General features: G+C 39.3%; 200 protein-coding genes and 10 tRNA genes (2 of these 210 only partly in view). 133 read left to right on the forward strand and 77 right to left on the reverse strand.

Translation table 11 applies throughout. The annotated features are described in order from the left end of the window. Positions 1-174: the 5' portion of a hypothetical protein gene (locus tag I6F43_RS07910; RefSeq protein ID WP_197101734.1), read on the reverse strand. The gene continues 33 nt to the left of window position 1, outside the view; 174 of the gene's 207 nt are visible here — the first part of the coding sequence; its start codon is at positions 172-174; its stop codon lies off the left edge, out of view. A gap of 518 nt (positions 175-692) precedes the next feature. Here I6F43_RS07910 and I6F43_RS07915 point away from each other — a divergent pair. From I6F43_RS07915 to I6F43_RS08055, 29 genes are all read left to right on the forward strand, one after another. Further along, complete coding sequence (locus tag I6F43_RS07915; protein ID WP_197101736.1) at positions 693-878, forward strand: hypothetical protein; 186 nt, start codon at positions 693-695, stop codon at positions 876-878. Beyond that, complete coding sequence (locus I6F43_RS07920; RefSeq protein ID WP_197101738.1) at positions 875-1,606, forward strand: hypothetical protein; 732 nt, start codon at positions 875-877, stop codon at positions 1,604-1,606. The genes I6F43_RS07915 and I6F43_RS07920 overlap by 4 nt, the downstream gene beginning before the upstream one ends. After that, entirely contained in the window at positions 1,599-1,973 is a 375-nt protein-coding gene (locus I6F43_RS07925; RefSeq protein WP_197101740.1) for a LexA family protein, read from the forward strand. The genes I6F43_RS07920 and I6F43_RS07925 overlap by 8 nt, the downstream gene beginning before the upstream one ends. Positions 1,974-1,982: 9 nt before the next feature. After that, positions 1,983-2,309, forward strand: coding sequence for a hypothetical protein (locus I6F43_RS07930; RefSeq protein WP_197101742.1), 327 nt, complete (start codon positions 1,983-1,985; stop codon positions 2,307-2,309). Positions 2,310-2,405: 96 nt separating this feature from the next. After that, positions 2,406-3,179, forward strand: coding sequence for a hypothetical protein (locus I6F43_RS07935; protein ID WP_197101744.1), 774 nt, complete (start codon positions 2,406-2,408; stop codon positions 3,177-3,179). Between the two features lie 212 nt (positions 3,180-3,391). After that, the gene (locus I6F43_RS07940) at positions 3,392-3,817 is read left to right on the forward strand and encodes a DUF5675 family protein (protein ID WP_197101746.1); all 426 of its coding nucleotides are present in this window, start codon (positions 3,392-3,394) and stop codon (positions 3,815-3,817) included. Then, on the forward strand, positions 3,814-4,317 hold the full coding sequence (locus I6F43_RS07945) for a hypothetical protein (protein ID WP_197101748.1): 504 nt from the start codon (positions 3,814-3,816) through the stop codon (positions 4,315-4,317). The genes I6F43_RS07940 and I6F43_RS07945 overlap by 4 nt, the downstream gene beginning before the upstream one ends. Further along, the gene (locus tag I6F43_RS07950; protein ID WP_182734388.1) at positions 4,310-4,651 is read left to right on the forward strand and encodes a phage holin family protein; all 342 of its coding nucleotides are present in this window, start codon (positions 4,310-4,312) and stop codon (positions 4,649-4,651) included. Before I6F43_RS07945 ends, I6F43_RS07950 begins: the two co-directional genes overlap by 8 nt. Then, on the forward strand, positions 4,651-5,364 hold the full coding sequence (locus I6F43_RS07955) for a hypothetical protein (protein ID WP_197101750.1): 714 nt from the start codon (positions 4,651-4,653) through the stop codon (positions 5,362-5,364). The genes I6F43_RS07950 and I6F43_RS07955 overlap by 1 nt, the downstream gene beginning before the upstream one ends. Then, positions 5,364-7,097 carry a terminase gene (locus I6F43_RS07960; RefSeq protein ID WP_197101752.1) on the forward strand — a complete coding sequence of 578 codons (1,734 nt, stop codon included), beginning with the start codon at positions 5,364-5,366 and terminating at the stop codon, positions 7,095-7,097. Before I6F43_RS07955 ends, I6F43_RS07960 begins: the two co-directional genes overlap by 1 nt. A 3-nt stretch (positions 7,098-7,100) precedes the next feature. Beyond that, the gene (locus I6F43_RS07965; RefSeq protein WP_197101753.1) at positions 7,101-9,197 is read left to right on the forward strand and encodes a portal protein; all 2,097 of its coding nucleotides are present in this window, start codon (positions 7,101-7,103) and stop codon (positions 9,195-9,197) included. A 2-nt stretch (positions 9,198-9,199) separates the two neighbouring features. Then, on the forward strand, positions 9,200-9,922 hold the full coding sequence (locus I6F43_RS07970; RefSeq protein ID WP_197101755.1) for a RyR domain-containing protein: 723 nt from the start codon (positions 9,200-9,202) through the stop codon (positions 9,920-9,922). 64 nt (positions 9,923-9,986) lie between these two features. Next, the gene (locus tag I6F43_RS07975) at positions 9,987-11,087 is read left to right on the forward strand and encodes a hypothetical protein (protein WP_197101756.1); all 1,101 of its coding nucleotides are present in this window, start codon (positions 9,987-9,989) and stop codon (positions 11,085-11,087) included. Between the two features lie 9 nt (positions 11,088-11,096). Then, the gene (locus I6F43_RS07980; protein WP_197101757.1) at positions 11,097-12,311 is read left to right on the forward strand and encodes a N4-gp56 family major capsid protein; all 1,215 of its coding nucleotides are present in this window, start codon (positions 11,097-11,099) and stop codon (positions 12,309-12,311) included. Between the two features lie 57 nt (positions 12,312-12,368). After that, entirely contained in the window at positions 12,369-12,749 is a 381-nt protein-coding gene (locus I6F43_RS07985; protein WP_197101758.1) for a hypothetical protein, read from the forward strand. A gap of 63 nt (positions 12,750-12,812) precedes the next feature. Continuing rightward, positions 12,813-13,268: a hypothetical protein gene (locus I6F43_RS07990; protein WP_197101759.1), complete on the forward strand. Its 456-nt coding sequence runs from the start codon at positions 12,813-12,815 to the stop codon at positions 13,266-13,268. A gap of 2 nt (positions 13,269-13,270) precedes the next feature. Continuing rightward, the gene (locus I6F43_RS07995; protein ID WP_197101760.1) at positions 13,271-13,831 is read left to right on the forward strand and encodes a hypothetical protein; all 561 of its coding nucleotides are present in this window, start codon (positions 13,271-13,273) and stop codon (positions 13,829-13,831) included. Continuing rightward, a complete protein-coding gene (locus I6F43_RS08000; protein WP_197101761.1) occupies positions 13,831-14,484 on the forward strand; it encodes a phage adaptor protein in 654 nt (217 codons plus the stop codon). Before I6F43_RS07995 ends, I6F43_RS08000 begins: the two co-directional genes overlap by 1 nt. A 1-nt stretch (position 14,485) precedes the next feature. Continuing rightward, entirely contained in the window at positions 14,486-17,566 is a 3,081-nt protein-coding gene (locus tag I6F43_RS08005) for a hypothetical protein (RefSeq protein ID WP_197101763.1), read from the forward strand. Next, positions 17,556-18,194: a hypothetical protein gene (locus tag I6F43_RS08010; RefSeq protein WP_197101765.1), complete on the forward strand. Its 639-nt coding sequence runs from the start codon at positions 17,556-17,558 to the stop codon at positions 18,192-18,194. The genes I6F43_RS08005 and I6F43_RS08010 overlap by 11 nt, the downstream gene beginning before the upstream one ends. An 11-nt stretch (positions 18,195-18,205) precedes the next feature. Next, positions 18,206-18,532 (forward strand): hypothetical protein, encoded by a 327-nt coding sequence (locus I6F43_RS08015; RefSeq protein ID WP_197101767.1) that lies wholly within the window; start codon positions 18,206-18,208, stop codon positions 18,530-18,532. Between the two features lie 43 nt (positions 18,533-18,575). Next, on the forward strand, positions 18,576-20,186 hold the full coding sequence (locus tag I6F43_RS08020) for a hypothetical protein (protein ID WP_197101769.1): 1,611 nt from the start codon (positions 18,576-18,578) through the stop codon (positions 20,184-20,186). Then, a complete protein-coding gene (locus I6F43_RS08025; RefSeq protein WP_197101771.1) occupies positions 20,186-25,153 on the forward strand; it encodes a hypothetical protein in 4,968 nt (1,655 codons plus the stop codon). Before I6F43_RS08020 ends, I6F43_RS08025 begins: the two co-directional genes overlap by 1 nt. A 38-nt stretch (positions 25,154-25,191) precedes the next feature. Beyond that, on the forward strand, positions 25,192-25,608 hold the full coding sequence (locus I6F43_RS08030) for a hypothetical protein (protein WP_197101773.1): 417 nt from the start codon (positions 25,192-25,194) through the stop codon (positions 25,606-25,608). Positions 25,609-25,613: 5 nt separating this feature from the next. After that, positions 25,614-26,246: a hypothetical protein gene (locus tag I6F43_RS08035; RefSeq protein ID WP_197101775.1), complete on the forward strand. Its 633-nt coding sequence runs from the start codon at positions 25,614-25,616 to the stop codon at positions 26,244-26,246. Between the two features lie 9 nt (positions 26,247-26,255). After that, entirely contained in the window at positions 26,256-26,690 is a 435-nt protein-coding gene (locus I6F43_RS08040; RefSeq protein WP_197101777.1) for a hypothetical protein, read from the forward strand. A gap of 14 nt (positions 26,691-26,704) precedes the next feature. After that, positions 26,705-26,926 (forward strand): YMGG-like glycine zipper-containing protein, encoded by a 222-nt coding sequence (locus I6F43_RS08045; protein WP_197101779.1) that lies wholly within the window; start codon positions 26,705-26,707, stop codon positions 26,924-26,926. A gap of 10 nt (positions 26,927-26,936) precedes the next feature. Further along, on the forward strand, positions 26,937-28,118 hold the full coding sequence (locus I6F43_RS08050) for a hypothetical protein (RefSeq protein ID WP_197101781.1): 1,182 nt from the start codon (positions 26,937-26,939) through the stop codon (positions 28,116-28,118). A 1-nt stretch (position 28,119) separates the two neighbouring features. Next, positions 28,120-36,198: an LPD38 domain-containing protein gene (locus I6F43_RS08055; protein WP_197101783.1), complete on the forward strand. Its 8,079-nt coding sequence runs from the start codon at positions 28,120-28,122 to the stop codon at positions 36,196-36,198. A 54-nt stretch (positions 36,199-36,252) separates the two neighbouring features. Here I6F43_RS08055 and I6F43_RS08060 read toward each other — a convergent pair whose 3' ends face one another. The 3 genes from I6F43_RS08060 to I6F43_RS08070 all read right to left on the reverse strand — a co-directional run bounded on the left by I6F43_RS08060 (position 36,253) and on the right by I6F43_RS08070 (position 37,454). After that, entirely contained in the window at positions 36,253-36,462 is a 210-nt protein-coding gene (locus I6F43_RS08060) for a hypothetical protein (RefSeq protein ID WP_197101786.1), read from the reverse strand. 181 nt (positions 36,463-36,643) lie between these two features. Beyond that, positions 36,644-36,720 (reverse strand) — tRNA-Pro (locus I6F43_RS08065). Between the two features lie 110 nt (positions 36,721-36,830). After that, positions 36,831-37,454: an arylesterase gene (locus tag I6F43_RS08070; RefSeq protein ID WP_165735410.1), complete on the reverse strand. Its 624-nt coding sequence runs from the start codon at positions 37,452-37,454 to the stop codon at positions 36,831-36,833. Between I6F43_RS08070 and I6F43_RS08075 the strand changes: the two genes are divergently transcribed. From I6F43_RS08075 to I6F43_RS08175, 21 genes are all read left to right on the forward strand, one after another. Beyond that, positions 37,455-38,168 (forward strand): ABC transporter ATP-binding protein, encoded by a 714-nt coding sequence (locus I6F43_RS08075; protein ID WP_008137049.1) that lies wholly within the window; start codon positions 37,455-37,457, stop codon positions 38,166-38,168. After that, positions 38,158-40,659 carry an ABC transporter permease gene (locus tag I6F43_RS08080; protein ID WP_197101788.1) on the forward strand — a complete coding sequence of 834 codons (2,502 nt, stop codon included), beginning with the start codon at positions 38,158-38,160 and terminating at the stop codon, positions 40,657-40,659. The genes I6F43_RS08075 and I6F43_RS08080 overlap by 11 nt, the downstream gene beginning before the upstream one ends. A 130-nt stretch (positions 40,660-40,789) precedes the next feature. Continuing rightward, a complete protein-coding gene (ruvC, locus tag I6F43_RS08085) occupies positions 40,790-41,314 on the forward strand; it encodes a crossover junction endodeoxyribonuclease RuvC (RefSeq protein ID WP_002960649.1) in 525 nt (174 codons plus the stop codon). A 2-nt stretch (positions 41,315-41,316) separates the two neighbouring features. Further along, positions 41,317-41,934 (forward strand): Holliday junction branch migration protein RuvA, encoded by a 618-nt coding sequence (gene ruvA, locus I6F43_RS08090; protein WP_002960647.1) that lies wholly within the window; start codon positions 41,317-41,319, stop codon positions 41,932-41,934. 7 nt (positions 41,935-41,941) lie between these two features. Further along, positions 41,942-42,949, forward strand: coding sequence for a Holliday junction branch migration DNA helicase RuvB (gene ruvB, locus I6F43_RS08095; protein WP_007580382.1), 1,008 nt, complete (start codon positions 41,942-41,944; stop codon positions 42,947-42,949). Between the two features lie 1,142 nt (positions 42,950-44,091). Then, positions 44,092-44,796: a protein TolQ gene (tolQ, locus tag I6F43_RS08100; protein WP_007580384.1), complete on the forward strand. Its 705-nt coding sequence runs from the start codon at positions 44,092-44,094 to the stop codon at positions 44,794-44,796. Beyond that, positions 44,783-45,211, forward strand: coding sequence for a protein TolR (gene tolR / locus I6F43_RS08105; RefSeq protein ID WP_007580386.1), 429 nt, complete (start codon positions 44,783-44,785; stop codon positions 45,209-45,211). Before tolQ ends, tolR begins: the two co-directional genes overlap by 14 nt. 4 nt (positions 45,212-45,215) lie before the next feature. Further along, positions 45,216-46,142: a cell envelope integrity protein TolA gene (gene tolA / locus I6F43_RS08110; protein ID WP_197101789.1), complete on the forward strand. Its 927-nt coding sequence runs from the start codon at positions 45,216-45,218 to the stop codon at positions 46,140-46,142. A gap of 9 nt (positions 46,143-46,151) precedes the next feature. After that, positions 46,152-47,510, forward strand: a complete 1,359-nt coding sequence (gene tolB / locus I6F43_RS08115; protein ID WP_197101791.1) for a Tol-Pal system beta propeller repeat protein TolB — start codon at positions 46,152-46,154, stop codon at positions 47,508-47,510. A gap of 34 nt (positions 47,511-47,544) precedes the next feature. Then, on the forward strand, positions 47,545-48,087 hold the full coding sequence (gene pal / locus I6F43_RS08120) for a peptidoglycan-associated lipoprotein Pal (protein WP_007580392.1): 543 nt from the start codon (positions 47,545-47,547) through the stop codon (positions 48,085-48,087). Positions 48,088-48,100: 13 nt separating this feature from the next. Then, positions 48,101-48,850 (forward strand): tol-pal system protein YbgF, encoded by a 750-nt coding sequence (ybgF, locus tag I6F43_RS08125; RefSeq protein ID WP_024590479.1) that lies wholly within the window; start codon positions 48,101-48,103, stop codon positions 48,848-48,850. Positions 48,851-49,076: 226 nt separating this feature from the next. Continuing rightward, positions 49,077-49,152, forward strand: a tRNA-Lys gene (locus tag I6F43_RS08130). A 70-nt stretch (positions 49,153-49,222) separates the two neighbouring features. Next, a tRNA-Lys gene (locus tag I6F43_RS08135) sits at positions 49,223-49,298 on the forward strand. A gap of 84 nt (positions 49,299-49,382) precedes the next feature. Then, positions 49,383-49,458, forward strand: a tRNA-Lys gene (locus I6F43_RS08140). A gap of 85 nt (positions 49,459-49,543) precedes the next feature. Next, a tRNA-Lys gene (locus I6F43_RS08145) sits at positions 49,544-49,619 on the forward strand. 83 nt (positions 49,620-49,702) lie between these two features. After that, positions 49,703-49,778, forward strand: a tRNA-Lys gene (locus I6F43_RS08150). A 24-nt stretch (positions 49,779-49,802) separates the two neighbouring features. Beyond that, positions 49,803-49,878, forward strand: a tRNA-Lys gene (locus I6F43_RS08155). A gap of 83 nt (positions 49,879-49,961) precedes the next feature. Beyond that, a tRNA-Lys gene (locus tag I6F43_RS08160) sits at positions 49,962-50,037 on the forward strand. A 63-nt stretch (positions 50,038-50,100) separates the two neighbouring features. After that, a tRNA-Lys gene (locus I6F43_RS08165) sits at positions 50,101-50,176 on the forward strand. Positions 50,177-50,317: 141 nt separating this feature from the next. Then, entirely contained in the window at positions 50,318-51,358 is a 1,041-nt protein-coding gene (gene nadA / locus I6F43_RS08170; protein WP_010554042.1) for a quinolinate synthase NadA, read from the forward strand. A gap of 175 nt (positions 51,359-51,533) precedes the next feature. Further along, positions 51,534-51,623: transfer RNA gene (locus I6F43_RS08175), tRNA-Ser, on the forward strand. 70 nt (positions 51,624-51,693) lie between these two features. On the opposite strand, the gene I6F43_RS08180 is transcribed toward I6F43_RS08175, so the two are convergent. Further along, positions 51,694-54,372 carry a CHASE domain-containing protein gene (locus tag I6F43_RS08180; protein ID WP_197101793.1) on the reverse strand — a complete coding sequence of 893 codons (2,679 nt, stop codon included), beginning with the start codon at positions 54,370-54,372 and terminating at the stop codon, positions 51,694-51,696. A gap of 658 nt (positions 54,373-55,030) precedes the next feature. Here I6F43_RS08180 and I6F43_RS08185 point away from each other — a divergent pair. Beyond that, the gene (locus tag I6F43_RS08185; protein WP_197101795.1) at positions 55,031-56,356 is read left to right on the forward strand and encodes an OprD family outer membrane porin; all 1,326 of its coding nucleotides are present in this window, start codon (positions 55,031-55,033) and stop codon (positions 56,354-56,356) included. A 107-nt stretch (positions 56,357-56,463) separates the two neighbouring features. Further along, the gene (locus tag I6F43_RS08190; RefSeq protein ID WP_169043457.1) at positions 56,464-57,333 is read left to right on the forward strand and encodes an alpha/beta fold hydrolase; all 870 of its coding nucleotides are present in this window, start codon (positions 56,464-56,466) and stop codon (positions 57,331-57,333) included. A gap of 68 nt (positions 57,334-57,401) precedes the next feature. Here the strand turns inward: I6F43_RS08190 and I6F43_RS08195 are convergent, their stop codons facing one another. After that, positions 57,402-57,791 (reverse strand): DUF2750 domain-containing protein, encoded by a 390-nt coding sequence (locus I6F43_RS08195; RefSeq protein WP_165735407.1) that lies wholly within the window; start codon positions 57,789-57,791, stop codon positions 57,402-57,404. 236 nt (positions 57,792-58,027) lie between these two features. On the opposite strand from I6F43_RS08195, the gene I6F43_RS08200 reads away from it, so the two are divergent. From I6F43_RS08200 to I6F43_RS08245, 10 genes are all read left to right on the forward strand, one after another. Next, positions 58,028-59,071: an alkene reductase gene (locus tag I6F43_RS08200; protein WP_197101797.1), complete on the forward strand. Its 1,044-nt coding sequence runs from the start codon at positions 58,028-58,030 to the stop codon at positions 59,069-59,071. Between the two features lie 208 nt (positions 59,072-59,279). Further along, entirely contained in the window at positions 59,280-61,649 is a 2,370-nt protein-coding gene (locus I6F43_RS08205) for a TonB-dependent receptor domain-containing protein (protein WP_121954567.1), read from the forward strand. 73 nt (positions 61,650-61,722) lie between these two features. Continuing rightward, positions 61,723-62,850: an alkaline phosphatase family protein gene (locus tag I6F43_RS08210; RefSeq protein ID WP_197101801.1), complete on the forward strand. Its 1,128-nt coding sequence runs from the start codon at positions 61,723-61,725 to the stop codon at positions 62,848-62,850. Beyond that, positions 62,847-63,908, forward strand: coding sequence for an alkaline phosphatase D family protein (locus tag I6F43_RS08215; RefSeq protein ID WP_101163326.1), 1,062 nt, complete (start codon positions 62,847-62,849; stop codon positions 63,906-63,908). The genes I6F43_RS08210 and I6F43_RS08215 overlap by 4 nt, the downstream gene beginning before the upstream one ends. 160 nt (positions 63,909-64,068) lie before the next feature. After that, positions 64,069-67,368: an exodeoxyribonuclease V subunit gamma gene (gene recC, locus I6F43_RS08220; protein WP_197101803.1), complete on the forward strand. Its 3,300-nt coding sequence runs from the start codon at positions 64,069-64,071 to the stop codon at positions 67,366-67,368. After that, on the forward strand, positions 67,355-70,933 hold the full coding sequence (gene recB / locus I6F43_RS08225; RefSeq protein WP_197101805.1) for an exodeoxyribonuclease V subunit beta: 3,579 nt from the start codon (positions 67,355-67,357) through the stop codon (positions 70,931-70,933). Before recC ends, recB begins: the two co-directional genes overlap by 14 nt. Next, positions 70,930-72,960, forward strand: a complete 2,031-nt coding sequence (recD, locus tag I6F43_RS08230; RefSeq protein WP_197101807.1) for an exodeoxyribonuclease V subunit alpha — start codon at positions 70,930-70,932, stop codon at positions 72,958-72,960. The genes recB and recD overlap by 4 nt, the downstream gene beginning before the upstream one ends. A gap of 193 nt (positions 72,961-73,153) precedes the next feature. After that, positions 73,154-74,479: a methyl-accepting chemotaxis protein gene (locus I6F43_RS08235; RefSeq protein WP_007585625.1), complete on the forward strand. Its 1,326-nt coding sequence runs from the start codon at positions 73,154-73,156 to the stop codon at positions 74,477-74,479. Between the two features lie 610 nt (positions 74,480-75,089). Then, the gene (locus I6F43_RS08240) at positions 75,090-76,160 is read left to right on the forward strand and encodes a hypothetical protein (protein WP_165722281.1); all 1,071 of its coding nucleotides are present in this window, start codon (positions 75,090-75,092) and stop codon (positions 76,158-76,160) included. Positions 76,161-76,377: 217 nt separating this feature from the next. Further along, complete coding sequence (locus tag I6F43_RS08245; protein ID WP_197101809.1) at positions 76,378-77,439, forward strand: hypothetical protein; 1,062 nt, start codon at positions 76,378-76,380, stop codon at positions 77,437-77,439. A 68-nt stretch (positions 77,440-77,507) separates the two neighbouring features. Here I6F43_RS08245 and ttcA read toward each other — a convergent pair whose 3' ends face one another. The 11 genes from ttcA to ccoN all read right to left on the reverse strand — a co-directional run bounded on the left by ttcA (position 77,508) and on the right by ccoN (position 87,624). After that, entirely contained in the window at positions 77,508-78,422 is a 915-nt protein-coding gene (gene ttcA / locus I6F43_RS08250) for a tRNA 2-thiocytidine(32) synthetase TtcA (protein WP_007585631.1), read from the reverse strand. 170 nt (positions 78,423-78,592) lie between these two features. Next, complete coding sequence (gene uspE / locus I6F43_RS08255) at positions 78,593-79,519, reverse strand: universal stress protein UspE (protein ID WP_166376155.1); 927 nt, start codon at positions 79,517-79,519, stop codon at positions 78,593-78,595. A 103-nt stretch (positions 79,520-79,622) separates the two neighbouring features. Beyond that, the gene (locus I6F43_RS08260; protein ID WP_197101811.1) at positions 79,623-80,360 is read right to left on the reverse strand and encodes an FNR family transcription factor; all 738 of its coding nucleotides are present in this window, start codon (positions 80,358-80,360) and stop codon (positions 79,623-79,625) included. Between the two features lie 67 nt (positions 80,361-80,427). Further along, positions 80,428-81,099, reverse strand: a complete 672-nt coding sequence (locus I6F43_RS08265) for a sulfite exporter TauE/SafE family protein (RefSeq protein WP_197101813.1) — start codon at positions 81,097-81,099, stop codon at positions 80,428-80,430. Beyond that, the gene (gene ccoS / locus I6F43_RS08270) at positions 81,092-81,259 is read right to left on the reverse strand and encodes a cbb3-type cytochrome oxidase assembly protein CcoS (protein ID WP_002963071.1); all 168 of its coding nucleotides are present in this window, start codon (positions 81,257-81,259) and stop codon (positions 81,092-81,094) included. Before ccoS ends, I6F43_RS08265 begins: the two co-directional genes overlap by 8 nt. After that, on the reverse strand, positions 81,256-83,631 hold the full coding sequence (locus tag I6F43_RS08275) for a heavy metal translocating P-type ATPase (RefSeq protein WP_197101815.1): 2,376 nt from the start codon (positions 83,629-83,631) through the stop codon (positions 81,256-81,258). The genes ccoS and I6F43_RS08275 overlap by 4 nt, the downstream gene beginning before the upstream one ends. 8 nt (positions 83,632-83,639) lie before the next feature. After that, positions 83,640-84,131, reverse strand: a complete 492-nt coding sequence (locus tag I6F43_RS08280; RefSeq protein ID WP_101216175.1) for a FixH family protein — start codon at positions 84,129-84,131, stop codon at positions 83,640-83,642. A 149-nt stretch (positions 84,132-84,280) separates the two neighbouring features. After that, positions 84,281-85,315 carry a cytochrome-c oxidase, cbb3-type subunit III gene (ccoP, locus tag I6F43_RS08285; RefSeq protein ID WP_197101817.1) on the reverse strand — a complete coding sequence of 345 codons (1,035 nt, stop codon included), beginning with the start codon at positions 85,313-85,315 and terminating at the stop codon, positions 84,281-84,283. Continuing rightward, positions 85,312-85,497: a cbb3-type cytochrome oxidase subunit 3 gene (locus I6F43_RS08290; RefSeq protein WP_010554061.1), complete on the reverse strand. Its 186-nt coding sequence runs from the start codon at positions 85,495-85,497 to the stop codon at positions 85,312-85,314. The genes ccoP and I6F43_RS08290 overlap by 4 nt, the downstream gene beginning before the upstream one ends. 6 nt (positions 85,498-85,503) lie before the next feature. Continuing rightward, on the reverse strand, positions 85,504-86,178 hold the full coding sequence (gene ccoO, locus I6F43_RS08295) for a cytochrome-c oxidase, cbb3-type subunit II (protein ID WP_010554062.1): 675 nt from the start codon (positions 86,176-86,178) through the stop codon (positions 85,504-85,506). A gap of 12 nt (positions 86,179-86,190) precedes the next feature. After that, positions 86,191-87,624: a cytochrome-c oxidase, cbb3-type subunit I gene (ccoN, locus tag I6F43_RS08300; RefSeq protein ID WP_007585649.1), complete on the reverse strand. Its 1,434-nt coding sequence runs from the start codon at positions 87,622-87,624 to the stop codon at positions 86,191-86,193. Positions 87,625-87,962: 338 nt separating this feature from the next. Here ccoN and I6F43_RS08305 point away from each other — a divergent pair, with 338 nt between their 5' ends. The 3 genes from I6F43_RS08305 (at position 87,963) to I6F43_RS08315 (ending at position 92,910) form a co-directional block, all read left to right on the forward strand. Beyond that, positions 87,963-88,388, forward strand: a complete 426-nt coding sequence (locus I6F43_RS08305; protein WP_169043470.1) for a hypothetical protein — start codon at positions 87,963-87,965, stop codon at positions 88,386-88,388. A gap of 614 nt (positions 88,389-89,002) precedes the next feature. Further along, positions 89,003-91,453, forward strand: coding sequence for a TonB-dependent receptor (locus I6F43_RS08310; RefSeq protein WP_007585660.1), 2,451 nt, complete (start codon positions 89,003-89,005; stop codon positions 91,451-91,453). 104 nt (positions 91,454-91,557) lie between these two features. Beyond that, the gene (locus I6F43_RS08315; protein WP_007585662.1) at positions 91,558-92,910 is read left to right on the forward strand and encodes a hypothetical protein; all 1,353 of its coding nucleotides are present in this window, start codon (positions 91,558-91,560) and stop codon (positions 92,908-92,910) included. 49 nt (positions 92,911-92,959) lie between these two features. Here I6F43_RS08315 and I6F43_RS08320 read toward each other — a convergent pair whose 3' ends face one another. The 8 genes from I6F43_RS08320 to I6F43_RS08355 form a co-directional block, all read right to left on the reverse strand. Then, positions 92,960-93,214: a hypothetical protein gene (locus I6F43_RS08320; RefSeq protein WP_007585664.1), complete on the reverse strand. Its 255-nt coding sequence runs from the start codon at positions 93,212-93,214 to the stop codon at positions 92,960-92,962. A gap of 19 nt (positions 93,215-93,233) precedes the next feature. Beyond that, complete coding sequence (locus I6F43_RS08325; protein WP_024608292.1) at positions 93,234-94,070, reverse strand: peptidoglycan binding protein CsiV; 837 nt, start codon at positions 94,068-94,070, stop codon at positions 93,234-93,236. Beyond that, positions 94,070-97,543, reverse strand: a complete 3,474-nt coding sequence (gene mfd / locus I6F43_RS08330; protein ID WP_197101819.1) for a transcription-repair coupling factor — start codon at positions 97,541-97,543, stop codon at positions 94,070-94,072. Before mfd ends, I6F43_RS08325 begins: the two co-directional genes overlap by 1 nt. 59 nt (positions 97,544-97,602) lie before the next feature. Next, entirely contained in the window at positions 97,603-98,496 is an 894-nt protein-coding gene (locus I6F43_RS08335; RefSeq protein ID WP_024608294.1) for a carbon-nitrogen hydrolase, read from the reverse strand. Continuing rightward, the gene (locus I6F43_RS08340; RefSeq protein ID WP_101216178.1) at positions 98,493-99,548 is read right to left on the reverse strand and encodes an agmatine deiminase family protein; all 1,056 of its coding nucleotides are present in this window, start codon (positions 99,546-99,548) and stop codon (positions 98,493-98,495) included. The genes I6F43_RS08335 and I6F43_RS08340 overlap by 4 nt, the downstream gene beginning before the upstream one ends. A gap of 57 nt (positions 99,549-99,605) precedes the next feature. After that, the gene (locus I6F43_RS08345) at positions 99,606-100,214 is read right to left on the reverse strand and encodes a PilZ domain-containing protein (RefSeq protein WP_007585675.1); all 609 of its coding nucleotides are present in this window, start codon (positions 100,212-100,214) and stop codon (positions 99,606-99,608) included. A 220-nt stretch (positions 100,215-100,434) separates the two neighbouring features. Then, positions 100,435-101,202 carry a haloacid dehalogenase type II gene (locus I6F43_RS08350; RefSeq protein WP_024590458.1) on the reverse strand — a complete coding sequence of 256 codons (768 nt, stop codon included), beginning with the start codon at positions 101,200-101,202 and terminating at the stop codon, positions 100,435-100,437. Next, on the reverse strand, positions 101,202-101,852 hold the full coding sequence (locus I6F43_RS08355) for a peroxiredoxin-like family protein (protein ID WP_197101821.1): 651 nt from the start codon (positions 101,850-101,852) through the stop codon (positions 101,202-101,204). Before I6F43_RS08355 ends, I6F43_RS08350 begins: the two co-directional genes overlap by 1 nt. Before the next feature lie 122 nt (positions 101,853-101,974). On the opposite strand from I6F43_RS08355, the gene I6F43_RS08360 reads away from it, so the two are divergent. After that, positions 101,975-102,862 (forward strand): LysR family transcriptional regulator, encoded by an 888-nt coding sequence (locus I6F43_RS08360; RefSeq protein WP_197101823.1) that lies wholly within the window; start codon positions 101,975-101,977, stop codon positions 102,860-102,862. Here I6F43_RS08360 and I6F43_RS08365 read toward each other — a convergent pair. Continuing rightward, on the reverse strand, positions 102,842-103,357 hold the full coding sequence (locus I6F43_RS08365; RefSeq protein ID WP_024599129.1) for a DUF2937 family protein: 516 nt from the start codon (positions 103,355-103,357) through the stop codon (positions 102,842-102,844). The genes I6F43_RS08360 and I6F43_RS08365 overlap by 21 nt on opposite strands. 374 nt (positions 103,358-103,731) lie before the next feature. On the opposite strand from I6F43_RS08365, the gene I6F43_RS08370 reads away from it, so the two are divergent. Genes I6F43_RS08370 through I6F43_RS08380 form a run of 3 tightly spaced genes read left to right on the forward strand, consistent with a single transcriptional unit; the run spans position 103,732 to position 108,419 of the window. Then, complete coding sequence (locus tag I6F43_RS08370) at positions 103,732-104,298, forward strand: RNA polymerase sigma factor (protein WP_002961494.1); 567 nt, start codon at positions 103,732-103,734, stop codon at positions 104,296-104,298. Beyond that, positions 104,295-105,374 (forward strand): FecR family protein, encoded by a 1,080-nt coding sequence (locus I6F43_RS08375; RefSeq protein WP_007585689.1) that lies wholly within the window; start codon positions 104,295-104,297, stop codon positions 105,372-105,374. The genes I6F43_RS08370 and I6F43_RS08375 overlap by 4 nt, the downstream gene beginning before the upstream one ends. Before the next feature lie 9 nt (positions 105,375-105,383). Beyond that, the gene (locus tag I6F43_RS08380) at positions 105,384-108,419 is read left to right on the forward strand and encodes a TonB-dependent receptor plug domain-containing protein (RefSeq protein WP_197101825.1); all 3,036 of its coding nucleotides are present in this window, start codon (positions 105,384-105,386) and stop codon (positions 108,417-108,419) included. Positions 108,420-108,491: 72 nt separating this feature from the next. On the opposite strand, the gene I6F43_RS08385 is transcribed toward I6F43_RS08380, so the two are convergent. The 7 genes from I6F43_RS08385 to I6F43_RS08415 form a co-directional block, all read right to left on the reverse strand. Further along, the gene (locus I6F43_RS08385) at positions 108,492-108,887 is read right to left on the reverse strand and encodes an ExbD/TolR family protein (RefSeq protein ID WP_076923830.1); all 396 of its coding nucleotides are present in this window, start codon (positions 108,885-108,887) and stop codon (positions 108,492-108,494) included. 314 nt (positions 108,888-109,201) lie between these two features. After that, positions 109,202-109,645 carry a ferritin-like domain-containing protein gene (locus I6F43_RS08390; protein WP_197101827.1) on the reverse strand — a complete coding sequence of 148 codons (444 nt, stop codon included), beginning with the start codon at positions 109,643-109,645 and terminating at the stop codon, positions 109,202-109,204. 177 nt (positions 109,646-109,822) lie between these two features. Continuing rightward, positions 109,823-110,761, reverse strand: a complete 939-nt coding sequence (locus I6F43_RS08395) for a LysR family transcriptional regulator (RefSeq protein WP_002961484.1) — start codon at positions 110,759-110,761, stop codon at positions 109,823-109,825. Positions 110,762-110,777: 16 nt separating this feature from the next. Beyond that, positions 110,778-112,496 carry a bifunctional isocitrate dehydrogenase kinase/phosphatase gene (gene aceK, locus I6F43_RS08400; RefSeq protein ID WP_007585698.1) on the reverse strand — a complete coding sequence of 573 codons (1,719 nt, stop codon included), beginning with the start codon at positions 112,494-112,496 and terminating at the stop codon, positions 110,778-110,780. 103 nt (positions 112,497-112,599) lie between these two features. After that, the gene (locus I6F43_RS08405) at positions 112,600-113,079 is read right to left on the reverse strand and encodes a DUF4124 domain-containing protein (protein ID WP_197101829.1); all 480 of its coding nucleotides are present in this window, start codon (positions 113,077-113,079) and stop codon (positions 112,600-112,602) included. 91 nt (positions 113,080-113,170) lie between these two features. Further along, on the reverse strand, positions 113,171-114,667 hold the full coding sequence (locus tag I6F43_RS08410; RefSeq protein WP_007585701.1) for a DUF3413 domain-containing protein: 1,497 nt from the start codon (positions 114,665-114,667) through the stop codon (positions 113,171-113,173). A gap of 5 nt (positions 114,668-114,672) precedes the next feature. Next, the gene (locus I6F43_RS08415) at positions 114,673-114,885 is read right to left on the reverse strand and encodes a DUF1414 domain-containing protein (RefSeq protein ID WP_007375276.1); all 213 of its coding nucleotides are present in this window, start codon (positions 114,883-114,885) and stop codon (positions 114,673-114,675) included. 62 nt (positions 114,886-114,947) lie between these two features. On the opposite strand from I6F43_RS08415, the gene yejK reads away from it, so the two are divergent. Next, positions 114,948-115,964: a nucleoid-associated protein YejK gene (gene yejK, locus I6F43_RS08420; protein ID WP_121955650.1), complete on the forward strand. Its 1,017-nt coding sequence runs from the start codon at positions 114,948-114,950 to the stop codon at positions 115,962-115,964. 1,810 nt (positions 115,965-117,774) lie between these two features. On the opposite strand, the gene rne is transcribed toward yejK, so the two are convergent. Next, positions 117,775-121,131 (reverse strand): ribonuclease E, encoded by a 3,357-nt coding sequence (rne, locus tag I6F43_RS08425; protein WP_197101830.1) that lies wholly within the window; start codon positions 121,129-121,131, stop codon positions 117,775-117,777. 772 nt (positions 121,132-121,903) lie between these two features. Between rne and rluC the strand changes: the two genes are divergently transcribed. Together rluC and I6F43_RS08435 are read left to right on the forward strand one after the other, a co-directional pair. Further along, the gene (rluC, locus tag I6F43_RS08430) at positions 121,904-122,863 is read left to right on the forward strand and encodes a 23S rRNA pseudouridine(955/2504/2580) synthase RluC (protein ID WP_010554171.1); all 960 of its coding nucleotides are present in this window, start codon (positions 121,904-121,906) and stop codon (positions 122,861-122,863) included. Further along, positions 122,860-123,522, forward strand: coding sequence for an HAD-IA family hydrolase (locus I6F43_RS08435; protein WP_331459162.1), 663 nt, complete (start codon positions 122,860-122,862; stop codon positions 123,520-123,522). Before rluC ends, I6F43_RS08435 begins: the two co-directional genes overlap by 4 nt. Before the next feature lie 9 nt (positions 123,523-123,531). On the opposite strand, the gene I6F43_RS08440 is transcribed toward I6F43_RS08435, so the two are convergent. Continuing rightward, complete coding sequence (locus tag I6F43_RS08440) at positions 123,532-124,131, reverse strand: Maf family protein (RefSeq protein ID WP_197101832.1); 600 nt, start codon at positions 124,129-124,131, stop codon at positions 123,532-123,534. 131 nt (positions 124,132-124,262) lie between these two features. On the opposite strand from I6F43_RS08440, the gene yceD reads away from it, so the two are divergent. From yceD to I6F43_RS08510, 14 genes are all read left to right on the forward strand, one after another. Further along, positions 124,263-124,787 carry a 23S rRNA accumulation protein YceD gene (gene yceD, locus I6F43_RS08445; RefSeq protein WP_007585727.1) on the forward strand — a complete coding sequence of 175 codons (525 nt, stop codon included), beginning with the start codon at positions 124,263-124,265 and terminating at the stop codon, positions 124,785-124,787. 9 nt (positions 124,788-124,796) lie between these two features. Further along, positions 124,797-124,967 (forward strand): 50S ribosomal protein L32, encoded by a 171-nt coding sequence (rpmF, locus tag I6F43_RS08450; RefSeq protein WP_002962381.1) that lies wholly within the window; start codon positions 124,797-124,799, stop codon positions 124,965-124,967. A gap of 12 nt (positions 124,968-124,979) precedes the next feature. Then, entirely contained in the window at positions 124,980-126,020 is a 1,041-nt protein-coding gene (plsX, locus tag I6F43_RS08455) for a phosphate acyltransferase PlsX (protein WP_007585728.1), read from the forward strand. 52 nt (positions 126,021-126,072) lie between these two features. Beyond that, the gene (gene fabD, locus I6F43_RS08460) at positions 126,073-126,999 is read left to right on the forward strand and encodes an ACP S-malonyltransferase (protein ID WP_197101834.1); all 927 of its coding nucleotides are present in this window, start codon (positions 126,073-126,075) and stop codon (positions 126,997-126,999) included. Positions 127,000-127,010: 11 nt separating this feature from the next. Then, positions 127,011-127,757 carry a 3-oxoacyl-ACP reductase FabG gene (gene fabG / locus I6F43_RS08465; protein ID WP_007585730.1) on the forward strand — a complete coding sequence of 249 codons (747 nt, stop codon included), beginning with the start codon at positions 127,011-127,013 and terminating at the stop codon, positions 127,755-127,757. A 250-nt stretch (positions 127,758-128,007) separates the two neighbouring features. Further along, on the forward strand, positions 128,008-128,244 hold the full coding sequence (gene acpP / locus I6F43_RS08470) for an acyl carrier protein (RefSeq protein WP_002962377.1): 237 nt from the start codon (positions 128,008-128,010) through the stop codon (positions 128,242-128,244). Between the two features lie 216 nt (positions 128,245-128,460). Then, complete coding sequence (gene fabF, locus I6F43_RS08475; RefSeq protein ID WP_197101835.1) at positions 128,461-129,699, forward strand: beta-ketoacyl-ACP synthase II; 1,239 nt, start codon at positions 128,461-128,463, stop codon at positions 129,697-129,699. Between the two features lie 59 nt (positions 129,700-129,758). Beyond that, complete coding sequence (pabC, locus tag I6F43_RS08480) at positions 129,759-130,574, forward strand: aminodeoxychorismate lyase (protein WP_197101837.1); 816 nt, start codon at positions 129,759-129,761, stop codon at positions 130,572-130,574. Next, complete coding sequence (gene mltG / locus I6F43_RS08485) at positions 130,568-131,554, forward strand: endolytic transglycosylase MltG (RefSeq protein WP_197101839.1); 987 nt, start codon at positions 130,568-130,570, stop codon at positions 131,552-131,554. Before pabC ends, mltG begins: the two co-directional genes overlap by 7 nt. Positions 131,555-131,560: 6 nt before the next feature. Next, positions 131,561-132,187: a dTMP kinase gene (gene tmk, locus I6F43_RS08490; RefSeq protein WP_007585737.1), complete on the forward strand. Its 627-nt coding sequence runs from the start codon at positions 131,561-131,563 to the stop codon at positions 132,185-132,187. 1 nt (position 132,188) lies between these two features. Then, positions 132,189-133,103 (forward strand): DNA polymerase III subunit, encoded by a 915-nt coding sequence (locus I6F43_RS08495; RefSeq protein WP_197101841.1) that lies wholly within the window; start codon positions 132,189-132,191, stop codon positions 133,101-133,103. Between the two features lie 11 nt (positions 133,104-133,114). Then, positions 133,115-133,441 carry a PilZ domain-containing protein gene (locus tag I6F43_RS08500; RefSeq protein ID WP_002962367.1) on the forward strand — a complete coding sequence of 109 codons (327 nt, stop codon included), beginning with the start codon at positions 133,115-133,117 and terminating at the stop codon, positions 133,439-133,441. Between the two features lie 115 nt (positions 133,442-133,556). Continuing rightward, on the forward strand, positions 133,557-134,336 hold the full coding sequence (locus I6F43_RS08505; protein ID WP_010554178.1) for a TatD family hydrolase: 780 nt from the start codon (positions 133,557-133,559) through the stop codon (positions 134,334-134,336). A 4-nt stretch (positions 134,337-134,340) separates the two neighbouring features. Next, on the forward strand, positions 134,341-136,200 hold the full coding sequence (locus I6F43_RS08510) for an alkaline phosphatase D family protein (protein ID WP_197101844.1): 1,860 nt from the start codon (positions 134,341-134,343) through the stop codon (positions 136,198-136,200). 985 nt (positions 136,201-137,185) lie between these two features. Here the strand turns inward: I6F43_RS08510 and I6F43_RS08515 are convergent. The 5 genes from I6F43_RS08515 to I6F43_RS08535 all read right to left on the reverse strand — a co-directional run bounded on the left by I6F43_RS08515 (position 137,186) and on the right by I6F43_RS08535 (position 143,063). Next, entirely contained in the window at positions 137,186-137,557 is a 372-nt protein-coding gene (locus I6F43_RS08515) for a GxxExxY protein (RefSeq protein WP_024590372.1), read from the reverse strand. An 859-nt stretch (positions 137,558-138,416) separates the two neighbouring features. Beyond that, complete coding sequence (locus tag I6F43_RS08520; RefSeq protein ID WP_231614051.1) at positions 138,417-139,763, reverse strand: O-antigen ligase family protein; 1,347 nt, start codon at positions 139,761-139,763, stop codon at positions 138,417-138,419. A gap of 33 nt (positions 139,764-139,796) precedes the next feature. After that, a complete protein-coding gene (locus I6F43_RS08525; protein WP_197101846.1) occupies positions 139,797-140,348 on the reverse strand; it encodes a hypothetical protein in 552 nt (183 codons plus the stop codon). Between the two features lie 23 nt (positions 140,349-140,371). After that, complete coding sequence (locus I6F43_RS08530) at positions 140,372-142,381, reverse strand: bifunctional diguanylate cyclase/phosphodiesterase (RefSeq protein WP_197101848.1); 2,010 nt, start codon at positions 142,379-142,381, stop codon at positions 140,372-140,374. Further along, positions 142,365-143,063 (reverse strand): transglutaminase-like cysteine peptidase, encoded by a 699-nt coding sequence (locus I6F43_RS08535; protein ID WP_024594585.1) that lies wholly within the window; start codon positions 143,061-143,063, stop codon positions 142,365-142,367. Before I6F43_RS08535 ends, I6F43_RS08530 begins: the two co-directional genes overlap by 17 nt. 292 nt (positions 143,064-143,355) lie before the next feature. On the opposite strand from I6F43_RS08535, the gene galU reads away from it, so the two are divergent. The 18 genes from galU (at position 143,356) to I6F43_RS08625 (ending at position 162,816) form a co-directional block, all read left to right on the forward strand. Continuing rightward, positions 143,356-144,246, forward strand: coding sequence for a UTP--glucose-1-phosphate uridylyltransferase GalU (gene galU, locus I6F43_RS08540; RefSeq protein WP_197101849.1), 891 nt, complete (start codon positions 143,356-143,358; stop codon positions 144,244-144,246). Between the two features lie 114 nt (positions 144,247-144,360). Next, entirely contained in the window at positions 144,361-145,365 is a 1,005-nt protein-coding gene (locus I6F43_RS08545) for an NAD-dependent epimerase (protein WP_182733235.1), read from the forward strand. Positions 145,366-145,367: 2 nt separating this feature from the next. Then, positions 145,368-146,282 (forward strand): glycosyltransferase family 2 protein, encoded by a 915-nt coding sequence (locus I6F43_RS08550; protein WP_197101851.1) that lies wholly within the window; start codon positions 145,368-145,370, stop codon positions 146,280-146,282. After that, complete coding sequence (locus I6F43_RS08555; RefSeq protein WP_197101852.1) at positions 146,275-147,735, forward strand: oligosaccharide flippase family protein; 1,461 nt, start codon at positions 146,275-146,277, stop codon at positions 147,733-147,735. Before I6F43_RS08550 ends, I6F43_RS08555 begins: the two co-directional genes overlap by 8 nt. A gap of 164 nt (positions 147,736-147,899) precedes the next feature. Then, a complete protein-coding gene (locus tag I6F43_RS08560; protein WP_197101853.1) occupies positions 147,900-148,943 on the forward strand; it encodes an acyltransferase family protein in 1,044 nt (347 codons plus the stop codon). Next, on the forward strand, positions 148,940-150,091 hold the full coding sequence (locus tag I6F43_RS08565) for a glycosyltransferase family 4 protein (RefSeq protein WP_197101854.1): 1,152 nt from the start codon (positions 148,940-148,942) through the stop codon (positions 150,089-150,091). Before I6F43_RS08560 ends, I6F43_RS08565 begins: the two co-directional genes overlap by 4 nt. Beyond that, positions 150,092-151,201, forward strand: coding sequence for a glycosyltransferase family 4 protein (locus tag I6F43_RS08570; RefSeq protein ID WP_197101855.1), 1,110 nt, complete (start codon positions 150,092-150,094; stop codon positions 151,199-151,201). 1 nt (position 151,202) lies between these two features. Further along, positions 151,203-152,141, forward strand: coding sequence for a glycosyltransferase family 2 protein (locus I6F43_RS08575; protein WP_197101856.1), 939 nt, complete (start codon positions 151,203-151,205; stop codon positions 152,139-152,141). A gap of 42 nt (positions 152,142-152,183) precedes the next feature. Continuing rightward, positions 152,184-153,221: a glycosyltransferase gene (locus I6F43_RS08580; protein ID WP_197101857.1), complete on the forward strand. Its 1,038-nt coding sequence runs from the start codon at positions 152,184-152,186 to the stop codon at positions 153,219-153,221. Continuing rightward, on the forward strand, positions 153,222-154,388 hold the full coding sequence (locus I6F43_RS08585) for an O-antigen ligase family protein (protein ID WP_197101858.1): 1,167 nt from the start codon (positions 153,222-153,224) through the stop codon (positions 154,386-154,388). Next, positions 154,381-155,358, forward strand: coding sequence for an acyltransferase family protein (locus tag I6F43_RS08590; RefSeq protein ID WP_197101860.1), 978 nt, complete (start codon positions 154,381-154,383; stop codon positions 155,356-155,358). The genes I6F43_RS08585 and I6F43_RS08590 overlap by 8 nt, the downstream gene beginning before the upstream one ends. Positions 155,359-155,464: 106 nt before the next feature. Next, positions 155,465-155,803 (forward strand): 3-phosphoshikimate 1-carboxyvinyltransferase, encoded by a 339-nt coding sequence (locus I6F43_RS08595; RefSeq protein ID WP_442960237.1) that lies wholly within the window; start codon positions 155,465-155,467, stop codon positions 155,801-155,803. A gap of 193 nt (positions 155,804-155,996) precedes the next feature. Further along, a complete protein-coding gene (locus I6F43_RS08600) occupies positions 155,997-157,400 on the forward strand; it encodes an undecaprenyl-phosphate glucose phosphotransferase (protein WP_197101866.1) in 1,404 nt (467 codons plus the stop codon). Next, entirely contained in the window at positions 157,384-158,604 is a 1,221-nt protein-coding gene (locus tag I6F43_RS08605; protein ID WP_197101867.1) for an outer membrane beta-barrel protein, read from the forward strand. The genes I6F43_RS08600 and I6F43_RS08605 overlap by 17 nt, the downstream gene beginning before the upstream one ends. After that, complete coding sequence (locus I6F43_RS08610; protein WP_197101869.1) at positions 158,604-159,128, forward strand: polysaccharide biosynthesis/export family protein; 525 nt, start codon at positions 158,604-158,606, stop codon at positions 159,126-159,128. Before I6F43_RS08605 ends, I6F43_RS08610 begins: the two co-directional genes overlap by 1 nt. Positions 159,129-159,149: 21 nt before the next feature. Continuing rightward, entirely contained in the window at positions 159,150-161,354 is a 2,205-nt protein-coding gene (locus I6F43_RS08615) for a GumC family protein (RefSeq protein ID WP_197101871.1), read from the forward strand. A 15-nt stretch (positions 161,355-161,369) separates the two neighbouring features. After that, on the forward strand, positions 161,370-162,098 hold the full coding sequence (locus I6F43_RS08620; RefSeq protein WP_197101873.1) for a tyrosine-protein phosphatase: 729 nt from the start codon (positions 161,370-161,372) through the stop codon (positions 162,096-162,098). After that, the gene (locus I6F43_RS08625; protein ID WP_197101875.1) at positions 162,091-162,816 is read left to right on the forward strand and encodes a VpsP family polysaccharide biosynthesis protein; all 726 of its coding nucleotides are present in this window, start codon (positions 162,091-162,093) and stop codon (positions 162,814-162,816) included. The genes I6F43_RS08620 and I6F43_RS08625 overlap by 8 nt, the downstream gene beginning before the upstream one ends. A 486-nt stretch (positions 162,817-163,302) precedes the next feature. On the opposite strand, the gene I6F43_RS08630 is transcribed toward I6F43_RS08625, so the two are convergent. Continuing rightward, on the reverse strand, positions 163,303-165,246 hold the full coding sequence (locus tag I6F43_RS08630) for an acyltransferase family protein (RefSeq protein ID WP_231614053.1): 1,944 nt from the start codon (positions 165,244-165,246) through the stop codon (positions 163,303-163,305). A gap of 158 nt (positions 165,247-165,404) precedes the next feature. Then, the gene (gene rsmF, locus I6F43_RS08635; protein WP_197101877.1) at positions 165,405-166,856 is read right to left on the reverse strand and encodes a 16S rRNA (cytosine(1407)-C(5))-methyltransferase RsmF; all 1,452 of its coding nucleotides are present in this window, start codon (positions 166,854-166,856) and stop codon (positions 165,405-165,407) included. Positions 166,857-167,121: 265 nt separating this feature from the next. Between rsmF and I6F43_RS08640 the strand changes: the two genes are divergently transcribed. From I6F43_RS08640 to I6F43_RS08675, 8 genes are all read left to right on the forward strand, one after another. Then, on the forward strand, positions 167,122-167,811 hold the full coding sequence (locus I6F43_RS08640) for a GntR family transcriptional regulator (RefSeq protein ID WP_024590401.1): 690 nt from the start codon (positions 167,122-167,124) through the stop codon (positions 167,809-167,811). 82 nt (positions 167,812-167,893) lie between these two features. Next, positions 167,894-168,772, forward strand: a complete 879-nt coding sequence (gene prpB, locus I6F43_RS08645; RefSeq protein ID WP_076923873.1) for a methylisocitrate lyase — start codon at positions 167,894-167,896, stop codon at positions 168,770-168,772. A 48-nt stretch (positions 168,773-168,820) separates the two neighbouring features. Beyond that, positions 168,821-169,948, forward strand: a complete 1,128-nt coding sequence (gene prpC, locus I6F43_RS08650) for a bifunctional 2-methylcitrate synthase/citrate synthase (RefSeq protein ID WP_197101879.1) — start codon at positions 168,821-168,823, stop codon at positions 169,946-169,948. A 158-nt stretch (positions 169,949-170,106) separates the two neighbouring features. Further along, entirely contained in the window at positions 170,107-172,716 is a 2,610-nt protein-coding gene (gene acnD / locus I6F43_RS08655; RefSeq protein WP_197101881.1) for a Fe/S-dependent 2-methylisocitrate dehydratase AcnD, read from the forward strand. Between the two features lie 11 nt (positions 172,717-172,727). Further along, positions 172,728-173,894, forward strand: coding sequence for a 2-methylaconitate cis-trans isomerase PrpF (gene prpF / locus I6F43_RS08660; protein WP_197101883.1), 1,167 nt, complete (start codon positions 172,728-172,730; stop codon positions 173,892-173,894). 482 nt (positions 173,895-174,376) lie between these two features. Further along, on the forward strand, positions 174,377-177,409 hold the full coding sequence (locus I6F43_RS08665; protein WP_197101885.1) for a hypothetical protein: 3,033 nt from the start codon (positions 174,377-174,379) through the stop codon (positions 177,407-177,409). A 62-nt stretch (positions 177,410-177,471) separates the two neighbouring features. Then, positions 177,472-178,563, forward strand: coding sequence for a hypothetical protein (locus tag I6F43_RS08670; RefSeq protein WP_197101887.1), 1,092 nt, complete (start codon positions 177,472-177,474; stop codon positions 178,561-178,563). A gap of 9 nt (positions 178,564-178,572) precedes the next feature. Then, positions 178,573-180,453, forward strand: a complete 1,881-nt coding sequence (locus I6F43_RS08675) for a hypothetical protein (RefSeq protein WP_197101889.1) — start codon at positions 178,573-178,575, stop codon at positions 180,451-180,453. A gap of 78 nt (positions 180,454-180,531) precedes the next feature. Here the strand turns inward: I6F43_RS08675 and I6F43_RS08680 are convergent, their stop codons facing one another. Continuing rightward, entirely contained in the window at positions 180,532-181,173 is a 642-nt protein-coding gene (locus I6F43_RS08680; RefSeq protein WP_197101891.1) for a CPBP family intramembrane glutamic endopeptidase, read from the reverse strand. A gap of 89 nt (positions 181,174-181,262) precedes the next feature. After that, positions 181,263-181,838: an inner membrane-spanning protein YciB gene (locus tag I6F43_RS08685; protein ID WP_197101894.1), complete on the reverse strand. Its 576-nt coding sequence runs from the start codon at positions 181,836-181,838 to the stop codon at positions 181,263-181,265. Positions 181,839-182,029: 191 nt separating this feature from the next. On the opposite strand from I6F43_RS08685, the gene I6F43_RS08690 reads away from it, so the two are divergent. After that, positions 182,030-182,299, forward strand: coding sequence for an HU family DNA-binding protein (locus I6F43_RS08690; RefSeq protein ID WP_007375441.1), 270 nt, complete (start codon positions 182,030-182,032; stop codon positions 182,297-182,299). A 464-nt stretch (positions 182,300-182,763) separates the two neighbouring features. Then, positions 182,764-183,342, forward strand: a complete 579-nt coding sequence (locus I6F43_RS08695) for a type 1 glutamine amidotransferase domain-containing protein (protein ID WP_007582489.1) — start codon at positions 182,764-182,766, stop codon at positions 183,340-183,342. Between the two features lie 107 nt (positions 183,343-183,449). On the opposite strand, the gene trpA is transcribed toward I6F43_RS08695, so the two are convergent. The 6 genes from trpA to I6F43_RS08725 are packed head-to-tail and all read right to left on the reverse strand — an operon-like array spanning position 183,450 to position 190,038. After that, complete coding sequence (trpA, locus tag I6F43_RS08700; protein ID WP_197101896.1) at positions 183,450-184,271, reverse strand: tryptophan synthase subunit alpha; 822 nt, start codon at positions 184,269-184,271, stop codon at positions 183,450-183,452. Then, positions 184,268-185,452, reverse strand: a complete 1,185-nt coding sequence (trpB, locus tag I6F43_RS08705) for a tryptophan synthase subunit beta (RefSeq protein ID WP_010554212.1) — start codon at positions 185,450-185,452, stop codon at positions 184,268-184,270. Before trpB ends, trpA begins: the two co-directional genes overlap by 4 nt. Before the next feature lie 7 nt (positions 185,453-185,459). Further along, positions 185,460-186,824, reverse strand: a complete 1,365-nt coding sequence (gene trpCF / locus I6F43_RS08710) for a bifunctional indole-3-glycerol-phosphate synthase TrpC/phosphoribosylanthranilate isomerase TrpF (RefSeq protein ID WP_197101904.1) — start codon at positions 186,822-186,824, stop codon at positions 185,460-185,462. Continuing rightward, complete coding sequence (gene trpD / locus I6F43_RS08715) at positions 186,817-187,854, reverse strand: anthranilate phosphoribosyltransferase (protein ID WP_197101906.1); 1,038 nt, start codon at positions 187,852-187,854, stop codon at positions 186,817-186,819. Before trpD ends, trpCF begins: the two co-directional genes overlap by 8 nt. 11 nt (positions 187,855-187,865) lie before the next feature. Further along, the gene (locus tag I6F43_RS08720; RefSeq protein WP_197101908.1) at positions 187,866-188,468 is read right to left on the reverse strand and encodes an aminodeoxychorismate/anthranilate synthase component II; all 603 of its coding nucleotides are present in this window, start codon (positions 188,466-188,468) and stop codon (positions 187,866-187,868) included. 1 nt (position 188,469) lies between these two features. Continuing rightward, the gene (locus I6F43_RS08725) at positions 188,470-190,038 is read right to left on the reverse strand and encodes an anthranilate synthase component 1 (RefSeq protein WP_007582499.1); all 1,569 of its coding nucleotides are present in this window, start codon (positions 190,036-190,038) and stop codon (positions 188,470-188,472) included. A 463-nt stretch (positions 190,039-190,501) separates the two neighbouring features. On the opposite strand from I6F43_RS08725, the gene rnm reads away from it, so the two are divergent. From rnm to I6F43_RS08750, 5 genes are all read left to right on the forward strand, one after another. Next, entirely contained in the window at positions 190,502-191,356 is an 855-nt protein-coding gene (gene rnm / locus I6F43_RS08730) for an RNase RNM (protein WP_165721487.1), read from the forward strand. Next, complete coding sequence (locus I6F43_RS08735) at positions 191,353-191,973, forward strand: L-threonylcarbamoyladenylate synthase (protein ID WP_008169353.1); 621 nt, start codon at positions 191,353-191,355, stop codon at positions 191,971-191,973. The genes rnm and I6F43_RS08735 overlap by 4 nt, the downstream gene beginning before the upstream one ends. Positions 191,974-191,979: 6 nt before the next feature. Next, positions 191,980-192,819 (forward strand): segregation and condensation protein A, encoded by an 840-nt coding sequence (locus tag I6F43_RS08740; RefSeq protein ID WP_197101910.1) that lies wholly within the window; start codon positions 191,980-191,982, stop codon positions 192,817-192,819. 145 nt (positions 192,820-192,964) lie between these two features. Next, positions 192,965-193,516 carry a cytochrome b gene (locus tag I6F43_RS08745; RefSeq protein ID WP_197101912.1) on the forward strand — a complete coding sequence of 184 codons (552 nt, stop codon included), beginning with the start codon at positions 192,965-192,967 and terminating at the stop codon, positions 193,514-193,516. Between the two features lies 1 nt (position 193,517). Continuing rightward, positions 193,518-194,099 (forward strand): YceI family protein, encoded by a 582-nt coding sequence (locus tag I6F43_RS08750; protein WP_197101914.1) that lies wholly within the window; start codon positions 193,518-193,520, stop codon positions 194,097-194,099. Between the two features lie 84 nt (positions 194,100-194,183). Here I6F43_RS08750 and I6F43_RS08755 read toward each other — a convergent pair whose 3' ends face one another. Together I6F43_RS08755 and I6F43_RS08760 are read right to left on the reverse strand one after the other, a co-directional pair. Further along, entirely contained in the window at positions 194,184-195,026 is an 843-nt protein-coding gene (locus I6F43_RS08755; protein ID WP_165735348.1) for a transporter substrate-binding domain-containing protein, read from the reverse strand. A gap of 139 nt (positions 195,027-195,165) precedes the next feature. Next, positions 195,166-195,333, reverse strand: a complete 168-nt coding sequence (locus I6F43_RS08760; RefSeq protein ID WP_002961566.1) for a hypothetical protein — start codon at positions 195,331-195,333, stop codon at positions 195,166-195,168. Positions 195,334-195,703: 370 nt separating this feature from the next. Between I6F43_RS08760 and I6F43_RS08765 the strand changes: the two genes are divergently transcribed. Continuing rightward, positions 195,704-196,279 (forward strand): hypothetical protein, encoded by a 576-nt coding sequence (locus tag I6F43_RS08765; RefSeq protein ID WP_197101916.1) that lies wholly within the window; start codon positions 195,704-195,706, stop codon positions 196,277-196,279. On the opposite strand, the gene I6F43_RS08770 is transcribed toward I6F43_RS08765, so the two are convergent. Beyond that, complete coding sequence (locus I6F43_RS08770) at positions 196,265-197,068, reverse strand: M61 family metallopeptidase (protein ID WP_197101918.1); 804 nt, start codon at positions 197,066-197,068, stop codon at positions 196,265-196,267. The genes I6F43_RS08765 and I6F43_RS08770 overlap by 15 nt on opposite strands. Positions 197,069-197,255: 187 nt before the next feature. On the opposite strand from I6F43_RS08770, the gene icd reads away from it, so the two are divergent. Then, positions 197,256-198,524: an NADP-dependent isocitrate dehydrogenase gene (icd, locus tag I6F43_RS08775; protein ID WP_197101920.1), complete on the forward strand. Its 1,269-nt coding sequence runs from the start codon at positions 197,256-197,258 to the stop codon at positions 198,522-198,524. A gap of 12 nt (positions 198,525-198,536) precedes the next feature. Here icd and I6F43_RS08780 read toward each other — a convergent pair whose 3' ends face one another. The 3 genes from I6F43_RS08780 to I6F43_RS08790 form a co-directional block, all read right to left on the reverse strand. Continuing rightward, entirely contained in the window at positions 198,537-198,968 is a 432-nt protein-coding gene (locus tag I6F43_RS08780) for a hypothetical protein (RefSeq protein ID WP_010554222.1), read from the reverse strand. Between the two features lie 424 nt (positions 198,969-199,392). Then, entirely contained in the window at positions 199,393-199,599 is a 207-nt protein-coding gene (locus I6F43_RS08785; RefSeq protein WP_008169332.1) for a hypothetical protein, read from the reverse strand. A gap of 74 nt (positions 199,600-199,673) precedes the next feature. After that, a complete protein-coding gene (locus I6F43_RS08790) occupies positions 199,674-200,621 on the reverse strand; it encodes a LysR family transcriptional regulator (protein WP_101216732.1) in 948 nt (315 codons plus the stop codon). A 381-nt stretch (positions 200,622-201,002) separates the two neighbouring features. Between I6F43_RS08790 and aceK (I6F43_RS08795) the strand changes: the two genes are divergently transcribed. The 3 genes from aceK (I6F43_RS08795) (at position 201,003) to I6F43_RS08805 (ending at position 204,116) form a co-directional block, all read left to right on the forward strand. Then, positions 201,003-202,775: a bifunctional isocitrate dehydrogenase kinase/phosphatase gene (gene aceK, locus I6F43_RS08795; protein ID WP_101216733.1), complete on the forward strand. Its 1,773-nt coding sequence runs from the start codon at positions 201,003-201,005 to the stop codon at positions 202,773-202,775. A 64-nt stretch (positions 202,776-202,839) separates the two neighbouring features. Further along, positions 202,840-203,802, forward strand: coding sequence for a zinc-binding dehydrogenase (locus I6F43_RS08800; protein WP_197101922.1), 963 nt, complete (start codon positions 202,840-202,842; stop codon positions 203,800-203,802). A gap of 62 nt (positions 203,803-203,864) precedes the next feature. Beyond that, entirely contained in the window at positions 203,865-204,116 is a 252-nt protein-coding gene (locus I6F43_RS08805; RefSeq protein ID WP_007582532.1) for a DUF2999 family protein, read from the forward strand. A gap of 81 nt (positions 204,117-204,197) precedes the next feature. Here the strand turns inward: I6F43_RS08805 and I6F43_RS08810 are convergent, their stop codons facing one another. Then, on the reverse strand, positions 204,198-204,698 hold the full coding sequence (locus I6F43_RS08810; RefSeq protein ID WP_149592549.1) for a fasciclin domain-containing protein: 501 nt from the start codon (positions 204,696-204,698) through the stop codon (positions 204,198-204,200). A gap of 183 nt (positions 204,699-204,881) precedes the next feature. On the opposite strand from I6F43_RS08810, the gene lepB reads away from it, so the two are divergent. Next, positions 204,882-205,532 (forward strand): signal peptidase I, encoded by a 651-nt coding sequence (gene lepB / locus I6F43_RS08815; RefSeq protein WP_007582535.1) that lies wholly within the window; start codon positions 204,882-204,884, stop codon positions 205,530-205,532. Positions 205,533-205,613: 81 nt separating this feature from the next. Here lepB and I6F43_RS08820 read toward each other — a convergent pair whose 3' ends face one another. The 3 genes from I6F43_RS08820 to metG form a co-directional block, all read right to left on the reverse strand. Beyond that, on the reverse strand, positions 205,614-206,129 hold the full coding sequence (locus tag I6F43_RS08820; RefSeq protein ID WP_165735431.1) for a bifunctional 4-hydroxy-2-oxoglutarate aldolase/2-dehydro-3-deoxy-phosphogluconate aldolase: 516 nt from the start codon (positions 206,127-206,129) through the stop codon (positions 205,614-205,616). Positions 206,130-206,334: 205 nt separating this feature from the next. Beyond that, entirely contained in the window at positions 206,335-206,526 is a 192-nt protein-coding gene (locus I6F43_RS20110) for a hypothetical protein (RefSeq protein ID WP_231614054.1), read from the reverse strand. A gap of 116 nt (positions 206,527-206,642) precedes the next feature. After that, on the reverse strand, positions 206,643-208,664 hold the full coding sequence (gene metG / locus I6F43_RS08830) for a methionine--tRNA ligase (protein ID WP_007582537.1): 2,022 nt from the start codon (positions 208,662-208,664) through the stop codon (positions 206,643-206,645). Positions 208,665-208,851: 187 nt separating this feature from the next. On the opposite strand from metG, the gene apbC reads away from it, so the two are divergent. Then, positions 208,852-209,928 (forward strand): iron-sulfur cluster carrier protein ApbC, encoded by a 1,077-nt coding sequence (gene apbC, locus I6F43_RS08835; RefSeq protein WP_197101924.1) that lies wholly within the window; start codon positions 208,852-208,854, stop codon positions 209,926-209,928. A 6-nt stretch (positions 209,929-209,934) separates the two neighbouring features. Beyond that, positions 209,935-210,519, forward strand: a complete 585-nt coding sequence (dcd, locus tag I6F43_RS08840; RefSeq protein WP_007582539.1) for a dCTP deaminase — start codon at positions 209,935-209,937, stop codon at positions 210,517-210,519. 245 nt (positions 210,520-210,764) lie between these two features. Here the strand turns inward: dcd and I6F43_RS08845 are convergent, their stop codons facing one another. Further along, the gene (locus tag I6F43_RS08845) at positions 210,765-211,688 is read right to left on the reverse strand and encodes a GlxA family transcriptional regulator (protein WP_166421413.1); all 924 of its coding nucleotides are present in this window, start codon (positions 211,686-211,688) and stop codon (positions 210,765-210,767) included. Between the two features lie 99 nt (positions 211,689-211,787). On the opposite strand from I6F43_RS08845, the gene I6F43_RS08850 reads away from it, so the two are divergent. Further along, complete coding sequence (locus I6F43_RS08850) at positions 211,788-212,351, forward strand: cysteine hydrolase family protein (protein WP_197101926.1); 564 nt, start codon at positions 211,788-211,790, stop codon at positions 212,349-212,351. A 48-nt stretch (positions 212,352-212,399) separates the two neighbouring features. Here the strand turns inward: I6F43_RS08850 and I6F43_RS08855 are convergent, their stop codons facing one another. Beyond that, positions 212,400-213,182, reverse strand: coding sequence for a CLCA_X family protein (locus I6F43_RS08855; protein ID WP_197102019.1), 783 nt, complete (start codon positions 213,180-213,182; stop codon positions 212,400-212,402). A gap of 24 nt (positions 213,183-213,206) precedes the next feature. Further along, positions 213,207-213,803, reverse strand: coding sequence for a tRNA-uridine aminocarboxypropyltransferase (locus tag I6F43_RS08860; RefSeq protein ID WP_024599368.1), 597 nt, complete (start codon positions 213,801-213,803; stop codon positions 213,207-213,209). A 137-nt stretch (positions 213,804-213,940) separates the two neighbouring features. Here I6F43_RS08860 and I6F43_RS08865 point away from each other — a divergent pair, with 137 nt between their 5' ends. Together I6F43_RS08865 and I6F43_RS08870 are read left to right on the forward strand one after the other, a co-directional pair. Further along, the gene (locus I6F43_RS08865) at positions 213,941-214,285 is read left to right on the forward strand and encodes an Hpt domain-containing protein (protein WP_007582543.1); all 345 of its coding nucleotides are present in this window, start codon (positions 213,941-213,943) and stop codon (positions 214,283-214,285) included. A 105-nt stretch (positions 214,286-214,390) separates the two neighbouring features. Continuing rightward, positions 214,391-215,608 carry a pyridoxal phosphate-dependent aminotransferase gene (locus tag I6F43_RS08870; protein WP_010554238.1) on the forward strand — a complete coding sequence of 406 codons (1,218 nt, stop codon included), beginning with the start codon at positions 214,391-214,393 and terminating at the stop codon, positions 215,606-215,608. Between the two features lie 381 nt (positions 215,609-215,989). On the opposite strand, the gene I6F43_RS08875 is transcribed toward I6F43_RS08870, so the two are convergent. The 4 genes from I6F43_RS08875 to I6F43_RS08890 form a co-directional block, all read right to left on the reverse strand. Continuing rightward, positions 215,990-216,457 carry a glycine zipper 2TM domain-containing protein gene (locus tag I6F43_RS08875; RefSeq protein ID WP_008134100.1) on the reverse strand — a complete coding sequence of 156 codons (468 nt, stop codon included), beginning with the start codon at positions 216,455-216,457 and terminating at the stop codon, positions 215,990-215,992. 178 nt (positions 216,458-216,635) lie between these two features. Further along, the gene (lpoB, locus tag I6F43_RS08880) at positions 216,636-217,256 is read right to left on the reverse strand and encodes a penicillin-binding protein activator LpoB (RefSeq protein WP_007375407.1); all 621 of its coding nucleotides are present in this window, start codon (positions 217,254-217,256) and stop codon (positions 216,636-216,638) included. Between the two features lie 11 nt (positions 217,257-217,267). Then, a complete protein-coding gene (locus tag I6F43_RS08885; protein ID WP_007582549.1) occupies positions 217,268-217,693 on the reverse strand; it encodes a YcfL family protein in 426 nt (141 codons plus the stop codon). A gap of 8 nt (positions 217,694-217,701) precedes the next feature. Continuing rightward, positions 217,702-219,066: a COG3014 family protein gene (locus I6F43_RS08890; protein ID WP_197101927.1), complete on the reverse strand. Its 1,365-nt coding sequence runs from the start codon at positions 219,064-219,066 to the stop codon at positions 217,702-217,704. Between the two features lie 507 nt (positions 219,067-219,573). On the opposite strand from I6F43_RS08890, the gene I6F43_RS08895 reads away from it, so the two are divergent. Continuing rightward, complete coding sequence (locus tag I6F43_RS08895; protein ID WP_007582553.1) at positions 219,574-220,443, forward strand: DMT family transporter; 870 nt, start codon at positions 219,574-219,576, stop codon at positions 220,441-220,443. A 19-nt stretch (positions 220,444-220,462) separates the two neighbouring features. Here the strand turns inward: I6F43_RS08895 and I6F43_RS08900 are convergent, their stop codons facing one another. The 7 genes from I6F43_RS08900 to I6F43_RS08930 form a co-directional block, all read right to left on the reverse strand. Beyond that, positions 220,463-221,149, reverse strand: coding sequence for a M15 family metallopeptidase (locus tag I6F43_RS08900; RefSeq protein WP_197101929.1), 687 nt, complete (start codon positions 221,147-221,149; stop codon positions 220,463-220,465). After that, positions 221,149-222,279, reverse strand: coding sequence for a succinyl-diaminopimelate desuccinylase (gene dapE, locus I6F43_RS08905; RefSeq protein WP_197101940.1), 1,131 nt, complete (start codon positions 222,277-222,279; stop codon positions 221,149-221,151). The genes I6F43_RS08900 and dapE overlap by 1 nt, the downstream gene beginning before the upstream one ends. Continuing rightward, on the reverse strand, positions 222,279-222,623 hold the full coding sequence (locus tag I6F43_RS08910; protein WP_197101942.1) for an ArsC family reductase: 345 nt from the start codon (positions 222,621-222,623) through the stop codon (positions 222,279-222,281). Before I6F43_RS08910 ends, dapE begins: the two co-directional genes overlap by 1 nt. Positions 222,624-222,627: 4 nt before the next feature. Then, positions 222,628-223,125, reverse strand: a complete 498-nt coding sequence (locus I6F43_RS08915) for a PTS glucose transporter subunit IIA (protein ID WP_007582561.1) — start codon at positions 223,123-223,125, stop codon at positions 222,628-222,630. Positions 223,126-223,128: 3 nt separating this feature from the next. Further along, positions 223,129-223,515, reverse strand: a complete 387-nt coding sequence (locus tag I6F43_RS08920) for an ACT domain-containing protein (RefSeq protein WP_024592533.1) — start codon at positions 223,513-223,515, stop codon at positions 223,129-223,131. 226 nt (positions 223,516-223,741) lie between these two features. After that, positions 223,742-225,901, reverse strand: a complete 2,160-nt coding sequence (gene pta / locus I6F43_RS08925) for a phosphate acetyltransferase (protein ID WP_165721502.1) — start codon at positions 225,899-225,901, stop codon at positions 223,742-223,744. A 1-nt stretch (position 225,902) separates the two neighbouring features. Next, a complete protein-coding gene (locus I6F43_RS08930) occupies positions 225,903-227,117 on the reverse strand; it encodes an acetate kinase (protein ID WP_197101944.1) in 1,215 nt (404 codons plus the stop codon). 284 nt (positions 227,118-227,401) lie between these two features. On the opposite strand from I6F43_RS08930, the gene yfbV reads away from it, so the two are divergent. Then, the gene (gene yfbV, locus I6F43_RS08935; RefSeq protein ID WP_007582569.1) at positions 227,402-227,848 is read left to right on the forward strand and encodes a terminus macrodomain insulation protein YfbV; all 447 of its coding nucleotides are present in this window, start codon (positions 227,402-227,404) and stop codon (positions 227,846-227,848) included. Here yfbV and I6F43_RS08940 read toward each other — a convergent pair. The 3 genes from I6F43_RS08940 to xthA are packed head-to-tail and all read right to left on the reverse strand — an operon-like array spanning position 227,845 to position 230,116. Next, positions 227,845-228,660 (reverse strand): putative RNA methyltransferase, encoded by an 816-nt coding sequence (locus tag I6F43_RS08940; protein ID WP_197101946.1) that lies wholly within the window; start codon positions 228,658-228,660, stop codon positions 227,845-227,847. The genes yfbV and I6F43_RS08940 overlap by 4 nt on opposite strands. Next, positions 228,657-229,304 (reverse strand): energy-coupling factor ABC transporter permease, encoded by a 648-nt coding sequence (locus I6F43_RS08945; RefSeq protein ID WP_165727396.1) that lies wholly within the window; start codon positions 229,302-229,304, stop codon positions 228,657-228,659. Before I6F43_RS08945 ends, I6F43_RS08940 begins: the two co-directional genes overlap by 4 nt. A gap of 5 nt (positions 229,305-229,309) precedes the next feature. Further along, positions 229,310-230,116 (reverse strand): exodeoxyribonuclease III, encoded by an 807-nt coding sequence (gene xthA, locus I6F43_RS08950; protein WP_165727397.1) that lies wholly within the window; start codon positions 230,114-230,116, stop codon positions 229,310-229,312. Positions 230,117-230,356: 240 nt separating this feature from the next. Here xthA and I6F43_RS08955 point away from each other — a divergent pair, with 240 nt between their 5' ends. Then, positions 230,357-230,686 carry the 5' portion of an exonuclease III gene (locus I6F43_RS08955; protein WP_197101948.1) on the forward strand. The gene runs 102 nt beyond the window's last position, so 330 of the gene's 432 nt are visible here — the first part of the coding sequence; the start codon lies at positions 230,357-230,359; the stop codon falls past the right edge of the window.

The following is a 230,686-nucleotide window of genomic DNA, read 5'->3' on the forward strand; positions in this document are numbered from 1 at the left end:
TTTTAAAAGTAATTCTGCCGCTACCTCTAATGTGTCTGCCGTCATTTCAAAACAATTTAACTTATGGCAGTCATTTGCAATGGTAATATTGGATAACGACAGCGATTTAATAATTAACTCATATGCTTCTTCGCTAAAGCTGTTCTCATAATTTGTATCTTCTAATTTATTCATGGTTCACCATCTTACTAAATGAACACACTTTGAGGTGTGACACCCTTCATTATGAAAGGTATCTCTCACTGTCATGCATAAAAATAGAGACGAAGGTGGATACAGTGTATGGAATGTAAAAGATCTGCTTGATGGTTGGCTTTCTATATATAGGCCTGAGAGCAGCGGGTAATAAACAAGTATGATTAGAGCTTGTAGGCTTTGCATTTGAGAAATACTTTTTGAAGTGGTCTAGCAGGTAGTGATTAATGATCTCTTTACGGAGCGCATTAGACTTTTTACGTCTAACTTTTAAAGGCGATAAGAGTTCAATGTCCTCAAATGAAAAACTGAATGTCATAGCTTTTATTAACTGCCAAAAATAGTAAACTTAATTTTAGACTAACTTTTTATATGATCATGTCAATATATTTAGTTTATTAGAATAATTACCGCTAAGTTTATGATATAAAAGAATGAAGAATATAAATTTTAGCTATTAGCTTATACAGAATAGAGCATGAAGTAAGGATATAACCATGCAAGATAAACTCACCAACATAGAAGTTCAGCCTGTAGGGTGTGGCGAACACTGTCATTTTACACTGCGCATAGACACTAATTCAGAACATCTCGAAGCATATTTCAATAAAAATGATACCAAAACTACGATTGCTTATAAGTTAAGAGCTTTGGCTGAAAAAATCGAGGTGGACGCTTCATGAATAAGTTTAGAAAGTGGTTTGTGGGATTAACAGCTGGATACTTAGCACTTATTATTTTGTTATTTTTACTTTATGGTTTTCAAGTAAAAGATGGAAGTTGGGGCAGTTTTAGCGATGTTGTTATTGCCGTGTATACGGTTCTTATAGCTTATACTACCAACATGTTATTAGTAGTAGGTTGGCTTACAAGTAACTCTTGGTTGCATCAAAGCAATCATCACTCAGCAAAGGAGTTACATCAAGCGTTATCAAAATTATATTTTATGGTTCATGAGAGTAAGACTAACGAGCTAAACCTTAAGTTTCTAAAAAGCTTTGAGACGCTAACAGCAACTAACTACCATCAACTTTCAAGTGAAGCTAAAAGAATATTTCAAGATGTCCCAACGGGCCTCACTCATGACCAGTTGTCAGATTATTTAAGTTATGTAAAGCCTATCTATAAAGAAACATCAGAAAAGATGCATAGGCAGCTTATTTTAAACCAGGAGGAACTTCGTAGATTTAAATTTGAAGTTATGACAAGTTCTAGTCCTTTTGCACAAGGTATTGAACAGCTAAATATAGATTTAATAGGAGAAGTGAGAGCAATAATATCAATGAAAAATAATTTTCATGACACTGCTAAGCCACTATTTGACTCTCTTAAAGTTGTCACTGGATATGACGGATTTAAGTTAATACATATTGCAGATCCAGTTCAAAGCGAGTTATTTAACAATGTATGAGAGTAATTTCAATAAACTCACTTCATTTAGCGATTTACCCGATGGTATAACAGGCTTAATTGAAAAAAACAAAGACGCGACCTTTTATGGTTTAGCTAGCGGCCGTTCAATGGAAGGTGTAGGTATATTTGATGGTGATGTACTTTTGATTGATAGGAGTTTGAACGTTGAGCCTGGTGACGTAATAGTTGCTGTACTAAACGGTCAGTATGTTTGCAAAATAGCAGACTTTAAAAACAATCAATTACTTTCTGCAAGTGATGAATACGGACCTCACAAACTCAAAGGTGGTGACGAGTTCACTTTAGAAGGTGTTGTGGCCAGCTCTGTACGCATGCATCGAGGACATATAAAAAATACTATTTAAGGTAATACTATGTTGTTTAAAGTAGAAATTTTGAAAGAAAATACAGACAGTATGCAAACTGTGGAATTAGAGGAATTGTTGTGTGGTTGGGGAATTGGTGGGACTGGATCTATATGGGATAACAAAGACGCAAGCCCTGATGGTGATGTGTTATTTAATATGTTACGCAGTCATTTTCTTATAGGTATACCAGAGCAAGCTCCTGATGTTTTATCCGATATTTGGAAGTCTATTGATTTAGGCCAGATAGAATACGAAGAGGCTCAAAATCGTTTAACTCAATTGTTTAATTGGATTAACGATTGCCATATATCAAAACCAAGGTGGGATGATTAACTTGCAAACCCCCCAATCCTGATATACTATTTTCCACGTTGAAGAAATCCGCTTAGTTTATGACTGAGCGGATTTTTGTTTTTAAAAGGACGTAAAATGAACAACCAGCAGAATGATAGTAGCGCATTAGATTTATTTAGAGAGCGATTAGCTAGCCCGTTTCTTTTCACCTTTTTTTGGGTGTCGTGCACTTGGAACTGGAAATTGATTTTTTGGTTCTTGTATGAACCACTAAAGCCCAGCATAAAATTTGTGCGTATACCATTTGAGTGGGAAGTGCTGTTCCCCGTTTTAATTACAGTTGTGGTTATATGTGTAGTTCCGTGGCTCAATAATGTGGTTGAGGTTATAAAACAATTTGCAGAGCATCAGTTAAATCTCTGGCTCCATAGACTGAACTGGAAGAAAATGGTTACTGAGTCTCAGTACCAAAAGTTAGAAGATGAAGTTGTACAATTGAAAGAAAAACAGCATCAGCTCATAAACGATAACGTTACAGCACAAGAGAATGAGAACCAAGCGAAGGAAGAGCTGCTTTCATCAAAAGCGGAAATTAGTTCAAAGTTAGAAAAATTATCTGAGCTTGAAGATGAAAGAAAGACCCTTCTTTTTAGAGTTGAAGGTAGTGAAACTGTAAGAACTGTCTTAGAAAAAAAACTTGGCTATGTAAACGAGAAATTGGAAAAGATAAAAGATAAGTCAAACATACAGCTTAAAATATTAGAAGATGCTAGGCCTGGGCTTGATGGAAATACGTTTGAATTAGCTAATCATATACATCATGAGTGTAGTGAAATATTAAGATTGATAGAATACGATAATAGTCAGACGGTTATGCCACAGTTCATTAATACAGTAAAGGGAAAATGACTATGGAGGCAGTTATCAATCTTGATTTGAGACCATTCATTGTCACTTTCCCACTAATAAACTAGGAATTTTACTCCTAGTTATAAAAGCCCGCTTAATTGCGGGTTTTTCGTATGGACAGAATGATAATTTTTACATTAGTCATTTTATCTCTTAGTTAAGCCCAGCCTTCATAAGCTGGGTTTTTTAATGTGCTAAATAAAAGGTCCAATATGAAACTTTTACTTAAACGCTTTCCAACACCAAAAGGTATTTTTGGTACGTTTGGCGAGTTATCCGCAAAAGGCGAATTAGTTTGTCTTACAGTCGAACGCGAATGGAATAACAATAAACCTTCCGTTTCCTGTGTTCCTTGTGGAATCTATGAGCTTGTGCCTCACGAAAGTCCAAAGCATGGAACATGCTATGCGCTACAGCAACAAAATTTGGGCGTAACTATCTACGGACCTTCATTACGCACACACATTCTTATTCATGTTGCAAACAAAGCAACCGAATTGGCAGGCTGCATTGCACCAGGAAAAGGCCTTGGCACTGTTGGCGATGAGTGGGCAGTTTTAAATAGTGCTGGCGCATTCAATGAGCTAATGATTTTGCTTGATGGTAAGCCTGCAGCATTGGAGATAGTAAACGCATGAGCAATATATTAACTAAAGCCGTTGATTTTTTTAGTGGCGGCTTGGGCTCGTCAGTTGTTCAGGCTGTTAAGGATTATTATCCACCAAGCATGAGCGAGCAGGAAAAGGCTGAATTAGATTTACGTATCAAAACGTCGGTTGATGAAAATGCATTAAAAGTTCAAGAGTTAGTCATCCAGGAGCAAACGATTTTTAACAATCGCATTGCTGAACTGGAAGGAACTGCTAAAGATTTAAAAGCAGTGCCGTTACTTGGTCCCTTAATGCTTTTTTTACGCGGTTGTCAGCGTCCTATTTGGGGTTATGCAACTCTGTACATGGACTTTAAAGTTTTCAGTGGCAGTTGGGGGACATTAAGCGAGCAGCAGGAAGGTGCTCTTTATATAATCAATTTACTTGTGCTTGGATTTTTGTTTGGTGAGAGAGCAATTAAAAACGTAACACCGCTTATTGAGCGCATGATAAAAGCCAAGACAGTTAAGGAAAGAGACAATGCCTAACGAAACAGGGCCAATATTAAAGGGTTTGATTGACTTGGGCCTTGGTTACGTTTGGTTTCTATTGCTTGCCATTTGGGGTGGTACAGTGAATTACATTAATCGTAGAAAAAGCGATAAATTACCTTTTAGCGTTGTTGAACTTATAGGTGAATGGGCTGTTAGCGGCTTTGCAGGGATCATTACAGTATTGATATGTCAGGAAATGGGTATGTCAGCCACCATTACAGCCGCTACTGCAGGTATATCAGGGCACATGGGTGGTAGGTCAATCTTTTTGCTAGAGCGTTATTTTCAACAGCGCATTGGCATCAAGGGCGGTAACGGTGACAAGTAGTGTCAAAATGGGACGATTTAAGCGAGCTATTTTTAAACGAGCACGAGCTAACCGGTATTGGGCCACGTGACTTTTGCGAAGCTAATGGGATTAACTACGCCACTGCTAGGCGTTACATAAAGCTACCTAAAGCTAATTTAAAAAATACACCAAAAGCTAAAGAGCGTAAAACTAAGGACGGAAAACAAAAGCCAGGTGTTAAGCCCGGCAGTAGAAACCTACATTTAGTTAAGCATGGCGGGTATACAAAATACTTCAATAATGATGTGAACGAGCTTGTTGAGGCGACAACGCTTGAAGATGAACTTGATCTTTGTCGGGCTCGCATTCACATGGTTATGGATGCTATTCACGGCATTCAAAAGCTATTAGATGATTCAGACACTAATAATGAAGCAAGAACACGGCTCTATGAGTCAATGTTTAAAGCCGAAAACGCGCTTGATAGGAACGTGCAGCGTGTAGAGTCAATAATAAAAACACTGTCTAGTCTTGAAACAGATACGTTGGCACGCGGTAAATTGGTAGTAGAAACAGCTCGTATCTCACAACAAACAAAAGCGTTGGTTAACGCAACCAAACGCGGTAAACATCAAGCTGAAATTGCAGAGCATGAAGCAGCTAAAGCACGCAAAGAAGCTGGCGGCACTAGTAAGCTTGATGATTTCATTGATAAACGTACAGGCGGTTTAGATACCGTGGTTAGTCAGTAATGCAACCCAAACTAGCTAAATACCCTAAAAGCACTTGGTTAACACCAGAAGAACGCTTTGAACTAGATGAAGTCGAGCTATTAGAGCGTTGCGAGCAATACCTTGATTGTTGGTGGTGGCGAATAAACAACTTATACATCATTGCGGACGAGAAAGGCCGTGAGGTTTTGTTTCGTTGTCGTATAGCGCAAACCGTATTGTTTATGACGATGTGGTTTTTAAACATCATCTTAAAAGCGCGTCAATTGGGGTTCAGTACAGCAATACAGGTTTTTATCCTGGACCATGCCATGTTTAACGACAATAGGCAGTGCGGGGTAATTGCCCAGGGTAAAGACGAAGCCGGCGCAATATTTTCATCAAAGATATTGTATCCCTATGAGCGGTTACCAAGTTGGTTAAAAACAGGTAAGCGCTCAGTAAAAAGTAAAACAGGCACCGGCATTAAATTCAACAATGACTCATGGATTCGAGTTGCTGTTTCTTTTCGTTCGGGAACACTGCAGGTTTTGCATGTATCCGAATACGGCAAAATATGCGCTAACTACCCATTACGAGCAGACGAGGTTCAATCGGGCTCACTTAATGCTGTACATGAAGGCTCTTATATTTTTATAGAGTCAACAGCAGAAGGCGCAAGCGGCAATTTCTTTGATATGTCAGTCGATGCGATGGAGCTATTAGCATCAGGCTTAATGCTTGGTCCGCAAGACTTCAAGTTTCATTTTTATCCTTGGTTTGATGATCCTAAGTATGTATCAGCAGTACCGCCGAGTGGCTTAAAGCTATCAAAGGAAAAGGCCAAATACTTCAAAGCGGTTGAAAAAGCTAACGGCGTAACGCTCACAGACGAGCAAATTAGCTGGTACATAGGCAAGGAACGCAACCAAAAGGGCAAGATGAAGCAAGAATATCCATCTACACCGATGGAAGCATTCTTAACGTCAGGCCGTAAAGTGTTTGATAGTGATGATTTAATGCGTGCCGAAGGGCGATGCGTTAAGCCATTACTTGTTTATGATCTTGAGCCATACACGGGCAAGCGCAAAAAAATGAACGGTAAAGTTGATTTAAGCGCTAAGGGTGGCGATAAGTTGGCTCAATCAACACTTGGTTACTTGCTTATGTGGGAATTACCAGACGAAAACGAAGAATATGCGATCGGCGGTGATGTTGCCGAAGGATTGGAACATGGTGATCGCAGCTCATTAGACGTTGTTGCCAGATCGGATGGGCGACAGGTAGCACATTGGTTCGGTCATATAGACCCTAAGCGGTTTGCACACATAAACAAGCATATCGGACTCATGTATAACAAGGCCTATATCGGCATTGAGCGAAACAATCACGGTCATGCAACACTTCAAGAGCTTGTTGAGATTTACCCAACTAGCCGGATTTACACGGAAGAACACATTGATCGTGAAGATACGGACGAAGAAACACGCAAGGTAGGCTGGCATACAAGCGCACAATCAAAGCCAATTTTAACGAGTGGACTTGATGAACTGCTTACTCACGATAAAGACGGCATTGTTTGGCGCGGCACAGTTAACGAGCTCAATACGTTTGTTTACGACAAAAAAGGTCGAATGGGCGCGCAACCAGGCGGCTTTGATGACCAAGTAATGAGTTATGCAATTGCACAAGAAATGCGAGTAAGAATGCCTAAGCGACTAATTAAAGACGACACACCTGCACCACATAACCCTAATCATTGGATGGCAAGATAACAAATGGCTGATCACGTAAAATCAAATAAAGACGGCTTTACGCTAGATAAGCTGTTAACGCTACTAGGTGACATAGACAGTCAACCAGATTGGCGCACACCAGCAACTAAAGCATGTGCTTACTATGATGGCGACCAATTAAGTGAAGCTGTTAGAAAGGTGTTACAGGATCGCGGCCAGCCAGAAATAGTGCACAACATGATTGGGCCTACTATTGATGGTGTACTTGGTTTAGAAGCACGCTCGCGCTCTGACTTAATGATCGTGGCAGATGATGAAAACGGCGAAGAACTAGCAAAAGGCTTAAATGAGAAATTTAAGGATGCGTGGCGTTTATCTCACGCTGATCGTGCTTGTTCAGATGCGTATGCTAGCCAATTAAAAGCAGGTATTGGCTGGGTAGAAGTCACTAAAAACCCTGTTCCTTTTGCTGCGCCTTATCGCGTTAAGTTTATTCACCGCCGCGAAGTGTGGTGGGATTGGAACGCACAAGAAGCCGACCGCAGCGATGCGCGTTGGATGCTACGTAAAAAATGGATGGATTTGGACGAAGCACTTGTAACTTTTCCTGACCACAAAGAGATTTTAAAAAACGCTGTAAATTTGTGGGAAGATTTTTATAAAACTGTAGATAAAGAACATGTAGAAGAACACGCGTTACATTCTGCATGGCACGACAGCCAAAGTTGGAGCCGTGGACAAAGCGAGTGGTTAGACCAAACTCGTAACCGCGTATTACTGCAGGTTATCTACTACAAAGTATGGAAGCGTGCACACGTTATCAAAATGAGTGACGGACGCATTATTGAGTACGATAAAAACAACCAGATACACCAAGCCGCAGTGCAAAGCGGTAAAGTACAACTTGAGTACGCTTCTTTCCCTAATGTTCGTGAAGCGTGGTTTGTTGGCCCTCATCGCATCATTGATAGACCTAGTGAAGCGCCAGGCGGCATGTATAACTTAGTGCCTTTCATTGGTTACCAAAAAGATGCAAGCGGTGAACCTTACGGCCTTATTAGTCGAATGGTGCCAGCGCAAGACGGTATTAATGCGCGTGTTATACGCCTTAACTACCTATTGCAAGCACGCAGAATTGTTGCTGACGAAGATGCAACGCAGTTAAGCGATAAAAGATTAAAAGAAGAGGTTGAAAAGCCGGACGGTTACATACCATTAAACCCGGAACGTAAAAGCAAGCTAAAAGCCTCTGACGCGTTAAGTATTCAAAACGATGTAGGCATAGCAGCGCAGCAATTTAACCTCATGCAAAACGATATGAAGTTAATCCAAGACACAGCCGGCGTTTATAATTCAATGCTAGGGCAAGATAGTAATGCAACAAGCGGTGTTGCTATTTCTAATTTGGTTGAGCAAGGCACAACAACACTTGCTGAATTAAACGATAACTTTCACTTTTCACGTAACAGAGTAGGCGACTTACTACTTGCTTACATTATCGAAGCGTTAAAGCCTCAAAACAACGTGCAGGTGACTGTTAACCGTGATGACAAGGCCAAGCGCAAGCAAATTTTACTTAATCAGCCTAACGAAGATGGCAAGCGCAATAACGATGTTGCACGCTGGAAAGGCCACTTAGCACTAGCGCCGGTTAAAGCTACGCCAACGTATCGCCAGCAACAAGCAACGCTATTAAGCAATGTAATGGCGCAAATACCGCCAGAAGCACAAGCAGCAACAATGCCTATGTTCGTTGAACTAATGGACCTGCCAAACAAAGAAGAATTTTTAGCGACTCTACGCCAGGCGTTAAACATTCCTAAGCCTCAAGAAGATATGAGCGAAGAAGAACTTGCACAAGCACAAGCCCAAGCTGAAAAAGCACAGGCGATGGAGCAACTACAAATGCAAGAAATTCAAGGCAAACTTGAAAAGCTAACTCTTGAGCGCGAACAGCTAAAAGTTAAGATCATCGAATTACAGAAGAAAACTGAAACAGAAGAAGTTAAAGACGACAAGTTGATAGCCGAAACTGAAAAGATTTTAAGTGAAGTACGCAGAAGCAATGCTGAAATAGCGGCAATGAAATCAAACGTACAAGCAAACATTCAACAGCAACTAGACGCAATACAGGTGTAGCAATGAGCGAAACAAAAGAAGTTATTAACGTAGTGCTTTGTGGTGATGATGGCGCAACAGTACACATACGCGAAGTAATGGCCGAGTATCAGTGTTTTAAAGTGGTTCAAGCAGCCGAGATTAAATCGGTAGGAAAAATGGACGAACAGCCTGAACTTTCCTTGATTATTGGCATACCTGGAACTGACATTGATTTGCCTTACATTGCTAGCCAGGCATTAACAGCGCGCTATACACCGATAGCCGGCGATTACATTGTGCTGTATGAAAACGACTATGTATCAATAAGCCCTAAGCAAGTGTTTGAAGAAGGCTATAACAAGATTGAATTTGCTGATGTTGGTGGCGACAACGAGCTTGGCATACCGCAAGAGCATATGGGACAAGTTAAAGCCATCGCTAAAATGTGTCACGAAGTTAACCGCGCTTATTGCGCAGCATTACGAGAAGAACAACCAAGTTGGGAAATGGCCCCGCAATGGCAAATTGATTCAGCCATTAAGGGCGTAGCGTTTCATATTTTAAACCCTGACGCACCGGCTAGTGCTTCTCACGATAGCTGGATGGCTGAAAAAGTAGTCGCTGGTTGGAAGTATGGCAAGGTTAAAAATGCTAACAAAAAAGAGCACCCATGTATGGTGCCATTCCATCACCTGCCGGCAGAGCAACAAGCTAAAGACCATATTTTTAGCGCTATCGTTAAACAAGCTATTCACGCAGGCTAAATAAAAAACACGTACTACGCAGAAACGAAGCCGCTTTGAGAAATCAAGGCGGCTTTTTTGTGCGATGCACAAACTCGCAAGGGCAGCGATACGCCTGAATTTTAATTTTCGTAACCATACGTTAAATGGTCGATGGGGTAATAAAGTGGACGAACTAGACGAGATATTAGCAAACGGCACTGACGAAGAAATCGAGGCGGCACTAGCTGGTCTTGATATTGATGGTGATATGTTATTTGGTGGCGAAGATGGCGAAAAAGAGCCTGTAGTAGAAATCAAACAAGAAGCACCAGCGGCAGAGCCAAAGCAGGAAGTAAGCGAAACACCAGCTAAAACAGACGTAGAAGGGGAGTCGTCAACCAAAGAAGGTGAAGCACCAGAAGGTTTTGTTGAAATCGATGGCGAATATTACGTTAAGGCAACTGGCGTAAGCAGCAAGAACGGTCAGCACAGCTTACCGTATGACGTACTTGTTCAAACGCGAGAGCGTGTAGCAGCAGCCGAAGCCGAAAGCCAAAGAATAGCCGCCGAAAAAGCAGAACTTGAAAGCCAGTTTGCAGAATCTAAACGTGTAGCCGAGCTACATAGCAGCCAACTTAAAGAGGCTGGAATAGATCCACGCAAACTACCAGGTGAAATGCTTAAAGATCCTGAGCTAATGAAACGCATAAAGGACGAATACCCAGAGCTAGGCGAATTAGTTAGTGAACTTGCTAACCAAATTCAGCAATACGGCGGTAAAAATCAACCGCAGCCAGCACCACAACAACCTACTTCACAAAATGAAGTGCAAGACGCGTTTTCTAATTCACAGCACTTAAAACAGTGGATGGAAAGTGACGTTGATAAGTGGGATATGGCAAAGGTTATTGATGACAAGCTCGCAAAAGACCCATCGTTTGCAAACAAATCTGTAGCAGAGCGATTTAAAGAAGTTGAAAAGCGCGTACAAAGCGCATTTGGTGAACAGCACAAGCCTAAGCCAAGCAACGCAAACTCTGCACCAATCCCAAATACCCCCACTGACGTAGGCACACAAGCCAGCGATCTGAGCGCTAACGCAAACTTACTGGACAAAGATGCTGCGACTATCACAGCAGAAATGGAAGGTATGACCGAAGCGCAAATTGAAGCGATGCTTGAGAGCGCGTCAGATTTTCTCTAGGAAATTAAAATGAGCACAATTACAAAAGCACAAGCGGCAAAAGCGTTTGGTGCTGCCCTGTTTACACATACACGCCGTCAAAATACGTTCGTGAACATGTTAACCGGATCTGCACCAAAAGCGGCTAAAGCTGATATGGCCCACGGCAAAAAGCAAACTGAAAAGGGTGCGCCGGTGGTTATGATCAACGACTTGCAAAGCCAAGCCGGTGATTCGGTTGAAATGGATTTATTCCACAACCTAAGCGGTTTACCAACAATGGGCGATAAAAAACTGGAAGGCCGTGGCGAAAGCTTGAGCAAAACAGTATTTGAATTGCGTATTGATCAAGGCCGTAAGATGGTTGATAGCGGCGGTAAAATGTCGCAAAAGCGTACTAAGCATAACTTGCTTAGCACTGCTAAAACGTTGTTAGGTAACTACTACAACGACTTTAAAGATGAAGTTGCTATGTACCACCTTGCTGGTGCGCGAGGCTCTTTTGCACCGGATGATATTATTATCCCACTTGAAGATCATGAAGAATTTAAAGAAATCATGGTTAACGATGTGATGGCACCAACGTATGACCGTCATCAGTTTGGTGGTGATGCGACAAGCTTTGAAGCAATTGATGCTGCGGATATTATGACGCTTGAAAAGCTTGATGACTTAGCGCTTATCCTGGAAGAACAAGCCAACCCAATGAAACATATTTCATTTGAAGCTGACCAAATGGCTAACGAGTCGCCGTTCTTCTTGTTATTCGTAACACCTCGCCAATGGCGTGACCTTTGGGCTTCTGCGACTGATAAAAAGTTACAAGAGCTTCAATCACGCGCTATTAAACGCGGCCAAGGTTTTAATCACCCGGTATTCAAAGGTGATGTGATCATGTGGCGCAACATTCTTGTTCGTCAATACCGTAAGCCTGTACGTTTCTATGCGGGTGATAAAGTGACTGTATCGAAAAACGATAAATTGGCGACAACTAAAATTGTTGAAGCGGGTACAACTATAGATCGTGCAATCCTTCTTGGTGGTCAAGCGCTTGCGAATGCTTACGGTAAGTCTGATTCAGGCTCGCACTTCTCTATGACTACAGAGAAAACCGACCACGGCAATGCGAATGAAACAGCTATCGTATGGATGAATGGTTGTAAGAAAGTGCGCTTCTCTGACAAATCAGGTCGCGTAAACGATTACGGCACGATGGTAATAGATACGGCTGTATCTCTACAGTAAGCCTTTATGCCGGAGCAATCCGGCTTTCACTTTAATTTTTAGTAATTGGATAAAATTATGAAAGAAACATTTTATAAAGGTGCCGCCGGTAATCTATCGCTACACCTGGTAACACTTTCACTTGCTGCTTTAGCGGCTAATGCTACAACCGTTGCTTCAGATGGCTTGCCTATCGGCACGCAAATCACTGGCGTTCGTATTATTAACGAAGCGCTAGGCACTGGCACTGAGCTAACAGTTCAGGTTGTTGATCATTCAGGTGGTGAAAAGGACTTAACTGTTTTTGATACTGCAAGTGCTGGCAATGCTAGCGAGTTTGTTAAGCCTGTATATATTGGCGATGAAGGCCCAAGCGATTTGGTTGTTAAAAATACGGGATCAGCTGCGGCAACCGGCGAAGTTATAATTGAGCTAGAGTACCGCTACAAAGGTTACTAAGCCTTTTAGATACACGTTTAAATCAAGCCCTGCTATTGCGGGGCTTTTTATTGGGGAATATCCATGAGCAATACAACGAATATCGTTTACATCGGTAAGAAGCCTTTTAAAAAAGACACAGTATGTGGCACCCGCACTATCTTTAAACAAGGTGAGCCAACAGCAGTATCGTCTGATCTTGTTCAACGCTTCTTAGACTTTAACCAAGTTTGGGTTGCTGAAAAAGATGCTAAAGCCTTTATCGAGCGCCAAAAGTTTTTAGAAGAACAGGCCGAAAAAGAACGCATTGCACGCGAAGAAGCTGAAAAGCAAGAAGCGCTTGATGCAAGCATGTTGATCACCGTTGATGGCGAAGAAATCGACTTAGGTAAGTACAGCTCAAATCAGCTTAATACATTTGTTGAAGCGCACGACTTAACTGTTGAAGGCGCTAAAAAACCAGTGCCAGCATACTGCAAAAAAGTACGTGATGCGTTCCGCGCTTCTGTTGCTGACGAAGATATAGACCAGGGCGAATAATCATGGCGCAATTATCTAGCTTGATCCCGTTAGTTCGTGAACGCTGCGGGGGCGTTCTTGATCAGATGGCGAGAGACCAGCTAGGTCGCGCCTATCAAAAGTTTTGTTATGAGTCTTGTTTTTTAGCTCGCACTCAAGAAATTGAGAAAGGCCAAAGCGGGGAGCTTAGCATTGATAGTGATCACGTATTTGTAAGTGTTGATTTTGTTTTAGATGCCAATGGTAACGAGCTTAAAAGCTCAGATGATTACTTGGTATCGTCAAATGGCACTGTAACCGTGATCAGCACATCGCCTAAAGTGCGTGTGTTTTACCATATCGCCCCGCAATTCCTTCTACCTAATGACTTTGATGCGGATAACACAATCGTTAACCGGTGGGCAGATGCCATTGCAGATGGTGCCGCGTCAACTTTGTTGATGATGCCTAATACTGCATGGACCGACCTATCAAAGTCTGATTACTTTAAACGCCGTTTTACCGATGGCTACCGCGATGCTTTTCAAGTTGCTATCGAAGCCCTGGACGAGCAAAGACCTTCACAAACAAGAGTGTTTTACTAATGGCTATTATTACATCAAACGAAATCTTACAGCGCGTAAATAAGCTGTTAAACGATCCGGGCTACACTCGCTGGCCTAAAGACGAGCTATTAAATTATCTAAATGACGCTCAACGAGCCATTGTACTGCGCCGACCTGACTCTTATACCGTGGATATTGACGACTTTGCGTGTGTTGAAGGTGTTAAGCAAACGCTCCCAGCAGATGCTTTAAAGCTTATTGATATTCCTCGCAATGAATCCGGTAAAGCTATTCGTGGACCATACAACCGCCAAGTATTAGATGATAACTACGATACGTGGTACGCAGGTAAAACAGCGGTAGAAGTAGAGCTTTACATTTATGACGAGCGCAACCCTAAAACATTCTACGTTTATCCTGGTGTTGTTACTGGCATTAATTTAACCCTTGTTTACTCTAAAGCACCGCCGGCTATTGATACTGCATCAAATGACACAGGTGAAGTTATTGCACTTGATGATGTATACGTAAACGCGATCATTGAATGGATTTTATACCGCTCATACATGAAAGATGCTGAATATGCGGCCAACCCAAATAAGAGCCAAATGCACATGAACGCATTTAGAAGTCAGCTAGGCGAAAAAAGCCAAGCAGACGTTGCAATGATGGGCCAAGAGAAGGGGCAGTAAAATGGCAGCAAGCGCAGGCGCGTGGTATCGCGTAGGTAAAGTAAACGTCACTAATAATAACCAATCAGTCGTTGGTGTTGATACAAATTGGCAAAACGATGTAATTGCTATCGCTATTGGTGATGTTTTCACGCTAGATGCAAAGACCTGGTACGAAGTGACCGCAGTTAATAGCGATACAAGCATTACACTTGATCGTGGTTTTGAGGGCTCTACAGGCGAAAATGAGACATACGCAATTGTGCGCAATACTTCCGGCACGATATTAACGCGCATTGCAGGCCAAGTGTCAGTCCAGTTTAACCAAAAGCAATTATTTTTAGATGAATTGCGCACTTGGCTTAATTCAGATAGCGAAACCGAAGAATTAACCGACAGCCACGGATTAAAGCAATCACTTAAAACGCCGTCACAAATGGTGCGTGATCATGACAATAAGCTAGCTGAACTTGATGCTATAAACCCGCACCCCTACGCAATGCGTAAAGTTGAATTTGAAGCGCTGAGAGAAATTAACGCTGATAAGGTGGCCGCAAATGGCTTTGTTCACTTTGGTAAGCATTGGGATAACACAGTACCAAATAGAAGTATTGGTGAAGGTCTGTATACGCACCATACAATACCAAACACTTTACTTATGGGGCGAGGTACTACAGATAGCAGCTTTATGGGTGATTCAGATACCCTAAACCCTGTCCTTTCTATATCTGGTGTTTTAGTTAATTTAACTTATCTGTCTGAAAATACGGCAGGCGGGAGAAACGCAATTATATTCCCTCCTGCTGAATCTGGACTGAGGACTTACGACAAATCCAACGGACAAAGCGTTACTCATTCCACATCAACAATAGCCTTTGCAAGTGAAAGTGAAAATAACAAGGTTGTTACTGAGCGAGTAGACATGTGGGGTTTAGAGTTTTTCTTGCGAGAAATTAGCTCGTCAGATCCTTTCGTTTACCCTGGCGGTTTAATACAAAGTAAGAAATACGATTGCAGCGGGGTGACTTGTGAGCCAGATAACATTAGACCCCAAAGCTACTTTGCTTGGTATGAAGGTCACGCAGCGAGCCAGGGCAACGGTGTAAACTGGAACAACGCTACAGATCAACAAAAGGCCCTAATTTGCTCCGACCCTAAAAACAACATCTACTTTGATGACGCAACAGGTAAATTTTATCAGTGGTGTGTTCGCGGTCGAAGTTTTGCCGGGGCTGGCAATGGAACGTGGGAAAATTTGGACCCTCAAAAAGCCGCTTTATCGTGGACTTCTTCTTCATCGCAAAACAAAAGAATTGCCATTCAGGGTACCGCCAATTCAGTTACGTGGACGGGATCGGGTGAAAGTAATCACTATTACGGCTCATTAGCTCCTAATCATGATGAGCTAGGTTTGTTTACGTCTTACGGGAAAGGGAAAGCGGCAAACGCTGTAGCTGGCGAGGCTTACGTTTTGGTTTGCGGTACAGTTTCAAGACTTAATAAGGGTGCTTATCACCCAAGTTACAATCGATTTGGCACGCGAGGCTTTTTAAATGAATCGGGCCGTTCTGCGGTTTCTTGGGCTGAGTCTGACTTGAGAGTATACCCGACTAAAAAGTCAGATTGCTTTGATTACCCGACAACAGTTTACCCATACACGGACGGTATTGTTTTCTCAAGTAGCGCGGATTCTAGCGCCGGCAGCATAGATGGTGGAGAGTCTACAAACAAAAGGCAGGATGGCCGTTACTTTGACGCTATTTACGCTAGTGGTGATGGTGGTGTAATTAGAGATATGCGCTACATGGCTAGAGGCCTGGAGAGAAAGGATTTTGATTTAGCAGACAAGAAAATAAAATCCGACACCTTTAGAGGTTTAGAGTTTTTGCCTTACTGCGGTTTTGAGGTCAACTTATCTCAAGTTAGCACAGGTTCAGCAGCATATATTGATCAGGGTTCAATTCATTATGTTGGTTACGATGGTAAAGCAGGCGTTTTTAATAGCGCGCCCGCCTATGGTGGCGGTCTATCAGCCTTGAACTTGATTTTAGTTCGCGACTCTGACGGCGCTATATTTAAAACAACTGCATGGAACAATGAATACCACTCGCGCCTAATGCAATGGGATGGTACTCAGTATCAGGAATGTACTGGTGATGCCTCTGAATACAACACCAAGTATAGAGGTTATTTGTTTGATGGGTCGTACCCTTCATCGGAATACCCGGTGACAAGCATTCTTTACTCAAGAGTAAATGAAAATGGCTATGGTCTGAACTTTCACGGAAGGCCAACGCAAAAAGTACTCAGTGACATACCAGTATCTTTTGAATACCTTCACACTGAGGTTTTTGGCTCGCCCGATGTAATAGCGGCATCAAGAGACTTTAAAGATGGATGGGTTGGTAGTTGGAATCCATCAATTCCAGATGGTAGCGGAACTAAGAGCAAGGTAACAAGAAATGTTGAATCGAATGCTGATGATTTAATTACTTATAGCTCAGACGGTGGTAGTACTTGGGCCTCATCCGTATCAGCTCACAATTTAAATTTAGTAATTAACACGGTCTCTCATCCGTCTGTTTTTTCAGAGGGTGGCATCACAGTTTATCAGTTTAAATCGAAGAGCGTGATCACAGAGGATGAAGGGAGCATGGAAATCCTCAATGGGTACTTTGGTGACGTTTACTTTTCTAGCCGTTACAGCTCGTCTAACTCTTTAGCTTACTCTCTAATTAGAGAAGTTTTAACAGGGGATGACGAGGGCGTTTCTTACGGTAACTTATCCTTAAATAGCTACACGATTTTTCAGGATGAGTTTTACGAGTTTAGGCAGTCACCAACGCACCAAACTTTAAATTTAGAGGCTCCCGCCATAGATTGCCCAGCATTCAAAACCCTTCATTACGGATTCAAAGATAGTAACCAGGGCTTTTTGAATTACTCATACTGCGAGATTAAGTATGATGCTGGTTGGGGGGATGACGGGAAAATCCATATTAAAGGCAGTCAAGGTGTAAGGCTTGATGATAACGGTAATTGGGTTAAGTATGGAACGGCTAGAATTATAGAGCCTTTAGGGTGGATTAAAAATGACAAATAAAATTGTAAATTTTATCGTTTTGGATAATGAGCAGAAGCCCGTTATCAGTGATGAAGGATTGCCAGTATTATTAGCGCGTCCAGACACTAAAACCATGCAGGATGTTGAACGTTTAATAGAGCTCAACAAACCTACATCGGTTATTAATAAGTTTGCTGAACTAGTAAGCCTGGGCGAGCAATGGGATTGGGCGCAAAGCTATTACAGCTACTTGGTTGAAAAGTTAGAGGTGGAGCAGTACAACGAAAACCTACCCGAACCTACAACAAACGAAGCCGGCGAGCTTATTGAGGTAGAGTTAAAATCACTACCAATAGAGCCTGAACAACCAGCCGTAAAAAGCACTAGCGAAATACTGGCCCCTTATAGCAGACACCTAGCAAAGCTTAAAGGTGTTGAGCATAGAGGGGTTTGTGTAACTTTAAATGAAGCTAATCAAAATGGATTGTCAGCACTAAAAAGCGCTTTAGAGCTAGCCAGAGACTTTGATGCGACTGATCAATTCTTTCCTGTTAACTTTAATGCTGAAACACCTAACGGGGTTGAGGTTTTATTGCTTGATGATGAAGAAGAATTTAAGCATTTTGGTTTTAGCTTTGTAATTGCAAGAAAAGCTTTATTTGAGTAGTGGGGTTTATCATGGTGACAGCTCTAAAAACACTAAGAACGTTAATAGGCTACATTTTATGTGGCCTTTTGTTTATTGGTCCTTTTGTTATCTTATCCATCGTTGCGCTGTTCGGTAGCTCATGGGCATTCAATAGCTTATACAGCATAGACATAGCGATTTGCAGTATTAGCCACGGTACTAGGCTTGAGTCAATTTCAGCACGCAGTTTTAGGCTGTCGCACGACAAGCGCTATCACTATCAAATGCGTGTAATTGACTTACTAGCAAGGCCTCTTGATGGCGCTAATCACTGCAAGCGCGCTCACAAGTGGGAACGAAAAGTAATAAGCCTTTAATTAAACACCCTTCAAACTACTCAAACTAAAATAAGCGAATCCTATGCCTGCAATATCCGTTAAAACTTTTGCCGGTGAACGGCCTAAAATTGACCCTCGTTTACTCCCCAATGAATCAGCATCTAAAGCGTATGGTTGTCATTTTGATAATGGCAACCTTTCCCCCTTAAAGCGTCCAGCATTAACTGGTATATCTGTAATTCCAAATGCTAAAACCATTTACCAGCACTTAAATGAGCATTGGTTCGCCTGGGATAAAGTGGTTAACGCAGTGGCGAGCCCAATTGCTGACGATCCTTGGCAGCGTGTTTATTTTACAGGTGACGGCTACCCAAAGGTAACTAACAACGCTATTTTTAGCGGTTCTAATATGCCTGCTAGTGCTTATCGCCTAGGTGTTCAATCCCCAGAAGTGCCAATAATCGCCGTTGTTACCGATGCGGCAACCGATGAAATAGATCCTAACGATGACGAAACGCGCTACTACACACATACTTTTGTAACTGAGCAGGGTGAAGAAAGCTCGCCGGGGGAAGCTTCACAGCGCATTGATATTAGATACCCGGACGAAGAAGACACATACGTAACGCTTGCTTTATCACCGCCAAATGTAAATGCTTCAAATATTACGCATCGCAGAATATACAGAACGGCAACCGGCGGAGGCATAGCAGACTATTTATTTGTGGCAGAGATACCAATAGCACAAAGCCAATTTGTTGATGATATTCCAACGGATGAACTAGGATCATCGCTTGATACTTACGACTATGAAATGCCAAACGAAAACATGAAAGGCTTAACGTCTATGGCAAACGGTATTTTGGCTGGTTTTTTTGACAGCACTGTTTGTTTTAGCGAGTCATACCTTCCTTATGCTTGGCCTAGTGCTTACCAGCTAACGACTGAGCACGAAATAGTAACCGCTGCCGCACTTGGTAATACGCTAGCTGTTTTAACAAAGGGATACCCATACTTATTTAGCGGCATAACGCCTGACTCTATGGCTGGTCAAAAGTTAGAGTCTAATCAGTCGTGCACAAGCGCTAGATCTGCAGTCATTGTAAATGGCACGCTTATATACGCTAGCCCTGACGGATTAATAGGCTTAACAAGTGGCGGATTAACAATGCTAACCAATCAAGTTATCACGCGTGAGCAGTGGCAGGAGTACGAGCCAAGCACTATCGAAGCTTATCACCAGGAGGGGCGCTATCTTGCTTTTTACGGTGCCAACTTAGATAAAGCGTTTATTTTTGATCCGAGCAATGGTGACTTTAGACACTTTACAGCAACAGCAATTTGCGGATTTAATAGTCTCGTTGATGATGCTTTGTATACATGCCAGGGCGCAAACCTTAGTAAGTGGGATTCTAATCCATCGCTAATGAGTTATGAATGGCGCTCTAAAGAGTTTTCGGCTAACGACTTAAGCTTTGCGTGCGCAATGGTCAAAGGTGTAGATACTCAGCTTGCAGGGCTTTATATCTACGCAGATAACGAGGTCGTATTGCATTTAGAGCCAGGGCAAATACCAAATTCAGCATTTAGATTACCGCCTACGCGTGGTAACTCATGGTCTTTTGAGGTTTACGGTCAAGGTGTTATCCATAGTGTTTCTATTGCCACAACTATGCGCGAGGTTGCCGCTTAATGACTAAATTAAAAAAAGGCGTGTTTCCTGGCATTGTCAGGCAGGGAAAGCAAAAGCCGGCTGATAGTGCCATGGCCGAAAGCATTGAAATATTAACCGGGCAACGTGGCAAAGGGAGTAATCGCGCTTTACTTGTTAGTGATCTGGTTAACCTGGATGACATGAAACGCAATGCGCTTATTAATAGCGCCAATGGTGGCACTAACATTGGCGGCTTGCCTATTACAACCGGCAGCGTTGAAAAACCACATGCACCCGTTGGATTATCAGCAACTGGCGGCTTTACTTTTATAGCAGTAACTTGGGATCACCCTACATACAGAGGCCATGCTTACGCAGAGGTGTGGCGAAGCGAGGAAGATACATTCGGCAGTGCTACACGCATAGCAACGGAAGTCGCGGACGTATTTAGCGACTCTGTAAATATGGGTGAAAAGTATTATTACTGGGTTAGATTTGTAAATACCGTCGATATGAAAGGGCCAACACAAGGCGCGAACGGCATTTACGCTGAAACAATCAATTCGGCTGAATCAATACTTGATGAAATTGGCGGAAAAATTGAAAGCTCCCACTTAGGCACTTTTTTAACGTCTGAAATTGGGAAGATACCTGCGCTTGATTTTATGCTTGGTGAACTTGTTGAAAACGAGATACCAGCTTTAAAGGTTAATATAGAGAATATTGGTGTTGATATTAACGCGTTAAGAACGGACGTTGATAAAAACATAGCCGACATACCAAGCATTAAAAGCGAAATAGAGGATCTAAGCGCCGAGCTACCAGAAGTAAAGCAGGGAATAACGGACCTAACCAATGATACAGAGGCAGCTAGGCAGGTAGCTGAAAGCGCTAAGCAAAGAGTTGAATCGGTAGAAATTAGTAGCGACTCACTTGCTAGGCAGTTAATTGAAAGCGCATCCATAAACGATATTAATTGGCAGTCCAATACAACTAAATTATATGAATTTGAATCATCGCTTGAAAATGTGAATGCGCGCATTGAATCTGAGTTTTTAACAAAATCAGAAGCTAACGAAGCAATAGCGGCGGCAGCAGAAACGATAAGGGTTGAGATAGAAGCAACCGGCTTAGCGTTGTCGGGCGACATTGAAAGCACTTACTATACGAAAGCGACAACAGATCAAGCTATTGCGACAGCAACACAGCTAATAAAATCTGAAATAGAGGACGTAAACGGCAATAGTATAGGCGCTTTGCTAGAGTCACAGCACTACACTAAAGTTCAAACCGATAGTGCAATAAGCTTTTCATCAGAGCAGATAAAATCAGAAATAGAGAACCCAACAGGCACTAGCCTGGGCGCATTACTTAACAGTGATTATTACACAAGCGTTCAAGCTGATAGCGCTATTTCAGCTTATGGGCAGCAACTTAAAAGTGAAATTGAAGATCCCAACGGTAACAGCCTGGGCGCAACATTAAAAACGGACCATTATACTAAAACTCAAGCCGATAGTGCGATAAGCGAAGCAACAACGCAGCTAGGCTCAGAAGTAACACAAGAAATAGAAGGCGCGATCAGCACTGTAAACAGCACTCTAACGAACAACTACTACACAAGTTCAGAAGCGGATCAGGCTATTGCGGTTGCTTCTCAATTTTTAAAGTCTCAAATTGAAGATCCTGAAGGCGTTAGTTTAGGTGCAACACTTTTCAATGACTACTCCACAAAAGTAGATACGGAGCAGGCAGTTTCAAGGGCCATCTTTGAGCTTGATAGCCAATTTGATCCACTTGCTCAATCTGTTATTGAAAACGCGATTGCTAATGACCTGGCTAACGACAGGCAGCAAATAATAACTGCAAATATTTTACAGACTCAAGAGGCCATAACGTCAGAGTCAGAGGCGTTAGCTCAATCAATTTCTGTTATTGAAACGCAGTTCAATAATAGTAGCGCTCGTATAACCGAGTTGAACAAAGCTATATCTAATGAAATATCATCTAGCGCACAAAAAATATTTCAACTAGACAGCAAGGTTGATAGTAATAAATCTTTCTTAGAAGTAAATTATCTTACTAATGTTGATACACAGGAAGCGATAAGCCAAGCTACAACGGCATTAAAGTCGGAAGTAGAGAGCGGGTTTAATGCGGTTTTAACGAGTGATTACTACACCGCAGCAGATACCGACAGTGCAATATCGCAGGCAAGCACGCAACTACAATCAAACATTGATGATATTAGTAGTGGACTATCTTTAAATTACTACACAAAAACACAAGCTGACGAGGCAATAAGCCAAGCCACAACAATCCTACAAAGCGCAATTGAAGATCCAGAGGGCGAAAGCGTAGCAGCGGACCTATACCAAAACTACCTAACGTCAACACAAACGGGCCTTGCAATATCAGAAGCGACCCAGCAGCTTAAAAGCGCAATTGAAGATCCAGAAGGCGACAGTCTAGCAGCAGATATTTACACTAATTTTTCAACAAAGACCGATACAAGCACAGCAATAAGCGAAGCGACAACCGCACTTAAATCAACATTAGATAGCGATATAGGCGGTATTGCATCTGATTTGCAAAACAACTACCGAACAGAAGTGGAAACAGATCAGGCAATTAGCCAGGCTACAACTGTATTAAAAAGCGAGATTGAAGATCCTGAAGGCAACAGTCTTGGCGCAACGCTATTTAATGAGTTTCAAACTAAAGTAGACGCAGAGCAATCGACCGCAAGCACAAACCAGCAACTTAGGGCAGAATTTGAACCAAGCGCTCAAGCCGTAATTGAAAACGCATTAGCAAATGACTTGGCCGAAAATCGAAGAACGCTATCGGAAGCGGATATAATTAGTAAGCAAAGCGTTATTGCGAATGATCAGCAAGCATTAGCAGAGTCTATATTTGTTCTAAATTCGGCTATAGATGAAAGTAAATCTAGCTTGTACCAACTGCAAACCACTTTCGCAAGCAAGACACAAGCAACCGCTCAAGACCTTTTAAAGCTTGATAGCAGTGTAGGTGATGTGAAAGCAGACTTAGTTAATAACTACTTTACTAGCGCAGACGTTAACGAAGCCATAGCAAGTGCAGACACCGCTTTGCGTGCAGCGATTGAAGATCCGGACGGCGATAGTGTCGCCGCAAACTTGCAAGTTAATTACTACACAAGAGCCGCAGCAGATAGCGCAATAAGTCAGGCGACCACACAGCTTAAAAGTGCGATTGAAGATCAAGACGGTAACAGTATTGGCGCTGACTTATATGTAAATTACTTAACGAAAACAGAAACAAACCAAGCTATAAGCGCAGCAGCAACGGCACTCCAATCGAACATCGATGATAACCAAGCATTGCTCACTTCTGATTATTACACTAAGGCCGATACTGATAATGCCATAAGTTCAGCAGTTACTAGCCTTGGTTCAGAGTTCGATACTGAAATAAGCAATGTAAATTCATTACTGCAAACAAACTATTATACAAAAACGGACACTAACAGTGCGATTAGCAGCGCGACAACACAGCTTAAAAGCGCCATTGAAGATCCGGACGGTTCAAGTATAGGCGCTGATTTATACAATAACTTTTACACTAAAACAGATGCGGACGGCGCAATAAGTAGCGCTAACCAGCTACTAAAATCCGTCATTGAGGATGCAAGCGGTAATAGTGTAGGTGCCAGCCTGCAAACGCTTGGCGAAACCGTAGCGACAAATGAGGGAGAATACAGTGCACTATGGGGCGTTAAATCAACAGTAGCAGGACTAACAACAAGTGTAGGCCTTGTGAATGATGGTATTGAGCCTATATTTGCCGTTAAAGGGGCCAAGTTTTCCATAATAACAGATCAAGATCCTACTAACTTAACACCTGTATTTGCTGTTTCGGATGGTAAAACAGTGATCAACACGGCTATCATTGATGAAGCATTCATAAAAAGCTTGGTTACTGACAACTTACTTGCAAATCGTTTGCTTGTTGGCTCAAGGCTGACAACGCCGTCAATTAACTACAACCCAAGTAACGGCGCACGAAGCGGTAATTTTTCAATTGACCCCGGTGGCAACATGCTTGCAAAGAGCGCGACACTTGAATCAGTTACGATTAAGGATAGTAGCGGCAACGTTGTAATGTCATCTACCGGCGCAATACCTTTATCTAAAGTAACCGGCTTGGGAGATTTAGCCTCTAAAGACTCGCTTGGTTATAACGAACTTAGCGGCAGGCCAAACCTAGGAGCTTTCGCATTTCTAAGTGAGCTTGGGTATAACGACTTGAGCGGCAAGCCTACACTTGGAAGCCTAGCCTCTAAAAACTCATTATCCTATAACGAAGTAACAGGAAAGCCGGCACTTGGCTCTTTGGCATATTTAAACTCGTTAGCTTATGACAATATAACTGGAAAACCTTCACTTGGTCCGTTCGCGGGACTTAGTAAAATTTTGAGTTCAAATATAACAACGTATATTGCAAATGGCGCGATTGGCTCAGCGCAAATAAATCAAGCGTATATCAATCAGCTATTTGGTCAGGATGCGAGCTTTTACGGCACTGTTTACGCGGAAAATTTAAGCGGCGATGTTACAGACACTATAACCAAGCCGGTAAACTTAACGCAAATAAGCGGAAGCCAAACCCAAATAGCAACACTTAACATTGCTAGCGCGACATTCGCAAGAACGCTATATATAAGAAAGATAAAAGTTAGTATTCCCGATTCAGGAGAAAGTGGATCAAATCAATATAAGTCAACGACACTTCATGTAAGAACAACATCAGGAACTAATTTAACTTCAAACTCAGGCCAAGGCGCTGAGGGAGTAGAGGATACAACGTTAACTATTAATGCAAACACTACGTATGCAATATCACTAAGGGTTAGCACTAACGCATCACCTATAACTGACACATTTACTGGCACCGTTTACCCTAAAGTTTCTCAACAAGACGTTTTATTTCAACTATTCAAGAAGGGAAACGCTTTAGGGTAATGGATAAACCCCCCAATATAGGTTAATATTTTATCACAATGGAAAAGTCATACCTGCAATGCGTATCATGGGATAAACACCGTGATCGGCTTAAAGAGCCAATAACTCGAATAGGCAATATTGCAAACGACCCACACCTATACCAAGAAATCGACAAAGCCTGCTCAAACGAGTGGGCTTTTTTGTTTTTGGTGCCGGATGGTTTTTTTATTTTGCGCCCTCGCCATATTGAAAACCAAACGTTTATCGAAATAACTGTAGCGTCTTGCCACGGCGGGAATGCTACGCAGCGTTACCTAAATCACATCATTAGGCTTGCTAAGTGCGGCAAGGCTCAATTTATCGAATTTGCAACCGCTAGACGCGGGTTTAACAAAGTAGCTCCCTTACATGGCTGGGCTCACGCTGGCGTGCGTGATGGTTTAACCTTGTGGCGACACTTTTTAGGGGATTAAGATTCATGGGTAAGTCCAACGAAGTCAAAGAAACAGAGTATGAGAAAGAGCTTGCCAAGGTATACGGCGAAGAATGGGCTTACTACCAAAAAAGTATTGTGCCATTTGAAAACCAAGTTATTGACGAAGCAAAACAAGCCAATGACGCAAGCGTTTACGATGACATAGCCGAGAACACAAACCTTGGTTATAAAAAATCATTTTCGGATGCCAGCAATAACGCACTTTCAAGTATGGAAGCGAACGGCATAAACCCAAACAGCGGCAAGTTCAAAAACGTTGTTAGCGATATGGCCGACAATGAAGCATCAGTAACAAGTGATGCAAAATCACGCTCACAGGTTGCGGGGCAGGAGCGTTACACAGGCAAGATGAGCAATGTAATGGCTATGGGGCAAGGACAGTCACAGGAAGCTACAGCAACGCTAAGCGATATTGCTTCAAGCTCACAGCAAAAAGCGTTCAACGATGCAAATAATAGCAGGCTGCAAAGTGACTCTATTCTAGGTGCGGCTGGCGCGGTTGCAGGTGCGGCAGGAAGCTATTACAACAATTTGCCAGCGGATACCGGACTCGCTGATATGGATAATGTAATTACAGGCACGCCAAATAACGACCCTAACAACTGGACCGTATAGGAGAAACTTATGGAAGATGATTTTGATTACGACATTTACAGTGTTGATAGCTCAGATATTAGAACCGATAAATATCAAAACGCTTTAGCCGATCTAACCCGCCAGCAATTTGAAGATTATAAAACACGTTTTTTACCGGTCCAGGAGGAATTGTTTGGTTTAGCGACAAGCGACAAATTGCTAAATGAACAAATGGCTCGCAATGAAAAAAATATAAACACCTCTTTCAATCAATCGAAAGTGGCCGAGTCGCAACGCTTGGGGCGATACGGTTTAACGCCAGATGAAACAAAGCAAAGCAGCGCCAATACAGGCTTATTAAAAAGCCTTACAACGGCCTCTGTAAACAACGAAACACGCGAGTCAGTAGATGATTTGCAAAACTCAATTTTAACGGGGCAAGGCGGCGCGCCTAAGTCTCTAGCTGATATAGGTGGTAAATAATGGCTTATTCAATCATGCAGGCCGGGCAGAGCACAAAAAGCAAGGCCACAGGCTCGCTTAAATCTCTATCTGATATGGAACAAAACCGCGATATGACTAACGAAAACTTAGACCAGCAGCAGAAAAGTTCGCAGATGAGCGGTGCCGCTTCTGGAGCAATGATTGGCACTCAAATAATGCCTGGCTGGGGAACAGCTATTGGTGCGGCGGTTGGTTTTGTTGCGGGTTCACTTTAAGGGGTAATGTATGGCAGGCGCATTTGTAGACGGGGCGTTAAAGGGCTTTGAAATGATGGAACGCCATCAATCACGCAAGGACAATAAAGCTCGCCTTGCTGATATGGATAAGCGAAACGATCAGCGTTATCAAGACGGCCTTGATAGACAAGCTCAGCTTGATAATGAGCGCATTCAAAACCGCGAGCAGGACGTTAAATGGCGTGAAAGCCAAGCTAATGAAGGTAGTGAATATCGCAATAAAACGCTAGAAGCTAACCAGCAACAAAGACAGTGGCAGCAAAATTTTCAATCACAACAGGCTCAGTGGCAACAAGATCAGCAGGCAATACCTGTAGCGTGGCAGTCATTCAGAGAAACAGGCCAAATACCGGAAGATTTAAACGATGTACTTTCGCGCAACAAAGGCATGGACCCGCGTACTTACATGAAGCCTGAATATCGTGAAGCGGTAAAAGGATTAAGCACAAAGCTTGATACCGTTATTAAAAGCGGAAATATGGCCGAGGCTAATTCGGCAGAAACAATTAAATTATTTAACGGTGTATTTAAAGACAAGATAGATTCATCCGTTGGGCAGTATGATGAAACCGTAAAATCAAAAATTGCGAGTGTGGATTTTGCTGGTTTTGTACCGGCAGAACGTGAAGATGGAAGCGTTGCCCTGGCGTTACAAGTTACCTATGAAAATGGCGCAAAAGAAATCAAGCCAATGACCAAAGGCCGAACGTCTGAGGGCGATGATCCTGTAATGACCTACACGCCTAAAGAGCTAGTTGGCACCATAAAAACACGCGCAATGATGGCGGATATGATAGAACGTCCGGAATACTGGGACAAAATGGGGAACGAAGTTGCTGCAAATTTCGGCCGTGGCACAAAAGCCAGCTCAAGCCGTGGTAGCAGTAACGACTACCAAAAACAACTTAACTCTATTCAAGATGAAATGACCAAAGCACTTGCCAAAATAGAAGGCGGATCAGACTTAGACTACCTAGACGAAGGTGGCAGAGAAAAAGCTAAAGACAGAGTTAAGGCGCTTTATCAAACCCGCATCGAGCAGCTTCAACAGTCTTATGGCGCATCACCTAGCAGCCAATCACTCAAGCAAGAGCAGGGCGGCGCTAACATGGCCGACCTTAGCGATGATGAATTACTACAACAACTTACCGGTTCGTTAGGAGCGCAATAACATGGCAGATAAATTACAACTATTAATTGAAGCTAACGAGCGCGGACTATTAAAAGGCAAGCACAAAGCCATGTATGACGAAGCGGTAAACCGTGGACTTATAAAGCCTAGCCAGCCAGAAGCAGAAGGCGGTTTGTCTGCAGCATTTGGCGCGGGTGTTGATAAAGTACAAGAGCTAGGCTATCGAGCGGTTAAGGGCTTTACTGACGTTGGTGTACCAGAAGAAGAACAAACAGACGCTATAGGCCGCACTATAGGCCAAGGCGGTAAATTATCTAAATGGGCTCAAGAAGGGATTGATCGCAACGTTAAAGAGCAACAATCATACGAGCCAACAGTAAAATCATATAAGGACATTGATGGTCTTAGCCGTTTAGGTAGTTACACCGGCGAGCTAGTTGCAGGTTCTTTGCCTTATATGGCTGGCGCGGCTACCGGTGTTGGTGCGTTTGGTATGGCTGGCGGTTTGTCTAACGAAGCATACGAGAAACAACCAGAAGGCGAAAAGGACGAAGTTAAAGCCGTGGCATCCGGTGCCGGCCAAATGTTACTTGAGCGTTTAGGTATCAAGGTTAGCATGGGTCAACTTGGTAAAGACATTTTAAAAGATGGCGTAGTCGAAACGGCCAAACGAATGGGCAAGGGCGAGCTTGTTGATGCTGTACGCGATCCAAGTTTTGCTAAGCGCATATTCAAAGGTGCTGTAGGTGAAGGCTTAACCGAAACAGGGCAAGAAGCTTTGGCGCAATGGGGCGCAGGTAAAAGTATTGATGAATTTGAAGGTTTAGATGAAGCCTTTGTGAGTGGTCTTTTGGTTGGCGGTGTTATGCGTACCGGCTCAGAAACGGCGCAAAAGGTTATGGGCTATCAACAAAAATCAGCAGAAGCCGTTAAGGAAGGTGTTGATCAGCTTGTAGAAGCAGGCGCAGCACCAGAAGAAGCCATTGAAACAGTTAAAAAGCAGCAGTATGACTCAGCAATAAAGCAAGGCTTTACAGAGGTTGAAGCCTCAGCGATTGTTGCCCGTACCATGAAAGAAAAGTTTGATATTGATGATCCTGTATTTACAGCGGCGGCAGAGCCAGCGCAGCAAGCGGAACTACAAGCCGAACAAGCTCAAGCGGTACCAGAAGATACGCAAACGCCAGAATTTAAAAATGATGAAGTTGATTATGATGCACCAACAGCCGCAAGACAGGCAGGCTTTGATGAAACAGCAAAATCGGCCGGTCAGTATGGCGATATGCTTACAAGTCCCGTACAGCAATCGTTATGGGATTTAGATGCAGGTAATAATGCGCCTACAGTAGATGAGCGAGTAAAAGCGGCAGCGCTTGACAAGTCACCAACGCCAGAAGACCGTTTTAGCCCGATTAAATACCAGCATGAAGGCGAGTTGTTATCGCAGGAAGCACAGAACGCGCAAAATGTGCAAGGCATAGACAATGCACCTATAGATGGTCAGATAGTGCCAGAGCAAGGCAAGTTGCCAACAACAGGTCAAACTAAAAACCGTGAAATGCGTGAACAAAAACAAGCTGATCTTGAGTCGCAGCCTAAAGGCATTGAACAAAAAGATATTATTTTTGGTGAAGATGGTCGGCCTCAGCAACGTGCAGCAGAGCAGGTTAAGCAAGCCGGTAAAGACTCGCAAAACTTATTACCACAAAAAAATATTGTTTTTGCTGATAACGAAAGCGGCGTTAACGTAGCTAAAAATGGTGAAGCATTTAAGACGAAACGTGATGCGCTATTGAGCAAAGAAGCGCGCGCCGCACGCAGAACAGGCCAAAAAACAAAAGCGGTAAGTTTTGATAATGGTTTCGGCTGGACGATTAAAGGCGATGATAGCGCTAAGCAAGATCCAGAACAGGCAGCATCGGAGCAAAGTCCTGAAACTGATACAGTTGCGCAAAATGAACAGGGCGATCAAGAGCAACTAGACCAACAAGAAGGCGAAGCTTTATCTTTAAACGTTGATGCGGAACAAGTAAAGAGCGAAGAAGGTAAAAATATCGCAGGTGAAATGATTGATGATGAATGGCAATCTTTTACGAAGGAGAGTGGTACCAAAAATATACCGCGTTCAGAAATGCCACAGATCAAAGTTGAGAATCGCGGCGCTATGGTCAATTTTATGAAAGCGCGTGACATCGACAGTGAAAAAAATGAAGTGCAAGCGAAGTCATTAAAGCCAACGCAGCAAGAATTTTCACCAGCCAAAGTTAAAAAGGCAATGGAGCTTGAGGGTGGCAACCGCTCTATACTTGTATCGAATGACGGCTATGTACTCGACGGCCATCATCAGTGGTTAGCCGCCCGCGAAAAAGGCGAGCTAATAAAAGTAATCCGCTTAAATGCGCCAATTGAGCAGTTGGTACTATTGGCCAAAGAAATGCCCAGTACTGAAATACAGGGTGATACAGGCAAGCAAAGTGGTAAATCAACTGCCACAGATAATGGTAAAGCTGCCACTTCAAGTAAATTAAATGACGATATTGGTAAATTAGTTGACCAAGAAGGCATTGAAACTGCTGGTAATGGTAATGGTAAATTAATTGAGCAAGAGCCGGTAACCCCTGAGCAAACGAGAGAGTTCCCACTAATACTAAAAACAACTAAACGTAAATGGCTGCAAAGCGAAGCTAAGAAACAGGGGCCAAAAAAGGGCTCGCCAGGCTTTGATGTTGCCATGGCTAAAATAGAAGAAGGTTATGAACCAGCCATTGATAAAGCACTTGCGGAATCTTCCTTTGAAACGTATCAAGAGTTTAATAGCGATACACCGCAAAGCATTAATCGCCAAGCTTACAGCGAACTACGTAAAGAGTTTGGCTATGATAAAGCGCCACCGCCAGACACGATTAAGCCAAATAAAAATGCAGAGCCGCCTAAGAGCGGTTTTTCTTTGCCTGAAAATCGGAAGGCTTATGGCTGGGACCGTGTTGAGCTATCGAAAAACTATACAGCTAATGAGCTAGATGCTTGGATTAAAGAGCTGAGCAACGATCCCGAAAATCAGGTAAAAGACGGAATTTATACGCTAGACACCAAGACTCGTAAAAAAATAGATGCGCTATCTTGGGCTGTTTATTACATTCAAAAAGAGCAAAAGCAAAGCTCCCCACCTAAAAATAAGAGCGACACGATCCCAGCGGAAACTAGCCAAGCAGCAGTCAAGCAACTATCAAGCAAGCCAAAACCAGCTAGCCTACAAGAAAGCATTGATGACTTTGGTGAAAAGCTTGGCGGCGCACGTAAAGATGCATGGGGCGGTTTTAGTGAGGCAATACAAGATCAGCAAAGCACGACTGAGCTACCATTAAGCAAGGCATGGCCTGAACCTAATTACAAAGAGCTTGTAGAAAAAGGAGTTAGTGCGGAGTCAGTAGCGCTAATTGCTGCAATGAGAAGTGAAATACCGCCAAAGCCACGAGTTGCTCGTAAGGTTGCAAGATGGGCAGAAAAAGTTAATACCCTAAAATCGTTTGCATCAGACTTAATGAGCGGCGAGCGTGATGTAGCAAGCGTTATACAAAGAATGCGTAATCACAGCTCAAACTTATCGGCAATTGTTGACGCGCTCCCCTCTATTGCAAAGGCCGACACTGAAACATTAAAAACCGTTTCTGGCTACCGTATAAATTCTGGCAGTTTCTCTGTATTTGGGGGTAAAACATACTCGCCTAGTAAGGTGTTTTACTTTATAGAGCGAAACGGGCGTCCTATTTATGATGGTGCTAGTGAATCGCTAAGTGATGTACAGGCGTTACTAACTAAAGTAATTAAAGCGGACCAAGCCGATGGCTCTAATGCTACAAACGGTAAAAAAAGTAAAATCAGTGTTTATCGTGACCGATACACTAAAGATATTTATTTAGGGTGGAAAGGTGCAAGCGGTGTTTTAAAAATAAAATCATTTAACGATTTAACTGCCGCCAGAGAATATCTTAAAAATAACCGTCAAGAAGTCGAGCAAACGCTACAGAAAATAAAAGAAACACCTAGTATGCGTAAGCCGGTTAATGCCGAACGCATAGGGCCAGAACGCTATGCTGAAAATGTAACGCCCGATACGTTTGGTGAAACGTTTGGGTTTAGAGGTGTAGAGTTTGGTAATTGGGTAGAACAAGCTAAGCGCCAAAAGAATCTAAACCAAGCTTACGATGGACTAATGGATTTAGCTGAAGCATTAGACTTACCACCAAAAGCATTAAGTTTAAACGGTAAGCTAGGGCTTGCATTTGGTGCGCGCGGTAAAGGTGGTAAAAATCCTGCAGCTGCACATTACGAACCAAACAGCGTTGTTATTAATCTTACTAAAAAAGCCGGTGCAGGTTCTCTAGCGCACGAATGGTGGCACGCACTGGATAACTACTTTGGTAAGCAAAGGCCTAACAAAGAGTTTATAACTGAGTCGCCGTACACACTATCCACAGATGAAATTCGCCCTGAAATGGCAAACGCTTTTAAACATGTAAGAAATGCCATCGTGCAAAGCGGATTGCCTGAGCGCTCAAAGCAATTAGACACCAGACGTTCTAAAGCTTATTGGGCAACGACTATCGAAATGACAGCGCGATCATTTGAAACTTACATTATAGATAAATTAAAACAGCAAGGCATAACTAACGATTACCTTGCAAATGTAGTGTTTGATGAAGCGTGGACTGCTGCGGAGTCACTAGGTTTAGAATCAGATAACACCTACCCATACCCAAACAAAACTGAGCAAGACAAAATAAACTCTGCTTACCAGACCTTGTTCGACACTATGGAAAACGAAAATACCAACGATGGAATACGTTTATTTTCTAAGTCTAAAAAAGCAAGCAATGCCAAAAAAATAAGTGCAGATGAGGCGCAATTAATAGCAGATAAGTTTATCAAAGGTTTAAAAGGTGCTAGCGGCATTACTGCGAATGTAATTGAGGACACTAAAACTGCAGAGAAGTTATGGCGTATGAGCTTAGATGGCTCAAATGTAAAAGGAGCTTACAGTGAAAGTAGTAAAACTGTTTATGTGATAGCAGAAAATATTGAAAGCATGCAGGATCTTAGGCAAACATTGGCGCATGAAACTATCGCGCATGGTGGACTTGATACGGTTATTGGTAAAGAGGCCAAACAAGAGTTTATTGATCGAATTAAAAAAACTAAAGGCCGCAAAGCATTTGAAAAGTACTGGAAGGATGCAAACAACGATTATTGGGATGCAAGCCAGGACGTTAAAGCTGAAGAAATATTTGCCCGCTTTGTAGAGAGCGAACCAAATAAAGGCGAAGTTAAATATTGGTGGAATGCACTTAAACGCTTTGTGCGTGCACAACTTGATAAGCTTGGCGTTGTTTATCGTGAGGATGATGAAATAACAGCAATGCGTGCAATGCTAGAAAGCATAGTTAAAGGATTTAAAGCGCAACGTGAAACATCAAGCAATCAGAGCTCGAGCTTGGCATATAGCCAATCAGATAAAAAATTTAGCCGCACAGTCGAAGAAGATACCCGTACACCGAAACAAAAGCTAGGACTCCAAGAGCAAACGCGTGAAACCATAGCCGATAAAGCCAAAGCTAAAGCAAGCGAAACCGTTGATACGCTAAAAAGCTCATCATTTTGGCAGCGCTTAAATGAGGGCGTGTTTGATGGTTTAGCCGGAATTAAGCGAGCAGAGGAGAGTGCGGGGGTAACTGATCCTAATAAGCAGGGCTATGTTAGCGCTCGTTTAGCTAGCGGACTATCGGATGTATTGCATGGTGTATTTAATTACGGTGCACCAGTGTGGAAAGATGGCATTATTCAGCGCAAAGAAAACACGAAAGGCTTGCTTGAAGTGTTTGGCATGGTAGGAGATGACCTAAACAATTGGCTTGCATGGATGGGCGCAAACCGCGCTGAAAAATTAAAGGTGCAAGGGCGAGAAAACAACTTAACCCAAACTGATATTGATGAATTAAAAGCATTAGCTAATGGTAAAGAAGAACTGTTTGAGCAGACCCGGCAAGAATACAACAAAGTAAACTCTGCCATTCTTGATGTGGCACAGGGCGCAGGTTTATTAAGTAGCTCGCAACGCAGTGGCTTTGATGAAGAATACTACGTACCGTTTTTCCGTGATATGGGAGAAACAGACGGCGAGCTAGACGATATTAAACGCATGATAGTAGAGCCGCATATGCGTAAAGGTATTGCCAGCCAGTCAGCTAAAATTAAAGAGCTTAAAGGTGGTGAGCAATCAACTAAAGATCTGCTTGAGAATATAATATCCCGTCAAAGCACGTTGCTAGATGCTTCCCTAAAAAATAAAGCTATGCAAGAGGTAACCGACAATCTTGTAGGGACTGATTATATGCAGGCAGAGGCAAGCGAAGAAATAGCCAACTTGAGCCAGCAAGACCTAAATAAACTACATCGTGTAAAGGTAATGCGTAACGGTAAAGCACAGGCTTATATGGTAAGTGACCCTGCATTACTAAGAGCGCTAATTCAAATAAATGATGCTGGCAGCCAGAGCTTATTCAACAGAATGGGGCGAAGCGCAAAACGGTTTTTAACAGCAGGTATAACCTTATCCCCAGACTTTATATTTAAAAACTTTGTACGTGATGCGGCTCATGCTTGGATGATCAATAAAGATGGCTTTACGTTTGGTAGTGACAGCATAAAAGGACTTAAAAAAGCATTTAAAGAAGATGAAGCCTATCGCGATTTAATATTTAGCGGTGCTGCATTCCAAGGCGGCTATATTCATGGCGCGGATCCTGAAGCAGCAGCGCAGCAAACAAGGCGGGCACTTCGCAGTAAGGGATTAACTTCAAATGAAATAGACGGCTATCTTGATACCGTTCTTAATAGCGGCGCAGAGCTACTAGAAAAATACAGAGGGATCAGCGATAAGGTAGAAAATGCAAACCGACTAAGTACTTATGAAGCGGCGCTTGCAGCAGGTAAAAGTAAACGGCAAGCAGCGTATGAAAGTAAGGATTTAATGGATTATAGCTTGAAGGGTAACTTTAAACTTATTGGCACCATGATTGATATGTTGCCTTTTTTTAATGCACGTTTGCAGGGCATGAGTAAGCTAGTTAGAGCAGCAAAAGCAAGCAGTGATGATCGAGTATTGAGAGTGCTTAGTGCGAACTTAGCAATGAAAGGCATTAAGGTTGCTGCGTTTAGCTTGGCCTTGGCCGCAATGAATGATGACGATGAAGAATACCAGCAATTGCCTGATTGGGATAAAGATATGAACTGGCATATTTTCGCTGATGGTGAGCACATAAGAATACCTAAACCGTTTGAGCTAGGTATTATTTTTGGCACCATGCCAGAGCGCATGTTCCATTACGGAACGGGAACGCAAACAAATAAGGACCTGGGCAAAGCAGTTGCTAACGCTGTATTTAATACAATGGCATTAAACCCAATACCGCAAATGGTATTGCCTGCAGCAGAAGTGATGATTAATAAATCATTCTTTAAAGGTTCGCCTATTGAAGGGATGGCCGACCAAAACAAACAAGCTGAGGATCGTTACAACGCATATACAAGTGACACAGCCAAGGCAATTGCGCAACAGTTTGGTGTTTCACCTAAAAAAGTGGAACATTTGATTAAAGGTTATTCAGGTACGATTGGTGGTTACGTGTTGGGCGCGAGTGATATTGTGGCGCGTCAAATAACAGGGAAGGAGTCACCAGATACGCCAGTTAGCCGTTATCCTGTAATCAAAGCGTTTTATCAAGGTAGCGGGCCAAAAACTAACACTAAGTTTTCCAATGATTTTTACGAGGCATTAGATGCGGCTAACCAGGCTTACGGAAGCTATAAGCGCGCAATGGAGTTGGGCGATACAGCAAGGCAGAAAGAGCTTATAGAAAAAGACGGCCAAAAATTACGCTCTAAAGCAACGCTGGCTAAAGTTCAGCGCATGATCTCTAAATTACGAAAAATCCAAAAAGCGATAAATGATAATGACAATTTAGACGGGAAGCAAAAGCGCGAAAAGCTGGACGAGATACAGAGCAAGATAAATGCTATTTACCATAAAGCGTATGTAGCTTTAAATTTAGGTGAGTGGTAGAAATAAAAAGCCCTCAATTAAGAGGGCTTTTAACAGAGTATTGGAACAATCAACCTACCATATTAAATTAGAGACAAAGATAAGTGCGCCACAGCATAAGCCAAAAAACAATGCGAAGGCTTCTTGTCTTTCACGCCATGCCGCAGAACCCATATTTAAGAATAGCAAACTAAGTAACATAGCAGGCAAACCAAGAAGCCAAGTTAAATTGGTTCCAATTGATAAGCCAATGATCATACTGGCAAGCATTAAAAAAATGTGCATGCTTGTACGCCTTAAGTTAAATAATAATTAAAGGTAGCGAGTAATTGCAGTTAAGTCTACGAGTGATAGAAGGATATATTTACGCAAAATAGTTTTACCACAATATTACCACTGTTTTACCACAGTGTTATTACGAACTATTTTTAATTGGGTTTAAGGTGTTGTTTTTGGAGGATTAAAATGGTCGGTATGGAGAGATTCGAACTCTCGACCCCTGCCACCCCATGACAGTGCGCTACCAAGCTGCGCCACATACCGATTTGTATGCAATAGTACGTGTATTTTTTTAAAAATCAATAAGCGATTGTTTGTTTGGGTGTTTATTACGCAAGAGACCTAAAAAGGCACTCTTGCGGTGTATTAATTGGCTAGTCTTTATTTAACCACTTTTTGATCGAGTCATACATCTCATCTCGTATTAATGGCTGAGCTTTTTTGTTAGGGTGTAAACTATCGTTTTGCATTAGCTCAGGTTGACCAGCAACATCGAGCATAAAAAAGTTCATTAAATGCGCATTTGTTTCTTCGCTAACGCGCGAAAAAGTGTCTGTAAACATTTTGCTGTAACGCGGACCGTAATTAGGGGGAATGTAAATCTCCATTAAGGCGGTCATCGCATTAGCTGCTTGGCTTTTTTGAATAAGAGACGTTAAGTTAGTTTGCATTTTTTTGACTGGAAAACCACGTAAACCGTCATTAGCACCTAGCTCAATAAGTACATGAGTGGGTTCGTATTGCTCAAGCAATGCATCTAAACGGCGTAGGGCTCCACCAGATGTTTCGCCACTAATACTGGCGTTGATAAGTTCAATGTCGGCTTGTTCGTCATCGTATTTATCTTGTAACAATTTTACCCAGCCTTCTTCTTGTCGAAGTCCGTAGGCTGCGCTTAAACTGTCACCGAGTATTAAAATCGTGTTGTCGGCTACTGCACTCAGCGGTTTGATAACTAAAAATAAAATGAATACTAAACGAAGGATTGAATGAGTCATATGTCAGCGCTTTCTCAATTAAATATAATTCAGGTTAATGGTTTGTCTAAAGTAGTCTCTACCTTTGAAGGTGAGCTGCCCATCCTCAGCGACATCAGCTTTAATGTCAAGCATGGCGAGTCTGTTGCTATTGTTGGCACGTCGGGCTCTGGTAAATCAACGTTACTCAGTTTATTAGCAGGGCTGGATACCGCAAGCAGCGGCGAAATATTTTTAGATGGCGAGCCATTACACAATTTAGATGAAGAAGAGCGTGCTGCACTGCGCGCGGCTAAAATTGGATTTGTGTTTCAATCGTTCATGTTAGTACAAAGCTTAACTGCACTAGAAAACGTTATGCTGCCAGCAGAGCTTGCTGGTGAAAGTGACGCAAAAGAGCAAGCAATTGCATTACTTGAAAAAGTAGGCTTGAGCCATCGAATTGACCATTACCCGTCGCAACTCTCTGGCGGTGAACAACAGCGTGTTGCTATTGCGCGAGCATTTATTGGTACGCCTAAAATATTGTTTGCTGATGAGCCTTCGGCTAATTTAGACAGCAAAAACGGTAAAATGATTGAGTCGTTATTATTTGATTTAAACACGCAACACGGCACTACGCTTATTTTGGTTACTCACGATGAAGGGCTTGCACAAAAATGTGAGCACATTATTCAAATAGAAGCTGGCTTACTGGTAAAAAGCCAAGTAGAGGACGTTGCTAATGTGGGTTAAGTTAGCGCTTAAGTTATTTTCGCGAGAATTTCGCCGTGGTGAGCTAACAGTTATAAGCGCAGCTATCGCCCTTGCTGTTTTAACCGTGCTTACACTGTCTATGGTTACTGAGCGAATAGGGCAAAGTATTGCGCAAAAAAGCAGTGCTTTTATTGCAGCAGACCGTGTACTTGCAAGCGATCATGTTCTCGACACTGCTTTTATTACTAAAGCACAGAGCCAAAATTTAAAAACGGCGCAAATGGTGTACTTCGACACTATGTTGTTTGCCGATGATGAAATGCAGTTTAGCTCAGTAAAAGCGGCATCTAATGCGTACCCGTTAAAAGGGCAGTTAAAAGTTAAGGATACCTTAACAGGTGAAACTAAGGTTGCTAATAGCGGACCAACGTCTGGTAATGTGTGGCTAAGTGAATCAGTATTTTACAGTTTAAATATTGATATAGGCGCGCAAGTAGAGCTTGGCGCTGCATTATTTAATGTTTCAAAAGTTATTGTAGAAGAGCCCGATGCGCCATTTAATGTATTTTCGAGCAGCCGCCGCGTGCTTATTAATATTGACGACGTGGCAAAAACCGAAGTTGTGCAGCCGGGTAGTCGTGTTTATTATCGCCAACTTTATGCAGGTAGTGAGGCCGATATAAATAGCTTTTACGAGTGGCTCAAACCACAAATGAAAGAAAACCAACAATGGTACGGCGTTAAAGACCGTCAATCACCTATTTCAAATAGTTTAAACCGCGCAGAGAGCTTTTTATTGCTCGCTGGCTTATTGGGTATTATTTTAGCCGCAGTGGCTATAGCCGTTTCAGCAAAACGTTATTGTGAACGCCAATACGATCCAGTAGCGATGATGAAAACGCTAGGCGGTAGCCGTTCAATGATCCGCAAAATATACATGCTCCATTTATTGCTTGTATGTGCAATGGCGGTAAGTATTGGGCTGTTAATTGGTTATGGCTTGCAAGAAATAGCAACAAGTTACTTATCAAAAAGTATGGGCACAGAGCTACCTTTAGGTGGCTTTAAACCTTGGCTGGTGGCTATAAGTACTGGCGTAATTTGTGCCGTTATGTTTTCTATTAAACCGTTATTTGATTTATTTGATATTCCACCGCTTAGAGTGCTGCGCCGTAACTTAGGTGACAAGTTGGCAGTAAGTCGTGTGCATTTAGGCATGAGTGCGCTAACCGTGTTTTTATTAATGTGGTTATTTAGTAACAACATAAAAATAACGCTTATTTTGTTTGCCTCAACGCTTGCGCTAATTGGTGTGTTGTTTTTGATATCTAAATTAATATTTGGTGGCGGTCGAAAATTAGGGCTTAAGCCAGGTAACAGTTGGTCGCTTGCAATTGCATCTATTCAAAAGCGTGCAAATGTGAACGCGGTACAGTTAATTAGTTTTTCGTTAGCGATTAAATTACTGCTGTTTTTAGTGGTACTTAAAAACGACATGATATCTGATTGGCAGTCGCAACTTCCTGCCGATGCGCCTAATGCGTTTTTAGTTAATATTACGCAAAATGAGCTTGAGCCAATTAATGAGTATTTAGCACAAAAAGATATTCAGGTATCAGAGTTTTATCCCACTATTCGTGGACGCGTAAATGCGGTAAACGGCGAGTTGGTAGCACGTTCTGTATCGCTGCAAGACAACGAGAAAAAAGACGAAGAAGCACGTGCAGGTATTGGCCGCGAGCTAAACCTTACATGGCTTAAAGATGTGCCTGACCAAAATGAAGTAACACAAGGCACGTGGTTTGGTGAAAATGCGATGGCTGAAGCCTCAGTAGAGGAGTCGATGCTTGAGCGTTTAGATGTTGAGATAGGCGATACGCTTACATTTTTAATTGGTTCGCAGTCGTTCGACGCTAAAATCACCAGTGTGCGCAAAGTTAATTGGGCCACGCTTAAACCTAACTTTTTTATTATTTTAAGCCCAGATGTACTTGCAGATTTTCCGGCAACGTATATTTCGTCGGTACGTATAAACCCAGATCAAAAGCGTGATTTTAGCCAGTTATTGCGTACTTACCCTACTATTACAGCGATTGATATTGATAACTTTGTTAAGCAAATACAAACAACTATTTCGCAAGTATCACTCGCCATTGGCTTTGTACTTGCAATTGTTGTGCTGTGTGGCGCGCTTGTACTTATATCGCAAGTGCAAGCTAGTTTAGGTGAGCGTATGCAAGAAATTGTAATACTGCGAACGCTTGGCGCTAAAAGCCGATTAATTAAAAACGCGACCTTGTACGAGTTTTTATTACTCGGCGGTTTAGCTGGCTTAGTTGCTGCATTTTTTAGTGATATAGCGCTTTTAATTGTGCAGCAACAAATGTTTGATTTAGCAGGTAAGTTACATCCGCATATATGGATTATTGGCCCGGTAGCTGGCGGTGTATTTGTGGCTGGTTTAGGCTATTTAATGATTGCCCGAACACTTAAACAAAATACCCAAGGATTAGTGCGTGCCCTAGGGTAAGCTTAAACTAACATGCTCCTTCAAATGCCCACCTAACACGTGGGCATTTTTGTTTTTCTTTGTACTGGTAATTTATACAGTGCTCTGGCATTATTAGCGTAATTTAAAAATAATAACAATGGAGTGCTGTTTGGCCATTATTTTAGGGATCGATCCTGGTTCACGTTTGACCGGATATGGCGTTGTTGCCCACCAAGGTTCTAAATTTACATACTTAGGCAGTGGTTGTATTAAGTTAGCCGATCATCCTTTTCCGGTTAGGCTTAAAATGATCTATCAAGGCATTACACAGCTTATTGAGCAGTTTTCGCCAGAAACCTTTGCCATTGAAAAAGTATTTATGGCGCATAACCCCGATTCTGCTTTAAAGCTTGGCCAAGCTAGAGGCGCTGCTATTGTAGGTGCTGCAATGGCCGACTTGCCCGTATTTGAATATTCAGCTAGGCAAATTAAGCAAGCAGTAGTAGGTAACGGTGGCGCTGATAAAACTCAAGTGCAACACATGGTAAAAAATATTTTAAAACTACCAGGTACGCCACAGGCCGATGCAGCTGATGCACTCGCTATTGCGATTTGCCACGCTCACTCAGAACAAAATTTAATTAAACTAGCGGGTAGCGCAAGCAAAACCGTTAGAGGACGTTTAAGGAAATAACTATGATAGGCCGCTTAAATGGTATTTTAGTCGAAAAACAGCCACCAGAAATATTACTCGAAGTAAGTGGTGTCGGTTACGAAGTACAAATGCCAATGACCTGTTTTTACGATTTACCAAAAATTGGTGAAAACGCGATTGTTTACACCCACTTTGTAGTGCGTGAAGATGCTCAGTTATTATTTGGTTTTAATAATAAAGTAGAACGCGCTTTGTTTAGAGAGCTATTAAAAGCAAACGGCGTTGGGCCAAAACTTGGCTTAGCTATTTTATCGGGCATGTCGGCAAAGCAATTTGTAAGCTGTGTAAATAACGAAGACTCAACGTCGCTAGTTAAATTACCCGGTGTAGGTAAAAAAACAGCCGAGCGTTTAGTACTCGAAATGAAAGACAGATTAAAAGATTGGGGTAATGATTTATTTACGCCATTTAGCGACAGCGCAGTAATAGAGCCAATGAGCGATGCGACAATAGCTAATAACGCAGCCGATGATGCCGTATCGGCACTGCTTGCATTAGGTTATAAATTGCCACAAGCTCAAAAAGCAGTAAAATCGATAAGCAAACCCGATATGTCTACTGAGGTTCTTATTAGAGAATCTTTAAAATCAATGTTGTGAGTAACCCATGATTGAAGCGGATCGCTTAATTGATGCGACTGAAAAAACAAATGAAGACTCTATAGATCGTGCAATAAGACCAAAACTTTTAGCCGACTACAGAGGCCAGCCTCATGTTAAGCAGCAAATGGAAATTTTTATTGAAGCTGCCCGAACCCGTGGTGAAGCGCTCGATCATTTATTAATATTTGGCCCACCAGGGCTTGGTAAAACCACGCTTGCAAATATCGTTGCCAACGAATTACACGTAAGTATTAAAACAACATCCGGCCCTGTACTTGAAAAAGCAGGCGATTTAGCTGCGTTACTTACTAATTTAGAAGAAGGCGATGTACTGTTTATTGATGAAATACACAGGCTAAGCCCGCAAGTTGAAGAAATACTGTATCCAGCAATGGAAGACTACCAGCTTGATATAATGATTGGTGAAGGCCCAGCTGCGCGTTCTATTAAATTAGACTTACCTGCATTTACACTTATTGGTGCCACTACGCGAGCAGGCTCGCTAACATCGCCACTACGTGACCGTTTTGGTATTGTGCAGCGATTAGAGTTTTATTCTGTAGAAGATTTGTCGCACATAGTAGGGCGCTCTGCACATTATCTTGGTTTAGAAATGTGTGATGATGGCGCAACCGAAATTGCACAACGTTCACGTGGTACACCACGTATTGCAAACCGTTTATTACGCCGTGTACGCGATTACACACAGGTAAAATCTGACGGTACAGTAAATGCCGAAGTAGCTAAGCAAGCGCTTGATATGATTGACGTAGATAAAAGTGGTTTTGATTATATGGATCGCAAATATTTACTCGCCATAATTGAAAAATTTATGGGCGGCCCAGTAGGGCTCGACAATGTAGCTGCAGCTATTGGTGAAGAGCGTGAAACAATAGAAGATGTAATAGAGCCGTTTTTAATTCAGCAAGGATTTATTCAGCGTACTCCGCGTGGGCGAATAGTGTCTGACAGTGCATATCATCACTTTGGTTTACTTCCTAAAAAAGACTAGCCTCATCATATACATTACTTGCTGTGGTTTATTGCGCAGCAGGTAATTGACTTAGTATCCCTTTATTTCAAATATTTATACGGCTGGTATTTTATCCAAAACCTCAGCACACTGTTGCAAATGTTATTTCAAAATACTTATACGCTTTATAGTTAACTGTTAATTCACAGGGCGTTAAGACTCGCGAAGCTATCCTGCGTACCATTCAAACTAGTAACCGAATTACTTATTGTAAAATAGGTAGGGCAATTATTAGTTTATAAATAATACCAATCTGCTTATATATGGGGTCTACTTAACGTTAAGAAAATTACGCTAGAACTAGGCAAAAGTTTTTGTATCTAGTTGTTCTAAATAAAAAATTTTTAACGACGTTATAGTGCAATTTAATTCGTTAAATTGATCAAAGATTTATGCAGGTTGGTATAAAATATGTAGCGCACCAAATTGCAGGCAAAAAAAAGCCCGCAAAAAATGCGGGCAAACAACAAGTTGAAGGAAGTAATCCAGGGAACTATGTTTTACTGAATTTGGTTTTATCCAGAAAGAGTAAAACAATGTAATACGATAAAATATCCTATTACTAAGAACTTGGCTTAATGAAACTATCTCATTCAGTGCGCTAGTTCGGTATGGGAGAATAATACGTAAGATCACCTTTTTGTTCAAACTAGAAAATTTGTATTTTCAGATTAGAAAAACTAATTCGGTGAATTTTATTGCTGTTTGAATCTTGCGCGTTAATTAATCGTTAAATTTATAAGTTAATGAAATTTATAGCTTAAGTAATTTCTTTTGATGTGGCTCGGTATTAGTTTTACTGTTACGTGAAGGTAAGGCTTATAGGTTTTGAGTGTTTATGCTCTTATTTTGAATAAACGGCGCATTTTATGACGTTTTACTTATATATTTACGCATATTTATAGTTAGCGAGTTTATTTAAAAGATTAAATAAAATACTGAGGCAAAGGGAAATGCCAACTAAAGCTGTTTTTTAACGTTTTTTGTTGCCTATTCATAGCAATACCGTTGTCAGCTTGAAATGGACTAGATACACTAGATGCAACTTTTGACCGTATAAACGGTCATATTTACACAAATTAACCAATTTGCCGTATTTTGAAATTACTTAGGAGTTTAACGTGGGATCAGGGCTTAATTTTTTAGACCTAATTTTAGAAGCAAGCTTGCTTGTTCAGTTAGTGATGTTAGGGCTAGTTGCCATGTCTGTAATGTCGTGGACAATTATATTTCAGCGTAAAAAAGCAATATCAGATGCACTATCAAATGCTAAGAAATTTGAGCAAAAATTTTGGTCTGGTATTGATCTAAGTAAATTGTATAACGAAATATCGTCACGCAGCGGTCAGTCTCAAGGTATTGAAGCCTTATTTACTTCAGGCTTTAAAGAGTTTGCTCGTCATAAAAAGAATACATTTCAAAGTGCGAGTATTGTTATGGAAGGGACGCATCGTTCTATGCGTGTTGCGCTTTCTCGTGAAATTGAAAAAATTGAATCTAGCTTATCGTTTTTAGCAACGGTAGGTTCTATTAGTCCGTACATCGGTTTGTTTGGTACAGTGTGGGGTATTATGAATGCCTTTATTGCACTAGGTGAAGTTAAGCAAGCTACATTACAAATGGTAGCACCCGGTATAGCAGAGGCACTTATTGCGACTGCTATGGGTTTATTCGCGGCAATTCCGGCCGTTATTGCTTATAACCGCTTTTCAAATAGTGTTGAAAAGCTTGAGTCTCACTATATTAACTTTATGGAAGAGTTTGCTAATATTTTACACCGTCAAGCAGCTACACAAATAGAGGCACAAGCGAATGTATCAGCGTAAAAAGCGCCGTCCGGTCGCAGAAATTAATGTAGTACCTTACATTGATGTAATGTTGGTATTACTTATTATATTTATGGCAACAGCACCGCTTATTACACACGGTGTAAAAGTTGATTTACCTAAAATGGAAGAGTCTGATTTAGTTGATACTAAAGATACTCCGCCCATTATTGCTTCAATTGATGCAGAGGGTAAATATTATGTAAGCGTAGGTACTGATCCTGAAGAGCCTATGGAAGCACTTGATGTTGCTGCGGTTATAAAATTACAGTTAATGAAAAACCCTGACGTGCCAGTTATGATTAAAGGCTCGGGTAAGGTGTCGTATCAAGAAGTATTATTACTAATGGATTTTTTGAAAAATGCAGGCGTACCATCAGTAGGATTAATGACTGAATCCTTTGAGGGGAAGTAGCTGTATGAATAGTTCAGTAGTAAAATCGATAGTACTTCATTTAGGAATTGGTGGTTTTTTGTATGCCTCTGCAAACATTCATCCGCCAGCACCTAAAGTAATGGAAGTAACGCTTAATTCGGCTATACCTACGCCAGATAAAGCAGTATCAGCCGTTACAGTTGATCAAAAACAAGTTGAGCAAAAAATTGCTGAACTTCAAAAGAAAGAAAAAGATAAAAAAAGTGCTGAAGACAAACGTATCCGCGATTTAGAACGCAGAGCGGCCAATGCACGTAAGCAACGCGAATCTGAATCTAGGCATATTAAAAAGCTAGAGCAAGAACGTAAAGCTAAAGAAAAAGAAACAGCCGAGGCGCAAGCACAAGCTAAAAAAGCACGTGCCATTGAGCAAAAAGAGCGCGCTAAAGCTAAGCAAGCTGAAAAGCAAAAGCAAGAAGCTGAAAGTGCAGCAAAAGCTGCTGCTGATAAGCGTAAAACCGAAGAAGACGCACTTAAAAAAGCAGAAGCTGAACGTAAAAAACGTGAAGAAGAAGCAAAAGAGCGTGCAGCCGAGGCAGAACGTAAACGCCAGCAAGCAATGCAAGAGCAAATGTTACAAAAGCAACTTGCCAAAGAGCAGGTTGCCCGTAGTAAAATACGTCAACAACAAGTGGTAAGCGAAGTTGATAAGTACCGTGCATTAATTATGGCGCGTATTCAGCAAAACTTATTGATTGATGAAAAAATGAAAAACCAACAGTGCCGAGTAAATATTCGTTTAGGTTTTAATGGTTTAGTAACGCAAGTTAAATCATTAGGTGGCGATAAGTTGGTATGTGAAGCTGCATTAAGAGCAGTGCGCATGGCCGACACATTACCGGTATCTAAAGATAAAGACGTATTCGAACAACTTAAGAATATTAATTTAACAATCAAGCCAGAATTTTAAAGGAATGATATGTTCAACAAAATAAAAATAGCCTGTTTAGTTTTACTGTTTGGGTTTGTGGGTGTTGCTAATGCAGCACTTGAAATTGTAATAACTGAGGGTGTAGACGGTGCAAGGCCCATTGCTATAGTACCTTTTAAGTACCAAGGTGTTGGCCCAATCCCTGAAAAATTAAGCAGTGTTATTGCTGCCGATTTAATGCGCAGTGGTAAATTTAAACCTGTAGATGTAGCGCAAATGCCACAACAGCCAACCAAAGATAGCGAAATTGATTACGCATCTTGGGTTAATAAAGGTGTGGAAGCGATATTAGTGGGCGAAGTTGAGCAGCAAACTGATGGGCGTTACTTAGTGCGTTATGAGTTAGTTGACGTGATCCGCGGCCAAATTACCGGTGGCAACACACAAATGATGAGTAATGGTAAGCTAGTTAAAAGCCAAGATCATATTTTGGAAGCGCGTGAAAGTGTTATTGGTGAAAGTGGTTTTCGCCGTTACTCTCATCGAATCAGTGACGTTATTTATGAAAGATTGACTGGTGAAAAAGGCGCATTTTTAACTAAAATTGCCTATGTAATAGTACGTGATAATGACCCTAAGCCTTATCAGTTAGTTGTTGCAGATTATGACGGATTTAATGAGCAAGTATTACTTCGCTCAAAAGAGCCTTTAATGTCGCCAGCGTGGTCACCAGATGGTACTAAGTTAGCGTATGTAACGTTTGAAAATCGTCAAAGCCAAATTTACATTCAAGATATATACACAGGTAAGCGCGAAATAATAGCAAGCTATCGTGGTATCAATGGTGCACCGCAGTTTTCGCCAGATGGTAAAAAGCTATTATTAGTGCTTTCTAAGGACAAGACGGGTGCAACAGAAGTTTACTTGCTTGACCTAGCTACACGTAAAGAAACACGCTTAACAAATCACCGTAGCATAGATACTGAGCCATCTTGGCACCCTAATGGTCAAGATATTGTGTTTACATCTGAAAGGGGTGGTAATGCTCAGATTTATAAGTTAAATTTAAAAACAGGTAGGTCACAACGACTCACCTTTGATGGTGATATGAATCTTGCTGGTTCAATAACACCAGATGGAAAAGAATTAGTGATGGTTAACCGTACCAACGGGCAGTACCATCTTGCTAAGAAAGAGCTGGCTACAGGCGCGTTCCAAGTATTAACGAGAACACGCCTAGATGAATCACCGAGCATAGCGCCAAATGGTTCGATGATTATATATAGCACGCTTCATAATAATAAACAGGTACTTGCGCTAGTATCGATGGACGGCCGCTTTAAGGCACGGTTACCTGTGCTAGACGGACAAGTAAAGGCACCAGCTTGGTCGCCATACTTACAGTAATATTACTGGTTTACTCAAAATAGGAATCTACTCAATGAAACTTAACAAAATACTTAAAGGCCTGCTAATTGCTGTGCCAGTAATGACATTAGCAGCTTGTAGCTCATCTTCAGATATTGATGAAGGTGCTGCAAACCAATCAAATCAAGGCGTTGTTGAGCAATCAACTAACACTGATACGGTTGAAGTTGCTACAATTTCTCCTGAGCAACAAGCAGAAGAGCAACTTCGTCAAAAGTACGAAGCACTTCGTCAAGAGCAAGTAATCTACTTTGATTTTGATACTGCGACAGTTGAAAGCAAGTACGCAGACTTACTTCGTGCACATGCTGAGTTTTTAGTTCAAAACTCATCAGTTAAAGTATTAATTGAAGGCCATGCAGATGAGCGCGGTACTCCAGAGTACAATATTGCACTAGGTGAGCACCGTGGCCAAGCAGTTGAAAAATACTTATTAAGCTTAGGTGTTTCAGCTAGCCAAATGTCAGTGGTAAGCTACGGTGAAGAGAAGCCAATGGTTAAGTCTCGCACTGAATCAGCTTTCGCTAAAAACCGCCGTGCGGTACTAGTTTACTAAGATAAGAGATATTATGAAGCCGAAAATTATTTTGGCAGCCATGATATTGAGCGGGAGCACCCAGTTAATGGCTGCTCCCGCTCCTGTTTCAGAAGCTGCGAGTTCACAATCAAGTATTGAGAAGCGATTAGCGTCGCTTGAGAATATGATGCAACAGCGTAACTTTTTGCAAGTTGAGTTACAGCAACAGCTTAACTTGTTACAAGACGAAGTAAGCCAAATTCGAGGTGTAACCGAAGAGCAAAGCTACAAGCTTGAAAAAGTACTGCAGCGTCAGCGTGAGTTGTATCAAGAGATTGAAAACCGCGTGAGCCAGGCTTATACACAGCCAGCAGCAGCTCCCGCAACTGATTACACGCAACAAAGCAATGCACAGACCTATAGCAGTGACTTATCTGAAAACGAAGCCTATGAGCGCGCTGTTGCGTTAATAATGAAAGATAAACGCTATGACCAAGCGATTCCTGAATTTCAAACGTTTTTAACTACCTACCCAAACTCTGTCTATGCGTCTAATGCGCATTATTGGTTAGGGCAGTTGCTTACTATTAAAAATGATGGTGTAAAAGCAGTAGAGCACTTTAAAGTCGTTGTGAACGAATTTCCAAATTCTAATAAACGCCCAGATGCGATGCTAAAGTTAGGCACACTTTTACAAGATCAAGGTTCAGCGGCGCAAGCGCAAAAAATATTGAGCGATCTTATCAATCAATACCCAAGTACAACCGCTGCAAAACTAGCAACTGATCGTTTAGGAAACTAAAGTTCACTAGCGATTAAATTTCTAGTTAGGGCGAGCAAACTACATGGAAACTCTCGAAGAATCTTGGATTTGCATGTAGTTTGAGCACAAACGGTTTAATTTTGTGCATCTAGACATAAAAACTTAAAAAAAGAGACAATTTCGGTTGCACTCATTTTATAAATAAGTATTATAAGCGCCCGCAGCAAACGAATGGTTACCCCACTCGAAATGCGACAAAAAGAGCGGGTTATTAGCTCAGTTGGTAGAGCAGTTGACTTTTAATCAATTGGTCGATGGTTCAAATCCATCATAACCCACCATTCTTTGAATGGTCTTTTATCGGCGGATTTACGTAGAATACTAAGTTGTTATAAAACGCAACGTCAGAGCGGGTCATTAGCTCAGTTGGTAGAGCAGTTGACTTTTAATCAATTGGTCGATGGTTCAAATCCATCATGACCCACCATTCTTTATTCCTTGTGAATAGTGTGTGGCATCAATCGGCGGATTTACGCAGGCTTTAACTTAGAAATAAGTTAGCAACTGGAACGGGTTATTAGCTCAGTTGGTAGAGCAGTTGACTTTTAATCAATTGGTCGATGGTTCAAATCCATCATAACCCACCATTCTTTATTCCTTTGAATAGTGATTGGTTCCAATCGACGGATTTACGTAAAGTAGTAAGTTGCATTTAAAACGCAACAATAGAGCGGGTTATTAGCTCAGTTGGTAGAGCAGTTGACTTTTAATCAATTGGTCGATGGTTCAAATCCATCATAACCCACCATTCTTTATTCCTTGTGAATAGTGTTTGGCATCAATCGGCGGATTTACGTAAGCTTCATTCATAATTGAATAAGTGCATAGAGCGGGTTATTAGCTCAGTTGGTAGAGCAGTTGACTTTTAATCAATTGGTCGATGGTTCAAATCCATCATAACCCACCATTCTATGAAAATTTATATAAGAGCGGGTCATTAGCTCAGTTGGTAGAGCAGTTGACTTTTAATCAATTGGTCGATGGTTCAAATCCATCATGACCCACCATTCTTTATTCCTTGTGAATAGTGTTTGGCATCAATCGGCGGATATACGTAAGCTTCATTCATAATTGAATAAGCGCATAGAGCGGGTTATTAGCTCAGTTGGTAGAGCAGTTGACTTTTAATCAATTGGTCGATGGTTCAAATCCATCATAACCCACCATTCTATGAAAGTTTTAATCGGCGGATTTACGCAGCTTTTTACAAAGCAGATTTATATTAGAGCGGGTCATTAGCTCAGTTGGTAGAGCAGTTGACTTTTAATCAATTGGTCGATGGTTCAAATCCATCATGACCCACCACTCTCTAATACTTTCCTTTATATTCTTTTTTAAATTCCCATTCTATTTTTTATAAACAGCTTAACTAGTTTGCTGTTATTTATGTTTATATTCTCGTATAATTCGCCCTAATTAATGCACTGTAGATAAGTGGTCGAGAACATGAGTCTAGCTCAAACTATTATGCCTGAAGGTTATATTTTCCCCCCTAAGCCAGCACCGTTAACAAATGACGAGCAAGGCGAATATAAAGCGCGTATAAAACAATTACTAAAAGATAAAAATGCAGTACTTGTTGCACATTATTATACCGATCCTGAAATTCAAGCACTTGCAGAAGAAACCGGCGGCTGCGTTGCCGATTCGCTAGAAATGGCACGTTTTGGTGCACGTCACGATGCAGATATGATCATCGTCGCGGGCGTGAAATTTATGGGCGAAACAGCCAAAATTTTAACGCCAAATAAAACGGTTGTAATGCCAACGCTTGAAGCGACGTGTTCGCTAGATATTGGTTGCCCGATAGACGAGTTCTCAGCGTTTTGTGATGAGCACCCTGACCGTAAAGTGGTTGTGTATGCAAACACCTCTACGGCTGTTAAAGCACGTGCAGATTGGATTGTAACCTCATCATGTGCACTTGAAATAGTAGAGCACCTTGATGAGCAAGGCGAAAAAATCATTTGGGGCCCAGATAAGCACCTTGGTAGTTATATTCAAAAAAATACCGGTGCTGATATGCTTATGTGGAATGGTGCATGTATCGTACATGACGAATTTAAAACTAAAGCCTTAAAAGATATGAAGGCGCTACACCCAGATGCAGGCGTATTAGTTCATCCTGAGTCACCAGCAGAAATTGTTGCACTTGCCGATTCGGTTGGATCTACGAGCCAATTAATTAAAGCAGCGCAAACAATGGACAATAAAAAGTTTATTGTAGCAACCGATCGCGGCATCTTTTATAAAATGCAGCAACTATGTCCAGATAAAGAGTTTTTTGCGGCTCCAACGGCAGGTGAGGGCGCTTCATGTAAAAGTTGCGCACATTGCCCTTGGATGGCAATGAATGGCTTAAAAGCGATTGAGGAAGCCCTCATAAGCCCTAAAGGTAAAGAAGTATTCGTTGATATGGGTTTACGCGAAGGCGCACTTAAGTCGCTTAATCGCATGCTTGAATTTACTGCGAGCATGGCTAAGTAATTTTAAAAGTATAAATTAAAACGGTTAGGTCTTAGATTTAGCCGTTTTTTGTGCCTATAGATAAGCTATTGCTTGATAAGTAAGCATTTAAAGGCTCATATTTAAAAATGCCTTGCACCTTAAGGGTCTATTTCATACTATAGCGCGCTGTTGCATTACACAATTGCAGCACTGTGGAGGGATGGCTGAGTGGCTGAAGGCGCACGCCTGGAAAGTGTGTTTAGGTTTATCCCTAACGAGGGTTCGAATCCCTCTCCCTCCACCATCATTCTTAGAACCCAGTTACTAATATCGAAAGGTATTAGTAACTGGGTTTTTTAATGCCTTCGCAATGACTAACTATTAACTAAATAGAGTGTTGATAACATGCCGACAAGCTCATGTTTTTCAATTGGCTTAGAAACGTAACCATCAAATAACTGCCTGTATATTTCTTTTTGCTCTGTAAAAACATTAGCGGTTAATGCGATAACAATTTGTTCGCTATTAAGCGCCTTAATTTTTTTACATGCCTGAAGACCATCCATTTTAGGCATTTGAATGTCCATAAAAATAATGTCTGGCTTGTGTGACTCGTATAATGAGATTGCTTCTAAACCATTGTTGGCAATAATAATGGTGGCTTTTGTAGGCTCAAGCATCGCAGAGGCAACAAGCTGATTTATTTTATTATCTTCAGCTAATAAAATAGTTTTTCCAGATAGGTCAGGAAGCTCAACATTTTTTGTTATTAATGTGCTTTCATCAATCTGTGCTTGTTTTAATGGTAAGTACACATAAAACTGACTACCTGAATCTAATTGGCTTGTTACTTTAATTTCGCCATTCATTAAACCTATTAATGATTTAGTAATAGGTAAGCCAAGACCTGTACCGCCATATTCACGCGTAGTTGATTGCTCTGCTTGTTCAAAGCGCTCAAACAATCGCTCTATAGCCTGCTCAGAAATTCCAATTCCGGTGTCTGATATACAACAACATATTTTGTTTTCGTCGGTTAGCCTAAACGTTACTGTAACGCCACCCTGCGACGTAAACTTAATCGCATTAGATATTAGGTTTAAAAATATCTGTCTGAGTCTAACGGGGTCGCCCACCCAGTACTTATGCTCAATATTAATTATAAATTTAAGGTATATATTTTTATCACTGGCTTGCAGGCCAAGATCAGACTCTAAGTGGTGAATAAGTTCAAAAAGGTCGAATGATTTATATTCTAATGAAAGCTTCCCAGCTTCAATTTTAGAAAAGTCGAGGATATCATTAATAATAGTGGTGAGTGAGCGGGTCGAATAAAGTGATTTTTTTAAATACTCTTTTGATTTTTCATTCAATGGCTGCTCTTGCAGTAACTGTAATGTACCTAGTATGCCGTTCATAGGTGTGCGTATTTCGTGACTCATATTTGCTAAAAATTCAGATTTAGCTTGTGATGCTTGTTCAGCTAATTCTTTAGCATGTCCGAGAGCTTGTTCGTGATTAATTTGTTCGGTCAAATCGTATGCTACACCCAAATAGCCAACAATTTCATTTTCGTTATTTAATAAAGAGGTAACACTTATATTAACTTGTATGTGCTCGCCTGTAGAAGAAATGTATGTCCACTGATTGATATCAGGCTCTGTAGCAGTTGCTTTTAAGATAAACACTTCAAAACCAGGGAAAACAGGTTCATTTAACTCTGCACTAAGCTGTTTGGCTTTTTTTATAATTTCTTCTTTTAAATGAAAAATACCCGGATTTTCAATTCCAATAACGTCTTGCGCTTTATAGCCTAATAACTTTTCAGAGGCGGGATTAAACAAAGTAATTAAGCCATTTATGTCGGTCGCAATAATAGAGTAACTGGCACTGTTTAAAATACTTTGTTGAAGCATACTTATATCGGCAATTTCTTTAGTACGTAATTTTACTTCTTTTTCTAATTTTAAATTTGTTTGCTGCAGCATATGCTTATTTTGTTTAGCTTTGATAATTCTTCGCTGTGTTCTTTGTGCTCTACGGTAAAAAAACAGCTGAATTATTAAAGTTATAAACATACAAATAAGGGTATAAAAAACACCATTGACAATAGCTTGATATTTACTCGGTAAGTGTAGTGATTCAATAAATGTGTCTGAAGCACTAAGTGTGATTTCCCATGTTCTTCCCATCACTTTAATTACTTTATTTAACTGATAATCAGCCGAGTTGCTTTTAATGCCGTAGCTAAAAAAGTCAGTTTTAACGTTGTTACCTATGTCGCTAATGACTAGCTTATTTTCATCAGCTTGGGAAAGAGAGTCTAAAATATTGTCTATTAATAAAGGGGAGTAAGTCCATCCAATTAATTGCTCTAAACGCTGGATTTTATCAGTTGGAATAATAATATTTTTATAAACTGGTAGTAAAATTAAAAAGCCTTGTTGCGATTTGTTATCCGCTTGGATTAACGTAATAGGCGCCGATAATTGAACTTGGTTATTAATTGCAGAATTTAATGCTGCTTTTTTACGTGTACTTTCCGATGCAATATCGAGTCCTAGAGCCCGTGAATTACTTTGCTCAGGAAATATATACTGAATAATAAAGTGCTCATCACTTTCGTTAGCTAGTTTATTTAGTTTGAATATTTGGTTAGGTCGATCGGATTTTGCAGTTTTTAAGAATTGAGCTAAGTTTTCGGCATTCACTTTTCTTATAAAGCCAATACCATTTGCTCCAGGGAATTCTTGGGCGTAATTGCGACTGTTAGAGTAATTGGAAATTGTTTGGTAGCTTAAATTATTAACGCCAATGCCGTGTATAAATCCTTTTAAACCGTATAGCCCATATTTATATAGGTCGAATCTGCTAGTAACGCCTGTTGAGAGTGAAGAAAGGCGGTTGTTGAGGGCTTCATTTATTTTGTTATTAACAGCATCTTGATGTGCAGCGTGGGCAAAGTAAGTTAATACAATACCACTGATGAAAAAAATAGCATGAGTAAGCACCGAGATTAATAACCTTTTACTAACCGGTCGTCCTGAAAACATTAACTCATCCTTTATTATTAATATACTGATAGTATATCTGTTTTATCATCGAAATAAATATAGCACTTATTATTCAGGATACAACTTTGTTATTAATTAGAATATATATATTTTATAAAGGTTTAGAGTGGATGTAATATAAAAAGTTGATTTTACTCACCAAGATAAGACGAACATGTATATAAATATAATAATTTTTATGTTTTTTGCTACTTTATAGCGAACAACAAAAGTATTAGCTAAAGGTGCTGATTTTTATATTTATCGATTTTTTAGTGAATATTAGGTGCTCAAAAAACAACGGATAGCTTTTAGTTTTTGCTTATAACTTTACTTTGTTAAGTTTAAATAAAGTAAAATTTAACCAATATTATGACGCTTTTAAAGGGAGCTATCGGTATAGGTACGAGTAAGCAAGAGACTATGCTCACCTTACTTTTATAATTCATCCGAAACAAAACAAACACTTAATATTTTATAATATGAAAATTAAAACATTAAAAACTTATATTGTTCTATATTTTAGTAGCGTGAAAGAAAACGTGATTACTTAAAATGTAATTACCTTATGACATGTTTACCGTGTAGGTCGAAAAAATACACGCTGCTATGCACTGCACAGTTAAAACTTAAACAAAACAAGGTAACGGAGATAACTATGGCTCACCGAGTATCTAAATTACTTGCGGCAACAGGCGCAGTATTAACATGTATTTCTATTCCTTCGTATGCCGCTGTTAATGGGCTGACAGAACAAGATGAATTTAATATAAAACTTAGATCAATTTATTTTGACCGCGACTACGATAACGACGCAAGTGACGATTCAACTTTTGCTCAAGGTATAGAGCTCAATTACACATCGGGTTATATAAATGATTTAGTGAGTGTGGGTGTATCGACTTACACCGTGATGGATATTAATTCTACGGGTTCAGCCGCAGGTAATATTTTACCAGCAGGTAATGAGAGCGGTGGAGTTGACGATAGCTTTTCTAAATTTGGACAATATTTTTTAGATTTTAAATTGGGCAACAACGGTCACGTTAAAGTGGGCGGGCAAAAAAACAAAAGTATGTTGCTTAAAAGCTCTGGGAGTCGGGCTATTCCTAATACTTTTAGAGGCGTTTTTGGCGATTACAAAATTGGTAACACTAAATTATACGGTTACGTTTACGATAAATGGAGCCGTCGACACGATGATAGATGGGAAGACTTTTCTACCGATCAATCGGCAACTGGTGCTATTAGCGTAATTTGGGGCGTAGGTGCTACGCATAAAAAAGACAATCTAATATTAGAGGCTGAATATTTAAATTCGCACAATTATTTAAGTAAAATCGGGTTAAAAATCAGTTACGACATTAAGCTTGAGCAAAGTAAGTTAACCCTTTCAACTGGCATATTTACCTCACAAGATGATGGTGATTTATTTGTAACAGGCGCAGAGGGCGGAGATTTAGATGATGAAGATACACCTGGTGCATTAACAGGTTTAACTAAAAGTGAAAACGATGGATTTGCCTATTACCTAGATGCTGATTGGAAAAAAGATATTTGGAGTGTAGGTGCGGCATTTACTAAAGTAAGTGATGCTTGGATTGAAGATAATTTCAGTGGCGACCATGGTACAAACCCATTTCCAACTCGCTCATTAATTGGTGCCGATTTAACAAACCAAAATGAAACATCATGGCAAGCTCGTTTAGGAATTGATTTGAAAGCAGTATCGCCTGGCTTAACAACTAAATTTTACTACACAGACGGCAGCGATGCTGAAAACTCTGCATTGGGTAAGTTAGGTGGTACAGCCGACGAAAAATATTGGGCTGTAGATACTCGCTATAAAGTTGAGAAAATAAAAGGCTTAAGCTTACGTTGGTTATTTGTAGATTATACAACCGAAAAATCAGGCAGTGTTGATGGTGTTAAAGGCGATAGAGCTGACCATCGAGTTTATGTAGATTACACTATTAAATTTTAACATGACTTTTAATAAGCCAATGCAAATTTTATGCATTGGTTTTGTTTCCTTTTTTCATTATCTTTATGATAAAACTAACAAATCAATAATAAAAATTAAGCTAATATATGTTTTCTCTTCAACAGTGGCAATCACAGGGTCAATTTACTCAAATTAGTGGCCATCAAATTTTTACTAAAACAGCTGGTGATATAACTAAGCCTGCGCTGCTTTTAATACATGGCTTTCCAAGTGCTAGTTGGGACTGGGAAGGTATGTGGCAAACCCTTAGTGAACATTATTTTGTAATTACACTCGATATGCTAGGTTTTGGTTTGTCAGATAAACCTAAAAATGCAGGCTATAAAATTACTGAACAAGCCGACTTATATACTCAATTTTTAAAAACGTTAAATATTAATGATATACATATTTTAGCTCATGACTATGGCGATACTGTGGCTCAAGAGTTATTAGCAAGGCAAGTCGTTAGCCAAAGTGACTTTAAAATAAACAGTGTGTGCTTTTTAAATGGTGGGTTATTTCCTGAGGTGCATAAACCCTTATTTATACAAAAGCTTTTACTTTCAAAGCTAGGTTGGATAGTGCCAAAATTAATGAATAAACAAAAATTTGCCAATAATCTACTTACTATTTTTGGTAAAAGTACACCGCCTTCAAAACAAGTGGTAGACACACTTTGGGAGCTGCTAATTTATAAAGATGGCTTAGCCGTAATGCCCAAACTCATTAGTTATATAAAGCAGAGGCAGCAAAACCGAGCACGCTGGGTTGGTGCCATCATAAATAGCAATATACCACTTACGTTTATAGCAGGCGCAGAAGACCCCATCTCTGGTAAGCATATGATTGAGCATTATAAAAAGCTTATTCCCAATGCGCGCGTACAAGAGTTTGTAGAGCTTGGGCATTATCCGCAAGTAGAAAATCCAGATGCAATTACACAGGCTTATTTGAATTTTAGATATTGCCAATAAAAACGCGACTACTAAATTAAGTGCCGCGTTTATAAATTTTAGAACTCTGAGTATTTAGGCTTTGAACCTTAATATTTTTGCTTTGGCGCTTTTAATTGTTTTTCAAATTCATCTGAAAACAATATCGTGCCATCATCTTCCTCTGTAGGGAAAGCAGCAATAAGTAAGTCATCTTCCTCAAGACCCGGTGTCCAGCGACTAAACCAGTCAGTAAGTGGGATTGCTTTAGCGCTGCAGCCAGCCCATTCGCCAGTAGCCCATGCTTCTGCAAATTCGCGAGTTGGCCAAACTGGCACACAGTCGTCATCTTCGTTGGCAAGCATAACGCAGCCATCATCATCGTTTAAAATCCATACTTGCTTGAACTGTTGTACGGTTTCGAACATATAGGCTAGGCGTTTTTTTGCTCCAAGTCCTAAAATTACTGCGTGTTCTTCGCTTAAATTTGGCGTTGTCATAATTAGCTCACTCTTAATTACTATTGATATTAATATATCTAAATTATATGCACACAAGTATATCGAGTTATATGACAGAGTGTTGAAAAGTTGCTATTTAATTTCAGCAATGCAGATCTAATTTGTAGATTGATCAGTATAATTTCTCACTAATTTGAGCGATCATTCAAAATAAGCTTGAATGTTTGTAAAAAGGCCACATTGTAGTAAGCATATACTTAATGAAGGATTGAAAAATGACAACTGATCTACTTGCTCCGTTTAAATTAAATAACACGATTGAGCTTAAAAACCGCGTACTTATGGCGCCATTAACGCGTTGTATGGCTGACGATAACTTAGTGCCAACACAAGATATGGTTGAATATTATGCTCGCCGTGCCGAAACCGGTTTAATTATTAGTGAAGCAACTATTATTCGTCCAGATGGACAAGGTTACCCAAATACTCCGGGTTTATTTACCAGCGAGCAAATTCAAGGTTGGAAAAAAGTAACTGACGCTGTGCACGCTAATGGCGGCAAAATGTTTGCACAGCTATGGCATGTTGGCCGTGTTGCTCACCCTCACTTTTTTGATGGCGATGTACTTGCTCCATCAGCAATTGGCGTTGAAGGCTCTGTCCCTCGTATGCGTGAGCTTACATACATCACACCAAAAGCAGCCACTACTGATGATATTAAAAGTCTAGTTGCTGATTTCGCAAAAGCTGCTGAAAACGCAATTGAAGCAGGCTTTGATGGGGTAGAGATTCACGGTGCTAACGGTTATTTAGTGGACCAATTTTTACATTACGCTGCAAATACACGCAGCGACGAATATGGTCAAACGCCTGAAAACATGTCGCGTTTTGCACTAGAAGTAACCGATGCGGTTATTGCTGCTGTAGGCAGTGATCGTACTGCACTTAGATTAACACCGGGTGCTTACTTTAATATGAGCGAAGATAGCCGCGATAAAGCGGTATTTGACTACTTATTAACAGAACTTGAAAGCAGAGAATTAGCGTACTTACACGGCGGTATTTTTGATGACAGCATGCGCTTTGACTCGCTTGAAGGCAAAAGCATCTCTGAATTTTTACGTGCAGGCTACAAAGGTACATTAGTAGGTGTAGGTAGTTATAGTTTTGAGTCAGCAAAAGAGGCTATTAACGATGCAAAGTTTGACTTAATCGCTATTGGTCGTCCACTTATTGCAAATCCAGATTATATTAGCAAGGTTGCAAACGGTGAAGAGTTAGTACCGTACAGCGATGAAATGCTAGCTGAATTAAAATAACAGCTAATTATTATATTTAGTTATTAAGAAATAGTTATTAAGACACCCGAGGCTAAACCTTTGGGTGTCTTTTTTTGTACATATTCCCGCCATAAATATTCCATATTTGTTTAATCTTTATGTAAATAAAGTTCATCCTCGTTGTCATATTTAAAATTCATACTGTGCTCGTTTTCATATTTCATAATTAAAACTAAACGGGACAACAATGTACGCTTTAAAAAACAAATCGCTTTTGAGCATGGCAATTGCCATGGCTGTATCAACATCTAGTTATGCTAACGACAACACCATAGAAGAAGTTACCGTGGTTGCTAAACCAACGAGCTACGCTAACAATGTTATTGAGCCTGCAATGCTTGAGCAACAAAGTTCGGTATCGAGCATATTATCGGTTATTGATAACTTACCAGGGATTAGCATAAACGAAGGTGATGCGTTTGGTGGCGACGATTGGTCTACTACAATCACCATGCGTGGTTTTAGTATTGATGGAAACCAACAACAATTAGGTATGACCGTTGATGGCATTCCAAATGGTGGCTCTAATTATGGTGGTGGTGCTAAAGCTAACCGTTACCTAGATAGCGAAAACCTTGCAACGGTTGAAGTTGGTCAAGGTACGTCTGATATTAAGTCGGCTTCACTTGAAGCACTAGGCGGGACATTTAACTTTGTAAGTAAAGACCCAAGCCTTGAAAAAGGCACTACCTTTGCTTATACCTCAGGCAGCCACGATGCCACGCGTTATTACATTAAACACGAAACAGGCACTGTTTTTAATAACACACAAGCTTACGTAAGTTACTCGCAAACAGATACAAGCCGCTGGATTGGTTCTGGCAGTAATGGCGGTAAAGACAATCAACATGCTGAGGTTAAGTTTGTATCTAATTTTGACGATTTAACACTTACTGGTCGTTTATCTTACGATGATGTAAGCGAGACTAACTATAACAGCGTAAGCCTTGAGCAGTTTGAACAAACACCAGAGTGGGATCAGTTAACATGGAATTGGACGGGAGTTCCGCACTTTGACCAAATGTTTGCAGAAGGTTGGGGAACGCTTCGTGAAAACACCTTAGGTTATTTAAAGTTTGAGTATGCGATTTCGCCAAGCTCATTATTAACTGTTAGCCCTTATTATCATAAAAATTCAGGTCGCGGCGATTGGATCCCACCTTACTTAACAACGCCCGTTGATGAAAATGGCGACCCAACAACGCAAGGTGGCACTAATGCAGGCTCTTATGGTTTTGCTGATAGTGAAGGCAACCCGCTTGCACCAAATGCCGATTGTACGCAAAGTTTGAGCTGGCCATGGGAGTCGGGTCCTGGTTTAAACCCTGCGTGTTACGATGCAACAGCAACACCTGTCATGTCTTACCGCCATACGCATTACAACAAAGATCGTTTAGGTGTAACGGCAAATTACCAAGCGACATTTGGTGATCACGATATAGAAGCGGGCTTTTGGTATGAGCAAAGCGAGCGTGAAGAATCGCGTGATTGGCACAAAGTAATTGACGCGCGTATCTATCATCACTTTGATAGCACGCCTTACTGGACACAATACAAAAACACTTTTGATACCGATACATTCAAATGGTACCTACAAGACTCGATTAATTTTGGTGACTTAACATTAAATATTGGTGCAAAACAATATTTAGTTGAATTACAAAAGTACGACCACTTTGCTAACGAAAGATCAGATAAAGTAGATAGCGACTCAGACGTGTTATTTAGCGGGGGTGTATTGTATCAGCTAAATAACAGCACAGAATTATTTGCCAGTTACAGCGAGAATTTTTCAGCAATAAAAGACGGTGTACTTGAGCGAGATAGCTCAACACTTACAAACATAGAGCCAGAAACTGCCGACAATATCGACTTTGGTGTACGTTACCAAGCCGACAGGTTAACCCTTACAGCAACGGCTTACAGTGTTAAGTTTGATAACCGCATTACCTTTATTGCGCCTGGTAGTGGCACAGACGGCATTGATTACACGATTGGCACAAATGGCTCGTACGTAAATGTAGGGGGTATTGACTCAAATGGGCTCGAGCTTGCAGCAAGCTATATGTTAACACCAAGCTGGAGCGTGTACTCGTCGTATACTAATAGCAGTTCTGAGTATTCATCCGATGATCCAAATGCATACGATTCACAAGGCGTAATATTAAGAGATGAAAGTGGTAATGAGGTAGCACCAAGCTTTAGAAAAGGCGACAGCATAATAGATTCATCAGAGGATTTATTTGTGGTATCTACCGATTACTTTAGCGATGGCTTTCGTGTTGGTTTATCGGCTAAATACACCGGCGAGCGTTTAGGTGCATGGCAAGACGAAGACACCCGCGCCCGCAATAAAGTAGACGGCTACACCGTACTTGATTTTAATGCAGGTTATTCAACTGACGTAGATGCCGGCCCGTTTAAAGCCATTGACGTATCGTTTGTTGTTTATAACGTTACTGACAAAAGCTACTTAGCAGGTGGTACCGGTAACGGCGCTACTTATTACATTGGTGCGCCTCGCACTGCGGCAGTTACATTGACCGCTGACTTTTAATTAGGTTTTAGTAATTGAATTAAAATATAGCCCATCATTGATGGGCTTTATTATATGAAAGGGCGCAAACGCGATGAAAACAATTATAAAAGTAACACTATTTAGCTTAAGTGTATTAGCGAGCAGCTTTGCAACAGCAGCGCAAAATGTAGTGCTGGTAACGCTTGACGGGGTACGCTGGCAAGAAGTATTTAATGGGGCTGATAATAGCTTAATTAATAATACTGATTTTGTTAAAAAGCCTGAGCAATTAAAGAGACAATTTTGGGCAAAAACAACAAATGAGCGCCAGCAATTACTTATGCCTTTTTTAACGCAAGTAGTGGCTAAAAAAGGGATTATAATTGGCGATAGAGCTAACGGCTCTACTATGTCGGTAAGTAACCCGTGGTATTTTTCATACCCTGGTTACAACGAAATACTCACCGGTGAAGTTGACGAAAGTATAAATAGTAACAACAAAGTGCTCAACCCAAATAAAACTATTTTAGAGCGTTTAGATAAGTTACCTGAGTTTAAAGATAGCACTGCCTTATTTGGTAGTTGGGATGTATTCCCATACATTGTAAATACTAAGCGCAGTAACGTGTATGTAAATGCAGGTTTTATGTCAATTGAAGAGAATTTATTCACCGATGCGCCGCTGTTAAATACGCTACAAAGTGAAATCCCCAGTCCTTGGTATAACGTACGACTAGACAGTTTTACATATCGCTTTGCTAAAGCGTATATGTTGGCTAAAAAGCCTAAGTTGTTAGTAATAAGTTTAGGCGAAACCGATGACTTTGCGCATGATGGACATTACGATCAATACCTTAAATCGGCAAGGCAAAGTGACGCCTTTATAAAAGACTTATGGGCAACCATTCAAACTACAGCGGGTTATAAAAATAACACCACACTAATTATTACTACTGATCACGGCCGTGGCAATAATGCCAATGATTGGCAACATCACAGCTCTAAACGTGCACTTGCTGAACTAGAGTTAGGTGAAAATACCTACCCAGAAGGAATTGTCGGCTCTGAACATATTTGGCTTGCAGCCATTGGCCCCGCAATAAAAGGACGTGGCTTAATTAAAACTGAAAATGAGCTTAAACAAGTGCAAATAGCGGCTACCGTTTTAAAGGCTCTTGGGCAGAACCCAAATGAAATAAATTCAAATATGGCGCCTGCTATTAGCGAAATTTTAAAATGAAGAACCTATTTAAACCATTGACCCTATCTGCCTTGGCGCTGAGTTTGGTTATTAGCGCAAGTGTTACTGCCGCGCCATCTAAAATCCTATTTGGTTCGTGTGGGCATCAAGATAAAAACATACCTATATTTAATGCAATTAACAAAGAGCAGGGGGATTTGTTTATATTTTTGGGTGACAATATTTATGGCGATACCAACGATATGGATGTACTTGCCGAAAAATACCAACGTTTAGGGGCAAAGGCTGGTTTTAAAACGTTAAAAGCGCAAACGCCTATCATTGCTATGTGGGATGACCACGATTATGGCCAAAACGATGCTGGTAAAGAGTATCCGCATAAAGAGCAATCCCGCCAAATTATGCTTAATTTTTGGGATGAACCTGTAAACTCAGCGCGTCGCACTCGTCCTGATGGAATTTATACCTCGTACATGTATGGTGAAAATGAGCAAACCATACAAGTAATAATGCCTGATTTACGTTGGAACCGTGATGCGCTAAACCATGTAGGTGAGCTTGAATACTACACTAAGCGTAAGTTAAATAACCAAGGCCCGTATAGTCCAAGTCATGTTAAAGGCGCATCAATGCTAGGTGAAGCCCAGTGGCAATGGCTTGAACAAGAGCTTAAAAAGCCTGCTGCAATAAAATTGATTGCCTCAAGCTTACAGCTTTTACCCGATTTTACAGGTTGGGAGTCATGGGCAAACTTTCCTGAAGATAGAAACCGTTTATTTACATTGATTAAAAAGCATAAAGTAAATGGGGTAGTGATCATCAGCGGCGATACGCACTGGGGTGAAATATCAAAGTATCAGCAAAACCTTGATTACCCATTAATTGAGATGACCAGCTCTGGCTTAACTGAAAAATGGAAAGACGTGAGTCCTAACAAACACCGAGTAGGGGATTTTACTCATAACGTAAATTATGGTGATTTAAGCATAGACTGGCAGCAAATTGATCCCACTATTTCACTTAAATTAAAAGGCATTGATGGCGAAGTAATAATGCAAAGTGACTTTAGTTTATCAAGTATTAGCCCTTATAAATAAACTCACTACTACGCACAGTATATAAAATAGATGCTGTGCGTATAAAATCTGTAAGTTAGTTCTTAACTCTCTGATTTATTAGAGCCAATTACCCGTTTGCGCTACCCCTAATATTGAAAATATCTTACACTGGTTTTATCTCAAGCAAGGTCAGTGCTATATGCTAAATATTATTCAATCAAACCGGATGGAAGCCCTGCAAGCGCAGTTCCACCAGCTGTTAAAAGTAAACCCATTGCAAAGCCCGTTCGACAAAGAAGTGGTGCTAGTGCAATCGCCGGGTATGTCGCAGTGGTTAAAAATAGGTTTGAGCGAAAACTTAGGGGTCGCAGCGCAGGTGGATTTTCCGCTGCCATCGAGCTTTATTTGGCAGTTGTACCAGCAATTGCTGCCAAATGTCCCTAAAGAGTCGGCATTTAATAAGCCCAACCTTGCTTGGAAACTGTTTGCAATTTTACCAAACTGTATTGACGAGCCATTATATTTACCGCTAAAAACTTATTTAGAGGGCGATATTGACGGGCAAAAAACCTTTGCGCTGTGCGAAAAAATAGCCGATGTGTACGACCAATATTTAATGTACCGACCGCACTGGATAGCCACATGGGATAGCGGCAAAGATGAGCTTGATGATGTAGATGTAGCCATTGCCCCATGGCAACCTGACTTATGGCGACGCATTGTAAAACTAAGCCAAGAACTTGGGCAAAGCCAATTTCATCGCGCTAATATGCAAGGGCAGTTACTAGCAGCACTTGAGACTATGGACAATAGCTTACTGCCACAACGCATTAGTTTATTTGGTATATCGGCGATTGCCAGTTCCCAGCTAGACGTATTTGAAGCGCTGAGTAAAAAAACCGAGGTTATATTATTCTTTTTTAACCCGAGTGAGCATTACTGGGGCGATATTATAGATGAAAAAACAGCGGCTAAAATAAGCGCTAAATACGCTAAAATGCCGCTGGTGGAAGCGCAGCAAAAAAAACAAACCAACCCAGATGAAGAATACTACTTTATAGGTAATCCGTTGTTATCGTCGTGGGGTAAATTAGGTCGCGACTATTTTGAGCAACTCGTACAGTTAGATGCCCGTTGGATTGATGGTTTTATTGATGTGTTTGACGACACCTTACTAGGGCAAGTACAAAGCGAGATTTATCAGCTTGCGTTTAAAGGTGAATCGCTGACCGATAACAAAGAGTGGTTTATAAACGACGAAGGTAAATTACCAATCAGCGCAACCGACACCAGCATTACGCTCAGCGATTGCCATACACCGCTCAGAGAAGTTGAGCGCTTGCACGACTACTTACTTAACTTATTTAATCAAAACCCAGCGCTTACCCCCAAAGACATAATTGTCATGATGCCCGATGTAGGCACTTACAGCCCTTATATTGAAGCTGTATTTGGCGGGGCACAAGGCAGCCGCTTTATTCCTTACGCATTGGCCGATTTAGCCATAGAGCAAGAAAAGCCTGTCCTTAGCTCATTTGCGAGTTTAGCTAACTTACCGTTTTCGCGCTTTGGTGTGTCGGATATTCTCGATTTATTACAAGTTACGCAAATAGCCGAAAAATTTGGGCTTGAAGCGCACGAATACGAGCAAATTCAATACTGGCTTGAACGTGTTGGGGTTAAATGGGGTATAAACGCAGCGCATAAAAGCAGCTTTGATTTACCCGCTATCGATTTAAATACCTGGCAACACGGGCTCAACCGTTTATTGCTTGGCATTGCCATGCGCGACGAGCAATGCCCGTTTAACGGTATTTACAGCGCTGACGAAGTAGAAGGTATGGCGCTTGATACACTCAATAAGCTCGTGCACTTTATTGATGTACTGCAAAGCTTTAAAGAGCAGTTAACGCCCGATGATACGCTCACCAATAAAGCGCATATTTTAAGCGAGCTGTTAAACGCCATATACGAAAGTGAAAGCGATGACAGCTGGGATTTATTAGTACTTCAAAACGTGCTCGAAGAGTTACAAAAACACCACGAAAACGGCGATTACAGCAAGGCGGTTTCGCAGCGTATTGTTAGTTACTTAGTTAAACAAGGCATTCAAGAAAAAGGCGTAGGGCAGCGATTCTTAGTTGGGCAAGTCAATTTTTGTACGCTTATGCCCATGCGCGCCGTGCCATTTAAAGTGGTATGCATGCTGGGTTTAAACGATGCTGACTACCCACGTAACGTACAGCCCATTGGTTTTGACTTAGTGCCTTATTCTAAAAAGCAAAAAGGTGACCGATCACGTAAATTAGATGACCGCTACTTATTTTTAGAAGCGCTACTGAGTGCCCGCGACAACTTATACATGAGTTACATTGGTCGCTCGTGTTTTGATAACCAACCGCGCATGCCATCAACGCTTGTAAGTGAGCTGTTAGAATATATTGGCCGTAGTTTTGTATTAAACGAAAAGAGTGAAAAAACGCTGCCCGCATGTCTAATCAATCAGCAGCATTTACAGCCCTTTAATAGCCATTATTATTTAGCCGATGAGCAAGCTAATACTGTGCTGAGTAACCACAGTTACAACCCAATTTGGCTGCCAAGTGAGTCAATTAAACCAGAGCCAGTTATTGCACTTGATGTGACTGTGCCAGAGCAGCTAGATCTCGATGTGTTTATTAGAAGTGTGTGCAGCGCACAAGAGAGCTTTTATCAGCAAACATTAGGTTTACGCCTGCCACAATTTAACGAAGTAGCAAAAGACGAAGAACCCTTTAGCCTAGATGCACTGCGCCGTTATTTTTACCTTGATGAAATACTTAAAGCCAATATAAACGAGCAACCACTGAGTACCGAGCAAATACTGCAGCGGGGTGAGTTACCTCAAGCCAATGTAGGCAGCCTCATATTTGAAAGTATGGATCACCGAGTTGACGCGCTTGCAGGGCAAGTAAAAGAGCACATTAAAGGCGGGAAAAGTGAGCCTATAGAAGTTTTGCTTACCATTGAAGGCACCAAAATAGAGGGCTGGCTAAATCATGTTTATTTGCAAAAACAAGTGTTTTATCGCAGCGCCAGTATTAAAGCGAAAGATTTAATTAAAGGCTTTATTTATCACCTTGCAGCGCAAAGTATGGATCAACAAGTAGAAACATTGTTACTTGGGCTTGATAAGCAAATTACCTTTGCGCCCATAAGCAAAGCCGATGCCGATGCACTATTAGCCGATTGGTTTGAGTTATACAAAGCGCTGCGCGCAGAGCCTGTGCCGTTTTTTCCGGTAAGTGGTTATGAGTACGTTAAAAGCGGCGGCGATATAACAAAAGCAATGAGCAAATTTAGCCCGCAATACATAGGGCGAGGCGAGGGCGAAAATCCGTATATTCGCTTAACGGTGCAATCGCTAAACGATTGCCAAGACGAATTTATAAAATGGAGTGATAAATTGCTCACGCCTTTATTTGAACACGCAAAGGAGAGTGACCATGCAAGCGCTTAATCCTCTTACTATGCCGCTCATTGGTCAAAGTTTAATAGAAGCCAGTGCGGGTACTGGTAAAACTTATACAATTACGGGACTGTATTTACGCTACTTACTAGGCATGCAAATAGAAGGTGAGTTAAATACGCCGCTCAGTGTTGAGCAAATTTTGGTTGTAACCTTTACCGATGCCGCCACCCAAGAAATTAAAGACCGCGTACGCAGCCGAATTATTGCTGCGCGCGATGCACTACTTGGGCAAGACCCAAACGACGAACTCATTGAAGGCGTAATTGCCAAAATTGATGATAAACACCGCGCGTTTGATTTACTCGATGCAGCTGCTAAATCAATGGACGAAGCCGCTATTTTTACGATTCATGGCTTTTGTCAGCGGATGCTAAAACAACATGCGTTTGAGTCGGGAGTGGCGTTTAATCTCGAATTTATTTTAGATGAACGCGACATACTGCTCGAAACCATTAAAGATTTTTGGCGTGCATTTGTATACCCACTTAACAAAGAGCGCACCGATGCTATTTTAGATGTATTTGCCGCACCAGAGGCTTTATTCGCTCAAGTGGCGAGCATTTTAAATAAAGCCAATGCGCACATTACACCACAAATAAATTTAGATGATGTATGGAAAGCGCGTGACGAGTACATAACCCGTGTGCCTGCATTTAAAAAAGCGGTGTTAGAGCAAGAGTTTATAGGTGCTATTAAAGGCTCGGGTTTAAGTGGTTCTAAAACGCCAGCACGAAAAGGCAGCCTTGGTGCGCTTGAAGCATTTTGTTTAGGCGGCGATTTGTTTTTTGAATTTGGCACTAACAAGTATTCGTTTGAAGTGTGGAGTACAGAAAACTTAAGCGATGTGAGCAACTATAAAAAAAATCAGCCATTATTTGTGCATCCATTACTGAGTCAGTTTGACGAGCTTGCCGCCCTTAATAACACCATAAACCAAGGGCTCAAAATAGCAGTTATACAACATGCAGCACGCTGGGTAAAAGCCGCAATAGTTAAGCGCAAGCAAGAGCAAAGCGTGATCACCCCAGATGACTTACTGACCAATTTACACAGTGCGCTTAATAACGAGCAAGGCGACGTACTAGCACAAAAAATTGCGCAGTTGTTTCCGGTTGCCATGATTGATGAATTCCAAGATACCGATCCCATTCAGTACGGTATTTTTAGTAAAATTTATGGGCAACAAAATACCACGCTTGCCATGATAGGCGACCCAAAACAGGCTATTTATGGCTTTAGGGGCGCAGATATTTTTACGTACATTGGCGCAAAAGAAGCTGTACAGACTGATCAGCAATTTACACTAGGCACTAATTTTCGATCAAGCACCGATATAGTAAATAGCGTTAATAGCTTATTTGGCAAACACGCTAACAGCTTTATTTATAACGACGCCATACCGTTTAACGCAGTGGCTGCTAAAGGTAAAAAGGCAGAAGACTCTTTTTTAATTGATGGCAAACCCGCGACCGCATTCGAATTTAACGTATTTGTAGATGAAGCCGCAGATGAAAAAAACAAACCAACTAACAAAGGCGTAGGACAAGCACATTTAGCCACTCATTTTGCTAATAAAATAGTGACCCTGCTTGAAAAAGCAAAACAAGGTAATGCCTGTATTGGCAGTACTCCTGTAAGCGCTGCCGATATTTGTATATTAGTGCGCGACCGTGTTGAAGCGCAAATAATGAAAAAAGCACTTAGCGAAGCCAAAATAGCCAGCGTGTATTTATCGCGCGAGAGCGTTTTTAGCCAAGAGCTTAGCCATCACCTACTTAACTTTTTAACAGCGCTGCATGGTCAATATGACGAGTCATTGCTGCGCGGTGTTTTAGCTGGTCCACTATTTTGTTTAAGTTATAACGAAATACACGCACTCGCCGATGATGAAAATAAATGGCAAGACTACTTAAACTTTTTTGCACAACTTAGCCACATTTGGAACAAGCAAGGCGCTATGGCAATGCTTGAGCGTTTAATGAGCTATAATCAGCTTAGCGCTAAATGGCAAGGTTTAGGGTATAACGTTGAGCGTTGGCTGACTGACTTTAGGCATTTGGGCGAAATACTTCAACAAAAACAAATAGAGCTTGAAGGCACGCTGCGTTTACTGCGCTGGTTTGCACAAAAGGTAAGCCAACAAGACGGTGAAACAGTACAAGTACGCCTAGAAAGTGACGCCAACTTAGTTAAAATTGTTACTATGCATGCCTCAAAAGGGCTTGAATACCCACTGGTATTTATGCCATTTGCCAGTGGCTATCGCGAAACTAAAGAAGCGCTTTATCACAATAATGGCAAGCTAGTTTACGATTTAAGTAAAGACGAAGATGCCCTGCAAAAAGCAGAGCAAGAGCGTCTAGCTGAAGATTTACGCCTGCTGTATGTAGCACTTACTCGCGCCGTGCATTTTTGTGCGCTTGGTGTTTATAATATTGGGCAAGGGCAAAGTAGCCGCTTAGCTATGCAAAGTAGTGCACTGGGGCATGTGTTATTTTCAGGGCTTGAGCTTGCTAGTAGCCAAACATGGCGCACGCATTTAAGTGAGTTTTGCGACGCTAATAGCGCGATGAGCTATCAGCAATTTACCTCACACACATTATTAGAGCAGGGCACGCTTTGTTTTAGTAATAGCAAAATTGCGCAGCAAACATTAAGTGTTAATAAAGTAACAGCAAACATTGAGCGTAACTGGCGAGCAACCAGCTTTAGTGCGTTGAGCTTTAAAAAGCACAGCGACCAATTAGCCCCAGGGCGAAGTGATGAAGATCACGAAAAAGACGAGTTTGCAGTGCAAGAGGACGAACTACCATCACCTTATAGCTTTCCTAAAGGGCCAAAGCCTGGTAGCTGTTTGCACGAAATATTTGAACAAATAGATTTTACTAGCCCAATAGTCCACCCAACTAATACCGAGCAAAACTTATCGGAAGTTGTTAAGCGCAGCCTTGAAAAATACCACATAGGTGAGCAATGGCGAGAAGTGGCTGAAAAGTGGGTGCTCGATGTTCTTGCGTGCCCCCTAGATAGCGACTTTCTAGATAAGGGACTTCTTTCATTGGGTGTGCTTACACCCAATGATTGCCTAGTCGAAATGGAATTTAATTTACCCCTTGAGAGCTTAAGTGCACCTAAGCTAAACGAAATGCTGGTTAAACATTTTGGTTTTACGCAAAGTAAGCTTGAGTTTTCGCAAGTAAAAGGCTTGTTAAAAGGCTTTGTCGATTTAATATTTTGCTACCAAGGCAAATATTATATTTTAGATTATAAGTCTAATTATTTAGGCAGTACGCCAGCTGATTACGAAGGCGACATGCTTGAGCAAGCGATGAGCAGCCATCAGTATCATTTACAGTATTTAATTTACACCGTAGCGCTGCATCGTTTATTAAAGCAACGCATAGTTAATTACTCAATAGAAAACCATTTAGGCGGCGTGTATTACACCTTTTTACGAGGAATGCCGGCAGGGCAAGGCGTGTACTTTAAAAAGTTAACTGTAGAGCAAGTAACTATTTTAGATGGCTTATTTAGCCAAGGAGCTATGCTATGAGCGATTTAAATGAGCAACCTGGTTTGTTTGACGATATTGATCAAGCGCCTAGCGATGAGCCTCTAAATATTTTTAAATCACAAAACGAGGTAGCTGTAAAAAATTCAATTACTGAAGTCCCGTTACTTGAGTATTTATTAGTTGAAAAACGATTACGTGTAGTTGATGTTAAGCTCGCTGAATTACTGAGTACTAATAACAAAGAGCAAACACATAATAAACTATTTTATATTGTTTTATTACTGTGTTTATCGCAGCAAAGCCAGCATAGCTGCCTAACCTTAAATGAGGTTGATTGGAGCAATCCTTTTAATTTGCGCAAAGGTGACTTTAATAAACTCGATGGCAATGTACCCAGTACGCTAAGCCCGTTTGATGATGACTTTAATGTACACACAGCGGTTAGTTATTTACAAAACCATGAAAGCGTAGGCGAAAATAAACCACTGCAATTGTTTAACGAGCGACTTTATTTTGCGCGCCTTGCAGGTTATGAGCAAACACTTGCTGATAGACTATTAAGCATGAGCGAGCGAAAGCTAAATATTAACAATGAGATACTGGCTGAACTTTTACACACCTATTTTCCTACTGATTCAACAATTGAAACTGATTGGCAAAAAGTGGCGTGTGCGATTGCCGCAACCAAAGGCTTTAGTGTGATCACGGGTGGCCCAGGTACAGGTAAAACTACCACAGTGACTAAGTTGCTGGCTATTTTGCAGTCACTTTATAAAACCGCGCCGCTTAGTATTAAGCTGGTGGCCCCTACAGGTAAAGCCGCTGCACGTTTAAGTGAGTCTATTTTGGGCGCTAAAAATAAGCTCACAACGATTCCTGATGATATAAAAACGCTGATCCCGCAAAGCGCTCAAACGATTCATCGTTTATTGGGCGTAAAACCGTTTACTAATAAATTTAGACATAACAAAAGTAATCCGCTGCATTTAGATGTGCTAATTATTGATGAAGCCAGTATGGTCGATTTATCGCTGATGGCTAAATTAATAGAAGCACTACCTGCGCATGCGAGATTAATACTCCTAGGTGATAAAGATCAGCTGGCCTCGGTAGATACCGGCAGCGTAATGAGCGATTTATGCCAAGGTTTAATACTTGAGCAAACGCCAAGCTACTCGCAAGCACGTTGTGATGAACTAAATAGCTTATGTTTTAATAATGAGCCTAAGCTCGTAGCGCAAAGCGTGAGTGAATTTAAACTCGCAGATTGCGTTGCCTTTTTACAGCACAGTTATCGATTTGATGCACAAAGCGGCATTGGTCAACTCGCACTTGCGGTAAACACCAATAACACCGGTATTTTAAATTACGTTGAGCAAGAAAGTACTGAAGGGCGTTTTAACGATGTAATTTTAGATTACGACTTTGTAGCAAAACCGATTGAAAAGCTTGTTAAAAGTGCAGCAAGTCATTATGCAAAATACCTTAACTTAATTGCCCAAGGGGCAGATGTTGCACAGGTGCATGCTGCTTTTGCTAGTTATCAGCTTTTAGCTGCAGTGCGAGAGGGCGATTACGGCGTGCATAGCTTAAATCAGCGAATAGAGCGCGTATTGCAACAGCAAGGTTTAATAACAGTTAGCCCTAATACTCATCATTATACAGGCATGCCCATTATGGTGAGCCAAAACGATTACCAGCTTAAGTTATTTAACGGCGATATTGGTATTTTAATGCCCGATGAAAGCAATCAGCTCAAAGCCATATTTATTGATGAGCAAGGGAATCAACGAGCATTTTCGCCAGCACGACTCCCTGCACACGATAAAGTCTATGTAATGACTATTCATAAATCACAAGGTTCAGAGTTTAGTTACACAGCCATGGTACTGCCACCGCTAAAACAAGCGCGCATGGGTATTAACAGGCAATTAGTGTATACGGGAATAACCCGTGCTAAAAACACCTTTGAGCTGGTGGCTGATAAAAAAGTACTACAACTAGCGATGAATAAAAGTGTATCGAGAGCGTCTGGATTGTATGAAAGATTAAAGTTTGAGAATTAAAGGTTCTGCTGGGACATAGAAGTTATTTTATTGATGTATCCACATATTTGTAGATACCAGTGTTTATGTATTGGCTATTTTAAAACTTTCTGAATCTAGTAATTAAAGCTCTTATTATTTATCGCGTTATAAATAATATCTTCTATAATAAAATTAATTTCATTTCATATCGAATGTATTAGTAGGGATATTAATGTTTTTTTCTAAAAATAAACAAAACGAAATAGCTTCTCTAAAAGCTGAACTTTACCCATTACAACAAGTATGGGAAGGGCTTTACCGAGAGATGTTAGTACTAAACATTCTTTATGATGGCCGAATTTCGCACGCCAATGATAAGTTTTTAGAAAACCTAGGCTACAGTGAAGACGATCTAACTAATAATTCTTTTGACGATTTTATTACAGATTCGTCTCGTCAATCTTCAGAATTTAAAAGCCTGCAGCAAGCTATTAAAAAAGAAGGGCATTGGGGCGGTGCATTGCAAGTTATGCGCAGCGATGGTAAAGCTGAATGGTTACGTTTAATAGTACATCCAGTAAAAGGGGAGCAAGATCAGTTGCTCTATTTTTCTATATTCGGAAGTGTACTTACAAAAACAATTACGGCTTCTCGCGAGCAAAGCGATACTATTAAAGCGATATATCGCTCTATGGCGGTAATTGAATTTGATTTAGAGGGCCATGTCTTAAAAGCAAATGATCAGTTTTTAGCTGCAATGGGTTATCAAGAAAGTGAAATACTAGGTAAACATCACCGTACGTTTTGTGAGGCTTCAGAGTATAACTCCCAAGAGTATCTGCAATTTTGGGCTAAATTAAGAGAAGGTAAGTTTATTGCTGAGCGTTTTAAGCGTGTAGATAAACATGGCAACATTGTTTGGCTAGAAGCGTCATATAACCCAATCTCAAATGACGCGAATGAGCTTTATAAAGTGATGAAGTTTGCAACTGTTATCACTGATCAAGTAAATCAAGAAATTGCGATATCACAAGCTGCCGAAATTGCTTATAGCACATCAACCCAAACTGATAAAAAAGCAGAGCAAGGCGCGAGCGTTATACAAGATACAGTCGCAGTAATGACTGAGCTGGCTATTAACATGGAGCAAGCTGCAAATGAAATTTCAGCGCTTGATCAGCAGTCGCAACAAATATCGAGTATTGTACAAAGCATTAGTAGTATTGCTGAGCAAACAAATTTATTAGCATTAAATGCCGCAATTGAAGCGGCAAGAGCTGGCGAGCAGGGGCGAGGCTTTGCTGTGGTTGCAGATGAAGTGCGATTGCTTGCATCGCGTACCTCAAAAGCAACAGAAGAAATTGTAGAAGTTGTACAGCGCAACCAATCACAAACCCAAAATACGGTGGCTGTAATAGAAAAAGGTAAAGAGAAGGCAGAGCAAGGCTTGGCGTTATCTAAAGAATCTGGTGAAGTGATGCAAGAGATCCAACAAGGTGCACAAGAAGTTGTAAATGCGATTGGGCAATTTACCAGTGAACTTAAAGCTAACGGTTAGATTAGCTTCGTCCTTATTCTAAAGCGGACACTTTCAATGGTATCCGCTTTAATCTTACTACCCTCAATATACCCCTTGAAACCCATCTAATAATTTCAAATATAACAACTATACCTCTATTAACTCATTAATCAGTATGAAATAAGTTTCTTCTCTTCTCTAAATGATAATAAGTTGTTGCATTTTTGTTCGTTGTTCCTAATACTAGAGTCTGTTGATCTTTCAAGGTTAAATTTGCAGCAGTCTGTTTGGTATTTAGGTAAGGCAGAGCCTAAGTAGTGTGGTTGTTCCCCATAAATAGGCGATAACGTAGCATTAATGCCAAACAGACGCTGCCCAAAGGGTACTTCCTAGAGGCTATTTACTCTTTGTTGCTCGGTTTTTACTTATTCTTACATGGATGTAAGCCAGTAGAGTAACGCAGGAGCAGTTACCGAGCCCACTAGGTTACAAATCTCGCGCCGTGATTAAATAGCCTCTAGTTTGAACAAATTTTAATCCGCAAAGAACAACAGACCCTAGTGAACACCTAAGCTGACAAGCTTATGTAAACCAACATGAATACCTTAAATGATAATAAAATATTAAGTACACAACATTAAGGAATTGTATGAACAACACAAAGCGCACACACAAATTAATTAAGCCAAGCCACCTAATTGGTGCGGGGTTAGCTATGTTAATGAGCTTTTCTGCAGCGAGTAAAGACTACAAAATTATATTAATTCATGGGTTACAAACTTCGCAAATAACAAATAAGTCGGGTAGTGATGTAATCAATGATGGTGAAACATATTGGCAATCGTACTGGAATAATCGTGCAGATGAGCGAATTGATTGGCCTGCTTATGAACGTATTGAAGGTAAAATTGCTACCGATTGGGTGTGGCCAAAGCTAAAGCAAATTTCACGCTCTAATTTATGCAGTGATGGCTGTGTATTTGTAACACATTCAACAGGAGACTTAGTTGCACGCCATATTATTGATAATCAAGAAAACTGGTTAGAAAACGAAGGCTTAGAGCCGCTTAATATTGTTGCTACGTTTGATTTAGCAGGCGCGGGTGGTGGAAGTGAGCTGGCTGACGTAGCTGTTAGTGCTTTAACTGGCGCATCATGGAACTTTGCGGTCGATGCTGCACTCAAATGGTGGCTAGGAAGTGATGTAACCGAAGCTGTTGGTGTATTACACGATTTAAAAGTAAACAATGCACGTAAAATTTCACCATTCCCAGATGCACGTACGCCACGTTTACGCTTTGTTGCCGATGGAAATGCATATTTGGGTTTAACGGGTGGTTTTTTAAAAGGCAATGATGATTCGGTTGTTGCATCGCACTCTTCATGTGGTGCCAGTTCGGCTGGCTCGTTTGGAAGTTGTAGCAGCAGTGTTGATACAAATGGCCATTTAAAATCGCAAGGTGATGCAGTAAGTAGCTTTATGCCAAACCATTATCCAATGATGATGAGTGACAGTTATAGCCATAACGAAATACATAACGCGCAGCGAAAAGGTAATGTAACAATAGCCATGAATAACGTAAATGTGGAAGGTGACACTGTAGGTTTTAATACGTTTGATAAAACTACAGGTAGTTGGTTTTGGAAAAAACAATATCGTTATATTAAGGATTCAAATAATTTAAGCGCATCAGCACTTATTTATAATGTGATTCCATAACATACAAGGCGTGTAGTTATACCAATCTGCATAAATCTTTGATCAATTTAACGAATTAAATTCCACTATAACGTCGTTAAAAATTTTTTATTTAGAACAACTAGATACAAAAATTTTTGCCTAGTTCTAGCGTAATTTTCTTAACGTTAAATAGACCCCATATATAAGCAGATTGGTATTAAAAACTATACGCCTTATAAAAGATTGAAATATAAAAATGAAAAAATTTTATGCCGTTGCTTTAATTATTAGCACTATTTTATTCTCGCTATGGTTTACAGGTAAAAATGATGCTCATAAAGTTGTTGAGCCAATAACACCTCAGGTTAAACACAGTGCGAGCGTAGCTGATTTATCGCCTGTAAAAGTGATCCCTATAGATGTACCTACAGCAAAAAAAACACAATCAAAAAAACAAATCGCGTTTAATGAAGACTTAACAAAAGCAGCGCAGCAAGTGGTTATGCAATATGAAAGTGCACTTAAATTTCCTCCTTATTCTCAGCCATTGAGTCCATTAGATGAAGATCGATTAAAGCCAAATCAATTCTACCCGATATCGAGCCCTATTGATGAAAGTGGCGATGCTTTAACGTTAAGTCTTAAACAATATCGTTTTGTATACCCAGAAGAAATAACAATAAAGATAAGCGCTCAAGGGCTTGGAAAAGTGGTCGTTGAGCTTGCAAATACAGATACAAAAGAAGTGTTAAATACCCATACAGGCAATGCGCGTGACGGTGAAGCAATTATTACATTTGAAGAGGATGAAGATTACCCTCGTAGCTTACAAGTGTTTGTAGAGGGTGATGTTGCGGGTAAAAAAGTTCCCGTAGTTGCGCAAATTCAATATATGCCGCCGAGTGCAACTTTAACAGGTTTTGAAACTGCTTATGCACAAAACGAAAACATGATTTTGCCAGCTAACATAGTGGTAGTAAAAAGTGGTTTGTATCGTGTTAGGGCTAATTTATACAGTGGCGATACACCACTTGCTCATTTAGTATCTAAAGAGCGGTTAACGAAGGGAAGCCAAACTCTTAATTTGAAAGCTCATTGGTCGGTGCTACCACAAGGCATTACAGATATGCGCTTAAGCGACTTTGTTATTGAGAGAATGTCGCCAAGCCCAGGTGAGCGAAATAGCTTTGGGAATAGTGAAATAAGTCATTTTGATATTAACGATTTTTCGTACGATAGCTTGCAGCAATTACCATATCAGGCTAATGCACAAGAAAAGTTAAGTTTGGAATTTTTACAAGGCTTAGCTGAGAGTTAAAAATAGAACGCAATGCTGAATTGGTAAATTTAAGGGGGTTGTACATAAATACAACCCCCTTAAATTTGTTAGCTTAGATTTATAGTAACTACACTTGGCGCTTCTTGTTCATCAAGCTCATTAGCAACAGGCACTTTAGGAATATCTGGTTTATCAAGGGCTATATCGCCACCATCAATTACTTCACCTGTTTGTAAGTTTTTAAAATCAAACAAGTCGGCGTCAGCTAAATGTGAAGGCACTATGTTTTGCATTGCTGTAAAAATGCTTTCAATACGACCTGGGTGCTCCGCATCCCATTTAGCGAGCATTGTTTTTGTATGTTTACGCTGTAAGTTTTCTTGCGAGCCACATAGGTTACACGGAATGATAGGGTAACCTTGTACAAATGCGTATTGGCTTATGTCGCTTTCTTTACAGTATGCAAGTGGGCGAATAACCATATGCTCGCCGTTATCACTCATTAATTTAGCCGGCATACTTTTTAGCTTTCCGCCGTAAAACATATTTAAAAACAATGTTTCAATCATGTCGTCACGGTGATGCCCAAGGGCTATTTTAGTAGCGCCTAGCTCTTTTGCTGTGCGGTATAAAATACCACGACGTAAGCGTGAGCAAAGTGAACACGTTGTTTTACCTTCAGGGATAATATCGGTAACAATACTGTAAGTATCTTCTTCTACAATTTTGTATTCAACATTTAATTTATCAAGATACTGGGGTAAAACATGCTCAGGAAAATCAGGTTGTTTTTGATCAAGATTTACAACAACTAGGTCAAACTTTATAGGTGCTACACGTTTTAAATGTTGAAGCATTTCAAGCATTGTGTAGCTATCTTTGCCGCCAGAAAGACATACCATTATACGGTCACCCTCTTCAATCATATTGAAGTCCATAACGGCTTGACCAGTTTGGCGACGTAAACGCTTTTGCAGCTTATTTAAGTTAAATTGAGCTTTAGCTTGATCTGAGTGTGACAATTACGCCCCCTAATAAAACAATACAGCAAAGTTATTTGCTAAAAATAAAGGGGCGTATTATACCCAAACCACCTGAATATGCGAGTTTAGGATGTAATTAAAATTGATTTAAACGTGCCTTATTAACACGTAAAAATAACTCGCTTATAACTTGCACATAAAGCTTAAAATTAATCCTTTGCCATAGGGCTCACGTAACCATCGGGTTTGAGTGCCAGTACATCACAGTCTAGGCTATCAATTACATGCTCTGCTGTATTACCTACAAGAGCGGCACTTAAGCCCGTGCGACCTACGGTACCAATAACAACTAATTCGCTATTTAACCGCTTCGCTACATCAGGGATTACATCCTCTGGCAGGCCTTCTTCAATAAAACATTGCTCTGGGTTTAAATTAAACTCTGCAGCAAGTGCATTGGTTGATTCATGATGATGCTTTTTAACTGATTCGTTATAAAGTCCTGGGTTAAACTCAGGAATTTCGATGGCAATATTAATAGGAGTTGCAGGGTAGGCATTAACTAAATTAAGTTTTGCGTTGGCAAGTTCACATAAATATTGTGCGTCTTTAATAACGCGTTTATTAAGTGCTACATGTTCTTCGTTTTCACTAACCGCATTTACAGCAGCTAAAATATTACCGTTTGCTGGCCATGCCATTTCTTTTACAAATAATACCGGAGCGGGGCATTTGCGTACTAAGTGCCAATCTGTCGGGGTAAAAATAACTGATTTAAGTGCGCCATGTTGATGTGTGCCTTTAATTACTAAATCGTACTTTTGATCAATTACAGTATCGATTATGGCTTCGTAAGGGCGATTATGCCAAACCACTTGGGTTTCAATATTTATATCTTTGTAAGGGGAAACTAAATCGTTTAGCCATAGCTGGCGATCTTTTAGTACGGCATCGCGCATTGCTTCGCGTTCATCGCCAGATAGCATAGTCGTCATTTCGTAAGAGAAGTCGTAAACCGTCATAAAGGCGGTAATACTTGCGCCAGATTTTTTAGCTAAATCTATTGAACGTGCTAAACCGTGTTGATCATCTTTGGTGGGGTCAATAACCGCAATAATGCGTTTAATAGTGTTCATATGCTACTCCATTTACCTAACGGGTGTACATTTAGTGTAACGTAAATATAAAACAGTTAAAGGGGTAGCATATAAATTGTTGTTCTAAATCAAACTATTTAATTTAGCGAGGCTTAACTATCGCCGCTGTTTTAGCCAAGGCATCATTATCTAAAATTGTAATAAATTTACCCTCTACTTTAATTAAGTCAGCTTTTTGAAAACGACTCAATAAACGGCTAATGGTTTCTACTGTTAGACCTAAGTAATTACCAATTTCACCGCGAGTCATTGTAAATCTAAATTCTTTACGCGAGAAACCACGCTCACCAAAACGCTCCGACAAGTTATAAATAAAACTAGCTAAGCGTTCTTCTGCTGATTTTTTATTGAGTAATAACAGCATTTCTTGATCGTAAGTAATCTCGCTACTCATTAAACGCATTATTTGTTGGCGAAGTTTTGGTAATTTTCCTGATAGTTCATCAAGAGTATCGAATGGGATTTCGCATACCATTGACGTTTCAAGTGCTTGCGAAAAACTGGGATGAGTCATTTTACTTATTGCGTCAAAACCAACTAGGTCGCCCGCTAAATGAAAGCCGGTAATTTGCTCATCACCTCGCTCCGATAACGTGTACGATTTAAATGAACCAGAACGAACCGCATAAATAGCCTGTAAAGGTGCACCTGATTCAAATAGATAGTCGCCTTTATGGAGTGGTTTTTTTCGCTCAATAATTTCGTCAAGCTTGTCCATTTCTTGGCCATTGAGTGAAAATGGCAAACACAATTGACTAATACTGCAGTTATTACAGCTAATAGCACAATTACCTTTAGCGCGACTTTGAAAGAAATCCATAATTTAATCCGTTTAAATTTTTATACACGACTGCAAAATAACCTTAAAGGTTAATAATGCGAATAGATTAATGTACCAGTTTGTCAGTTGCAATAATCAATAAGTAGATACCATACCAAATTATAACACTGCCTAATACAATTCGGGTCCATGGATGGTTAATAATAGTATTTAGTTTTTGCGCGGTAATGCCTAATGTGATCATCGCGGGAAAAGTACCCAAAGCAAAGCAAAGCATAACTAAGGCACCGTCAAGGGCACTTGGGCTGGTCATCGCCCATGTAAGCGCTGAGTATACAAGTCCGCATGGCAGCCATCCCCACAAAGCACCATAACCTAGGGCTTTAAAAGGAGAGTTAATAGGCATTAAATATTTATTTAGTTTAACAATGTGTTGCCACACCAAGGTTTTACCAATTTTCTCTAACCATTGCAAAGTAGGGCCCAAGCGCATTATATACACGCCAACGAGGAGCATAAAAATAGCTGCAATGAACGAAAGTACTAAAGAGAAGGAGGTGTTTTGCCTTGCAAATTGGCTGCTAATACCAGCAACAAGTGCACCTGCAGCCATATAGCTCAGTGCACGTCCAATATTATAAGCAAGTGAATAGGTAAATGTTTTACGTTTGTCACTTGCCAGTTGTAATGAGCTTGCAATACCACCACACATAGCAATGCAATGACCGCTACCGATTAGTCCCATTAAAAATGCGCTGGTATAAAGAGGGTCAATCATTACTTTTGTTATGTTGCTCTTTGTCATCTTCAAACAAAATACTATGACCTTGCTTGTTTAAATCCGAAAACTGCTCGCTTTTCACTGCCCAAAAGAAAACACCAATAGCAATAATGACGAACAAAATGGCGATAGGGATCAAAATGTAAATTATGCTCATAACTTTAATAGCCTTAGTGAATTACTAATCACAATAATTGAGCTGGCAGACATGCCAATAACAGCCATCCAAGGAGCAACTAAGCCCAGCGCTGCCAGTGGTAATATTGAAGCATTATACAATAAAGACAGCGCAAGATTTTGCTTAATAATACGTCTGGTTTGTTTTGCTACATTAAGTAAGTGACCAATGGAGGCTAAATCGCTATTAAGAAGCACTACATCGGCGCTATTTTTTGATATGTCTGCACCGGTTTCCATAGCAATAGATAAGTGCGCACTAGCAAATACCGGGCTGTCGTTTACACCATCACCTACCATTGCAACGACTTCATTTTGTGAAGACCATTGCTCAACGGCGGTTTGTTTATCTTGTGGAGAACATCCAAATTGCACACTTTCAAGTTTAAGTTGCTTAGCTACTTTTTGCCCAGCATCTGACGCGTCACCGGTTAACATGTGACAGGTTAAGTTTTGCGATTGAAGTGAGTCTATGAGCTTTTTAGCATCGCTTTTTACTTTATCAACAAAGTAAAAGCGTGCAACAACTTGCTTATTTATATACAAGCTCGCTTGTGCATTCGATTTTTTGCTATTAAACCAACCACTTTTACCAATTGCGTAATGATTAGTTGCATCTTGTGCGCTAATTCCCAGCCCTGGATGTACTTCAACGTTATTAAGACTGCGGTGAGCTGGCGTAAACTCATCAAATGCACTGGCGATAGGGTGTTCAGAATAACGCTCTAGCATGGCTGCCATATCTAGCACTTGCGCTTTTGTATATTGTTTATCGATTATATCTACTTCATCAAGGCTAAATTTACCTTGCGTAAGTGTGCCTGTTTTATCAAATGCAAATAAAGTGATTTGTGAGAGTGTTTCGAGCACATGTGCTTGTTTTATTAATACGCCTTTTCGAGTAAGTGTTGCCACTGCACATGTAAGCGCGGTGGGTATCGCTAAACTCAGCGCACACGGGCAGGTAGCAACTAAAACCGAAATGGTGATCCAAAATGCGTGCTCAGGATCAATTTGGTACCAGCCGATCGCTGTAAGTGAAGCAAATACAAGCAAACAAGCTATGAACCACTGCGCAACTTTATCTGTAATTTCAACTAGTTTAGGGCGCTTGGTTAATGCGTTGTGTTGCAAGCGTATAATTTGATTTAAAAGTGTATTTTGGCCAATTTTATTAATTTTTATTTCAATAACGCCGTCGTGGTTAACGCACCCGGCATAGACATTATGGCCAATAAATTTTGTAACAGGCTGATGTTCCCCCGTCATCATTGATTCATCAACCGTAGTCTTACCTTTAATGAGTTCGCCATCAGCAGGAATTGTCTCACCCGCTTTAATAAGTACTACGTCATTAAGTTTTAGTTTTTTGGCTGCAATTATAAGCTCTTCGCCACTTTCGTTAATGGTGCGGGCTGTTAATGGTAATAGTTTTTGTAAGTTTGCAGTAAACTCGCTCGCTTTTAAACGCGCTCTAAATTCAAGATATTTACCTAATAACAGTAAAAAGGTAAACATGCATACAGATTCAAAATACACTTCGCCGACTTGCATAAATGTGGCGTAACAACTTGCACCAAATGCGCCAAAAATAGCCAGTGATACGGGTAAATCCATATTGAGCTGTTTTGCTTTTAAGCCATTTATAGCATTGGTTAAAAAGGGCAGTGCGCTATATAAAATAACCGGGGAGGCCAGTACCAAGCTGATCCATCTAAAATACTGCTCAAAGTTACTGTCCATGCCTGAAAACATGCCAAAGTACATGGCGAACGCAAACATCATTACTTGCATGGTCATTAAGCCTGCAACACCTAAGCGGCGAATATAGGCTTTGGCAGTTTGTTGCTTTTGCTTAGCTTCAATATCTGATTGAAACGGGTAGGCTTTGTAGCCAATTTTAGCTAGGGAAGTAATAACTTCACTCAATGGGGTGGTGGTTTTGTCCCATTGAATCATCGCGCGGTTGGTCGATGTATTTACATCAACACGTTTTACTGAGGTTAAATTTAAGAGTTGTTTTTCGATAAGCCATGCACAAGCGGCACAGGTTATACCTTCAACGCTCAATAATACCTCTGAGATATTATCGTTAGTGGCTATAAATTCGTCTTGAATGTCTTCGTTGTCATAACTTTTTATAAATGCGAGTTGCTCAGGTACCAGCTGTTCGACCTTTCCAGCACGAACCGTTCGGTATTTATAATAATCGGTCATACCTTGATCAACAATATTTTGCGCAACAGCTTGGCAGCCAATGCAACACATTGGCTGAGCTTTATCGTCAATTATAACGTTTGCGCTAAATCCGTTTGGCACACTTTCAAGGCAATGAAAGCAAGAGTTAGACATAGTTATTACTACTTATAATTAGGAGTAACTAAAACGGTTTGTTCAGTTGGTAACGTTATATTTTCTTTCATTTTCCAACTGCCATCTATTGGCTCAATAAATACTGAGTAGGCGCCTTGTGTATACTCATTAAGTAATGCAGTAAATTCCTGATTGGCATTAGGAGTAAGTGTTGCTTCAAAGTCATGCGCTTTAATGGTGCGATGATAAAACGAGAGCTTTAATACATGCACGTTACTGCTGTCGCCTTTTGTAAACTTAAAGCTTACGCGGTCGTTGGTTACATTTAATTCGCCATGTAAATAAAGTGCTTTTGCTTTTTCAAACTTAGTCAGTTCTAAGTTTATTGCTTTACCTTTTTTGTAGTAGTCGTCAACAACCATATCTGGACCGTTACCTATTGCCGTAATAAATAAGCTAATACAGCCAATAATGGCAACTAACGGAAAAAAGATTAAAAACCAAGGCCAAAAATTTTTATACCACGGAGTAGGTTGCATAGTGTCTCTAAAATTAGTTTAGGAAGTGTTATTTTATAGGAATTATACGTAAAAGACTAAAAAAAAGCCTCACAGTGGAGGCTTTTTTGATCTGGATTAATCTATTGAATTAAATAAATTAATTTATAAACATTTTATTAACCGCGTGCTTATTTATCTTGCGATAAACTGTAAACATAGGCAGTTAATAAGTGAATCTTATCTTCACCTAAAATGTCTTTCCATGCAGGCATTACACCGGCACGGCCGTGGTTAAGAGTTTCTTCAACAGCACGTTGAGAACCACCATATAACCAAATGTTATCAGTCAGGTTAGGCGCGCCAAACGGTAGGTTATGTGCAACCGACCCTTTACCGTCAGCACCATGACATGCGGCACACATTGCAAACTTAGCGGCGCCTGCGTCTGCGTCTTTTTGGTTAACAGTACGACCAGAAAGGCTCAGCACATGTGCTGTCATTTCTTTAACGCCTTGTTCGCCAAGAGCAGGACCCCAAGCTGGCATTGCTGCAATACGACCATAAAGAAGTGTTTCTTTAATTTTGTCAGGTGTTCCGCCATATAACCAATCTTTATCAGTTAGGTTAGGGAAGCCAGTACCACCACGTGCATCAGAGCCATGACATTGCGCACAGTTTTGTGAAAATAAACGCTGACCAATTTCAATGGCTACTTGACCATCTGTTTGCTCATGTTTATTACCATTATCAAGCGCTATTTGCTGTGCTGCATCACCTTCAAATTTAGAACTAACTAAATCTAAAACGGGTACTTGTGCAAGTTTATTAAAAATAGGACCAAAGCGCTCTTCTGCAGCTTCGTACTCTTTATCAAGTTTCACAAAGCGTCCATCCGCTTTTGCCTCTGCAACTGCTTTTTTAGATTCAGCTAAAGAGGTAATACCTTGATTAGAACTAGTCCATTTACCTAAACCTTCCCAGTTGCCTAAACCTGGGTAAGCTGCAAGGTAATATACTGACCAAATGAAAGTTGCGAAAAACATGTACGTCCACCATTTTGGTAGTGGATTATTTAGCTCTTCAATGCCGTCAAATTCATGTCCACAGCTTTCACCTTCTTCTACGCCTGCATAGTTTTTTAAGTTCCAAACTAATAAGCCAAAGATGATGCATAAGCATGCAAGGGTTAATACAATAACCCAAATACTCCAAAAGCTAGTCATTTTTCAGACTCCTTTTCCTCGTTAGAGAGCGTGTTGTCATGTTTTTTTTCATCTTCAAAAATGGCATTAGCAGCACTGTCAAAACGAGTTTTGCTTCGCTTGCTATATGCCCATGCAACAATCACAATAAACAATACTAAAATTACCAGAGTCAAAATACCTCTGTATGTTCCGTAATCCATAATTTTTTACTTCAAGTGGGTACCAAGTTGCTGTAAATACGCGATGAGAGCTTGGATTTCTGTTGCGCCTTTGCCATCATTCATAGCATTAACTTTATCAACATCTGCTTGAAGCTCTGCATCATCGCCATAACCTAAACCCGGATGTTTTGGGTTTTCTGGGTTAATAGCAAAAGTATCACGGAAAAGTTGTAGTTTTTTCAGAGTAAGGCTTGTATCAACCGTATTCTCTGCTAACCAAGGAAAGCCTGGCATGTTTGACTCGGGAACCACAGCACGTGGATCAACTAAGTGAGCATAATGCCAATCGTCCGAGTAGCGCTTACCAACACGAGCCAAGTCAGGACCAGTACGTTTAGAACCCCATAAAAACGGATGATCCCATACTGATTCGCCTGCTACAGAGTAGTGACCATAACGCTCAACTTCATCACGAAAAGGACGAATCATTTGTGAGTGACAGTTAGAACAACCTTCACGTACGTAAAGGTCGCGGCCTTCCATTTCTAAAGCGTTAAGAGGGCGTAAACCCTCCACTGGTTTAGTTGTATCGTCTTGAAACATTAGCGGAGTGATCTCAACTAACGCGCCAAAGCTAATAGCAAAAACAGTCAGAATAGCCATAAGGCCAACGTTCTTTTCTACTATTTCATGTTTGTTTTGTGAATTTTTCTTGCTCATCATCTCACTCCGTTATGCTAATTGTGCTTGCGCGTCTAGTTTCAGAGATTCTTTCTCAGCTGAAATAGTGCGGTAAACGTTATAAGCCATAACTAACATACCCGTTACGATGAATACACCGCCTACAAAGCGCATGATATAGAAAGGATGCGACGCTTCTAAAGACTGCACAAAGCTGTACATTAATGTACCGTCAGCATTTACTGCACGCCACATTAGACCTTGCATTACACCTGAAATCCACATTGCAACAATGTATAAAACAACACCTACAGTGTGTAACCAGAAGTGGGTATTAACTAATTTAACGCTATACATACGACCTTGCGCGAATAACGCAGGAATTAGGTGGTAAATAGCACCAATTGAAATCATAGCAACCCAACCTAGTGCACCTGAGTGTACGTGGCCGATTGTCCAATCTGTGTAGTGAGATAACGCATTTACAGATTTAATTGCCATCATTGGACCTTCAAACGTAGACATACCGTAGAAAGACAATGAAACAACTAAGAAGCGTAGTACTGGATCAGTACGTAGTTTATGCCACGCGCCAGATAGCGTCATAATACCGTTAATCATACCACCCCAAGATGGTACAAATAGGATAATAGACATAACCATACCTAAACTTTGCGTCCAATCAGGAAGCGCTGTGTAGTGAAGGTGATGAGGACCAGCCCAGATATATAATGAAATTAGAGCCCAAAAGTGAACTACCGATAAACGGTATGAGTACACTGGACGACCTGCTTGTTTAGGTACAAAGTAATACATCATACCCAAGAAACCAGCAGTAAGTAGGAAACCTACAGCGTTATGACCGTACCACCACTGAACCATAGCATCTACCGCACCCGCATAGATTGAATATGATTTAGTTAACGACACAGGCACTGCCATACTGTTTACAATATGAAGTACTGCAACAGTGATAATAAAGCCAGCGTAGAACCAGTTAGCAACATAAATATGCGACACTTTACGCTTAATTAAAGTACCAAAGAATACAATAGCGTAAACAATCCAAACCACAGCGATTAAAATATCGATTGGCCATTCAAGTTCTGCGTATTCTTTTGAGCTAGTAATACCAAGTGGTAATGTAATTACTGCTAATACAATAACTAGCTGCCAGCCCCAAAATGAAAAGGCGGCGAGTTTGTCTGAGAAAAGACGCGTTTGACAAGTACGTTGTACGACGTAATAAGACGTCGCAAAAAGTGCACTGGTACCAAATGCGAAAATTACTGCGTTCGTGTGTAACGGACGTAGTCGAGAGTAAGTTAACCATGGTGTATCAAAGTTAAGTGCTGGCCAAGCTAATTGGGCAGCAATCAGAACCCCAATACTCATGCCAACGATGCCCCAAATCACTGTCATAATAGCGAATTGGCGTACAACCTTATAGTTATACTCAGTTTGTGATGCTACTGTTTGGCTCATTTTCTGGCTTCCGCTGCAATAAATGCGTTTAGAAATGAATTACCCACCTTTAAAAGTGGGGCCTACTATTTTCTCAAGCGTGTTATCTAAAACTTTCAATACATGAAAGCTTCAGAAAAAAACTTGAGAAACCCTTATTTTTTGCGGGTGAAATGATAAATTTTTTGGCCTAAAAAAGATAGGTCAATTACATAAAATTATGACATCAATCAATGTTTGTGAGCTTGTTGTTTATTTTTTGATACAGTTTGTGCCTAATTTGGCTTAATAGTAACACTCGCACTTGTTATTTGCAGTCGCGATTATTAGTATTTGTTTTTCTTTAGTGCGAAATTGTTATGCTTATATATAGATTAAGTTTATTCACGGCGGTATTTTTTTTATTAACAGCGTGTGATTTTTCCAAAAATACAGGTGAAAAGTTTCTAAAAAATGCCACATGCACAGCCAATTTGCCTTGTACTTTTTCAAATGATGTTAAAGTATGGTTAAGCGAGAAAACCCTTTCTCCCGAAACTCCATTTACTATTTTTAGTGATTTACCAACAAACCTTACAATTGAAGATGCCAAGCTTAAAGGCATTACTATGTATATGGGTTACATTCCTCAGCAATTTAAAAAACATAATGGCCTGTGGCAGAGTAATACCATGGTTGGCATTTGTTCTGAGCAAAATATGCTCTGGAATTTAGAGCTAACAGTTAAAGATAATACAACCTCTTTAATACAAACACTAAATTACTCTTTTTATGTAACGTATTAGGCTTAATACCTAACTTTCATGCAATCCATTTACCATTAGCAATTTGCATTGTTATCCATACGATTATTTAAGCGAGAAGATCACTAAAACTGCTATTTGAATCAAGTAGCCAATTAAGTTTTTATAATATGAAACTAATTCAATAAAGACACAGTTTTAATTGTGGCTGAACAAAAAGTCTAATCAAAAAAACCGCAAAGTAGTCAAATAAAGCTATTTAAGCACCAAACATGCGTAAATTCGGTTAGTAATTAACATTTAGTTTTGCGGTTTTAATAATTTGCTGTGATTAACTTGTTAATTTATCTGAATTTGGTACATAATTCGATTAGTTACATTGAATTACAAAGTTGACCAGTTTGGTTTCAACTGTGTTATTTAAGTATCTTAAATTGTTTATGCTATTGATATTTAAATGTATTTATTCATTAACAATGAAACAAGTTGTAACGTATGTCCCCAAAAGAGTTGTTCTATTTTGTTGGTTGATAAAAAACGCACTGGCGTTAAGTTTTCGTTCAGTTAAAAGCGCCTAAGTTGCCCATCTGACTCACTATTCTTATAACAAGTGAGCATTACCAATAAAGGTAAACTTCAACAAGTAGGGTTCTTTCATGAAAAAATCAACTCTTGGCTTAGCTGTAATTGCAGCAATACCAATGTTCTCAAGTGTGCAAGTTTTAGCGGCTGACGAAGCAGCTACATCAATTGAAAAAATTCAGGTGACGGGCTCTCGTATTAACCGTACTGATATGGAAACAGCAAGCCCAATCACAGTTATCGGTGATGACTTCATTGCAAAAAGTGGTTTCACATCTGTTGCTGACATACTTTCTACTCAGCCATCAGCTGCTGGTATTAGCTTAGGCGCTTCAAGTAATAATGGTTCTGGCGGTTCAGCAACAGTAAACTTACGTGGTATGGGTTCACAACGTACGTTAGTACTCCTAAACGGTCGTCGTATGGTTTCTTCAGGTACCGGCGCAGATTCTTCTGTTGATTTAAATACCATTCCTGTAGCAATGATCAAATCTATCGAAATCTTAAAAGACGGCGCGTCTGCAGTATATGGCTCTGATGCTATTGCTGGTGTTGTTAACATCATAACAAAGAAAGATTTTGAAGGTTCAGAGTTAAACGTTGAAGGCAGCCGCACTACAAAAGGTGATGGCAATAACTACGGTGTTAGTTTATTACACGGAATGAATATTGCCGATGGCAACTTAGTTGTTGGTGCTCAATACTCAAACCGTGGTGAAGTAATTCAGTCGGATCGTCGTTTTGTAGAGCCTGGCGAGTCTTCATTTATCCCTGAAGGAACACTGGGCGGCAGAACTTACCAGGGTAATGGTGTTTTTGCAGATAGAACTACTTCATACGACTTTACAACATCAAGCTATGCTCAAACACCTAATGAGCTATACAGCTTATTTACTAGTTTTGACAAAGAGCTAGACTCAGACACTACATTTAATGTTGATTTGATGTATACACGTCGTGAATCTAATCAACAACTTGCACCACAACCAGCAAGTATTGATTTAAGTACTTCTAGCTTGGATTCAACTTACACAGATAGCTTCCGTGACGCAGATACAGGCGATCTTGCTGACTCTTTAGAGTACAGAAGAAGAATGGTTGATGCTGGTCCTCGTATTTATGAGCAAGAAACTGACACTTACCGTGTATCTGTTGCATTACAAGGTTTATTAGATAACGATGCAAGCTGGGATGTAAGTGCAACTTACGGTCGTAATGACTCAAAAGATAAAGTTCAAAACTCAATTAATGCAAGTCGAGTTGAAGAAAGCATTTATGCAAACCAAGCTCTTTGGTTCAGCGGTGATTCTTTAGATCGTAGCTTATTAACATCTAACGATTCAATTTATACTGAGTCAAACGAAGGTGGTAACGAGCAATTTATTCTTTCAGCTGGTTATAGCGCAGTAACAGAAAGTGATATTGGTTACGCAATCGGTGTAGAAAACCGCTTTGAAAGTGGTTACTACACACCAGATCTAATTACTCAGCTTGGTGAGAGCACAGCTGCACAACAAGATCCAACTGAAGGTGATTTCTCAGTACAGTCTATCTACTTTGAAACATCTATGCCGGTATTAGAGACTGTTACCCTTGAAGGTGCTGCTCGCTACGATAACTACTCTACCTTTGGTGGCGAAACAACGTGGAAACTTGGTGCAACGTGGAATGTAACTGAAGAGTTTATGGTTCGTTCTGTATTAGCTACTGGCTTTAGAGCACCAAACGTATCAGAACTGTTTGGTGGTAACTCAGGTTCGTACGATTACCTAGCTGATCCATGGGGCAACGAACAAGATGCTCAAATACTTGTAAACTACACAAGTGATAACGATCTTAAAGCCGAAGAAAGTCGCTCTTTCACTTTTGGTATGGTTTGGGAAGTAGCTGACGGTTTATCAACAACTCTAGATTACTGGAAGTTTGATATTACTAATGCGATTACTCGCTTAGATGTTCAAAACGAAATGAATAGCTGTTTTGCAGGTGACTCAGAATCATGTTCATCAGTAAACATTACACAATCTGGTGACTTATCTAACCTAAGTTCAGCACTTACTAACGTAGGTTCTCAAGAAACGTCAGGTGTTGATTGGAATATTAGCTACTCTGCAGATAACTACCGTATAAACCTTGATACAACTTATTTAATTAAGTTTGAAGAAGATGACATTAATTATACAGGTACTATTGATGGCAACATCGGTGGTTACTCTAAAATAAAGTCTAACCTTTCAGTTAATTACGATCTAACTGATTCATTAAATATCCTTTATAACGCAAGATTCCTTCGTGGAATGGATGGTGACTACTACGGTGAAAACTTTAGTACTGACAACGTTATTTACCACGATATTTCAATGAGCTACAACTTGAATGATGCATTACGATTTACTGGTGGCATGAACAACATTTTCGATAAAGAGCCTGAGAAAGTATTAGGTGGTAACGATATGGGTACTGTTCCAGAAGTTTATGATGTAATTGGTTCACGTGTTTTTGCAAGTGTAAACTACAAGTTTTAACTAGCACATTAATCGTATTAAGGCTCAGTATTTACTGAGCCTTTTTTATTGAACAAAACAAAGGAGACAAGTACACTAAAACGATATTTTAGAAGGAGAACTGATTGTTAAAACAAGATGAAAACTTATCTTTTGTCATTGAACCAGAGCTAACTCCTCGTTCTGAACAGCGCATAGATCTGTATTTTTCTATCCCTAATGAAATGGGGATTAATCCGCAAACGCTTACCGAAGAATCTTACTTTAATAACCACTTTAAATCGCATTTAGCCTACAATGCTAACAATATACACTTGCCATTAGTACGAAGCCGTTTTGTTAGTAAAAACAAAGGTGAGCAGCAAGATTACCGTCAAAACCTTAATTTATTTTGTTACCAAGTGCGTTTAGCCCTTGATGCCGACATTAAAGACGCGTTAAAAATTGATGAAGCAGAAGACTTTTATAAACGCGCTAACGAAGTATATGAACAAAGTGAAGGACTTTTAAAAAAGCTGCGTCGCTACACGCCAGATGACGAAAAACTACTTCCATTTTTTACCAATGCTGACAACTATTTAAGTTGGCATGTCGAGCAATCATTTTTAAAGCTTTTAGATGAAGGCCCACGTAGTAGCGATTATGCAAAAGAGCGTAACGATTTACTGCAGTTTTGTAAAAACGAAAATACGTACCGAGCAGAGAAAAGCTACAATTCTGAAACCACCATGCAAGACGCAAATCGAATAACAAATAAAATGCGCTTGTTACAACGTTTAATTGAGCATGGCGTTATATTACAGCGCCAAACGCGTTTTCTTAACAGCTACCTTAAACGATTAGTTAAAGGCACTGTAACAGCTGTTATCATGGCATTTGTGATGGTTGTGATACTTAATGCCCGCTCAACGTTTACTGAAGTCACCGCGACGCTTATTTTAATTTTGGGGGTCATTTACGGACTACGTGAAATATTTAAAGAAGACATTACACGTATGATCTGGCGAGCTATTGTACAAGGGCGACCTAAGTGGCGATTTAGTTTTAAAAATAGTATTACCAAAGACAAAATAGCGAGTCAGCTAATTTGGCTTGAATACACACGCTTTAAAAAAATACCTAAAGAAGTTAGATCTATTTTTTCAAAGCGTCGTCAGCAAAATAAACAAGCCGCGCAGTGGTTACACTTTGCAAGTGAGACACGTGTTAGTGCAAAAGAATTTTTACCCGGTTACGATACACTGCAACAAACACTGCAATTTAGTCTTGCACCATTTGCGCGTTATTTAAAGCGTGGTGAAGGGAAGTTATATCATTTAGATAGTAATAAAATTTCTAAGCAGGCGGTTGAACGGCGCTATCAACTTAACATGGTGCTTGTGCTAACTGAGGAAGATAGAACACTCTACCAACGCTATAAAATAACGTTAAATCGTAGTAAAATCGTTAATATTGAGCTTATCTACTCCAAAAAATGAATTTTAGTAATTAAAAAAGGGACTGATAAAATCAGTCCCTTTTTTAAATTTATTTATTAGCTAAACCATGTTTACTATATAAAGTTACTTTGTTTGATACTAGCGTGATCTCGATATTTTTTGCTTCGTCGCCCCACACACAATTAGTATGCAGTGTTTTTTCAACACAATTATCTGCACTTCCCAAAATGGTTTCAACTTCAGTCTTGTCCATACCTACTTTGATTTTTTCGTAACTCTCAAGACTTACTTTAGAACAAGCCGCAAGGCTTAGTGTAGCTGCGATGATAAGGAGTTTTTTCATTGTTATATCCTACTTAGTATTAATGTTTGAATTTTCTGATTTGGACGATCATGCCCATTCGTGGGTGGTCAAAGTAATGTACTTCACCACTTATTACACGTCTAAACTGAGAAAAGCGGGCTGACTCTATATCGCCATTTTCTAGTTTTTGGCTAATATCAAAATTAGCTGTAATGTATAAATAATGTCGTAAGTGTATTTTAAATAAACCGTCTAGTTCCCATTCTGCTTTTGATTGGTTTGGGTCGTTAAACAGTTCAGGTTGTGAGTTTAATAAACTTACAAAATCAGGATTTGAATAGCTAGGGGTTACGTTGGAATCACTTTTAAGGTGTTTACCTGCTATTAAATGCATACTTGGAGCACGCGATTTACTTGCGCCTTCAAAGCGCCAGCCAGTATGTAGAATAGGTGTTAATCCTTTGCGATCTAGCTGTCGGTACTGCGCTTTAAATTGCAGTTGTTCTGGCGCTAATAAATAAGTTTGCTGCATATCATCTTTAGCGGGTGCTAGAGGTGTTATAGGTAGCTCATCGTAGCTTTGTAGGTAGTTTGTACTGTCACCGCATACACCCGATTGTGGGTTTGAATTAACTAATGAGTCGGTAAAAGAGCGTTTTTGAAAACGCTCATCACCATCTATACATGCTTGCATTGCTTGCTCTGTATAAAGAGGTGTCATTAAATCTAGAGAGTTTTTATCCTCAATAGCTTTGTGCTTAAGTGTAAAATCTTCTTGCAAATACGGAGCAGGGCGCTGCTTAAATACAAGCACCTCAACCTCAAACCAGCGTTCTGCAAATGCAGTGCTGCTAAACAAGCAGCATAAAATAACTAGCGATTTTTTTAGCAACATTAATGGCTAACCTTTTTTTCGAAATCTGCAATCATTGCAGTGACCATTTTTAAGCGTTCGCGAGCGTTAGCTTCACTAATTGCAAAGCGCAGTTTATTTGCGCCATCCATTTTGTACACCTTAGGCGCACTTTGTATCAAACCAATGATGAAGCTAGGGTTAACCTTAGTATCTTGGCTAAACTCAAAGTAACCACCTTTTGGATTTGCCTCAATTTTTGTTATCCCTAAATTACTTGCCTGCATTTTTAATAATTGTAGGCTAAATAGGTTTTTAGCGGCATCAGGCAGTAAACCAAAGCGGTCTATAAGTTCTACCTGTAGTTCATCCATATCATCAAGGTTAGCACAACTAGCAACTCGCTTGTACATACCTAGGCGTGCATTAACATCGTGTATGTAATCATCAGGTAATAGTGCAGCCAGTTTTAAATCTACTTCAGTTTGTTTTTTAAGTAGATTTTCAAGCGTTGGCTCTTTTCCTTCGCGCAGCGCATTTACTGCTTGTTCGAGCATTTCCATATATAAACTAAAGCCGATTGTTTGCATTTGACCTGATTGATCGTCGCCAAGTAACTCACCAGCGCCACGAATTTCTAAATCGTGTGTAGCGAGGGCAAAACCCGCGCCTAAATCTTCCAACGATTCGATTGCTTGTAAGCGTTTACTCGCGTCTTTAGACAGTGCTTTAGGGTCACCTGTGAGTAAATAGGCATACGCTTGATGATGGCTTCGACCAACTCGTCCACGTAATTGGTGTAATTGCGCAAGGCCAAGTTTATCTGCTCTATCCATAATAATGGTGTTGGCTGTCGGTACATCGATACCGGTCTCGATAATCGTGGTACATACCAGCACATTGTATTTTTGATGATAAAAGTCAGTCATTATTTGCTCAAGCTCTTGCTCGCGCATTTGACCATGGGCTGAGGTGACGCTTGCTTCAGGCACCCATTCACTAATTTCTTGCGCAACACGGTCAATAGTTTCCACATTGTTATGCAAAAAGTAAACTTGGCCACCACGTTTAATTTCACGTAGTACAGCTTCGCGTATTAGTTCTACATCGCGTTGGCGTACAAAGGTTTTTACCGCTAAACGTTTAGCCGGTGGCGTTGCGATTATTGATAAATCGCGCATTCCGCTCATGGCCATGTTAAGTGTACGCGGTATTGGCGTTGCAGTTAGTGTGAGTATGTCTACATCGGCACGCAGGGCTTTAATTTTCTCTTTTTGGCGAACACCAAAGCGATGCTCTTCATCAACAATGAGTAAGCCTAAATCGTTAAATTTAATGTCATGCTGAATAAGTTTATGTGTGCCAATAACTATATCGAGTTTACCATTGGCCATTTTTTCAAGTGTGTCTTTTTGCTCTTTAGTGGAGTTAAAGCGCGAAAGTACACCAACTTCAATAGGAAAATCAGCAAAACGATCTTTAAAGTTTTCATAGTGCTGCTGAGCCAGCAAGGTGGTAGGCACTAAAATTGCCACTTGTTTATCATCGTTAACCGCTACAAAAGCAGCGCGCATGGCCACTTCTGTTTTACCAAAGCCTACGTCACCACACACTAAGCGGTCCATGGCTTGCTTTGATTGCATATCACCTAACACCGCTTCTATGGCGTTGCGCTGATCGTCAGTTTCTTCAAACGGGAAGCTATCGCTAAATTGGCGATATGCAGGGGCGTCTAGAGTAAACTTATTACCGGGTTTTGCTTGGCGCTGTGCATAAATGTCGAGTAATTCGGCTGCTACATCGCGAACTTTTTCAGCCGCACGTTTTTTTGCTTTTTCCCATGCATCTGAGCCAAGCTTATGCAGCGGGGCGCTAGCTTCTTCACCGCCAGAGTAACGACTAAGCATATGTAATGCAGATACTGGCACGTACAATTTAGCTTCACTTGCGTAAGTAATCGTTACAAATTCAGTAACTACACCTGCAGCATCAATTGTTTGCAAACCCTGATAACGGCCAACACCATGATCGAGATGCACAACAGGTTGGCCTTCCTTGAGCTCTGCTAAATTACGGATTAGCGCATCTTGGCTGGCTTCGTACTTGTGCTTGCGGCGTCTGCGCTGAGATACTTTTATACCAAGCAGTTCTTGCTCGGTAATAATAGAAAGGCTGGGCTTAGTACCAAGTACTACACTTTGTTCAAGCGGGCTTACTATTAAACCTACATCACTCGCGCTTTTTGTAAATTGTTCGAGTGTTTCAAATTCTTTAAATTTTAAACCGCTTGGTTTTAGAATGCTCAGTAATGATTCGCGACGACCATCGGATTCAACACTGAGTAATATGCGGCCTTTTTTCTTTTTTTGCTCTGCTACATAATTTATAAACGCGGCATAAGGTTCATGCTGCTTATGATCAATTCTAATCGCTGGCAGCTCGCTAACGCTTAAGTTTTTATTGCCCGCTTTAGTACCAAGCTTTGCAAGAGATAAACGAATACGTGCAAAATTGCCTAAATTAGAAAACAGCTCTTCAATAGGCTGATAAAGCGCATTGGGTTCAAGTAATGGACGAAGTGGGTCAACTCTGCGGTTCTCATAGCGTACATTTACATCGTGCCAAAAGGTGTCTGCCGCGTGCTCTAAATCAGCCAGCTGCATAACAGTTGTTGTATCTGGCAAGTAGTCAAAAATAGTCGCTAGCTTTTCAAAAAACAACGGCATGTAGTATTCGATACCAGCAGGCCAGTTACCTTTGCTTACTTGCATGTATACAGAGTCTTGCTGCGAGCTTGCACCAAATTTTTCGCGATAGCTTATTCTAAAACGTTCAATATCAGCGTCGTTAGTAGGAAATTCATGCGCTGGAAGTAGCTCAATTTTATCTACTTTTTCATCAGAACGCTGCGTTTCTACATCAAATAAGCGAATTGTGTCGAGTTCGTCATCAAAAAAATCGAGTCTAAATGGATGCGGGCTACCCATTGGGTATAAGTCAACGATAGAGCCGCGTATAGCGTATTCGCCGTGCTCCATTACTTGTTGAACATTTAAATAACCAGCTTGTTCTAAGTTGTCACGAAAGTTATGTGTGTCTAGCTTGTCGCCCACTTTAAAGTTTATTGTTGAACCGTAAATAAATGAGGCCGGGGCTGTGCGCAACATTAAAGTTGATACAGGCACAATTAACACACTTTGTTGTTCTTTTTTTAAGGTGTTTAAAGTAGCCAAACGGGCTGAAATAATATCTTGATGGGGAGAAAAGTGATCGTATGGCAGAGTTTCCCAATCAGGAAATACCATGACTGGGTTATCGGGTAATAAATATTCTAACTCTGTTTCAAGGCGTAGTGCGCTTGGTGTATCAGGCGTAACAATCAAGACTAAGTTGTCTTGTTGTTTAACGCCTTCAGCAATGGCAATACTTAAACCACTTCCGCTTAGCTGGCCCCATTGAATTTTATCTTTTTGAGATTTTACCCAAGGCAAGGCTGCCCATTGCTCAAACGCCATTTATTACTCCATTTATAGTTGGCTCTTAGCAAGTAAGAGCCATCTTGAGTTAAGATTACCTAGTCTCGGTATATTTTTGTTAGGTCTTTATAGTGATCAATTCGTCGGTCACGCAAGAACGGCCAGATACGTCTTACGTTTTCTGAGCGTTTTTGATCAATTTCAACAACTAAAATTTGCTCATCAGTATTATTAGCCTCTGCTAATAATTCACCTTGTGGGCCTGCAATGAACGAATTCCCCCAAAACGCAATACCATCGCTTTGCGCACTTGGGTCACTTTCATGGCCGACACGGTTACAGCTAATTACTGGTACACCATTGGCAACAGCATGGGCACGCTGACTAATAACCCACGCATCTTTTTGACGAGTTTGCTCAGCAATGTCGTCGTTAGGATCCCAACCAATAGCGGTTGGGTAAATTAACACCTCAGCGCCCGCCATTGCCATTAAACGTGCAGCTTCAGGAAACCATTGATCCCAACATACTAGCACGCCTAATTTACCCACCGAGGTTTGAATAGGCTCAAAACCGATATCACCTGGGGTAAAGTAGAATTTTTCGTAAAAACCAGGGTCATCAGGAATATGCATTTTGCGGTATTTACCCGCAATACTGCCATCTTGTTCTAATACAACAGCAGTGTTGTGATAAAGGCCCGTAGCGCGTTTTTCAAATAAAGAAGCCACAATAACAATGCTTAGCTCTTTAGCAAGCTCACCTAAGGCGTTACTGCTAGGGCCTGGAATGGTTTCGGCTAAATCAAATACGTCAACATTTTCGGTTTGGCAAAAATAGAGGCTTCGGTGTAGCTCTTGAAGTACAACCAGTTTTGCACCTTTTTGAGCGGCTTCACGAATGGCACTCATTGATTTTGCCATATTGTGCTGAGCGTTATCGGTATTGCTTTGTTGCACTAACGCAACGGTTAATTTTGCAGGGCTTGTCATTGTGCTGCTCCAGCTAAAAATCCACGAGGTAATTGCATTGTAATACAGTGCAGGCTGCCAAATTGTTCAATAATTGGTTGGCAATTAACGCCAATAATAGTGTGTTGTGGGTATGCTTTTTGAACTTGTGCTAGAGCACGTTCATCATTGGCATCATTATACGTTGGCACAAGCACAGCATTATTAATAATTAAGTAGTTAGCGTAGGTAGCCGGTAAGCGTGTTTGCTCATCGTCATACGCGGCTTTTGGCCACGGTAACTCAATTAAGTTATATGGGGTGTTATCGGCAGTTTTAAAGGCTTTTAGTTGTTTTTCCATTGCATCAAGTGCGCTAAAGTGCTCATCAGTTTTATCGTCACACTGCACATATACAAGGGTATTATTTGGAGCAAAGCGCACTAAGGTATCAATGTGGCTGTCGGTGTCATCACCCGCTAAATAGCCATGATCAACCCATAAAAAACGTGTTGCTCCCAAGTGCTCTTTTAAAAGTATTTCTATGTCAGCAGGGTTTAAATCTGGGTTACGGTTTTTGTTAAGCAAACATTCGCTGGTTGTTAGCAACACACCATGCTCGTTTATTTCAATACCGCCACCTTCAAGTACCATATCGAGCGCTTGATATTGGTTGTTTGTGCTACTTAGCTCTTTTACCAAAGTACGATTAATTTGATTGTCTAATGCGCTTTCAAATTTATTGCCCCAACCATTGAAAGTAAAATCGTATACTTTTAACTGCTCTGGTGAATCAATAGCGGCGCAAGTAAGCGGACCATGATCGCGCGCCCAGGTATCGTTGGTAGGCGTTACTACAAAATGAACACGATTAAGAGAGATGTTAGCGCTATTTAGCAATGCTGTAATATGCATTTTTAAGGCACTGTTATGCGCCACAATAACAAGCTGTTGCTGCGTTGTTATATGCTTAGCAAGCTCAATATATACAGGTTCTACACGTGCTAAATTATCAGCCCAATCTGTGTCTTTATGAGGCCATGTAAGCATAACAGCGTCTTGCTCGGCCCATTCTGGTAAAAGTCTAAAGTTCATGAATTTTATATACTAATTAAGATGACGCTAGTTTAGCATTTTACATAAAGATGTCAGCTAATTATCACTGTTTAGATCGGCTTGGTTTTGATCAAGTTCTTGACGTTTTTTAAGTTGGCGGGTTTGAGCATGTAAACTTGCTCTAACAATAAGTTCTTGGTCAGTGGTTCTAATTGCGGTAAAGAGCATGGTGTATTGATAATGCTCGCTATCTTGTTTTTCTACTGCCACAACTTCGGTGTAACAATAAACCGCAGAGGCTTCGTGGTGCAAAAACAGTTTTGTTCTAAATGCTTGGCCAATTGAGTGTACTTCGGGTGATGTAAAGCGAATACCGCCACCGCCGTAGCTATCACATTGAATTGCATTATCTTGGGCTTGTTCTGAGGCCAAAATATGGCTCATTATTAAATCTATTTTACGTGACTGCGCTTGTAAAAATGTAGCGAGCTCTTGTGCTATATCGCCTAAGTTACGCAGTGGGCGTAACGAGCTTTGCTCAAGTTCACTTACTTCATTTGCTAATCTAAATAGTGGGGGGATATCGTCTTCTAGCTCAAGCTGCGATTTAGGAACTTGTCCGTTCGATACGGCGAATAAATTCACTCTTATACTTTCATTAATTTGAAAGTACTGCTCAAACTCACCTAATCTTTCACTATTCATTATGTTCTCCACCACGTATTTATTTAATAGTAGCGTTGTGAGTACTAAATTGCTAGCAGATAAAATAACTCATAGTGGGCTAAATGCTTTGTTTACATTCAATTTTTAACATACTGATTATGAAAATAAATACACTAAGACATATTTAGGGGTAGTTATAAAAAAGCGGCCAATGTCATCCTAACATTGGCCGCTTGGGTATTGATTCATCAGCGCATACTTATTTAAGTAGAGCGGCTAATTCATGTAAATCTTTCACAACGTGATCTGGTTTTTTAGCTAATGGGTAAAGTGCTTTACCTGGGCGTGCAATGAAAGTGGTTTGTAAGCCTGCTTCTTTTGCGCCAGCAACATCCCAGCCATGGGCTGCAACCATCATAGCTTCATTTGGTGCTACATTTAGCTTTTTAAGTACCCATTCATAAGCACGTAAGTCTGGTTTGTAAATTTTAATATCTTCAATGCTGTAACGTGCATCAAAGTAAGACATTAAACCAGCGCTTTCAAACTGTGCCTTTACACCTTTGTTTGAAGAATTTGTAAGGCTTACTAACTTATAGCCCTGAGCTCTAAGTTTTGCCAGTCCTTCTTTAACATCGCTGTGTGGAGGAAGCGTTAAAAGAGGCGTAACAATAGCTGTTTTAGCTTGTTCACTAGTAATATCAATATTGTTATTTTGAGCAACCATAAGAAGTGATGCCACCCCAATTTGCCCAAAGTCGTGATAACTACCGCTTACTGTATCTACTAATGAATGGTGCAGCATAGTCGAAAACCAAAGTGGTAATAAATCTTCACGCCCGCCTAGTGCTTTACCAATAGAGGTACGCATTGACGTTAAATCAAGTAGGGTTTCGTTTACATCAAAAATAAGCACTTTGGGCTTTACTTGTTCTTTTGGTTCATCAGCGACTGCATAACCAGATACAAGGCTTGTGCCTACAAGTAGTGAAAGAGTAAGTGTTTTTAACGATTTTAAAATAGACATTAGTTATTCTCCGATTCAAGTGCTGCCATAATATCAGTAGGTTCTGCGCGTAGGGTGTAGTCTTCGTTTAAAAATGCGTATGTAATAACACCTTCTTGGTTTATCACATAAGTAGCCGGTAGCGGCAATTTAAAGCTTTTATCGCCGTAGTAGTGTTCAAAATCAATACCAAATTGTGTGTATAACGCTTGAATACGCTCATCAAGTGTAAACAATAAACCAAATTGCTCAGCTACTTTATTACTAACATCTGAAAGCACGTCAAACTCAAGATCGTTTTTTTGTGCAGTTGAGAGAGTTTCATCAGGCTGTTGTGGTGATATTGCGACTAACTGAGCATTTTGAGTTTTAAATTGCGGTAAGTAGTCATTAAGTGCTTTTAGCTCTAAATTACAATATGGGCACCAGCCACCACGATAAAAGCTAATAATTACCGGGCCTTTTTTTAATAAATCCGCAAGCTCAATGTTTTCGCCGTTATGGTTGGCTAGGCTGAAGTTTTCTACCTTTTGACCAATTTGCAACGCATTGTCTTTAATATGCTGTGCAATAAGCTCTTCGTTTGTAGTGTTCATTAATGCTAAAATGTCAGCCGGTAACTTGGCATCTTTTTGTACGTTATAGGCATCTATTTGCGCTTTTAAACTCATGATTGAACCTCAATAATTAGACTATTTGCAATTATAGTGTTTTACATATTTAAATAAACATTGCAAAACTGAAAGCTTCATTCGAAAATGTTAAACATTGAAAAGTGCACAATGGCATCTTTATGTATAATTTAAGCGACCTAGAAACATTTATAGCAGTAGTTGAAAATAAAGGGGTGCTTGCTGCTGCGCGCGAGCAGCGTTTATCGCCTGCAACGGTAAGCCATCGCTTAAGTAAATTAGAACGTGAGCTTGCAACAGTACTTGTTTTTAGAGATAGCCGACGAGTACGGTTATCTCCCGCAGGTGAAATATTTTATACGCGAGTTGGCGCTATAATGGAGGCATTGCACGACGCTGAGCATAGTATTGGTGCACGTAGCTCATCGGTAAGTGGTTTATTACGCGTGACTATGCCCCCTTGGATTTTTTCGAAATACGTAATGCCAAGGCTTAACGAGTTAGAGCAGGCCTATCCTGAACTAAAACTTGATTTTTTAATTACGGATCATTTTGTAAATGTGGTTGATGACGCACAAGATGTGGCAATTCGTGTAGGGCAATTAAATGATTCCGGTTTACTGTCGCGAAAAATAGTAAACAACAAACGTATACTTTGCGCAGCTCCTAGCTACATAAAAAAATATGGTATGCCTAAAAGCTTAGCTCAATTAAGCGAACACTATTGGGTTTGCCTGCCGTGGCAGCGCCAATTAAAGCTTTTTGATGAACAAGGTAAAATACATACTTTTAATGCGAGAACACGCTTTACCATTTCTAATTCCGATAATATGACTCAAGCAGCTATTGCGGGTCATGGCATTGCAATTAAATCAATGATAGCTATTCATGAAGATATTAAAAATGGCATTTTAGTTGAAGTTATGCCCGGTGTAATGGCACAAGATGATGCTCCAGTTTGGTTTTTGCGTCCGCAAAATAGCTTAACTACCCGTAAAACCGATGTGTTTTATGATTTTATGAAATCACTATTTTTGAGCTGCGAATAAGCGTTTAAATGAGCGTTTTACTCCAGTTAACAACAAATAACCAGTAAGCTCGGCAAGTAAGGCAATTATAATGGCTGCAATAATGGCGGCTATTATAGAGTCTTTTTTTAAAATGATTTGACCTTCAAAGCGTTGCCACACTTGTTGCTTTACATCGCTCATGCCACTGATCAATGTAAAAATATATGGAGATTGCGCAAACCTATTTACAGCGATTTGTAAATCTTGTTGTCGCGTGTAAAGTGTACTGATATTGCTTGCACCTTTATTCACAATCCCATCATCAATATTTTTATAGTGTTTTATTAGCTTATCTAAATCATTATTAAAATACTTAGCGGCATCGTTTTTAAATGGTGCAATGGCATTTTTAGCTTCAATTAATTGGGCTGATAATGCTTGGCCAAAATCGCTTACAAATGCAGGAATTTGCACTCCAAGTAGTAAACCGAATGCAAAGAAGCTAAGTCGGATGTAATCTAAAAATTTACTCATTTATCTTCCTATCCATTTAAATAACCCAGAATTAACATTTGAGCTTGTTTTTATATCAAAAACTCGTAATCTATTGGGGCGTGTTTACCTTTGTGGATTGAAATTTGTTCAATCTAGGGTCGATTTAATCGCGGCGCGAGGTTTGTAACCTAGCGGGCTAAGTCAAAACCGAGCAACAAAGAGTTAATCGTCCCTAGAAATAACCCAAAGGGCAGCGCATGTTTGGCATTTATGCTGCGTTATCACCTATTTATGGGGAATAACCACACTACATAGGCTCTACCTTGCCTAAATACCAAACGTACTGCTGCAAATTCAACCACGAAAGGTCAACACGCCCTAGTAATAAAAATAACAACAGGTGGATGTTAAGGATGACGAAAAAAGTAAAATTCACGTCAACATTTGTTGATATATCTAAACAGCTCAAACGTTTTGTATCGCGCATTGTTCAACCCGACGATGTAGAAGATATTGTGCAAGAAACCTTTGTAAAAAGCTACGAAGCTGATTTAAAGCAAGATATACAGTTTACCCGCAGTTACATGCTTAAAACAGCAAAACACCTAGCACTTAACCATATAGCTAAGTGGGACAACAAATTTAATGATTCGTTAGAAAATGATAACGAATTACCCGTATTACTCAAATCAATGAAGCTTGAGGATGAATACACATCTAAAGAGCGCTTTTTACTTTTTTGTAGAGCTACTGAGCAACTAAGCTCATCGATTCGTAAATGCTTTATATTAAAAAAAGTTTACGGCATGAGCCAAAAAGAGATCGCAGACCAAATGCAGTTAAGCCAAAGCACTGTTGAAAAACACATTGCCAAAGGATTGTTACAAACCATGTTGTACATGCGTGAACATGAGCAAAGCCCTCAAACAAACCCTAAAGCTCAAGCACACCCTATATCAGTTAAGAGGGTCGCAGAATGAGTAATGTTCATCAATTTAATTCAAAAGATTTAATTTTAGAAAAGTCATGTGATTGGATAAGCGCGATTGATCGTGGTTTAACTGATGATGAAAAAGAGCAATTTAAATTATGGATGATGCAAAGCATCGCCCATCAAGACTCTATATACGAGCTTGCTCAGCTTTGGGATGAGCTTTCGGTATTAAATGAATTAAGTCATTTATTTCCTCAGCGTAACAATACTAAAGCATCAAAAAATAAGTGGATGTTTTCTTACTCAATTGCAGCGAGTTTATTTGCAGCACTAATGGTATGCAGCTACTTATTAATTAATTTAGAAAACGGCTATAACCAAGAGCTTGCAAAAGTTAACTACACTAAAATTTACAAAACAAAAGTAGGCGAGCAAGCAACCTATGTATTGCCAGACGGCACTATAGTGCAGCTTAATACTAATAGCTTACTAGAAGTTGCTTATAGCAAAGGCCGCAGGCAGTTGTTACTTAGTCGTGGAGAAGGGCGTTTTAATGTAGCAAAAGATGCCACGCGTCCGTTTAGTGTTATGGCAGGCGACAAAAGCTTTACCGCACTCGGTACCGTGTTTAATGTACAGCGTAATACCTCATCAGATTTAGAGCTTGTTGTTACCGAAGGCAAAGTGATGATCACCGACCCTAGTGTAGCGGTTGATGCAAATGACTTTAAAGATTATCAGCTTGCAGATAACAGCACGCAAAAAATTCGTCAAATTAATGCCAATATTGTTACCTCAGGCGAAAAAGTAATTATAGAGCAGAGTGTTACAAAGCCAATTACCCAGCTTTCAATGAACGACGTACAACGCGATTTGGCATGGCAAAATGGCATGCTTATTTTTAATGGAGAAGAGTTAAGCGATGCTTTAAATGAAGTAAGTCGCTATACCGCCACACGTTTTGAGCTTTCATCAGCCGAGCTTGCCAGCATTAAAGTAGCTGGGGTATTCAAAGCGGGTGATGTTGAAGGTTTACTAGAAAGTTTACAAACTAATTTTTCGATTGATCATGAGCGTTTAGGTGAGCATGTAGTAACGCTAAAACACCATACAGAATCATAAGTAGACGTTATGCAAATCAAACTAATGTTAGATAAAGTTGCATCAATAAAGATTGAACGTAAAAAAAACATTAAAAAAAAGAGACAAAGCCATAGAGGATTTTTGTTTGTCAGCTGTTTATATAAGTTGCGCAGTAACCAAACGCATTTATTGAGTGGATTTAGTGTGCTTGCACCGGCTATTTTTAGCTTGAGTGTACAAGCAGCAACTCAAACCACTGGGCAAATGGTGCAATTTGATATAAAAGCGCAGCGAGCAGACAAAGCCTTAATTGAATATGCTAAACAAACAGAGCAAACCGTGGTGTTTTCTTATGAGTTGGCAAAGCAGTATGACGCAAATTCAGTTTATGGATTTTACACTCAACTAGATGCCCTAGAGGCATTACTAGGTGGGACAGAGCTCGATGCGGTTGTTGATCAAAATGGTTTACTGAGTATAAAACTCAAACAAATCAACAGGAATGATAACAACATGATGAAGCTTTCAGCGGTCAGTGCAGCAGTATTACCAGCCTTACTTGCAGTTAATTCGCAAGGTGTAAACGCAGCAGAAGAAGTCGCTCAAGAAAAAATTGAAAAAATTGCTATTGTCGGTAGCCGTGTAGCAGGACGTTCAGTTGAAGATTTACCCGTTCCAGTAGATATCTTAAGTGCAGAAGCGCTTGAAAATACAGGCCAAACAGAAGTTGGTCGTATGCTACAGTCTATCGCTCCTTCATTTAACTTTTCAAGCTCTGCAATTAGTGACGGTACTGATGCTTTAAGACCTGCAACACTTCGCGGTTTAGGCCCCGACCAAACATTGGTGTTAATTAACGGCAAACGTCGTCACCAAGCAAGTATTATTCATATTAATGGCTCTGTTGGGCGTGGTACTGCAGGTACTGATATGAATGCAATTCCAGCCTCTGCAATTAAACGCATTGAAGTATTACGTGATGGCGCTGCTGCTCAGTATGGTTCTGATGCGATTGCTGGTGTTATTAATATTGTACTTAAAGATGGTAGCGAAGGCGGTAAAGCGGCTATTAACTACGGCCAATATTCAGAAGGTGATGGCGAAACCATCAACCTTGATTTTAATAAAGGCTTTGCGCTAGGCGATGACGGTTATTTAAATACAACTATCAATTACCGTGACCGTGCACCGACTAACCGTGCAGGTTTACATGGCTCTTGTCAGTTTTATGGTTGTACAGAGTTAAGTGACGGTACTTTACTTGCTGGCGATCCGCGTGAACTGACAGCCGATCGTGATACTTTTAGAATTGGTGATGCTGATTCTCAGCAGTTTGGTTTAACAATTAATACTGGTTACGAGTTAGGTGATGGCGAGCTTTACGGCTTTATTACTTACTCAACACGTGAAAACGAGTCGGCTGCATTTTTCCGTCATAATGCAAATGCAGGTGGTAACCCAGTACTGCAAGATAACGATGCGACAATTCCGCTAGGTTTCTTACCAAAAATTAATACAACTATCGACGATATCTCATACAACTTTGGTTATAAAACTGAGTTTGATAACGATGCAAGTCTTGATTTGTCTTACACCTACGGTGAAAACAGCATTGATTATACGACAAGTGACACTATTAATGCCTCATACGCTAACTTTTTACGTTATGACCAAGGTTTGAGTGCAGCTGATATTCGTACAACTATCCCACGTGAAGCGTACGCTTACGGCATGGAATTATCACTGCAAACAATCAACATTGATTTTACGCAAAACTTTGATGATTATTCGTTAGCGATGGGTGCTGAAATTCGTACTGACGAATACCGTATCTTAGAAGGTAGTGAATATGCATACCGCGATTACGATACTACCAACGGTGTAAGTATTTATAACGGCTTAAGTGGTGGTGTTGGCTCTGAAGATGCATCAGGTGGTTCACAAGGTTTTGGTGGTTCGTCTCCTGCGTCATCAGTTGATGAATCGCGTGATGTAATCTCATTTTATGTAGATGCAGAAGCTTATGTGATTGAAGATGTAATTTTATCGGGTGCACTTCGCTACGATAACTACAAAGGCTTTGGTGATACAGTAAACTTTAAGCTTGCTGGTAACTGGTCTGTAACCGACGATATTTCACTACGTGGTGCATTAAGCTCAGGTTTTAGAGCACCTTCAATGCAACAGCTTTACTTTAATAATGTAAGTACGCAATTTGTTGTTGATACTAATGGTAACTTAGTTGCAGAAGAGGTTGGTACATTTAGAAATGATTCAACACTTGCGCAAAGCTTAGGTATTCCAAAGCTTAAAGAAGAAAAATCACAAAACCGTAGTTTAGGTATTGTGTATAACGTTACAGATAATATTAATGTAACCGTTGATTACTATTCAATTGATATTGACGACCGTATTGTAATTAGTGACCGCTTAGGTAAAGGTTTATCTACAAGCCTTGATGCTGCATTAAATAGTGCGGGGGCTGGCGTAGGGCAGTTTTTCTTAAATGGTGCTGATACTGAAACTCGTGGTGTTGATTTTGTAGCAACGTGGAACACTGAAGGTTTAGGCGGTACGCTTGATTTTACACTTGCAGCTAACTTCACTAAAACAGATGTTGTATCGTTATTTTCTCCTGCTGGCTCAAGCCTTGAGACAGTAAGTGTAGACGATATATTTTCAGCGGAAGATATCTCTATTATAGAAGAGTGGCAACCAGAGGATCGTATTAACTTAAGTGCACTTTATCAACGTGATGATTGGACAGTTAACCTGTCACTTAATCGCTTTGGTGAGTACACAGTAGAAGATGGCGGACGTCAAACGTATGGCGCAGAAATTTTAACTGACGTTAAAGTTAACTACTTCGTTACTGAAGATTTGTCGGTAAACATTGGTGCAAATAACTTGTTTGACGTTTACCCAGATAAAAACGAAATAGGTAACTCTCGCTCAGGTACTATTGTGGATGCTAGTGGCAACACAGTAATAAGTAGCTCAGGTGTGTTTGACTACTCACGTCGCTCGGCTCCATTTGGATTTAACGGTGCTTACTACTACATAGGCGCAGAATACCGTTTTTAATTAATAACCTCCCTTTCGTTATTTAACTCAAAGGGCCGTAAGGCCCTTTTTTTGGTTTTATATTGGGCTGTTTTATTTAGAAATCAAACTTATTGAATAATCATCGTATTGCTTAATATTATTCATTACACTCATTAAAGTATTATGTGTACTGTTTTCGTCTGCGGTTATAAGTACCGAACTTATTTCATATTTAGCCGCGAACATCGCTAAATTAGACGTAACTTGCTCTAAATCAATTAACCTCCCTGAAAAATATACTCCGTTACTTTCATCAATTCTAAATAAAGCATTTTTAACAGGCTTATCTATTTGAGGGCTGTCGAGTGGTCGGTTTAATTCAATAGCCACAGGTTTTACAAAAGATGTAGTTACAATAAAGAAAATTAGTAATATGAACACTATGTCTAACATCGGGGTCATATCAACATCAGCATTATTTTGCAGTTTACTTAGTTTACTTTTCATATTGGACCTTATTTTTAATTAAATGCTGCGGCGCCACAGCAAGGTTTTAGGTACCTAATAACAAAATTAGCACAGCAAAAATAAAGCGTGGTTAAATAAACATTCTAATAACATTAAATTTTTGTATTTATTATGTATTTAAAATGTGGCGAAATAAGGTGGTGTTTATAGCAATCTGCTTATATATGGGGTCTATTTAGCATCGTTATAGAGTAATTTAATTCGTTAAATTGCTTAAGGGTTTATACAGATTGGTATTAGAGGCAATAAAAAACCCAGCGCTAGGCTGGGTTGTATTTATGAGTTATGTAAGCTTACTGCTTTTGCATACGGCTCATTTCTGCATGGCAGCTTTGCATCGTTAATAATGTTTTAGCCAGTGCTGCTTCGCAATCAGCTGGTTGCGGTTTATCCATAGCGGCTTTAATTTCTTCAAGCGTTTTATCTTCTACTTCTTCAAGCTCTTTAACATACGTGCTGTCGTTATGTGAAGTGAAAGTAGTCAATAGGGCTGTATATGCACGTCGTGCTTCAACTGCGAAAGATGAACCATCTTCGCGTTCGCCTTTTTCATTAATTGCATATGGCTGCAGACGCTCGACACTCACTTTTCGGGCATCTATCATACGCTGAAAAAGTGCGCAAATAGCAGGGTCTTCAACTTTTTCCTGTGCTTTTTGATAAAAATCGATGCCGCTGTTCATAACTTGAATGATGTCAGTAATATGATTTACTTCTGATCCTTGATGGGTGTTCATAATGACCTCTTTTATTAAATGAATGTATAGTTCAATTTAATAAAAGCAATGTACGTTCCACGTTTTTGTTTTTATGTAGTCATTTGATTTTATTGATTTAATTTTATTACAGAAAGGGGCTAAGTTAATGAGGAAAGTATTAACCTAGCAATTTTTACATTATATTGTGTAATAAAGTTATTTTAGCTCTTCAGCTACTTCAGCGACTTTTTGGCGTAACCAGATGTGGCTCGCATCGCGATGTAACAGTGGGCTCCAAATCATATCAAGCTCAAAAGGAGGAATTGGAAACGGTGGCTCTAAAATTTTAAGCCCCGGATCATCTAAGTATATATTTGCAGCTTTTGAAGGAAGGGTCGCAATCAAGTTTTTCTCTTTAGCTAAATGAATCGCTACATGGTAGTTACGCGTAAAAGTGGCAATATTACGATGTTTACCAAAGTGGGCAAGTGCTTCGTCAACCCAACCAAGTTTTTGCACATCTTTAGGGTCCATGCCCACGCCTACACCAAAACCTGTTTTACTCACCCATATATGGCGCGCTTTTAAGTAGCTGTCGAGGCTAAAGTTTTCAATAATAGGGTTGTCGGCCTTAACTAAGCAGCAAAAACTGTCTTTCCAAATACGTTTATGATGAAAAGACTGAGGTAAGTTTTCAAAACGGTTGATTGCCATATCTACTTTACCGTTTTCTACGTCATGAAAGGTTACATCACTTGGTGTGAGTATATCTAAAGTAGTATCGGGGGCTTCTTCGTGTAGTTTACTTAAGAGCTTTGGCGCTAACGTACTTGCAGCGTAATCACTGGCCATTATTCTAAATACACGTTTACTCTGGCTTGCCTCAAATTCTCTATTAGGTGCTAGGGTTTCTTCAAGCGTCATTAATATGCCACGAATAACGGGTTGTAACTCTAAAGCGCGCTCTGTCGGGACCATACCATCGCTGGTACGAACTAAAATAGGGTCGTTAAATAAGTTACGAAGACGTTTAAGGCCATTACTCATTGCGGGCTGCGTAATACTCAATTGATTAGCAGCGCGTGTTACGTTGCATTCTCGAAGCAATGTATCGAGATAAACGAGTAAATTTAAATCTATTTTACTTATATTCATTGTGTGTCCTTTGCGTCTACCAGTGATGGATAAATCGCTGTGCTGTCGGGTAAGGGTAAATATGACTTACCTGCCCATTTTTTATATTTTGTTGCGCCTGCTTCCAAAAGCTAACATCTATAAGCTCTGGATGAGTGCTGAGAAAAAACTTTTTATACATAGGATTAGGCATTACAAATGTACATAACTGCTCTGGGAATACATCTTGTGGTGCAACAGAGTAACTTTGTTCATCCATTAAATAATCGTCGTAGCTCTTTGCTTTTGGTAATGCTCTAAAGTTCATATCTGTTAGGTATTGAACTTCATCGTAATCGTAAAAAATAATACGTTTGTGCTTACTTACACCAAAGTTTTTTAAGAGCATATCGCCAGGAAATATATTAACGGCAATCATTTCTTTTAGAGCTTGCCCGTATTCTTCAATCGCGTCTGCGGCACTTTCTTCATCAGCATTTTCTAAAAATAAATTGAGTGGTGTCATGCGCCGTTCAATATATAAATGCTTGATGATCAACCATTCGCCTTCAATTACCATTGATGAGCCAATTGTTTTATGTAATTGCGCAAGTAAATTACTATCAAAACGCGCCAAAGGAAATACGACGTTAGAATACTCTATGGTATCGGCCATTCTGCCAACGCGATCATGGTTTTTTACTAGTTGATAACGCTTTAATACGGTATCACGGCCGAAGGGCTTACTTTCACCAAATTTGTCTTTTATTACTTTAAAAACATAACCAAATGAGGGAAGGGTAAATACCATCATCACCATACCGGGAGTACCCGGTGCAATTGTAAACTCATCACTAGAGTGAGATAAGTGATTTAAAAACTCTCGATAAAACTCAGTTTTACCCTGCTTATGAAAACCCACTGCGTTATAGAGCTCAGCAAGTGTTTTGTTTGGCATAAGCTGATTCAAAAACCGGACAAGTGCTGAAGGTGCATGAGTCTCTACCATAAAGTAGGCACGGGCAAAGCCAAAAATGACACGCATTTGAGATGATTTAGTTAAAAGTGCATCTAAATATAATCCGTTATCTTCATCGTGTAACACGGCGATTATAAAAGGCTGAACCCCACTTTTTGAAACAACACGACCAACAATATAAGCTGCTTTATTACGATAAAAAGGTGTGTGTAAAATATCAAAGCGCATTTGCCAAGGTTGATGATGTGTATCGGGGGCTTGTTTATAAAATGCTTTAACAAGAAGGCGAATATCACGCTCTAAATTTACAAATGGGGCTTTAAAATCAAAATGATTAATAATGCGCTTTATTGTTGGCTTTAGGCCATCAACTACTGGAAAGTATGTCCTATATTCGGCCTCAACAGGTACTGAAGGAGCATCTTTCAAAGTTGCTTCTACAAATATAAAGTCATTATGAAAATAGCGCCTATGGTACAGCCGGCAAAATACAGAGTTATAAAAGGTTTCGGCGAGTTCTGCTTGAGGGTGGAAACATAAAAAATGCTGATATATCTTTTTAACTTCGAGCCATAGGCTTTCATCTAATTGCTCTGTTGGGGTTTCTTTTTTTAGCGCTTGTGTGGTTTCGTTAACACGATCATCATAATAGCTGATACGCAAACGGCTGATATCATTAATTGCTTGCCAATCTTTTTTTGCAAAGGCGAGAGGGGCTTTGGCCGTTGTTTTTTGAAATAGCTGATAGTGCCTTTTAAAACCCGTTAAAATTAATTCAGCAATATGGCGAGGCTGCATTTGCACTCCTTAATAGTCCCTAGAGCTTATACTCTATTGTGTTAAGGGTATGTTATTTTAAGTTTAAAACCAAGATAAATATTACTTGCTAATTAACAGTGATTTATTGGTATTGAGCTATCTTTTTTTCGAGAGTTTTAATTTGTTTAGTAATAACCAATACATCTTTTTTGTACTCTTTATTAATTATTTTTAATTTTTTAGTAATGTCTTTGGTAATACGCTTTTTATCTTCAACGGCTAGAATATGATTTAATCGTTCTTGTTGTTTGTATTCAGCACGCTGCTTATTACGATCAAGTATTGTTAGTTTATGGTTATTACTGCGAAGCTCTGCCTGTAAGCCAGATAGAAGCCTTTCACGCTCAAGTTCGTTTAGTTGTTTAGTGTAGTCAACCTTAGGACCAGAATACTGATTACCCGTCGTGTTAACTTTATAAGTCGTTGCTTCGTCGTCACAGGGAAGTTGAGAAAAGACAGTGCCTTTTTCTGTTACACATTTGTAGTAAGTGGTATCGCTAAAGCTAAAAAAACTGATAAGTAAAAAGCTAGAATGGAGAATATAACGAGAAGTTTTAAACATGTATGCCGTCCTTGATTTTTATATTTTTTAGTAAAATAATATAAAACTATAACCTAGCTTGGTGGTATAGCAAGCTAGGTTAGGATAACGGCTATTGGGTAAAGGTTTTGAGCTTTTTAATACTCTGTACTAAAAATGGTATATCTAAACCTTGTTCAATAGAAAAACCTTCAGCGGCGGAAATGTTTTTAAAGTTACCATCTGAATCTATTAAGGTAATCCTATCTTTTTTATAGGCTATAACGACACCCTGAGAGTAGTTAACGCCCATATCATCTTTTTTCTTGTATAAATTAACGCCCAGCATTGTTTGCTTAGCAATGGCTTTACAATTTAAATATTGGCCAACACTTGTTGCAATTAAATCGCTAGGTTGAATAAGTCCATCTACTTTAGAAATACGTTTGTCGGAGCTATATAAAGTTGATGTTGTTACTACTTCTTGCTTGTTATTGGCAAGACTAAAAGCAAAAACCTGTGTTTTATCATCTCGTACAACGGCGTTATCGCTACTTTTAATAACTCTAATTGCGCTAGAACTATGTGCTTGATCATTTATAAAACTAAGTTCTTCCACGCCGGTTACTTCAATGCTGCGGCGCTGACTTTGCCATGCGGGAAGAGTTTGATCTCTTAAAATTGCTGCTTTATAAAAAGCTGGCAAACCATACACTAAGCTAAATAGCATATCGTCGTGATTAGTTGGCTGTAAAAACTGCTCTGTTTTGTGTAAGTTTTTATTATCGGCAACAAATTTAGCGAGTTGTTGCTGGGTTTCAAATACAAAAATATCTACATTGGCTTGTGTGTAGTCTTCACACTTATCAAGCGGGCTTGGCATTTGATAACTAATGTTTTGGTTATTAATTTTTACGTTATGTGCTTGCTTATAGCTTTCTATATCAAGCAGGTCATTTTTAGCTAATAAACTTTTAGCGGTAGTAGGGTATGACAGTGGTAGTACATTATCTTGCTTCGTTACGTCAAAGTTTAAATTTGCGTCGGCCCAAATATGAATACTGTGACTAAGTGAAAAACACACTATTAAAAATGAAATTGCGTAACGTGCAAATTTATATTGTTTTAAGCGCTCAAGGTGTTGCCATGTGTAATTACTCACAAGTAGCTGAAAGCCTAAAATAAGTAATACAATCCCACTGGCTAAAATGGTTGTTAAAGCAGGTGAACTGGTTAAGCGATGCCACAGTAGAGAAATAATCTCAGGTAAGGCAGATATACTTAGATGATAACCCAAATTAACATACACATAAGCATCAAGGGTAAGCAGTGAAGCGCCTAGTGTGGCTATAACAGCCGCCATGCCTCGTATATGTCGTGGGTAGGGGAATATTAAACTAAGCGGAAATACCGTCAGCACAAACGCTAAAAAGGCGATAAAACTAGTGTGGCTTAACCACGTTACTAGCATATAAGTAATGCCCATAAAGCTTGTTGGTGGCGAGTCGGCAAATAAGTAGCTTAAGCTAATAAATAGCGCCAAGCCAATATTGGCAAAAGTAAACCAATGGCCCCAGCTTAATAGCTGACTCGCTTTTGATGAAAACTGATTGTGCTGCGATAAATTCATAGAGTTTATTTAACCGACTGTGATAGAGCTTTTGCAAAGTTCTCAGTTACGGCTTGTCTTTTCCCTGTTGGTACATGCTCTTTTAAGATATGCGTGATAGAATTTCCTAAACACATAAGGCTTAAATCTACCGGCGCATTGTGTTTAGTTAGCACATCAATAAGCTGATCGACGATTTGTTCTACTTCTTCATTAGAGTATTTTGATAAGATTGGCATCAGTTGGTTCAATAAAATAGTTATATTCTCGTATTTTAACACTAGAGGCGTGAAAAACAAAGATGACAACAGACGTTAAAAAATTAGTCGTTCATTATGTAGACAAAAAAGACGACGATACGCAAATTCACCTTCGAAATGATGAGATGGTAATTAACGATAAAGTAGCCGTTTTTATCGAACAATTACATCATGCATATAATGGTAAGCCAGGTAAAGGTTACTGTGCTTTCAGTGGTGATAAAAACAGCGTTGTAGCATCTGCAATGCAAAGCTACCGTAACGATGAGCTAGGCTTTTGGCATATGACCGAGCAAGCCTCAACGGTTTTAAAAGAAGAGCTTGATAAGTATGCATTTAGTGAAACAGGCTATTTAGTATTTTGTCATTATCAGTATGTTGCTACCGATTACATGTTAATTGCGATGATTAACATTAAAGAGCATTATTCTATGACGTCTGAGCTTGATTTAGCGGCTTCTCGCCATTTAGACATATCTCGCATGCAACTCGCTGCTCGTATCGATTTAACAGCGTGGGATACGCAAGCAGAAGATAATCGTTATATTTCGTTTATCAAAGGACGTGCGGGTCGTAAAGTTGCTGACTTTTTCTTAGACTTTTTAGGCTGTGAAGAGGGTATTGATTCAAAACAGCAAAGCCAAGTAATGCTTAGCGCAGTAGAGGATTATTTATCAGAGCAACAGTTTGATAAATCAGAAAAAGACGATTTACGTAAACAAGTATTTGATTACTGTAATGATTGCGTAACCACAGGCGAAGATGCAAGTGTGAGCGATCTATCTGCAACGCTTACAAAAGGCGATGACAGCCCGTTTGATAGTTTTTGCAAAGAGCAAAGCTATGACTTGGAAGAAACTTTCCCCGTTGATAAAAAAACAGTAACCAGTATGGTTAAGTTTTCAGGTCTTGGTGGTGGTGTAAGTGTAAGTTTTGAACGTAAACACTTAGGCGAGCGCGTAACGTACAACGAAGCAACCGATACACTAGTGATTAAAGGCATTCCGCCAAACTTAAAAGATCAGCTACAACGTTTTATGGAAAATGAAAAAGAGTAAACTCATTTGAGCGAGTTGAAAGTTGATTTAAGAGCGCGATATTTATATCGCGCTTTTTTGTATCGGTATATAAATTCGTTGCATCGGAACAAAACCACTAAATGATTTATTTCACAAAGAGAAGTGAAAGAGGAGTAAATGAGAAAACACAAGCTAATCTTATTCACGGTTTTAAATTTCGGCTGAAGTCGTAAAGCTTGCTTACGCGAGAAGCAACGCTTCTGTTTACTTAATTTCTTTGCTAACAAAACCACTAAAAGATCTATTTCACAAAGAGCAGTGAAAGAGGAGTAAATGAGAAAACCCAAGCTAATCTTATTCACGGTTTTAAATTTCGGCTGAAGTCGTAAAGCTTGCTTACGCGAGAAGCAACGCTTCTTTTTATTTAATTTTTTTGCTAACAAAACCACTAAAAGATCTATTTCACAAAGAGAAGTGAAAGAGGAGTAAAAGAGAAAACACAAGCCATGCTTTATTGGCAGGCTTAGCCTTTTTACTACCTCTAAAAGCGCAGCGTCTCTTAACCTCTTTGTGAACAAATTACTTTTTACGGGCTTTGCCCATCACGCCAACAAGTTGTGCGTCTACAAGCTAATCTTATTAACAGTGTTAAATTTCGGCTGAAGTCGTAAAGCTTGCTTACGCGAGAAGCACCGCTTCTGTTTACTTAATTTCTTTGCTAACAAAACCACTTAAAGATCTATTTCACAAAGAGAAGTGAAAGAGGAGTAAATGAGAAAACACAAGCGATGGTTTATTAGCGGAGCTTTTTCAATTTAGCTTTATTGTTACCTCTAAAAGCGCAGCGTCTCTTAACCTCTTTGTGAATAAGTCGCTTATTACGGACGTTACTCGTCACGACAATAAGTTGTGCTTCTACAGGTTAATTTGTACTTGATATTTAATTCCGGCTGTAGGCGTGAAGCTTGCTTACGCAAAAAGCACCGCTTCTGTTTACTTAATTTCTTTGCTAACAAAACCACTTAAAGATCTATTTCACAAAGAGAAGTGAAAGAGGAGTAAATGAGAAAACACAAGCGATGGTTTATTAGCGGAGCTTTTTCAATTTAGCTTTATTGTTACCTCTAAAAGCGCAGCGTCTCTTAACCTCTTTGTGAATAAGTCGCTTATTACGGACGTTACTCGTCACGACAATAAGTTGTGCTTCTACAGGTTAATTTGTACTTGATATTTAATTCCGGCTGTAGGCGTGAAGCTTGCTTACGCAAAAAGCACCGCTTCTGTTTACTTAATTTCTTTGCTAACAAAACCACTTAAAGATCTATTTCACAAAGAGAAGTGAAAGAGGAGTAAATGAGAAAACACAAGCGATGGTTTATTAGCGGAGCTTTTTCAATTTAGCTTTATTGTTACCTCTAAAAGCGCAGCGTCTCTTAACCTCTTTGTGAATAAGTCGCTTATTACGGACGTTACTCGTCACGACAATAAGTTGTGCTTCTACAGGTTAATTTGTACTTGATATTTAATTCCGGCTGTAGGCGTGAAGCTTGCTTACGCAAAAAGCACCGCTTCTGTTTACTTAATTTCTTTGCTAACAAAACCACTTAAAGATCTATTTCACAAAGAGAAGTGAAAGAGGAGTAAATGAGAAAACACAAGCGATGGTTTATTAGCGGAGCTTTTTCAATTTAGCTTTATTGTTACCTCTAAAAGCGCAGCGTCTTGTAACCTCTTTGTGAACAAATCGCTTATTATGGGCGTGAAGAAACTTTAATAATTATTCAAAGCATGTAAACAAAAAAGCCCCGCTATTTATTAAATAGCGGGGCTTTTTAATAAGTGTTAGTTATTAATCAACACTCAATGTTTTAGTCATTGCAGAACTTGCACGACCAGCAGGTTTGATAGAACCCGCACGTAAACCACTGTCTGGTACTAGGTCACGTTTATCGTGAGCCATTGCTACAGATGTGTGTTTTACTTCGCTATCAGCTACAGGAGTAGGCTGTGCCATTGGCGCACTTGCAGACCCTTGAGTAACCGCTGTTTTAACATGCGGTGCTGATTTTTCAGTTTTCACTTTTGCTTCAACTTTAGCTGGCTCTTCAGTTACTACTGGAGTTTCAACTTTAGCTGGTTCTTCAGTTACTACTGGTGCTTCAACTTTAGCTGGCTCTTCAGTCACTACTGGCGTTTCAACTTTAGCTGGCTCTTCAGTTACTACTGGCGTTTCAACTTTAGCTGGCTCTTCAGTTACTACTGGCGCTTCAACTTTAGCTGGCTCTTCAGTTGCTACTGGAGTTTCAACTTTAGCTGGCTCTTCAGTTACTACTGGCGTTTCAACTTTAGCTGGCTCTTCAGTTACTACTGGCGCTTCAACTTTAGCTGGCTCCTCAGTTGCTACTGGAGTTTCAACTTTAGCTGGTTCTTCAGTTACTACTGGAGTTTCAACTTTAGCTGGCTCTTCAGTTGCTACTGGCGTTTCAACTTTAGCTGGCTCTTCAGTTGCTACTGGCGTTTCAACTTTAGCTGGCTCTTCAGTTACTACAGGAGTTTCAACTTTAGCTGGCTCTTCAGTTACTACTGGAGTTTCAACTTTAGCTGGCTCTTCTACAGCTTCAACTTTTGCTAAGTCTTCAACTGCAACGGCTTGTTCAATTTGCTGCGCTGCATCCACAGGTGTTTCTTCAGATTTAGCTTTAAGTTCTGCTTCATATTCTGCAGCAGCTTGATCAGCAACTGGAACAAATGCAGGGGCTTCGTCAGATTTAACTTCTGCTTCACCTTCAGGACGTCGACGACGTTGACCTGATGCACGAAGATGACGAGGAGAACGGCGTGAACGCGTACGTGTTTGCTCTTGCTCGTCTTCAGTAGTTGCTGCTTCATCGTTAGAATCAACAACGTCAACTTTCTCTTCTTTAATGTGAGCTGTTTTTTCTGCCGGAGCTTGTGTTTGCTTTTCTACAACAGGTGCTTGCTCTTGAACTTGTGGAGTGTCAGTAACTACCGCTTGTTCAGGTGTTTGCTCTGTTGAGTTAGCTTGCTCAGCGTTTTCATCTTGCAGACGTACTTTTTTACGTATGTTACGACGTTGACGGCGAACTTTAGGCTTTTGCTCTTTAGGCTCTACAGCTTGAGCTGGCTTAGAATCAGTTTCTACTTCTACTTCTGCTTTTACAGGGGCTTCAGTTTTAACTTGATCTTTTTCTTCGCTTTTATGCTCTGGGCGCTTACGAGAGTTAGGGTTACGACGACGCTTATTGCGGTTCTCGTTTCTTTCTTGCGTCTCGGTGCTTGTTGCTGCTGGTGAGTCTGTTTTAACTTCCTCTTCAGCTGCAGGGCGCTCATTGCGTGGTTTATTAGTGCGCGGGTTATTATTACGACGACGTTGGTTGTTATTACGACGACGATTATCGTTACCACGGCGAGCGTTATTACGCGCTTCTTGCTGCTCTTTTTCTACAGCTTCTTTTTTCTCTTCTACTGTTTCGCTTGCAAATAACGATTTAAACCATTTAGTGATTGCTTCAAACAAGCCACCTTCAGTTTTAGTCTCTGTTACTACTGGCTGAGCTACTGGTGTAGGCGCTGCTTGTGGAGCCGGTGTAGAAGGCATTACAACACCTTTTAGCATTGGCTCTTCACGTACTGGTGCACTTGGTGATTTTGACATCTCAAATGCTTCAGGTTCTGGCGCAACAACTTGTCCGTAACTCACCGTTTCAAGTGTTTCGTCTTTACGTAAACGCATAACTTCGTAATGTGGTGTTTCCATATGTTGATTAGGAATAATCACTACGTCACATTTATGATGTTTTTCAATGCGATGAACACTACGACGTTGCTCATTTAATAAATAAGCGGCAACGGCAACAGGCACTTGTGCATTTACTTGTGCTGTGTTGTCTTTAATTGCTTCTTCTTCAATTAAACGAAGAATAGAAAGTGCAATTGATTCGTTTGAACGAATAGTACCTTGTCCACTACAACGTGGGCATGGGCCTTGGCTTGCTTCACCTAATGAAGGACGCAAACGCTGACGCGACATTTCAAGTAAACCAAAGCGTGAAATTTTACCAATTTGAACACGAGCACGATCTGGACGAGCAGCATCTTTTAAACGATTTTCTACTTCACGTTGATGACGTGGAGGCGTCATATCGATAAAGTCGATAACAATTAAACCACCTAAGTCACGAAGACGTAATTGACGTGCAATCTCATCGGCCGCTTCTAAGTTAGTATTAAGTGCTGTTTCTTCAATATCGCCGCCTTTAGTTGCTTTAGACGAGTTGATATCGATAGACGTTAGTGCTTCAGTTGGGTCAATTACAATTGAACCACCAGAAGGCAAGCGTACTTCACGCTGGAACGCAGACTCAATTTGGCTTTCAATTTGGTAATGCGTAAATAAAGGAGTGTCACCTTGATAAAGCTTAACACGGCTCATAAAGTCAGGACGAAAACGCTCAATGTGCGCTTTAGCTTCTTCAAAAACACGTGGTTTATCAATTAAAATTTCGCCAATATCACGACGTAAATAATCGCGTATCGCACGGAATATTACATTGCTTTCTTGGTGTATTAAAAATGGCGCTTTAGCACTATCGGCTGCTTGTCTAATTGCTTCCCAATGTACTAATAATGCTTTTAAATCGTAGTTTAATTCTTCAAACGATTTACCAACACCCGCTGTACGAACAATTAAGCCCATACCTTTAGGAAGTTCTAAACGACCCAATGCTTCTTTAAGTTCAGTACGTTCATCACCTTCAATGCGACGAGAAATACCGCCAGCACGAGGGTTGTTAGGCATAAGCACTAAGTAGCTACCAGCAACACTGATAAAAGTAGTTAACGCAGCGCCTTTTTGGCCACGCTCTTCTTTATCAACTTGTACTATAACTTCTTGACCTTCTTTGATCACGTCGCGAATGTTAGGGCGACCATGAAAAGTGTAACCTGCAGGGAAGTAAGTACGGGCAATTTCTTTTAAAGGAAGGAAACCATGGCGGTCAGCACCGTAATCAACAAATGCTGCTTCAAGAGATGGTTCAATGCGAGTGATTTTGCCTTTATAAATATTGGCTTTTTTCTGTTCGTGACCTGGGCTTTCGATATCTAAATCATATAGGCGCTGGCCATCAACCAGTGCTACGCGCATTTCTTCTTGCTGCGTTGCATTGATTAGCATACGTTTCATATTGTTACTCTACTTATTTATGTCGCTGACATGACGATGTTTTTCTCGCCTGTTCAGTTGTCCCTATTTTTAGAATGTGCAGCCTCACGACTGGGTCTTTAACGGAACGGCTCTGTTTCTCGTATGCAGTATTTTAAATGCTGGCAAACAATAGCAATTATTATCGCTATTAAATTCTTAATGGTGCTAAAACTGTCGGCTTTTCAGCTACGTTTACAAGTTTTACCCAGAAGTTGGCCTGTCATATTAATCTTACTAAATATCATTCATATTAGGCGCGTAGGGCTCATTAAGTTGGTGAGCAATACATACTGATGTATCGCTAATATCCGTTTTAAGAGCAAAAATCGCTGCCGATGTTAATGAACGCTTATTTATTAGATTTTTTTAGTTCTAAATAAGCTGCTATACGGTACTACAATAATTGAGCTAGTGCTGAACGACTTTTTTTACGTCGTCACTATCAGACAAATTATCTGTTCATTGCTTTCTCTAGCACGTTAAAAATCGCTTCATGTTCAAACTTAACCAGCAATATATTACGCGCATTGCCGTTAATTGATCGCACGTGTTAACTGAGGAGGCATAAAAGCTTTGGAAAACTTAACTCGGATCTGTATGATCGGCTACCCAGAATGTGCATCACGAATGTTTTAATGTGTTAAAAAGCACCGTTGTTATTTGCAAATACTAAATATTTGCGCTGCTGATTATCCCACTATTATTACAGTGTTAGCAACTAAATTATTTTACTTAAATTAGTGATTAGGCAATGTCAGAAAAAAACGACTTACAAGTAACTTATGTCACGATCAACGAAGACCATTTAGGTCAGCGTATTGATAACTTTCTTATTACCCATTTAAAAGGGGTGCCTAAAAGCGCTATTTATAAACTTTTGCGCAAAGGTGAGGTACGCGTTAATAAAAAGCGTATTAAGCCTGTATATAAACTACAGCTTGAAGATGTACTTCGTATTGCACCTATCAGGGTTGCTGAGCGTGAAGAATTTGTTCCATCAAAATTAGACAAAGTAACTCGCCTAGAAAACGATATTTTATTTGAAGATAAATACCTTATCGTAATAAATAAACCATCAGGTATGGCTGTTCATGGCGGCAGTGGTTTAAGTTATGGCTTGATTGAAGCTTTGCGAGCACTTCGCCCAGAGGAACGTAGCCTTGAGCTAGTTCATAGGCTTGACCGTGATACATCGGGTTGTTTACTTATAGCGAAGCGTCGTTCGGTGTTAACAGCGTTGCATGAACAACTTCGTGAAAAAACAATGGAAAAAAATTACTGGGCACTTGTAGAAGGGCAGTGGGACTCTAAAACTAAAAACGTTACCGAAGGGCTGCGTAAAAATACACTTAAATCGGGCGAGCGCGTAGTACGCGTAGATAACACTGAGGGAAAACCTTCACATACTCGTTTTAAAGTACTTGAACGTTTTAACGATTGCTCACTTGTACAAGCATCGCCTGTTACAGGGCGTACGCACCAAATTCGTGTGCATACGCAATGTAAAGGTCACCCAATAGCGTGCGACGATAAATATGGCGATCAGGGTTTCGACGATTCTATGCGTAAAGTTGGGTTAAACCGATTGTTTTTACACGCACATGATTTAAGTTTTTATCACCCTAAAAACGAAACAACCATGCGTATTGAAGCACCGCTAGATAAAACGCTTAAAAATACATTACTAAAATTACGAGATGCAAAACTGTGATAAAAGTAGCCCCAATTAAAAAATATAAGCTCGTCATTTTTGATTGGGATGGCACCGTTATGGATTCAGTAACTAAAATAGTTAACTGTATTCGTAGTAGCGCCGAGTCACTTAATTTAGTGTCGCCAAGTGATTTAGCCATTAAAAACATTATTGGTATGTCTCTTGAAAAAGCAATTGACGTTTTATTTCCTGATAATGTAGCGCAGCACCAAGCGTTAATTTCAGGTTATAAATATCAATACAGTGTGGATACTACTCCCACGCCTGTATTTGCTAATGTTGTCAGCGTTTTAAATGCCTTAAAAGAGCAGGGCATTGTTTTAGCGGTTGCAACAGGTAAAGGTAGGGGTGGGTTAGAGCGTTTGCTTGAACAAAGTCAATTGCGCCATTTTTTTAGTGCAACACGTACAAGCGATGACGCGCAATCAAAGCCCTCTCCAGATATGTTGTATCAATTACTTGAAGAACTTGGCATAAGTGCTCAAGACGCTGTAATGATTGGCGACACTCAAATAGACATGACTATGGCAAAAGCTGCTGGCATGGATAGAATTGGCGTAACAATGGGTGTACACAACGCACAGCAGTTAAATAAGCTTAGTCCTGTTGCAACAGTAGATAACTATCTGCAGCTGCAACAGGTTTTGCTTGGCTAATTTATTTAACTAGAACTTGTTTTGAGCAGTAAGTACATCAATACCAAACTCAGCCAGTAGCTGGCTGAGTTTAATTAATGGCAACCCAATTAAGCTATTAGGATCGTCTCCGCTTAACTTTTCAAATAAACAGATACCCAACCCTTCACTTTTAAAGCTGCCAGCACAATTATAAGGCTGCTCTGCGTCGCAATAAGCACTAATTTGTGCATCACTGAGAGTTTTAAACGTCACATTAAAAGGTTCTACGCAGGTTTTTTTAGTGCCAGTTACAATATCGTAAACACAAAGCCCAGTTAAAAATGTTACAGTATTACCGCTAAATAAATTTAGTTGTTTTACGGCATTTTGTTTATTATGTGGTTTACCTAAAATTTGATTATTAAACACAGCGACTTGGTCTGATCCAATAGCTAACCCTTTGTTAAAGTGTTTATTAGCCGCTGATGCTTTTAATTCACTTAAACGCTTAACCAGTTCGGTAGGTGTTTCGCATTCAAGTGCTGATTCGTCAACGTCTGGTGAAAACGTATCAAATGGTAAATTAAATTTTTGTAATAAAGACTGCCTAAAAGGCGAGCTTGACGCTAAAATGAGTGGATGCTTCACGGACTGTTTTCCTACGATAATTCAGATTGAGTTAGGATAAATCAGATCCGAGAGTAAAACACGTTAAAAACCAAGTAAAAATGGTTTTTTACTTTGACTAACAAACTAACTATCTATATGATGCAGCCCCTATGCAAAAGGTGAAAATTCCCATCACTCTTCATCCAGGCAAAGCAGCGCAGCACCGTTTAAAGTATGACGGAATTGTACCGCTTGAAAAACTTACTCGTTTAGAGAAAGTTGTGCAGGAAGAAGTAGGTGAAATAGCGGTAAAAATACATTGCAAAAACGATGATCAAGGTTTCGCTGTGATTAGAGGCAATTTGTCCACACACGTTACTGTCATTTGTCAACGTTGTAATGGTGATTTAGGGTTGGATTTGGTTCAAGACTTTGCATATTCACCAGTAGGTGAAGATACAGAGTTAGATATTTTTCCAGAAGACTACGATGAAGTAGCGCTTGATGAAAATGGTGAAGTTAACGTTTTTAATTTAATTGAAGACGAACTAATTTTAGCAATTCCATTAGTGGCTACCCACAACGAAGCTTCATGCAGTTATTCAGCAAAGCCTGCCAGCTTTGGTGTATTAAAGGCGGAAGATGATAAACCTAATCCATTTGATATTTTGAAACAACTTAAGAAAGATTCTTAGGAGAAGACTATGGCTGTACAAAAAAGCAAAAAGTCTCGTGCAAGACGCGGCATGCGCCGTTCACACGATGCGATCAGTGGTCCAACTTTAACTGTAGATCAAACATCTGGTGAGACTCATCGTCGTCACCATGTGACTGCAGATGGTTACTACAAAGGCGTTCAAGTAATTTCTAAATAAGAGATTACTTATATGCTGAAAGATCTAACCATAGCGTTAGATATGATGGGGGGCGATTACGGCCCCCGTTCATCTATTCCTGCTGCCGTTTGTGCAGTAAATGCTCATGCCAATTTAACTCTCATTTTATGTGGCAATGAACATGTTATATCTAAAGAACTCGAATCTCTCGATTCTTTACCTCATCCTAGACTCATAATTCGTCACTGTAGTGAAATAGTCACCAATGCCTGTGAACCTGCAATTGCTGTGCGTTCAAAAAAAGATTCATCTATGCGTGTTGCCCTAGATTTAGTTAAATCGGGCGAGGCTCAAGCATGTGTTAGCTCAGGTAATACCGGCGCTCTATTTTTTATGGCTCACTATGTATTAAAAATGCTGCCAGGTGTTAAACGTGCCGCACTCATTTCATCTGTTCCTACAGAGCTTAAAAACCCAGTATATTTACTCGACTTAGGTGCTAATGTGCATTGTGATGCGCAAATGCTCTATCAGTTTGGCATTATGGGCTCTATAGTTGCAGGACAAGCACTTGGTTTGGATAATCCTCGCGTTAGTTTATTAAATATTGGTGCTGAGGACATTAAAGGCCACGACGACATTAAACAAGCTGCACAATTAATGCAGCAAAGCCCACACATAAATTATATTGGTTACAGCGAAGGAAGTGATATTTTTTCGGGTAAGGCTGATGTCATAGTATGCGAAGGGTTTGTTGGTAACGTAGCACTTAAAACATGTGAAGGCATTGCCAAGCTTATTATGAATAAGTTTACAACCGCACTCGAAAAGCACCTTTTATATAAATGTATGGCGTTTATATTGCGCCCAATAATAAAAAAACTCTATAAAAGGGTGAACCCCGACCAGTATAACGGTGCTTCTCTGGTAGGATTGCGCGGTATTGTCGTTAAAAGTCATGGAAATGCGTCAGCTAAAGCATTTCAAGCAGCAATTGATGAAGCGGTAAAAGAGGTTGAACGTCAACTTCCTGATAAAATAGCCGCTATTTTCGAAAAAACACATTCTAAAGACACGGCGGTTAATCAATAATTGATGTGCCGTGTATTTCATTATTTATTTGTTTAATTAAAAAGAGCAAAGTATGGCACAAAAAATTGCACTTCTATTCCCAGGTCAAGGCTCGCAAAGCGTTGGTATGTTACAAGAACTACTAGAGAGTTCTGACATTGTTAAAGCAACATTTGCAGAAGCGTCAAATGCACTGGGTTACGACTTAGCAGAGCTAGTTCTTAATGGCCCAGAAGAAAAATTAAATCAAACCCACCGCACACAACCTGCATTACTAACTGCAAGTGTTGCTATTTACCGTGATTGGTTAGCAACTAACCCTGATGCAGACGTTGTTATGGCGGGTCACAGCTTAGGTGAATACTCAGCGTTAGTATGTAGCGATGTATTAAGCTTGAGCGAAGCCGTAAAGCTTGTTGAAAACCGTGGTTTATACATGCAAGAAGCAGTGCCAGCAGGCGTAGGTTCAATGGCTGCTATTATTGGCTTAGGCGATGAAGAAATTAAAGCGGCTTGTGCTGCCTCAGCGCAAGGTGAGGTTGTATCTCCAGTTAACTACAACTCTCCTGGTCAAGTTGTTATCGCAGGCCATAAAGCGGCAGTAGATAGAGCATCGCAAGCATGTAAAGATGCCGGTGCTAAACGTGCATTACCACTTTCTGTTAGCGTACCTTCACATTGTGAGTTAATGAAGCCAGCAGCTGACAAGCTAGCAGCAGACTTAGCCGCTTTAACATTTAATACACCTAAGTGTGATGTAATTAATAATGTTGATGTAAAAGCTGAAACGTCAGCTGATGCAATTAAAGACGCACTAGTACGTCAGCTTTATAGCCCAGTTCGCTGGACAGAAACAGTACAAGCCTTGGTTGCGCAAGATGTAACACAAAGCTACGAATTTGGTCCTGGTAAAGTATTAACAGGACTTGCTAAACGAATTGATAAAGCAATGATCTGTGGCTCAGTAAACGACGCCGCTTCAATTGATGCAGCTAAATAAGAGTATATAAAATGTCTAATTTATTTTCATTAGAGGGCAAAATTGTCCTAATTACTGGCGCCAGCCGTGGTATTGGTAAAGCAATTGCAACAACATTAGTTGCACAAGGTGCAAAAGTTGCAGGTACTGCGACAAGTGAGTCAGGCGCTGCTAAAATCAGTGAATACCTAGGTGACAATGGTAAAGGTTATGCATTAAACGTAACCGATCCTGCATCTATTGAAGCAACACTTGCTGCAATAAAAGCTGATTTAGGCGATATTGACGTACTTGTAAATAACGCAGGTATTACACGCGATAACTTATTAATGCGTATGAAAGAAACTGAGTGGGACGATATTATCGACACTAATTTAAGCTCAGTTTTCCGTTTATCTAAAGCGGTACTTCGTCCAATGATGAAGAAAAAGAAAGGCCGTATTATTAACATTGGCTCAGTAGTGGGTACTATGGGTAATGCAGGTCAAGCTAATTATGCAGCGGCTAAAGCGGGTGTAATTGGTTTTTCTAAGTCACTTGCGCGCGAAGTTGCATCACGTGGTATTACAGTTAACGTAATCGCACCTGGTTTTATTCAAACAGACATGACTGATAATTTAACTGATGAGCAAAAAGCAGCAACACTTGCAAATGTTCCAGCAGGGCGTTTAGGCCAACCAGACGAAATTGCTGCTGCAGTATGTTATTTAGCATCTGACGCGGCTGCGTATGTATCAGGCGAAACTTTGCATGTAAATGGCGCGATGTACATGGTTTAATCGCCATTGTACCTAGATTGCTACTTGATAAAGTTAAGTAAGTTACCTCAAAAACATTGAATTATTTGTGAACTTGCTTTAAACATACTTGAAATCGCTGCGAAAATAAGCGATAAAAGACAAAACACACACTCAGAGGTTTGACCAGACAATTATTTATGGTCAAATCATTGAATCAGAGAATTATGCGGCGTAAACTACGCCGCAATCTGAAAATAACGCATTGGCGTTTTTAATAAAGGAAAGAAGAATGAGCGATATCCAAGAACGCGTAAAGAAAATTATCATTGAACAACTAGGTGTTAAAGAAGAAGAAGTTAAAAATGAATCTTCTTTCGTAGATGACCTAGGTGCAGATTCTCTTGATACTGTTGAACTAGTAATGGCTCTTGAAGAAGAGTTTGATACTGAGATCCCAGATGAAGAAGCTGAGAAGATCACTACAGTACAAACTGCTATCGATTACGTTACAGCACACGCTGAGTAATTAATCGCACGTTAAAGGCAGCATCCGCTGCCTTTAATTTTTTATATCCAAACCACCTCAAAGTTCGTGATTCAAAACTTAAATCTCTATGCTCAATTTTAGGTAAAAATTAATTTTGATTGTGTTATGCGTTTTTAATCTATTTTGGGACTAGCACTTTGAGGTAGCTTGGGTATGATCATCCCCTTGTAAAATATCCCTTATTGGAGGCAAACCGTGGCTAAACGTCGAGTCGTCGTAACTGGCTTAGGAATGTTGACGCCGCTAGGTAATGATGTTCAATCAACCTGGCAAGGCTTATTAGATGGTAAAAGTGGCATTCAAAAAATAACGCACTTTGATACATCAAAATTTGGTACTAAATTCGCTGGTTTAATAAATGATTTTGATGCAACTGCATACATGTCAGCGAAAGATACTAAAAAAATGGACTTGTTTATTCAGTACGGCATTGCAGCGGGTGTTCAAGCCTTTAAAGATTCAGGCCTTGAAATCACTGAGCAAAACGCAGCACGCATTGGTGTAGCTGTAGGCTCAGGTATTGGTGGGCTTACGTTAATTGAAGAAAACCACATTAAGCTATTAAATAGTGGTCCGCGCAAGTTGTCGCCATTTTATGTGCCGTCTACCATTATTAATATGATCTCAGGTCATTTATCAATGATGCATGGACTTCGTGGTCCAAATATTTCAATTGTAACTGCCTGTACTACTGGTTTGCATAATATTGGCCATGCAGCCCGCATGATTGCCTACGGTGATGCAGATGCAATGGTTGCTGGCGGTGCAGAAAAAGCGTGTACCCCAATTGGTATGGGTGGCTTTAATGCTGCGCGTGCACTTTCAACCCGCAATGACGATCCACAAGCGGCTTCTCGCCCTTGGGATAAAGACCGCGATGGCTTTGTGCTTTCTGACGGCGCTGGTGTTGTTGTAGTTGAAGAGTACGAACATGCTAAAGCACGTGGCGCTAAAATTTATGCTGAGCTTGTAGGCTTTGGTATGAGTGGCGACGCGTATCATATGACGTCACCACCAGAAGATGGTGCGGGTGCTGCACTTGCAATGCAAAACGCACTAAACGATGCGCAAGTAAACGCTGAGCAAATTGGTTACATTAACGCACACGGTACATCTACAAATGCAGGCGATAAAGCAGAAACTGCCGCTGTTAAGTCTATTTTTGGTAATGCAGCTAAAGATGTAATGGTAGGCTCGTCTAAATCGATGATGGGTCACTTGTTAGGTGCTGCAGGTTCAGTTGAATCGATTATTTCGATTTTATCACTGACAGATCAAAAAGTGTCACCAACTATCAACCTTGATAATCCAGACGAAGGGTGTGACTTAGATTATATTGCTCACACTGCACGTGATGCAAAGTTAGACTTTGCACTGTGTAACTCGTTCGGTTTTGGTGGTACTAATGGCTCGTTGCTATTTAAAAAGGTATAATCTTTTTTAACAACGAATCAAATTATAAGAGCTCAGTTGTTTAACTGGGCTTTTTTTATATGCCAAACAAAATGCAAACAATAATAGCAGTAGATCAAAACAGCACTTTAAGCACGCGTGACAGGGGCTTAAATTACGGTGATGGCTTTTTTACAACCGCTAAGGTTGTTGATGGGCAAGTACAGTATTGGGCTCATCATAAAGCGCGTTTGATTGAATGCGCACAGCGTTTGGGTTTTCCTGAGTTAGACTTTAATAGCCTTGAAAATCAAATTGCTTTGCATATAAACGCTGCACCACTAAACGTGCTTAAAATACTTGTAACGCGAGGCGAAGGCGGACGTGGTTATGGGCTGCCAAGTGAGTGTAATATTACTATTTTATTGAGCATATTAGATTACCCTAGTAATTACGAAGCGCTTGTTAAAAAGGGTGTAAATCTCGAAATAAGCCCGATTAAATTAGCGGCACAGCCTTATTTAGCGGGCCTTAAAACATTAAACCGACTTGAACAAGTGCTAATTAAAAAAGCGATGCAAACGCAAAACTGCGATGATGTGTTAGTGCTTGATTACAATAACAATGTAATTGAAGCTTCAGCAGCTAATATTTTTGCGATTAAAAATAAGTGTGTGTTTACGCCATTGCTTGATGAGTGCGGAATAAAGGGCGTTTATCTACAATCGTTATGTGATAAATTGCCTGTTGAATTTAAACGCGTGAAAGTAGAAGATTTAACCCAAGCAGACGCCGTATTTTTGTGTAATAGCTTAATGGGAGCAGTACCTGTTAAACGTATTGAGCAACAGGTATTTAATACAGACGACAGCCACGCATTACTAACTAGATTATTAGCCAAGGAGGCTGAGTGTTAAAAGTTATTTTATCGGTACTTTTTTTAGCTGTTATAACCACTGCTATTGGTTACCAGCAATTACAAGCAACAATAAATAGCCCGCTAAAAGTAGCACAAAACACACAATTTGAAGTTAAGCATGGCACTGGCTTTAATAAGTTATGTCAGCAGTGGCAAGCTAATAACTGGGTGGAAGGCTGCTGGCGTTATCAAGTAATTGCCAAATTAGATCCCACACTTACCGACTTAAAAGCGGGCCTTTACGAGCTAACAGCCGATAGCGTTATCAACAACGTAAAAAAAATTAATCAAGGCCAGCAAATCAACTTTAGTTTTACCATAATCGAAGGGCAAAACTTACGTGAAGTACTAAGTGCTATTAAAAAAGCTGATAATTTACAAAACGATTTAAAAACTGACGAACTAAGTACTCAAATACTGGGTAATGACACGCACTTAGAAGGCTGGTTATTCCCCGACACTTACCATTATCATAATAACGATACTGCAAGCAGTGTATTAAAACGTGCAGCACAAAAAATGCAGCAAACGTTAGATGATGCTTGGCAGCAGCGCGCCGCTAATCTACCCTATAAAACAGCATACGAAGCACTAATAATGGCTTCAATTATTGAAAAAGAGACAGGCCTTGCCAGCGAGCGTCCGTTAATTGCATCAGCGTTTGTTAATCGATTAAACACCAATATGCGCCTACAGACCGATCCAACCGTAATATACGGATTAGGCGCTGATTTTGATGGCGATATTAAACGCAAAGATTTACGCGATTATACGCCTTACAATACGTATCGTATTAATGGTTTACCACCAACACCGATTGCAATGCCATCAAAAGCCGCTATTTTAGCTGCAGTTAATCCGCCACAAAGTGAATACGTTTACTTTGTATCAAAAGGCGATGGTAGCCACCAATTTTCAACCACGTTAAAGCAGCATAACGCAGCAGTTAAAACGTATATATTAAATAAAAAGAATTAATATTTTATGAAATCAAAATTTATAGTAATAGAAGGGCTAGAAGGCGCGGGTAAATCAACCGCTATTTCGTTATGCCAAGACTTTTTAAACAAACAAAAAATAGACTTCATTAACGTCCGCGAACCTGGCGGCACGCCGCTTGCTGAATCGCTTCGTACGCTTGTAAAAGCAGAGCACGAAGAAGAAATTGCCTTTGAAACCGAGTTGCTTATTATGTACGCAGCACGTTCGCAATTAATGCACAATGTTATTACCCCAGCGCTTGATAAAGGCCAATGGGTACTTGCCGATCGTCATGATTTATCGTCTCAGGCGTATCAAGGTGGCGGGCGTGGTATTAGCTCAAATACATTAGCTTCACTTTCGTCAATGGTATTAAAGGGCTTAAAGCCTGATTTAACTATTTACCTTGATATTGACCCAGTGATAGGCCTTGAACGTGCAAAAGGGCGTGGTGAGCTTGACCGTATTGAACAAGAAGCCATTGAGTTTTTTCAGCGTACACGTATGCGTTATGTTGAACTTGCTAATGACGACAACACAATTAAAACGGTTGATGCAAACCAAAGTATTGATAAAGTACATCGCGATATAACCAATGTACTGCATTCATTTTTTGAAGGCCTAAAATAATATGCCATTGCCGTGGCTACATGATACCCAAGCACGTTTAGCGCAAAGTTATCGTGCAGAGCGTTTTCATCATGCGCAATTATTTTGTGGGCCTGTTGGCGTAGGTAAATTTGAGTTAAGTGATGAGCTTGGTAATGCTTTGTTATGCCAAAATATAGCTAAGCAGGTAGCTGCGCAAAGCAGTATGCTAAAACCTTGCGGGCATTGTAAAAGCTGTTTACTTACTCTTGCGGGTACTCATCCCGACAAGCGTTTAACGCAAGTCGACGGGCAAAGCATAGGCGTAGATGATATACGCGGCATTAGTGATTTTATGAATCACTCAGCAGCGCAAAATGGCAATAAAGTAGCAATAATCGAAAATTGCGAAAAAATGACTACTGCAGCAGCTAACGCATTATTAAAAACACTTGAAGAGCCAACTAATAGCCGTTTTCTAATATTAACTACAAGCCAACCAGCACAGCTCCCTGCAACTATTTTAAGTCGATGCGCTAAAAGTGACGTAAAAATAACAAATACAGCCCTTGCTCAGCAATGGTTAGAGACATTAGATATTCCTAACTATAGTTGGTTAGCACTTTTTTATAACCAACCGCTGCAAGTAAAGCATTGGCAACAGCAAGACCAGCTAAAAAATATTGATACACTGTATAAGTTTGCAACTGAGTTTAAACAAAGCCATAATTTCAAAGCGTTAGTCGATATAATAAATAAACAGCCTGAACTTGTTCGTATATTTACTTTGTTTTTAAGCGTGCAACTAAAGCAGCAATTACTGCAAGGTATGAGTTTTGACGCTTATCAAAGTGCGCAAAATGCATTAGGCGAGTTTTTACAAAATAACACACAAGTACTTGGCCTTAATTTACCGCTTGCTGTATCTCGATTAGCATACACATTGCGAAATTCTTAAAAGGATTAATCATGCAAGAACTACTAGTAGACATAGACGATTTAGACGAGTTATACCGTTGTTATATGCCTTACTTAAAAAAAGGTGGCTTATTTGTACGTACTAATATGCGTTACGAAGCAGGGCATTCATTAGCACTTAGAGTTACCTTGCCCGATGCCTTAGAAGATGATGTAGTAACAGGTAAAGTGTCGTGGATCACGCCACAAGGGGCACAAAGCTCTAACCCTCCAGGTATTGGTATTAGCTTTTTAGACGATAAAACAAACCTAAACGCTAAAATCGAAAAGCTACTTGGGACTATGTTAAACTCAGGCGATCAAACATATACCATGTAGTTATAGGGTCGGTTTTTCATTGAGATTAACGCCGCCCTATATTGGGTTCTTTTAATTATTAACATAATAAATTAAACGAACAAATTTAAACCCTGAACATAATACAGGCCTTATAGTGATTGTAGATTCTCATTGCCATTTAGACCGTCTTGATTTTGATAAACTAGACTTAAACCTTGACCAAGTGCTTGATAAAGCGCGTGCAAAGCAAATAGAGCACTTTTTATGTGTAAGCGTAACGCTTGATCAGTTTCCAAGCATGCTTGATAAAATTAAGCACTACGACGATGTATCAGCCTCATGTGGTGTACATCCACTTGATCAAAAAGACGCCCTTAATAAACAGCAATTAATCGACTTAGCCTCACACGAAAAAGTCGTCGCTATTGGCGAAACGGGTCTTGATTACTACTATTCAAAAGATACTCACGCAGTACAGCAAGCAAGCTTTGTTGGGCATATTGAAGTGGCTAACGAATTACAAAAACCGTTAATTATTCATACACGTGATGCCCGCGCCGACACAATTAATTTAATGCGTGAGCACAAGGCCGAAAACTGCGGTGGTGTATTACATTGCTTTACTGAAGACTGGGATATGGCAAAAAAAGCCATAGACATGGGCTTTTATATTTCTATTTCGGGCATTGTTACCTTTAAAAATGCATTAGAGCTAAAAGAAGTAGTAAAACAAATACCGCTAGATAGATTACTAATAGAAACCGACTCGCCTTATTTAGCACCAGTACCGTATCGTGGGCAAACAAACCAGCCAGCGTACGTAGAAGATGTTGCTTATTACATTAGCGAACTTAAAGGCATTAGCTTTAATGAACTGGCTAAAGCGACTACCGAGAACTTTTATTCTTTATTTAAATTAGCAGCTAAAGGCTAAATACATGATTACTCACACGGCAAACCTTCCTATTTTACTAATGGGGCCAATGGTGCGCCGTGCAGATCAAACTGGAGTCTGCATTCAGTTTGCTACCTCCAAGCCTGCAAATTGCCAAATTACACTTATAAATCATGAATGTTATAGCGATCAACACACTGTTTCTTTAGGCGAACATTTATACCTGCATTTCGTCATTATAAAGCCAATAGACAACAAACTCCCTGTCGATAGCTTATTAAGCTATAAGCTTGTAATTGACGATACAGCAATGGATTTATCCCCTTGGTGCTATAGCAATCAAACAACGCCTGCATTTGTAATCCCCAATAAACTCAGTGATATTTTGCATGGCTCGTGCCGTAATGCACATCATCCAGCAAAAGACAGCTTAGTGTCCGCAAGTCACTGGCAAAACACTCAGCGCGGTAATAATAACCAAGGCGCACAATTGCTATTACTGAGCGGTGATCAGGTTTATGCCGATGACGTAGCAGGGCCCATGTTATTAGCTATTCATCAGTTAATTAGAGCCTTAGGCATTTACAAAGAGCAACCACTTGCCATTGAGCTACCCGCCGACATAAATGAGCAACTTTATAATCGCCATTTGTTCTTACCAAAAACGCCTTGGCAAAAACGCTCAAAGTTAGGTGTTGGTTACTGGCTAAAAAAAGACGAACCTCACTTTTCAAGTGTAAAAGCCTACAATCACCTTATCCATTTTGAAGAATATATAGCACTTTATTTATTAAATTTTAGTGCTGCTGCTTGGCAATGCGTTGATATACAAAACACAACGTATTTAGGTCAAAGCGAGCAAAACAAAACTATTTTTAACGCTGAAAAAACAGCATTGATTGATTATGCAAAAGGCTTAAGTGAAGTAGAGCGGTTGTTTGCCAATGTATCTACGCTAATGATGTTTGACGATCATGATGTAACTGATGATTGGAACCTGACCGCTGGGTGGGAGCAAGCTATAAATGAAAACCCAAGTAGTAAACGAATCATTAATAACGGTTTAATTAGTTATTGGCTTTTTCAGGGAATGGGGAACGATGCACTAAATAAAACAGGCGAGCTACTTACACCTTTTAAGCAAAGCCGTACTGCTAATAATTTATGGCAGTTTAAAGCATTTGATAAACCATTAAACGACTTTAGCTTTTGGCATTACGAACTTACTACAATACCCAAAGTAGTGGTGCTTGATACGCGCACGCACCGCTGGCGAAATGAGCAAAACTTTAACGAGCCTTCAGGTCTACTTGATTGGGAACGTCTCACAGAGCTTGAGGAAAGCCTATTAAGCCACGACCAAGTTATTATTGTATCGCCAGCCCCTGTATTTGGTGTTAAATCAATAGAAGCCATTCAAGCCATGTTTAACATATGTGGCCAACCACTCATGGTTGACGTAGAAAACTGGATGGCACACGAAGGCTCAGCCAAAAAGCTACTCGATACTTTTAGACGAACCGACACCCCAAACGAAACGCTTATTTTATCGGGAGACGTGCATTACTCATTTTGCTTTTCGGTGCAAAAGCGTTTTGGCGATCATCCCAATCGAATTTGGCAACTTACCGCCAGCGGTATTAAAAACGAGTTCCCGCGTAAATTAATAAACATACTCGATAAACTAGATTCAATTTTATACGGCCCAAAAAGTCTTTTAAACTTTTTTACCAAACGTTGGCATATGGAAGTAGATAAGCACCAAACCATAGGTGAAGGGCAAAAATACTTAGTGAGCGACTCAGCTATTAGTTTAATAACACTAGAGCAAGGGAATTTAGCCCGCTATCAACTTATACACGGCGATGGTCATTTAACTGAGTTTGATTTAGAAGAACAGTAATTCTTAATCAATAATTAAATAAATTAAAGGTCTATTTGCACAAAGAGAAACGAAAGAGGAGTAAATGAGAAAACATAATACCAATCAGGATATAGTTTCTGTTTTATTTATTCCTCCAAAAGCGCAGCGCCTCTTAACCTCTTAGTGAAAAATCACTAATTACAGGCGCTGCTGTTACAAAGCAGCGCTTAATTTATTCAAAATCAGCTAAAAACCTATTTGCACAAAGAGAAACGAAAGAGGAGTAAATGAGAAGGCATAATGCTAATAAAAACAGTATTTTATATTCATTCCCTTCTCTAAAAGCGAAGCGCCTCTTAACCTCTTAGTGAATTAATTACTTATAACGGGTACACTTGTTACGAAAGCAATGCTTGAAATTATTTAATCCATTCACCAATAAATCAATTAAAGATCTATTTTCACAAAGAGAAGCGAAAGAGGAGTAAATGAGAAGACACAATGCCAATCAGAATACAGTTTCGGTGTTTATTTTCTTCTCTAAAAGCGCATCGCCTCATAACCTCTTTGTGAATAAATTACTAATTACGGAGTAAGGTTGTTAAGAAAGCAACGCTTAATTTATTTAAAAATCAGCTAAAAATCTATTTGCACAAAGAGAAGCGAAAGAGGAGTAAATGAGAAGACATAATGCCAATCAGGATATATTATCGGTTTTATTTCTTCTCTAAAAGCGCAGCGCCTCATACCCTCTTAGTGAATAAATTACTTACACGGGGTAAGGTTGTTACGAAAGCAACGCTTAATTTATTTAAAAATCAGCTAAAAACCTATTTGCACAAAGAGAAATGAAAGAGGAGTAAATGAGAAGACATAATGCCAATCAGAATACAGTTTCGGTGTTTATTTTCTTCTCTAAAAGCGCAGCGCCTCATAATCTCTTTATGAATAAATCGCTTAAAAATTTAATGTACAGTTACTTATAGCCCTTTGGATAACGACTTAAAACCTAAGTAAATAATTTTTATGAATTAAAGCGCTTTATGCCATCGACTAGCTTTAGAACATTGAAGTTTATTAGTAAACCAGTACTTATTTCTGAAAGTTTCATATAAGTTATTAATTGTGCAGAGTGAATTGGAAGAAGCTTATCAACCGCCTTTAGTTCAATTATTAATTTATTAGGCAATAAAATATCTAACCGGTAACCTGTATTTATATATTGATCTTTATAATATATCGGTAGCTCAACTTGGTTTTTAGCAGATAAGCCAATTTTACTTAATTCATATATTAAGCAAGCTTCGTAACTTGATTCTAATAACCCAGGCCCTAAATTCCTGTGTACTTCTATAGCGCAACCTATTACTGTTTTTGTTAATGTATCAGTATCCATAGGTATCCTTTTGCTTAATCTACAAGCATTTAATTAACTAAGAAACAGTTTTAAAATAAGAATTAAGTGTAGTACAAATAAAATAGCAAAATTGAAGACTTGTAGGCTATATGAAGCAATCTATTAAGTTGTCACTCGTTTGTTGATCTATTTACTAATAAAATCAATCAAAGGTCTATTTGCACAAAGAGAAACGAAAGAGGAGTAAATGAGAAAACATAATACCAATCAGGATATAGTTTCTGTTTTATTTATTCCTCCAAAAGCGCAGCGCCTCTTAACCTCTTAGTGAAAAATCACTAATTACAGGCGCTGCTGTTACAAAGCAATGCTTAAAATTATTCAATTTATTTAAAAACCAGCTNATGCTTAAAATTATTCAATTTATTTAAAAACCAGCTAAAGAACTATTTGCACAAAGAGAAACGAAAGAGGAGTAAATGAGAATACATAATACCAATCAGGATATAGTTTCGGTTTTATTACTTCCTCTAAAAGCGCAGCGCCTCTTAACCTCTTAGTGAAAAAGTCTCTTATAATGGGTACGATTGTTACGAAAGCCACGCTTAAATTATTTAATCTATTTACCAATAAATCAATTAAAGATCTATTTTCACAAAGAGAAGCTAAAGAGGAGTAAATGAGAAGGCATAATACCAATAAAAAACGTGTTTGGTGTTTGTTTTCTTCTCTAAAAGCTCAGCGCCTCATAACCTCTTAGTGCATAAATTACTTATTACAGGCTTTGCTTACCACGTCAACAAGTTAACCGTGAATTGTTGGCGTAGACGCTGAGCTTGCTCGCGTGAGAAGCGCAGCTTCTAATCACTCTATATTAGGTAATTGCTTGGCTTTGTATTTAGCTATGCTCTTTTCGACTTCGTTTAGACGCGGGTAATTTACTACTTAATATTGCCAAGCATAAAATAGCCATAAACAACATTGAGTTTGCACCCGCTTGTAAAGAGTAATCTACCAACGAATGCAGCAGCATATCTATAATTGCAATGGCACAACCAAAAGCAACGCCCTGAAACAACGCTGTTTTACGCTTTCGCATAGTCGCTATACATAACCATAAACAATAAAGTATAAGTGAGCCCAGTGTCGCTGTAGTGGGTATACCCAGCTCTACTGCAAACTGTATGTAATCGTTATGGGCATTATCGTAATAACCCGAATAAGGCTCAGACTGATACGCCGGAAACGCAGTATAAAATGTCCCCCCACCAGAGCCCAACAAAGGCTTATCTAAAATAAGGGGTATTGAATCACGTACAACTTCGTCACGGGTTTCTGATGAAATACTGGTTTCGCTAATACGCTGTTTAACTTTTTCTACATCAAATATAGCACCAATGATAATCAAATCGATTATAAAAAAACTTATTATAAGTAGTTTAAACGCTTTAGGTTTTTGCTTGTAAATAAAAAACGCGAGTAAGCTAACAACCATTAATGCAATAAAAAACGCCGAGTTACCCATACGGCTACGGGTTAAAATTAACGCCACAATAATAATAATTAACGAAATACGTAAAATTATTTTTGAGCTCAAAAGTATTTCAGTCCACGCCCGAAGTGTTTGTTTTAATGTTTGTTTATAATCGCTAGTTGAGCGTTTTAGCTCGCTCACTAAAACACCAATACCTAAACATAAACATAAAGCTAAAAAGTTAGCTAAAAAGTTAGAGTAGGTAAATGTACCAATAGCACGTTCGGTATGTTTATAGCCAAATAGCGGGCTAATTATATCTGGCGATAGGTTTAAATAAGTGGCATACAAAGCCTGAAAAACGCCTGCACTTATAATTGCATATATTAAATTTTTAATACGTTTTTCAGTATTACAATAAATAAATAATAGCCAACAAAATAAAATCATAAAACTTGTTTTAATAAGCATTTGTTTTGTTTGAAACGGATCAAGGCTAACGCTAAATATTTGTATAAAGCAAATCAAAACAACAGCACCAAGTGCAACAAATAACGGCCAGGAATACAATGGAGGATAGAGGGGCTGCTTATTATTTATAGCGCTATTAATTAAATGAACTAAAAAAGTGGCACCAATCAACAAACCAATAGCTAAAATAGCCCAAGGGCGGTAGCTACCTAAGGGAATAGGTAGTAAAAAAAGTATTGCGCATAGCAACAAAAATATAAAACGATTCAATGTAAACTCATAAAGTAAAAACGCAGCCATAGGCTGCGTTTGTATTATATTTTAGAAGAGTGTTTAGTTACCAACTTCAGATATACCAGCATCACCACCAGTGCCACCAGTACCAGGCGGTACAGTAACTGTAGGTAAAACAACAACAGGAGGGGCTGCAACCGGAGTGCCATCAGTAGGACCCGCAGCAGTAGCTTCAGATGCAACGGTGGCATCTATACCAGCAGTGATTGCAGCAATAGTTACCGCATCACTATCAGCTCCAGCAGTTACTAAGGCTGCTAAAAAGTCAGAAATTAACGCATTATCTGCACCTAAAGAGGCAACAACCGCGTTAATTAACATATCAAGTTGTTCAGCAGAACACGTGGCGTTTGCAATAGGCGAATCAAGGTCCATAGGACCCATGTTTTGACAAAATTGCTCAATTGCAGCCACTAACTCTCTTTGTAATTCTTCTGGCGTAATATCATCAGGAGCATTATTTAAAATATTAAGTAAATTAGTAAGGCTGTCAGATTGTACTACAACATCAGAATCTGCTTGTGAGTAAACTGGTGAAACGGTAAAAGCCATTGCACCTATTAATAAACTCTTTAAAAAAATCGATTTCATCTTGTGTCCCTTTAAGTGAGTATCTAATTACAGAATTTTAGCGTGTCTGCGCAAAAAGTAAACTCTTTATTAACGTTACCACGGTTCTTATTTGTAAGTACTTTAGAAGGCTCCATAATTAAATTACCTTGTACACCATCACAGCCTAAATTTTCAAGCATTTTTAATGTTTCGGGTTTTTCAATTAAGCATGCCAACACTTTAATACCAAAGCCATGACAAATATTATTAACGGTTTGAATAAAAAATTGGCTTTGAGAATTATCTAACAAGTCTTGAATATAACTCCCATCAATTTTTACATATTCAATATCAAGGCCTTGTAAATACCTAAACGACGTTAAGCTCGTTCCAAAGTGTTCTATACACACATTAATGCCAATATCTTTAATTGCATCTATATGTTTTGAGGCTATGTGTACATTATAAAGTAAACTAATTTCATGTAACTCAAATATAAGGTTAGTTTTTATAATAGGTTTAGTGTGGGCATAAAGGGTAAGCCATTGTATAAAATCAGCCGAATATAAAGATGCCTTACTTACGTTTAAAGCAAATACGTCATCAGGGTATTGTTCTTTAACGTTTACAAAGTTACGAATTATTTTTTTGTCTAACTCTTCGGTTAAATTAAGCTTTTCGGCCATAGCAAATAAATGGCCATTATTAACCTTTTCACCTTCATGGGTAAAGTGGGCAAAAGCCTCAAAGTAACACTGCTTATTTTGTGAGTTAGCGCGTTTAACTGGCTGCACCGAAAAGCTAACCTCACCAGAGTCAATAATCGACTGAATAAGTGTACGCCATTGTTTAACACTAAATAGCGTGTCTTTATCTATTTTGTTAGTTTCTATTGTATCGCCAATAGTACTACCCGTATCCAAAGCAGATAAAACACTACCAATAGACGAGCCTTTATTCACTTCTAATATTGCAAAATTAGCAAACCCATTAACGTGTAAGCTATTTTTTTGTTTACTAAAAGCATCGGTAATTTCTAAGCGAGTTCTATTTAAAAACTGCGTATCGTAAGGTATAAGGGCAATAAAAGTACTACCATTTAACCTAAATATTTTAGAGTTAGTAAGGTTACCAATAATTTTAGTAAGAATAACGCTTACATCTTTTACATGCGCGTCACCATCTTGATAGCTAACAGTTTGGTTTATATTAGTAAGTGAAGGTAGGGTAATCATCATTGCAGTAAGTGGCGCATCGGTGGTTATTGTATCAACAACCGAGCTAAAGTGATTTTCAAACAACTTTCGATTACCTAACCCTGTTAAAGAATCAATATAAACTTCTTCTGTTAAGGCTTGGGTTTGTTTAGTTAAAGAATCAAAAGTACTTTGTAAGTTAATAACCATATTATTTATAGCTTTGGTTACAGTGCGCAGCTCTCGTGCAACAGGTATTTCTTCGTTTAATGTAAAGCGCTTACGAGTAACAAGGTGAGCTTGATGCTCAACTGCTTTTAAAGGCTTAAATACTTCGCGTAATATTAAAAAAGCAACTGCAAGCGAGGCAATAAGTATTAAAAAAGAACCATAAAAGCTGCGTTTTGTATGCTCCCACAACGTAACATAAGACTGCCCAGTATGGCTTGTAACCTCAAGTATACCCGCCATAATCCAACCATTATTTAGCTCAGACTGCATAGTCGGCGCTTTTAAACTACTTAAAGCAATAAACCAATTAGGCACAGACTCAACACGCTTAGGATTTTCCAGATCAAATACAACTTGGCTTTGTGAATTTGTAAATTTAATTTCTTTGTAGTAACCAGAATCAAAAATAGCGGTAGCCATTGTTTCAGCTATTACTAAGTTTTCTGGATCTAAATAAGGCGAAATAGAAAGCCCTAAGCTGGTAGCTGTGTCTTGGGCATGGCTTCCCATTTGGGTTTGTAAGTAATCGCGAGTAGTTTCAACATCTGTAACTACTCGAACCACAAATGAAACAACCGAAATAACAATTATTAAACCGTAAACTTGGGTTTTAAGACTTAATCCATTTTTAAAAAGTCGAGACATAACTGGTAGTTCCTTTAATGTTACTTTTAATGGGAGCAAGCTCACCTTGTTCAATTCGCTCTAGCATAGTATTCCAAGCTGACACACCACGGCTATTTTTTACCTTATTGCCTAACCCTTTCGATTTTGCTAACCAAAGTCCTTGACCATTAAAACTGTAAATAGGCGTTAAATCGGGGCGCTTATTTGCGGGCAGCAGTTTAGTATTAAAGTTACCTAAAACAAAGGGTATTCTGTTTGGATCTTCTATATATATAAGTACCATGTGGGGTTGGTTTACTGTGCGCTGTCGTACATACATTAAACGTATTTTATCCTCCGGAACACCTAGCGCTATTAACGTAAAGTATTTAGCAATAACGTAATCTTCGCAATCGCCCATACCAACACCTAAGCTCTCTAGCGGGGTAGCCCAGTAATCTTTTTGCTGCCAAAGGTCTTCATCGCTTTTGTATTTAATGTGTTTATTAAAAAAATCGTTAACAAGATGAATTTTTTTCCATTCGCTTTCATCAGCTGAGTCATCAATAAAATTAAGCCAATCTTTAATTCGTTTATGGCCTTCGTTGCCATACTGTTGCTGTGCACGGGTAATAATATCGCTATTACGCAAATACAAAAGCATATCTTGTGCACATACAAAAAACGACACAATAAATAAAATGCAAAGCCCTAAGCGCACAAATGTTCCTTAAGTTAGTAATCCTTAATAAATAACTATACCAGTATAGTATTATTACTTTTAAAAAGGTAGATCATCAAAAAGAATTAGATGCCCCAATATGACTCACCCTGACTAGTTTGGTGCAACATAAAATTAACAGAAAAACAATCTAAAAGGATGCTTTATTTATTGAGTCAAACATTATGGTGTGTATAATAATGCTAACACAAGGTATGTGAAGCACGTTATATGGAAGTTAACTTTAGTTTCTTCTTTATATATTTACAAAATAATAATGAAAGGAATTAAAGTGAAAGTTTTAAAAGCCGTATTACCTGTAGCTGGTCTTGGAACACGTATGTTACCAGCCACAAAAGCCATTCCAAAAGAAATGCTGCCTCTAGTAGACAAACCACTTATTCAATATGTAGTTAACGAAGCCGTACAAGCAGGTATTAAAGAAATAATACTTGTTACTCACGCTTCAAAAAACTCAATCGAAAACCATTTTGATACCAGCTTTGAGCTAGAAGCCACACTAGAAGCACGTGTAAAGCGTAGCCTACTAGAAGAAGTTCGCTCAATAGTACCAAAAGACGTAACCGTAATTTCGGTTCGTCAATCTGCACCTTTAGGCCTTGGCCACGCAGTACTTGCCGCCAAACCAATAGTAGGCAACAACCCATTTGCAGTAATGTTACCTGACGTAATTATTGATAAATACAAATCAAATCCAAAAACCGATAATTTAAGCCAAATGATCGACCGCTTCGACCAAACAGGCCATAACCAAGTAATGGTAGAGCCAGTACCAAAAGAGCAAGTACACCAATATGGTGTGGTTGACCTAGCCGGTATAAAAATTAACGCGGGCGAAAACGCAATAATTAAAAACATGGTAGAAAAACCAAATACCGATGAAGCACCAAGCAACTTAGCTATTACAGGCCGTTATGTTGTATCGCCTACTATTTGGGATTTACTAGAGTACACACCTCCTGGTGCCGGTGGCGAAATACAACTTACCGATGCATTACTGCAATTACGCCACTTAGAAACACTTGAAGCATACCATTTAAAAGGCCAGTCACACGATTGTGGTTCTAAATTAGGCTATATGCTTGCCAACGTAGAATATGCAATGCAATCAAGCCATATGGGTGAAGAATTTTCTAAAGCGGTTAAAAAATTGGTTTCGTAGCTTACTTATATAAATCACAACCAAATTTAATTTGTATTTAGCGTTATTACTTTAACGCTAAAACAGCAGTGCTTGAAATTAAATTAATAAAGAAAATTTAAAGGATTCTTACAAATGAAATATCTTGTAACTGGTGCCGCAGGGTTTATCGGTAACTTTGTGGCTGAACGCTTATGTAACGATGGCCACGAAGTAGTAGGTCTAGATAACCTAAACGACTATTACGATCCGGCATTAAAACATGCAAGACTTGAGCGTATTAAACACCTTACGCAATTTCGTTTTGTAAAAATGGATTTAGCCGACAGAGACGGCATAGCCAACTTATTTAAAGACGAAAAGTTTGACCGCGTTATCCACTTAGCAGCTCAAGCTGGCGTGCGTTACTCAATAGAAAATCCAATGGCATACATTGATTCTAATTTAGTAGGCACTGCTACTATTTTAGAAGGGTGTCGCCACAATAAAGTGCAGCATTTAGTATATGCATCATCAAGCTCTGTTTATGGTATGAACGAAAAAATGCCATTTTCGACTGACGATGCGGTAGATCACCCGGTATCGCTGTATGCGGCAACTAAAAAATCAAATGAGTTGATGGCGCATAGCTATAGCCACCTATACGACCTGCCAACAACAGGGTTACGCTTTTTTACAGTGTATGGCCCTTGGGGTCGCCCAGATATGGCCCCTTACTTATTTACCGATGCAATATTAAATAACCGAGAAATTAAAGTATTTAATAACGGAAAAATGAAACGCGACTTTACCTACATAGACGACATTGTAGAGGGCATTATTCGCATTCAAGACGTAGTTCCAAAAAGGGACCAGTCAAATAGCAATACCTCGCCAGAGTCAAGTAAAGCACCATACCGTGTGTTTAATATTGGTAATAACGAACCCATCGCATTAATGACCTTTATTGAATCAATTGAAAAAGCAGCAGGTAAAGTAGCTGATAAAAACTATATGCCAATGCAAGCAGGAGATGTTCCAGCAACTTTTGCAGATATAGATAGCCTACAAAAAGAAGTTGGCTTTAAACCTAATACAAACATTGAATATGGTATGCAGCAGTTTGTTGATTGGTATAAAGAATATAGTAAGAAGGGTTAACTGTGAACTTAACAATAGGTATAACTTGCTGGAATGCTGAAGACACAATATCACGAGCACTCGATAGTGTTTGCAGTTTAACTGATATTGATTTCGAATATGAGGTAATTATTGTTGATGATGCATCAAGTGACGATACAGCTAAACTGGTGGAGCAATATATTACAAATAACAATCTGAGTAATTTTTCGTTTTTTAAATTACCAGTAAATAAAGGTGTAGCTGGTGCTCGAAATGAAATTCTAAAAAATGCAAATGGCGAGTATCTAGCTTTTCTAGATGATGATGATGAATGGTTACCTTCAAGATACTATGAGCAGAAAAAAACCTTATTAATTGCAGAGCAAAAATATGAGTTTGTTCTATGTTATGGGGGAAGAATACAGAAACACTTAGACGGTTCTGTCGAGCACAAAAATCCTTTAGGATATCCTGAAATAGTTGGAGGTAAAATATTAAAAAACTTTTTTATTTCAGGGGATAAATTTAATAACAGTAGTTTGAATCCAGCTGGAACGTGTGTTTTATTTTCACGATTATCTACACTTCATAGGCTAAGTGGCTTTGACGAGTCATTTCGTAGAATGGAGGATGTAGATTTAGTTATCCGTCACTCAGATAGTGGTGGTGTTTGTGTTGGCACTGATGTCGAAGTTATCAAACAAAACCTGACATCGTCGGAAGATAAAGGTTTCGATAAAGAAATTTTCTATCATAAAAAACTTATACGAAAGCATATTTCGGTATTTAGTATCAGATACATATATTCAATAATAAAAATGCATAAGTCTATAGCTTATAAAAGTGGAAAAGTTCTTCAATCTAAAGTCTATCTGTTAATTTCTATCTTTCTTTCGCTAGAAAATTGCAAATATAATTTCAAAAAAACATTCTCAAAATTTACAAGTAATGAATAAAACAGTAAATAGCAGTAAATGGGCTTTTTTAAACAGTAGTTCTCAGCAACTAATTGGTTTTTTATTTTTTGGTGGGATGACATATTTACTATCTCCAGAATTTTTTGGTGTGTACGCTATAGGCTTAATTTTTTCTGAGATACTTTGCCAACTAGTTCGTTTAGGATTATCAGCTAATTTAATTAATAGAAAAAAAAATGTCAGTATTGCATTAAATAATGCTTTTTATAGTACTTTATTAATCGGTATTTTAGCGAGTATTGCATTTTGCTACTCAGCAAGTCTTATTGCATCTTATTTTGAAATATCTAGATACCTGCTAGTTCTTCAAATAATGTCTATCATACCTTTGATTTTTTCATTAGGTAGCGTTCCTGATGCTCAATTGCAAAGAAAATTTTTGTATAAAAAAATAGCTTTTGCCACATTTTTGGCAAGTTTAGTATCTTGTCTAATTGCAGTGGTGGTTGCATTTACTGAGTTTTCGGAGCTTGCTTTTGCATTTCAAAAAGTTATTTACGAGTTTATTATGCTAATCATTATTTGGAATTCAATTAAATGGCGACCAAGTTTGTTAATTAATTACTCTATTTTAAAAGATCAACTTAGAGTCGGCATTCCATTGCTGGTTGCAGGATTGACTAACGTTGCAGTAAATAAACTAAAAGATATATTTATTGCATCTGTTCTAGGACCATCTGTATTAGGCCTCTATAGGCTTGCAATTAAGTTGCAAGATTTTGTTGTGAAACTAACATTAGGCCCAATTACAGCCATTGCTATTCCTAGCTTGGCTAGAGTAAAAAAGAGCGATTTTAAAGGAACTTTATCTTCCTTTATTAAGTGGATGGCTATTTTGTCATTTCCTATTTTTGGTGGCTTGGCAATAACCTCTACTGATTTGTTGAGTGTTTTATTTAAAGATGAATGGAAAGACTCAGCTTTAGCTTTGCAAATGTTATGCATATTAGGTGCTTTATCGATTTATATTCATATGTTTAAGCCTATTTTTAGTGTTGTAGAGCGAGGGGGGATCCTTGTAAAATTAAGAGTAATACATTTTTTCATATTGTTCGCATTATTATATACCACATCTAAGTACGGGGTCTTTTATATCGTGCTTTCAGAAATACTTGTGACCATAATTCTAACTTTTTTAGGTTTACTTTTACTATCAAAAGCATTAAATGAAAACTACTTTAACTTGATTCTTAGTATAAAGCCTGCGGCTGTATCAACTAGTTTGATGTTAGTTGTTTTGTTTATTATTAATTATATTGCGGATAATTATTTAATGATTAATCCTTTAATTTCATTGATTTTATTTTCTATGCTCGGTCTTTTTACATATGCATTATCAATGAAGGTTTTCTTTGATAGAGACTTTGCTGTAATAGTAAATTATATTAGATCTAGTAAGTTAGGGTTTATCTTTAAGAAGTTTTTAAATTGAGTTTATTTATTAGATTAACGCTTAATAGTTTATTGTAATTGTTAATAATATAAGAGCAGTGCTTTAACTATAAATAAACTCCAGAATATTTTTTAATGTAAGTATCTAAATATTTTATCAGAGCATTAAAGAGCGGTTCATAATAAGGTTTCTAGGGGAAGTATATGAAGTTATTAACACTTCAGTTTTTAAGAGGCTGGGCATCTATAATTGTTGTTGCCTACCATGTTCATGGTTTGATTATTAAACGACACGCTGAGCTAGGTGCAGAGCATTCTTTTTGGCTTGCAGAAAACCAGTTTGTAAAGATAGGGGCAATAGGGGTAGACATATTTTTTATATTGTCTGGCTTTATTATTTTTTATACCTCAAGAAATACAAATGATATAGGTTTATATCTTAAAAAAAGAATTGTCAGAATATATCCTATTTGGTTTGTCGCTATATTTTTTATGAGTGTATTAGCTTTATTACCTGGATCTTCAGCTGTGTTTGACGGGCTGCATGTGTTTTATTCATTATTATTAATTCCACATGTTTACGAAGGGGCTATTGTTCCTTTTTTAAAGGTAGGTTGGACTTTAAACTATGAAATTATATTTTATATGTTATTTGCTCCCACATTATTGCTTGCTGCATCTAAAAGGTTAGAAGTAATTACTGTTTTTATAATGGTACTTTCTATATTTGCACATTTAACTGATTTAAATTTAGCTATTATAAGCTTATTAAAAAATCCGGTATTATTTGAGTTTGTAATAGGTGGTTGGCTAGCAAAACTATATTTGTCGGGTTATAGAATATCGAAAAATATTATGCTTGTAGTGGTTATATTTGGGAGTTTATGGTTATTTATGTACTTCACAACCCCTTATTTATGGGAGTACACGTCTTTAATATCAAGAGCACCTATAGCATTGTCTGTTTTTATTTTGGCAGTACTTTACACACCAATAAAAGATATGAAAATTCATAAGTCATTTGTTTACTTAGGTGATGCCTCCTATTCAATATACTTATTTCATATGTTTCCTATTATGATTATAAGTGGGATTTTTGGACGAGGGCTAATCCCTCAAATACAATATGTTCCACTAGTAGTAACTTGGTTTTTTATTACTTTGATTAGTGTGCTATTTGGCTGTTTTATATATAATATTGTCGAAAAAAATATTAACATTAGATTAAGGGAATATATATCTAAATGAAAATTTTAATGCTTACATGTCAATACATGCCAGATGTATTTGGTGGCGCAGAAAAACAATGCGGGCGAGTCTCTAAAGGAATTCAAACTGAAGGTGTTAATGTACATATATTAACATCACGCCAAAAGTTAAAAGGCAAAGCAAATGAGGTAATGAACGATGTGTCTGTAACGCGTTTGTATTCACCTATAGCCCCTGACTTACTTGGTCGCTGGTTACCCTTTTCGGTATATTGGTTAATGCGCGTTTTAATTTGGGGTATGTTTAATAATAAAAGCTTTGATGTAATACATTGTCATCAAGGTAAATTTGGTGCCTTTGTAGGGTGTTGCTTGGCACGTTTATTTAAAAAGCCAATATTAATTAAGGTAGGTAACTCTAACCAACATATGGATTTTAAAGCGTTAAAAACGAAAAAGATTGTTGGGCCAATAATGACTGATTTTGTACTAAAAACAAACCCTACAATAGTCGCAATATCGGGTGTTATCGCACAAAACTGTAAAGAGTTTGGCTTTAAAAATATTATTAATATACCAAATAGCATTGATAAAAGCTTAATTGATACTGATAGCTCAGTTTTAAATGATAAAAATGATTCTGTAATAAATCTTTTTTACCATGGCAGATTAGAGCAAATTAAAAAAGTAGATGTATTAATGGAGGCATTTGCATTGCTTAGCAAAAAGCATGGGCAAGTGCATTTTCATTTAATTGGTAGTGGTAGTGTACTACCTGCAGCAAAAAAATATATTGAAGTAAACAACTTGCAAAATAAAATAACATTTTATGGTGAGGTTGACGATCCGGTAAACTTTATTAAGCAATTTGATATATTTGTTAATGCTTCTGAGGCTGAAGGATTTTCGAACTCATTACTTGAGGCTTTATTAGCTGGAAAGGTACTAGTGTCGACACCTGTTAGTGGTGCTAGTGATGCTATTTTCACAGATAAAAACGGTTACATTGCTACAGGTTTTAGTGCAGCTGAAATTGCTAAAAGTACAGAAGATGGTATTGCATTACACAATAAAAATAGTGGTGAAATACAAGCTTTTTCTGAGCAGTTGATTACATCTAACTTTACAGTAGACGTAATAGCAAAAGAATATGTAAAGCTTTATAAAAAATTACTTGGAGCTGCATAGATGAAGGTTTTAATAGGGATGACGCGTTCGGATACTATTGTATCTGGTTCATTTAAACATATTTGCCAAATTGGCGAAAAGTTTAGAAATGAAGGTGCCGAGGTTGTATACGCATTAGGCGGCGACGGCGATGCTATAACTAAATTGCGAGCTGCTGGTTTTAAAGTGCATGCTTTAACTAATTTAAAAAGAGACTTAAGCCCGCTGAGCGACATTTGGTCATTGCTAAAATTAATATGGTTGATTATATCGGAAAATCCGCAAGTTTGTTCTTGGCATACGGCTAAAATAGGAGCGCTTGGGCGTATAGCTGCAATGCTTACTTTTAAACGCTCTTATTATGTTCCTCATGGTGTGCCTTTTGTTAATACACCTGAAAATAAAGGCTTTAAAAAATATGAGCGACTTGAAAAGTTGCTATCGTATTTACCTTCAAAAATAATAGGTGTGTGCGAGTTCGACAAAAATGAGTATTTACGAATAGGCGTGCCCGACAAAAAGCTGTTGGTTATACGTAACGGTATGCTCGGCAAATTTAACGATACGTGGGAGCTAACCGACAAACCCGTTAATTTTATAACCGCGGCTCGTTTTGAAGATCAAAAAGACTACACTACGCTCGCTCAAGCGTGTGGTTCTTTATTAAGCCAAGGTAAACCCTTTACTTTAAGCATATACGGTGATGGCCAGTATGAAGCTAAAGTAAAGCAGTTGTTTTCTCATTTTCCTGAGGGAGTAATAAACTTTTGTGGTGTGGTTGACAACTTTGCTGAAAAACTAACTCAAGCTGATGTATTTATACTTTCTAGCTTTTGGGAAGGCTTACCGCGAAGTATTATTGAAGCAATGGCTTGTAAAAAAGCGGTAATTGCTTCTGATGTTGGTGGCTGCTCTGAGCTAATAATTGAAGGTGAATCGGGCTATTTAATCCCTATTCGTGATGCATCTACAATGGCTAACGCTATGAGCGAATACATTAATAACAAAGCCAAAACAGTGTCACATGGTGATGTTGCTTACACGCTATATAAGCAAAAATACTCGTTACCTGTAATGCTCGAAAGCTATGCAAAAGAATATGGCGTACTAAAAAGTGGTGTAAATAATTAATATGACAATTAAATTATCACTTATATGCCCTGTTTATAAAGTGGCTGAATTTATACCTGATTTAATGCAAAGCTTACTGCAAGGTGTTAATAGCGATCAAGTTGAGATTATTTTTGTTGACGATTGCTGCCCCGAAAATTCAATAAGCTTGTGCGAAAGCTTTATTTTAGAGCATAAATCAGACATAAAATTTAATTCAACAATAATTAAGCAACCCATTAATAAAGGCCAAGCTGCTGCCCGTAATGCTGCACTGCTCATTGCAAAAGGTGAGTATATTGGCTTTATAGATTCTGACGATGCTATTGCTACCAATTATTGGGATGTACTTTCATCTTATGTAACAGCGGCAACAAATGACATAATTGAATTTAGTTTTGAAGAGTTTACTTCTGTTCTCCCCGCTAGGTCTACTCTGATACTAACCGAGTTAGAGTCATCAAATTTAAACCCATTCCGTAGTGGTTTTTTTGTTTGGACTCGCTTATACAGAAAAAGCATGTTAGATGGTCTTACTTTCCCTGAAGGTATGATTTACGAAGATGTTTTTTATAATGTCCAGGCTTTTTCGAAGGCGGGTACAACAGTGAAAATTTCTTCTGTTTTGGTTTATTACAGAAAAAGAGCGGGTTCTACCACTAGCTTACGCACTTCTACTTATTCTCAATTATTACTCAACTTAGTTAATTCAGTTAAAGACACTATTGAGCTTTATGATCATAAAAATATTGTTACTTCAGAGGTTGCTAGGTTCTCTTTATTGACAGTACTAAAAGGCTCTAAGATCAAAAATAGAAAAGATAGACATCTATTTTATAGGCAATGTGCAAAAATAAATGATTCGTTCAAACCTCTGTTCGTTAAATATAATGGCTCTATTGTTGAACGTTTAAAATTTAATTTCACCTATTTTTGCTGTTTTATTGGGCGAGTTTTGTAATTTAACTGTGTATTTAAAATTAAAGCTTATTATGGATAATAAATGAAAAAAATAGTGCACATAACTAACGATCTTCAGCGTCTAGGTGGTGTTCAGCGTTTGCTTGTTGATTTAATGACTCTGCAAAACAATGACTTTAAGTTTGAGGTGATTTTAACACGTGGTAAAAACGAATACGTTGATGAGTTAAAAGCTTTAGGGGTAGAGGTATTCCATAAAGGCGACTTAGGCTTTTTGGGTGTTATAAAGCGCTTAAATGCTGCAGATTTAGTGCATACCCATTTATACCCATCAATCTATATTGCGTACTTTACAAATACGCCAACAATAGTTACAGAACATAACCCGCATTACAGGCGCCGAGATATACTCTTTATAAAAACACTTGAAAGTATTATTTATAAAAAGTTTAAAAGAATCATTTGTATATCGGAAGGCGTTAAAACAAAATTTTTAGAAAGTATTAAAGCGGATAGCTCAAAAGCTTATGTTATAAATAATGGCGTTAATCTAGAGCGATTTTCTCAAACTGCTAAAACACTAAGTGCTGACGCAAAAGAGATTAATATAGGCATGGTTGGTCGTTTTGCACCACAAAAAGATATTAAAACCTTACTAAAATTAATGACTCTGCTTGATGATCGGTTTGTACTTAATTTAGCGGGCGATGGCGAATTAAGATCAGAGTACGAAGATTATGCTTTAAGCTTAGGTGTAAGCAACAAAGTTAAATTTTTAGGTCAAGTTAACGATATACCCACTTTTTTAGACTCACTTGATATATATGTACAATCTTCCCACTGGGAGGGGTTCGGTATAGCTGCTGTTGAGGCTATGGCTTCGGGTCTGCCTACATTTGCTACTAATGTTGATGGGTTGAATTATGTAGTTGCTAAGGAAAACTTATTTGAAGTTGGTGAAGTTAAAGTTCTGTCATTAAAAATAAAGAACTTAATGAAGGATGCAGACTTATATAAAAAAGCTTCGGTTGAAGCACAAGTCAAATCAGCAGAGTTTTGTATAAATAAAACTGTAAAGCTGCATTCACAGTTATATAAAAACATTCTGAGTGAAACTTAAATGTTTAAGATAAGTTACAAATACCCGCGAAGAGAATATGCCGGCTTTATTTTGTCAGCTTCAATATTGCCTTTATATTTGTCTATGTTTAGGTATAGCTTTTTTGGGGCAACAATCCGACTAGCAGACCTATTGTTATTTGCCTTGGTTTTAATAAATTTGGTAAATCGGCCAAAGATTTTTTATAATTTTTTTCAGGTTAGGTTAATTCCTGTGTGGGTGTTTGTAGTCTATCTGCTAATTAACGGTCTGTTTCATAACGATATTGAGCCATCAATTAAGGAAGCAATACAAACTCTTTGGGTTATGGTGTTTTTTATAATTGCATCATTTTATGCAAAGAAAAATAGCTCTCTGTTTCTGCAGTTAACTGTTTTCTTTCTGTTTCTTTCCGTTCTTTATACTGTATTCTTTCATTTAATTAATGGTCAGTATTTAGGCTATAAGTTGGCAGGGGATGCAAAATATGCATTTGGATTACTTAGTCTCTTATCTCTTTTTAGGGCTACTATAAATAAAGACAAAGTAGCTTTGAGATTTTTCTTGTTAACTTTGATCCCTTTATTTTTGTCTCTGGAAAGGAAGGGGATATTCGGCGTATCAATTGCAGTAGTTGTACTTTCTTTGTTCTATCTTATAAAAGCTAGGCCTACAAAAGGAGAGGTTAAGCTTATTTTCATTTCAATAGCCGTTAGTGTGGCTTTTGCTTTGTACTTTTTTGATTTCAACTCTTTCATTAGTAATGAAATCTATCTTGCTAATTTTCTAGATGAAGAAGTTGCTTTGTATACTTCAAATATTCATAGAGAAAATTTATTGTTAAATTCCTACCAAATAATTATGGAACACCCTTTGTTGGGAGTTGGCGCAGATAGAATTACTTATTATATGTACGATTATTACTGGGACGAACGCCTTATAAATGGTGCTCATAATTTTTATGTGGACATGTTAGTTCACTATGGCGTTATAGGCTTACTTATACTGATATCCTGGTCATTACATCAAATCTATTTATGTTTTAAAAGTAAATGCTTTCACAAGGAACTATATTGTTTCTATATATATAGTATATTTGTAATAACTTTTATGTCTACTGGGCAGGCTGTGCTTTTAATCTTCTTTATGCCATTTCTTAATCCTTACATGTTTTTAAATCATGATTAATTCAATTCAATACTTAAGAGGAATTGCTGCTATTTTAGTTGTTTACTATCATGCAACTATAAAGTCAGTACAAAATAACTTACCAGATGCTGAGGTCTTTAGTTTTGGGCAAGCGGGAGTAGATCTTTTTTTCATTATTTCAGGATTTATAATATGCTTTTCAACAGATAAACATAGTTTTTCTGCGGTTAAATTTTTAAAATCTCGTATTTTGAGAATAATCCCACTTTATTGGTTTTTTACCTTGTTAGCATTGACTATCTTTATTGCTTTACCTGATTTAGTTAATAGTAGTGGTGGTGAAACCGTGGTCTTTAAATCATTTCTCTTACTGCCAACAGACGATAAATACCTGGTACGAAATGGGTGGACGTTGAGCTATGAGTTTTATTTTTATTTTATATTTGCTTTGTTTGCTATCTTTTTTGAAAAAAGAAACATTGTTTTTCTACCACTAATATTGCTGGCAGCGCTTGGTTACATATTTTCAATAGACTTTTATTTCGACAACTATTTGCTAGAATTTGCAATGGGAGTTATTTCATATAATATTTTTAAATATAAACTACCTGTAAGATATGATTTTTACTTACTTTCTATAATTTCATTATTTTTGTGCTTAATATACTTATATGATTTTAAGTCAAAAGTTATTTATTACGGCGTCCAAATGTGGTTCATATTCCAAGGCTCTCTTTTATTAGAGCGAGTCGCTAAGCCTATAGAACTATTAGAAGGGTTTAAAAGGCTTCTATTTAAGTTAGGTGACTCTTCTTACTCTTTGTATCTATCGCATGCTTTTTCATTGGTAATTATTAACAAATTGGTTATGTACTTTTTTCCTACAGTCAATAAAGAAGTGTATTTATTTGTACTTACATCTGTGTCTATTATCGTCGGCCACTTTGTGTTCACTTTTGTTGAGCTGAATATTAACTTATATTGTAAGCGTCTATTTAATAAAAAATAACATTCTTACTAAAGGCAAATGGCTTTTAAAATTTAATAGTAATATGTAAGGGCAACGCTTGAGTAATATTAAACAAGATCCATCAATACGAAATTTACTTAATAGGATGCCTGAAGAGGTCCAGCAAAGTTTTACTGAAGAACAACTATCTCATCTTAAAATAGCTATTGGCGCTAGGCAGTGGGGAGTTCATGCCGTAGATTGCAGAGGTGTTGTTAGATTATTTAAGTACAGATATTACTTTGTATTATTAGCGGGTCGAAATAGGCGACAATTAAGTGCAACCGAAAAAAAAGCCTCTGCCATAGCCCAAGCCACTTTAGTGACTTTCGGTTTTTTTATAGTGTTGTTATTTATTTATTTATTAAAATCGGCATTGGGTATAAACCTGTTTGAAGGTTTTTCATTAGGTATATGGACTTATGTTAAAAGTTTATTTTTGTAGTTTAAATATAAACAAAATTTAAATGTTTATATTTGTTTGTATTTTATCAATCATAGGTTAATTTGGTTGCGGACTGTTACACTAATTTAAGTTTTTAAAAGCGGCATTATTGAATACAGATAAGTAATACGTTAATATTAATTTATAATTATGTGGATATTTATTCACTGTACTTTACTTAGGGACTAAAAGTATGAAGTCGTCAAGGACGTTTAAGCCTAATAGCTCATCCGATGCTAGTTTTTATCGTTTATTCGATATATTTGCTTTATTTTTAGCCTTTCAATGCTCTGCACTTTTTTATAGTTTTGAACTGACAGCTCATTATATGGTGGCGGTTTTAACCGTTGCTCTAAGCTTTTTATACTGCGCCGAAATATTCTCTGCTTATCGCTCTTGGCGTGCTGGTAAATTTAAAACCATGGTTTTATGTGCTTGGGGCTCTTTATTTGTTGCCTTTAGTATTTTATTCGTCATATCTTTTATGTTTAAGTTTACCGAATCGCTTTCGCGTATTGGCTTAGGTTTGTGGTTTTTACTTAGTGTGGTTTATTTATATATATGGCGCTTTGGAGTGCAATTATATAAACGGAATCGCCGTAGTTTAGGCATGAACTTACGCAACGTTGCTATAGTTGGTGCTACAGAGTCTGCTGTTTATTTGTATGACGAGATAGAAAAAAACGATGAGCTTGGTTTTAAGTTTTTAGGTTTTTTTGACGACCGCAAACCAGACCGCCTATTTAATAATGTTAAAACGTACGATATAGCAGGGACAATTCAAAATGCTATATGTGCCGCCCGCGAAGGCAAAATCGACATACTTTATATAGCACTCCCAATGAAGGCCGATAAGCGTATAGCCGATTTATTACTACAGCTTGGCGACACTACGGTCGACGTACACTTTATACCTGACTTTTTACTCTCAAATTTAATACATGCCCGTGTTGAACACGTTGGCGATGTAGACACGCTAAGCGTTTTTGAATCCCCTTTTATTGGTGCTCGTGAGTTTATTAAACGTACGGAAGACATAATAGTGTCGTCCATTATTTTACTGCTTATATCTCCTATGCTTATTGCTATAGCGTTTGCTGTTAAGTTTACCTCTAAGGGGCCTGTAATTTTTAAGCAAGACCGATATGGGCTTGATGGGCGTAAAATTAAAGTATGGAAATTTCGCTCAATGTCGGTAACCGAAAATAGTGCAGTGGTCACTCAAGCTACTAAAAACGACGCCCGTATTACAAAATTAGGTGGTTTTTTACGTCGTACTAGCCTTGACGAATTACCGCAATTTATAAATGTGTTAAAAGGCGATATGTCGATAGTAGGGCCACGCCCACATGCAGTTGCCCATAACGAAGAGTATCGAAAAAAAGTTGAGTTTTACATGTTTAGGCACAAAGCTAAACCAGGCATAACTGGTTGGGCACAAATTAATGGTTGGCGCGGCGAAACCGATACGCTTGATAAAATGGAAAAACGCGTTGAATACGATTTACATTACATAAAGCATTGGTCTTTATGGTTAGATGTTAAAATTATTTTTATGACAATTTTTAAGGGATTTAAAAATGCAAATGCATACTAAAAAATCAGTTATACCTTGTGCTGTAGTTTTATTGTCGGCAACGTTGTCAGCTCCTGCATTGGCAGAATTTACGCCAGGCAGCTTTATGACCAAAGATGGTGCCGAAATTACCCCAGTTTTGCAAACGGGATTAAGTGTTAACGATAATGTTTTTAACACTCCAACCGACGACGAGTCTCGAGTAATTTGGACAATTTCGCCAGGTGTTGCAGCGGTAATAGACGATGGCCCCGACAGCTACAAGCTAAACGTTGGCACCAGTAGCTCTTTATATAATAAAGATTCTGTTGATAATTTTACTCAAGTTAATTTGGGCGCCGGTGTACATAAAGAGCTTACCAGCCGACACATTTTTGATATTAATGGCACGGCTGATTGGTTGTACGAGCCACGAGGTACAGGGTTAACGCAGGGCTTGGGTGATATTGTTGACGAGCTAATAAAGTACCAACAACAAGATATTACTGGTACTTACCAATTTGGTTCGCAAACAACTAAAGCCCAATTAGAGTTGGTTTCTGGCTTTTACAGTAAAAAATATCAAAATTTTAGAGCTACATCACAATTTCGTGATTACGATAAAACTTTAATTGGTGCAAAAGGGTATTACAACACGCAAGCTGCAACACGATTATTTGTTGAAGTAACCCGTGATGACTTTCGATACGACGTTTTAGAGGCTAGTGGTGTTTCTCGTAACTCTGACGATATTAAAGTACTTTTTGGTATGGAATGGGAGGCAACGTCACTTACTTCTGGTACCTTTAAGCTTGGTTATCAAAATAAAGACTTTGACGATAACCAACGTGAGAGCTTTAGTGGCTTAAGCTGGGAAGCTGGTATTACTTGGCAGCCTTTAACTTACTCTACGTTTGATTTTACAACCAGTAGGGCAGCAACAGATCCATTGCTTGAAGGCGATTACATTAAAGAAAGCACGTACGGCGTTAAATGGAAACACGATTGGAGTGATTATTTAGCCTCTGTAGCGAGTATGAGCTATATAGATGAGCAATACACTGGGGATATTGGACGCAAAGATGATACTAAAAGCGCTCGAATTGGCTTAAATTACCAAGCTAATAACTTTGGTTTAATTTCGACCTATGTAGACTTTATTGATAAAAACTCAAACCAGCCATTAATTGAGTTTGATCGTGTAATAGTAGGTATTAATTTTACGTTTGCTCTAAAGGCTAATTAATGAACTGTAAACTTTTTTTTAGTGCTGTTTGCTTGTTACTAAGCGCTACTTGTTTTGCACAAACGGCGCAAGATTATGTATTGGGCCCAGGTGACAAGGTAGAAATAAAAGTATTTGGCGAGCCCGATTTAGAGGTAACTGCATTGCTAGGTAACAGTGGTGAGGTTAATTACCCATTTTTAGGGGCGCTTAAGCTCGCTGGGTTAACTACCTTTGAGGTTGAAAAGTCAATTGTTAATGGCTTGCAGCCAGATTATTTAAAAACCCCAAGTGTATATGTTCAGGTTGTTGAGTATAGGCCCTTTTATATACATGGTGAGGTTAAATCTCCTGGCGGTTACCCTTATCAGCCAGCTATGACAGTTAACCAAGCCATTGCATTGGCGGGCGGCTTAACTGAGCGGGCATCAACTGATAAAATTTATATTTTTAAAGAGCAAACTAAGCAGCAGCAACAAAAAGGCACTCTTAATAGCCAAATTGCAGCAGGCGATACAATAAAAATAGAACAACGCTTGTTTTAAGCAGTTTATAGGCACTAAAAAATGAATAAAGCACCTGAAAAATTTAGTAACGAAGAAATTATTGATTTGAGTACATATCTTAAAGTTATCGCACGTACTAAATGGAAAATTTTAAGTTTTGCTATAGTTATTACACTCCTTAGTATAATGATTACTTTAACTTTAATCCCTAAATACACTGCAACAGCTACATTGTTAATTGAAGCTGAAGCTGCAAAAGCTGTAAGTTTTGAAGAGATTTACGGCCTAGATACTAATCAAAAAGAGTACTATTTAACCCAGTTTGAGGTAATGAAATCTGATAGCGTTGCTAGGGAAGTCATAAAAAAACTTCATTTAGGTTCATATGATGATTTTATTGCTAAACCTAGCGTGATGGGGCAGGCTAAATCTTACATTAAAAATTTATTCCCTTTCTTGAATAAGAACGAAGAAAGACATTTATCAGCTGAAGAAATAGCTGAGCGTGATATGTTGATTTTACTGTCAGTATTTAAATCGAAACTTTCAATATCGCCTATTCGTAAAACTCAGTTAGTAAATATAAGCTTTGAGTCAAGTAACCCCAAATTAGCCGCTTTAGTTGCTAATACTGTAGGTGAGGTTTACATTGATAACCAAATGCGTGCGAAAATGGGGATAACTCAACAAGCTTCTAATTGGCTGAATTCTCGGCTGTCGCAATTACGTATTCAGTTAGATGGCTCAGAAGAGCGCTTACAAGATTTTAGAGAAGATCAGCACCTTATTGATATTGAAGGTATAGCAGGGCTAGTAACACAAGAGCTTGAGCAAATATCAGCGCAGTTAATAGAAGCGCGCAACGAAAAAAACAAGTTCGAGAGTATAAACCGAGTTATAACTGAATACGGTAACAACAACCTTGAGTTATTAGGCAGTATGCCTGAAATAACATCGCATAATGTTATTCAAAACGTAAAACGTGATGTAGTTGCCGTTGAGCGTAAGTTAAGCGAGTTAAGTGAAGTTTATGGTCCTAAGCACCCTAAAATTATATCGGCCAGTGCTGAGCTTGTTACCGTAAAAAATAATCTTAATAAACAAATTAAAGATCTAATTACGGGTATTGAAAAAGAACTCAATAGGGTCACAAGAACCGTGAATGCACTCGAAAATGATTTAAGTAATATTAGAGCGCGTTACCAAGATATTACCCGTAAAGAAACTCAATATAACCAGTTAAAACGTGAAGTAGAAACAAACCGCAATATATTTAATACGTTTTTATCACGCTCTAAAGAAACTGAAGTAACAAGCGATTTTACTTCTGCTGCAGCGCGTTTTACCGACCGAGCTTATGCGCCAAATAACCCAAGTAAACCTAATAAAAAGCTTATTGTTGTACTTGCATTTGTAGCGAGCTTTATTTTTGCAATAGTTATGAGCTTTATTTTTGATGCCCTTAACGATACCGTTAAAACTAAACCAGACGTAGAGGGCAAATTAGCACAGCGTATGCTAGGGTTAATTCCGCAGGTGAAAATACCTAAAAAAAGTGTATTGCCTATGCATGCATATCTTGACGAAACCTATAGGCGCTTTGCAGAGTCAGTACGTACATTTCGTACCAGCTTACTTTTAACTCAGCTCGATAAACAGCATAAAATAATTGCAGTTACTTCTACAGCACCAGGTGAAGGTAAAACAACAACATCTTCTAATTTGGCTATATCTTTAGCTCAAATGGGTAAAGTACTGCTAATTGATGGTGACTTACGTAAACCAACTATCGCTAAGCGATTTGAAATACCGGTTTATCACCCTGGTTTAACAAACCTAATAGTGGGTACAGAAGAGCTAAGTGAATGTGTTCACATTGATGAAAAGTCTGGTGTAGTAATAATGCCAAGCGGGCAAATACCCAGTAACCCACTTGAGTTGTTATCAAACATAAAATTTACACAGTTGATTGAACACCTTAAAACTCAGTACGACCATATAATTATTGATACACCACCAACACAAGCTGTGAGTGATGCATTAGTAATAGCCCAAAGTGCTGATTCGGTAATATATGTAGTTAAATCTGACGTTACACGTATTAAACCAATTAAAGCTGGTCTTGAGCGTTTGTTTGAAGTAAAAGCACATGTAGCTGGTGTGGTGCTAAATCAGGTGGATATGAGTAAGTCTAACGATGAGCATAGCTATGGTTACTACGACTACCACGATTATTCTAAAAAACCTGAACCAGAAAATACTTAAACGGCCTATTACATTGTGATTGATATACATTCACACATTTTGCCAGGTATTGATGATGGCGCTAAAGACTTAAACGAGTCTTTAGCGCTTTTAAAAATAGCGCAAAGTGACGGTATAACACATATTGTTGCAACCCCACATATTCATTTAGGCCGGTATAATAATTCGGCTCCTCAACTATTGAACGATTTAACCTACTTAAAAGAAGCTTGCCTAGCCCAAAATATTAATATAAATATTGCAGTTGCCGCTGAGGCTCGCCTTGATGTTGAGTTAATGCCGCTTATTTTAACTAATAAACTACCGTTTATCGGCAAAAAAAATGGCTTTAATTATTTATTGTTAGAGCTACCTCATTCACATGTACCTCAGGGGTACGATAAATTTATTTCTTGGCTCGCTAAACAAAATATAAAAGTGGTTATTCCGCACCCAGAGCGAAATCGTGATATTCAGTCAAACTTATTTTACATCGAAAAACTTACACAGTTAGGATGTGAGTTTCAGTTAACAGCGTCTAGCATTGAAGGCCTTTGGGGAGAGAAAGCTCTGTACATTAGTGAGCATATGCTTAAAGCCGATTTAGTTAGTTATATTGCATCTGACGCTCATTCGGTTAATCGCAGGCCACCTATTTTAAGTAAGGCAAAAAAACGAGTAACCGACATGCTTGGTGAGAGTAAGTCGCATGAACTGTTTGTAACAAATCCTAAGTGTTTAACAGAGGTGTTGTTCAATGGTTGATCCGCTGGCTTTTAAACGGTTACAACTTGCTCTGTTGGCAATAGTTACAATCATTATTTGTTATTTTAGTTTACAAAGCATGCGCGCTAATGCCTGGTATTTTAGCTCACTAAATACAGTACAAGAGCTCAGTAACACCTCACCCCTTGATGCTCCTGAGGTTTATAATAATGAGCTCAACAAAGCCCAAAATGCTATTAAGTTAGCCATAGAGCTTGAGCCCGAACATGCCCATTATTTACATTTTTTAGCGTATATTAAGTTTCTTGCTTTAGCTAATACCGAGCAAACTGAGCAAAGTGAGCTAGACACTGAATATAAAGAGAGCCAATCGCTTTTACTTCATTCTACCCAGATTAGAAGCTCATGGGCTGAAACTTGGATTGAACTTGCTAAAGTTACTAGTTACCAAGAGGGGCCAAGTAAACAAGTTTTAAATTATATTGAGCAGGCTAAAAAAGTAGGTCCATACAAGCTTGAGGTGCATTTGGGTATTATAGAAATTTCATTAGCAAATTGGCAGCAACTACCTCCTGAGTATAAGGCACTGTATGTAAACTCTTTAAGCATGGCTGCCCAATATGGTTATCGATTTAACCGCATTTACACTATTGCTAAACAATTAAATCAACTACCTACCTTATGTATGTCATTACAATTTGGCGTTGCATATAAAAAACTTAAACAGCGTTATATTTACAAACAAACCTGCAAATAAAAATGCCCAGAGGTTAAAAGCCTCTGGGCTGTAAAGTGACTCTAAATTGAGTCTAGCGTTAACTAAAACACTTTCTTGGTTCGTTAGGGAGAAGAAGAAAGTACTTTAAAGTGTAGTAAAGCTATTCAAAAAAGCATAACTAATTTTGCCACCAGGTTACATTCGATAACAAATGATTAGATTAATTATGCGTTATTTGCACTTTAGTTTAACCCCTACTTATTAGCCATGTATTTTGTGCTAGATCGCGCGGCAGTGAATTTTTGATCTTATCCTTTTTCATTCTCGCCGCCTACTATGGTAACCATACCGCGTTAAAGCCATCTTACTATTTAGTAATAAACGACAAGCTCTCCTACTTAATAAGGAATATAATTATAATTCAGAGAGTAATATCTTCCATAGTTTATGATGAAACTAGTCTAATAACGTTTATTTAGTTTTTCCTCAGCCTTAACTATTCCTTTTCTGAGCTTTGATTTATTCCTAATTGTTCATGAATACTTCATCAAATACAGGCGAAATAATTTTAGTCCCATACAAATTTAAATGATCATCGTCGAAATAGAGTGGTTTTCCATCAATGTCTCCATGGCAAAACTCTGAGTCACATAAAAGCGGGATTGGGTTTAATATTTTTGCTCCGCATTTTTGAACCGCTTTATTTTGCATCTCATACGCTGTTTTTTGACGAGTGTCATACTCTAATTTAGGAAGTTTTACTCTTTCCGCTTGGTTTTGAATTAGCATTGATCTAAACATAGATTTAGGTACATTAATTTTTAACTCAGGTAGCGGCCTCAGTAAATATACAGGATTATTCTCTGTAAATTCACAAATAGTATCGACCATGTGCGATACCAAATTCTCTCTATAAGCATCACTTCTTGTTTGAAACCTTTTATCAACAAAACGATTAGGTGGTGAGCTCGTTTTATCTTCATTCTTGCCAATTAAGTTTTGTGATGTTCTATTAATTATTATTACAGGGACACCTTTAAACTCTTTACCTGCACGAGTGATTAATTTACTAACTAGTTTTCCGCAAGAGTCATCTATAACGTTGCCAAAGTTGTCTGTAGTATAAACCCCCTTTATAGTATTGCAGGCCTTTAAACCCCAATCGATCACTGAGCCATTATATAACAGTGCTTGAACGCCAATACCTTCAACTAATGCTTGTGCATGGCTATCACCTAATACAATAGCTTTAACTTCACCATCACCATATTTACAAGATGGAGAATCTCCATCAATAAGTGTTCCACAATAATGCTCTCGTTTATTCTTATGCATACCATTAGTAACTATCAATTGTTCAGAGGTTAGCCTAACCTCACTATCAAAACCGTTATTTGAAATAACTATGTATCCAGCTATTCCAACAATTAATGCTAAATATAGCGGTTTGCACTTTAAATAATCTAAACGTTTATTAAAATTACTTTTGAACTTAATTTTTTCAATATATTTGTTACTTAAAAATCCAAGTAGTACTGACAATGCAATGCCGATATAAATATAATTATTATTTAAAGAAAAATAATAAATGATTACAACTAAAGGCCAATGCCATAAATAAATCGAATACGACCATGCACCTAGTTTTTGAAAGACAATATTACTTGTGACGATACTATTGTTACGTTGTGCTTGAATAACAAGAAATGCACCTAAAACAGGAAAAACAGCAAAGTAACCAGGCCAAGGTGTATCTTTTGAAATTAAAAAATAAGAGCCTAAAATAAGTGCAATACCTATCCATTCAACTAACTTTTTTTGTTTGTCTTTAATACTAAATGGGTACAGGTATGCAACCCCACCCAGCATCATTTCCCAGGCACGTGATGGTAATAAAAAGTAAGCACCTTTGGACCATTTATAAGTAGCAATAACACAAAATACAAAGCCTAAAATAGTGCTAACTAACACTACCTTTTTCATCATGTCTATAGATATAAATTTATATAGTGCAACAAGGACTAATGGGTAAATCAGATAAAATTGCCATTCAACAGATAATGACCACGTATGTAATAACCATTTTTCGCTTGATAAGGCATCAAAGTAGCCTGATTCTAGCCAGTATGTTACGTTTGATACGAAAGCTATACTGCTAGCGGCATGTTTTCCTAATGCTTTATAGTCTTGAGGGGTAAGGTAAAACCAACCTAAAATTAATAATATAACGCAGAGAATGGCGAGCGCTGGAATAATCCTATTTGCACGTGCAACATAGAACCTTAAAATAGAAAATTTTTGTTGTTCTAATCCTTTAAATATTATCCCTGTCATTAAAAAACCAGAGATAACAAAAAACACATCTACACCTGCAAATCCACCAGGTATCCAAGATGAGTTAAAATGAAATAAAATAACAGCAATAACTGCTATAGCCCTTAAGCCATTAATATCTTCCCTGAACTGCAAACTAATATTCCTTATTTGATATAAATTCTTTATAAATGAGACCGAGTAATAACGCTAGTAAATTAATCATCATTAATTTTATGTATTAGCTCAGCTAGATACAAGGAACATTTAAATGCTTTAGTATTATATGGTTAATATATTGTAAAGTATATCCATTAAACCCAACTTATTAACTGTGTATTTTGTACTAGATCTCGCGGTAGTGAATTTTTGATCTTATTTTTTTGCCATTTACCCAGCCCAATAGGGCAGCCACATAGCGTTAATACCACTTCGCCTATAGTTTGAGTTGCCTCAGTTAAGCGTATATCTTTGCCTTGAAAATAATCATTTGCTTGTTCGTTATTTAAAGCAAATATATTGGTTTTACACTCATTGCCAAATACGGTTGCAAACTCGTGCGTTAGCCTCACCCCATTTTTATGAATAATTCCAATTTGAATACCTAAGCGTGCGTACTTAATTTTGTTTTGTACGGCTTCAAACCCTTGTGGAAATAACCACAGTTCTTTATCGCGTTGCATTAAGCTGCCAGGCAGATTAGTTAACCCAAAGTGCTTTTTAAGCGATTGCATAAACGCGGCATATTGTTTTTTATCAAACTCGTTGAACGGAAACACGCCTTTTTTAACAGTTTGATTTGGGTTATCGCAACTTGCGTGCTTTTTAAATTTAGCAATAAAAAAGCCTTCGCTGTCGAACGTTTGTGGCCATACATGTAAGTAGCCTTCACTTGTGGTGGCTTTGCTTGCACCTTCAAATAAGTCGCTTAGGGATTGCGGTGCTATGTAGTCACCAAACTCACTGAGTAAATAATCGCATACTTGCTGATTTTCGAGCGGGGTAAGTGTGCAGGTTGAATACACTAATGTGCCACCTGGCTTTAATGCGTAAAATGCGCTTTTAATTAAGTTTTTTTGTACTTGGGCTATTTGTATGTTTGATTCTATTGACCAATTTTTTAGTGCGTCGGCGTCTTTACGTACAGTCCCTTCGCCAGAGCAGGGCGCGTCTAGCAGTATGCTATCAAAGCATTCAAACATGTAGTTACCAAATATAACGCCATCAAAATGCGAGAGCGCACAGTTGCCTACTCCCATGCGCTTTAATGTAGCGCTAAGTACTTTTAGGCGCGATGACGAAAGCTCGTTTGCAACAAGTACACCTTGGTTATTCATAAGTGCTGCTAGCTGTGAGGTTTTAGAGCCCGGTGCTGATGCCATATCAAGCACGGTGTTATTTTGAGAGTCTGCGAGTTTAATACTTTGCTTTAAGGCGATAGGCGGCAGCATTGAGCTTGCTTCTTGTACGTACATAGCACCGCTTAGGTGTAAGTCGGTATTACCAAGGGCTAGATTTTGCTCTTCATCGCTTGGGCGCTCTAACCAAAAGCCTTCACTGCACCAAGGGATTGGGGTTAGCAGCCAATTTTTTTCAGTTGCACGTTCTACAAATTCTTCAATGCTAATTTTTAATGTATTAACGCGGATAGATTTTCTGAGTGGCCTGCGACACGCATTTAAAAAGTCATCTAAGTTTAGATGTGCTGGTAAATAGGTTTTTACGTCGTCAATAAAGTGCTCAGGAATAAAAGTGTTGGCGTTCACGCGTTAGCTCATACTATAAAAATAAAGCGCGATAATAGCATTTATATAACGCATTTTCAGTGCTTAAAAACGTAACATCCAATTTATTGCCATGTCGACACTTTATTGGTTCGGCCTATTTTGAAGCGTGTTTTATACGGCTTTAGATTAATAGTGTCGACAATGGGTGTGTTTTTTAGCCGTTTTGATAGGTTTAAGGGTTGACATGATTTTTTAATAAGCCCATAGTAACCACATTAATTGTCGACAATCTAAAAAATAACTTATGACACACACATTTTTAAACGAAGCGCCTATAACTACCGCATCAGATCAAGTATTTGTAGATATGCGCCGTGAGATTGTTGAGGGCAGCATAGTTCAAGGCAGTAAAATATCAGAGCCTGAGCTTGCCAAACGCTATGGTGTAAGCCGTGCAACGCTTAGAGAGGCGTTAAATCGCCTAGAAAGTTGTTACCTTGTTGAGCGTAAAGCTAACGTAGGTTGCCGAGTAGTTGCTCTTACCGCTGAGCGCTTGATTGAAGTGTACCAAGTTCGCAGCTCACTTGAAGGCTTAGCATGTAGGCTTGCTGCCGACAATATGGAACCCGAAGAAGTAAAAGGCTTAAAGCAATTACTTAATCAACACCTACAAACACAACGTGTTAAAGAGGGCGAATCTTATTATCAAGAAGCCGGCGATTTAGATTTTCATTATCGTATTATTCAAGGCAGTAAAAACGCGCATTTAATTCATTTACTGTGTAATGAGCTTTATCAATTAATACGCATGTACCGTGTACAAATGGGCATGGTGGGGCCGCGTGTATCAAAAGCGTTTGATGAGCATTTAGCTATTATTAACGCCATTGAAAACCACGACGGCGAACTGGCCGAAATGCTTATGAAGCGCCATATAAGTGCATCGCAAGCAAATATTCAAACCAAATTTGATTTATTAACGGCTAAAAGTTAAGTAGAGCAGTTAAACAGTCACAATTACATATTAAAAGTATAAGTTACTCCACGTAGCAACCGTTCAAAGTGAGGAGAAAGTAATGTCAGCAGGATTAAAGTTTAAACACGCTATTGCCAATAACCGCCCGTTACAAGTGGTAGGTACTATTAACGCCTACACAGCGATGATGGCAGAAAAAATGGGCCACCAAGCTATTTATCTCTCAGGTGCCGGTGTTGCAAATGCCTCGTTTGGTATGCCTGATTTGGGTATGACAAGCCTTGATAACGTGCTTGAAGATATTCGTCGTATTACAGGTGCGAGCGATTTACCGCTGTTAGTTGATGCCGATACCGGTTGGGGCGGCGCGTTTAATATTGCACGCACAGTAAAAGAAATGACTAAAGCGGGTGCAGCTGGTTTTCATATAGAAGACCAAGTAGCCCAAAAGCGCTGTGGCCATCGTCCTAATAAAGAAATTGTAAGCCAAGGTGAAATGGTTGACCGTATTAAAGCAGCGGTTGATGCAAAAACCGACAGCGATTTTTATATTATGGCCCGTACCGATGCATTTCAAAAAGAAGGTTTAAACGCCGCGATAGACCGTGCAGCAGCCTGTGTTGAAGCCGGTGCTGACGCTATTTTTGCAGAAGCCGTACACGACCTTGCTGATTACCAAGCATTTGCAAAAGCGATTAACGTTCCAATTTTGGCAAACATTACTGAGTTTGGCCAAACACCTATTTACACAAAAGAGCAGCTAAATGATGTAGGTGTTGAAATGGTGCTTTACCCATTAAGTGCATTTAGAGCTATGAACAAAGCGGCACTTAACGTGTATTCAGCAATTTTGAATGAAGGCTCGCAACAAAGCCAAATTGAAAATATGCAAACGCGTTCTGAGCTCTACGACTTTTTAGATTACCACACGTACGAGAACACACTCGATACCCTTTTTTCATCAAAATCTGACAAATAATAACTATTAAAATAGATACCACACACAAATTATAGATAGGAGAAGATCATGGTAGATAAAGCATTAGGCGGCGCGGGTTTACGCGGACAAGTGGCTGGTCAAACAGCATTGTGTACTGTTGGACAAAGTGGTTCTGGTTTAACGTATTGTGGTTACGATATTAGCGAACTTGCCGAAAAAGCGCAGTTTGAAGAAGTGTCTTTTTTACTTTCACGCGGTGAGTTACCAACAACTAGCGAATTGGCTGATTATAAAGCTAAACTTAAAAGCTTACGCGGCTTACCAGATGCGCTTAAAACTGTGCTTGAAAATATTCCTAAAGATGCGCATCCAATGGATGTAATGCGCACGGGTTGCTCAATGTTGGGTAACCTTGAAATGGAGCTTGATTTTAGCCAAGCCAATGATGCAATCGACCGTATGATTGCTGTGTTCCCAAGTATTATTTGTTACTGGTACCGCTTTACACACGATGGCGTTCGCATTGAAACACAAACAGATGACGACTCTGTTGGCGCACATTTTTTAACGCTGTTACACGACAAAGCACCTAGCGAGTTATTTGCACAAGTGATGAACGTATCACTAATTTTATACGCAGAGCACGAGTTTAATGCTTCTACATTTGCGGGTCGTGTGTGTGCATCAACGCTTTCTGATATTCATTCTTGTGTAACAGGTGCGATTGGTACGCTACGTGGTCCATTACATGGTGGTGCTAACGAAGCCGCTATGGATATGATTCAAGGCTTTACAAGTGCTGAGCATGCTGAGCAAGAAGTAATGGGCATGCTTGAACGTAAAGATAAAATAATGGGCTTTGGTCATGCTATTTATCGCGAATCGGATCCACGCAATGTAATTATTAAAAAATGGTCTGAAAAACTAGCGGCAGAGGTGGGCGATACCGTGCTTTACCCTGTGTCTGTTCGTTGTGAGGAGATTATGTGGCGCGAGAAAAAACTGTTTTGTAACGCCGATTTTTTCCATGCATCTGCTTATCACTTTATGGATATTCCGACTAAATTATTTACGCCAATATTTGTAATGAGCCGCGTTACTGGTTGGACTGCACATGTAAAAGAGCAACGCGCTAACAACCGTATTATCCGCCCAAGTGCCGATTACACAGGGCCTGATGCACGTAGTTACACACCAATCGAATCAAGAAGTTAATTATTTTTAACTAAGGTGAGCCAATGGCTCACCTTTTACGGCTTTAATGCTTTATATAATAAAAACAACTACAAACCTAAAGCCTTTCTTGAAAAATACCAATTGCACCCTCCATAAAATTGGTATTACATCCGTCACCAAATTAGCGAACCCTTATTATGACCATAATTAATAATACCCAATACCGTAAACCTCTACCGGGCTCAAATGTCGACTATTACGATACTCAAGAAGCCGTAGATGCAATTAAGCCAGGTGCATATGCCACGCTACCTTATTCATCACGTGTATTTGCCGAAAACTTAGTACGCCGATGCGACCCTGCCATGTTAACCGATGCACTTAATCAGCTAATTGAGCGCAAACAAGATTTAGATTTTCCGTGGTATCCGGCGCGTGTGGTCTGCCATGATATTTTAGGCCAAACAGCGCTTGTTGATTTAGCTGGGCTTCGTGATGCAATTGCATCCAAAGGCGGCGATCCAGCAAAAGTGAACCCTGTGGTACCCACGCAGTTAATAGTGGATCATTCGTTAGCGGTAGAGCATGCCGGTTTTGATCCTGATGCGTTTGAAAAAAACCGCGCCATTGAAGATAGACGAAATGATGACCGTTTTCACTTTATAAACTGGACAAAAACTGCGTTTAAAAATATTGACGTTATTCCACCGGGTAACGGCATTATGCATCAAATTAACCTTGAAAAAATGTCGCCGGTTATTCAAAACCGAGATGGCATTGCATTCCCAGATACTTTAGTTGGCACCGACAGCCACACGCCACATGTTGATGCGCTAGGTGTTATTGCTGTGGGCGTAGGTGGGCTTGAAGCTGAAAGCGTAATGCTTGGCCGTGCTTCTTATATTCGCTTGCCCGATATTGTCGGTGTTGAGCTAACAGGCAAGCGCCAACCCGGTATTACCGCAACCGATATTGTGTTAGCCATTACTGAATTTTTACGTGAGCAACGTGTTGTATCTACTTATTTAGAGTTTTACGGTGAAGGTGCCGATGCGCTTACACTTGGCGACAGAGCAACCATTTCAAACATGACACCTGAATTTGGCGCAACTGCAGCCATGTTTTATATCGATGATAAAACAATAGATTACTTGCGTTTAACAGGTCGCGAAGAAGAACAAATTGCCCTTGTAGAAAACTACGCAAAAACAGCAGGCCTTTGGAGCGATAGCTTAAAAACCGCAAAATATGAGCGTGTGCTTAAGTTTGATTTATCAAGCGTGGGGCGCAATATTGCGGGTCCATCTAATCCACACCGCCGTGTATCGACAAGCGATTTAGCTAAAGAAGGTATTTCGGGTGTCGTTGAAAATGAAGAAGGCTTAATGCCAGACGGCGCATGTATTATTGCCGCTATTACTAGCTGTACTAATACGAGTAATCCACGCAATGTAATTGCCGCTGCACTCCTTGCCCGTAACGCAAATGCTAAGGGTTTAATGCGCAAACCTTGGGTTAAAACCTCATTAGCACCAGGCTCAAAAGCAGTGCAATCATACCTTGAAGATGCAAACCTACTAACAGAGCTTGAGCAACTTGGCTTTGGCATTGTTGGTTTTGCGTGTACTACCTGTAATGGTATGAGCGGTGCGCTTGACCCTGTTATTCAAAAAGAAGTAATTGATCGCGATTTATACACTACAGCGGTGCTTTCGGGCAATCGTAACTTTGATGGGCGCATTCATCCTTATGCTAAGCAAGCATTTTTAGCGTCACCTCCTTTAGTTGTTGCGTACGCCATTGCAGGTACTATTCGCTTTGATATTGAAAAAGGGGTACTAGGGCAAGATCAACAAGGCAACGATATTACGCTTAAAGATTTATGGCCGTCTGACGAAGAGATTGATGCAGTAATTAAGCAAAGCGTTAAGCCAGAGCAATTTAGAAAAGTATACGAGCCGATGTTTAATTTAACCGTAGATTACGGTGAAGATAACGACCCACTTTACGACTGGCGCCCAGAAAGCACCTACATTCGTCGCCCTCCTTATTGGGAAGGTGCACTTGCGGGTGAGCGCACAATGACCGGTATGCGTGCGCTTGCAGTGCTTGGCGATAACATTACAACGGATCATTTATCGCCATCAAACGCAATTATGGCAAGCAGCGCTGCTGGCGAATACCTGACCAAAATGAACGTCCCAGAGGAAGACTACAACTCGTACGCAACGCACCGGGGCGATCATTTAACAGCGCAGCGTGCAACATTTGCAAACCCTAAACTACTTAATGAAATGGTACTGGACGAAAACGGCGAAGTTAAGCAAGGCTCTTACGCACGCTTAGAACCACAAGGCACTAATACTCGTATGTGGGAAGCAATCGAAGCTTACATGGAGCGTAAACAACCGCTTATTATTGTAGCCGGTGCCGATTACGGGCAAGGTTCGTCGCGCGATTGGGCTGCAAAAGGCGTAAGACTTGCAGGCGTTGAAGTAATAGCAGCTGAGGGCTTTGAGCGTATTCACCGCACTAACCTAATTGGTATGGGTGTTTTACCGCTTGAGTTTAAAGCAGGCACAACGCGTAAAACTCTAGAGCTGGATGGCAGCGAAACGTACGATGTAGCGGGCGATTTAAAACCAGGTGCCACCGTTAATTTAAGTATTACCCGTAAAGATGGTGAAGTACTCACTGTGCCTATGAAGTGCCGTATCGATACCCAAGAAGAGCTTTCTATTTACGCGGCTGGTGGTGTGTTACAACGCTTTGCACAAGACTTTTTAGAAGCAACGAAATCTGCATAAGGGCAAGCATTATGTTTAAACCGCAAATTAAAGTGCCTGCAACCTATATGCGTGGCGGCACCAGTAAAGGTGTGTTTTTTAATTTAACTGATTTGCCAAAGCCTGCTCAAGTAGCAGGTGAGGCGCGGGATAATTTGTTACTGCGTGTTATTGGCAGCCCCGATCCGTATGCTAAGCAAACGGATGGCATGGGCGGCGCTACATCAAGTACCAGTAAAACCGTAATCTTAAGTAAAAGTGAGCAAGCTGACCACGATGTAGATTACTTGTTTGGTCAAGTGGCAATAGATAAACCTTTTGTAGATTGGAGCGGTAACTGCGGCAACTTAACCTCAGCAGTGGGTGCTTTTGCCATTAGTAATGGTTTGGTCGATAAAAGCAGAGTACCTAATAACGGTGTTGCTATTGTGCGTGTGTGGCAGGCTAATATTAAAAAAAGCATATTAGTGCATGTCCCCATGACAAATGGCGAAGTACAAGAAACCGGCGACTTTGAGCTCGATGGCGTTACTTTTGCTGCAGCTGAAGTAAAACTTGAATTTATTGACCCCGCTGATGGCGATGGTGCGTTATTTCCAACTGGTAATGTAGCTGATGATTTAGAAGTACCGGGTGTTGGTACTTTAAAAGCAACAATGATAAATGCAGGTATTCCTACCATATTTATTAACGCCACTGATATTGGTTATACCGGCACAGAGCTGCAAGACGATATAAATAACGATGTTGCAGCGCTTGAAAAGCTTGAAACCATTCGTGCTTATGGCGCTGTTAAAATGGGCTTAATCACTAACATTAGTGAAGCGCAAGCTCGCCAACATACGCCTAAAGTTGCGTTTGTTGCATTACCTTTAGATTACAAAGCATCTAGCGGAAAGCTTATTGAAGCTGCAAATATCAACTTGCTAGTACGTGCTATGTCGATGGGTAAACTGCACCATGCCATGATGGGCACAGCTGCTGTTGCTATTGGCACGGCTGCAGCAATCGAAGGCACACTCGTAAATATAGCCGCTGGTGGCGGCGCATTGAGTGAAGTTAACTTTGGTCATCCGTCGGGCACGCTAAAAGTAGGTGCTGAGGCTAAAAATAATGCTGGCAACTGGCTAGTTACCAAAGCAAGTATGAGCCGAAGTGCACGCGTATTAATGGAAGGGGTTGTAAGAGTCCCTCAGTAATTACTAAACATTTACTTTAGGTAAGTAAACAAGTTTTATAAACGTTTGCTTAGCTAAAGTAAAACCTACTAACATTCATTATAAACAATCCTTTTTCATTAATTTTTCGAATTATCCTCTTTTTTAGCTCTCATCCATCGCATTTACTTGAAGAATATAATTAACAAACTAGATTGTATGTAATATTCATTTAATAAAGTGAATATATTGTATCAATATGTGCTGGTTCTTTATGAGTGTCTATAGGTTATTGAATAATAGAGATGCTGATAAAGAAGTAGCTCATAGAATAAAGATAAATACTTCTATAAAACGTATAAATATGTAGCATAACTATATAGCTTAATGGTATTTTTAATGTTCTGGTAACAAAGGTTATGATTGTGTACTTTTTTAATGCTTTTTAAACATAAAAGCTTACACAAGCCACTATCAACTAAACTAATTTCTGATACTCATTCCAGGCTATCAAGGAGAAATAAATGGTAAAGCGTACGATCAAATTTACACCTATTGCAGCTTCAGTTGCACTTACATTAGGCTTAACAGCATGTGGTTCGGACAATGACAGAAACATTCCTGTTACACCTGTAGAATCTTTTACTGCAACAGGTGATGCACAGTTCAACATTGAAGTAACTGGTAAAGCAGTTAAAGGTTCAATGAAAAGTGCAGTAGTAACTGTAATGACTTTAGATGCATCTGGTCAAAGCGTTCCTGTTGCGTTTCGCTCAGCTGCTTCAGCAGAAGCAGAGTCTTTTTCTGAAGAAGCACTATCACAAAGTGCTGCTGATGCTGCAGTAGAAGCAAGTAAAATTGCTGCTAACCCTGAAGTATTAACTGATGAAAGCGGCCGTTACAGCATCTACTTAGATGATGACTTTACTGGACCAGTTTACATTACTGTTAAAACGTCTGTAGAAGGTGATGATAGCTTTTTACGTTGTGATGCTTACGTAGGTTGTGGCGATTACGATGTAGCGCCAGAAGAAGATGACGTAAATGATGGCGATACTGCGATTGAGTTTGGCGAATGGTACAAAACTGACCTAGAGCTTTCAGTTGTTAAATTTGTTCCAGCTGTTGAAGCAGATACATCTGGAGTAAGTGGTTCTGCAGGCGATGCTAATGTAGAAGCTTCTTATAAAGCTAATGTTACTTTCTTAACATCGTTAGTGGCGGCTCTTCTTCTTGACTCAGGTTCAAGTGTAGATGAAGACGCAATTGCTAAAGCAAGCTTAGATACTGTTGTACAAGTAATGGGTCAAGACGCTGCACTTTTACTTTCAGCTATTATTGGTGATTTATCTAACGGCGGCGCTGTAGATTTAAGTGATGTTGATGGCGAAGAAGAACTTACTGACGGTATTTTAGCAATTGCACAGCTTTCATCTTCAATTCAAGGTTTACCTTCAATTGGTGATGTAATGAGCAGCATTAAAGCTGGTATTAAATCAGGCCAGTTTAAAGGTAATGCTGATGCTAGCATTGCAGCAATAGCGACAATGTTACAAACAGCTATTACAAATACTGCAAATGTTTTTGTTGCCATTGCTACTGGTACTGAAGATGACATTAAAACTGCATTAGAAGCCGCTTTCGCAGCAAAAATTCCAGCTCCTACTGCTGGTGAGATAGTTGCATTTGCTGCTAACTCAGCTGATGTTGCTAAAAAAGCAAAAGCTGCTAAAGATAAAGCTGTTAAAAATGGTGCTGCAACTGATGCGAGCCTTGCAGCCGCTGCAGTAAAAGTTAAAAAAGCACTAGAAGTAATTGGTTGTACTGGTGCAGAATGTACAGTTGGAGATGACTTTTATACAGCTCTAGCAGCTGCTTTAACAGTAGAAGTTACTGCTTCTCAAACTGCACTTACTGCATTAGAAATGAACATTGAAACAGCTCAGAGTTCACTTGCAGATGTTCAAGCAATGGGTGGCGATGCTCTTACAGCTGATAACGCAGCTGCATTTGTAAGCGCTGTTACATTACTGAAAAATGAAGCTACTACGGCTGATTTAACAGCTAAAGCAGACTCTATTTTTGTTAAATCACAAGGCTATGTAACTGCTGCAAAAGCGTTAGTTACTCAAAGCTCTGATTACCAACAAGTTCTTGATTCTGCAACGTCGTTGCAAACAGATGCATCTGTTGCTGTAACTGACACCGCTGCATACGACGCGGCACTAGCTGCACTAGTAGCTGAAGCTGAAGCAGCGATTACAGAGTTTGATGTGGCTCTTGCTGCTGCAAAACTAGTTGCTGAAGACACTGCAGACGTTGCTGATGAGAAAAAATCAGTAGCAGACACAGCTGAAGCGGCTTCTACTAGCGCACTTGCTAACGCAGAAAATGCAATGGTAGATACTGCTGCAAACGCTGCTGAAGCAAAAGAGCTTGCAATGACTGCCGTTACTGCTGCGTCTGATTTTGCTGCTGCTGTTGATGCACTTGAAATTGCTATTGAGCAAGCACTTGTTGCTGCTAATGCCTACCTAGAACTTGAAGGCGAAGGCGCACAAGCAATGATTGATGCGCTTACAGCTATGCAAACAGCTGCTGTAGCTCAAGGTGAACTAGCTAGCGAGCAATTTGTAACAGCTTATAATCTACAGCTTGCTGCTGAAACTGCAGTTGCAAAACTTGAAGTACTAACTTCTGTTAAAGCTACATCAGAGTCTTTAGCGACAATGACTGTGCTTACTAACACTGGTGGTCAAGCGGTTATCGATGCAGCAGACGTTCTTGCCGACGTAATTGATGAATTAGCTGAAATGGGTAATAACTCAGGTACAGGTACTTCAACTCGTAATGCTGATTGGGATTATGCTTATAATTTAGATGATCTTACGCTAATGCTTAGCAATGCGACTACAGGTGAGATGATCAGCGCAGCTGCATCTTATCAAGACAATCAGCTTGTTGTTGCTTGGGGTGCTACGCTAGTAGGTGAAAATGACGCTTCAGTTAAGCTTGTAACTGCTGATACACAAACACAAGCACTTACAGATTGTGTTGAATTTGCCGCTGGTACAATTGATTCAACTCAAATTGATTCATGTTTAGTATTTACTTTTGATGGCGCAGTGACGGCTGAAAATGTAGATGACGCTGAAATTGTAATGACTGAGATGTCGAACCATGTTGAAATTGTTGATGGCGATTCAGGCTTTGATGGCGTGTTAAGCATTACAGCTGATGATGCAACAGATTCAGGTTCTATTACATTAGAAGGTGTTTCTGGTGATGTAGACTTTAAAGTAATGGCTACATTTATTGATAGTGATATGGAAGAGACAAGTGCTCTAGATATTACTGTAAATAATGCAATGGGTTACACGTTGTCTATTACTGGTAATGAAAGTGCAGGTTACACTGGTGACGTTATGGCTATGTACAATGAGATGATGATGTCTTTTGGTACTGCAGCTAAAACAACAAACGGTCTTTCAATTACTTACATTGATGGTGACGTAGTTGATTACGCTGATGTTGATTTAATTGATTCATCTAAGTAATATTTAAACTATAAAAGGGGAAAGCAGCGCTTTTCCCTTTTTTTATAGAAAGCGATTAAATTATGAAAAAAAAAATTCTCTTGTTAGGATTTTCAACAGCTTTTATTTCTCCTCTTGCTTCCGCAGATAACCAATTTCAAATTTTTACCCACTTTGACGCAGAAATTTATACAGAAGCACAACCAGTACAAGCTTTTGTAGATGATTTTGATGCTCCATTAAAATCGGGTGACAGTGCATTTACCTATAATATATTTGAAGTAGGTGTTGGCTACGGTAATTTTAAGGTAGGTTTACAAAGTCGTTACGACTATGTTCTTAACTTTGATCCTGATACAGCTAAATACACTCATACCGAAAAAAATGATTTAGAGTTTGAAGATAGATTTTATACATATTACCTTGATGCTAAACAAGCAACGTCTAACGGTGTATTTGTATCTTATGATTTTAAATTTTTAGATAAACATGCATTAACAATAACACCTAAACTTTCTGTTTTTGCCAGCTCGCACTATCAAGATGCCACTGTAAATGGTGAAATTTATAGTGATGAAGTTGAAGGCGCTGTAACGGTTGATTACAACTTTTCAAAAGACATATTATTTAAAAAGTTTTCACCTTCACAAAAACCTGAAGGGCTTGGCTATAGCCTAGATATTTTTGCTGATTGGCAAGTAAACGATGAGCTTCAGGTTGGCTTTAGCGTAAAAGATTTGCTTTATAAAACAGAGTATGAAGACAGTGGCTCCGTAAAAGGTCAAACTACTGAAATTCCATTTAGCGAAGATGACAACGGCGATATTATTACTCAGCCAACAGTTTCATTAAAAACATCTGCATTTGGAAATACGGTATCTCATGATTTAGAAATGGAAATGCGACTACAAGCATTTGCCGATTACAGAATAAACGACCGATTTTCGACTCAGTTAACTTTAAAACGTTACGACAAAGACACGTTCAGCCAATTAAAAGGCCGTATACACTTTTGGGATCATTGGAGAGTACAGGCAGGCTATGAGACAAAAAGTGAAGCATTTTTAGTTGGTATAGAAAACGAGTATTTTGGTCTTAATTTACAAACTGATAGCCTAGATTTAGATAAAGCCTATTATGCTAATGTGAATTGGTACGTGAACATTAAGTTTTAAGGAATGAAGATGTTAAAACAAATTATACCCTTAGGGGTAGCTATTGCATTGGTAGGTTGTGGTTCTTCATCAGACAGTGACAGTTCAGAGTCTGTTGCAGTGAGTGAGATTGCTACATCTTCTTCTGTGAGTTTTTATGTATCTAATTGGCAATCACCACAGGGCACGCTTAATGTTTTAGATAGCGACGGGGTGGTGCAAGAATCAATTGAAGTTGAAAACATCAATACTGCGAGTGTAAGTGTAACTCCACTTACTTTTAATAGTTTTGAGTTTATACCGAGTGATACTGCTCTACCTTGTCCTCGCTTTACAGGTTGTGGCAGAACAGTTCGTGGTGATGTAAATGACTTAAACGCAAACCGTTTAATAGACTACCAAGAATTGACAGCCGTTACTCTTAATTACAAAGCAGATGCATTTAGTGCACCAGGTGTAAATACGGTTTATTTATCGCCATTGAGTAAAGCAATTACAGATGAAGGCTTTAGTGCTACGCAAGCTAGTTTATCAGCCACGCCTTTTTATCATTTAACGCACAGCAATTTAAATGCAAGTGTTGAAGCAGAAATGGTTACTAATGCATTTACTTACGCAGCAATTTTAGCTGGTGTTGCTGATAGTACGTTTAGTGTTGAAAGTGCTTTTAATGCATTTACTAACTCAGAGACTGACCAACAGGCATGGGAAGATTATAGCGATTTAGCAGCGCAGTATGTTACAGATAACTTATTTAGCGACCAAGGTAATGGATTACTACCAAACGTTGCAGGTCAAGTTAAGCAAACGATCGCAAGTGTAACTACATTTATAAATTGGCAGGCTCGCTCAACAGAAGTTCAAAGCTTAGATTCTAGAGAGTTACTTGTTGATACACGAAATATTATAGGTGCTGCAAGACTTCAAGAAAAAAGCTATTCAGATGAATTAGACGTAAAATTTGCTGAGCTTGAAGATGCGTTTGATGAAGACACACAAAGAACCCTTGATGCACTTACTAATGCTTTAAACGAAGTTATTACAAATTATTCACCACTAGCTGATGGCTCTACACCATCAGGACAGTATAAACTTCGTGACTTAGATATTGATTACAGCCAATCACCTTATACTTGGGCTATAACTGGCACATATGATGAGTTACCTATAACAATTGATTTATCAATTCCAACATTTAGAGTAAGTGGTGTATTAGGTAATAAAATTGAAGGTATAATGAGCGCAACGATCACAAATGGTGCTACGGTATTAAGTGTTGATGTAAGTGAGTTGCTAATTCAGTTTGATGGCATAGATGCTCAAAGTGAATTAAATCCAGAAGCCGACACAGGTATTACACAGGTAACTACCAATGTAATTATCAATAAAGCCGCTGGTAAACTTGAAGGCGATTTATCACTAAACTTAAATCGTTTTGTTAATTCATTAGGTGAAGAGTCTACGACGTTATCTACTTTTGATTTTAATGGTGATTACGTAAGTGACATTCAAAACACTGCATTTCATATCACAGCAGTAGAGGCTTCGCCTTTTATTGGTGAAGACAACGATGATTTAGCATTTACTTTTGAATTAGATTTTCCGTTGAGTGGTGCAAGCGATTTTAAGTTTGCTTACGTGGGCGATGTTGAAAACTTATCAGAACTTACCTCTACAGATATATTTGTTAGCATAAAAAACCGTGCGTTAGATTTACGTATTCGTGATGTTAGTGGCAACATTAATCTAATAGCGAAAGGCGAAAATGGACGTTGGTTAGATGTAAAGCAAAAGGGCCGTAATTACAGTGGCGGTTTATATTTTGGTGATACTAAACTAGCTGATGTTACTGCAGTACGTGGTATTCCTGGTGTTTTATTTCCAAATGGTGAGTTTGAATCGTTATTTTAACCATTAGTTAAGTGGTTTTAGAAATATTCAAAATCCGATATTAGTTTTCTGGTATCGGATTTTTTAATGCTTGTTATATTAGTTAAATGCGCCTGAATCAAGGTAGCTGCCGATCCCGAGTGTAAACATCCATATCCCCCATAAACTATGCTCAATAACACACACGACGGTTGAGCGGCTTTGTGCATAGGTATAGGCAAACAGTAAGCCACCTAAAAATGCTAAACCTACTGCAATCCAATTTGCATACACAATATGCGCCAACGCAAATACACTTGCACTAACTACAATACGCACTGCTTTTTTGGGCATGATGCGTTTATAACGATGAAAAAAATACGTTCTGAATATTAACTCTTGAGGAATAACCGACAGTATTGGGTAGAGCAACAACAGTAAAAGCCAATCATTAAACGAGTTGCGGGGAAGGGTAAACCAGTTGCCCTGATGAATAATCCCGTAAAACATACCCGAGAACAGCGCACCTAAAAAAAAGAAGCTAAACACACGTTTTTTAACAGCAGAAAATTGCCCAAGGCTTGTAAGCCTAAAACGTTTAAAGTGGGGATCGCCCAGTAGCAACATACAACACACGCTCATTAAAATAATAAGCGCAGGAATAAGCCAGTTAGCTAAATGCTCGCGTAATCCAAAACCCAACAAGGGGAGTAATACAAAAATAAGGGTAAATTCAAACCAGCGATATTGATTGGCGTTCAAGGTCGTCTCAACTTGTTTTTTTAATAAGCTATCAAGCTAAGACGACATTTTTATGACGAGATTAGTAATCTACAAAGTGATCTATAAAATTATTTTGCAGGTTCTTCTTCACTAGGTAGGTATTTGTACAAGGCAATAATAGTGGCAAAAATACTCACAAAGGTAATACCCATTAAACCAAATACTTTAAAGTTGACCCAAAAGTCGAGCGAAAAGTTATACGCAATATAAATATTCAGCCCAGCGATACCAGCAGTAATAGCAACCCACATTAAGTTAAGCTTATCCCATAATGGCTCTGGAACAACAATAGCTTGTTTTGTATCGTTAGCGTTTTCGAGAATTGAACTAAGCGCTTTTTTAACTAGATTTTTTTTAAGTGCATAACGGCTAACAAGTAACGTTAAGCTTAAACCTGCGTATATGAGTGTTGCTTTCCATTTTATGTATTGCTCATCATGAAGTACCAGCGTTAACGTACCAAACACAGCAGCAATGCCAAAAAATATCCATTGACGAGTTGGCACAGAGCCATGTTTAAAGTAGCTATAAGCAACTTGAATGAGCGTAGTGGCCATTAATAAACCGGTAGCCCAGTAGATATCGACTAGCTTAAAAACTGCAAAAAACAGTATGAGTGGGATGTATTCAATTAATGCGTGCATAGCTTACCTAAATTATACAAAAAAGAGTCAAAGGCTTTTTACCACATAAAGCTTAGCAACTACAAGGTTGACTTGTTGCCCTGTAACCCTTAGCCTGCGTGGCTTTATTGCCAATTTGGTTTGGTATTTTTTATATCATCATATTCCCACGCTTAACCAACACTGATTTGGCGTGTATTTAGGAGCCTAAAATGAATAAAGCAGAACTCGTTGCTGCCATTGCACACAAAAGTGAATTAACAAAAAAAGATTCTCAAGCGGCGCTTTCAAGCTTGCAAAAAGTAATTACTAAATCGCTTTCTGAGGGTGATCAGGTTCAAATAAATGGCTTTGGTACGTTTGCACTAAGTTATTACCCAGCGCGTACTGGACGTAACCCGCAAACAGGTGCTGCAATTGAAATAGAAGGCGCTAATAAAGCGGTTTTTAAGCCTGCTAAAGCGTTAAAAGATCTACTTTAATTCTATTTAAGGTTTTAAACCCCGTATTGATAGATAAGTTACATGAGCGCGAAGTAAATTCGCACCTACGGGTATATGTTGTAGGTGAGGTTTTATACCTCGCGTTTGGTGGCTTTAAATTATATGAGCTGGAAATAAATTCGCACCTATGTAGATTATTCATAATCTCTAAATGATTTACATGGCATTATAAATCCCACTTACATTAAATCCTTTATTTTCAATTGCTTGTTATCGGCATGCATTATGCTGTTTAACTGTGTGTTTCGAACATATTTTTAAACAATACCAATCTGCTTATATATGGGGTCTATTGAGCGTTAAGAAAATCACGCTAGAACTAGGCAAAAATTTTTCGTATTTAGTTGTTCTAAATGAAAGGTTTTTAACGACGTTATAGTGCGATTTAATTCGTTAAATTGCTCAAAGATTTATGCAGGTTGGTATAATATAAGGAGATCTCAATGAGTACATTACAAACAAGCACACGTTTACAAGGCAAAAAAATTGCAATTTTAGCCACTGATGGATTTGAGCAAAGTGAGCTTTTATCTCCACGCAGCGCATTACTTGATGCTGGTGCAAACATCGAAATAGTATCAATTAAAGAAGGCCAAATTACGGGCTGGGATGAAGACAAGTGGGGCGATAAAGTAACAGTAGATAAACTAGTCACAAACGCAGACCCCGCCGATTACGACGCGCTTATGCTTCCTGGTGGTTTATTTAACCCAGACAGTTTACGTCAAGATAAAGATGCTAAAGCCTTTATTGATGGCTTTTTTGGCGCAGAAAAAAATAAACCCGTTGCTGCAATTTGCCATGCACCGTGGTTACTAGCTGAAATTAATAAACTGCGTGACCGTACCATTACCTCTTTTCCAAGTATTAAAAGCGATTTAATTAATGCAGGTGCCAATTGGGTTGACCAAGAAGTATGTGTAGATAAAGGCTTAGTAACGAGCCGAAGCCCAGCTGATTTAGAAGCATTTAATGCTAAATTTATTGAAGAGATTTTAGAGGGTAAACACCAAGCTCACTAATTTTCTTTTTAAAACGTTTGGATATTGATACAGCGTTTGATTTTAAAAACAAAAAAGGGCATTTTAAATGCCCTTTTTTAATGCGTATAAAACACGCCCTAGTTAGATTATAGCGATGTAGCTGCTTTCATATCGGCTACAAAAGCTTTTAGCTGCGCGGTCATTACAGGTAAATCATTAAGGTTAGCTTCAATAATTTTAACCACGGCAGAACCTGAAATAGCACCGGCTGCTCCTGCATTAAGAGCCGCTTTTACATCATCTGGCGTTGAAATACCAAACCCTAAAAGAGCAGGGGCTGCATGGTATTCTTTTAATTTAGTAACAATATTACCAGCAGGCATTTGTGCTTTAGTATCGGTACCGGTAACACCTGCGCGCGATAGTAAATACGTGTAACCACGACCGTAAGAGGCACATTGGCGAAGTGTGTCATCATCGGCATTAGGTGTTGCAATAAAAATTGGGTCTACACCGTTATCCATTGCTGACTTTCTAAACATTTTAGATTCATGTAAAGGCACATCAGCCACTAAAATTGAGTCTACGCCTACCGCTTTTGCATCTTTATAAAATGCTTCAATACCGCGTTTAAACACAAGGTTTGAATACAGTAATAAGCCAATAGGAATATCGGCATTATACTCACGTATTTCTTTAATAATATCAAAGCAATCTTGTGTGTTAATGTGCACATTGAGGGCACGAATATTAGCTTTTTGTATTACTGGTCCATCTGCAATTGGGTCCGAAAACGGAATACCAAGCTCAAGCGCATCAGCGCCGCCGTCAATTAGGCTTTTAATAATCGCAATACTTTGCTCTTTACCTGGGTCGCCAATCGTTACAAATGGTACAAACGCACCTTGTTTTTGCTCGTTAAGCGCTGCAAACATTTTGCCGTAACGATCCGTTTTTACTTGGCTCATAGCTGACCTCTTTCAGTTAGTACATTGTGAACGTGTGCTAAATCTTTATCGCCACGACCACTTAAATTAATAACTATAACACTCTCCTCAGTTAGCTCCTCTGCGTACTTAAGCGCATAAGCTAACGCATGGCTTGATTCAAGTGCCGGAATAATCCCTTCATTTTTAGCAAGCGATTGAAACGCATCAAGCGCTTCTGTATCGGTAATACCAACGTATTGAGCGCGACCAGTTTCGTGTAAAAATGCATGCTGAGGACCAACAGCTGGGTAATCAAGGCCCGCTGATACAGAGTAAGACTCTTCAATTTGGCCATCGTCATTTTGCATAATGTACGTATAAGTACCGTGTAATATGCCTTTTGTGCCTTTACAAATTGTTGCACCGTGCTCATTTGTATCAAGACCTTTACCAGCAGGCTCAACACCAATTAATTTAACGCCTGGCTCGTCAATAAAGTCAGTAAACATACCAATTGCGTTTGAACCACCACCAACACAGGCAATAACAGCGTCAGGTAAACGACCTTCTGCTTTAAGTACTTGTTGCTTAGCTTCTTCACCAATAATTTTTTGATACTCGCGTACAATTGTTGGGAATGGGTGAGGACCCGCAGCTGTACCTAGAAGGTAATGTGCGTCTTGGTAGTTTGCTGACCAGTCACGCAGCGCTTCATTTACTGCATCTTTTAATGTGCCAGAACCCGCTGTTACCGGAATAACCTCTGCGCCCATTAACTTCATTCTAAATACGTTTGGTTGCTGACGTTCAACGTCTTTTGCGCCCATATAAATACGACACTTTAAACCCAGTAATGCACATGCAAGCGCGGTTGCAACACCGTGTTGACCGGCACCGGTTTCAGCAATAACTTGTTTTTTACCCATGCGCTTAGTAAGTAACGCCTGACCAAGCACTTGGTTTGTTTTGTGCGCGCCGCCGTGTAGTAAGTCTTCACGCTTTAGATACAGTTTTACTTTTGGGTTTTTAACTAAATTGCGCGTTAAAGTAAGTGGGGTAGGACGACCCGCATACTCGTTTAATAATTTACTTAGCTCTGCCTGAAACTCAGGATCTTTTTGTGCTTTGTTAAATTCGTTTTCTAACTGCTTAAGCGCAGGGACAAGTAACTCGGGTACAAACATACCGCCAAACTCGCCAAAATAAGCTGGATTTTGCATTTTAACCTCAATAATTTCTGATGCTTGTGAAAGCATTATGTAATTTGTTAGGGCACTTTTTACCCGCAGATTCTTCAACGCCTGAGTTTAAATCAAGGCCTAAGGCACCTTTAAAAAGCGCATCTTTAATATTGTCTGGATTTAAGCCTCCAGCGAGCATAAATGGTGTAGTTGCGCCGCTAAGCACCGACCAATCAAATGCTTTACCTGTACCGCCAGCTTGAGTGTCGCTATGTGTATCGTAAAGATGACGATCAACCCCATTTACAGGCGTTGGCAATGCATCTTTTATTGCCTGTGCTTTCCAAATTTCGCAGCCGGTTGGTAACTGTGTACGCAAAGCGGCGATGTAATCGTCACTTTCTTGACCATGTAATTGAACTGCCGCCAATTTTAGCACACTTGCGTATTGAGCAACTTGCTCAATTGGAGCATCGACAAACACACCAACAAAGTTAAGTAGTGCGCTTTGGCTCAGCTCTATTGCACAATCTAAATCGACATAGCGAGGCGATTTAGGATGAAAAATTAAACCACCATAAACAGCACCGTTTTGATATGCCGCTTGTGCATCTTGGCTACGTGTTAAACCACATACTTTATTGTCACCTAAAATAACACGGCGACATGCTTGCTCTAAATCACGCTCGCCCATAAGTGAGCTGCCAATTAAAAAGCCATCGCATAGAGGAGCTAAACGTTTTACGTCTTGATGGGTGTAAATACCCGATTCCGAAATAACCACTTTATCAGCCGGAATAAGCTTTCGTAGTTTTTCAGTAGTGGCTAAGTCGGTGCTTAAATCGCGTAAATCGCGGTTATTAATACCAATAATTTGTGCATCAAGCGCAAGTGCACGGTGTACTTCTTCTTCATTACTTACTTCGGTTAATACCGACATATTAAGTGAATCGGCAACAGCGTGCAGTGCCTTATAGCTCTCGTCATCGAGTACCGAAAGCATCAGTAATATAGCGTCACCGCCATAAATACGCGCCATATATACTTGGTACTCATCTATAAAAAAGTCTTTACAGATAAGCGGTTGTTCTACTTGGCTGCGCACAAATTCAAGATAGTCAAAACTGCCTTGAAAATATTTAGCATCAGTTAACACACTCATGCAGGTAGCATATTTTTTATAAACTGAAGTAATTTCAGTTAAATCAAAAGGCTCTCTAATTAACCCTTTTGAAGGCGATGCTTTTTTACACTCTAAAATAAACTGAGTGCCAGGTGCTGCAAGTGCTTTATAAAAACTACGGCTTGTAGGCACTGCAAGATGCTTAAAGCTTTCAAGCGGACGTGCAGCTTTTCTTTCAATTAGTTCTAATTTTTTATCAGCAACAATTTTGTCTAATACATTAGCCATTACTTACCTCAATAATTGCACTTAGTGTGTTCATGGCTTGCCCTGAACTTAATAATGTTTGTACTTGTTTTGCCCCTTCTTTTAACGTTTCTGCTTTACCTGTTAGGTATAAAAGGGCAGCGACGTTAACCACAATAGCAGCATTATGTGCATCTGTGCCTTTGCCTTGCAAGATGGCGAGGCTAGCATTTGCATTGTATTGTGGGCCTTCACCAGCGAGTTGTTCAAGTGAATAGTTTGCAAGGTCGAAGTCGATTGGGTTTAGTGTGTACTGCGTAATCTCGCCATTATTTAGCTCAACTACCGTTGTTGGGCCGTGTAGGGCTATTTCGTCAGTGCCCGAGCCGTGAACAATCATAGCGCGCTTTGTGCCAAGGGTTTTAAGTGTTTGTGCCATTGGCATACACAACGCTTCGTTATAGACGCCGAGTAATTGCACTTCAGGTGCTGCAGGGTTAGCAAGCGGACCTAAAATATTAAAAATAGTGCGTGTTTTAAGCGATGTTCGTACGCCCATCGCATGGCGTACGCCACTGTGATAGTGCGGTGCAAACAAAAAGGTAAAATTGGTTTGCTCAAGACATTTTGCTGCTTGCTCTGGGCTCATATCTATATTAATGCCCAGGGCTTTGAGTAAATCGGCTGAGCCTGAATTACTCGATACACTGCGATTACCATGTTTTACCATGTTAATACCAGCAGCAGCGGCAACAATTGCAGCCGTTGTACTTATATTAATTGTGTTTGAGCCATCGCCACCAGTGCCACAGCTATCGGCAAGTTGCGTACTGCTGGTAGTAAAAGCAACGGCGTTTTCGCGCATTGAGGCTGCAGCGCCTGCAATCTCGTCGCTTACTTCGCCTTTAATTTTAAGGCTTATAAGTAGGGCGGTTAGCTCAATTTCACTCATGTTACCTTGCATTATTTCATCAAAAAGCGCTTTGGCGTCTGCGTAGCTTAATGATTGCCCCGTAATTAGTTGCTCAATAGCGTGTTGAACATTTATGGGTTGTTCTGGTTGTGTACTCATAATGTCCTCTTTTATTTAGCGCGTGTTAAGTAAGCGACACTTTGCTGAAGTAGCATTGCGCCGTTTGGCGTTAGTATTGATTCTGGATGAAACTGGTAACCCAATGCGTTGTCATCATGATGATAAATAGCCATAGGGATATCTTCGTACTGGGCAATAACCTCAATATTATCAGGCACTTTTGTTGCCATTAATGAATGGTAACGTGCCACAGGCATTGTATTTCCCATACCATCAAATACAGGGTGCTCGCCTAAATTAATAATTGAAGACTTACCATGTACGGTTTCACCCGCGTGACCGATTACTCCACCGTAACTTTGTGTTAATGCTTGTTGGCCTAAACAAATGCCTAGCATTGGGAAGTGGCCTTTAGAGAGCTCAATAAGCTCCATTAAACAGCCAGCATCGCTTGGTGTTCCAGGGCCTGGCGAAAGTACTAATAGCACTTGGCCTTGCTCTTGGCGCATTTTGTTAAAAATAACCTCAGCGCTAATGTTGTTTCTGTAAACAACCAGTTCGCAGCCAAGCATCGTTAGCTCATCAACAAGGTTATATGTAAATGAGTCAAAGTTATCTAAAAAATAGATTTTAATAGGATTTACTTTGCTCATTTTATACCGCCTTATACGTAGATTTTATGGCGGTGATAACCGCTTGTGCTTTAGCGCGAGTTTCGTTTGCTTCTGAAATAGGATCTGAGTCAAACACCACACCGGCACCGGCTTGCACATACGCTTTATTATTTTTAACAAAAGCTGAGCGAATAACAATACAGCTATCCATTGCGCCATCACCGGTTAAGTAACCTACTGCGCCGCCATAGCTGCCACGGCGTTTACCTTCAGTTTGACGAACAAGCTCAGCAGCACGAACCTTTGGTGCACCAACAAGCGTGCCCATGTTCATACACGCTTGGTACGCATGCAGTGCATCAAGCTCGGGTTTTAGTGTGCCAACAACGCGTGACACTAAATGCATTACTTGTGAATAGCGGTCTACTTTTAATAGCTCTTTGGCAAAACGAGTACCTGCAACACTAATACGTGCTACGTCGTTACGGGCTAAATCGACAAGCATTAAATGCTCGGCGCGCTCTTTTTGATCGTTTCTAAGTTCAAGTTCAATGCGGCTGTCTAGGTCTGGGTTTATTTGCCCATTAGCAAATTTGCCACGTGGGCGAGTGCCAGCAATTGGGTATACTTCAACTTGCTGAGATTGCACTGTGTATTTAAGTGCTGATTCAGGCGATGCGCCAAATAAAGCAAAGTCTTCATCGCGCATATAAAACATATACGGACTTGGGTTTTGCTTTTTAAGCTGGCTATAAGCATGCAAAGCGTCAGGACAAGGTAGTGAAAATGTACGCGATGGCACTACCTGAAAAATATCACCGTCTACAATATTCTTTTTAAGCTTAACCACTTGCTCGCAGTAAGTGTCATCGTCAATATCAACGCTTACCTCACATTCGCCACTTTGCATATCCGCACTAAATTCTGAAGCGTTATCGCACAGCGTATTTAAGCGCTCTAGCTCTTTACCTACTTCAAAGCAGTTAGCGTGTACGTCTGGGCCGTTAAATACATTACCAATGAGTTCGGTTGTTTGTTTTTGATGATCAATAACAACTAAGGTTTCGGCTAAATAAAATACGTAATCTGGGCAGGTGTTTTCGCCATCAGGTACATCACTTAACTGCTCAAAGTTTGCTACCATATCGTAGGCAAATACACCGCCTAAAAATAACGAAAATGGATTGTTAGTTGTGCTTTTAATACTGTTAATACAAGTTCTCAGAGCGCTAAATGCGTTATCTGCAATTAGTTTACTCGCTTCGTCAGTATCGCCGCTAGTGTCTAAATAACACAGGGTAAGTGTTGCGCCGTCTAAAGTGGCATCACAGCTTTTAACATTTGCCTGCAAGTAGCTTAGAAGCTGTTGCCCATTATTAGATTGAGCAGTAATAGTAACTGTTTTACCTTGGCATACGATGCGCAGGGCACAGTCGACTAAAATTAAACTTTTAACACTGTCTTTAGAATCAATCTCAGCCGATTCAAGCAGTAGTGAGTTAGGCTTATCAAGTGCCGCGTATAATGCAAGAGGACTACTAATATAGTCGCGTACTTGCGTAATGCTTGTTACTTCGCCTGGTGTGGTAGTTATATGACTAAAAATCAAACCTCATTCCCTCAAAAAATTAAACCCCGCAATGCTTTAGCAATGCGGGGTTTGAATAACGATATCTAAATTACAAACAGATCATTACCGTCCCGCTATATCAGGCGCCACCACCAACGATGTGTAAGAGTAAGACCGTTATTCATGTTTTTCTGCCTCAAAATTTATTAAATATTTTTAACGTATACGTTTCGTAAAATTTAGTTATAAAAAAACCCGCATAGTTGCGGGTTTTGAATTTTTGTTAGACACGACAATTCATCACCCGATAATTACGAGTGCCACCACCAAATAGTGTTTAAGTTTGAATTGATCATTATTGTTAATTCTAATGTGTCTGAAAGTGGCTACAGTAAAACGTATCTTATGCTTTTGTGTCAAGTGTTTATTTAAAACAATTTAGTCAAAAAAGTTGTTATACTTACATAAACACCAGTAACCCTTAATTTTAAGCAGTTTTCTTTTGATAAAATATGATTTACATAGCCATACCACACATTCAGACGGGCGTTTAACGGTTGAAGAATTATTGCATCGCGCTGTTGATAAAAATATTGATGTGTTTGCTATTACCGATCATGACACTGTGGCGGCTATTAAGCCTGCGCAGCAACTTATTGAAGCAGAAAACTTACCGCTTTCATTAATAACGGGTACCGAAGTGTCTACTAAATGGGAAAGCTTCGAAATTCATATTGTAGGTTTAAATATTGATATTAATAATATTGACCTTACCTCTTTATTATCAGCTCAGCAGCAAAAGCGAGAAGAGCGTGCACTAGAGATTGGTGTTCGCCTTGCAAAAAATGGCTTTGATGGCATTTACGAGCAAGCTAAAGAGCTGGCAAAAGACGCGCAAATAACGCGTGCACATTTTGCACGCGCCCTTATTGAGCGCGGTGTTGCTAAAAATTTCCCGGGTGTTTTTAAAAAGTACTTAGGGCGTGGCAAAACAGGCTACGTACCAAGTTGCTGGTGCACCATGCAAACCGCTATTGAGGCCATACATGCCGCTGGTGGTGTTGCTGTACTTGCGCATCCAAGTAGCTATCAAATGTCAAACAAGTGGCTACGCAAATTATTAGTAGAATTTAAAAGTGTAGGAGGGGACGCAATGGAAGTTGCACAACCTCAACAGGCGCCAAGCGAACGTCAATTTTTAGGTGAACTCAGCCGTGAGTACGAACTACTTTGCTCTCAAGGGTCTGATTTTCATTTTCCGACAAGCTATTTAGAGCTTGGCAAAAATTTATACCTACCAAAAGACTGCCAAGGTGTTTGGCAAGCTTGGGAAGGAGAAGAAGGGGCATTAACATGAGTCAATTATTTCATATTCATCCTGATAACCCGCAACCGAGACTAATTAGTCAAGCCGTTGATATTATTAAACAAGGCGGCGTTGTTGTTTACCCTACAGATTCGGGCTACGCCATCGGTTGTAACATTGGTAATAAGCAAGCCAAAGAGCGCATAGAGCGTATTCGTGGTATTGAAAAAAACGATAATTTTACGCTAGTTTGTCGTGATTTATCGGAGTTATCTACTTATGCACGCGTAGATAACCAGCTATTTAGACTCATTAAAAATAATACGCCAGGGCCATATACCTTTATTTTTAAAGGCACAAAAGAAGTCCCTAAACGTTTATTAAACGACAAGAAAAAAACCATTGGCATGCGTGTAATTGAACACCCAATAGCCTGTGCGTTACTTGCCGAACTTGGTGAGCCGTTAATGTCGTGTTCTTTAATTTTACCAGGTGAGCAGTTTACAGAATCAGATCCTGATGAAATATTAGAGCGATTAGATAAACACGTTGATTTAATTATTCACGGTGGCCACTTAGCCGAGCAAGCAACCACGGTAATCGATTTGTCGGAAGATGAAATTAAGATTTTGCGTGTTGGCTGTGGTGATACAAGCCCGTTTGAGTAATAGCGAGTGAGCGAAAGCACTGCGAATACAAAAAATAGTGAAAAGCCAGTGCAGCAAAAGCTGCCACTGGCTTTTTTGCATGGTAAAGCGGTTGTAGACAAACCAGAAGATTTATACATTCCACCTGACGCGCTCGAAATAATATTAGAAACCTTTGAAGGCCCGCTCGATTTACTGCTCTATTTAATTAAAAAGCATAAGCTTGATGTGCTCGAACTTTCTATTTTTAGTATTACAGAGCAGTACGTAAGTTACGTTGAAATGATGACCGAGTTTCAACTCGAACTTGCTGGCGAATATTTAGTAATGGCTGCGTTACTTGCGCAAATTAAGTCGCGCTTATTACTCCCTGTACACGAAGAGCTTGAAGAGGAGGAGGAAGATCCTCGCGCAGAGCTTATTAAACGCCTGCAAGAGTATGAGCTGTTTAAACAAGCCGCCGAAAACCTCGACGATATTCCTCGTGTTGGTCGTGATATTTTTATAGCGCATGCCGCTATGCCAATAAGTGAAGATACAAGTCAAAATCTCCCCGATATTGAACTTAAAGACTTAATGCTGGCGCTGAGTGATGTAATGGCGCGTGCAAAAACCTTTGAGCATCATCAAATTACTGCTGAAGTACTCTCAACCCGAGAGAGAATGAGCCAAATATTACAGCAACTATCGCAAGCAAACTCGGCAGTGGTATTTAATGCGCTTTTTACCCCAAATGAAGGGCGAAGTGGTGTAGTGGTTAGTTTTATAGCTATGCTTGAGCTCATTAAAGAAGGGCTTGTTACCTGTTTGCAAGTGAGCCCTGAGAGCTTAATTTATGTCAGCTTAAGCGAACAATCCACCCTATAAAACTATCTGTTTAATCCTCAACTTCTAAAACTAACTTTAATTATCAAAGTTCTGTGCGTATACGCACGTAAAGTGTTTGTAAATGTTATTTTCATTTATGGCTGTGCACTATATTGTAACGTCATAGCATTATAGGAAGTTACACATGTTTAAAAATACACCTTCATCTTACGGACTTGTCGCTATTATTTTACATTGGCTCATGGCGCTGACTATTTTTGGCCTGTTTGGTTTAGGTTTATATATGGTTGAGCTTACTTATTACGATAGCTGGTATAAAGGTTCACTCGATTTACATAAGAGTATTGGTATTACGCTTGTGGCCGTATTTTTATTTAGAATTTTATGGCGTGCTTTATCTACACAACCTAAACCATTAGGTGAAAGTAAAGGCATGAACCAATTAGCGCATACGGCGCATATTGCTATGTATATTATTTTGGCTGTTATTGTTGTTGCAGGGTATTTAATATCAACCGCAGACGGGCGTCCAATAGAAGTATTTACTTTATTTAATGTATCAGCGCTTGATTTTGCCTTTGATGACCAAGCCGATATTGCAGGAAAAGTACATTATTACGGCGCGTGCACATTAATCGGGTTTGCAGTATTGCATGCACTAGGGGCGTTAAAACATCACTTTATCGATAAAGATAAAACCTTAATTAGAATGATCAAACCATCAAAGGATGATTAAAATGAAAAAATTATTAGTAAGCACAGCCGTTTCGGCTGCAATGATGTTATCGGCAACAGCCGCCAATGCAGCTGATTATGTAATTGATACGAAAGGCGGGCATGCGTCTGTTAACTTTAAAATTAAACACTTAGGCTACAGCTGGTTATATGGTCGTTTTAATACTTTTGACGGCACATTTAGTTACGATGCTAAAAACCCTGATGCGTCAAAAATTATGGTAAACATTGATACCACAAGCCTTGACTCTAACCATGCAGAGCGCGATAAGCATTTACATGGTAAAGATTTTTTAAATGTAGATAAATACCCAAAAGCGACATTTAAAAGCACGAGTATTAAATTTAATGAAGACGGCGAAGAGGCTGATGTAACCGGTGAGTTTACGCTGCACGGCGTAACAAACACTATTACTTTTGAAATAGATAAAGTGGGCGAAGGTAAAGATCCGTGGGGCGGCTACCGCGTAGGTTTTGAGGGCGAAACCAGCCTTAAACTTACCGATTACGGTATTGATTACAACTTAGGACCTGCATCTACCCATGTTGATATTATTTTATCAATAGAAGGCGTTCGTCAGTAATACCATTATTAAATATAAAAACGCCACTTACTGTGGCGTTTTTTTTGCTTAACAGAAACTCAGATTAAGCGACTTCGAATTTGCTTATTTTGCGCTATTAATACGTGACTGTAATAGCGGCCTTAAATGCTCGGGCAACCAGCGCATGAGTAAATCATTATAAGCCTGCATTTTTTTAATAACTTTAAGCTGCTCATTAAGAATAGCAATGTCTTTTGCGCCTTGCTCGTTTTTAGTACAACCAATAAAGCCATAACTGAGCGCTGGGGATTCGGTTAATGGACGCTGCGTTAAGTTCTCTTCAAAGTGCATTGATTTAGCTAAATAGTAATGCTCGCTTGGGTAACCCAGCAAAATATCAATTCGTTTCAGGTTAAGCATATATGTGAGGCTCGCTAGGCTATCGCGAGTGGGTCTAATTACTAAATCTATATTAGGCGTACTGTTTATCAATGTATCTATCTCTTGGCCATAAGAGCGGCTCATAGAGATCCCAAGAGTTAGTTTTTTATCTTGTATTAAATCTAATAGTGATACTTCTTTTGATTCCGCTATATTTAGCGCTTTGGCGAGTCTTTTGTGCATTGCTATTGAAGGCGAGAGGCCCGTTGTTGAGCTCTCCTCTGTAAAATAAATATGCTCTTTTCTGTAATCATTTTTATAAAGCGATAACGCACAAACATTATTTGAAGTATTAGATAGCTCTTGGATTACTTTACCTGAGGGGATAAGCATGCGGTTAAAGGTAATATTAGGAAGTTGTTTTTCAAGTAATGAAATTATGCTTTCGTCACGGCCTTGGTGTTGATATTGACCATTTAAAATATAATAGGGTGCAAAGTCGTGCGCTAGCCAGTTTATGGTTCTAGCATTGCCTATTGAGGTCAGACCGAAAAAAAGTAAGAAAGTTAAAAATATACGGAGCATTACAACAGCTGCCAGTAATTATTATTGTAAAACTATTGTAACCAATAAAGAGCTAAAAAGTAAAATGCCAGCAACGAGGCTGGCATAATATCTTATCAATAATTGCAATAATAAAAGGGCAATTAAAGTTATGTGTTGCTTAGTTAGCTTTTAGCCACTTAACAAACTGGCGTGCATCACTCGCTTTTTGAAACAATGCATTTTTTAAACCTTGTGTATCACTAAAGATTACACGATGTTTGTTTACTGAAATTGATTGCACTGGATGTGCGATTTGGATCATAGACCCATTATATTTATAAGACATAATAAAACTCACTTTATTCTTGTTATTTATTCTGCGCTATATTTTTATAGCAAATTGCAGTTAATAAATTAACGATGTTGTGTTTAGCTTCATTACAGTGTTGACGATCTTTATGACACTTTTGCGATGATAGTAAAAAATCATCTCGGTATTATTCAAGGGGTTCTCGCCGTACAATAACTTAGCTTTCAAATATACGTTTTGCGGGGCTTACTGGATCAGGGTAAATGGTTAACCGCGGCGGTTTCTTTAAACCAGAGAGGGAAGGTAACTTATATATAAATTGTGTGCAAGCTATTTTTGTAAAAATATTTATAATAAATCTTATCAACTGCTTACAAAGCCCATTTTTAGTTACCAAAGGATAAGTATGAATTACCTAATAGTGAGTGATATTTATGGTTTAACCCCTGCTTTAAGGAGGTTATCACACGCAATTAGTTCAAATTTAGTGATTGTTGACCCTTACAATAACAAGTTTCAAGCTATTGAAAGTGAACAAGATAGTTACAACAATTTTATACAGCAGTGTGGCCATGATAAATACACCGACAAAGTTCAAAAATGCTTTGAGAGTTTAAAATTGCCAACGACGTGTATTGCTTTTAGTGCAGGGGCAAGTGCAGCATGGCGGGCACAGTTATTAACAGGCAATACACACCTTAAAAAGTTAATTGGCTTTTATCCGTCGCAAATTAGACATAATTTAAATTTAAGTGCAAAAGTATCCTGTGAGTTCATATTTCCAGCAAGTGAGAGTCACTTTAATGTTGATGAAGTTATTAAAGCTTTAAGCACCAAAGCGGATGTTAAGTGCTATAAAACCAATTTTTTGCATGGTTTTATGAACGAGTACTCAACCAATTTTAATGCGCACGGGCTTGTTGAATATAGTAACTATATAAAACAGATATATAAAACAGAGCAGCCGTTAAAGCGTGTTTAGCTGCTCTTTACTAATATCAGGAAAATCGGTGCGGGTATTATATTTTGCATACAGCGTTGTAAAAACGCTACTACCGGATAGCTTATCTAACTCTTTTATAAAGGTTTTCGCACTAGATCGAGCGGGTCTACAGCATACTTGATACTGTTTTATTATACCCGCGACAGATAAACCTTGTTTTTGTAGCTCCAAATCGGCCTGTGCAAAAAAAGCCGCACCCGTCCAATAAACACGTTGCTGGGCTCGTTGTTTCCACATATCGGCAGAGAGCTCATTAAGTGGCTGTGTTTTAGTTTTAGTTTGCAGGCGGGCACGATCAAATCCAGCATTTAAACGTTGTACAAATTGCGGCTGGGTAATTATACCGCTGTCACGCATTATTACGTTTTGCATATAACTGGCAAAACCCTCGCTTAGCCAAAAACCGGAGTAGGGAAGTAGCGGCAAATATAAATGCGAAAGTTCATGGTATAGCGTCCAATCTTTAGTGAATGCATTTAAACTGGCATAGCGATCTATATGTAGTTCAAGCCCATCGGGGTTATTACGCTTAACTGTAGCCCAAGGTACAGGCTCAAAAGCAAAGTATTGCGGTTTTAAATAAATAGGCAATGTGGTTTGTTTTAAAGGTCCCAGTGTATTTTGTGTTTTTTCAACACTTTGATTAACCCATGTAGACACCGTATTTTGAGCATTACTTGAGAGCGAGCTAAGGTTATGTATGACTACTTCAACGGCTAATACGTTAAAAGAGCTGATTGATAGTAGCAGTACAAAAAAGAATTTCATTAAAATGCTCCACTGTAATTTAATAATTGGTACGAAAATCTTAATATACAAGACCAACTAAATGGATAAATAATCACGCCTAATTCTTTATTTTTTAAAATGATAGTAACTATAAAAGTACAAATACAGACACTCCTAGCTAAGCATGGTTTAATCAATTAATCGTTATTTTAAGTTAGGTTTAGCCATGACGTATCAGCATATTCAAGTTCCTGAGTACGGACAAAATATCACTATTGATGCACAAGGACACTGGCAAATACCGTTAGAACCTATCATTGCTTTTATTGATGGCGATGGCGTGGGTCTAGATGTTATGCCGGTAATGCGCCATGTTGTTGATAGTGCAATTGAGCATTGTTATAAAAGCGCACGGAAAATTCATTGGATGCAGGTTTATAATGGCGAGCAGGCCGCAAAACTGTATGACGGTGATTGGTTTCCACAAGAAACAATTAACGCGGTACGTGCCTGTAAAATTGCCATAAAAGGGCCGTTAACCACACCACTAGGTGGTGGTTTTCGATCTCTTAATGTCGCACTCAGGCAAGAAATGGATTTGTTTGTAAATATGCGCACTATAAAAGGTTTTAGTGCACTCCCTTCTCCTTTAAAAAACCCTTTTTTAACAAACATAACAGTGCTTCGTGATAGTAGCGAAGACGTGTACTCAGGTATTGAGTGGCAAGCAGGCAGTGTAGAAAGCGAAAAAATGCTCGATTTTTTATGTGAGGAAATGGGCGTAACCCGCCTAAGGTTTTCACAAGAGTGCGGAATTGGTATTAAAAATATATCTAAAGAAGGCTCTGAGCGACTAATGCGCTTTGCAATTAACTATGCACTTAAAAACGATAGTGAATCATTAACGCTAGTACACAAAGGTAATGTACTTAAATTTACCGATGGTGCATTTAAGCGTTGGGGGTTTGCACTTGCACAAAACGAGTTTAATGCCACTGCACATGAAAATGGGCGTTGGTTGCAAATAGAGCGAGCACACCAAGCGCCCTTAATTATTAAAGAAGTCATAGCTGACAACATGCTGCAACAATGTTTAATGCATCCAGAGCAATTTGATGTAGTGGTGACTACTAACCAAAATGGTGACTTTTTAGCGGATATGCTCAGTGCACAAGTTGGTGGTGTTGGCATAATGCCTGCTGCAAATTTAAATAACGATGTCGCATTTTTTGAGCCTACACACGGCACGTTTGAACGTATAGCAGGGCAAAATAAAGCAAACCCAAGTAGCAGTATTTTAAGTGCGGTATTAATGCTTAAATTTATGGGATGGGACGAGGCCGCATTACTCATAGAAAATGCGTTAGAGCAAACATTTAAAAGCGGTGAAGTAACCTTTGATTTAGCGCAAGAGCAGAGCGATAACTCAAGTATTCATAACTCGACAACCTTAACTTGTACTGGCTTTGCAAAGAAGGTTATCGAGCACTTTTAAATACATTCATTATTAAGCTGCTGAGGCAGTTTTTACTCTGTGCATACAAGGGCGGTTGGTTAACTGCGCTGCACGATGGTAAATCTCATGTGCTTGGGGTTCATCGCACTGTGTACCACTAAGCGTATCCATTAACGCAACAACAATAATTGCAGGAACTTGGCAGCAATATTCGTCTAAAACGGCTTCCGTAGTTTGTGCATCAACATGGCAAAGTGGATGATTTTTAAGTTGGTATGCATTTAATAATGTATCAACTTCTAATACATCATCTGGTTGATGTTTTGTTTTACGGCATTTACAACCAAACTCATCAACTAAAGTAGCTAACGCTTGGTAAGTTTCAGTGGTGTTAGCTTTAGTGCATAACTGCTCTTCGATGAACTGATGTAAGTTAGCATCGATGAATAATCCGTCTTGGCGTGTGAAAGAAGCTGTTGTCATAATAATTACTCTTAGTTTGTTGGCTTAACTTCACTCTAGCGCTAAGTGTATTATTAATAAAATTGTTGTTTTCAATAACTGATATTGATTTTATCAATAGTAAGTTTAAAAACTAAATAAAAAATAGAAAACATATCTAAATAATACTAATTAATTTGGTGCAATGCGGTGAAAGTGTGCACAAAACTGGAACAAGGGGAGGAGTTAAGGAATAAAGAAGGAATTTTAGTTAATTGTTTTTATTGAATTTTAATTATTTTATGAAGTTGGTACTAAGCTTGCTAATAATACGCTGTAGGTAGATTCCTATATCGACGATTTCCAAAAGCGCCACGGTATTTTCCCAAAGTTGAATACCGTGGCGCTTTTTTATTTTTCGCGTGTATTTTATTTAGCCGTCACAATAGCAATAACAATAGTAATGTTAAATTTTAATAAAGTAGGGAATAGCCACTAAAATAGCGCCTACAATCAGCAGCATACTAACACTGGTCATAAAGTACGGAAAAACCAATAACGACAAACCAATACAAAGTGGCACTACGGCTTTTTTTCTTCGCCCGTAAGTAAGGTAGCCAATACCTATGCCGCCAAACAAAACACTCCACGCAATTATTGATGCACTATCCATTTTTTCTCCATTTGAAGTTATTGTATAAAACTGAGCTTGTTCGAAACTTATAACTCAACATATCTGTATTTAATTTATCTATCTGCAATCGTTTTAGCAAACGCTAATAACTCACGTCTTAACCATTGGTGTGCAGGGGCATGGTGCAGCAGTGGGCTCCATATCATTTTTACTTCAATAGGCACTATTTGAAATGGTACAGGGCTGATTACTAAATCAGTATGAGAGGTTAACAATTTAGCCTGCCTTCGCGGTAGGGTGGCAATAAGTTGCTCTGATTGGCAAAGCAGGCTTGCGACCATGTAGTGGCGAGTAAAAACACGTATTTTACGGGTTTGCTCTAGTTGCCAAAGCGCTTCGTCTACCCAGCCTAATTTTTGCTTTCCCGATTTATTAGTAACAGCGGCCTCCGGCCCCCAACCTGCACGGTTTACCCAAATATGTTCTTTTTGTAAGTAGTCGTCTAACCCTGAATGTTGTAAAAATGTATTTTTAGGATGCGTTAAACAACAGTAGTTATCGCGCCAAACACTGGCCTGATGAAACGAGCGAGGGAGACCGTTAAAGCGGTTTATAGCTAAATCAATAGTGCCTTTTTCCATATCTTGTAGGTTTACGTCGCTTGGGCTCAATACATCAAAATTAATACCGGGGTTTTTACTAAGCTGCGCCGTTATAAAAGGGGCTATTAAGGTCGACTCTATATAGTCGTTTGCCATTATTCTAAACGTAACTTCAGCGGTTGTAGGGTTAAACTGCTCACTAGGCTGCGTAATAGCTTCAGCCATTTTTAATAGGGCCTCAACTTCAGGCTTTAATGCAAGTGCCTTTGCCGTTGGCGTCATAGAGCCTGCGGCACGCACAAGTAGCGGATCGTCAAATAAATCGCGCAAACGTTTTAGCGCATTACTCATAGCCGGTTGCGTAAGAGCAAGTTTATTTGCAGCTTTTGACACACTTTTTTCATCTATTAACACATTTAAATAAACGAGAAGGTTAAGATCGACATTTCTTATATTCATATGGGCGTGTTGGCCTTTCAGGGTTGAAATTTGTTCAATCTAGGGGCGATTTAATCGCGGCGCGAGGTTTGCCACCTAGTGGGCTAAGTAAAAATCGAGCAACAAAGAGTTAATTGTCCCTAGAAAGAACCCTATGGGCAGTGTGTATTTGGCCTTTATACAGCGTTAAAGTACATTTATGGGGAGTCACAACACTACATGTACTTTGCCTTGCTTAAAAACCAAATACACGGCTGCAAAATTAACCTCGAAAGGTCAATACGCCCAATAAATTCTATTTATATGCTTTATTAATTATCTAAATTAAAGCCTGCTTGCTAAGGTGTAAACCATTAATAAAAAATAACCGCCATAACTGGCATCAATATAAGTGCTGTATTTATGCAAAATAAGCTAACAAATCAATCTAATAATGCGCTACAACACGTTGTAGCCAGTAAGCTTGCACGATCTGTTTTTGCTGGATTTGAGGCGATGTTTTCGCAATTTTTAAATATTACACTGGGTGCACAAAGCCGTTTTGAACAACGACAGTATCACAGTGTACAAAGTGCTATGCGTGAACGTTTACAGGTGTATGAGCGCGAAGTTAAAAACGTGAGTGAAGCCGTCAGAGTTATTGCTTATGCTGAACTTACTTGCCCGCAAACGTGGCAGTTAGCTAAAAATATTTACGGCGATATGGTAGAAAATCACGAAAATAAACCTATTGCGCATACCTTTTTTAACTCAACGTTTGGCGCAATTTGGGACGATAAAAAAATTCGTACTGTGCATTTGTTTGTATTAAAAGCAAAGTATCGTAGTGAGCCGCGCTCTTATGAAAGCTTAGTGAGCAGGGTATCGCTACATAATGGGTTTAATAACGCCGTTAAAACGCTTATCACTAATCAAGTATTTAGAGTGCCGTTTAGTCATTTAGAACGCGATGTAGCCACATTACAAAGTACGTTAATGCAAGGCGCTAAGCAGCAATGCAAACAGGTGTACGAACTTATAAATTTAAACGATGGGTATATTGAATACGCCAACTCATTATTTTTTAGAAACAAAGCCTGTTATTTAATTGGGCGCTGCATTGCTAAAAATGGCGACAATATGCCTTTTGCTATCGCTATTTTAAATACCGATGAGGGATTAAAGCTTGATGCTGTAATGATGGGCGCCGATCAATTAAGTTTATTATTTGGTTTTGCACGCACCTATTTTATGGTTGATACCGATAAGCCCGCTCGTTATGTAGATTACTTAAGTGTGTTAATGCCACATAAACAACGCTTTGAGTTATTTAACGCCATTGGTTTTATAAAGCACGCCAAAACTGAGTTTTATCGGCACAAGGTTGATACGACTAAAAATAGCCCAGCCAACTTCAAGTATGTTACAGCACCAGGGACGCCGGGTATGGTAATGCTGGTATTTACTATTGAAGGGCTAGATTACGTTTATAAAGTAATTAAAGACAAATTTAGTGCGCCAAAAACAGCCACCAAAGCACAAGTGAAAGAAAAGTATAACTTTGTAAAACAAGCCGATAGGGTTGGTCGTTTGGTAGACACACACGAATTTAGATATTTAGCGTTTGATTTAAGCCGTTTTAGCGACGAGCTGCTTGAGCAGATGAAAAGCCAAATTGGTAGCAGCATGGTTATATCTGGCAAGGCACTTATTTTAAAGCACGTTTATGTTGAGCGTAAAATGACCCCGCTTAATTTATATATTACCCAATGCGATAACAAAACCTTAGAGAGAGTTATGCATGATTACGGTAAAGCAATTAAAGAATTAGCCGGTGCTAATATATTTCCGGGCGACATGCTAATGAAAAACTTTGGCGTAACGCGATGGGGGCGAGTTGTGTTTTACGACTTTGACGAAATTTGCCCACTAACCGATTGCAACTTTAGAGAGGTGCCACAAACCCAAAATGCACTTGAAGAGCTAAGTAGTAACTCGTATTTTGATATAGCTGAAAACGATATATTTCCGAGCCAATTTAATGTGTTTTTTAGCGCCAACGAGATTGCGTTTAATTATTTTAATAATGAGCACAGTAACTTGTTTTTAGCGACGTTTTGGCAAGGTTGTCAGCAACAAGTACACAATGGTTTTCTACCCGATGTTTATCCTTACAAACAAAGTTGGCGCTTTTGAGGTTGTTTGAATCTGTGTTCATCCCCATCTATATGTTATTACAGTTTTTAAACTTGGAGCAACAATGAAATATATTTCTCATGAAGATGGTAATCTTGCATTTAGTGAAACCGAAAAACCGGTTTTAAAGAGCCATGAAGTACTTGTTAAAGTTGCAGCAATAGGTGTAAACCGTGCAGACAGTATGCAGCGCCAAGGTAAATACCCGGCCCCTGCGGGAGATAGTCCTATTTTAGGTTTAGAATGTGCCGGTGTTGTTACCGATATTGGTGGTAAAGTTGATAGAGTTTGGCTTAACAAACGTGTTTTTGCTTTGTGTTCTGGTGGCGCTTACAGTGAATATGTAGCCGTTGATGCAAAGCAGCTTATGGAATTACCCGATGATGTAACAATGGCTGAAGGCGCAGCAATAAGCGAAGTGTACCTAACAGCATTTGGCGCGTTATTTGAGCTTGGTAAATTGCAAAAAGGGCAAACAGCGCTTATTCATGCAGGTGCTAGTGGTGTGGGCGGTGCAGCAATTCAAATGGCTAAAAGCGCAGGTGCTACCGTAGTTATTACTGCCGGTACGGATGACAAATGCCAACACGCAAAAGAACTCGGTGCCGATCATGCAATTAACTACAAAACTACCGACTTTGTAGAATATATGAAAGCAAATGAGTTAACAGCAAATGCAATTGTAGATCCTGTTTCGGGGAGTTACTTAAATAAAAATGCCGCTATTGCAGCGATGGATTGCCAAATTGTAATGCTTGCATTTTTAGATGGACGTTTTGCAGAAGTTGATTTTGCCGCGCTTTTACGCAAACGTATTTCGTTTCATGCCTCAACGCTTAGAAATCGTAGTATTGAGTTTAAACGCCAGGTGCGCGACGACTTTGTAGCGCGTTTTTACAATGATATTGCCACTAAAAAGTACGACTTTAACCTGTACAAAACATTGCCTTGGAGCGACGCAAACGAAGCTCATGCTATTTTAGAGCGTAATGAAAATGCTGGTAAAGTTGTTTTACTTGTAGAGTAACTCTTTAATTTTAGGGTTTAGCCCATATACTAAGCCCTATAAAAAACACTTAAGGTTTAATAATGAATCCAATACTAGCAATACTTAAAGAGCACAATGTAAGCGACGAAAAAGTAAAAGCATTGTTTGAAGCGTTTACTCAAAACCCAATGATGGCAATGGCGCTTGTTCAAGAGCTTGGTATTCCGCCAGAAAAACTACAGCAACTAATGGCAGTCGTAATGACTCAACCGCACCTTATTAAAGAAGCGACTGACGAACTTGGTTTAGATTTTGAAAAAGTAAAAGAAGCGAAAGAAAAACTAAATCAATAATTTTTTATGTGATAAAACATAAAACAATAAAAAAGCATAAGTATTTACTTATGCTTTTTTATTTGGCTTATTCTTTTATGACTACTCTTTTGGAAGTAGTACTGTGTCGATAACATGAATTACGCCGTTGCTTGCTTTTACATCAGCTTTTACAACTTTAGCGTCATTTATCATTACGCCCATGCTGTCGGCTTTAACCATAACTGATTGGCCTTGTAGTGTTTTCGCACTGTCTACATTCATTACATCGGCTGCCATCACTTTTCCAGACACTACGTGATAAGTTAATACCGCCGTTAGCTTGTCTTTGTTTTCAGGCTTGAGTAGCATTTCTACAGTGCCTTCAGGTAATTTAGAAAATGCAGCATCTGTTGGTGCAAAAATAGTAAACGGTCCTTTACCTTGCAGCGTTTCAACTAAACCTGCGGCTTTAACAGCAGCAACAAGAGTAGTGAACGAACCATTTTCAACGGCTACTTCAACAACGTCTTTTTTCATACCATGATGATCAGCATAAGCCATTGTAGTAAATCCAAGGCTTGCAGTTGTAAACAATAATGCAGTAGTAATTTTCTTAAACATTTTATTTTCCTTTAAGTTAATACCCGTTGGTTTCGTTAAATGTTACGACGCTCTAAATTTAATCGATCAATTAAAATTAGTAGTCAACATGTTTTGTTACATCATTGATTGAACTGCAGCTAATTAGCAAAGTCATATAAATAGTTACTCAATTAAAGACTTGTTCAATTGAAGGGAATAGGCATGAAATTAGTTTATAAGTTTTGGAAAAATAACCGCTCTCTTATCGTATTTATTGCACTGATGAGCGTATTTAGAAGCGCTGTTGCCGATTGGTACGAAGTGCCAACAGGCTCAATGAAACCGACCATTCAAGAAGGTGACAGAATACTTACCGATAAAATGGCCTACGATATTCGCGTCCCATTTACGCACATAAAATTACTTAAATTAGCGGATCCACAAGCTGGTGATATTATTGTTTTTGACTCACAAGCTGCCGATAACCGTTTAATTAAACGTGTAATTGGTGTGCCAGGAGACACCGTTGCGCTTGAAAATAATGAGCTCATTATTAATGGTAAAAAACTTAATTATGCAGATCAGCGAAGCAACATAGACTCGCTTGATAAAATTGAAGATTTAAACGGATTAGAGCATTCGATAAGAGTGGCAAATATTCCTTCACGTTTATCGGGGTTTGATGCAATTACAATTCCTGATGATTATTACTTAGCAATGGGCGATAACCGCGACAATAGCGCTGACTCGCGTGTAATAGGTTTAATTCCGCGTAACGAGTTATTAGGAAAAGCAGAGCGCGTTATAGTGTCACTTGATTACGATAATTATTACCTACCAAGAAAAGATCGCGTATTGAAAAAGCTGAATTAATTAGTAGTAATTAATTTTGTATAGCGCCCAATCAAATTTTATGAGCACACATTTGGCTATTTTATAAATAAAATAAACTGCCTATTTAGGCAGTTTACTTATATAGTTTTTTACAAGCTTGGTAAGGTGGCTACGCTCTTGTTCGGTATTTAATACCTTACAAAAATCGCCACTTACTGCCGCGCCACAAGCACCTGCTTCAAACCATTGTGATAAATTATCTAAATTCACACCACCAACAGGTATTAATTGTGCTTCTGAAAATGGACCTGTTAATGCTTTAAAGTAACCAACGCCCATACTGCCCGCAGGAAATACCTTAATAATATCTGCCTTATATTCAATTGCATTTGCTACATCGGTAGGTGTTAGCGCGCCCATTAATACTGGTAACCCGTGCTGGTGGGCAAGTTCGACAACCGATTTGTTGGTATTTGGCGTTACAATAAACTGCGCGCCTGCATCAATTGCTTGCTGAGCAAGGGTGGTGTTAATTATTGTGCCTGCACCAATAAGTGCGTTTTTATGAGCTGCACGAGCTTTTGCTATTTCTTGCTCAAAGCCCGGTGTATTTGACGTGATCTCGAGTGCGTTTATGCCCGCATTACTAGGGCCTGTTGACCTTTCAGGATTAAAATTTGTTCAATCTAGGGGTTATTTAATCGCGGCGCGAGGTTTGTAACCTAGTGGGCTAAGTAAAAACCGAGCAACAAAGAGTAAATTGCCCCTAGACAGAACCCTTCGGGCAGCGCATGTTTGGCATTTATGCTGCGTTATCGCCTATTTATGGGGAATAACCACACTACATAGGCTCTGCCTTGCCTAAATACCAAACAGTCTGCTGCAAATTTAACCTCGAAAGATAAACAGGCCCGAAACAATCAATTAATGGTGCTACATCACCTTGTTGCTTTAAGCGCAGTATGGCGACTAATTTGTGTTGTTTTATTTGGCTACTTACTTTTATTCTGTTGGCATCTAAAATTTGGGTCATAATTACAATTCACTTTATTTAATACAGAGGCATTCGTATTGAATATACGACTAAACATTGCTTTTGCCCATAAAAAAACCGCTGATGTATCAGCGGTTTTTATTGTATGAGTAATATTACATTACGCGCATACCAGGCTCTGAGCCGTCATCTGGGTTAAGAATATAAATTTCTTTTCCGCCAGGACCTGCTGCTAATACCATGCCCTCAGACATACCAAAGCGCATTTTACGAGGCTTAAGGTTAGCGACCATAACGGTTAGTTTGCCTTCAAGATCCTCTGGTGCGTAAGCTGATTTAATACCTGCAAACACTTGGCGAGTTTCTCCGCCTAAATCAAGTGTTAGCTTAAGTAGTTTATCAGCGCCTTCTACGTGCTCTGCTTTAGCTATTTTAGCTACGCGCAAGTCTACTTTTGCAAAGTCATCAAATTCTATCTCGTCGCTAATAGGCTCTTTTGCTAGTGGGCTGTTAGGGTCAATAGTTACTTTTGGCGCTAAGCTTTCTTTAGATTCTTCAACCATTTTATTTACTTTATCCATTTCAACACGTTGCATTAACGGTTTAAATTTATTGATAGGGTGGCTTACGAGTGCATTTTGAACGCCGTCCCATGCAAGGTCGTCATTTAAAAATGCTTGTACGTTGTCGGCCATTTCTGGTAGCACTGGTTTTAAGTAAGTAATTAAAACGCGGAACAAGTTAAGACCAAGAGAACACACTTCGTGTGCTTCTTGTTGCTTAGTTTCGTCTTTAATTAATACCCAAGGTGCTGCGCCATCAATAAATTGGTTTGCTTTGTCGGCAAGCGCCATTATTTCGCGAATTGCGCGGCTGTAATCACGGTTCTCATAGTGTGTTGTAATGCTAGGTGCAGCCGCTTGAAACTCTGCTAACAGCTCTGGTTGCATAATAGTGCTGCTTAGCTTGCCATCAAACTTTTTAGTAATAAAGCCAGCACAACGGCTCGCTATGTTTACTACTTTACCTACTAGGTCCGAATTTACGCGTTGTGCAAAGTCTTCTAGGTTTAAATCAAGATCAACAATACCGCTGCTTAATTTTGCTGCGTAGTAGTAACGTAAGTACTCTGGGTTTAAGTTATCTAAATAAGTACGCGCTTTAATAAACGTACCCTTTGATTTAGACATTTTTTCGCCATTTACAGTAACAAAACCATGAGCGAATACGTTAGTTGGCTTTCTAAAATTAGCGCCTTCTAGCATTGCTGGCCAAAATAAGCTGTGGAAGTAGATAATGTCTTTACCAATAAAGTGATAAAGCTCAGCGTCTGAACCTTCAGCCCAAAACTCATCAAAGTTGATGCCTTTTTTGTCACATAGGTTTTTAAAGCTCGCCATGTAACCAATAGGTGCATCTAACCAAACGTAAAAATATTTTCCCGGTGCATTTGGAATTTCAAAACCAAAGTAAGGCGCATCACGGCTAATATCCCACTGTTGCAGGCCATCGGTAAACCATTCGTCTAGCTTGTTAGCCATTTCTTGTTGAATAGTGCCCGAGTGTAACCACTCTTTTAGCATGCCTTCAAATGCTGGCAGGTCAAAAAAGTAATGTTCAGAATCTTTAAGTACAGGCTCTGCACCTGACATTACAGAACGCGGATTAATGAGTTCGGTAGGGCTGTATGTAGCACCACACGAATCACAACTGTCGCCGTTTTGGTTTTCAGATTTACACGTTGGGCAAGTACCAGTTACAAAACGATCGGGTAAGAAAATACCTTTTTCTGGATCGAATAATTGCGAAATAGTGTGCTTTTTAATATGACCGGCATCGTTTAGGCGGTTATAAATAAGTTCGCTTAATTCTTTGTTTTCTTGGCTATGCGTGCTGTGGTAGTTATCAAATTTGATATTAAAGTCAGCGAAGTCGCGTTGGCGCTCTATGCTCACTTGTTTTACCATTTCTTCAGGCGTGATCCCTTGCTTTTGCGCATTAAGCATAATTGGCGTGCCGTGGGCATCGTCTGCGCAAACATAATAAGCTTCGTGGCCCTGTAGTTTTTGAAAACGTGACCAAATATCAGTTTGAATATATTCCAATAAATGACCTAAGTGAGTAGGGCCATTTGCATAAGGTAATGCGCTGGTAATCAGGATCTTTCGCTGCGTCATAATCATTCCGAATTGAGGATAAAACGCCGTTTTTATTATACAAACGGCAATTATCATTAATTTATCTACAAGCTATCTGCTTAGAGTGCGCACAGCTTATGGATTTTTATTAATTGACTGGTGTTAATGCCCTGAATGTTACATAATTCCGTGGCACTTTTCATCAAAGAAACGCTATTTAATTGCTATGTTTGGACTGTCGAAACTATTCTCTTCTAAATCGGTGCAAAAACAACCGATTATTACTGCCTTAGCGGCATATCGTAGTGCGGCTTTTGCCGTCGGTATTGATGAAAGCTTCATTGATACTATTACTCAAAATGACGATAAATCACTACACATTAAATTAACCCTGCCATTTGCTGGGCAATCAGAAATGCCTTTAGTTGAGCAACACGTAAGTGAAAGCTTAAAAGTGCCTGTAACAATTAGCGCCAAGGTTATCATTAAAGAGGCAGCTAAGTTTAAGGCGATTAAACATATTGTGCTTATTGCCTCAGGCAAAGGCGGAGTAGGTAAGTCGACTACTGCCGTTAACTTGGCGGGCGCCCTTAAAAATGAAGGCGCAAAGGTGGGTATTTTAGATGCTGATATTTATGGCCCATCTATTCCAATGCTTTTAGGCTTGGTGGGCGCAGAGCCCGTCACTAAAGATAACAAACAGCTACAGCCTTTTGATGCAAACGGCATTAAAGCGCAGTCAATTGGCTTTTTAGTCCCAAGCGATGATGCCACAGTATGGCGCGGACCAATGGCGTCAGGCGCGCTTAGCCAATTGCTTAACGAGACTGATTGGGGCGAGCTTGATTATTTAATTGTAGATATGCCACCGGGCACTGGTGATATTCAACTTACAATGAGCCAAAAAGTACCCGCGAGCGGTACTGTTATTGTCACTACACCGCAAGACTTAGCCCTTGCCGATGCGCAAAAAGGCATTGCTATGTTTAATAAAGTAAACGTGCCAGTGCTGGGCTTAATTGAAAACATGAGTTATTACATTTGCAGCCACTGCGGTGAAGCTAACCACGTATTTGGTAAAGACGGTGCACAAAAACTGGCGCACAAGCACGGCGTGCCCGTACTTAGCCATATTCCGCTTGCAATAGATATACGTGAGTATTCTGAGCAAGGAAAACTTATTGCCAACGATAACGACGCGGCGATAAGCAAAACATACAGCGCAGCAGCGAGGCTTATAGCCAGCACGCTCTATTATCAACAGCATCACAATGCAATTGAAATTGTGATTACAGAAGATTAGTAAATAATGAGACTTTCAGACACACATATTAATGAATACCTAAGCGATGGTCGCATTGTTATTGAGCCTGCGCCAACAAGTGACATGATTTCAGGCGTAACTGCCGATTTGCGATTAGGTAATAAATTTAGAACTTTTAATGCGCATAATGCAGCATACGTGGATTTAAGTGGTCCAAAAGATCAGTTAAATAAAGCCATGGAATCAATCATGAGTGAAGAAATAGTGCTTGATGAAGGTGAAGCATTCTTTTTACACCCAGGTGAACTTGCACTTGCTATTACACACGAAAAAGTAACTCTGCCAGCAGATATAGTAGGGTGGTTAGATGGACGCTCATCGCTTGCGCGTTTGGGGTTAATGGTGCATGTAACCGCGCACCGAATAGACCCAGGCTGGAGCGGTAATATTGTTTTAGAGTTTTACAACTCAGGTAAATTACCACTGGCGCTTCGCCCACTGATGAAAATTGGGGCTATGAGCTTTGAAATGCTATCGGGCCCGTGTGAAAACCCATACAACATCCGTAAAGATGCAAAATATAAAGATCAAAACAGTGCAGTAGCAAGTCGTATTAGTGACGATAAGTAATCACCAAATATAGACATTACTCGTCTATTTTATGAAGCGCATAACCCAGTAGTTCAAAGTACTGGTTAAGCGCTTCATTTGCTTTCTTAAGCGGGTGCAACAAGTTTGCTAAGTATAAAGATTAAAGTTTTATACCTTTAATTCAATATTTACAATAATAGTCATTTATTTTAATAGCCATTTACTTTAATAGTGAAGTGAGAACACAACGGTAATTAATGGCTCTTCCCTTTGGTATTATCTATTCAAACAAATCTTTCTTTAAACGCCGTAGGGCTTAATCCGATTATCTTAATAAATACTTTGCGAAAACTGTTTACATCGTCATAGCCAATATTCAGAGCCACTCGCTCAAAACTGTGAGTGGTCGATTCTAATAGCTCACATGCCTTTTGCACTCTTATTTTTTGAATATACTGTATCGGCTTTAATGTTGTGGCATGGGTGAATTGTCGAAGAAATGTTCGCTCGCTCATACAGGCCAAAGCTGCTAGTACAGAAACATTCAGTGTTTTACTATAATTTGCTTGAATGAAATGCTGAACTAGTAATATTTGTTTATTCCCGTGATTAAGTTTTGGTGAAAAACTACCGTAATAGCGTTGTTCTCTTCTACCCGTATCAACGATAAGAAACTTTCCAAGTGTACGCATAACGTGTGGTTTTGTGAATTGAGCCACGATTTCTAGCCCTAGATCAATCCATGACATCAGCCCACCTGCGCTAATAATATCACCGTCATTAATTAGTAAACTTTCAATCTCAAGAGATACTTTAGGGAATGCCTCATGAAATTCATCAGCTAATTGCCAATGTGTTGTAGCAACACGATTATTTAATAAGCCTGTTTTGGCAAGTATAAATGCACCAGCGCAAGCAGAGCATAATATAGTCCCTTTTTGATGAGCCTCGTTGAGGTATTGCAACAACTTGGGTTGAGGCGTGAAGAAATAATCACCATCTAAGTTTGGTGGGAGAATAATAATATCATTTTGGCTCATCCCATCTAAATCTATATCGGGCTGAATGACCTTTACAGAGAACTGAACTTCAAGCTGGCTTTCTATAACTATCCTGTTTGCCAAAAAAAATAACTCTTTAAAGCCTTGTACTGCACTTTGTAGGGCGTTGGGGTAGTCGATAATTGTGATCTGAACATGCTTTGTCATTTTTAAACTGATTTATGGCTATTTCGCCATCGGTGTAATGAGTTGATGTTTTGCATAATAGTCTCAACAGATAACCTAAACAACATAAGAGAGATTATTATGTCTAACATAGCATTACTACTTATGGATTTACAAAACGATTATTACTCTACATTCGAAGGAGCTAAATGGCCTCTGTCTGGAACTGAAAAAGCCTCAGAAAATGCAGCAATACTACTAGCTCAATTTCGTGATAATGGTATGCCTGTAGTTCATGTTCGTCATGAGTTTCCTTCTGACGAGGCTCCGTTCTTTGTGCCTAACTCTGATGGTGCGAAAATCCATCCTACGGTTACTCCAATTGAAGGTGGGCCGGTCGTTTTAAAGCATCAAATAAATAGTTTTCGCGATACTGATTTACAAAGAGTACTAGAAGAGCTCAACGTTGAAAGGTTGATTATTGTTGGTGCTATGAGCCATATGTGTATTGATGCTGTTACTCGTGCTGCAGTAGATTTTGGCTATGAATGTCATGTAGCACATGATGCTTGTGCTACATTAGATCTTGAATTTAATGGTGTGATAGTATCTGCACATAATGTACATCATGCATTTATGGCTGCATTGAGCTTTGGTTATTGTAATGTCCAGAGCACAGACAAATTACTAGATTTAGTTCGCTAACTATTAGTACAGGTAATGGTTTAGCTAAGCATCACTTTAAGAGCTGATTTAATCCATTTTATGAAGCGCATAACCCAGTAGTTCAAAGTACTGGTTAAGCGCTTCATTTGCTTTATTAATATGCTCAACATTTGGGTATATTAAATTACTACTTTGTAAGCCCCCCACTAAAAAGTTATTTTTTATATTTGAATGTTGCTCAATACAGGCTTCAAAACAACGTGCGGCAAGCTCCTCTGGCATACTCATATAATTCATGTTGTGTGCTTTGTCGTGCTCTATACACGTTTGTACAAAGCTATTTGCATCAACGCCGTGCTCATCTAAAAAGACATTTTTATAAAAACGGTTCAAAGCATTATTAAGTGGGTGCGATAAATTAGCCGTGTTTGAAAGCCATAATTTTGAGGCAAAACCAAATCGTGGTTTTGCTGCAAATAAATGCTCGCTTATATGATGATCAAACGCATGAAACCATTCGTGAGCAAGTGCGCCACCGCCTGCATTTTTTGCAAGGGCAAGCGTTTGAGAAGCTGCATTATAATGCGCTTGTACACCTTTTTGACCGCCATGCCCAAATGCAAAATTAAGTTTGCCACGAAGACCAATAGCTTTGGGTGGTAAATGCAGTATTTGTGCAAGGTCGGCCAGTGCATCGTAAATTAAATTGGCGCTAATATAGCGCTCTTCTTTAGTTACCCATTTACCTACCACCATTGACCTAAAACCAAAGGTGTCTCTTATGTCGCTAAAGTCGACTTGGTCGTCAAATCGATAGTCGGGGCCTTGGCGAGTAAATCCACGCTTTAATCTGTTTGGGTAGTTACGCATTGCAAGTTTCATATAGTAACGAATTTAATCTAAGTAACGTGCTTTTACGTGCTCGGGCATGTGTTGGGTTTGTTTTTGTATTAATTCATCAAGCACATTGTAAAGTGGTGCGGGATTTAGCTGCTCTATTAAAAATAAACTATGCGCTACAGCTTCAAGTGTGGATAGGCTGTCAGCCCTAGGGGCTTTACGAATAGCATAACGATTTTTAGGTAACTGTTTAAAACTGACCGTTTTGAATTGATTTAGCAATGTGGTGAGCTGCAAAATTTTGTAGGCTTTTTTCCATGTACCATCAACCACGATTAAATGGGTGATGTTTTTTATATTAGATTGCTCAGCGCTATCGTCTAAATTAATAGCGTTTTCGTTAGGGTAGAGCAAAACAGTTGAGCTTACGGGCAGTGATTTAAGAATAGAAAAGTCGTCATTATTTTCGCCTTTGACTATTTGGCAATCAGTTAGACACAACTTGAGTAGTTTAGCGGTATTTTTTGCTATTTTTTCTTCGCTTGGGTGCTGTAGAATAATAATCTTAACTTTGTTGTTTATATTTGTAATTGCGCTGCAAATACAGGTGTTAAGTGCAAAGTTACAATGATTACAAAGTGTGCGTGCCATTTAATAAACTTTTTGTTGCCAGTATGATCCTCGCAATTATACATTTATGAGGTAATTAAGTTGGTTTTTTTTACGCATCAATATAAAGTAGTACTATTAAACTGTAATTTACATGGATTGTTTTAAGGGCTTAAAATATGACAGAAATAAATATTGATACATCAGCATTAGAGAGTATGGAATCGTTATTGGGTGAGCAGTTTGCTGATACACTTGATTTTTGCTGCTCGGAGTTTGAGCGATTAGGCTCTGAAGTTTTAGCAACCATTGGAAAAGACAGAGAAGCGGCGATTCGTCATTCTCATAGCTTAAAATCTAACGCTGCGCAGTTTGGTGCTTCAAGCCTTGCTGAAGTATCTCGCGTTATTGAACAAAATTTAAACCTAGATAACTTAGCTGAAGCCATCGACGCATCTAATAGCTTAATGGCTCAAGTAACAGGCTCTCAAGCTAAGCTAAATGAATGGTTAGCATCTCGTTAATTATTGAAACTGAAACGTGAATTTATTTCAGTATTAAGCGTTTAAATAGGCTGGCATTTTACGCCTTTACTAGGTTAGTCTAAAGACTCACTAGTCGAGGTAAAAATGTCTGATATTAAAAAGAGTCACAAATTAGAAGGTGTATGTTATGACATTCGTGGGCCGGTTTTAGCGCAAGCTAAAAAAATGGAAGACGAAGGTCAAAAAGTATTAAAATTGAATATAGGTAATCCGGCTGCTTTTGGTTTTGATATGCCAGAAGATATGCACCGAGATATTATCCGCAACTTATATTCAGCCCAAGGTTACTGTGACTCTAAAGGCCTCTATTCAGCTCGCGTGGCTATTTATCAACACTACCAACAACGTGGATTACATAATTTAGATGTAGATAACATTTATATTGGTAATGGCGTAAGCGAACTTATTCAGATGATCACCCAAGCGCTATTAAATAATGGTGACGAAGTGCTTATTCCTGCTCCAGATTATCCACTTTGGACTGCTTCGGTCACGTTATCGGGTGGTAATCCGGTACATTATTTATGTGATGAAGAGCAAGATTGGTTTCCGGACATTGCCGATATAAAAAGTAAAATCACGTCTAAAACTAAAGCTCTGGTATTAATTAATCCTAATAATCCTACTGGTGCGGTTTACAGTGATGATTTGTTAATGCAATTAATTGATATAGCGCGTGAACATAAACTGCTGTTATTGAGCGATGAGATTTACGAAAAGATTTTATACGATGGTATAACGCATACTTCAATCGGCTCACTTTGCGACGATGTGCCTATTATTACTTTTAATGGTTTAGCAAAAACATACCGTGCAGCAGGGCTGAGAATGGGGTGGATGGTTCTAAGCGGTCGTACCTCGGTAATGGATGATTTACGCAAAGGCCTAGAAATACTTTCATCTATGCGTTTGTGCGCAAATGTACCTGCACAGTATGCGATTCAACAGGCTTTGGGCGGCGTGCAATCAATTGATAGTCTAATAAACCCGGGTGGTCGCTTGTATGAGCAGCGTGATATTGCATGGCGCGGATTAAATGATATTGAAGGCATTAGTTGTAAAAAACCTAAAGGCGCGCTCTATGCATTTGCCAAAGTAGATACAGCACTTTTTAACGTCAAAGATGATGAAAAGATGATGTACGATTTGCTAAAAGCCGAAAAAATATTACTTGTACATGGCAGGGCGTTTAATTGGCCAGATCCTGATCATTTTAGGTTGGTCTTTTTACCAAGCAAAGATGATTTATCGGATGCGATGTTAAAAATGAAGCGGTTTTTTAAAGACTATCGCCAAGTATAGTTATTAAAAAATAATAAAAAAACGAGCCAAATTTGGCTCGTTTTTTACTTTAGTCATGAATATATTAACAGGGCGTGTAGATCTTTGTGGATTGAAATTTGTTCAATCTAGGGGCGATTAAATCGCGACGCGAGGTTTGTAACCTAGTGGGCTCGGTAACTGCTCCTGCGTTACCCTACTGGCTTACATCCATGTAAGAATAAGTAAAAACCGAGCAACAAAGAGTTAATTGCCGCTAGGCAGAACCCTTCGGGCAGCGCATGTTTGGCATTTATGCTGCGTTATCGCCTATTAATAGGGAACAACCACAGTTCATAGGCTCTGCCTTGTCTAAATACCAAACATTCTGCTGCAAATTCAACCACCAAAGTTCAGCACGTCCTAGTACGCTTTATCTACACGCACTGTGTTGTCGTTCAAGTACACTAATCTTACGTTATCGCCTTTGCTAAAACGCATTGATTGGTCCTGATCTTGAACAACCATAAACTGGTCGCCATTTTCAACTTGTATTAATAACTCTACAAAGTGATTTTGCTGATAATGACTTTGCTGCTGCCTATTATGTGCAACACTGCCGCCAATTACCGAACCTAATATTGTTGCTACTGTGCGGCCGCTACCACCACCAAACTGGTTGCCTACTACGCCACCGAGTAATGCACCGCCGAAGGTTTTCCAGCCGTTGTTTTTGTCTTGAATGATTTCTTGTTCGGTAATATTGCGTACCGATTTTACGTCACCAAATAAAACTTGCTGCACAGGGACTGCTTTATTGCGCTCGTATTTAGCAAACGTAGGCGCGCTTATTGTAAGTAAAGCGCACATAATTACAGTAATTGCTTTCATAACTTGCTCCTTTTATACCAACCTGCATAAATCTTTGATCAATTTAACGAATTAAATTGCGCTATAACGTCGGTAAAAATTTTTTATTTAGAACAACTAAATACAAAAATTTTTGCCTAGTACTAGCGTAATTTTCATAACGTTAAATAGACCCCATATATAAGCAGATTGGTATTAGCTACCAGCCAAAGGTTGATTTTTCTTTAGTTTTACGAATTTCAGTTTCGTCTGCCCACTCAACTAGGCCGCTTTCCATATCCATTAAGCGCATTGTAAATTTATAGTATACGTCTGATTTATCGGCATTTGATTTAACGATGCTTGATAAGTTTCCATATAACATATATTGCGCGCCAATTTGTTTACCAAATGCAACGGCTGTTGCAGGATTAACCAGGGCATCTTCGTTTTGAAACGTTAATTGCTCACGTACTGACTCAACACGGGTCATATCTACAAAACGGAACTTACCGCTGCGTAGCATTTGTGTTGAGATTGAATCGGTGATTGATTCTGTATCAATGTGCTCGCTGGTTTTATTTTTAATACGCTCAACAAATACTACAGGGCGTTTATTAGCGGTCATTGTGCCAACAACAGGTGAGCTAAGTAATGAGTCGGTCATTTGGCTCGCTACTTTTTGTAAGTCGGTAGAACCAAAATTAATATCTGTTGTTTCTACTGCTTGTGCATCGCCATAACTTACTACGGCTTTATTAGCACAGCCACTTAATACTAAAGCGCTCAAGCCAACTAAAGCGTAAGTTGATGCTGTTTTAAATTTGTTACTGATTATCATGGTTGTTTCCTTTAATCTTTAAATTCTTGTGATTCGGTAGACACTTCTCTTACTGCTAAAGAAAAGGTAACCGCATCAGAGCTAGGTGCTAAGCCCGGTAATTGTGTTTTTGCAAAACCAAATAAGGTGAGTGCTTGCCAAGGTGAATGATTGCCTTTAATAACAAAGCCGTCTTTATCAAACCAATTAAATTGATACTGCAAATACTGTGATTTTTTATACTGGCTCGAAAGTGTCACTACTACATCGGTTAACTGGTTGGTTTGACGTGTTTTAACATCAGTAATGGCCAGCTTTTTACCGAGCTCTGGGTTATCTACACGTAATTGCTCATTAAACTGATTTTTATTTTGTTCAACAGAAATACCCGATGTAACCGGTTTGCTGGAACATGCACTGAGCATTAAAACTGCTAATAATGGCGCTATGTATTTCATGATGGCTCCTAAAGTTGAACTACGTGATAATTAAAGTAGCTATTAATGGAGGTTAAGTAAATTAACGTTAACCCTTGCTTACTAACGGTAAAATTTATAGGTGCTTGTGTGCCTATATGCAGAGAATGCTCACCTGTATTTAGGCTTTGCCTTGCAACACTTATTTGATTTGGAAGCGTAAGCCAACTGCGTGTATCAGCTTGCTCAGACGCCAAATTATAAATATTGGCAAGTATATTACCTACGTCACCGGCACTGCGTGCAAGCTCTGCACGGACTTTTTCTTTAGCTACTAACCTAAGCACTTGGCGAGCTACTTTTGCAGGTATTTGATCTTCTAATGTTTTTGCTGCAAGTGCTTCAATGTGTACTAATGGGCTCAGCGCTAAGCTTTGTGCATCTATGTTTATATTATTAAGACGGCGCACATAGGCATTATCTTTATATACTGGCATTGCAAGGCTGTAAAAGCGTGCATCGCCGCGTGACGAATAAATTGGCAAGCGCAGTTTAAATTCATCTTGTTTTGGTACTAAGCCTTGTTCAAATAAAACAATTACTTCGCCTTGTGTTGCAGAAATAGTGGGTGCATCACTAAAACGTTTTTTAAATTCACTTAGGTCTTGGTCAAACCCTTGTTTTTTAGCAAAGCGCATTACGTCCTGCTGTAAATAAATATTGTTAGGTTGTATAGCCAGTGCTTTTTTATAATCAATATAAGCATCGTCATACTGTTTAGCGCTTTGGTAAAGCAAAGCAGATAAATAAAATGTGTAGGCATTTTGAAAGCCATTTTTTACATCTCTGGTTACATTGCCCATGCTAGGGTAGTGCTGCTGCGCTTCCTTAACTGTTGAGTCGCCATCTGTTTTATTTTCGCTTAGTGCATCAACTTGTACTTTATTAGCACGGCGAATTTCGACCAAAGCGCCTTCTACATCATTTTTATACACGTAGTTAAGTGCTTTATAACTATGAAGCATACTCATTTCGTAAGCCGGTGGTACATAAGTTATGGCTGAGTCGTTAGTAAATAACGCATTGCTTTGCTCAAGCCCCGCACTTACTTGTATTTTGGCGGCTTCGCGTTTTTTTTGCATTTGCGTATACACGTTCTCAAATTTACTTTGTGCCTCTTGTGGCGTATTGGCTAAGTCGTTTAAGCGAGCTTGCTCAAGTTGGTTGAGTAAGTAGCTGCTGTGCATGGTGCTATTATTGGCAATAAGGGATTGCGCTTCTTCGATATTGTTTTTCTCGATCGCATTTCTTATTGGTGTCATTTGCGTGGCATAGTCATTAAATAGGTCATTAAAGCCCATTGTGCTACACCCACTTAAAATACAACAAAAGCTTAAAATTATACTTAGGCGCACTGCGCACTCCTCTTAATTTACCTGCATACATTAACATATTATTTTTAGCTAAATGTGTGAAATATTGTAAAAAATCGTAGAGTAAAACTGCCTGCTAATAAAGAAATATAAAATGACATTGGTGAACAAAGTGTGAATTTTCTTGTTGGGTAACAATATTGAAATGCTTAAGGTACTTTATTGGTCTTATTGAATACAATGATCCCTAAAGCGTAATGATAAATGAATTTTTTAAATGAAGTAATTGCTATTCACTAAGTCGAATACGGAAAATACTAAAAGGATATCTTGTGTTGTAGACACCGTATTTTGCAAATGCGGCTAAGATTTGAGTATAAATGATCTAATTTATAAAAACTAAATACTCTCTTTGCACAGTTATACCAATCCTGTTTAAATGTGCTGCTCATTAAGCGGTTTTATAGGCGCTTATGACAATGTTTTTAGCTTAGTAGGTTAATTAATTGAAATAACGCTGTAATTTGTTTTTATTGCTAAGGAATTTTTTTGAAAGCTACGTTGTACACAATCATTGCTTTAATTGCGTTTGCTGCAAATTCTCTTTTTTGCAGAATGGCTTTAGCCGAAGGCTATATAGATGCTTGGAACTTTACAGTTATTCGCTTACTCAGTGGTGCTGCGTGTTTGGGTATTATAATGGCTATCTATACTCATAATTTAAAACGAAAAGGCACATTTAACCCCGCTATTTTAAGTGATAAAGGAAGCTGGCGAAGCAGTATAAGCCTTTTAGTTTATGCACTTTGTTTTTCGATTGCATACGTAGAGCTAGATACAGGCACCGGTGCACTGATTTTGTTTTCAGCCGTGCAACTCACTATGATTGGCTGGGGTATATATCAAAAAGAGCAGTTGAGTGTGCTTCAGTGGTGCGCGTTTATAGTGGCGCTAGGTGGGTTTGTATATTTAATGCTGCCATCTGCTGCTGTACCTTCATTATTAGGTGCATCACTCATGGCACTCAGTGGTGTGGCATGGGGTATTTACAGTATTCGCGGTAAAGTGTGCGTATCGCCACTGCGTACTACCGGGTTTAACTTTATAAGAAGCTTAGTGGCTATCCCTATTTTATTACTTGTTGGTATGAGTTATTTAAAAAATATGAGTATTGAAGGGGTTTTGCTTGCATGTGCCTCGGGTGCGATAGCGTCTGGAATTGGTTACAGTGTTTGGTATGTGGCTATGCCACTGCTTAAAAGTACCCAAGCTGCTGTTGTGCAGCTTTGTGTACCTGTACTTGCAGCCGTTGCCGGGGTCTTGTTTTTATCAGAGCAGGTAACAATGGAATTTATAGTAGCAAGCTCGTTAATATTAGGGGCTGTGCTGGTATTTATCTTAAATAAAAAGAAGGTGTGATACCACTTAAACAAGTTCTTTATGGCGGACTAACGTTCGTTACAAAGCGTGTATAAATATCGAGTAAGTTATCAAGTATTGCCTGCTTACCCTGTAGTTCACTGTTTTTTATGCATTCAAAAAGTACTTGTTCGCTAAGCTTATTCACTAATAATTGCGATTGCTTAATATGGCTTATATGCCAAAGCTCAGGTGCGACACCACTTAAATCATGCTGGTAAGGGCGATAAAAGCCAAATTTATCTAAGTTAGTATCAAGCCAATTACTTAAAGGCGCAAACGGCCCACCTTGCAGGTATTCATCAGGTGTTAGCTGTAGTTTATAATCATCACTTACCGCAGCTTTATCAAACACATCTAAATCGGTGCCTAAATGGTGCCTGCTTGCCCCAGGTAATGCAGAGTAGAGCATTATTGCTATGCATTTATCTACATCATTTAATTTAGTTAAATCTACAACCTTTTGCTGTTTATTATAAACAGGTCGAATACCTAAAAACTTATTATTCCAAATAATTGATTGACGATCAAAATCGCGAAAACTTGAGGCAATAGTAAGCTCAAATCCCGCTTTTTTTGCTGCACTTTGCAGCGCTAAAAAGTCGTTAATAATAGCGCTGTGCAAGCGATGATTTTGTATATCAGTTAAATGTGTATCACTTTGCCCTGTGATACACATTATTGGTGTTGGTTTAGTTACATCCATTATGCTAAAAGTTGCTCTAATATTTGCTCGTAAATGTCGGTAAGGGCTATTAAATCATCGGTACTTACGCATTCATCTATTTTATGAATAGTGGCGTTACGTGGGCCAAGTTCAATTACTTTAGCGCCTGTTTGTGCAATAAAGCGACCGTCAGATGTGCCGCCGGTAGTTTCTAGATTCGTGGTTAAACCGGTTACTGATTTAATCGCTTTAACTGTGGCATCAACAAGCGGGCCGTGCTCGGTAATAAAAGGTAAGCCATTTACTATCCAGCTTAATTCATAATTTAAGTTATGCTTTTGTAGAATGTCATTTACACGCTGTTGTAATTGCTCATGCGTTACTTGCGTGCTAAATCTAAAGTTAAACTGTACTTCTAGTTCACCCGGGATCACGTTACCAGCACCTGTGCCGCCATTAATATTCGAAATTTGAAAGCTAGTTGCTGGGAAGTACTCATTTCCGTTATCCCACACCGTTTGGCTAAGCTCAGTAAGTGCAGGCGTTGCTAGATGAATTGGGTTTTGTGCTAAATGTGGGTAGGCAACATGACCTTGTATACCCTTAACGGTTAAAAAAGCGGTAAGTGAACCTCTGCGACCATTTTTAACCACATCACCGATTACATCGCGTGATGAGGGCTCGCCTACTAGGCACATATCTATTTTTTCACCACGGGCTTCTAGTGTATCTATTACACGTGTTGTGCCGTTTATAAACGGTCCTTCTTCGTCAGAAGTGATTAAAAAAGAAATAGAGCCTTTATGATCTGGATGTTTAGTAACAAAACGTTCGGTTGCTACAAGCATTGCGGCTAATGAGCCTTTCATATCGGCAGCGCCACGCCCGTGCAGTAGGCCGTCTTTTATTAATCCTGAAAACGGCGGGTGTTGCCAATTTTTTTCAGGGCCTGTTGGTACAACGTCGGTGTGACCAGCAAAACAAAAGTGCGGCGATTGTGTGCCTTTTCGAGCCCAAGTATTAAGTGTGTCGGTAAAAAATAATGATTCTATATTAAAACCAACCGCAGCAAGGCGATCGTTCATCATTTGTTGGCAGCCAGCATCTTCGGGCGTTACCGATTCACGTTGGATTAGCGCTTGGGCGAGTTGAATTACGTCATTAGTCATTATTTAAAAATCTCGTCGTATTGGGCTGCTTTAAAACCTAAATGGTAACTGCCATTGTTTACCAGTACTGGACGTTTGATCATGGCAGGTTGTTCAACCAACAATGGGATAGCACTTTCTTTAGTTAGGCTTTGTTTTTGCTCATCAGTTAATGCGCGATAAGTTGTTCCACGTTTATTAACGAGTTGTTCCCAATCGAGCTTGTCTGCAAATTCACTCACCATTTGCTCATTTACGCCATCTTTGCGGTAGTCATGAAACGTAAATTCGATGTTGTTATTAGTTAAATGTTTTTTAGCTTTTTTTATCGTATCGCAGTTGCTAATACCGTATAGAGTGATCATAAATCTAGTTCTTCTTAATAATAGTTAATAGGGTGTCTTCACCCGCATTTACATGCGAATGCGAGTAATGAAATGTGCCAAGGTTATGGCCGTTTAGTAAAATTAAACTAGCAAGCATTGGAGTATCAAGTTCTCGTAAATCAAAATAAGCAAGGCGTTGACCTTTGCATATTTTGCTACCATTGAGTTGCGCAATATGGGTATGCGTAATTGATTGCGAATCAAAAATGGTTAAGTTAATCAAGACTTTTAGACCATTATTAGCTTGTAGAATAAACTCAGTACCTGCATTTTTTACTTGTAATAAAGTTCCATCAAACGGTGCTAAAATTTTATGACTTGTTAGTTGCACCATAATACCAGGGCCCAGAGTGCCAAAACGAAAAAAAGGTTCTGGATGCTCTTTCAGTTCAATTACTTTACCTGTAAATGGGCTGGTTATATTTATTGCATTAAGAGGCGTTTTATTTTGAGCTAAATAGTCAATTTTTTGAGCTTTCATAAGTTAGTTTCCCACCACGTTATAACCCTCTTTTTTTAAAGCGGAAATAGCATTTTCTGCAGTGTGTTTTTTTATGAGAATATAATCAGTATCGTAGGTTGAGATTGAAAAGATAGAAATTTTAGCGCGCGCTAATACCCCTGAAATATTAGCCATAATTCCGGTTAACGAAAAGCCAAGTGGACCTACAACCTCTAAAGCTTGCCAGTCGGGTTCGGTATCCAAGCTTTTTACTTCAAAATCGCTTGGGCATACAATTGAAAGTTCATCATGGGTTTTAGAAATAAAAAACAAAGATTGCTTTAAAAGTGCCGCAGGTATGTCGGCATCTACATCTAAACTGTGTATAGATAAAATGGTGCTGTGTAATTGTAATGTTTGTTTTGACATTAAAAGCCTGCGAACAGCAATATTGATAGCTTAATAGTATAGATTATTGGCTTTAAATTAAAGGTGTAACAACGACTAACTCAGCAGTAAATAAGTAGATAAAAGAAGGGGGTAAAAACTTACCCACAATTTCTGTGGATAAGTATGGGGGTTGCAGGGTATAAATAACCTAACTAGTTAATTATTAAATAAATAATAGCTAGGCTATAAAAAGCACACGTTACGTTTAATGAGTAATTAGCGCTTCTGTTTGAGCTGCCTGAATGGCAGTTAAGGCGATTGTATACACAATATCATCAACTAATGCACCACGGCTTAAATCGTTTACAGGTTTACGCATACCTTGCAGCATAGGGCCAATACTTATCAAGTCGGCACTACGTTGTACTGCTTTATACGTGGTATTACCCGTATTTAAATCTGGGAATATAAATACGGTCGCTTTACCGGCTACAGGGCTGTTAGGTGCTTTTTTAAGTGCTACGTTTTCCATTATAGCTGCATCGTATTGTAGTGGGCCGTCGATAATTAGATCAGGGCGTTTTTGTTTTGCTATTTTTGTGGCTTCACGTACTTTTTCAACATCGGCACCTGTACCAGAAGTGCCAGTGCTGTAGCTGATCATGGCAACACGCGGCTCTATGCCAAATGCAGCTGCAGAGTCGGCAGATTGAATCGCTATGTCTGCAAGTTGTTCAGCATTAGGGTCTGGGTTAATCGCACAGTCACCGTAAACTAACACTTGGTCAGGCAGTAGCATAAAAAATACAGATGATACTAGTGATGACCCTGGTGCTGTTTTAATCAATTGCAGTGGTGGGCGAATTGTATTTGCCGTAGTGTTTACTGCACCCGATACTAAACCGTCTACTTTACCTTGCTCAAGCATCATTGTACCCAGTACGACGTTATCTTGTAGTTGCTCTTGTGCTACTACGGCAGTTAGGCCTTTGCTTTTACGAATTTCGACCATAGGCGCAATATAATCATTAATAATGCTTTGAGGCTCGATAATACTTACATGTTCGTTTAGCTCAATACCTTGCTGCTGTGCAATACGCATTATTTCTTCGCGATCGCCTAGTAATATAGTTTTAGCAATTCCGCGTTGACCACAAATAGCAGCCGCTTTAATTGTACGAGGTTCATTACCTTCTGGTAGAACCACGGTTTTACCTGCTTTACGCGCTTTAGTGGTAAGTAAGTAACGAAATGCGGGTGGTGATAACTTACGAGTTTTACCTACACTTTTAGCTAGAGTATCTAGCCAGCTTGAATTGATATGCTCTGCGTTGTGATCTTTTACTTTTTCGATACGTTGGTCATCATCATTTGGTACTTCCATATTAAAGTTATGCAGTAGTAATGATGTACGCCACGTGTCTGCATCGGTTGCGAGTATTGGTAAGCCGGTTTGCATGGCTTGCTCACACAAGGCCATAATACGTGGCTCTGGCTCAAAACCACCGGTGAGTAATATAGCACCAAGTTTAGTGCCGTTCATAGCAGATAAGCACGCAGCAACAAGTATGTCAGAGCGATCGCCCGGTGTTACTAATAAAGCGCCTGGCGTAAAATAATTTAAAATATTTGAAACCGTACGAGCACAAAAAGTAATCCGGCGCAGACGACGATGAAGCATATCGCCTTCGTTAATAATCGTGGCTTTTAAGTATGCGCTTAAGTCTTTTACGCGCGGCGCTACTAAGTCAAAATCCCACGGGATTGCACCAAGTAACATAAACGGATTTTTTTTAAAAATAGGTAGGGATGCTAAACGATTTAACTCGTTTTCGAGCTCTTCAGGTTTATAGGCATCGACTAAATCGGCGCGTGCACGACCTTCTTCATCAAGTGGCGCATTTACTTTATTAAAAATACAGCCCAGTACGCGAGGGTGATCGATACCACCGTAGTTACCTGCTGCAATTTCAAGGCGGTCTTCTATTTGAGTAATGGTGTAATTACCTGGGGTAAGTACAAATACAATTTCGGCGCCGAGTGTTTGCGCAATTTCGCGGTTTACACGCCCAGCATAAGGTTGACGACGAGTAGGTACCATACCTTCAATAATAGCGACTTCGTCGTCGTTTATTTTACTTTCAAAGCGTTCAACAATTTCCTCTAGTAGGTCATCACCTTTACCGTCGCCAATCATTTGCTCAGCATAATCAAGTGCAAAAGGCATTGGTGGGTTGATAGGTGAGCCTTGAGTAACTATTTGTGTTGATTTTTCAGGGCCTGTTTCACCTGAACGTGGCTGAGCTATTGGTTTGAAAAAGTTAACTTTAACTGTTTTTTGTTCAAGTGCGCGCACTAAACCAACTGATACCGACGTTAAACCCACACCGGTAGAAACAGGAATTAACATAATACGACGTGCCATATTAAAGCTCCTTCACAATATTTGCAGCATCAAGGGCAATAACCCATTCTTCATTAGTTGGCATTACAACTGCTTTGACGTGTGAATTTTTACAGCTAATAACGCCTTCTTGACCAAAGCGCGCATTAAGGTTGGCTTGCGGATTACAATTAATGCCTAAAAAGGCAAGTTGTGTAATTACTTTTTCACGAATAATATCTGAGTTTTCACCAATACCACCAGTAAATATAACAGCATCAAGGCGCTGTAATGGCACCATATACGCCGCGATTTGTTTTGAAAGTCGGTAGCAAAACATTTCAATTGCGAGTATCGCTTTTTTATCACCGGCTATAGCGGCTTCTTCAATGGTACGGCAATCGTTAGAAAGCTCGCTAATACCTAACAAGCCACTTTTTTGATTTAGTAGGTTATCTATTTGCTGGGCTGTGTAATCAAGTTGAGTGGTTAAAAAGTTAAATAAACCAGGGTCAATATCGCCGCTACGTGTGCCCATTATCAGCCCCTCTAGAGGCGTTAGTCCCATGCTGGTATCAACACTCTTACCATTTTTAATAGCGCATACAGAACAGCCGTTGCCTAAGTGGGCACTAATAAAATTGCTTTGCTCGATAGGTTGCTCAAGTAACTTTGCTGTTTGCCCTGCAACATAAAAATGACTTGTGCCGTGAAAACCATAACGCCTAACACCAAACTCGGTGTACAACTTATATGGAAGAGCGTAAAGAAAGGCAACTTCATTCATAGTTTGGTGAAATGCAGTATCAAACACCGCAACTTGTGGCAAACCTTCAAACGATGCCTGCGCCGACGATATACCTAGTAAATTAGCGTGCCCATGAAGCGGCGCAAGCGTTGCCGACTGTGTAATGCCTGCAATTACTTTTTCGTCAATCAATACCGATCGCGTAAAGTGCTCGCCGCCATGTACTACACGATGGCCCACTGCGATAAGTTGCTCGTCTAATTTGTGATCTTTTATTAAGCTTACAAGCGTATTTATAGCCTCAGCATGTGCTTGATTAGTCGCTAAGTCGATAACTGTTTTAGCACCATTAAATTTGTATTTAATAGAGGGCGCTTTAGCGCCTAAGCGTTCTGCAAGGCCTGAAATAATTTCGTGACCATCGTTTGCATCAATAATGGCAAACTTTAAGCTAGAGCTACCACAATTTAAAACTAAAACGTGTTGTGATTCAGGAGAGGTTGTTGGCATAGATTCAATTTCCATAAACAAATTTAGTAAGTAAACGTTAGTACGTAATCGTTACACTTACGGTATTAAATAAAGCTAAGACAGTTGAGTGTTCAACTGCAAAGTGGTTAACGCAATGTTAAATACTTTACCTTAATTAAGATGTTTAAGTTAGGATTGTTCGCCATTAAAAGGTAAATTTAAGCTGTTTTACTGAGAAAGTGTAACTCCTTCATTTTGTGTTACACTTTGTGTATAGCTCGTTTTTCCATTGTATTTAAAAGCAGTATCTGTGAGGAGTCATGATGCAAAAAAGTGTGATGTCACAACTACAAACTGGCCGTTTGTATGGTAAAAAATGGCCAATGCGCAAAGAGCTTGCGCCTTTGTTTTTAGAGTTTAGAGTAATTAGAGCGACTGAGCTTGCCATTACAGTAATGCCAATCTTAGCCATGCTAACATTGTTTTTTCAGCTAAATTACTTGGGTTCTGATTTTTTACCGCAAGCCATTGCAAGTGCATTATTTTTTATATCTTTACCATTACAAGGTTTATTTTGGTTGGGTAAGCGAGCGCAAACGCCTTTAGAGCCTGCGATGCAAAAATGGTATAACGAGCTGTACACTAAAATGGCAGCTAATGGATATCAAACGCAGTTAAGTGAAAACAAGCCCCGTTATATGGAGCTTGCCAATTTACTTAAAGATATGTTTGATAAAATGGACAGGGCGTTTACTAAAGAGCAGTTTTAGAGAGTTACATCATTATCTATTTTGGTAAACTGAGTAATATAAAACGATAAGGTGACAGTGTGTTCACCTTTTTCTTCGAGTGCTGTCCAGTGCTCGGGTCTAAATTTCCATGCAAATGGCGTCATCATTATTAAGTTTTTAATATCAGTAAAGCTAAGCGCTACATGCTCTGTTAAAAGGATCTGCTTTGATTTTTGAAACCCTTTTGGAGTGGCTATTTCAGTATGTTCGTTTACTTCTGAATATATATACGATTTTAGCTCTTTTAAATGACAGGGTCCTGGGCTTGCAACCACTAATGTTGCGTTTTGATTTGCTAGGCGTTCAAGCTCTTGCTCAAATAAAGGTGCAAATACGCTAACAAGTACATCAGCAAATTGGCTTTTAAAGGGGGCTTGGCTGATTGATGCCACACTAAAATGGCAATTAGGGTAGCGCTTTGCTGCATATTTAACCGCTGATTTTGAAATGTCGACACCGTATACAACAGCATTTGTTTTATTCGCGATTGCTTGGGTATAAAACCCTTCACCGCATCCTAAGTCAATAACTGTATTTGCACTTATATTACTAATTATATCGCTAAGATTTCGTTGTAAGAAGCCATAATACCCACGCTCTAAAAATGCACGTCTGGCTTGTACCATTTCAAGTGAATCACCCGGTTGTTTTGAATTTTTTTGTTGCACAGGCAGTAAATTCACATAGCCTTCTTTAGCAAAATCAAAGCTGTGGTTGTTAGCACAACGAAGTGTTGAATCAGTTTTCAAAAGTGCTAGGTTACACAGCGGGCATTGATATTCAAGACTCATGAGCCTAGGTAGTCCTTATCGTAAAAAGTTTTTACCCAATGCGGGCGATAGGTGATCATAATTGTTATAGCCATGCCGTTGAGCATTGCTTCAGGAAACCAAATTATGGCACTTAAATAAACGTAGTTATCTGCAAGTTCTTGCCAATTGTATTGCCCTATAGCTAAGTAAAATAAAGCACCTAGGCTTATTTTTATACAGGCTATAAATCCTGCGGTTATAAACGCACAAACAAATATATAAACAAAAAAATGACGAGGTAAATATTGGTAACTAATTATAAAGCCAAGATAGCTCAATAAAATAGGAATAAACGCACCAATAAGCAGTTGTACTGGTAACAGCTCAAGTTCAATTTGACCAAAGGCAGCGAGTAGGGCTGTGGCAAGTAGGCTACTTAAAATAGTCAACCGCCAGCCTAAAATTAATGTAGCAGCCGTAACACCTAGTATGTGTAAATCAAGGCCAGTTAAAATGCCAGCCTTTATTCGCCAAAGCACTGCAAACACTAACGCACACGCAAGTACGCCAGTTTGACGGACTGGCGTATTAAGCAATGTTTTATATGTTTTTTTATCAAAGCTTAATAGAGCAATAATAATTACAAGAGCCCAAAGTAGCCCCTGCATTGTTAGGCTGAGCATAATAATTACTTAAATGTTGACCATATAGGGGCATGATCTGACGGTTTTTCAATACCGCGAAGTTCGTAATCAATACCTGTATCTATGCAGCGTGCTGCAAGCTCATTGGTTGCAAGCACTACATCTATACGAAGTCCTCGATTATCTACAAACCCTTTAGAGCGATAGTCAAACCATGAGTATTGATCGTCTGTTTCGGGGTTTTGCTCTCTAAAGGTGTCTTTAAAACCCCAATTAAGTAATGTTGCAAGCCATTCACGCTCTACCGGTTGAAAAGAACATTTACCCGTTTTTAACCAACGTTTAGCATTTACTTCGCCAATACCAATATCTAAATCGGTAGGTGATATGTTGATATCACCCATAACGATGACGTCTTGATCGGGTGTGTGATTGGTTTCAAGGTGTGTCATTAAATCTTTATAAAATTGACGTTTATAAGGGAATTTAGTTTCGTGATTAATATTATCACCTTGTGGGAAATAGCCATTCATGACAGTAAGGTCGCGACCGTTTTCTTGTTCAACAGTGACGCTTATCATGCGTTTTTGCGATTCATCTGTATCGGTGGCAAAACCTTTTAAGACCGATTTAGGCTCTTTTTTGCATAACATAGCTACGCCATAATGCGCTTTTTGACCATGAAAGTAGACGTGATATCCCATTTTTTGAACATCTTCTAATGGGAATGCTTCGTCGTGAACTTTAATCTCTTGCAAGCCAATAACGTCTGGTTGATGTTTGTCGATAATTGCTTGTAATTGGTGAAGACGAGCACGCAGACCATTGATATTGAAAGAAATCACTTTCATAAAATTTACCTTAAAATTGGTTCTATTTAATAGATTAAATTGTATCAGTAAATACGCGTACATAACATGACTGAATTGAGATAATAGCTGCGCAAATGTTGATCAAATGATGGGTAAAGTTTAAACATTGTGAATACAATATTAATTATTTAAATAAATAAAAAATTCAATTGAACTTAACTTTATTGAATATATAATGCGCGAAATTCACTTGTTTAGCTCGTTCAAATAGGATCTCTCATGAAAACTCAACTACTTTTAGCCACTGCTTTACTAGCATCTGCAACTGCGTCAGCTCAAAGCAATACTTACTTTAGCCAAGATAACAAAATTGAGTCTAAGTTATGTGTACTAAGTGCAAACGAAGGCTTTAGCGTTGCTCGTAAAGAAGCTGCCCAGCACGGTGTTTACCTATCTCGTTTTTCTAAAAGCATTTTATGTAATGGTGAAGATATTCGTGATATTGCTAAAAAAACGACATTAAGCAACACATCAGTTGAGAAAGTAGAAGTATTTGCAAAAGACGCTCAACAAGAAACTCAATTATGTATGACGGCTTTAAAACAAGGT

The organism is Pseudoalteromonas sp. NZS71_1, assembly GCF_015864305.1.
Taxonomy (GTDB): domain Bacteria; phylum Pseudomonadota; class Gammaproteobacteria; order Enterobacterales; family Alteromonadaceae; genus Pseudoalteromonas; species Pseudoalteromonas arctica.

Excerpts from the sequence above, each read along its gene's own strand:
- I6F43_RS08860 (WP_024599368.1), bottom strand. The coding sequence starts at position 213,803 with ATGGCACGCACACTTTGTAATCATTGTAACTTTGCACTTAACACCTGT.
- I6F43_RS08185 (WP_197101795.1), top strand. The coding sequence starts at position 55,031 with ATGGCTCACCGAGTATCTAAATTACTTGCGGCAACAGGCGCAGTATTA.
- I6F43_RS08780 (WP_010554222.1), bottom strand. The coding sequence starts at position 198,968 with ATGACAACAGCTTCTTTCACACGCCAAGACGGATTATTCATCGATGCT.
- I6F43_RS07935 (WP_197101744.1), top strand. The coding sequence starts at position 2,406 with ATGAACAACCAGCAGAATGATAGTAGCGCATTAGATTTATTTAGAGAG.
- I6F43_RS08210 (WP_197101801.1), top strand. The coding sequence starts at position 61,723 with ATGAAAACAATTATAAAAGTAACACTATTTAGCTTAAGTGTATTAGCG.
- I6F43_RS08920 (WP_024592533.1), bottom strand. The coding sequence starts at position 223,515 with ATGTCAAAACAAACATTACAATTACACAGCACCATTTTATCTATACAC.
- trpCF (WP_197101904.1), bottom strand. The coding sequence starts at position 186,824 with ATGGCTAATGTATTAGACAAAATTGTTGCTGATAAAAAATTAGAACTA.
- I6F43_RS08280 (WP_101216175.1), bottom strand. The coding sequence starts at position 84,131 with ATGCAACCTACTCCGTGGTATAAAAATTTTTGGCCTTGGTTTTTAATC.
- I6F43_RS08930 (WP_197101944.1), bottom strand. The coding sequence starts at position 227,117 with ATGCCAACAACCTCTCCTGAATCACAACACGTTTTAGTTTTAAATTGT.
- I6F43_RS08340 (WP_101216178.1), bottom strand. The coding sequence starts at position 99,548 with ATGAACTTTAGACTTTTACCAGAATGGGCCGAGCAAGACGCTGTTATG.
- I6F43_RS08720 (WP_197101908.1), bottom strand. The coding sequence starts at position 188,468 with ATGAGCAAAGTAAATCCTATTAAAATCTATTTTTTAGATAACTTTGAC.
- I6F43_RS08070 (WP_165735410.1), bottom strand. The coding sequence starts at position 37,454 with ATGACTCATTCAATCCTTCGTTTAGTATTCATTTTATTTTTAGTTATC.
- I6F43_RS08875 (WP_008134100.1), bottom strand. The coding sequence starts at position 216,457 with ATGAAAGCAATTACTGTAATTATGTGCGCTTTACTTACAATAAGCGCG.
- I6F43_RS08215 (WP_101163326.1), top strand. The coding sequence starts at position 62,847 with ATGAAGAACCTATTTAAACCATTGACCCTATCTGCCTTGGCGCTGAGT.
- dapE (WP_197101940.1), bottom strand. The coding sequence starts at position 222,279 with ATGACTAATGACGTAATTCAACTCGCCCAAGCGCTAATCCAACGTGAA.
- I6F43_RS20110 (WP_231614054.1), bottom strand. The coding sequence starts at position 206,526 with ATGACCCAAATTTTAGATGCCAACAGAATAAAAGTAAGTAGCCAAATA.
- I6F43_RS08355 (WP_197101821.1), bottom strand. The coding sequence starts at position 101,852 with ATGAGTTTAAAAGCGCAAATAGATGCCTATAACGTACAAAAAGATGCC.
- fabD (WP_197101834.1), top strand. The coding sequence starts at position 126,073 with ATGGCACAAAAAATTGCACTTCTATTCCCAGGTCAAGGCTCGCAAAGC.
- I6F43_RS08015 (WP_197101767.1), top strand. The coding sequence starts at position 18,206 with ATGGTGACAGCTCTAAAAACACTAAGAACGTTAATAGGCTACATTTTA.
- I6F43_RS08325 (WP_024608292.1), bottom strand. The coding sequence starts at position 94,070 with ATGTTGCTAAAAAAATCGCTAGTTATTTTATGCTGCTTGTTTAGCAGC.
- I6F43_RS07980 (WP_197101757.1), top strand. The coding sequence starts at position 11,097 with ATGAGCACAATTACAAAAGCACAAGCGGCAAAAGCGTTTGGTGCTGCC.
- I6F43_RS08380 (WP_197101825.1), top strand. The coding sequence starts at position 105,384 with ATGCAAATCAAACTAATGTTAGATAAAGTTGCATCAATAAAGATTGAA.
- I6F43_RS08010 (WP_197101765.1), top strand. The coding sequence starts at position 17,556 with ATGACAAATAAAATTGTAAATTTTATCGTTTTGGATAATGAGCAGAAG.
- tolB (WP_197101791.1), top strand. The coding sequence starts at position 46,152 with ATGTTCAACAAAATAAAAATAGCCTGTTTAGTTTTACTGTTTGGGTTT.
- I6F43_RS08375 (WP_007585689.1), top strand. The coding sequence starts at position 104,295 with ATGAGTAATGTTCATCAATTTAATTCAAAAGATTTAATTTTAGAAAAG.
- I6F43_RS08000 (WP_197101761.1), top strand. The coding sequence starts at position 13,831 with ATGGCTATTATTACATCAAACGAAATCTTACAGCGCGTAAATAAGCTG.
- I6F43_RS08190 (WP_169043457.1), top strand. The coding sequence starts at position 56,464 with ATGTTTTCTCTTCAACAGTGGCAATCACAGGGTCAATTTACTCAAATT.
- yejK (WP_121955650.1), top strand. The coding sequence starts at position 114,948 with ATGACAACAGACGTTAAAAAATTAGTCGTTCATTATGTAGACAAAAAA.
- I6F43_RS08940 (WP_197101946.1), bottom strand. The coding sequence starts at position 228,660 with ATGAGTCTTGAATATCAATGCCCGCTGTGTAACCTAGCACTTTTGAAA.
- I6F43_RS07940 (WP_197101746.1), top strand. The coding sequence starts at position 3,392 with ATGAAACTTTTACTTAAACGCTTTCCAACACCAAAAGGTATTTTTGGT.
- I6F43_RS08310 (WP_007585660.1), top strand. The coding sequence starts at position 89,003 with ATGAAAAAATCAACTCTTGGCTTAGCTGTAATTGCAGCAATACCAATG.
- I6F43_RS08685 (WP_197101894.1), bottom strand. The coding sequence starts at position 181,838 with ATGCACGCATTAATTGAATACATCCCACTCATACTGTTTTTTGCAGTT.
- dcd (WP_007582539.1), top strand. The coding sequence starts at position 209,935 with ATGAGACTTTCAGACACACATATTAATGAATACCTAAGCGATGGTCGC.
- I6F43_RS08560 (WP_197101853.1), top strand. The coding sequence starts at position 147,900 with ATGAAGTTATTAACACTTCAGTTTTTAAGAGGCTGGGCATCTATAATT.
- I6F43_RS08350 (WP_024590458.1), bottom strand. The coding sequence starts at position 101,202 with ATGTCTATTTTAAAATCGTTAAAAACACTTACTCTTTCACTACTTGTA.
- I6F43_RS08390 (WP_197101827.1), bottom strand. The coding sequence starts at position 109,645 with ATGAACACCCATCAAGGATCAGAAGTAAATCATATTACTGACATCATT.
- ruvB (WP_007580382.1), top strand. The coding sequence starts at position 41,942 with ATGATTGAAGCGGATCGCTTAATTGATGCGACTGAAAAAACAAATGAA.
- I6F43_RS08265 (WP_197101813.1), bottom strand. The coding sequence starts at position 81,099 with ATGATTGACCCTCTTTATACCAGCGCATTTTTAATGGGACTAATCGGT.
- xthA (WP_165727397.1), bottom strand. The coding sequence starts at position 230,116 with ATGAAAGTGATTTCTTTCAATATCAATGGTCTGCGTGCTCGTCTTCAC.
- I6F43_RS08945 (WP_165727396.1), bottom strand. The coding sequence starts at position 229,304 with ATGCTCAGCCTAACAATGCAGGGGCTACTTTGGGCTCTTGTAATTATT.
- I6F43_RS07965 (WP_197101753.1), top strand. The coding sequence starts at position 7,101 with ATGGCTGATCACGTAAAATCAAATAAAGACGGCTTTACGCTAGATAAG.
- I6F43_RS08785 (WP_008169332.1), bottom strand. The coding sequence starts at position 199,599 with ATGGATAGTGCATCAATAATTGCGTGGAGTGTTTTGTTTGGCGGCATA.
- pabC (WP_197101837.1), top strand. The coding sequence starts at position 129,759 with ATGCCAAACAAAATGCAAACAATAATAGCAGTAGATCAAAACAGCACT.
- I6F43_RS08600 (WP_197101866.1), top strand. The coding sequence starts at position 155,997 with ATGAAGTCGTCAAGGACGTTTAAGCCTAATAGCTCATCCGATGCTAGT.
- tmk (WP_007585737.1), top strand. The coding sequence starts at position 131,561 with ATGAAATCAAAATTTATAGTAATAGAAGGGCTAGAAGGCGCGGGTAAA.
- I6F43_RS08640 (WP_024590401.1), top strand. The coding sequence starts at position 167,122 with ATGACACACACATTTTTAAACGAAGCGCCTATAACTACCGCATCAGAT.
- recB (WP_197101805.1), top strand. The coding sequence starts at position 67,355 with ATGCAAGCGCTTAATCCTCTTACTATGCCGCTCATTGGTCAAAGTTTA.
- I6F43_RS08195 (WP_165735407.1), bottom strand. The coding sequence starts at position 57,791 with ATGACAACGCCAAATTTAAGCGAAGAACACGCAGTAATTTTAGGACTT.
- tolR (WP_007580386.1), top strand. The coding sequence starts at position 44,783 with ATGTATCAGCGTAAAAAGCGCCGTCCGGTCGCAGAAATTAATGTAGTA.
- I6F43_RS08810 (WP_149592549.1), bottom strand. The coding sequence starts at position 204,698 with ATGTTTAAGAAAATTACTACTGCATTATTGTTTACAACTGCAAGCCTT.
- ccoN (WP_007585649.1), bottom strand. The coding sequence starts at position 87,624 with ATGAGCCAAACAGTAGCATCACAAACTGAGTATAACTATAAGGTTGTA.
- I6F43_RS08870 (WP_010554238.1), top strand. The coding sequence starts at position 214,391 with ATGTCTGATATTAAAAAGAGTCACAAATTAGAAGGTGTATGTTATGAC.
- I6F43_RS08590 (WP_197101860.1), top strand. The coding sequence starts at position 154,381 with ATGATTAATTCAATTCAATACTTAAGAGGAATTGCTGCTATTTTAGTT.
- I6F43_RS08800 (WP_197101922.1), top strand. The coding sequence starts at position 202,840 with ATGAAATATATTTCTCATGAAGATGGTAATCTTGCATTTAGTGAAACC.
- I6F43_RS08365 (WP_024599129.1), bottom strand. The coding sequence starts at position 103,357 with ATGAGTAAATTTTTAGATTACATCCGACTTAGCTTCTTTGCATTCGGT.
- I6F43_RS08235 (WP_007585625.1), top strand. The coding sequence starts at position 73,154 with ATGTTTTTTTCTAAAAATAAACAAAACGAAATAGCTTCTCTAAAAGCT.
- I6F43_RS07925 (WP_197101740.1), top strand. The coding sequence starts at position 1,599 with ATGTATGAGAGTAATTTCAATAAACTCACTTCATTTAGCGATTTACCC.
- I6F43_RS08080 (WP_197101788.1), top strand. The coding sequence starts at position 38,158 with ATGTGGGTTAAGTTAGCGCTTAAGTTATTTTCGCGAGAATTTCGCCGT.
- prpF (WP_197101883.1), top strand. The coding sequence starts at position 172,728 with ATGTTTAAACCGCAAATTAAAGTGCCTGCAACCTATATGCGTGGCGGC.
- uspE (WP_166376155.1), bottom strand. The coding sequence starts at position 79,519 with ATGAACACTATTAAACGCATTATTGCGGTTATTGACCCCACCAAAGAT.
- I6F43_RS08665 (WP_197101885.1), top strand. The coding sequence starts at position 174,377 with ATGGTAAAGCGTACGATCAAATTTACACCTATTGCAGCTTCAGTTGCA.
- I6F43_RS08910 (WP_197101942.1), bottom strand. The coding sequence starts at position 222,623 with ATGATCACTCTATACGGTATTAGCAACTGCGATACGATAAAAAAAGCT.
- I6F43_RS08625 (WP_197101875.1), top strand. The coding sequence starts at position 162,091 with ATGGTTGATCCGCTGGCTTTTAAACGGTTACAACTTGCTCTGTTGGCA.
- I6F43_RS08260 (WP_197101811.1), bottom strand. The coding sequence starts at position 80,360 with ATGGATTTCTTTCAAAGTCGCGCTAAAGGTAATTGTGCTATTAGCTGT.
- I6F43_RS08305 (WP_169043470.1), top strand. The coding sequence starts at position 87,963 with ATGCTTATATATAGATTAAGTTTATTCACGGCGGTATTTTTTTTATTA.
- I6F43_RS08335 (WP_024608294.1), bottom strand. The coding sequence starts at position 98,496 with ATGACAAGCCCTGCAAAATTAACCGTTGCGTTAGTGCAACAAAGCAAT.
- I6F43_RS08055 (WP_197101783.1), top strand. The coding sequence starts at position 28,120 with ATGGCAGATAAATTACAACTATTAATTGAAGCTAACGAGCGCGGACTA.
- I6F43_RS08050 (WP_197101781.1), top strand. The coding sequence starts at position 26,937 with ATGGCAGGCGCATTTGTAGACGGGGCGTTAAAGGGCTTTGAAATGATG.
- I6F43_RS08245 (WP_197101809.1), top strand. The coding sequence starts at position 76,378 with ATGAAAAAATTTTATGCCGTTGCTTTAATTATTAGCACTATTTTATTC.
- I6F43_RS08060 (WP_197101786.1), bottom strand. The coding sequence starts at position 36,462 with ATGCACATTTTTTTAATGCTTGCCAGTATGATCATTGGCTTATCAATT.
- I6F43_RS08865 (WP_007582543.1), top strand. The coding sequence starts at position 213,941 with ATGACAGAAATAAATATTGATACATCAGCATTAGAGAGTATGGAATCG.
- I6F43_RS08770 (WP_197101918.1), bottom strand. The coding sequence starts at position 197,068 with ATGAAATTCTTTTTTGTACTGCTACTATCAATCAGCTCTTTTAACGTA.
- I6F43_RS07995 (WP_197101760.1), top strand. The coding sequence starts at position 13,271 with ATGGCGCAATTATCTAGCTTGATCCCGTTAGTTCGTGAACGCTGCGGG.
- I6F43_RS08615 (WP_197101871.1), top strand. The coding sequence starts at position 159,150 with ATGAATAAAGCACCTGAAAAATTTAGTAACGAAGAAATTATTGATTTG.
- I6F43_RS08030 (WP_197101773.1), top strand. The coding sequence starts at position 25,192 with ATGGAAAAGTCATACCTGCAATGCGTATCATGGGATAAACACCGTGAT.
- I6F43_RS08395 (WP_002961484.1), bottom strand. The coding sequence starts at position 110,761 with ATGAATATAAGTAAAATAGATTTAAATTTACTCGTTTATCTCGATACA.
- rpmF (WP_002962381.1), top strand. The coding sequence starts at position 124,797 with ATGGCTGTACAAAAAAGCAAAAAGTCTCGTGCAAGACGCGGCATGCGC.
- I6F43_RS07985 (WP_197101758.1), top strand. The coding sequence starts at position 12,369 with ATGAAAGAAACATTTTATAAAGGTGCCGCCGGTAATCTATCGCTACAC.
- rne (WP_197101830.1), bottom strand. The coding sequence starts at position 121,131 with ATGAAACGTATGCTAATCAATGCAACGCAGCAAGAAGAAATGCGCGTA.
- yfbV (WP_007582569.1), top strand. The coding sequence starts at position 227,402 with ATGCAAAAAAGTGTGATGTCACAACTACAAACTGGCCGTTTGTATGGT.
- trpA (WP_197101896.1), bottom strand. The coding sequence starts at position 184,271 with ATGAGCCAAGTAAAAACGGATCGTTACGGCAAAATGTTTGCAGCGCTT.
- I6F43_RS07970 (WP_197101755.1), top strand. The coding sequence starts at position 9,200 with ATGAGCGAAACAAAAGAAGTTATTAACGTAGTGCTTTGTGGTGATGAT.
- I6F43_RS08075 (WP_008137049.1), top strand. The coding sequence starts at position 37,455 with ATGTCAGCGCTTTCTCAATTAAATATAATTCAGGTTAATGGTTTGTCT.
- I6F43_RS08290 (WP_010554061.1), bottom strand. The coding sequence starts at position 85,497 with ATGGATTACGGAACATACAGAGGTATTTTGACTCTGGTAATTTTAGTA.
- mfd (WP_197101819.1), bottom strand. The coding sequence starts at position 97,543 with ATGGCGTTTGAGCAATGGGCAGCCTTGCCTTGGGTAAAATCTCAAAAA.
- I6F43_RS08530 (WP_197101848.1), bottom strand. The coding sequence starts at position 142,381 with ATGTCTCGACTTTTTAAAAATGGATTAAGTCTTAAAACCCAAGTTTAC.
- I6F43_RS08520 (WP_231614051.1), bottom strand. The coding sequence starts at position 139,763 with ATGGCTGCGTTTTTACTTTATGAGTTTACATTGAATCGTTTTATATTT.
- I6F43_RS08885 (WP_007582549.1), bottom strand. The coding sequence starts at position 217,693 with ATGAAATACATAGCGCCATTATTAGCAGTTTTAATGCTCAGTGCATGT.
- I6F43_RS08735 (WP_008169353.1), top strand. The coding sequence starts at position 191,353 with ATGAGTCAATTATTTCATATTCATCCTGATAACCCGCAACCGAGACTA.
- I6F43_RS08790 (WP_101216732.1), bottom strand. The coding sequence starts at position 200,621 with ATGAATATAAGAAATGTCGATCTTAACCTTCTCGTTTATTTAAATGTG.
- ruvA (WP_002960647.1), top strand. The coding sequence starts at position 41,317 with ATGATAGGCCGCTTAAATGGTATTTTAGTCGAAAAACAGCCACCAGAA.
- I6F43_RS08745 (WP_197101912.1), top strand. The coding sequence starts at position 192,965 with ATGTTTAAAAATACACCTTCATCTTACGGACTTGTCGCTATTATTTTA.
- I6F43_RS08915 (WP_007582561.1), bottom strand. The coding sequence starts at position 223,125 with ATGAAAGCTCAAAAAATTGACTATTTAGCTCAAAATAAAACGCCTCTT.
- trpD (WP_197101906.1), bottom strand. The coding sequence starts at position 187,854 with ATGAGTACACAACCAGAACAACCCATAAATGTTCAACACGCTATTGAG.
- I6F43_RS08200 (WP_197101797.1), top strand. The coding sequence starts at position 58,028 with ATGACAACTGATCTACTTGCTCCGTTTAAATTAAATAACACGATTGAG.
- I6F43_RS08510 (WP_197101844.1), top strand. The coding sequence starts at position 134,341 with ATGATTACTCACACGGCAAACCTTCCTATTTTACTAATGGGGCCAATG.
- I6F43_RS08360 (WP_197101823.1), top strand. The coding sequence starts at position 101,975 with ATGTATAATTTAAGCGACCTAGAAACATTTATAGCAGTAGTTGAAAAT.
- I6F43_RS08595 (WP_442960237.1), top strand. The coding sequence starts at position 155,465 with ATGCCTGAAGAGGTCCAGCAAAGTTTTACTGAAGAACAACTATCTCAT.
- recC (WP_197101803.1), top strand. The coding sequence starts at position 64,069 with ATGCTAAATATTATTCAATCAAACCGGATGGAAGCCCTGCAAGCGCAG.
- I6F43_RS08760 (WP_002961566.1), bottom strand. The coding sequence starts at position 195,333 with ATGTCTTATAAATATAATGGGTCTATGATCCAAATCGCACATCCAGTG.
- I6F43_RS08525 (WP_197101846.1), bottom strand. The coding sequence starts at position 140,348 with ATGAAATCGATTTTTTTAAAGAGTTTATTAATAGGTGCAATGGCTTTT.
- icd (WP_197101920.1), top strand. The coding sequence starts at position 197,256 with ATGACGTATCAGCATATTCAAGTTCCTGAGTACGGACAAAATATCACT.
- ybgF (WP_024590479.1), top strand. The coding sequence starts at position 48,101 with ATGAAGCCGAAAATTATTTTGGCAGCCATGATATTGAGCGGGAGCACC.
- ccoP (WP_197101817.1), bottom strand. The coding sequence starts at position 85,315 with ATGACTAGCTTTTGGAGTATTTGGGTTATTGTATTAACCCTTGCATGC.
- I6F43_RS08545 (WP_182733235.1), top strand. The coding sequence starts at position 144,361 with ATGAAATATCTTGTAACTGGTGCCGCAGGGTTTATCGGTAACTTTGTG.
- ccoS (WP_002963071.1), bottom strand. The coding sequence starts at position 81,259 with ATGAGCATAATTTACATTTTGATCCCTATCGCCATTTTGTTCGTCATT.
- I6F43_RS08495 (WP_197101841.1), top strand. The coding sequence starts at position 132,189 with ATGCCATTGCCGTGGCTACATGATACCCAAGCACGTTTAGCGCAAAGT.
- I6F43_RS08855 (WP_197102019.1), bottom strand. The coding sequence starts at position 213,182 with ATGCGTAACTACCCAAACAGATTAAAGCGTGGATTTACTCGCCAAGGC.
- I6F43_RS08180 (WP_197101793.1), bottom strand. The coding sequence starts at position 54,372 with ATGTTTTCAGGACGACCGGTTAGTAAAAGGTTATTAATCTCGGTGCTT.
- recD (WP_197101807.1), top strand. The coding sequence starts at position 70,930 with ATGAGCGATTTAAATGAGCAACCTGGTTTGTTTGACGATATTGATCAA.
- I6F43_RS08585 (WP_197101858.1), top strand. The coding sequence starts at position 153,222 with ATGTTTAAGATAAGTTACAAATACCCGCGAAGAGAATATGCCGGCTTT.
- lepB (WP_007582535.1), top strand. The coding sequence starts at position 204,882 with ATGAAATTAGTTTATAAGTTTTGGAAAAATAACCGCTCTCTTATCGTA.
- pta (WP_165721502.1), bottom strand. The coding sequence starts at position 225,901 with ATGGCACGTCGTATTATGTTAATTCCTGTTTCTACCGGTGTGGGTTTA.
- I6F43_RS07975 (WP_197101756.1), top strand. The coding sequence starts at position 9,987 with ATGCACAAACTCGCAAGGGCAGCGATACGCCTGAATTTTAATTTTCGT.
- I6F43_RS08410 (WP_007585701.1), bottom strand. The coding sequence starts at position 114,667 with ATGAATTTATCGCAGCACAATCAGTTTTCATCAAAAGCGAGTCAGCTA.
- metG (WP_007582537.1), bottom strand. The coding sequence starts at position 208,664 with ATGACGCAGCGAAAGATCCTGATTACCAGCGCATTACCTTATGCAAAT.
- apbC (WP_197101924.1), top strand. The coding sequence starts at position 208,852 with ATGTTTGGACTGTCGAAACTATTCTCTTCTAAATCGGTGCAAAAACAA.
- I6F43_RS07960 (WP_197101752.1), top strand. The coding sequence starts at position 5,364 with ATGCAACCCAAACTAGCTAAATACCCTAAAAGCACTTGGTTAACACCA.
- I6F43_RS07920 (WP_197101738.1), top strand. The coding sequence starts at position 875 with ATGAATAAGTTTAGAAAGTGGTTTGTGGGATTAACAGCTGGATACTTA.
- I6F43_RS08275 (WP_197101815.1), bottom strand. The coding sequence starts at position 83,631 with ATGTCTAACTCTTGCTTTCATTGCCTTGAAAGTGTGCCAAACGGATTT.
- tolA (WP_197101789.1), top strand. The coding sequence starts at position 45,216 with ATGAATAGTTCAGTAGTAAAATCGATAGTACTTCATTTAGGAATTGGT.
- ccoO (WP_010554062.1), bottom strand. The coding sequence starts at position 86,178 with ATGAGCAAGAAAAATTCACAAAACAAACATGAAATAGTAGAAAAGAAC.
- I6F43_RS08405 (WP_197101829.1), bottom strand. The coding sequence starts at position 113,079 with ATGTTTAAAACTTCTCGTTATATTCTCCATTCTAGCTTTTTACTTATC.
- acnD (WP_197101881.1), top strand. The coding sequence starts at position 170,107 with ATGACCATAATTAATAATACCCAATACCGTAAACCTCTACCGGGCTCA.
- I6F43_RS08690 (WP_007375441.1), top strand. The coding sequence starts at position 182,030 with ATGAATAAAGCAGAACTCGTTGCTGCCATTGCACACAAAAGTGAATTA.
- I6F43_RS08005 (WP_197101763.1), top strand. The coding sequence starts at position 14,486 with ATGGCAGCAAGCGCAGGCGCGTGGTATCGCGTAGGTAAAGTAAACGTC.
- I6F43_RS08205 (WP_121954567.1), top strand. The coding sequence starts at position 59,280 with ATGTACGCTTTAAAAAACAAATCGCTTTTGAGCATGGCAATTGCCATG.
- I6F43_RS08415 (WP_007375276.1), bottom strand. The coding sequence starts at position 114,885 with ATGCCAATCTTATCAAAATACTCTAATGAAGAAGTAGAACAAATCGTC.
- I6F43_RS08555 (WP_197101852.1), top strand. The coding sequence starts at position 146,275 with ATGAATAAAACAGTAAATAGCAGTAAATGGGCTTTTTTAAACAGTAGT.
- aceK (WP_007585698.1), bottom strand. The coding sequence starts at position 112,496 with ATGCAGCCTCGCCATATTGCTGAATTAATTTTAACGGGTTTTAAAAGG.
- I6F43_RS08320 (WP_007585664.1), bottom strand. The coding sequence starts at position 93,214 with ATGAAAAAACTCCTTATCATCGCAGCTACACTAAGCCTTGCGGCTTGT.
- I6F43_RS08565 (WP_197101854.1), top strand. The coding sequence starts at position 148,940 with ATGAAAATTTTAATGCTTACATGTCAATACATGCCAGATGTATTTGGT.
- rluC (WP_010554171.1), top strand. The coding sequence starts at position 121,904 with ATGTCAGAAAAAAACGACTTACAAGTAACTTATGTCACGATCAACGAA.
- I6F43_RS07945 (WP_197101748.1), top strand. The coding sequence starts at position 3,814 with ATGAGCAATATATTAACTAAAGCCGTTGATTTTTTTAGTGGCGGCTTG.
- I6F43_RS07915 (WP_197101736.1), top strand. The coding sequence starts at position 693 with ATGCAAGATAAACTCACCAACATAGAAGTTCAGCCTGTAGGGTGTGGC.
- I6F43_RS08025 (WP_197101771.1), top strand. The coding sequence starts at position 20,186 with ATGACTAAATTAAAAAAAGGCGTGTTTCCTGGCATTGTCAGGCAGGGA.
- plsX (WP_007585728.1), top strand. The coding sequence starts at position 124,980 with ATGCTGAAAGATCTAACCATAGCGTTAGATATGATGGGGGGCGATTAC.
- I6F43_RS08675 (WP_197101889.1), top strand. The coding sequence starts at position 178,573 with ATGTTAAAACAAATTATACCCTTAGGGGTAGCTATTGCATTGGTAGGT.
- I6F43_RS08695 (WP_007582489.1), top strand. The coding sequence starts at position 182,764 with ATGAGTACATTACAAACAAGCACACGTTTACAAGGCAAAAAAATTGCA.
- I6F43_RS08575 (WP_197101856.1), top strand. The coding sequence starts at position 151,203 with ATGACAATTAAATTATCACTTATATGCCCTGTTTATAAAGTGGCTGAA.
- nadA (WP_010554042.1), top strand. The coding sequence starts at position 50,318 with ATGAGTCTAGCTCAAACTATTATGCCTGAAGGTTATATTTTCCCCCCT.
- I6F43_RS08040 (WP_197101777.1), top strand. The coding sequence starts at position 26,256 with ATGGAAGATGATTTTGATTACGACATTTACAGTGTTGATAGCTCAGAT.
- I6F43_RS08670 (WP_197101887.1), top strand. The coding sequence starts at position 177,472 with ATGAAAAAAAAAATTCTCTTGTTAGGATTTTCAACAGCTTTTATTTCT.
- yceD (WP_007585727.1), top strand. The coding sequence starts at position 124,263 with ATGCAAAAGGTGAAAATTCCCATCACTCTTCATCCAGGCAAAGCAGCG.
- I6F43_RS08750 (WP_197101914.1), top strand. The coding sequence starts at position 193,518 with ATGAAAAAATTATTAGTAAGCACAGCCGTTTCGGCTGCAATGATGTTA.
- I6F43_RS08370 (WP_002961494.1), top strand. The coding sequence starts at position 103,732 with ATGACGAAAAAAGTAAAATTCACGTCAACATTTGTTGATATATCTAAA.
- lpoB (WP_007375407.1), bottom strand. The coding sequence starts at position 217,256 with ATGATAATCAGTAACAAATTTAAAACAGCATCAACTTACGCTTTAGTT.
- prpB (WP_076923873.1), top strand. The coding sequence starts at position 167,894 with ATGTCAGCAGGATTAAAGTTTAAACACGCTATTGCCAATAACCGCCCG.
- I6F43_RS08610 (WP_197101869.1), top strand. The coding sequence starts at position 158,604 with ATGAACTGTAAACTTTTTTTTAGTGCTGTTTGCTTGTTACTAAGCGCT.
- I6F43_RS07930 (WP_197101742.1), top strand. The coding sequence starts at position 1,983 with ATGTTGTTTAAAGTAGAAATTTTGAAAGAAAATACAGACAGTATGCAA.
- I6F43_RS08570 (WP_197101855.1), top strand. The coding sequence starts at position 150,092 with ATGAAGGTTTTAATAGGGATGACGCGTTCGGATACTATTGTATCTGGT.
- I6F43_RS08850 (WP_197101926.1), top strand. The coding sequence starts at position 211,788 with ATGTCTAACATAGCATTACTACTTATGGATTTACAAAACGATTATTAC.
- I6F43_RS08500 (WP_002962367.1), top strand. The coding sequence starts at position 133,115 with ATGCAAGAACTACTAGTAGACATAGACGATTTAGACGAGTTATACCGT.
- I6F43_RS08755 (WP_165735348.1), bottom strand. The coding sequence starts at position 195,026 with ATGCTCCGTATATTTTTAACTTTCTTACTTTTTTTCGGTCTGACCTCA.
- trpB (WP_010554212.1), bottom strand. The coding sequence starts at position 185,452 with ATGCAAAATCCAGCTTATTTTGGCGAGTTTGGCGGTATGTTTGTACCC.
- I6F43_RS08035 (WP_197101775.1), top strand. The coding sequence starts at position 25,614 with ATGGGTAAGTCCAACGAAGTCAAAGAAACAGAGTATGAGAAAGAGCTT.
- aceK (WP_101216733.1), top strand. The coding sequence starts at position 201,003 with ATGCAAAATAAGCTAACAAATCAATCTAATAATGCGCTACAACACGTT.
- acpP (WP_002962377.1), top strand. The coding sequence starts at position 128,008 with ATGAGCGATATCCAAGAACGCGTAAAGAAAATTATCATTGAACAACTA.
- I6F43_RS08240 (WP_165722281.1), top strand. The coding sequence starts at position 75,090 with ATGAACAACACAAAGCGCACACACAAATTAATTAAGCCAAGCCACCTA.
- I6F43_RS08805 (WP_007582532.1), top strand. The coding sequence starts at position 203,865 with ATGAATCCAATACTAGCAATACTTAAAGAGCACAATGTAAGCGACGAA.
- pal (WP_007580392.1), top strand. The coding sequence starts at position 47,545 with ATGAAACTTAACAAAATACTTAAAGGCCTGCTAATTGCTGTGCCAGTA.
- I6F43_RS08605 (WP_197101867.1), top strand. The coding sequence starts at position 157,384 with ATGCAAATGCATACTAAAAAATCAGTTATACCTTGTGCTGTAGTTTTA.
- fabG (WP_007585730.1), top strand. The coding sequence starts at position 127,011 with ATGTCTAATTTATTTTCATTAGAGGGCAAAATTGTCCTAATTACTGGC.
- I6F43_RS08020 (WP_197101769.1), top strand. The coding sequence starts at position 18,576 with ATGCCTGCAATATCCGTTAAAACTTTTGCCGGTGAACGGCCTAAAATT.
- I6F43_RS08345 (WP_007585675.1), bottom strand. The coding sequence starts at position 100,214 with ATGAATAGTGAAAGATTAGGTGAGTTTGAGCAGTACTTTCAAATTAAT.
- I6F43_RS08900 (WP_197101929.1), bottom strand. The coding sequence starts at position 221,149 with ATGGATGTAACTAAACCAACACCAATAATGTGTATCACAGGGCAAAGT.
- I6F43_RS07990 (WP_197101759.1), top strand. The coding sequence starts at position 12,813 with ATGAGCAATACAACGAATATCGTTTACATCGGTAAGAAGCCTTTTAAA.
- I6F43_RS08385 (WP_076923830.1), bottom strand. The coding sequence starts at position 108,887 with ATGAAAAGTAAACTAAGTAAACTGCAAAATAATGCTGATGTTGATATG.
- I6F43_RS07950 (WP_182734388.1), top strand. The coding sequence starts at position 4,310 with ATGCCTAACGAAACAGGGCCAATATTAAAGGGTTTGATTGACTTGGGC.
- prpC (WP_197101879.1), top strand. The coding sequence starts at position 168,821 with ATGGTAGATAAAGCATTAGGCGGCGCGGGTTTACGCGGACAAGTGGCT.
- I6F43_RS08765 (WP_197101916.1), top strand. The coding sequence starts at position 195,704 with ATGAATTACCTAATAGTGAGTGATATTTATGGTTTAACCCCTGCTTTA.
- I6F43_RS08845 (WP_166421413.1), bottom strand. The coding sequence starts at position 211,688 with ATGACAAAGCATGTTCAGATCACAATTATCGACTACCCCAACGCCCTA.
- I6F43_RS08515 (WP_024590372.1), bottom strand. The coding sequence starts at position 137,557 with ATGGATACTGATACATTAACAAAAACAGTAATAGGTTGCGCTATAGAA.
- I6F43_RS08580 (WP_197101857.1), top strand. The coding sequence starts at position 152,184 with ATGAAAAAAATAGTGCACATAACTAACGATCTTCAGCGTCTAGGTGGT.
- I6F43_RS08045 (WP_197101779.1), top strand. The coding sequence starts at position 26,705 with ATGCAGGCCGGGCAGAGCACAAAAAGCAAGGCCACAGGCTCGCTTAAA.